This is a genomic window from Chenggangzhangella methanolivorans, assembly GCF_019797865.1.
GTDB classification, from domain to species: Bacteria; Pseudomonadota; Alphaproteobacteria; order Rhizobiales; family Methylopilaceae; genus Methylopila; species Methylopila methanolivorans.
Genome location: NZ_CP081869.1, coordinates 2,533,814 through 2,763,206, shown reverse-complemented (window position 1 = coordinate 2,763,206; position 229,393 = coordinate 2,533,814). Strand labels below are relative to the sequence as shown.

The window sequence follows — 229,393 nt, the reverse complement described above, 5'->3', positions numbered from 1 at the left end:
GAGGCCCGCCGCGAGCTTCTTCGACAGGATCGAGGCGGTGATGAGCGGCAGCGACTCCACCGTCGCGGTCACGTCGCGCGCGGCGTAGAGGCGCCGGTCGGCGGGGGCGACGTCCTGCGTCTGCCCGACGATCGCGCATCCGGCGTCGCGCACCGCGGCGCGGAACACGCCGACGTCGGGCCGCGTCATGTAGCCCGGAATGGCGTCGAGCTTGTCGATCGTGCCGCCGGTGTGGCCAAGGCCCCGCCCTGCGATCATCGGCACGAAGGCCCCGCAGGCCGCGAGCGCCGGCGCCAGGATGAGGCTGACCGTGTCGCCGATCCCGCCGGTCGAATGCTTGTCGAGCGCCGGGCCCGGCAGGCCCGACCAGTCGAGCGTGCGGCCGGACGCCGTCATGGCGCGGGTGAGCGCGACCGTCTCGTCGCGGTCGAGGCCGTTCAGCCACGCGGCCATGGCGAAGGCGCCGAGCTGCGCGTCGGTCACCGCGCCCGAGACGACGCCCTGAACGAACGCCTCGATGGTCTCGGGCGGCAGTCGCCCGCCGTCGCGCTTCAGGCGGATGATCTCCTGCGGCGGAAGCCCCGCGGTCATGGCCGCGCGCCCTGAAGAATCTCAGGGCCGAAGCTCTCGGGCAGCAGCTCGCCCGCCGTGAAGCGGCGCCGCACGCCTTCGGGCCCCGCGATCACGACGGCCGCGTCGGGGCCCGCGAATTCGCGGATCCGCTGCCGGCAGGCGCCGCAGGGGGTGCAGAGGCCCGCGCCGCCGCCGATCACGAGGATCGCCGCGAGACGGGTCTCGCCGCCCGCCACCATCGCCGACAACGCGCCGACCTCCGCGCAGGCGCCCACCGGATAGGCGGCGTTCTCGACGTTGCAGCCTGCGAAGATCGCCCCGCCCGCCCCAAGGACCGCGGCCCCGACCGAAAAGCCCGAATAGGGGGCGTAGGCGCGCGCCCGGGCGCCCGCCGCGGCGTCGAACAGGGCGGCGAGGCTGGTCTCGTCGATCATCGGGTTCGGAGCTTCCGGGAGGGCGGGAGGCGGCGGTCGGCCAAGGATAGCGCCGAGATTGCGGTGGGCAAACGCCCATCGCCCGCAAGTCGTCCTCGCCAGTCCGGCGCCTTGCTTGCATGATGACAGTCAGATGACGCTTCGGCGCATCGACCGGAGGGGCTGGGCATGCGCCGACGCATCCGCTTCCTGTCTGGCCTCGCGCTTGCGGCGGCCGCGTCGCTGTCGCCCGCCGCGGCGGCGGACAAATCGGGCGTGCCGGTCGATCTGGAGCTCGTGCTCGCGGTCGACATCTCCTACTCGATGGACGCCGAGGAGCAGGAGATGCAGCGCGAGGGCTATCGCGCCGCGATCGTCTCCCGCCCGGTGCTCGAGGCCATCGCGCAGGGCATGATCGGCCGCATCGCGGTCGCCTATGTCGAATGGGCCGGCGCCGAGGAGCAGCGCGTCGTCGTGCCCTGGACGCTGATCGACGGCGCCGAAAGCGCCGCCGCCTTCGCCGAGAAGCTCGCGGCCGCGCCGCTGCGCCGGGCCTACCGCACCTCGATCTCGGGCGCGCTGGTGCATTCCGCCAAGCTCTTCGAGACGAGCGGGTTTTCGGGCGCGCGCAAGGTCGTCGACATCTCGGGCGACGGGCCCAACAACCAGGGCGAACCGGTCGAGCTCGTGCGCGACGAGGTGCTGGACCGTGGCATCACGGTCAACGGCCTGCCGCTGATGCTGAAGCGCCCGAGCTTCGCCATGATGGACGTCGGCGACCTCGACGCCTACTACCGCGACTGCGTCATCGGCGGGCCGGGCGCCTTCATGGTGCCGGTGCGCTCCATCGCGCAGTTCCCGGACGCCGTCCGCACCAAGCTCTTGATGGAGATCGCGGGCCTGGCCCCCGACCATCCCTCGATCGGGCCCGGCGGCCTCGCCTCGGTTCCGGTCGCAGCCGAGCGCGTGAGATCCGACTGCACCTCGGGCGAGCAGCTCTGGCGCGAGCGCTTCGGCAACTGAACGGCTTCGGGGACGCGTGCGGAGCGGCCGTGCTATGAGCGCCGCCGCCCCGCCCGAGCGTCCGAGTTCTCCCGATGTCGCTGTCTCCCGAAATCCTTTTGATGTTCGCGTTCGTCGGCCTGTTCGCCGGCGCGGTCGACGCGATCGCGGGCGGCGGCGGGCTCATCACCGTGCCGGCGCTGCTGCTCGGCGGCCTCGACCCCGTCTCGGCGATCGCCACCAACAAGCTGCAGGGCTCGATCGGCACGGCGGCCGCGACCTGGCGATTCGCCCGCGCCGGCATGATCGATTTCCGCTCGCGCTCGACCTGGGGGCTGGCGGCCGCGGCCTTCGTCGGCGCGGTGATCGGCTCGGCGCTGGTCGCGGTCGCGCCCGTGGAGGCGATGCGGATCGCGCTGCCGTTCCTGCTGATCGCGGTGGCGCTCTACTTCGCCTTCGGGCCGAGGATGTCGGACGTCGACGCCGCGGCCCGGATGACGCCGCTCGCCTTCGGCCTCGGCGTCGTCGCGCCGATCGGGGCCTATGACGGGCTGTTCGGCCCCGGCGCCGGGTCGTTCTACATGATCGCGCTGGTGGCGCTCACCGGCGTCGGGGCCGCCAAGGCCGTGGCGCGCACCAAGCTCCTCAACATGTCGTCCAACCTCGCCGGGCTCATCGTGTTCGTGGCGGCGGGACACGTGGTCTGGCTCGCGGGCTTCGCGATGGCGGCCGGCACGATCGCCGGCGCCCAGCTCGGCTCGGCGCTCGCGCTGAAGCACGGCGTGAAGCTCGTCCGCCCGCTGGTGATCGTGGTGTCGCTCGCGCTCGCCGCGCGGCTGATGTTCGACCCCGCCCATCCGGTCGGGCAGGCGGTCCGGAGCGCGCTCGGGCGCTAAGGGCAAGGCGCGTTCCATCGCGCCGGCGCCCGATCCCTGATCGGCCGCGTCGCGATCCCTGACCGATCCCGTTGCAATCCCTCAGGCTGACGTGTAAAAGCCCCGCTTCCGCGCGGGTCCGGCTGTATGGGCTGCCGTGGCGCGCCATCAACAGCTCGAGGTTTTTCGGCTGACCTCACCGCTCCGGTTTTCCGGCGCGGCGAAGCCAGTCGCAAATCGCCTCACCAGATCGGAGAGCGAAATGCCCAAGCTCAAGTCCAAGTCGGCGGCGAAGAAGCGCTTCCGCTTCACCGCGACCGGCAAGGTCATCTCCGCCCAGGCGGGCAAGCGCCACGGGATGATCAAGCGCACCAACAAGCAGATCCGCAACCAGCGGGGCACCACGATCCTGACGCCGGCGGACGCCCGCATCGTCAAGTCGTTCCTGCCTACGGCTGATCGAGCTTTTCGCGCTTTTCACCCCTTCAGACGTTTGAGAGATAGACCATGGCTCGCGTGAAACGGGGCGTTACGTCCCACGCAAGCACAAGAAGACCCTCGACGCGGCGAAAGGCTTTTACGGCCGCCGCAAGAACACGATCCGGGCCGCCAAGGCCGCCGTCGATCGGTCGATGCAGTACGCCTACCGCGACCGCAAGAACAAGAAGCGGACGTTCCGGGCGCTCTGGATCCAGCGCATCAACGCCGCCGTGCGCGAGCACGGCCTGACCTACAGCCGCTTCATCGACGGCCTCGCCAAGGCCGGCATCGAGGTGGATCGCCGCCTGCTCTCCGAGCTCGCCATCGCCGAGCCCGCCGCCTTCGGCGCGCTCGCCGCGAAGGCCAAGGCCGCGCTGCCGCAGGCGTGAACGTTCTGAAGCGTCTTCGGGCGCTTCTGCGATCCAGAACAGAGCTCGTCATGCCCCGGCTTGTCCGGGGCATCCAGTCTTCCGCAGCTCCTTCGCTCGATGATCTGGCCTGGATCCCCCGGACAAGCCGGGGGATGACGTTGCGTTTCATGATCGGCCGGGTATGTCTTCCGCCGATCGTAAGAAGCGGCGTCCTTTCATGACCGACCTTTCCGAACTCTCCTCGCTCGAAACCCAGCTTCTCGCCGAGATCGAGGCCGCGTCCGACGAGGCCTCGCTCGAAGCGCTGCGCGTCGCGGCGCTCGGCAAGAAGGGCTCGGTCTCCGAGAAGATGAAGACGCTGGGGTCGATGGACCCCGAGACGCGCAAGACCTTCGGCCCGGCGCTCAACGGCCTGCGCGACAAGATCGCGACCGCGCTCACCGAGAAGAAGGCCGCGCTCGCCGACGCGGCCCTCGACGCGCGGCTCGCCGCCGAAACGCTCGACGTCTCGCTGCCGGTGCGCGAGACCGGCCTCGAGACCGGGCGCATCCATCCGGTCTCCCAGGTCACCGACGAGATCGTGGCGATCTTCTCGGCCATGGGCTTCTCGGTCGCCGAAGGCCCGGACATCGAGACCGACGACTACAACTTCACCAAGCTCAATTTCCCCGTCGGCCATCCGGCCCGCGAGATGCACGACACCTTCTTCCTGCCGCAGAAGGACGACGGTTCGCGGCTCGTGCTGCGCACCCATACGAGCCCGGTGCAGATCCGTGCCATGGAGGCCTCGAAGCCGCCGATCCGGGTGATCTGCCCCGGCCGCACCTACCGCTTCGACATGGACCAGACGCACACGCCGATGTTCCATCAGGTCGAGGGGCTGGTGATCGACCAGAGCGCCAATCTCGGGCACCTCAAATGGGTGCTGGAGGAGTTCCTGAAGACCTTCTTCGAGGTGCCTTCGGTCGAGCTGCGCTTCCGCCCGTCCTTCTTCCCCTTCACCGAGCCCTCGATGGAGGTCGACGTCCGCTGCCGGCGCCTGCCCAACGAGGTGCGCATCGGCGAGGGCGACGACTGGCTGGAGATCCTCGGCTGCGGGATGGTGCATCCGAACGTGCTGCGCAATGTCGGGATCGACCCGGACGTCTATCAGGGCTTCGCCTGGGGCATGGGGATCGACCGCATCGCCATGCTGAAATACGGCATGCCGGACCTGCGCGACCTGTTCAACGCCGACGCCCGCTGGCTCGCCCATTACGGCTTCCGCCCGCTCGACTTCCCGACGCTCGCAGGCGGGCTGAGTTCGTGAGGCGGGAGCATGGTGCTTCTGTTATCCTCCTGTTTCATCGGGCTGGAGCTGAGGCGTGATGCTGAGCAAATCGAAAGTGGCCGAGATTGCGGATCAAGTCCTGCGCCGGACGCTTGGCCAGCACGGGTACGATCATGCAGAGGTTCGTTTTGGAGACGACCACGACGGCGCCCCCTCGATCTTCATCGACGCATTTTTCCGGGAAGGCTCCGATGCGACGCCGGGTCAGGCGACCCTCACGTCGATCACTGGCCTTTCAAGCGCTTTTCGCGGCCAGGGGGAAGATCGTTTTCCCTATTTTCGCGCCCGTTTTGTTGGTGACGAAATTGGCGTCGAGTAACGGTCGAAGATGCATCAAACTCTGATCGACGTCGCATGGCTGCTTGTCGACCATGATACCGGTCGACCTCGCCAAGCGACGCTTCGGCGAGCGGTCAGCACTGCTTACTATGCGGTGTTTCATGCTATTTGCCGCCTCTGCGCGAATGAACTGGTCGGCAAATCGACAGCATCACGTGACTGGACGGCCATTTATCGATCCATAGACCACGGCACGTTCAAAACTGTTCGCGAACAAGACCTCCGTGCAAACCATCTCGGCGCCGGCGTCCATGGCATCCTTGATCTGCTCATCGATTTGCAGCGGGATCGTCATGACGCCGACTACAATCCCGAGCCGTTTGCGTATGGCCGTTTGGAAGTCAGGGCTCTGATCAATTCGGCTGAAGTCGCCATTATCGCCCTGGATGGTCTGTCTTCTGCGGAGAAGCGCGCTTTCGCGGTCGCCATGCTGGCCCGCCCTCGCCGCAAGTGATGAGACTTTGAGAGCACGATGAAATTCTCCCTCTCCTGGCTGAAAGAGCACCTCGCGGGCGACGCCGACCTCGTCGCCGTCACCGAGACGCTGACCCGCGTCGGGCTCGAGGTCGAGCATGTCGAGGACAAGGCGGGCGAACTCCATCCCTTCGTGGTCGGGCGCATTCTCGCCGCCGAGCGCCACCCGAACGCCGACAAGCTGCAGGTCTGCCGCGTCGACGTCGGCCGGCCGGAGCCGCTGCAGGTCGTGTGCGGCGCTCCGAACGCGCGGACGGGCCTCAAGGTCGTGTTCGCCGCGCCCGGGACCGTCATCCCCTCCTCCGGGTGAAGCTCGGCGCCTCTGAGATCCGCGGCGTGCCCTCGGCCGGCATGCTGTGCTCGGGCCGCGAGCTCGGGCTGTCGGAGGAAAGCGACGGCATCCTGGAGCTTCCCGCCGACGCCCCGGTCGGAAAGCCGTTCGCGCCGGTGATCGGGCTCGACGACCCGGTGATCGAGATCGCGGTCACGCCGAACCGCTCGGACTGCCTCGGCGTCCATGGCGTCGCCCGCGACCTCGCCGCCGCCGAGATCGGAACGCTGATCGAGCCCGGCCTGAACCCGGTGCGCGGCGCCTATCCCTGCCCCGTGAACGTGCGCCTCGACTTCGGCGACACGCCCCCGCTGTCGCCGCTGTTCGCGCTGCGGATGGTGCGCGGCGTGAAGAACGGCCCCTCGCCCGAATGGCTGCAGCGCAAGCTGAAGTCGATCGGCCAGAAGCCGATCAACGCGCTCGTCGACGTCACCAACTACCTCACCTTCGACCGCGGCCGTCCGCTGCACGTCTTCGACGCCGCCAAGGTGAAGGGCGATCTCGTGGTGCGCCGCGGCCGCGCGGGCGAAAGCTTCGCCGCGCTCGACGGCAAGGACTACGCGCTCGACGAGACCATGTGCGTGATCGCCGACGATCACGGCGTCGAGTCGCTCGCCGGAATCATGGGCGGCGCCTCGACGGGCTGCGGCGCCGACACGGTCGACGTGCTGATCGAGAGCGCGCTCTGGGATCCGCTCGCGATCGCGCGCACGGGCCGGGCGCTCAACATCCATTCCGACGCGCGCCACCGCTTCGAGCGCGGCGTCGATCCCGCCTTCACGATCCCGGGCCTCGAGCTCGCCACGCGCCTCATCCTCGAGATCTGCGGCGGCGAGGCCTCCGAGCTCGTGGTCGCGGGCGAGGTCCCCGAGCGCGACCTCATCATCGACTTCCCCATCTCCGAGGTGAAGCGCCTCACCGGGCTCGTGGTCGCTCCCGCCGAGGTCAAGGCGCCGCTGTCGCTGCTCGGGTTCTGGGTGTCGGGCCATGGCGAGACGCTGAAGGTCGCGGTGCCGAGCTGGCGGCCGGACGTCGAGGGCAAGGCCGACCTCGTCGAGGAGGTCGTGCGCATCATCGGCCTCGACAAGGTCGAGGCGAGCCCGCTGCCGCAGGCGCAGTCGCTCGCGGCCGCCAGGCTCAGCCCGGTGCAGCGCCGCGCCCGCACGGCGCGCCGGACGCTCGCCGCCCGCGGCCTCGTCGAAGCCGTCACCTGGTCGTTCGTCAGCCGCCAGCAGGCGACGAGCTTCGGCGGCGGAAAGCCCGAGCTTGCGCTCGCCAACCCGATCGCCGCCGACCTTTCGGACATGCGCCCGAGCCTGCTGCCGGGCCTGATCGCCGCCGCCCAGCGCAACGCCGACCGCGGGTCGGGCGACGTCGCGCTGTTCGAGGTCGGCCAGACCTTCCTCGGCGACCGTCCGCAGGACCAGCGCATGCAGGCGACCGGCGTCCGCCGCGGAACCGCGAAGGCGCGCGGGACGGGCCGGCACTGGGGCGAGCAGGCGCTCCCCGTCGACGCCTTCGACGCCAAGGGCGACGCGCTCAACGTTTTGGCGGCGCTCGGCCTGTCGGCGAGTTCGGTGCAGATCGCGCAAGGCGCGGCGCCCGCCTGGTTCCATCCCGGCCGCTCGGCGGCGCTCCAGCTCGGCCCCAAGGTCGTGCTCGGGGCCTTCGGCGAGCTCCATCCGCGCGTCCTGAAGGCGCTCGGCGTCTCGGGCCCGCTGGTCGGCTTCGAGATCACGCTCGACGCCCTGCCCGCCCCGAAGGCCAAGGCGACGCGCGCCAAGCCGCCCTTCGAGGGCTCGGCGCTGCAGCCGCTGTCCCGCGACTTCGCCTTCCTCGCCGATCGCGACACGCCGGCGGGCGAGCTGATCCGCGCCGCGCAGGCCGCCGACCGCAAGCTCGTGACGCGCGTCGACCTGTTCGACCGCTACGAGGGTCCGGGCGTTCCCGAGGGCAAGGTCTCGCTCGCGCTCGCGGTGACGCTCCAGCCGCGCGACAAGACGCTGACCGACGCCCGAGATCGAGGAGATTTCGGGACGGATCGTGGCGCAGGTCGAGAAAGCCACGGGCGCGACGCTGCGCGGCTGACCGCCGCCGTCGTCCCGGGCCTGACCCGGGACCCGGAACCGACGACGTGAGGAATCTGGACGGACCGCCTCGGCTCTGGATCCCGGCTCTTCGGCCGGGATGACCGTTGGGGTTCGGGCGCGCCGCCGCCGAAGCCGGCGTTCGTGCGCCTTGGCGGGTGACCCGCCGCCGTCGTCCCGGGCTTGACCCGGGACCCGGAACCGACGCCGTGAGGACTCTGGACGGACCGCCTCGGTTCTGGATCCCGGCTCTTCGGCCGGGATGACCGTCGAGGTTCGGGCGCGACGCCGCCGAAGCCGGCGTTCGTGCTCTTTGGCTGCTGACCCGCCGCCGTCGTCCCGGGCTTGACCCGGGACCCGGAACCGACGCCGTGAGAATCTGGACGGACCGCCTCGGCTCTGGATCCCGGCTCTTCGGCCGGGATGACCGTTGGGGTTCGGGCGCGCCGCCGCCGAAGCCGGCGTTCGTACTCCTTGGCGGTTGACCCGCCGTCGTCGTCCCGGGCTTGACCCGGGACCCAGAACCGACGCCGTGGGAAACTTCGACCGGACCATTCCGGCTCTGCGCTCGGGATGGCGCCCCGCCGCAGGACGCGCCCGGACTCCCCGAGTCTACGCGTCCCGGTTGTTTCGTATTCGCCCGGCCTCGTCTTGGCTCGATCGCAGCGCGCGAGTCTAGGCCGAGTCCTCACGAGTCGAGTCTTGTTTCGTTCCAGTAGAACGAATCGCGGCCGAATCGCCGATTCCCGATTCGTTCCAGTTTAGACTCCGCCGTCGCCCAATTTGCCCATCATTTGTTAACCTGACTGCGAAGAAACCGCTCTCCTGCGGCGGCGGCGGCGGCGGCGGCGATCGGCGTCTTCGCTTCGGTGGCGCCCGGCCGCCATCGGCGCCACGCTGGTCGAATGTGCAATCTCTACTCGCTCACCAAGGGCCAGGCCGCGATCCGCGAACTCGCCCGCGCGATGGTCGACCGAACCGGCAACCTCCCCCCGACGCCCGGGATCTTCCCGGACTACGCCGCGCCGATCGTCCGGAACGGGGCGGAGGGCCGCGAGCTCACGCTCGCCCGCTGGGGCATGCCGACCTCGCAGAAGGTCATTCTCGACGCGGCCTCCAGGCGCGCCGACAAGCTGCGGGCGAAGGGCGGGACGGTCGATTTCCAGGAGCTGCTGCGCCGCGAGCCGGACGGCGGCGTCACCAACATCCGCAACGTCGCGAGCCGGCACTGGACGCGCTGGCTCGGGGTCGAGCACCGCTGCGTCGCGCCGCTGACCTCGTTCTCCGAATATGGCCGCGCTCCCGGCGGCGGCGCCGCGCCGGTCTGGTTCGCGCTGTCGCAGGAGCGGCCCTTGTGCGTCTTCGCCGGGCTCTGGACCCGCTGGTCGGGCGTGCGCAAGGCCAGGACCGGGTGGGAGGAGGACATCGACCTCTACGGCGTCCTGACCTGCGAGCCGAACGCCGTGGTGGCGCCGGTCCACCCGAAGGCGATGCCCGTCGTCCTGACGACGGCCGAGGAGATCGACGTCTGGATGCGCGCCCCCTGGGCCGAAGCGCGCGCTTCAGCGCCCGCTGCCCGACGACCGCCTCATGATCGTCGCGGCCGGCGCGAAGGAGGACGGCGCCGAAAGCGATTCGGATTCCGAATGGTCGTTAAAATTTTAGGCAAGTTTGAAACGCGCCCACAACGGGTGTCCGATTACGAAACATCTCGCGGAGGTTGCTTTACGTAGGTTCCGTGGATGGCCGCCGGGTCCACATGCCCGAGGTTCCGGCGGCCGGACCTACCCCTCCCCGAAGACCCTCCCCAGCCGCCGTCTAGGCTCCGCTCGCCTCAGCCGTCATCCCGGGCCGGACCCGGGATCCAGAACCGACGCGCGTCGAGCGTTCGCGGAAGCCGTCTCGGTTCTGGATCCCGGCTCTTCGGCCGGGATGACGGGCGGAGGTTCGTGCGGCGCGCCGGCGGACGGCGCGGGGTGTTTATCCGCAGAAGGCTCAGGAAACTCAGCCGTCATCCCGGGCTTGACCCGGGATCCAGAACCGACGCCCGTCGAGCGTTCGCGGAAGCCGTTTCGGTTCTGGATCCCGGCTCTTCGGCCGGGATGACGGGCGGCGGTTCGGGCGGTTCGCCGGCGGACGGCGCGGGGGTGCTTATCCGTAGAAGGCTCAGGAAGCCCAGCCGTCATCCCGGGCCTGACCCGGGATCCAGAACCGACGCCCTCGACGCGTTCGCGGTAGCCGTTCCGGTTCTGGATCCCGGCTCTTCGGCCGGGATTACGGGCGGCGGTTCGGGCGGCTCTTCGGCCGACGGCGCGGGGTGTTTATCCTTAGAAGGCTCAGGAAGCCCAGCCGTCATCCCGGGCTTGACCCGGGATCCGGAACCGACGCGCGTCGAGCGTTCGCGGCGTCCGTCTCGGTTCTGGATCCCGGCTCTTCGGCCGGGATGACGGGCGGCGGTTCATGCGCGCCTCGAGTGGGAGGCCGACGGTCCCTGCGCCTTGCCGGCGAACCGCCCCTGAGGCGAACCGGAGACAGTCCCCAGGCTCTCGCTCCGCGAGGGGTTTCCCCATTCGGCTACCGCAGGTAGCGTCCCCTCGCCCCGCCTCGCCGGGGCCAACAAAAGCAGAGTCGGGAGGGGCCGATGGCCACCATCGTGGGCGGAACAGGCGACGACTCGCTCGTCGGCCAGGACGAACCCAACGTCATCGAGGGCCGCGGCGGGAACGACACGCTGACCGGCGGCGCGTTCGAGGACACGCTGAAAGGCGGCGCCGGAAACGACCTGCTGATCGGGAACGAATACGACGTCTTCATCGGCGGCGAGGGGAACGACAGCATCGAGGCCTACGGCGTGTTCCCGGCTTCCGGCTATGTCGACGCCGGCGTCGGCGACGACGTCATCACCTTCCACTACAACGCCGGCGCGCGGATCGACGGCGGCGACGGCTACGACCGGCTGGTGCTGTCGGGCGTGCGCGAGCTCTACAATTTCGACGTCAGGAACGTCGAAGCGCTCGAAGTCGGCGACACGCCGTTCTACGCCACCTTCGCGCAGCTCAAGAGCTTAGAGACCATCCGCAACGCCGAAGGCTTCGAGGGCCAGCGGATCGAGATCCGCCTCGACGAGGCCGGCCGCATCGACCTCTCGCCCGAGCTCGGCTCGACCTCGGCCCATATCAGGGCGAGCGTCTATTCGGACACGATCACCTCCGGCTCCGGCGACGACGTGATCGAGGGCGGCGGCGGCCGCGACGTGTTCGACGGCGGCGCCGGGAACGACACGCTGCTCGGCGACGACTTCGGAAGCGAGCTGCTGATCGGCGGGGAGGGGAACGACGTCCTCTTCGGCGGAGCGGGCGAAAACACGCTGCTCGGCGGCGACGGCGACGACCGCCTGTCCTCGGCGGGCGCCCGCATGAGCATGGAGGGCGGGGCCGGCGACGACGTCGTCGAGATGACGACCGGCGCGAGCTCGGGCGTGCTCGACGGCGGCGAGGGCTTCGACCGGCTGATCGCCAAGGGCGACCTCACGGGGCTTGCGATCTCGGGCTTCGAGCAGCTCGAGACCGGGACCACGGTCACCGGGACGATCGCGTTCTTCGAGGGCTTTGACGCCATCCTCGGCCGCGGCCTGAGGGGCAAGCCCGATCTGAGGCTCGCCGACGCCGGGACGATCGACCTCTCCGACCAGCTCGACGGAAACGGCGTGCGCCTCGTCGGCTCGGCCGGCGACGACGTCATCACGTCGGGCGCGGGCGACGACCTGCTGAAGGGCGGCGCCGGCGACGACGAGATCCACGCCGGCGCCGGAAACGACGGCCTCACCGTGACGGCCGGCCGCGACACGCTGTTCGGCGGGGAGGGCGACGACAAGTTCAACTCCACCAAGTCCGGCGGCAAGGCCGTGCTCGACGGCGGCGACGGCGAGGACGTGCTGTTCGCGCGCGGCGACATCACGCGCCTCGAAATCTCCGGGATCGAGATCTTCGAGACGCGCGGCGGCTATGTGTCCGGGACCGCCGAGCAGTTCGAGGGCTTCGACGTCATCCGCGTGAACGCCGAGGGCCTCGACCTGCCGGTCAACATCTCGCTCACCGAGGCGGGGCGGCTCAATCTCAGCGACCAGCTCGAGGGCCGCGACGCGCGGCTGTTCGGCTCCGACGGCGACGACCGGCTGACGGCCTCGGGCGGCGACGACACGCTCGAGGGCGGCGACGGGAACGACACGCTGATCGGCGGCGCCGGCCGCGACTGGTTCTTCGGCGGAGAGGGCGACGACGTCTATGTGGTCGACGACGTCCGCGACCATGTCGACGGCCTCGGCGACTACGGAACCGACACGGTGCGCGCGAGCGTCGACTACCGGCTCGTGCGCGAGGTCGAGAACCTCGTGCTGACGGGCTCGCAGGCCCTCGACGGGACCGGCAACGAGCTCGACAACGTCCTCACGGGCAACCGCGCGAACAACACGCTCGAGGGCCGCGGCGGCGACGACACGCTCGACGGCGGCGAGGGCGCGGACGTGCTCGACGGCGGCAAGGGCTTCGACACCGCCGACTACCGCTCCTCCGAAGAAGCCGTGGGGATCGATCTCGGCGACGGCTCGGCCTTCGGCGGCGAGGCGGATTTCGACACGCTGATCGACGTCGAGGGCGTGCTCGGCTCGCGCTTCGCCGACGAGCTCACGGGCGATGATGGCCGCAACCGGCTGAGCGGCGGCGCCGGCGACGACACGCTCGACGGCGGGGCGGGGGCCGACACGCTTGTCGGCGGCGGCGGAAACGACCTCGTCAGCTACCAGGAGTCCGACGCCCGCGTCGTGATCGATCTCGAGGCCGGAACCTTCAGGGGCGGCGACGCCAAGGGCGACGTGCTGACGGGCGTCGAGCGCATCGTCGGCTCGGCCTTCGACGACAAGCTCACCGGCTCGTCGGGCGCCGACGACCTCGGCGGCTCGTTCGGCGACGACACGATCCGCGGCGGGGCGGGCGACGACGTGATCGAGGGCGGGGCGGGCTCCGACGTCCTGGCGGGCGGAGAGGGGCGCGACGTCTTCGCCTATGTGTTCCTGAGGGGCGGCGAGCGCGACGTCATCGAGGACTTCACGGTCGGCGAGGACCGCTTCCGGTTCTTCTCGGGCACGAGCGGCCTCGATGTCGGCGAGCTCGGGAAGGGCGACTTCGCGTTCGTCGGCGAACCGCAGGGCGAGGCGCGCCTGCTCTACGACGCGGAAAAGGGGCTGCTGCTGTTCGACCGCGACGGTTCGGGCGACGACGCGGCGATCGTGATTGCCGAGATCGGCGAGAACCTCGACCTCTCGGCCAGGGACTTCTTCGTCGTCTGAGACCGCGGCGGTTCAGCCGGCGGTGTCGAACTGCGCCTCGTGCAGCGCGCGGTACCGCCCGGCCGTCGCCACCAGCTCGCGGTGGCTGCCCTGCTCGGCGACGCCGTTCTCGTCCACCACCACGATGCGGTCGGCGTTGCGGATCGTGGCGAGCCGGTGGGCGATGATGAGCGTGGTGCGGCCTTGCGCGAGTTCGGTCAGCGAGGTCTGGATCTGGCGCTCGGTCTCGGCGTCGAGCGCCGAGGTCGCCTCGTCGAGGATCAGGATCGCGGGGTTCTTGAGGAACATCCGCGCGATCGCGAGCCGCTGCTTCTGCCCGCCCGAGAGCTTCACGCCGCGTTCGCCCACGACCGTGTCGAGGCCTGCGGGAAGAGCCGCGATCATGTCGTCGATGCGCGCGCGCCGGGCCGCCTCGACGATCTCGGCGTCGCTCGCGCCGAGCCGGCCATAGGCGATGTTCTCGCGGATCGTGCCGGCGAACAGGAACACGTCCTGCTGCACCACGCCGACCTGGCGGCGCAGCGAGGTGAGCGTGAAGTCCCGCACGTCCCGCCCGTCGATCGAGATGCGCCCGGCCCCGACCTCGTAGAAGCGCGGCAGCAGCGCGCAGATCGTGGTCTTGCCGGCGCCCGAGGGGCCGACGAACGCCACCGTCTCGCCCGCCCGCACCGTGAGGCTGAGATTGGAGAGCACCGGCCGTCCCGGCGTGTAGGCGAAGTCGACGCCCTCATAGGCGATCTCGCCCTTGAGCGTCGGCGCCTCGACCGCGTCCGGCCCGTCGACGATGTCGGAGCGGGTGTCGAGGAATTCGAGGTAGCGTTTGAAGCCCGCGACGCCCTTCGGATAGGTCTCGATGACGGCGTTGATCTTCTCGACCGGGCGGAAGAACACGCCGATCAGCAGCAGGAACGCCACGAAGCCGCCATGGCTCAGCGTGCCCTGGATCACGAAGTAGCTGCCCGCCACCATCACGGTGAGCTGGATGAGCCGCATGCTCATGTAGCTGAGCGAGGTCGAGGCCGCCATGATGCGGTAGGCCATCAGCTTGGTCGCGCGGTAGCGCGCGTTGTCCTCGGCGAAGAGGCGGCGCTCGTGGTCTTCGTTGGCGAAGGCCTGCACCACGCGGATGCCGCCGACATTCTCCTCGATGCGGGCGTTGAAGTCGCCGACGCGGCCGTAGAGCTCCTGCCAGTTGCGCGTCATGCGCCCGCCGTAGCGGCTGGTGAGCCAGGCGGTGAGCGGCACCACCGCGACCGTGATGAGCGCGAGCTCGACGTTCACCGTGAACATCAGCGCGAAGGCGCCGAAAAGCGTCATGATGGCGATGAACAGGTCTTCGGGCCCGTGATGCGCGACCTCGCCGATCTCCTCGAGATCCTTGGTCAGGCGCCCGACGAGGTGGCCGGTCTTCTGATTGTCGAACCAGCCGAAGGAGAGCTTCTGCAGGTGGTCGAACGCCTTGCGGCGCATCTCGGTCTCGATGTTGATCCCGAGCATGTGGCCCCAATAGGTGACCACCGCCATGAGGCCGGTGTTGACCACGTAGATCGCCAGCAGCCCGAGCGCGGCGAGCAGCACCAGCCCCCATTGCTGGGTCGGCAGCAGCGTGTCGACGAAGATCTTGACCGCGATCGGGAAGCCGAGCTCGAGCAGGCCCGAGGCGACCGCCGAGCCGAAGTCGAGCCAGAACAGGCCGGCGTGCGGCCGGTAATATGAGAAGAAGCGCTTCAGCATGGCCGGCGGTGAGCCCTCCCGGCCCGTTCTGCGACGTCCGGGCAATACCGCCCGGAGGAGGCGGCCGCAAGGTTTTGCATGCCGGCGACGCCCGCAACGTCAGCGGTTTGGAGCGCTTCCAGGTTTCCGGGGCGCTCGGCCGCGAACGCGATGGGATGAGATCGCCCTCGCCGTCTCGACCCGTCATCCCGGGCCTGACCCGGGATCCAGAACCGCCGCCCTCGGAGCGTTAGCGGATGGCGCATCGGTTCTGGATCCCGGCTCTCCGGCCGGGATGACGGGCGGGGGTTCGGGGCGGTTCTTGGCGAGGCGCGCAGCGCGTGCGGGCCGCAGGAGCTCGGGACGCTCAGCCGTCATCCCGGGCCTGACCCGGGATCCAGAACCGCCGCCCTCGGAGCGTTCGCGGATGGCGCATCGGTTCTGGATCCCGGCTCTCCGGCCGGGATGACGGGCGGGGGTTTGGGGCGGTTCTTGGCGAGGCGCGCAGCGCGTGCGGGCCGTAGGAGGCTCGGGACGCTCAGCCGTCATCCCGGGCTTGACCCGGGATCCAGAACCGACGCCCGTGGAGCGATCGCGGACGCCCGCCCCGGCTCTGGATCCCGGCTCTCCGGCCGGGATGACGGGCGGGGGTTCGGAGCGGTTCTTGGCGAGGCGCGCGGCGCATGCGGGCCGCAGGAGGCTCGGGACGCTCAGCCGTCATTCCGGGCTTGACCCGGGATCCAGAACCGACGCCCGCGGAGCGTTCGCGGATGGCGCCTCGGTCCCGGATCCCGGCGCTTCGGCCGGGACGACGCGCGGGGGTTCGGGCGGCCCGATCCGGAATTCGGGCCTAGAACCGCGTCGTCAGCGCGTTCAGCCAGTCGGGCGAGGCGTCCACCAGCGCGGTCTCGATCCGCTTGTCGTAGCCGCTCACGACCGCGAGCCCGACGAGGATCAACGCGATCCCGAGCGCGATCCGGCCCGCGCGCCCGGCCCCCGCCATGCGGGCGCGCCAGCGCTGGAGAAGCTCGCTCGACATCAGCCCCAGCAGGACGAGCGGCGTCGCGGCCCCGAGTCCGAACACGCCCATTGTGGCCGCGACCGACCCCAGATCCTCGCCGCGCGCCGCCAGCATCGAGGCCGCGCCGAGCGTCGGCCCGACGCAGGGCGCCCAGACCACGCCGAGCAGCAGGCCGACCAGGAACTGCCCGGCGAGCCCGGCGCGCGAGACGAGGTCGAGCCGCTCCGCCGCCCAATGGCTCGCCGGCCCCGCGGCGTTCGCGACGCGCGCCTGCGCGGCGGGGACGAGAAGCACGGCGCCGACGACCATCAGCAGCGCGGCGGCCACGGGGCGGAACACGGTCTCGTCGAGCCCGATGGAGAAGCCGACGGTCGCGACGAACAGCCCGACGGCTACGAAGGAAAGCGTGAGCCCGACCCCGAGCGCGACTGGCCCCAGCCGGCGCTCCCCTTGCGCCGCCGCGAGCGCGACCGGCACGAGCGGCAGCACGCAGGGCGAGAGCAGCGTGAGCAGGCCGGCGAGATAAGCGAGGCCGAGGGTGACGAGCATGCGCGCCTTCGAGGCGTCGGGTGTCGATGCGGCGCCGTCTCTTCGCAAACATAGAGCGGAGCCGGGACGAGCGGCAGGCGCCATTCCGGCGGAGGCGCGGGCATGACGGCCTCCGCGCCTTGCGACTTTCATCCCGCCGACAGCAGCGTCGCGGCCGGCCGCTTCCCTCTCCCGCTTGCGGGAGAGGGTGAGGGTGAGGGCGCTCGCGCCGGGGCGTCAGAACCAAGCTCGTCCGCGCGGTCGGTTCCCGGTCTGGCCCCCGCAGCGCCATGTCCCCTCATCCTCACCTTCTCCCGTGAACGGGAGAAGGAGCGGCCGACGTCGCGGGCGGTCAGGCCGCAGGCGCGCTCTCATCCCGCCGACGCGCTTTCACCCGCCGACAGCAGCGTCGCGGCCGGCCGCTTCCCTCTCCCGCTTGCGGGAGAGGGTGAGGGCGCTCGCGCCGGGGCGTCAGAACCAAGCTCGTCCGCGCGGTCGGGTTCCCGGTCTGGCCCCCGCAGCGCCATGTCCCCTCATCCTCACCTTCTCCCGTGAACGGGAGAAGGAGCGGCCGACGTCGCGGGCGGTCAGGCCGCAGGCGCGCCTTATCCCGCCGAGAGCAGCGTCGCGTCGCCGCCGGCCGCCGCCGTGTTGATCGAGACCGTCCGCTCCTCGACCAGTCGGTCGACGTCCCAGGCGGCGCCGGAAGCGATCTCCTGCGGCGTCAGCGCATGGACCGTGACGATCGCGCCGGGCCGCCGGGCGGCGTCGGCCAGAACCGCCAGCAGCGCCTCCCGCCCGCCCTCGAAGATGAGCGCGCCGAGATCGTGGGCCTCGCGCCAGTCCGAAACAGTCTCGGTCCGGGTCCGAAGCGGCGCGGGCAGGCGCGCGGCGAGCGCCGCCACGGGGCTTGTCTCCTCCAGCACGGCGACCGAGCCGGTCGCGAGGATCGCGCCGAGCGCCACGGCCGCGCCGCGTTCGGTCTCGGTCACGGCCGCGATCCGGCCCTTGGCCTCCAGCGAATAGACGTTGCGCTCGCCGACCGGCCCGGGAAGCTTGACCGATCCGCCGAGCGGCGAGGCGAGCGCCATCGGGCGGCAGGCTTCGGCCGCGGCGGCGAACCCCTCTTGCTGCAGCCAGTCGGCGTAGGCGCGCGACGGGGCGAGCGCCTCGGCCGAGCCCGCGACCCCGCAGCCCGCGCCGCGACCGGCCGTGAACCTGCCGACCGCGAGCGGCCCGCCGGCCTTCGGCCCGGTGCCGGACAGCCGCGAGCCGCCGAAGGGCTGAACGCCCACCACCGCGCCGACGATGTTGCGGTTGACGTAGAGGTTGCCGGCCCTGACCCGGCGAACGGCCCGCGCCACGGTCTCGTCGATGCGGGTCTCGATCCCGAAGGTCAGCGCGTGGCCGCTCGCGTTCGCCTCCTCGATCACGCGGTCGAGGTCGTCGGCGCGATGGCGCGCGACATGGAGCACGGGGCCGAACACCTCCTCGGCGACGTCCGATATGGCTCCGATCTCGACGATCGCGGGCGCGAGGAAGCTTCCACGGGCGCAGCTTTCCGGAAGCGGGGCCTGCGTCACGCGAAATCCCCGGGCGCGCATCTCGACGAGATGGCGCTCGACCCGCGCCTTCGCCTCGTCGGAGATCAGCGGCCCGACGTCGCTCGAGAGCCGGTCGGGCGGGCCGACCTCGAGCTCGCGCGTCGCGCCCTTCAGCATGGCGAGGATGCAGTCGGCGACGTCGTCCTGCAGGCTGAGGATCCTGAGCGCCGAGCAGCGCTGCCCGGCGCTGTCGAACGCCGAGGCGACCGCGTCGAGCACGACCTGCTCGGCGAGCGCCGAGGAGTCCGCGATCATGACGTTGCGCCCGCCGGTCTCGGCGACGAAGGGGACCGGGCGACCCTCGCGCGTCAGGCGCCGGCTGAGCGTGTTCTCGATCGCCCGCGCCGCCTCGAGCGATCCGGTGAAGGCGACGCCCTCGACCCGCGGGTCCGCGACGAGCGCGGCCCCCACCGCGCCGTCGCCGGGCAGGAGCTGGAGAGCGTCCGCCGGGACGCCGGCGCCGTGGAGCAGCCGCACCGCCTGCGCGGCGGCGAGCGGGGTCTCCTCCGCGGGCTTGGCGACGACGGCATTGCCCGCCGCGAGCGCCGCGGCGACCTGCCCGACGAAAATTGCGAGCGGAAAGTTCCAGGGGCTGATCGCGGCCACGACGCCGAGCGGCCGGGCCGCTCCCGCCGCTTCGAGCCGCTCGGCCTCGCCGGCGTAATAGCGCAGGAAATCCTCCGCCTCGCGAACCTCCGCGCCGGCGCTTGCGAGCGTCTTGCCCGCCTCGCGCGCCATGAGGCCGACAAGCGCCTCTTTCTCTTGGGCGAGCGCGTCGGCGGCGCGGCGCAGTCGCGCGGCGCGGCGGGCGGCGGGCTCCGCCGCCCAATCCGCCGCGCCGGCCGCCACGCGGGAAAGCGCCGCCTCGACGTCGGCGGGGCCCGACCACCGGACCGCGCCGACGACGTCGCGCCGGTCGGCGGGGTTGCGGACGGAGGTCAATTCGGCCGCCTCATCCGCCCCCGAGGGGCCTGCGCGCCAGGCCGTCCGGGCGCCGTCGCGGCAGGCGCGAGCGAGCGCGCGGAGCTGGTTCTCGTCGTCGAGGTCGAGGCCGAGCGCGTTCCTGCGCGCAGGCGCGTAGAGATCGGGCGGCCGGCGGATTTTTGCGCTCGCAGCCCCAAGAGGCTGTCGGCATTGCGCGATCGCGACGGGATCGGCGATGAGCTCCTCGGCGCTCGTCTCCTCGTCCGCCACGCGGTTCACGAAGGAGGCGTTGGCGCCGTTCTCGAGGAGCCGCCGCACCAGATAGGCGAGCAGCGTATCGTGGCTTCCGACCGGGGCGTAGATGCGGCAGGGCCGCCCGAGCCCTTCCGCGGCCGCGATGTCATAGAGCGGCTCGCCCATGCCGTGGAGGCACTGGAACTCGAACGCGTCTCCGCCCGCCTCCGCCCCCATCGCCGCCGCCGCCGCCACCGTGTGGGCGTTGTGGGTCGCGAATTGCGGGAACACGAGATCGCCGGCCGACAGCAGTTTTCTGGCGCAGGCGAGGTAGCAGACGTCGGAATGAGCCTTGCGGGTGAAGACGGGAAAGTCCGAGAAGCCCTCGACCTGCGCGCGCTTGATCTCGCTGTCCCAGTAGGCGCCTTTCACGAGCCGGATCATCAGCCGCCGGCCCGAGCGGCGGGCGAGATCGACCAGCCAGTCGATGACGTCCGGGCAGCGCTTGCCGTAGGCCTGGACCACGAAGCCGAGCCCGTTCCAGCCGGCGAGGTCCGGATCGAAGGCCAGCGCTTCGAACAGGTCGAGCGAGATCTCCAGCCGGTCGGCCTCTTCGGCGTCGACGTTGAGCCCGATGTCATAGGACCTCGCGAGCGCCGCCAGCCGCGCGGCCCGCGGCAACAGCTCCGCCATGACCCTCTCGCGTTTCCGCCGCGAATAACGCGGGTGGAGCGCCGAGAGCTTGATCGAGACGCCCGGCCCCTCGACCGGCCCGCGACCCTCCGCCGCCGCGCCGATCGCGTGGATCGCATGCTCGTAGGACGCCATGTAGCGGGCCGCGTCCTCGGCCGTCGTCGCGGCTTCGCCCAGCATGTCGTAGGAATGGCGGAAGCCTCTCGCCTCGACGTCGCGGGCGTTTTCGAGCGCCTCCTCGATCGTCCGTCCGGCCACGAATTGCCGTCCCAGCAGCCGCATCGCGAGCTCCACGCCCGCGCGCACCACCGGCTCGCCGCTCAGCGCGATCAGCTTTCCGAGCGTCGCCGCAAGGCCAGTCTCGCTGTGGGTCGCGACCAGGCGGCCCGTGATCAGCAGCCCCCAGGTGGCGGCGTTCACGAACAGCGAGGGGCTGTGTCCGAGATGCCCGCGCCAGTCTTTCGCGAGGATCTTGTCGCGGATGAGCGCGTCGCGGGTGGCGTCGTCGGGCGTCCGCAGCAGCGCCTCCGCGAGGCACATCAGCGCGACGCCCTCCTCGCTCGACAGCGCGTATTCCCGCATGAGCGCCTCGACGCCGCTGGATGAACCGCGGCGGCGAAGGCCCTCGACGAGTTTTGTGGCGAGCGAGCGGGTGGCGGCCGCTTCCTCGGATGTCGGTTCAGCGAGCGGGAGCAGCGGCGCGAGGCAGTCTAGCTCCGCCCGGCGCGTCGCCGCCGTGATCGCGCGGCGAAGCGCCGACCGCTCGGGGACGGCGGCTGCGAGGTTTGCGAAGGGCGTCGGATCGCGGGTCATCGCGATCTGGAACTAGGGCGGACTCACTTGAGGCGCGACCATCTCCACCGTCATGCCCGCGCCTCAGCGCCCCGCCGCGGCCTCGCGCTCGGCTCTCTGCCTCTCGGCCTCCGCGCGCTTGGTCGCGATCGACGCGATGATGACGCCCGTGGTCACGATCGCGATCAGGATGGTGCAGACCGCGTTGATCTCGGGCTTCACGCCGAGCCGGACCGACGAATAGATCCGCATCGGCAGCGTGGTCGCACCCGGGCCCGTGGTGAACTGCGAGATCACGAGGTCGTCGATCGAGAGCGTGAAGGCGAGCATCCAGCCCGACACGATCGCCGGCAGGATGATGGGCAAAGTCACCACGAAGAACGCCTTGAAGGGCGGGCAGCCGAGGTCGAGCGCGGCTTCCTCGAGGCTGCGGTCGAACGAGATCAGCCGCGACTGCACCACGACGGCCACGAAGCACATCGAGAAGGTGACGTGGGCGATCGTCAGCGTCATGAAGCCGCGATCGAGCCCGATGGCGACGAACAGCAGCAGCATCGAGAGGCCGGTGATGACCTCGGGCATCACAAGCGGCGCGTAGACCATGCCGGAGAACAGCGTGCGGCCGCGGAACCGCCCCATGCGCACCAGCGTCACGGCGGCCAGCGTGCCGAGCACGGTGGCGAGCGTCGCGGAAATGACCCCGACCCGCACCGTCACCCAGGCGGCTTCGAGCAACTGCTCGTTGTGCCAGAGCGATACGTACCAGCGCGTCGAGAACCCGCCCCAAACGGTCACCAGCTGGCTGTCGTTGAACGAGTAGATCACCAGCAGCAGGATCGGCAGGTAGAGGAACGCGAAGCCGAACGTCAGCGCCGCGATGTTGACGGAGGAAAGGCCCCGGGTCACTTCGCGCTCCCCAGCTCTTTGGCCTGGACGTTGTTGTAGACCGCGATCGGCACGACGAGCACGAGCAGCAGCAGCACCGCGAGCGCGGAGGAGACCGGCCAGTCGCGGTTCAGGAAGAACTCGTTGTAGAGCGTCTTGCCGATCATCAGCGTCTCGGACCCGCCCAGCAGATCCGGGATCACGAACTCGCCGACCGCCGGGATGAAGACGAGGAAGCAGCCCGCGATCACGCCCGGCAGCGAGAGCGGCACGGTGATCTGCCAGAAGGATTTCCAGGGCGGCGATCCGAGGTCGCTCGCCGCCTCCAGCAGCGTGTCGTCGAGCTTTTCGAGGCTCGAATAGAGCGGCAGGATCATGAACGGCAGGTACGAGTAGACGATGCCGATATAGACCGCCGTCTCGGTGTTCATGATGTAGATCGGCTCGGAGATGATCCCGGTCCACAGCAGGAACTGGTTCATCAGCCCTTCCGGATTGAGGATGCCGATCCAGGCGTAGACGCGGATCAGCAGCGACGTCCAGAACGGCAGGATGACGAGCATCAGCAGCGTGGGCCTGAGCGTCTTGGGCGCCCGCGCCATGGCGTAGGCCATCGGGTAGGCGATCGCGAGCGCGATGAGGGTCGAGACGCCTGCGATCTCGAGGCTCGAGAGATAGGAGCGCCAGTAGAGCTCGTCGTCGAACAGCAGGCCGTAATTTTCGAAGTCGAGCCCGGCCCACCAGTCCTTCACGCCCTGCCAGCCGTTGGCGAGGTCGAGCAGCGGCTCGTAGGGCGGCTGCGCGATCGTGGTGTCGGACAGCGAAATCTTCAGGACGATGAAGAACGGCGCGGAAGAAGAAGGCGAGCCACAGATACGGGATCGCGATCACGAACCAGCGCTTCAGCTGACTCGATCCGACGCGTTTGGGGAGGGCGGGGGCGGTCATGGACGGGCCGCTTTCTGCCCCCTCTCCCGCAAGCGGGAGAGGGTCGGGGTGAGGGTGAGCGGCGCTGCGCTTTCCGACGGCTGACGAACCGATGTGGGTCGCGCGAGATCATCGTGACGCCCCCTCACCCTTACCCTCTCCCGCGAGCGGGAGAGGGGGACGGAAGTGGGAGCGCTCTGCATCGCCCGCCTCACGAGGTCAGCACGACGCCGGCGTCCGGCGCGAACCAGACATGGACGCGGTCGTCCCAGGCGATGGGCTTGGCTTCGGTGCGGGTCATGTTGGCGCGGCTGACGCGCACCACCTTTTCCGAGCCGTCGATCTTCACCAACACCACGGTCCAGTCGCCCATGTAAGCCAGGTCCCAGACCTCGCCCTTGAGGACGTTCTTCGCGTCTTCCGGCGGCGGCTCGATCGAGATGCGCATCTTCTCCGGCCGGACCGCGAGCTTCACCTTGGCGCCGGCGGCGGCTGACGTCTCGCTTGCGGCGAGGAAGTCGCCGCCCGGATCCTCGCCCTTGATGCGGGTCTCGCCGACGGCGGCGCTCTCGACGACGCCGTCGAAGATGTTGATGTTGCCGATGAAGTCGGCGACGTAGGCCGAGTTCGGCTGCTCGTAGATGTCGCCGGGCGTCGCGACCTGGACCAGCTTGCCGTGGTTCATCACGGCGATGCGGTCCGACACCGTCATGGCTTCCTCCTGGTCGTGGGTCACGATCAGGAAGGTGAGGCCGAGCTCCATCTGCAGGTCCATGAGCTCGAACTGCGTCTCCTCGCGCAGCTTCTTGTCGAGCGCGCCGAGCGGCTCGTCGAGCAGCAGCACCTTGGGGCGTTTGGCGAGCGAGCGGGCGAGCGCGACGCGCTGGCGCTGTCCGCCGGAGAGCTGGTGCGGCTTGCGCGACGCGAAGGGGGTGAGCTTGACGAGCTCCAGCATCTCCTCGACGCGAGACGCGATCTCGGCCTTCGGCGTGCCGTCCTGCTTGGGCCCGAAGGCGATGTTCTGCGCGACCGTCATGTGCGGGAACAGCGCGTAGGACTGGAACATCATGTTGACCGGCCGCTTGTACGGCGGGATCCCCGCGAGATCCTCGCCGCCGAGCGTGATGCGGCCCGCGGTCGGCTGCTCGAAGCCCGCGAGCATGCGCATCAGCGTGGTCTTGCCGCAGCCGGACGGTCCGAGCAGCGAGAAGAACTCGCGGGTGTGAATGTCGAGCGAGACGTCGTCGACGGCCGTGAAGGCCCCGAATTTCTTGACGACGTTCTCGAAGCGGATGAGCGGGACCGAACTCGGATCAAGCCACGGCGCGAAGGAGCGCCGGATCGGGCCGAGGGCTTTTTGAGAGCCGGTTTTGGGCGCCATTTGGGATCCGCGAGAAGGAGGGAAACGTCATCCCGGCCGCAGCGAAGCGGAGAGCCGGGATCGCCTTCAGAACGAGGCCATTTCGTCGTAGAGGTCGCGCCAGTCAGGATTGCTCGTTTCGATCAGTTCCGTCTTCCAGTCTCGCCGCCACCGCTTGATCTGCTTCTCGCGGACGATTGCGGCTTCGGCTCCCTCATGAGCCTCGAACCACACCAGCCGGTCCACATTGAATTTCTCGGTGAAGCCGCGGACGACCTTCGCCTTGTGCTGCGCGATGCGGCCGGGAAGGTCGCTCGTTACGCCGACATAGAGGGGACCGTCTTTCCGGGTCGCGAGGATGTAGACGAAGAAGCGCTTTTCCACGTCGCCTTACCCCCACCACCGTCATCCCGGACGACGGCGCAAGCCGTCGAACCGGGATCGTGTTCCGAGTAGAGCGCCCTCCCCTGAGAGCGATCCCGGCTCTCGCTGCGCTCGGCCGGGATGACGCCTTTCAGATCCGGCGCCGTTCGACGCCCTAGCCAGTCACCGCCCGCTCTTGGCCTTGGTCCAGGCGCGGGTCAGCGAGCGCTGCACCTTCGGATCCTCGATCGCCGGCACGGTGTAGAGCTTCCCGAGCACCTCGGCCGTCGGGTAGATCGAGGTGTTGTCCTTCACCGAGGCGTCCAGGAACTCCTGGGACTTCAGGTTGCCGTTGGCGTAGGACACGAAGTTCGAGGCCTTGGCCGCCACTTCCGGCTTCAGCATGTAGTTCAGGAAGATGTGCGCCTCTTCCGGGTGCGGGGCGTCGGCCGGGATCGCCATCTCGTCGAACCAGAGCTGCGCGCCCTCCTTCGGGAGCGAATATTCGACGTTGACGCCCTTGCCGGCTTCCGTCGCGCGGGTCTTGGCCTGGAAGATGTCGCCCGAATAGCCGACGGTCACGCAGATTTCCCGTTGGCGAGCGCGTTGATGTATTCCGACGAATGGAACTTGGTGACGTAGGGCTTGAGCTTGGCGAGATGCTCGGCGGCCTTCTCGACGTTCTTCACGTTCGACCAGTCGGGCGACATGCCGAGATAGTTCAGCACCGACGGCATCAGGTCCTCGGGGCTGTCGAGGAACATCACGCCGCAGCCCTTGAGCTTCTTCAGGTTCTCCGGGTCATAGACCAGCGCCCAAGAGTCGAGCGGCGCGTCCGGGAACGCCTTCTTGACCTTGTCGACATTGTAGCCGATGCCGGTCGTGCCCCACATGTAGTTGATCGAATAGGCGTTGTCGGGATCGTATTTGGCGATCCGCTGGTAGATCTCGGGCCAGGCGTTCGACAGGTTCGGCAGCTTCGACTTGTCGAGCTTTTGGAACACGCCGGCCTTGATCTGGCGCGACAGGAAGGTGGCGGAGGGCACCACCACGTCATAGCCGGTCTTGCCGGTGAGAAGCTTGGTCTCGAGGATCTCGTTGCTGTCGAAGACGTCGTACACGACCTTGATGCCGGTCTCGGCCTCGAAGTCCTTGAGGATCTGGTCGTCGATATAGTCCGACCAGTTGTAGACCCGGACCTCCTTTGCCCCGGCCGCCGCCGTTCCGAGGACAAGGCCGACCGCCGCGACGCAGGCGCTCAGGAAACCGTTCTTCGTCATGCGCGAAATCCCTCACGCCCCCGACCCGGCGCGAGGGCGGACGGCCAGAGGCTAACGTCCGCATTTGAAACGCACAACAGCGCGGCAAGCTCATTCCCGCGGCGCCGCAAGCCCAGCGGGCGGGCGCCCCGCGGCGGGCGTCTGGGCCGGCTGCATCGGATTACCGCTTCATCGCCAGGCCGCCGCCTGCGGCCAAAGCTCGCCGGGCGGCCCCGATTGATTTGCCCCTCCGGCTCGGGCAGGCTTATGGCGCGGCCGCACAGGCCGCGCCGGCGGAATTCTCCTTCCGTCCGGGGGGCCGCTTTCGCCAGAACTCTCCCTGACCCGATCCGGGAGCGCCCTCAGCGAGCCTCGCCCGCGTTTCGACGCGCGGCCGGCCGATCGCGACGAAGCCGGCTCGGGTCGGCCGCCAGAACGCCGGCGACGCCCGGCCGAGGGCGGCGCGACGACGACATCGAGCGGAAGACATGAGCAAGAAAAAGCGGGCCGGCCTGCGCGACGCGATCGCCGATCGACGCGGCGCGACCGACGTCGAGGCGGCGCGCGAATGGGTCGACGAGCGCGGCATCGAAGAGCTCGAGTGCCTGATCCCCGACCAGGCGGGCGTCGCGCGCGGCAAGATCATGCCGGCGCAGAAGTTCTTCCAGTCGCCGACCATGAACCTGCCGTCGTCGATCTTCCACCAGACGATCTCGGGCGGCTACGCCGACGAGGACGAGCCGGGCGGCGGCGATCCGACCGACGCCGACGTCGTGCTCGAGCCCGACTGGTCGACGCTCTCGACCGTGCCCTGGGCCAACGACCCGACGGCGCAGATCATCCATGACGCCTATCACCGCGACGGCCGCCCGGTGGAGGTGAGCCCGCGCTCGCTGCTGAAGCGCGTCATCGACCTCTACGGCCACAAGGGCTGGTCGCCGATCATCGCGCCGGAGATCGAGTTCTATCTGGTGAAGCCGAACACCGATCCGGACTACCCGCTCGAGCCCCCGATCGGCCGCTCCGGGCGCCCCGAGACCGGCCGCCAGTCCTACTCGATCTCGGCCGTGAACGAGTTCGACGAGCTGTTCGAGGACATCTACTCGTTCTCCGAAGCCCAGGGGCTCGAGATCGACACGCTGATTCACGAGGAGGGCGCGGCCCAGATGGAGATCAACCTCCGTCACGGCGCCCCGCTCGAGCTCGCCGACCAGGTGTTCCTGTTCAAGCGGACGATCCGCGAGGCCGCGCTCAAGCACAAGATGTACGCGACCTTCATGGCCAAGCCGATCGCGAACCAGCCCGGCTCGGCCATGCACATCCACCAGTCGGTGAGGAACGCCAAGACTGGCGACAACATTTTCTCCGATCCGAACGGCAAGCCCACCAGCGAGTTCTTCGCCTTCCTCGCCGGCACCCAGAAGTACCTGCCGGCCGTGATGTGCGTGCTCGCGCCTTACGTGAACTCCTACCGGCGGCTGACGCGCCAGTCCTCGGCCCCGATCAACGTCCAGTGGGGCTACGACAACCGCACCACCGGCATCCGCGTGCCGCCCTCGGGCGCGGAGGCGCGTCGCGTGGAGAACCGGGTGCCGTCCTCCGACGCCAACCCCTATCTCGCGATCGCGGCGTCGCTGGCCTGCGGCTATCTCGGGATGGTCGAGGGGCTCACCCCCACCGAGCCGATCGACGGTTCGGCGCACGGTCTCGATTACGACCTGCCGCGCGGCCTCCTCGAGGCGGTCTCCGCCTTCGAGAATTGCGAGCCGCTGCAGGACGTCTTCGGCCGCACCTTCACCGCGACCTATGGCGCGATCAAGCGGGCGGAGTTCGAGACCTTCATGCGCGTGATCAGCCCGTGGGAACGAGAGTACCTGCTGCTGAACGTGTGAGGCGGTCGGAACGGGACTGCGTGCTTCGAGACGCGCGCCTTCTGGGCGCGCTCCTCAGCATGAGGAATGTTTGCGGTTCTTGGACTCCACAACGGCCCTCATGCTGAGGAGGCCCGGAGGGCCGTCTCGAAGCACGCACGTCCATCTTCATCCATGCCCCCCATCTTCCGCTTCGCCCCCTCCCCGACAGGCCATCTCCATCTCGGCCACGCCCTTTCAGCGCTCTGCGTCTGGCGCGAGGCGGAGAAGGTCGGCGGAACGGTGCTGCTGCGCATCGAGGACATCGACCCGCAGCGTTCCCGTCCGGAGCACGTCGCGGCGATCTGCGAGGATCTCGACTGGCTCGGCCTCCGCTGGGACGGCGAAATCCGCCGCCAGTCCGAGCATCTCGACGACCATCGCGCGGCGCTGGACCGGCTCGCCGCCGCGGGCCTCGTCTATCCGTGCCGGCTCACCCGGGCCGACATCGCGGCCGCGCTCGCCCGGATCGAACGCGAGACCGGCGCTCCATGGCCGCGCGACCCTGACGGCACCCCGCGCCTTCCGATCCCGGGCGCCGAGCCCAGCCCCGACGAAACGCGGAAGGCGATCCGTCTCGACATGGCGAAAGCCCTCGTCGCGCTTGGCGGCGAAACCCTGACCTGGCGGGAGTCCGGCTGCGGCCCGGCAGGCGAGACCGGCCCCGTCGTCGCCGATCCCTCGCGCTGGGGCGACGTCATCCTCGCGCGCAAGGAGACGCCGACCAGCTACCATCTCGCGGTCGTTGTCGACGACGCCCTCCAGGGCGTCACGCATGTGGTGCGCGGGCAGGACATGTTTTACGCGACCGCCGTTCATCGGTTGCTGCAGCGCCTGATCGGGCTGCCCGAACCGAGCTATCGCCATCACCGCCTCGTGTCCGACGCCGACGGCGCCAAATTAGCGAAGTCGCGCGGCTCTAAGTCGTTGCGCGAGCTCCGGGCCGACGGCTGGTCGAAAGACGACGTCATCGCGGCCGTCGACGCGCTTTTGCGGGTGGATGTCTTGAAATCGTCGGCATAGGGCGATTTCCGTACCCGAGACGTCGTCCATAGGCGTCCAAAGGGGAGGATAAGACGATGTCCGACGCCGAAAGCGCGCGCGCCACCCTCATCCAGGAAACCGCGCGGCGCGCGGGAAGCGTGGCCGACGGCCCGCCCGAGGACTTCGTCGAGGATCTGTTCGGCCGCACCGCGATGGCCGATCTCGCGCCGTTTGCGCCCGCAGGCCTCGCCGCGCTCGCGCAGGGCGCCTGGACGCATCTCTCGGGGGCCCGCGCGCCGGGCGCGCACGACATCCGCCTGTCCGACCATGATTTCGGCGGCGCCGGCGACGTCACCGTGCTCGAGATCGTCAATGACGACATGGCCTATCTGCTCGACAGCGTTCTGGCCGAGCTCGGCGAGCGCGGCCTGTCGGTCCGCCTTGTCGCGCATCCGATCCTGAGCGTTGCGCGCGACGCGGAAGGGCGGCTCTCCCGGTTCGACGGCGACGCCGACCGCGCCGGCTTCGACGCCGGCCCGCGCGAGAGCCTCATCCATCTCCACATCGACAGGCTCGACAGCGCCGAGGAACGGGCCGCGCTGGTCACGGGCCTCGACGAGGTTCTCACCGAGGTTCGTCGCGCCGCCGAGGATCTCCCGGGCATGGTGGCGGCGGTTCGCGACGCGGTCGTCTCCTTCAAGGACAATCCCCCGCCGCTCGCCGTCGAGGAGATCGCCGAGGCGGTTCAGTTCCTCGAATGGCTGACCGACGGCGACTTCATCTTCCTCGGCGCGCGCGACTACGCCCTGAAGGGCGAAGGCGACGACGACTGGCTGGAGCAGATCTCCGACACCGGTCTCGGGGCGCTGCGCGACCCCTCCGCCCGCGTGCTTCGGCGCGGGACCGAGATGGTGATCATCACGCCAGAGATCCGCGCCTTCCTTCACGAGAAGCAGCCGCTGATCGTCACCAAGGCGAGCGTGAAGTCGAAGGTGTTTCGGCGTCTCTACATGGACTATGTCGGCGTGAAGCGCTTCGACGGCGAGGGGCGGCTCGTCGGCGAGCTGCGCATCGTCGGAATGTTCACCGCCGCGGCCTTCACGCGGCCGGTGCGCTCGACCCCGCTCATTCGCCGCAAGGCGGCGCTCGTCACCGAGCGCGCGGGCTTCGATCCGAAGAGCCATTCGGGCAAGGCGCTCGCGACGGTGCTCGAGACCCATCCGCGCGACGAGCTGTTCCAGATCGACGCCGACACGCTGTTCGACACGGTGATGGAGATTCTGGCGCTCTACGAACGACCGCGGGTCAAGGCGCTCACCCGCGCCGACCGCTTCGGCCGCTTCATGTCGGCGCTCGTCTACGTGCCGCGCGAGCGGTACGATTCAGCCGTGCGCTCGCGCATCGGCGAGCATCTGGCGCATCGTTTCGGCGGCCATGTCTCGGCCTATTATCCGAGCTTTCCCGAAGGCCCTCTGGCGCGCGTCCATTTCGTGCTCGGCTTCGACGCCGGCGAGAAGGATCCGGTCGATCCGGATGCGCTCGACGTCGAGCTCGGCGCGTTGGTGCGGAGCTGGGCCGACCAGCTGAGGCTCGCCCTCGCCGAGAGCCGCTCGGGCGGCAAGGCGCGCGGGCTCGCAGGCCTCTACGGCCAGGCCTTCGGCCGGGCCTATGAGGCGCGCATGAGCGCGGCCGACGCCGTGATCGACATCGGTCATATCGAGCGCCTCAGCGGCTCCCGCGCCTTTGGAATCGACTTCTACGACCGACCCGACGAGGCGGAGCTGCGCCTGAAGGTCTTCTCCCACGGCGCGCCGATCGCGCTGTCGCGGCGCGTGCCGATGCTGGAGAACATGGGCTTCCGGGTCATCGACGAGCGCACCTACCGGGTCGACCGGGCGGGCGCCGCCCATGACAGCCGCGTCTTCATCCACGACATGACGCTCGAGCGCGCGAGCGGCGCCAAGGTCGAACTCACCAAGGATCTCGATGATCGGCTGGAGTCGCTTCTGATCGCGGTGCTGAACAGCGAGGCGGAAAGCGACGGCTACAACGCGCTCGCGCTCGAGGCCGGGCTCGGCTGGCGTGACATCGCGCTGGTGCGCGCGCTCTCGCGCTACCTGCGCCAGGCGCGGGTTCCGTATGACCAGGACTACATGTGGGCGACGCTGACCCGCCATGCGGGCCTCGCGGCCAAGCTCGTGGAGCTGTTCTACGCCCGTTTCGACCCGCGCGAAGAGGCGGCGAGGGTGGAGTCGGAAGCCGGCGTCGCGGCCGAGATCGAAGAGGGCCTCCAGGCCGTCGACAGCCTCGACGAGGACACGATCGTCCGCCGCTTCATGAATCTCGTGCGCTCCACGATCCGCACCAACTTCTTCCAGACCAGCCGCGACGGCCGCGTGAAGCAGACCTTCGCGTTCAAGCTGGAGAGCCGGAAGGTCGAAGGACTGCCCGCGCCCAAGCCGCTCTACGAGATCTTCGTCTATTCGCCGCGCGTCGAGGGCGTCCATCTGCGCTTCGGCAAGGTGGCGCGCGGCGGCCTGCGCTGGTCCGATCGCCCGCAGGACTTCCGCACCGAGGTTCTCGGCCTCGTGAAGGCCCAGCAGGTCAAGAACGCGGTCATCGTTCCCGTGGGCTCGAAGGGCGGCTTCGTGCCGAAACATCTTCCGGCCGGGCCCCGCGAGGCTTGGTTCGCGGAAGGCACGGAGGCCTACAAGATCTTCATCAACGCGCTGCTCGACGTCACCGACGACCTGAAGCGCGACGCCGTCGTCCCGCCGCTCGAGGTGGTGCGGCACGACCCGGACGATCCCTATCTCGTCGTGGCCGCCGACAAGGGCACCGCGACCTTCTCCGACACCGCCAACGCGATCTCGGAAGGCCGCAACTTCTGGCTCGGCGACGCCTTCGCGTCCGGCGGATCGGCGGGCTACGACCACAAGGGCATGGGCATCACCGCCCGCGGCGCCTGGGAGGCGGTGAAGCGCCATTTCCGCGAGATGGACGTCGACATCCAGACCACGCCCTTCACGGTGGTGGGCGTCGGCGACATGTCGGGCGACGTGTTCGGCAACGGCATGCTGCTCTCGCCCGCCATCAAGCTGGTGGCGGCCTTCGACCACCGCGACATCTTCCTCGATCCGAACCCGGATCCGGCGTCCTCGTTCGAGGAGCGCGCGCGCGTGTTCGCGCTCGGCCGGTCGAGCTGGGGCGACTATGACAAGTCCAAGATCTCGGCCGGCGGCGGCGTGTTCTCGCGCCAGCTGAAGACCATTCCGCTCTCGCCCGAGATCCGCGCGGCGCTCGGATTCGAGAAGTCGTCCGCCACCCCGCAGGAGGTGATGCGCGCGATCCTGAAGAGCCCGGCCGACCTGCTCTGGTTCGGCGGCATCGGCACCTACATCCGCGCGACGACCGAGAGCGACGAGCAGGCCGGCGACCGCTCGAACGACGCGATCCGCGTCACGGCGACGGAGCTGCGCGTGAAGGTGATCGGCGAGGGCGCCAATCTCGGCGCGACCCAGAAGGGACGCATCGAGGCCGGGCGCCACGGGGTCAAGCTCAACACCGACGCGATCGACAACTCGGCGGGCGTGAACACCTCCGACGTCGAGGTGAACATCAAGATCGCGTTCTCAGGCCCGCTTCGCGACGGCGCGCTTGCGCTCGAGGAGCGCAACGAGATCCTCGCCGCGATGACCGACGAGGTCGCCGAATTGGTGCTCGCCAACAACTACGACCAGACGCTCGCGCTGTCGCTCTCCACCGGCGGCGGCGTCGAGGAGGCGGGGTTCCAGTCGCGCCTGATGCAGACGCTCGAAGGCCGCGGCCTGCTCGACCGAGGCGTCGAGACGCTCCCAGACGACGCAACGCTCGGCGAACGCGCCCGCGCGGGCGATCCGCTGACGCGGCCCGAGGTCGCCGTCATCCTCGCCTGGGCCAAGATCGCGCTGTTCGACGATCTGCTCGAAAGCGGCGTGCCGGACGATCCCTACATGGAGCGCGACCTCGTCTCGTACTTCCCGACGCTGATGCGCGAACGCTTCGCGGGCGAGATCAAGGGCCATCGCCTTCGCCGCGAGATCGTCGCGACCAAGCTCGCCAACGCCATGATCAACCGCGGCGGCGCGGCCCTCGTCACGCGGCTCGCCGATCAGACCGGCGCGAGCGCCGACCGGATCGCGGTCGCCTATGCGGTCGCGCGCGACGCCTTCGAGTTCGACGCGCTGAATGAGGAGATCGACGCGCTCGACACGAAGATCCCGGGCAAGCTGCAGCTGGAGCTCTACGCCGGCGTGCGTGATCTCCTCATCCACCGGATCGTCTGGTTCCTGCGCAACCTCGACTTCTCGGCCGGGATCTCGGCCGCGGTCGAGCGCTTCCGTCCGGGCGTCGCGGCGATCCGCGAGGGCCTCGACGCGGCGCTCGGCGAGGACGTCGCGGCCCGTCGAGCGGCGCGCGCCGAGGAGTTTTCCAAGCACGGCGTGCCCGAAAGCCTCGCCTACAAGATGTCGGCGCTGCTCGCGATGGAGGGCGCCTGCGACGCGGTGCTGATCGGCGAGCGCACCGGCCGCCCGATCGGCGAGGCGGCCGCAACTCTGTTCGCGGTCGCCGACCATTTCGAGCTCAGCAAGGTGATTCAGGCGGCGCTGTCGGTGACGGCGGCCGACCATTACGACCGGATCGCGATGGATCGAGCGCTCGACCAGGTGGGCGTCGCGGCCAGAGCCATGGCGGTGGCGGCCCTCGCCGCCTCGCCGGGCGCGGCCGGCATGGAGGCGGTGACGGCCTGGGCGGACGCCTCGCCCGACGCCGCAAGGGTGCGCCGCGCCGTGCAGGAGATCGCGGGATCAGGTCTCACGCTCGCCCGCCTCTCGGTCGCCGCGAGCCTGCTGGCGGACCTGGCGAGGGAGACGGCCTGACGGGGGCCGGTGGTCTTCGGGACCGCTCTGAGTCATATCCTCGGCCAAGAGAACGCGAAACGCGCCTCCCTGCTCCCCTCCCCCTTGCGGGGAGGGGTCGGGGGTGGGGGTGGCTCCGGAAGAGGCGCAAAGGGTGACGCAGCTCTACGCTGATCTGCAACGATCCATCCTGAGCCACCCCCACCCTAACCCTCCCCACAAGGGGGAGGGGGACTGACATGTCGCCCCTCGGTTGCTGCCGCCGAACCACTGGAAACGACCTGACCCATTGAGCGTAGACGTCATCTCCTTCGGCTGCCGGCTGAACGCCCTAGACGGCGAGAGCGTGCGCGCGCTCGCCGGCCGGGCCGGCCGCGACGTCACGATCGTCAATTCTTGCGCGGTGACGTCCGAAGCCGTGCGGCAGGCCGGGCAGGCGGCGCGGCGCGCGGCGCGTGAACGGCCGGACGCAGAGGTCGTCGTCACCGGATGCGCAGCGCAGATCGAGCCGGCGCGCTTCGCCGCCATGCCGGAGGTGGCGCGCGTCGTCGGAAACGCCGAGAAACTGCGGCCGGAGACGTGGGCGAGAGAAGCGCCGCCTCTTGCTGTGGCGGACGTGTTCGAGGCCCGCGACGTCGCGCCGCCTCCGCCCGAGGCCGACGTGCTGCTGCCGCGGGCCTTCGTGCAGGTCCAGACCGGCTGCGACCACCGCTGCACCTTCTGCGTCATTCCCTTCGGCCGCGGCGCGGCGCGCTCGACGCCAGCGGAGATCGTGGTGGCCGAGATCCGCCGCGTCGTCGAGAAGGGCGCGGCGGAGGCCGTGCTCACGGGCGTCGACGTCACCTCATGGGGCCAGGATCTCCCCGGCGCCCCACGCTTCGGCGATCTCGTGGCTTACGTGCTGCGCGCGGTCCCGGAGCTGAAGCGGCTGCGGCTTTCTTCTCTCGACGCCGTCGAAATCGACGACGCGCTGATGCGGACGCTCGCGGAGGAGGAGCGGCTCGCGCCACATCTGCATCTCTCGCTGCAATCCGGCGACGACATGATCCTGAAGCGCATGAAGCGCCGCCATTCGCGCGCCGACGCCCTTCAATTCGTCGAGGCTGCGCGAAGAGCCCGGCCGGACGTCGCCTTCGGGGCCGACGTGATCGCGGGCTTCCCGACCGAGACCGAGGCGATGTTCGAGAACACCCGGGCGCTGCTCGACGAGGCGGGGATCGCCTACGCGCATGTGTTTCCGTTCTCCGCCCGCCCCGGAACGCCGGCCGCGCGCATGCCGCAGGTCCGCGGCGAGGTGGTGAAGGAGCGGGCCGCGCGCCTGCGCGAGACCGGCGAGGCGCTGCTCGCCCGCCATCTCGACGCCCATGTGGGCCGCACGCTCGAGGTCTTGTCCGAAGGCCGCGGCGTCGGCCGCGCCGCCGACTTCACGCATGTGCGCCTGCCCGTCGACACGCCGAAGGGCGCGACTGTCCACGTCGAGATCTCCGGCCATGACGGGCGGGCGCTCACGACCGGAACTGCGTGCTTCGAGACGCCCGCTGTCGCGGGCTCATCATGAGGAGCGGCGCCGGGATCGAAACGGATATGGACTCTTCCCCGCTCCTCATGCTGAGGAGCGGCCGCGAGGCCGCGTCTCGAAGCAAGCAGTCGGCCGATCCAATTCGAAAGTCCGATGACCGACACGACCGAAACCGGCTGGTTCGCGCGGCTCAAGGCCGGGCTCTCCAAGACGTCGTCGCAGCTCACACGCGGCATCACCGAGCTCTTCACCAAGGAGAAGTTCGACGCCACGACGCTCGACGAACTCGAGGATCTGCTGATCCAGGCCGATCTCGGCCTCGCCACGGCCGAGCGGGTGGTCGAGGCGGTGGGCCGGGCGCGCCACACGAAGGCGCTCGACGGCGAGAGCGTCCGCCAGATCGTGGCCCAGGAGGTCGCCAAGGCGCTGGAGCCTGTGGCGCGGCCGTTCGATCCGCCGGAAAGCGCCCGTCCCGCGGTGCTGCTCGTCGTCGGGGTCAACGGCGCCGGCAAGACCACGACGATCGGCAAGATCGCCGAGACGTTCCGGACGGCCGGCCTCAAGATCGTGCTCGCGGCGGGCGACACGTTCCGCGCGGCGGCGGTGGAGCAGCTTGGCGTCTGGGCGCAGCGTTCGGGCGCGATTTTCGTCGCCAAGGAGACCGGCGCCGACGCCGCCGCGCTCGTCTATGAGGCCTGGCAGAAGGCCAAGGCCGAGGACGCCGACCTCTTGATCGTCGACACCGCCGGACGGCTGCAGAACAAGGCCGGGCTGATGGCCGAGCTCGAGAAGATCGTGCGGGTGCTGAAGAAGCTCGACCCGGAGGCGCCGCACGACAGCGTGCTGGTGCTCGACGCGACCACCGGCCAGAACGCGATCGGTCAGGTGGAGGCCTTTGGCAAGGTCGCGGGGATCACCGGCCTCGTGATGACCAAGCTCGACGGCACCGCGCGCGGCGGCATTCTGGTGGCGGTGGCCGAGCGCTTCAAGCTGCCGGTGCACTTCATCGGCGTCGGCGAGGGGCTCGACGACCTCGAGCCGTTCGACCCGGACGCCTTCGCGCGGGCGATCGTTGGATTGCCGAGGGAGTAGCGGCCTTCTTGTCCCGGACTTGATCCGGGACCCAGAGCCGAGACGGTTCAAAAGGCGGCCGCGACCGTCGCATTTTTCTCAGAAGCCGCGACGGTTCTGGGTCCCGGATCAAGTCCGCGACAAGGGCCTTGCCAGCCTCGGCAGCGCAGCCGCAGCCCCCAGCCCGATGGCGGCCGCAAGCCCAAAACACCAGACGAAGCCCAGCCGGTCGCCGAACATGCCGACGAGCTGCCAGCCGATTAGGCTCACCAGCCCGTCGCCGCACTGGAACAGCGTGAAGTCGACGCCCGCCTGGTCGAGCGAGGCGCGGCCCATGAGCTCCGCATAGAGCGCCACGAAGCCGAACGCCATGACGCCGGAATTCAGCACGGTCAGGGCGCCGAGCCCATAGACCGACTTCCAGGCGAGCGCCGCCGCGAGCGCGAAGCCCGCCGTGGCGGCGACCTGCGCCAGCAGCGAGGCCATCATGACGGGAGCCGCGCCGTAGCGGCGCGTCGCCCAGCCGCCGAGCAGCGCGGCGAGCACGCCGAAGGCGGTGCCCATGAAACCGTTGAAGAGCCCGATGGTGGTGAGGCTCAAGCCCGCGTCGACCAGGAAGGGGCTGATCAGCACCATGGCCCACTTCTGGCCGAGCACGTAGAGCCCGACGAGCGCGATGCCGCGCCGCACCTCCGGCCGCTTCAGCGCCGCGCCGAGCGAGGGCCGGTCGGCGCCGGCCCTGTGCGGTTGAAGCGGGCTGCGGCCGAGCAGGAACGGCAGGCCGAGCGCCGCCAGCACCCCCGCCATCACGAGGGTCGCGTCGCGCCAGCCGACGTAGTCGATGAGGATGAGGAAGGCGCCGCCGCCGATCGCGGAGCCGAGATAGGCGCCGGCGACCTGCGCGGCGTTGCCCCAGCCGCGGTGCCTTTCGGCGAGGCTTTCGACCGCATAGCCGTCGCAGGCGATGTCGACGGTGGCCGAGGCGAACGCGCCGATCACGAGCGCCGTCGTCACTGCGCCGAGCATGGTGGGGCCGGTGAACGCGGCGGCGACGAGCGAGGCGACGCCGACCGCGCCGATGGCCCCGACGACGAGCCGAGACCGGTTGCCGCCCGAAGCCGGAAGGCGGATCCGCTCGATCCAGGGCGCCCAGAGAAATTTGAACGACCAGGGCAGAACGGTGAGCAGGATGAAGGCGATGTCGTTGAGCGACGCTCCCGTCTGGCGCAGCACGGCGGGCAGGCCCTGGAACGTGACGCCGCCGATGACCGACTGCGCCACATAGAGCCCGCCGACCCCGACGATGACGGCGGCGGGCGAGGGCAGGCGGGCGTCCCGCCCCGCCTCTGCGCCGTCTTCGGTCGTAGCCGCCGGATGGCTCACCAGCGGTACCGCACGCTCGCGATGACCTGACGGCCCTGGTCGAAGTAGCAGTAGTCCGACGAGCAGAACTGCTTGCGGTCGTCCAGCAGGTTTGTGGCGTTGACCTGAAGCTTGAGACCCTTGAGGTCGGCGCTCAGATTCTCGAGCTCGTAGCTCGCCTTGGCGTCGATGAAGGCGCGCCCGTCGTTCTTGATCTGGGAGCGATTGGTGTTGTCGCCATAGCTCGCGCCTTCGTAGCGCACGCCCGCGCCGAGCCCCAGGCCCTTGAGCGGGCCGGACTTGGCGTCATAGCCCGCCCAGACCTTGAAGGAATGGCGGGGGATCGCGGTGATCTGCTTGCCGTCGAGGCTGGCCGGCTTGGAAATCTCCGTGTCGATATAACTGTAGGCCGCCTGCAGCGTGATCCCGTTCTGCATGGCGCCGGTCGCGTCGAGCTCGAAGCCGCGGTTGCGGAAGTCGAGCTGGGTCTGCTGGTTCAGCCCGCTGACGACCGCGTAGACCACGCCGTCCTTCTGCTTGAGGTTGAACACCGAAGCGGTGATCAGCGAGTTGGTGCCGGGATGGGCGTATTTCACGCCGGCTTCGACCTGCTCGCCGACGGTCGGCTTGGTGACGCTGCCGTTGATCACAGTGCCGGGGTTCGGCACGAACGAGGTGCCGTAGGCCGCGAACGGCGTCAGGCCGAAGTCGGTCACGTAGCTGACGCCGACGCGGCCGGTGAACTTGCCGCCGTCCTGCTTCTGCAGCTCGATCGTGTCGCGCGGCGTGGTCGTGGTGGTCTTCGACAGGAAGTCGCTGTCGAACCAGTCGTAGCGTCCGCCGAAGGTGAGCCGCCAACGGTCGATCTCGACCTCGTCCTGGCCGTAGACGCCGAACAGCTTCTGGGTCTGATGGTAGTAGGCCGGGAACGCGCCCGCGTCGTCGTAGTCGGGCTTCGAGATGTCGTTGGGGTCGGTGAAGGTCCCGAACGCCTGCTTTTCGGTGTATTTCAGATAGCTGTAGTCGAAGCCCGTCAGGATCTTGTGACGGGCCGGTCCGGTCTCGACCTTGGTGAGCAGATAAGTGTCGGCGGCGACGCCCTGGACGTCGTCGACCAGCAGGCCGGTGTCGCGCAGCGTGAGGTTGAGATCGGGGACCGGCTGGGTGCCGTTGTATTCCTGCCGGGTCGAGAGCGCGGAGTAGCGCACGTTCTGGTGCAGCGTGACGAACTCGTTGAACTGGTGCTCGAACTCGTAGCCGATCCGGCCCTGCTTCTGGCGGAAGTCGTTGAAGTCGTCGGAGGCGAGCGGCGTGCGGATCGCGCCGCGCGTGACGAAATTGGCGTCGTAGTCGTTCTGATAGGCCGCCGAGCCGCCGGTCGTGGCGTCCATATATTCGCCGAGCAGCGTGATCTTGGTCGCGTCGGTCGGCTCGAAGGTCAGAGCCGGCGCGATGAAGGCGCGGTTGTCCTTGACGGCGTCGAGCTCGGTCCCGGCGTTGCGTCCGAGGCCCGTGAGGCGGAACATCACCGAGCCGTCGGCGTTCACCGGGCCGCCGAAGTCGAACGCGCCCTGCACGCGGTTGAACGAGCCGGTCTGCGCCTCGACCTCGGCGAACTTGTAGTCGGTCGGACGCTTCGAGATCAGGTCGACGACGCCGGCCGACGAGCTCGCGCCGTAGATCGCCGAAGCCGGGCCCTTGAGGATCGAGATCTGCTCGAGGCCATAGGGTTCCAGGCGGAACAGGCCGTTCGGCGCGTTGAACTGGCGGAGGCCGTCGCGGAAGATGCCGGTGTAGGTGACGTCGACGCCGCGGATGAAGAAGCTGTCATAGCGCGGGTCGAAGCCGAACGCCCCGACCTTGACGCCGGGCGTGTAGGCGAGCGCTTCCTGGAGGTTCTGGGGCTGGCGGTCCTCCAACTGCTTTTGGGTGATCGAATTGATCACCACCGGCGCCTCGAGGATCGGCGTGTCGGTCTTGGTGCCGCTGCGCGTGGTCTTCGCCACGTAGCCGTCGCTTGTGGCGACGCCCGGAGCGCCGTCGATCGTCGGCGCCCCGCCGCCGCCCGGTCCGGTCGCCTGACCCTGGTTCTGGCCCTGGACCGTGATCTCCTCAAGCTGCGTGCCGCCGGCGGCCTGCGCATGCGCGGCTCCCGCCGACAGCGCGGCGATGGAAACGGATGCAGTCAGCGCGAGTAGAGTGCGATACGCCACGGAAAGGCCCCCGATGAAGACATCGTTCGGCCTTACTGACGCGCCTGACGGCGCGCAATCAGAGATACAATAGCTTACACGACCCAGAGTTTAGAATTTGATCTAAACCAATTCCAGATAAGCTGATTTTCTTGATCAGGCCTCGTGACCTCTGTCCGACGGCCGCAACCCCAGACGGAAAACAGGCGATTGCGGCCGCCGTCGCGGCAAATGATCTTGTCGAAGCGTGTTGCCTTCCGGCCACGAAGCCGTGAGCGGTCCGCCGAAATCAGCGGCGTCAGTCCGGCAGGCCGAAGGCGATCACCGCCCCGCCCTGTCGGAAGCCCCAGATCTGGCTGCCGCCGGCCGCCACCGCGACGAAGTCCTTGCCCCCGGCCTTGTAGGCGATCGGCGGCGCGTTCACGCCCGCGCCGGCGTTGAAGCTCCAGAGCTTGGCGCCGTCTTTGGCGTCGAAAGCCGAAAAGTCGCCGCCGCCCTCGCCGCTGAACACCAGGCCGCCGGCTGTGGCCAGAACGCCGCCGATCAGGGGTTCGGGAGTCTTGGTCTGCCAGAGCAGGCGGCCGCCGGCCTTGAGGTCGATCGCCGTAAGCAGGCCGTAAGTCCCGGACGTCACGGGCTCGATGTTGAAGTAGCGCACTTCCGGCTTGCCGCCTTCGGCCGGAAGGGTGCTCGCGCGGTAGACCGCGGGCCAGTGCATCGCCGCGACATAGGCGACGCCGGCCGCCGGATCGACGGAGGCCGGCGACCAGTTGACCCCGCCCGCCACTCCCGGGGCGATCGTGATCCCCTCCGGCGTCGGCGCGCGGAACATGTTCTGCTGCGGCGAGAAGGGCTCGGATTTGTAGAGCAGCCGCCCGGTCTCGCGCTCGTGCACGAAGTACCAGCCGAGCTTCGAGGCCTGGCCGACGGCCGCGATCTTCCGGCCGTCCACCTCGACGTCGAACAGGCTCGGCGGGCTCGCGACGTCGTAGCCCCAGAGGTCGTGCGGCGTCTGCTGGAACGCCCAGCGCAGCTTTCCGGTCTTGGCGTCCACGGCGACGAGCGAGGAGGTGTGGAGATTGTCGCCCGGGCGGCTCTCTCCGGCCGACTGCGGCGAGGGGTTTCCGACGCCGAAGAACAGCAGGCCGCGCTCGGGGTCGTAAGCGGGCGCATGCCAGATCGAGCCGCCGCCATATTTCCAGGCGTCCTTGTGTTCCGCCGCAGCGGCCTTCTCGGCCGCCACGTCGCGGTGGAGCGGGACGCCATAAGCGGTCGCCTCCGAATAGGAGCCCTCCCAGTCCGGGACCGTGACGTCGAACTTCCAGACCGGCTCGCCGGTCCTGGCGTCGAACGCAGCCATGAAGCCGGGGCGCCCGTAGCGGCCCGCGACCCCGATCACCGCGCCGAGCGGCGCGCCCGGCCGCGGCGCGTCGAGATGGAGCCCGTAGCCGACGCCGGTGATGCCGGAGACCACGAGCCCGTCATAGACGAGCGGCGCGGCGTTGGCGCCGACGCCAGTCGCGCCCGAGACCTCGCCTTTGAGCGCGGGATCAGCGTTCCCGAGCGTCGCGCGGTCCTCGCCGCGCGCCTCCTCGTCGGCGGCGTCGGTGAGCGGGCGGTCCCACACCACCTTGCCGGTCGCCTGGTCGAGCGCGACGAGGCGCGTCGACGGTCGCGACGAACACCTTGCCGTAGCCGAGCGAGGCTCCCCGGTTCGCCGGCCCGCAGCACAGCTTCTTGGCCTTGGACTTGTGCTCGTAGCGCCAGAGCTCGCGCCCGGTCGCGGCGTCGACCGCCATCACGTGGGAGAACGGCGCGGTCAGATACATCACCCCGTCGGCGACGACGGGCGACGTCTGGAACGTCGCGGCGTATCCGGTCTGGTAGATCCATTTCGGCGCGAGGCGCTTCACGCTGGTCCGGTCGATGGACGAAATCGGCGAGAAGCGGCGGCCGCCATAGTCACGCCCCGGCAGCAGCCAGTCGGCCGCGTCGCCGTCGGCGGCCTTGAGCCGCGCATCGTCGACCGGCCCGGCTCGAAGCGGGGCTGCTCCCGCAACAGCGGCGAGAAGCGCCAGGCAGGCGGCGAAGCGAAGACGCGTCATCGGCGAGACCTCGGGCGGACGCCGTTTCTGTTGTCGAGCCGTGGCGTCTCGGCGGCGATCTAGCGCCCGAACCGGCCTTCGCCGCAATGGCTCAAAAGGCCGAAACCGCGGAAACAGAGGGCGGCGGGATAGAGTGAAGCAGTGTCATGATTAGCACGCGAACATGCCGCGCTTCGTCTTCAACTCACTTTCATGTGAAGGGCAATATTCTGCAAAAAGCAGAGATCAGTAATCTAAGGATTTAATAATAATGTTGCATATCAGCATCTTAGCTTAGGTATCGTATTTCGCCACACTCACGGCGGATTGATGGCGAACCCGGCGTCGCTGTACAGATTGTGAAGGTTCGCCATGCACCAACGAGTCGCGTGGCGTCGGGGGATTATCGAAATGACGTCACGCATGCGTGTCGCGCTGCTCGCCTCGGCGAGCGCATTTGCGCTGGGTTCCGTCGCGGCCAGAGCGCAGGACGCCGGCACGACGGCGCTTGAGGGGATCGAGGTCATCGGCACGACGCCGATCGGCGGCGACGGCATCGACCGCGACAAGATCCCGGCCAACGTCGTGACCGTCGACGGCGCGGAGCTCCGCGCCAACGGCAACCTGACGCCGCAGGAAGGCCTCCAGCGGCAGGTGCCGAGCCTCAACGTCAGCGACGTCACGGGCAACCCGTTCAACAAGGAAATCCAGTTCCGCGGCTACCAGTCGGGCGGTCTCGTCGGCGTTCCTCAGGGTCTGGCCGTCTATCAGAACGGCGTGCGCGTCAACGAAAGCTTCGGCGACACGGTCAACTACGACTTCATCCCGCAGGTCGCGATCGACCGCACCGACATCTGGACCAACAACCCGGTGTTCGGCCTCAACGCGCTGGGCGGCGCGCTGAGCTTCCAGACCAAGAACGGCTTTACGTTCCAGGGCGTCGAGCTCGAGAGCCAGATCGGCTCCTTCGGCCGCTACCAGGGTTCGGCGCAATGGGGCACGCAGGTCGGCCCCTGGGCGGCCTATATCGCGCTCGAAGGCGCCCGGGACGGCGGCTGGCGCGACTATTCCGAGTCGAAGCTCCGCCGCTTCTTCGGCGACATCGGCTACAAGACCGACTCCGCCGAGATCCACCTCAACGCCACCTACGCCAAGAACAGCCTCGGAGTGGTCGGCCCGACCCCCTTCGAGCTTCTCGAGCAGCGCCGCCGCAACGTCTACACCGGCGACCAGGTGAACGAGAACGAGATGGGCATGCTGAACCTCTCGGGGAAGTTCGAGCTGCCGAAAACTGGTCGCTCGAGGCCAACGCCTACTATCGCAAGTACAAGCGCGACGGCGTCGACGGCAACGACACCGAGGCGAGGCCCTGCCCGGGCGAGCCGCAGTTCATGTGCCTCGTCGAAGACGACGATGACGACGACAACAACAACAACAACAACAACAACAACAACAACAACAACAACAATAACAACGACATCGATCCCCGCCGTTATCTCCGCGATCCGGACACCGGCAAGCGCGTCCGTAACCCGGGCTTCCCGGCCAACGACGACGCTTTCGGTCCTGGCTCGACGCCGGGCTCGATCGAGCGCTCGCGCACCCGCACCGACGCCGCCGGCGCCACGCTGCAGGCCTCCAACGAGTCCGAGTTCTTCGGCCGCAAGAACCACTTCGTGGTCGGCGCGACCTACGATTACGGCAAGACGGACTTCAAGGGGTGGAGCGAGCTCTGCGTCATCCCGGCGAACCTGCAGTGCATCGGCACCGGCCAGGAATACTACACGACGATACCGGGCGGCATCATTCCGGTCGATGTGGTGGGCAAGAACCAGTACTTCGGCCTGTACGCCTCCGACACGCTCGATCTGACCGACAGGCTGTCGGTGACGGCCGGCGCGCGCTTCAACTTCGCCCGCATCGAGCTTGAGGATCGCCGCACGATCTTCCCGCTCAAGAAGAACGGCAACCGCGCCGACAAGAGCCTCGACGGCACCCATGACTTCTCGCGCGTGAACCCGATGGTCGGCATGACCTACAAGTTCACCTCCGAGATCACCGGCTTCGCCTCCTACGCCGAGACGAACCGCGCGCCGACGCCGCTCGAGCTCGCCTGCGCCGACGAGAACGTGCCGTGCCCGCTTGAAGCCACGCTCGTGTCCGATCCGCCTCTGAAGCAGGTCATCACGCGCACCGCCGAAGCCGGCTTCCGCGGCCGCCACAGCGTGTTCGACGGCGTGTTCGCCTGGAGCGTCTCGGCCTATCGCGGCGAGAACACCAACGACATCTTCCAGGTGGCGAGCCAGAACATCACCGGCCGCGGCTTCTTCGTCGACGCCGGCAAGACCCGCCGCCAGGGCGTCGAGCTCGCGGCGCAGTACTACGCCGACAAGTGGGCGATCTACGCCAACTACTCCTACATCGACGCGACGTTCCGGAAGGACATCACGCTCAACTCCAACAGCCCGGCGGCCGGGCCGCGGGGCCTGCAGGTCAAGAAGGGCGACAAGCTGACCGGCATCCCGGACCACCAGTTCAAGGCGGGCGCGTCGTACCGCGTCACTCCGGAATGGACGGTCGGCGCCGACGTCATCATCAACAGCGCGCAATACATCGTGGGCGACGAGAACAACCGGTTCCCGAAGCTCGACGGCTATGCGGTGGTGGACGTCAACACCTCGTACCAGATCACCCGGGAGCTCAAGCTGTTCGGCGGGATCAAGAACCTGTTCGACAAGAAGTACGAGACCTCGGCGACCTTCTTCGAGACCGACGACATCGGCTTCCTGAACCTGTCGGATCCGCGCTCGCTCACCCCGGCCCGCCCGATCACCTTCTATGCGGGGCTGAACTACCGGTTCAACCCGCCGCCGCCGGTCGAGCCGCTGGTCACCAAATACTGAGCCATCAAGTCCTGAGCCGTTCCTCCAAGCGGCCTCTGCGAGCGGCCGGTCCTTCGGGACCGGCCGTTTTCGCTTGAGGCGTCAGGAGACCTCGATCGCGGCCGCAAGCGCCGGGGAGGCGCGCTCGATCGGCGGCAGAGCCGTGGCGCGAAGCTCGGTCCGGGCGAATTCGGCGAGCCGCGCAGGGAGCCGCCCAAGCGAGCGCGCCAACGCCACCAGCGTGATCCGCCGCGTCGCCTGCGGCCCCGGTGTCGGGGCGAAGCCGATCCGGGAGAGATCGACACCGGACTCATAGGCGCAAAGCGGCGTCGTCAGCGCGAAGCCTCCGCCGGCCGCGACGGTCGCGGCGACGCCGTAGGGCGTGTCGAATTCGAGACCGCGCGGAAGCTCGACGCCGAGCCGCCGCAGGTGCCGGTCGATCTCGACCCCCGTCGAGGAGCGGGCGCTGTAGCGCACGAAGGTGAGCTCGCGCGCGAGCGTCATGAGCTCGGCGGTCGAGCGCGGCGCGACGACCCCGAGCGGCAGCGACAGCACGTAGGTCTCGCCCGCGATCGGCCAGCGTTCGACCCCGTCGAGATCGCCCAGATCATCCGCGCCGATCATCACCTCGAGATTGCGGGTCACCAGCGCGCCGGCGTGGGCCGCGGTGAGCCCGGAGCGGATCGACACCTCCTCGGCGCGGCCGCGAAGATGCTCGGCGAGCGGCGCCGACAGCGCGCGCGACAGCGAGTCGACGAGGCCGATGCGCACCAGCGGTAGCCGTCCGCGGGCGATCTCGCTGAGGCCCGGCGCGATCTGCCGGGCTTCCGAGACGAGCGCGCTCGCCCGTTGGCGCAGCAGCGCGCCGGCCGGCGTCAGCGCGAGCGGGCGCACCGAGCGGTCGAACAGCGCGGCTCCAAGCCGGGCCTCGAGATCGGCGACCGCGCTCGAGATCGCGGGCTGGGTCAGCCCGAGGCGGCGGGCGGCGGCGGCCATCCCGCCCTCCTCGCAGGCCGCGAGGAAGATGGTGAGGGCGCGCAGGTCGAAGGGCAGGTCGTCGGGTCGGGAGGGCATGCTCGGTCCGTGAACGACGGCCGTCATGCGGGCGCGGCGACCGCGACGCGCCCGCATGACGGCCTCACGACATGCACTATAACTCAAACTTATATTGAGGGTGCAAGCCGCCGGGTCGATCGTCCCCTGATCGACGACCGCCGGATGCGTTGAGCCCCATGTCGACAGACCGCTACTCGATCTTCTCCCTGCTGCGCGAAACCCTGCGCGGCCACACCGGCTGGAAGCCCGCCTGGCGCAGCCCCGAACCGAAGCCGCATTATGACGTCGTCATCGTCGGCGGCGGCGGCCACGGGCTCGCGACGGCGCACTACCTCGCCAAGACCTACGGCGTGCGCAACGTCGCCGTGCTCGAGAAGGGCTGGATCGGCGGCGGCAATGTCGGGCGCAACACCACGATCGTGCGCTCCAACTATCTGCTGCCCGGCAACATCCCGTTCTACGAACATTCGATGAAGCTGTGGGAGGGGCTGGAGCAGGACCTCAACTACAACGCGATGGTCAGCCAGCGCGGCATCCTCAACCTGTTCCATTCCGACGGGCAGCGCGACGCCTACGCCCGCCGGGGCAACGCCATGCGCATGCACGGCGTCGACGCCGAACTGGTCGACGCGCCGGAGCTGAAGCGCATCCTGCCGATGCTCGACTTCGACAACGCCCGCTTCCCGATCAAGGGCGCGCTCCGCCAGAAGCGCGCCGGCACGGTGCGCCACGACGCCGTCGCCTGGGGCTACGCCCGCTCGGCGGACGGCTTCGGCGTCGACATCATCCAGAACTGCGAAGTGACCGGCTTCCGCATCGAGGACGGCCGCATCGAGGGCGTCGAGACCAGCCGCGGCTTCGTCGGCGCGTCGAAGGTCGGGCTCGCCTGCGCGGGCAACTCCTCGCGCGTCGCCGCCATGGCGGGCCTGCGCCTGCCGATCGAGAGCCACGCGCTGCAGGCCTTCGTGAGCGAGGGAATCAAGCCCTTCATCGACACGGTCTGCACCTTCGGCGCGGGACATTTCTACGTCTCGCAGTCCGACAAGGGCGGCCTCGTCTTCGGCGGCGACATCGACGGCTACAACTCCTACGCCCAGCGTGGAAACCTGCCGACCGTCGAGGACGTGCTGGAAAGCGGCATGGCGGTGATGCCGGCGATCGGCCGCGTGAAGCTGCTGCGCTCCTGGGGCGGCATCATGGACATGTCGATGGACGGCTCGCCGATCATCGACACGACGCCGGTCGAGGGCCTCTATCTCAACGCCGGCTGGTGCTACGGCGGCTTCAAGGCGACGCCGGCCTCGGGCGACTCGTTCGCCCATCTCATCGCCAAGGACGCTCCGCACCCGGTCGCGACCGCCTACCGCCTCGATCGCTTCGCCACCGGCCGGACGATCGACGAAAAGGGCGTCGGCGCCCAGCCGAACCTGCACTGAGGGGGCAGACGATGAGACAGGTTCACCGTCATCCCGGCCGAAGCGGCGACGCCGCGCAGAGCCGGGATCGCCTTCCGAACAAAGCGCCTTTCCTGATTACGATCCCGGCTCTCCGCTTCGCTGCGGCCGGGATGACGGCGGGTATTTGACCCATGCGCATCGCTTGTCCCTATTGCGGCGCCCGCGGCGTCGACGAGTTCTCCTATCTCGGCGACGCGACCGTCGTGCGTCCCGACCCGGCCGCGGAGACGGCGCTCGCCGACTTCGTCGACTACGTCCACACCCGCGAGAATCCGTTCGGCCGCCACCGCGAGCTCTGGCAGCACGCGTCCGGCTGCCAGTCCTGGCTGGTCGTCACCCGCGACACCCGCACCCATGCGATCGAGGCCGTCGAGGTCGCCAAGGACGTCGCGCTCGCCCGCGGAGAAGCCAAGTGAGCCAGTCGCATCGCCTGCCCGCCGGCGGCCTCGTCGACCGCGCCAAGAGGCTGTCGTTCAGCTTCGACGGCAAGACCCTCGAGGGCCACGCCGGCGACACGCTGGCCTCGGCGCTCGTCGCCAACGGCGTCAAGCTCGTCGGGCGCTCGTTCAAGTATCACCGCCCCCGCGGCTTGGTCTCGGCCGGCGCGGAGGAGCCGAACGGCCTGGTCGAGCTCCGCACCGGCGCGCGGCGCGAGCCGAACGTCAAGGCCACGACCGCCGAGCTCTATGACGGCCTGACCGCGCAGAGCCAGAACCGCTGGCCTTCGCTCGCCTTCGACCTGATGGCCGTCAACCAGCTCGCCGCGCCGATGTTCACGGCGGGCTTCTACTACAAGACCTTCATGTGGCCTGCGGCCTTCTGGGAGAAGCTCTACGAGCCGCTCATCCGCCGCGCCGCGGGTCTCGGCAGTCTCTCGGGCGAGGCCGATCCCGACGAATATGAGAAGGCGACCGTCCACTGCGACGTGCTGGTGATCGGCTCGGGCCCTGCGGGCCTTGCGGCTGCGCTCGCCGCCGGACGCTCGGGCGCTCGCGTCGTGCTGGCCGAAGAGGACTTCGCGCTCGGCGGACGGCTTCTCGCCGAGCGCCTGACGGTCGGCGGCGTCCCGGCCGCGCAATGGGCCGCGCAGGCGGAGGCCGAGCTCGCCGCGCTGCCCGACGTGACGCTGCTGAAGCGCACGGCCGTGTTCGGCGTCTATGACGACGGCGTCTACGGGGCGATCGAGAAGGTGGCGGACCATCTGCCGGTTCCGGCGCCCCATCAGCCGCGGCAGCGCTACTGGCGCATCGTGGCGAAGCGGACGGTGCTCGCGGCCGGCGCGATCGAGCGTCCGATCGCCTTCGGAAACAACGACCGCCCGGGCGTCATGGCGGCGGGCGCCGTTCGTTCGTATCTCAACCGTTTCGGAGCGGCGCCGGGCCGGCGCGCGGTCGTCTTCGCCAACAATGACGACGCCGCCCGCACGGTGGCGGACCTCGCCGCGGCCGGCTGCGAGGTCGCCGCGGTGGTCGACGCGCGCGGCGACGCGACGGCGCTTCAGGCGGCGGCCAAGGCGGCGGGCGCCACCCTGCTGTTTGGCGGCCAGGTGGTGGAAGCCTTGGGCCGCGGCGCGGTGGCGGGCGCGCGGATCGCCTCCGCCAAGGGCGGGACGCTCGACGTCCCCTGCGACCTCATCGCGGTCTCGGGCGGCTGGAACCCCTCGGTGCAGCTCTCCTCCCACCACGGCGCGAGGCCGCGCTGGGACGATCGCCTGGCGGCGTTCCTGCCGGGCCAGGCGCCCGCCGGCATGGCGGTGGCGGGCGCGGCGTCGGGCGCCTTCGGGCTCGCCCAGTGCCTCGCCGAGGGCGCGCAGGCCGGACGGGCGGCGGCCGAGGCAGCGGGCTTCTCCGGCGGCGGCTTCGACCGTCCCGACGTCGAGCCGGAGCCCGAAGAGGTCTACGGCGCGGGTCCCTGGCGCGTCTCCGGTTCCAAGGCCAAGGCCTTCGTCGACTTCCAGAACGACGTCTCGGTCAAGGACGTCGAGCTCGCGGCCCGCGAGGGCTTCGTCTCGGTCGAGCACCTGAAGCGCTACACCACGCTCGGCATGGCGACCGACCAGGGCAAGACCGGCAACGTGCTCGGCCTCGCGATCATGGCCGAGGTCACGGGCCGCACGATCCCGCAGACCGGATCGACGCTCGCCCGCTCGCCCTTCGCCCCGGTCGCGCTCGGCGCGCTCGGCGGCGCCCACCGCGGCAAGGAGTACCGGCCGACCCGCCTGCCTCCGAGCCATTTCTTCGCCGAGGAGCAGGGCGCGGTCTTCGTCGAGACCGGCCAGTGGATGCGCGCGGCCTATTTCCCGCAGGCCGGCGAGAAGGACTGGTTCGAGTCCATGGTCCGCGAGGTCACGACGGTCCGCACCAAGGTCGGGGTCTACGACGCCTCGACGCTCGGCAAGATCGACGTGCAGGGTCCGGACGCCGGCGCCTTCCTCGACCGCGTCTATACGAGCGCCTTCTCCAAGATGCCGGTCGGCAAGGCCCGCTATGGCCTCGCGCTGCGCGAGGACGGCTTCGTGCTCGACGACGGCACGATCGCGCGGCTCGCCGAGGGCCACTACTACCTCACGACCTCGACGGCGCACGCCGCGCAGATGATGCGCCATCTCGAGTTCTGCCGTCAGTGGCTGTTCCCGGAGCTCGACGTCCACCTCGCCTCGATCACCGACCAGTGGGCCAAATACGCCATCGCCGGACCGCGGGCGCGCGACGTCGTCGCGGCGCTGGTCGACGAGGGCAATGACGTCTCGAACGAGGGCCTGCCGTTCCTCGGCGTGAAGGAGCTCACCGTCTGCGGCGGCGTGAAGGCGCGGCTGTTCCGGCTCTCCTTCTCGGGCGAGCTCGCCTATGAGCTCGCGGTTCCCGCCCGCTACGGCGACGCCATGATCCGCGCCATCGTCAAGGCGGGCGAGCCGTTCGGCATCTGCCCCTACGGCGCCGAGGCGCTCGCCGTGATGCGCATCGAGAAGGGCCACGCCGCCGGCCCCGAGATCAACGGCCAGACGACCGCCGGCGATCTCGGCATGACGGGCCTGCTCTCGACCAAGAAGGACTTCGTCGGCCGCACGCTCGCGACGCGCGACGGGCTCGTCGATCCGAACCGGCCGACGCTGGTCGGCCTGCGGCCGGTCGACCGGACCGCGCGGCTGCGCGCCGGCGCCCATCTCGTGAAGCGCGGCGTCCAGCCGGTCGCGGCCAATGACGAGGGCTATGTGACCTCGGCGGCCTATTCGCCCTCAAACGGGCACTGGATCGCGCTCGCGCTGCTCTCGCGCGGGCCGGAGCGCATGGGCGAGATCGTCCGCGTGTTCGATCCGGTGCGCGACGGCGACGTCGAATGCGAAGTGGTCTCGCCCTGCTTTGTCGATCCCGAAGGAGCGCGCCTCCGTGCCTGAGCCCCTGATCGCCCGTTCCGCGCTTCGCGCCCATGTCGCGCCGGCCTCCGCGCCGGGCTCAGCCCCGGGCGCGCGCCTGCGCGAGGTCCAAGATGTGCTGGTCGCCACCGTGGCGGCCTTCAAGGGACGCGAGGACGAGCTCGCCGCCGCTGTCCGCGAACGCTACGGCCTGGATCTTCCGGCCGGCCCCGTGCGGGCTGCGGCCGGCGCGAGCGCGTTCATCGGCGCGGGGCCCGGCAAGTGGCTGTTCGTCTCGAGCGACCCTTCGGCCGATCCCTCGGGGCTGCCGGCCGCCGTCGTCGACCAGTCGGACGGGCGCACGACGCTGTCGCTCTCGGGGCCTGCGGCGCGCGAGATCCTCTCCACGCTGGTCTCGATCGATCTGCATCCGCGCGCCTTCGGGCCCGGCGCCGCCGCCGCGACCCATGCGAGCGGCGTCGCGGTCCATCTATGGCAGGTCGACGACGCTCCGACCTATGAGATCGCGGTCTTCCGCTCCTACGCCGCGACCCTGTGGCGGTGGATCGCCCATGCGGGGGCGGCCCGCGGGATCGACGCGGCGCTCTGACGTGTCCGTGTTCGCCTAAAAATTAGGCGGGCGGGGCGTCCCGTCCTCCCTGGTTGCGCATGGCGCGCGCAGCCGCGTCCCGCCTTGGTGGCGCCGCAACATGAAAAATCTTCGGCCGGCCGTCGCCGGCCATGCACATGCGCGATGCGTCCTCGACCGATTCCAATCCCAAGTGGGTGTGAGAACGTAGAGATACGTCTCTTGACTTCTCCAGACGCCGATCTGCGTCCGAGGCGTGGCGGCTTTCTGAAGATTATGCGGCGGCCCGCATCTGCCGCGACTTGCCAATATCCAAAGCCTAACAGAAGTTAAGTGTTGATGGTCTTGCCACACTACAAAGTGTGACAAAAAAGCATCTTCGCCGCGCTACGCGCTCCAAGCTTAAAAATCGGGCTCGACTTTCGACCGGGGTGGGCCGATTTTCACTGGCAACCGCCTGAGCGTGTTTAAGAATCGGGGACTTCAGATGAACAAGACTTTCGGCTTTACCCTTAAGGCCCTTGCCGGCGTCGCCGGCGCCGCCCTCATCGCGGGCAGCGCGACCGCGGCCGATCTCGCCGCTCCGGAGCCGGCGGTGATCGCCGAAGTTCCGTCCGTGATCGACGTCGCCTTCGGCGTCGCCGGCGTGACCGACTACACCTTCCGCGGCCTCTCGCAGAGCCAGAGCGACCCGGCGATCCAGGGCTACGCTGAGCTGCAGGCGTACGGCTTCTACGCCGGCGTTTGGGCCTCGAGCGTCCAGTTCAACCAGCCCTTCCAGACCGATCCGTCGGCCGAAGTCGACTTCTACGCTAGCGCTATCGCGCCACCCTCGGCCCGGTCGCCATCGACGTCGGCGGCCTGTACTACTGGTACCCGGGCGAGCGCGACAACACCGCCCGCTTCGCCAACCTCCGCGAGCTGGACTACTGGGAGCTCTACGCCAAGCCGTCCGTGACCTTCATGGACGTGTCGCTGACGGTACCGGTAACATCTACTGGACCTCCGACTACGCGAACGTCAGCGGCGACGGCCTGTACCTCTCGGTCATCCCGAAGGTCTCCATCCCGGTCGACGCCTTCCCGGACCTCGGCTTCTACGTCTCGGGCGAGCTCGGCAAGCAGTGGGTGAAGCGCGAGAAGTTCGGCGCGTTCCTCCCCGACTACCTGACCTGGAACGTCGGCGCCGGCGTGACCTACAAGGCCATGACCCTCGACGTCCGCTACTCGGACACCGACCTGAGAAGGGCGAGTGCTTCGCGTACACCGGCTTCTCGAAGTCCTGCGACAGCCGCGTCGTGGCCAAGCTCTCCTTCGACACCTCGCTCTCGAAGCTGAAGTGATCGGCTGAGACCCTAACGGTCTCTCCAGAAACGCCGCGCTCTTCTGGGCGCGGCGTTTTTCTTTGCGCGGGGTCCCTCCGGGACCGCCGCAGCCTCATGAAAAAGGCCGCGTCGGGATCGCTCCCGGCGCGGCTTTTTTCATGAGAGCGTGATGAAATCGGTCCGGCTCGCCTCAGCCGTCATGCCCGGCGGCGGCCGGGAGTCCACGACCTTCTGGAATCGTGGAGCGCTGCGCCGAAGTCGTGGATGCTCGAGCAAAGCTCGGGCATGACGGCCTGGAGCGGAGCTGCGCTCCTTTGGACCAGCCGCTCCAGGCCGCTCGAAAGCCCCCGGAGCCGCTCGCGGGCCGCCGGCCGAACGGGCTCCCCCGGCCGCCGACGCCGCGTCGCCTGGCTCAGGCGCCTTCCTTGAGCTTGGCGTTGCACTGCGAGTAGTAGCCGCCGCCCTTGGCGATCCAGTTCGGCTGCTCGACGCCGGCCTCCTTGTTGGCGCGGTACTGGTCGAGGCAGGTGTGCATCCGCGCCTTGCCGGGCGTCTCGGTGGAATATTTGTCGGAGACCGAGGTCGGGAACGACAGCTTGCCGCCGGCCGCGGGCTTGGCGGCCGACGTCGCCTTCGGGGCGGGCGTGCCGTTGGGCGCGGTCGTCGTGGTCGAGGGATTGGGCTTGGCGGCGGTCGAGGCGGGCTTGGCCTCGACCTCCTTCTCGGCGGCTGCGGCGTCGGCCTCCGAGGCGTCGTCGTCGGCGCATTCGGCCTTGCGGAAGTCGTTCCACTTCATGCCCTTGAGGGCGTCCTTGGCCTTGGCGTCCTGATATTTGGCGCTGCATTCCTTCATGGTGAGTGCCTGGGCCGGCGCGCTGGGAAGGCTCAGGGCCGCGGCGAGCGCGATCGCCGAGCAGAGGCTTAACGAGCGGAACATGCGACATCGTCCTTCTGGCGGGCGGCCGGTTTCGGCCGCTGGGAGACCGCGGCGAGGCCTCGCTCGGGCCGCCGCGGAATTCGTATCAGATCGACTATAGGTCGGCGGAAGTCGCCGGCCACGGCGCCTTCGCAGGCCCTCAGGCCGCCGGCGGCTTGAGCTCGCCCTCGGGGCTCTGCTGGTCGACCGTCTGGGGAAGCTGTCCGGCGAGCAGTTCGAGCGCGGTGTCGACGGGCACGCCGAGCTTGGCGGCGATCGCGCGCACCTGTTCGTTGTCGAGCGCGCTGCGCAGGTCCTCGACCGTGATCGGCTCGTTCTCGCCGCGGCCGAGCCACGACTTCACCTGCTGGCCGTAGCCCGAGCTCTGGAGCTGGTCGAGCACGCCCTGCATGCCGTTCGGGAACACGCGCTCCAGCAGTCCCGGAAGCGCCGCCGCCCCGGCCTGGGCGATGGTGTCGCCGAGCGAGCCCTTGATGGAGTCGAACAGTCCCATGCCGGTTTTCCTTCGGAAATGAAGACGTGCTTTTACGGCTCCCGCGCGACAATCCCGCGGCGGAGCCGTAATTAAGAAAGCCTTGACGCGCGATGGCAAGCGGCGGCTCAGGCCCGCGCCGCCTGGACGAGCCGCATGCGATCGCCCGCGATGACGAGCCCGGACAGGATCCCGGTGCGAAACGCGCCCGTGTCGAGGTTGAGGCGATGGGGATGGCGAAGGTCGACCGGCGCGGTCGGCGTGTGCCCATGGATGACCGCGACGCCCTCTGGATAGGGGCCGGGGCTGTCGAGGAAGGGCCAGCGCGTCCACATCAGCGTGCGGTCCTGCTGGCGCGCGAGCGGCGTCTCGGGATCGAGCCCCGCATGGACGAAGAACAGATCTGCGAGCCGGAAGCTCGTCGGCAGGCCCGACAGCCAGTCGATGAGCCCGTCGCGTTCGAGCGCCTCGCGCAGGCGCCTGGGCCAGTCGGCGTCGTCGGCGGAGACGCCGAAGCTCAGGAGCGTCTCGCGGCCGCCGAAGTCGAGCCAGGCGTCGCGCGCCTCCGGATCGCCCGAGGCTGCGCTCAGCATCCGGTCCTCGTGATTGCCCGTCAGCGTCACCGAGGCCGCAGCCGGCAGCAGGGCCGTCATCCCGGCTTTGGCGCGGAGCAGCGCCCGGCGGCTCGCGGGGCCGCGGTCCACGAGGTCGCCGAGCTGGACGAAGGTCGCGCGGTCGGCGCCCGCGAGCTCCTCGGCGAGCGCGCCCATGAGGGCCTCGAACAGGTCGTCATGGCCATGGACGTCGCCCACGGCCGCCACCGCCTCGCCGGGAGGCAGGGTCCGGATCGCAGGGCGCCAGTCGGAGCGGGGGAGGTAGATCGCAGCCATCGGGGCTGAATGCCACGAAAACGAAAAAAGGTCCGCGCCGGAGCGCGGACCTTCCCGGATTCAGGAAGCGACCAGGGTCACTTCACGATCATGACCACGACCTTCTGGCCGGCGGCGGTGTCGAGCTCCTTGGCGTCGAGCGTGCCGTCGTTTCGCGGCGCGCAGGATCGACAGCCACTCGTCCACCGAGGGTGTCGTCGCCGTCCTTGTTGGCCTTCTTCCAGTCCTTCTTGGTCAGGCGACCCTCGGTCTCCTTGCTCTCGAGCGTGGTGTCGCCGTCCGGGTTGATCTCGGCGAACAGCTTCGAGCCGGCATGGATGACCTCGGCGATGTCGAGCGTGCCGTCATTGTCGGCGTCGATCGTCTTGATGACTTCCTCGCCCGTCATCTTGGTCTGGGCGAGCGCAGGAGTGGCGACGAACGCAGCGGCGACGAGCGCGGCGGCGGCGGCGAACCGGTAAGTCATGATCTTCTCCCAATAATAATAAGAAGCGAGCCGCTACATCGTCGGAATCAAGCGATGTTTGACGTCTATCGCATTGACGTCACTTAGCTGACCTTGAACTAATAAGAAACAAATAAACAGCAACGGTCTGCGACCTGGCGCCGCGCCGGTCTTCGCGGCGGGCGCCGCGATCTTCGAACGGTTCAAAACAGCCCCGGGACATCGCTGGCCGAACGCCGCGCGACCTGTCGAAACTGCAGGCTGTCGGGTCCCTGTCAGGCCGTACGGCTGAAAGCCGCCCGACGCGCCCGCGCGTCCAGTCGGCGCCGCGCCGTCCTGGCGCGGCCCGCGAGCGGTCGTCCGATCTGAGGCGCCCCGAGCGTGGTCAGGCCGGCTTGGCGGCTCCGTTCGAGGCTGGCTTGGCGGTGCGCGCCGGCGCGGCGGGCTTGGCCGCGGCGGAGGTCGCCGGCGCCTTGGCGGGCTCCTTCGAGGCGGCAGCCGCAGGCGCGGCCTGCGCCGAGGTCTCGGGGGCAGACGTCGAGGCCGCCGCAGGCGCGGCAGGTTTGGGCGCCGCCGCCTTGGACGCCGCAGGCTTGGACGCAGCGGACTTGGACGCAGCGGGCTTGGGCGGAGCAGCCTTGGGCGCCGCCGCCTTCGCCTCCGCGACGGCCGGCGCCTTCGCCGTCCGAGCAATCGCGGCCTTCGTCGCGGCAGGCTTCTTCGCAGCAGCCTTCTTCGCAGCAGCCTTGGGCGCCGCGGACTTCGGCCGGCGTCTTGGCGACCTCGGGCGCCGGCGTCTTCGCGGCAGCCGGTTCGGGCGCCGCCGCCTTGGCGGGGGCAGGAGTCTTGGCAGGGGCAGGAGAATTGGCGGGCGCAGTCGCCGGCTCGCCGGTCACGATCGGGGCGACCGCCGGAACCTCTTCGGCCGAAGCGACGCCTTCGCTCTCCTTCGGCCGCAGGGCCGGCGCCGGGTCGGCCTTCGCGGCCTGCGGTTCGGCGGCCTTTGCGGCGGGCTTGGCCGCGCGCGGCTCGTTCGACAGGATGAAGTCGCGGATGCGCGGCGCGATCTCGGAGCGGAAGCGCGAGCCGTTGAACACGCCGTAATGGCCGACGCGCTCCTGCAGGTAATGCACGCGCTTCTCGTCGGAGAGGCCCGAGCACAGCTTGTGCGCGGCCTTGGTCTGGCCGACGCCCGAAATGTCGTCGCGCTCGCCCTCGACCGTCATCAGCGCGCAATGGGTGATCTTGGAGCAGTCCACCGGCTTGCCGCGATGGGTCATCTCGCCTTTGGGCAGCGCCTGGCGGACGAACACCGTGTCGACGGTCTGCAGGTAGAACTCGGCCGAGAGGTCCATGACGGCCATGTACTCGTCATAGAACTCGCGGTGCTTCTCCGCGGAGTCGCCGTCGCCGTCGACGAGATGGTTGAAGAACTCGTAGTGGGCCGACATGTGGCGGTCGAGGTTCATGCTCACGAAGCCGGTGAGCTGCAGGAAGCCTGGATAGACCTGCCGGCCGACGCCGGGATGGGGCCAGGGAACCACCGTGACGACGTTGCGCTGGAAATATTCGGTGCCGCGATCGATCGCGAGCTCGTTCACGGCGGTCGGGTTCTCGCGGGTGTCGATCGGCCCGCCCATCAGCGTCATGGAGCGCGGGCTGTAATGATCGCCCTCGGCCTCCATGCGGGCGACCGCGGCCAGCACCGGCACCGCCGGCTGGCACACCGCCATGGCGTGGCACTCGCCCTTCAGGAAATGGAAGATCGAGATCAGGTAGTCGATGTAGTCGTCGAGATCGAACGCGCCCTCGGAGAGCGGCACCAGGCGGGCGTCGGTCCAGTCGGTGACGTAGACGTCGTGGTCGGGCAGCATGGCCTCGACCGTGCCGCGCAGCAGAGTCGCATAATGCCCCGACATCGGCGCGACGATGAGAAGCTTCGGCTGGGGCTTCGCGCCCGGCGGCAGGTCGCGCTCGAAGCGGATCAGGTCGCAGAACGGGCGGCTCCACACCACCTTTTCCGTGACGGCGACGCGCTGGCCGCGCACCGGCGTCGTGGCGATGCCGAATTCGGGCTTGCCGTAGCGCCGCGTCGCGCGCTCGAACATCTCGCACATCGCGCCGATCTTGCGGCCCCATTCGGTGTGCGAGGCCGGGTTGACCGGATTCTTGAAATAGATCCGGTAGGCGTCGGCGAGCGCGCGGGCGGGGCCGAGGGAGGCCTGCGCCGCCTCGAACATCCAGTAGAGCGGCATGGTGGTGGCGGAGCCGCCCCAGTCGGCGCCTTCCGGGGCGCCGCCGAATTCGCCGATGCCGGCCGTCTTCTTGTCACGCGCCATTCAACCCTCGAGCCATGTTGCGCTGCGGGATAGGCTGACGATTCTCTTTATCGCCTCATCCGTCAATGGGTCCTTCCGTGGGGGGCCGTTCGACGGGCGGCTTCGCGCGGGACCCGCGGCCGGATAAAGTCGCGCTCATGCCGAACCCCGCCGCCCACGCCGACCGCCTCGTCGCCTATCCCGACTTAAGGCTCGACACGCTGATCCGCCTCAGGTGGCTCGCGGTCATCGGCCAGTCGTTCGCGGTGCTTGGGGTGCATTTCGGCTTCGGCTTCGTGCTGCCGGTCGTGCCGTGCCTGCTGGCGATCGGCGCCTCGGCGGCGCTCAAACATCGGCCTCCGGCTCGTATTTCCCGTGACCCATCGCCTGCGCGGCCTGCCGGCCGCGCTGCTGCTCGGCTACGACGTCGTTCAGCTCGCGGCGCTGCTGTTTCTCACCGGGGGCTCGAAAACCCGTTCGCGATCCTGTTCCTCGCGCCGGTGATGATCTCGGCGACCGCGCTGCCGCCCTTCACCACGGCCACGCTCGCGCTGGCGGCGGCCGCCTGCGCGACGCTTCTCGGCTTCTTCCACCTGCCGCTGCCCTGGCCGGGCGGCGACCCGATCGAGATGCCGTTTCTCTATGTGGCGGGCATCTGGATCGCGCTCATGCTCGCGATGGCGTTCATCGGGACCTACGCCTGGCGGGTGTCGGAGGAGAGCCGCGCGCTCTCCCAGGCGCTCGCCGCGACCGAGATCGTGCTCGCGCGCGAGCAGCATCTGTCGGCCCTCGACGGCCTGGCGGCCGCCGCCGCCCACGAGCTCGGCACGCCGCTCGCCACCATCGCGCTCGTGGCCAAGGAGCTCGAGCGCGCGCTGGTGCCGGGCCCCCACGACGAGGACATGACGCTCCTGCGCGAGCAGGTGGCGCGCTGCCGCGACATCCTGAAGAAGCTGACCTCGCTCGACGAGGAGGGCGCGCCCTTCGACAGCATGGAGATGGCCCATCTCATCGAAGACGTGGTGGCGCCCCATCGCAATTTCGGCGTGGAGCTTGCGGTGACGTTCCGCGGCGAGGGGCCGGAGCCGCGCTGGCGGCGCAATCCGAGCGTTCTTTATGGCCTTGGCAACATCGTCGAGAACGCGGTCGACTTCGCAAGCGCGCGCGTCGAGATCACGGCGCGCTGGAGCCAGGCCCAGGTCGAGATCACGGTCGAGGACGACGGGCCGGGCTTCGCCTCCGACGTGATGGCGCGGCTCGGCGAGCCCTATATGTCGCGCCGCGAAGCCGACCGGCCGGCCACGATGGAGGGCGGGGGACTGGGCCTCGGCTTCTTCATCGCCAAGACCCTGCTCGAGCGCTCCGGCGCGCGGCTCTCGCTCGGCAACCGGGCGGCCCCGGCGACGGGCGCGCGCGTGACGGTCGTCTGGCCGATCGAGCGCTTCGACGCGGCCGCCGCGCGCCTTGCAGGCGGGGCCGGACGCCCGGCGAGCGCCGCCGCCGCGCCCGACTCCGCCTGAAACGTCTGAGCCGCGCCCGAAAGAATTGACGCTTCGCGCGTCTGTTGATACGAGACGCCCAATCGCGGCGGGCCCCTCGGCCCGCCGCTTACGTTTTCGCGCTTCCGCGCATCCGCCCCAGGCGGGCCTCCTAGCGAGGCCCCGCGGGACGGCGAACGTCTCGAAGGACCGTTTCGCAATGGCCAATACGCCCTCGGCCAAGAAGGCCGCCCGCAAGATCGCCCGCCGCACCGTCGTCAACGGCGCCCGCCGCAGCCGGATGCGCACCTATCTCCGCAAGGTCGAGGAGGCGCTCGCCTCCGGCAGCCAGGACGACGCCCGCGCGGCGCTCAAGGCCGCCGAGCCGGAGATCATGCGCGCCGCCCAGAAGGGCGTGCTGCACAAGAACACGGCCTCCCGGAAGGTCTCGCGGCTCGCCGCGCGCGTGAAGGCTCTCTCGGCCTGACGCGACACTTAGACGACGACAATTTGACGTTGCAAAACCCGGCCGCGCGCCGGGTTTTGTCGTTTAAGTCCGCTAAATGACGGCGTCCTAAGGGTTAATGCGTACGCAGATTCCGTCTTGACTCGCATATTCGGCTGAATCGCAACTCATGCGAGTCTGGGCGCCGTCGGCGGGCAGAAAAATAGCTTATGATTCAAATTGTTAGGACTAGGACACGCCGGGGAGGTTTGAATCCGGGGGTCCGCGGGCCTGCTTCGCGACGCGACCATGAAAAATGTGGCGAAAGATTCACGGACCGAGTCGATCACGGCGCAGCAATGATTTTGCTGGCTATCGAGGATGTTTAGGGGAGTCGCCCCTTGGGCCCCTACGCAGTTGCGGAACGGGCCTGACCGATTCGTTTCCGGACGGCCATTGCGTCCCCAAAATCCCCTGTGTATCTTTCAGCTCATGGAGACGGCGGAACTAATCTTTAACTAAAGATATCGTCGAGCCGGTCTTCCTTAAATAATCGCAATGGGTGTCTGAGACTTCCCGGCGCCGCTCTCGCGGGTGATGTCGGGATCAGGAGGCGCTTGTCTTCAAGCGTCTTTGAGTAAACCGCCAGGGCGGGCGGTTCGGAAATCCAAACAAGATCTTGCAGTTGGGGCGTCGGCCGTAACGGCCGACGATAGCGGGCGCATGTCTCATTTTCTTCCCTATGCCGGAGACGTCTCTCCCTCCGACGCGTGGGACTCTCTCAAGGCCGACGGCCGCGCCGCCCTCGTGGACGTGCGCACCGTCGCCGAATGGTCTTTCGTCGGCGTCGCCGACCTTGGGACGCTGGCCAAGCGCCCCATCTTCCAGGAATGGCAGAGCTACCCGACGATGCAGGTCGATCCGGGCTTCGCCGACAAGGTGGCGGCGGCGCTCGAAGCCGCCGGCGCCGGCGAGGACGCTCCGGTGTTCTTTCTGTGCCGCAGCGGCGCGCGCAGCCAGGCGGCCGCCGCCGCGATGGCGGCGCGGGGCTTCACGCAGTGCTTCAACGTTTGGGCGGCTTCGAAGGGCCGCTCGACGGCGCGCGGCGCCGCGGCTCGACCGCCGGCTGGAAAGCCGACGGGCTGCCCTGGATGCAGTCCTGAAGCCGCCCTGACGCGCCGTCGTCCTTCCTTTTCGCCTCGACCGTCCAATCCTCATTTCGACGTTTTCCGGAGAGATTCGATGCTCCCTGCGCCGTCCGCATTTTCCAGGACCGCCGTCTCCGAGACCCGCGCCTCCGACGCGACCGACGCCGCCTGGCGCCCGATCGCCGGTCGCCTGCGCGAGGAATATGGCGAGGACGTCTTCACGAGCTGGTTCAAGGGCGTCGCGCTCGAGCGGCTCGAGGACGGCGTCGCGCATCTGAGCGTCCCGACCCGGTTCCTGAAGACCTGGATCCAGGCGCATTACGCCGAGCGGATTGCCGCGCTCTTCGCCGAGCATGAGCCCGATGTCGGCCGCGTGGCGATCTCGGTGCGCAGCGCCGCCGCCAAGCTCGCGGCCCCGAGCCGCGACGTCGTCGTCGCGCCGGCCCCGGTCGAGCAACCCGAAACGCGGTCGGTGACGCCCTTCCCGCTGTCGCCGCGGGTCGATCCCAATCGCCTGCAGGGCTCGCCGCTCGACCGGCGCCTCACCTTCGAGACCTTTCTGGCCGGCCGTTCGAACGCGCTCGCCTACGCCGCCGCGCGCCAGATCGCCGACGCCCGTCCGGGCGACGCGGTGCAGTTCAACCCGCTGGTGATCCATGCGAGCGTCGGCCTCGGCAAGAGCCACCTGCTCCAGGCGACCGCCCACGCGGTCGAGGCCTCGGGCCGGCGCGTGCTCTATCTCACGGCCGAAAAATTCATGTTCGACTTCGTCGCGGCGCTCAAAGCCCAGACGGCGCTGTCGTTCAAGGAGAAGCTGCGAGCCATCGACCTGCTGGTGATCGACGACCTCCAGTTCCTGCAGGGCAAGACCGTGCAGCAGGAGTTCGGCCACACGCTGAACGCGCTGCTCGACGGCGGCCAGCAGGTGATCGTGGCGGCCGACCGTCCCCCGGCCGAGCTCGAGGGCGTCGACGAGCGCCTGCGCTCGCGCCTCGCCGGCGGCCTGACGCTCGAACTCGGGGCGCTCGACGAGGAGCTGCGCGCCAAGATCCTGAGCGTGCGGATCTCCGCCGCCAAGGCCGTCCACTCGCGCTTCGACGTGCCCGAGGACGTGATCGCCTATGTGGCCCGCACCGTGACGGCGAACGGCCGCGACCTCGACGGCGCGGTGAACCGCCTGCTCGCGCACAACACCCTCACCGGCTCGACAATCACGGTCGAGATGGCCGAGACCGCGCTGCGCGACCTCATCCGTCAGGTCGAGCCGAAGCGGGTCAAGATCGAGGACATCCAGCGCATCGTCGCCAAGCACTACCAGGTGAGCCGCGCCGACGTGCTGTCGTCGCGCCGCACCCAGAACGTGGTGCGTCCGCGCCAGGTCGCGATGTATCTGTCGAAGGTGCTGACGCTGCGCTCGCTCCCCGAGATCGGCCGGCGCTTCGGCGGGCGCGACCACACCACGGTGCTGCACGCGGTGCGCAAGATCACCGAGCTCGTGAAGACCGACGGCGCGCTGAAGGACGAGCTCGAGCTGCTGACCCGCATGCTGATGGAGTGAGGGTTCGAGCGCCCGGGCAAGCCCGGCGCTCGAGCATGCGGGCCGCCCGTGCAAGCCGGAGCGCCCGAACCTCCGTCCGTCATCCCGGCCTTGAGCCGGGATCCAGAACCGAGACGCGGCGCAAATAGTGCGCGACGCCGGCGTTCATGGATCCCGGGACAAGCCCGGGATGACCGTTTGCGGTTCCGGCGCTTGACGGCCAGGCAGGGCGCGTTCGTCGCCCCGCCGCCCAACTCCGTTTACTCCGCCGCCTGCGAGGCGGCCTCGCGCGCCGCGCGGCGCTGGGTCACGAAGCGGTCGATCTCGTATTTGAGCGCGGTGGTGTCGTTGGCCGGCGCCCAGGCGCGCACGCTGAGCTCGATCGCGTCGCCATAGCCGGTCTTGGTGATGAGCGGCGCGGGCGCGGCGAGCGCGCGCGGGTTCTGCTCGAGGAAGCTCGCAAGGTCCGCCATCGTGGCGTCGGCGTCGCCGTTGACGGCGCTCACCGTCGTCTCGACGCGCCGCGTCGGATAGGCCGAGTAGTTCACGAGCGCGGTTCCCCAGACGGAGGCGTTCGGGATCAGGATCTTCACGTTTTCGGGCGTCGCGAGCTCGGTGAAGAACAGGCTGAGCTCCTTCACGACGCCGGCCTTGCCCGCGACCTCGATCTGGTCGCCGACCCGGAACGGGCGGAACAGCAGCATCATCACGCCGGCCGCCATGTTGGAAAGCGTGCCCTGCAGCGCGAGGCCGATGGCGAGCGAGGCCGCGCCCAGCACCGCGAGCAGGCTCGTGGCCTGGATGCCGACGAGCTGCAGCATCGCGATCAGCACGACGGCGAGCAGCCCGTAGCGCGTCAGGCTCGACAGGAAGCTCGCGACGGTGACGTCCATGCGCTTCGACGCCATCAGGCCGCGATAGACGCCGGCCGAGGCGAGGTTGGCGACCCAGAAGCCGACGAAGGCGAGCAGCAGCGCGCCCAGGACGTTCATGCCGTAGACCACGACGAGATTGGTGAGGAACGTGAAGTCGATCGGGATTTGAGGCATCGAGTCTCCTTTCGCGATGCGGCCCCGCGATCGCGCGAAGGATCGAGCGCGTCGGGTCGGCCAGGCGTTGGGCGAAGGTCTAAACCTAGGCGCTGTCGCCGGCTTGTCAGGCCCCGCCGCGTCAATCCGCGCGTGGCCGGGCGCGACGGAGCCGCGCGCGCCCTTGCCTAACGCCGGTCCGCTGGGGCAATGTCCGCAGTCCCTAGGCGATCCCCATCGCACCTGCGGCCGAAAGCGACGTCGCCCAAGACGCGCCGGACGGCCACGCCTCTACGGAGCGGGACGAACATGCGCGTGACCCTCGAGCGAGCGGCCCTGTTGAAGGCTCTCGCCCATGTCCATCGCGTCGTCGAGCGGCGCAACACGATCCCGATTCTCGCCAACGTGCTGCTGCGCGCAGGCGACGGCGGCCTCAAGCTGCAGGCGACCGACCTCGACCTCGAGATCGTCGAGCGCGTCGCGGCCGAGGTCGCGCAGGGCGGCGCCACCACGGTGCCGGCCCACACTTTCTACGACATCGTCCGCAAGCTCCCCGACGGCAGCCAGGTCGCGCTCGAGATGACGGGCGAACGCGGCCAGCTGACGATCCGCGCCGGCCGTTCGCGCTTCACGCTGCAGACGCTGCCCGACAGCGACTTCCCCGACCTCGCCGCCGGCGAGCTGCCGGTGCGCTTCGAGATCGGAGCGGCGGATCTCCGCCGCCTCATCGACAAGACCCAGTTCGCGATCTCGACCGAGGAGACGCGCTATTATCTCAACGGCATCTATCTGCATGTCGCGGACCTGCCGGGCGGCGCGACGCTCCGGGCGGTGGCGACCGACGGCCATCGGCTGGCCCGCGTCGAGCTCGCGGCGCCGTCCGGCGCCAAGGGCATGCCGGGCGTGATCGTGCCCCGCAAGACCGTCTCGGAGATCCAGCGCCTCGTCGAGGATCCCGAAGGCCTGGTGGCGGTCGAGCTCTCGGCCACCAAGATCCGCGTCTCCTTCGGCCAGGCGGTGCTGACCTCGAAGCTGATCGACGGCACCTTCCCGGACTACAACCGCGTCATCCCGACGGGCAACGACAAGCGCCTCACCGTCGACCGCGCGGAGTTCGCGAGCGCCGTCGACCGCGTCTCGACGATCTCGTCGGAGCGCGGGCGCGCCGTGAAGCTGTCGCTCGCCGACCGCAAGCTGGTGCTGACGGTGACGAACCCGGATTCGGGCAACGCCACCGAGGAGATCGAGGTCGACTACGACAGCGATCCGCTCGATATCGGCTTCAACTCCCGCTACCTGCTCGACATCGCGAGCCAGCTCGAGGGCGACACGGCGCTGATCCGCCTCGCCGATCCCGGTTCGCCGACGCTCGTCCAGGACCGCGACGACGCGCCGGCGCTCTACGTGCTGATGCCGATGCGGGTGTGAGGCGAAACGATCCCGGCCGATCGGGCGCGGCGCTTGCCGACCCCCTCTCCCGCTTGCGGGAGAGGGTAAGGGTGAGGGCCTGTCCGGAAGGACGCCGTGATCCGACGCCCCCTCATCCGCACCTTCTCCCGCAAGCGGGAGAAGGGGTCCCAGCCGTCGCGCCCAAATGACCCCGCCCCGCCGCACCGCCGTCACGCGGCTGAAGCTCTCGGCCTTCCGCTCCTATCCGGCGCTCGATCTCGACTGCGGCGAGGCCTCGGTCGCGCTCGTGGGCGCGAACGGGGCGGGCAAGACCAACATCCTCGAAGCCGTCTCGCTGCTCGCGCCCGGCCGGGGCCTGCGCCGCGCCGCGCACGCCGAGCTCGCCCGCGCGCCCGGCGACGGGGCCTGGGCGGTGGCCGCCGACGTCACGGGCGCGGCGGGCTCGGCGCGGCTCGGCACCGGCGTCGAGGGCGGCGGGAGCGAGGCGGGCCGGCGCTGCCGCATCGACGGCGCCTCGGTCGGCTCTGCGGGCGCGTTTTCCGAGCATCTGCGGCTCGTCTGGCTGACGCCCGACCTCGACGGCCTGTTCCGCGGCTCGGCGGGCGACCGCAGGCGGTTTCTCGACCGGCTGGTGACGGCGGCCGACCCCGAGCACGCCGCCCGCGCCTCGGGGCTCGAGCGGGCGCTGCGCAGCCGCAACCGCCTGCTCGAGGACGTCCGCGCCGACGCCCGCTGGCTCGACGCCGTCGAGCGCGAGGTCGCCGAGCTCGGCGTCGCGGTCGCGGCCGCGCGCGCCGAGACGGTCGGCCGGCTTTCCGGCCTCATCGCCGAGACCGCCGATCCCGCCTCGCCGTTCCCCGCCGCGCTCATCGCGCTCGACGGCGTGCTCGAGGCCGATCTCGCGCGCGATCCGGCGTCCGCCGTCGAGGACCGCTACCGCGAGCGCCTCGGCCGCGCCCGCCCACGCGACCGCGCCGCCGGCCGCACGCTCGAGGGCGCGCATTTGAGCGACCTGCTGGTGCGCCATGGGCCCAAGGACATGCCGGCGGAGAAATGCTCGACCGGCGAGCAGAAGGCGCTGCTGGTGGGCCTCGTGCTCGCCCACGCCCGGCTCGTCGCGCGGCTCGACGGCTGGGCCCCGGTGGTGCTGCTCGACGAGGTCGCGGCCCATCTCGATCCGAGCCGGCGCGAGGCGCTGTTCTCGGCGCTCGAGGCGCTGTCGGCGCAGGTCTGGATGACGGGCGCGGACCCTGCGGGCTTCGCCGAAATCGGCGGCCGGGCGCGGCTTTTCGCGGTCGCGGACGGGGCCGCGCGCCCGGTTTCTTGAGGCTTGCGCGCCGGCCTGTGGACGGGCCTTGGACGCGGCGCGAAAAATCACCATATGACAAATGCTTAGCCGCGGGTCTCCGCATGCGCGGCTTTGTGGGCGGCCGGGGCCCGAACCTCGCTTTTCGCGGCCATCCGCGCTACCAATCGAATGACGAGAACTCGCCTGATTCCTGCGGGCTGACGCGAACGCTCGCCGCCCGCAGGGCGCTCCCCTCCACGAGGGGGCGGCCGAACGAGAGAGACCCCACCATGTCCGACATCCCCCCGACCGGCGGCGCCGAGGACTACGGCGCGGATTCGATCCGCGTGCTGAAGGGTCTCGACGCGGTCCGCAAGCGGCCGGGCATGTATATCGGCGACACCGACGACGGCTCGGGCCTGCATCACATGGTGTACGAGGTCATCGACAACGGCATCGACGAGGCGCTGGCGGGCTGGGCCGACGAGGTCACGGTCACGCTGAACCCCGACGGCTCCTGCACCGTGACCGACAACGGCCGCGGCATCCCGACCGGCATCCACACCGAGGAGGGGATTTCGGCCGCCGAGGTCATCATGACCCAGCTGCACGCCGGCGGTAAGTTCGACCAGAACTCCTACAAGGTCTCGGGCGGCCTGCACGGCGTCGGCGTGTCGGTGGTCAACGCGCTCTCGGTCAAGCTGCGCCTGCGCATCTGGCAGAACGACAAGGCCCACGAGATGTCGTTCACCCACGGCGTCGCGGATGCGCCGCTCGAGGTGACCGGCCCCTCGAACGGCAAGCGCGGCACCGAGGTCACGTTCACGCCCAGCATGGACACGTTCAAGGGCGTGACCGAGTTCGACTACGCCACGCTCGAGCACCGGCTGCGCGAACTCGCCTTCTTGAACTCGGGCGTGAAGATCGTGCTGACCGACGCGCGCCACGCCGACGTGAGGCGCGAGGAGCTCTATTACGAGGGCGGCGTCGAGGCCTTCGTGCGCTATCTCGACCGCGCCAAGTCGGCCCAGATCCAGACCCCGATCGTGCTGCGCTCGGAGAAGGACGGCATCGGCGTCGAGGTCGCGATGTGGTGGAACGACAGCTACCACGAGAACGTGCTGTGCTTCACCAACAACATCCCGCAGCGCGACGGCGGAACGCATCTGGCGGGCTTCCGCGCGGCGCTGACGCGGCAGGTCAACGGCTACGCCGAGACCTCCGGCATCGCCAAGAAGGAGAAGGTCCAGCTCACCGGCGACGACGCCCGCGAGGGGCTCACCTGCGTGCTCTCGGTCAAGGTGCCGGACCCGAAGTTCTCGTCCCAGACCAAGGACAAGCTGGTCTCCTCGGAAGTGCGTCCCGCGGTCGAGAACCTCGTGAACGAGGCGCTCAACCGCTGGTTTGAGGAGCATCCGGCCGAGGCCAGGACCATCGTGCAGAAGGTGGTCGAGGCCGCCGCCGCCCGCGAGGCCGCCCGCAAGGCGCGCGAGCTCACGCGCCGAAAAGGGGCGCTCGACATCGCCTCGCTGCCGGGCAAGCTCGCCGACTGCCAGGAGCGTGATCCGGCGAAGTCCGAACTCTTCATCGTCGAGGGCGACTCGGCCGGCGGCTCCGCCAAGCAGGGCCGCGCGCGCGAGTTCCAGGCGGTTTTGCCGCTGCGCGGCAAGATCTTGAACGTCGAGCGCGCGCGCTTCGACAAGATGCTGTCGAGCCAGGAGATCGGCACGCTGATCACGGCGCTCGGCACCGGCATCGGCCGCGACGAGTTCAACGTCGAGAAGCTGCGCTACCACAAGATCATCATCATGACGGACGCCGACGTCGACGGCAGCCACATCCGCACGCTGCTGCTGACGTTCTTCTACCGCCAGATGCCCGCCCTGCTCGAGCGCGGCCACGTCTTCATCGCGCAGCCGCCGCTCTACAAGGTCACGCGCGGGCGCTCCGAGCAGTATCTCAAGGACGAGCGCGCGCTCGAGGACTACCTGATCGAGCAGGGCCTCGACGGCGTGACGCTGAAGCTCGCGAACGGCGAGGCGCGCTCCGGGCTGGACCTCCGGACCGCGGTCGAGCAGGCCCGCTCGGTGCGGAGCGTCCTCGGTCAGCTTCATTCGCGCTACCGCCGGCCCGTCATCGAGCAGGCGGCGATCGCGGGCGCGCTGCGCCCCGACATCCTGCTCGACCAGGCCCAGGCCGACGAGACCGCGGCCTACATCGCCCGCCGCCTCGACCTCATCGCCGAGGAGACCGAGCGCGGCTGGGAGGGCTTCGCGAGCCCCGACGGCTTCACCTTCGCCCGCACCGTGCGCGGCGTGCGCGAGGCGGCGGCGATCGACGCGGCCTTCCTCGCGAGCGCCGACGCCAGGAAGCTCGACGAGAAGGCCGCCGGCCTCCAGGAGGTGTTCGGCAAGAACCCGACGCTGCTTCGCAAGGACGATGCGACGCAGGTCCACGGGCCGAGCGCTCTGGTCGACGGCGTGCTGGCGGCGGGCCGCAAGGGCGTCTCGGCGCTCCAGCGCTACAAGGGTCTCGGCGAGATGAACCCCGAGCAGCTCTGGGAGACGACGCTCGACGTCAACGCCCGCACGCTGCTCAAGGTGCACGTCAAGGAGACCGACGAGGCCGACGACATCTTCACCAAGCTGATGGGCGACATCGTCGAGCCGCGCCGCGAGTTCATCCAGGACAACGCGCTCCAGGTCGCCAATCTCGACGTCTGAGTGTCGAATTTCAGAATAAATGAGTCTATGCCGTATATAGCGAGTCTATGAGAACGGCCGAGAGCGTAAATATATTTCCTTCAACCACACAGACAGACTTTCAGAAGTGGTTAATTTTTGACGCCCAGAACGAAAACCCCTGAGATCTTTTTTCTATTGCAGAAAAGCAACCTCAGGGGTCGATACTTTCTAGACGTTTAGTTTAGAGCGCAATTATTTTGGTTTTGGCCAATCAATTCCGGCATATTTGAGCCGCTGCCTTATGCTCGCCTTATGATATTGGATTCCAAATTTGTCATTGACGTACTTTGTAAGGGTCGCAAGCGTTATGCCGCGCTCGCCTTCTTGAATGCGCTGTATTAGTCTTCTTGCATAAACTTCGAACTCGTCTCTTTGCTCGGCGCTCAAAAGGCTTTTTGAAGATGTGACCCTTGTCGACTCCACCGAGAGACCGTGTTTTCGGTAATTGGGGAGCCAGACTTTCATTATTGTCTCGGCGGCAACGCCGTAGCGCTCGGCAACTTCGTGCACGGTCAGTCCAGATAAAATATCAGCAATAGCCAGCAGGCTTCGTTTTCTCGCTTCGAAATGAGTCTTATCTGCTGCAGCTTTCAACTCAGCAGCTGTGCTGGTCGTGGGTATATGAAGATATTTGATCCAAGCGACCTTGCCAGCGGCCACTTGCTCAGAAACATGACCGATCTCGTCAGAGATACGGGCGATCGCTGCGTCGACGTCTTTCCGAACGAACACAAGAGGGATATCCCACTTCGTGTATTGTATTTCGTGGACACCCTCTTCATTAAGCCAAGCCTTGATTGCTTTCGGCGTCATGGCGAATAATTCTGAGAGTTCGGTCGACAGGATGTAGTCGCGTTTGAACCTGGCGATCGCCTCGCGGCTGACAAGGTACTTGAATCCACCGATAGTTTCGACGGTGGTTTCGATATGTCCATGCTTCGCCAGGTGATTTGCCGGGGTCGGCTTGATGCCCATGTCATTGCAGGCTTCCGTGAGCGGGCGGACATCCGCGTCGACCGCTTGGCTGTTAAGGAAGGCCATCACCTCCGCTTTATCTATCTCCCAACGGTTCCCGACCGCCTCGACGCCCTCCTTCACACCGAAAATCCGAAGCCGGCCGCTCAGAAGGTGATTGAGCACGTCGATCCACACTTCGGCGGTCCCGCCGGCCTGGGCTAAGGCGATCCGAAGCTCGCTCGTTCGCCCGCCTACTCCTCGAGGCATGGCTTCAATCCGGCTGCGCAGCTCGCGCCACTTTTGACGGTTCACCAGCATATCTGGCGTCTGATAGAGCGTTGACGCTCGGTCTGACGCGACCGAGATGAAGCCCGCGTCGACAAGCTCCCTGAGCAGCTTCGGGGCGATCTTCTCCTCGAGCGCGAGTTCTGTGAGGGAGACGATTTCCGTCTGCTCCTGCCTAAGCGCTTCAACGGCTGACCGCTGGAAAACAAACGGCTTCCCTGAGGTGCCACCGGTCAGCACCAGTTCGGGATAGACCTTGAGGCGGGCGACACGCTGCACGGTCGCGCCCAAAACATCGGCTGCTTCCTGCGCTGACATGGTGGACCGAGCCCACCGCAAAAGCACACTGGGGTAGGGGGTGTGTTTGAGCCGATCGAGATTTCGATCGTAGTAGTCGTGGAGCGCGGCCGAAACCAAATCGCATACCGCCGGATCGCTGATTTCAGGATCCGTCAAGTCGGCGATAATTCCCAGCTCGATCCCCAGAGGGTCCCGCCCTTTGACGGGCATCGCCTGACTGCGGACATTGTCGACGACCGGTGAAAAAGATTGCGGCCACCCGAACAAAATCTTCATGCCGGCTGCCAGGAGGCTGATATCGGTCTGCTTGCTGTGACCGTGCATGATCTGTTTGCGAAGAGCTCCCGATTGTACGGGCATCGCGGCGAGGCCGAGCATAAGAGCGAGGTGAAGGATTTCGCCCGGGGGGATCTTCCCAAGAATCTCTGGAAGCCCCAGGAGCGCCGGATCGGCCAACGTCGGAATGCCAGAAAGGAGATGCGCCAGCGGGACGAGATAGGTCGCCTCCTCGGCGCTCACCCGGCTTGTCGGTGCGGTGCGGAGATCAAAACCGCACTGGATGCAATGGGTCATGGAGGATCCGCCCCAGCGCAGCGGGCGGCCGCAGTCGGGGTCAGGGCAGTTCTCGACGAGGACTTCGAGAGATTCAGGGCAAAAGCCGAGCGGGACGATGTCCCACACGGATCGATGATAGGGATCTTTTCGAAGCGACTCGGGTGAGATGGCCCGACGGTTGGTCGATAGGAACCGATCGCGGATGACGACGCCTCCGACCGAACGGAGATTCCGCTCCTCGGATTCCTTGCCCGCGTCGAGGTACATTCGGCCCTCGATTTCCGGCAGTGGCAAGCCGCAGAGTTCGGCGAAGTCCTTTGCCGCTTCCACGTATCGCGCTGGCGAGGAGACGGCGAATTGTGGCAGTCCGACCGGGCCGCAAAGAGCCGTCAGGCTGTCGTGCCCGGACGCCTGGAGAAGCCTCGTCAGGATGCTGACGAGGCTTTCCCCGGGTTTAGGGACCACCCGGTCTGGCGCCGTGCGCTCCCCGATAACGAACATGAAGGGCTGAGGAGCTTCAGCGTCGGGCAACTCCTTCGAGGTGCACGGATCAATCAAGAGAATCTGCCCATGGTTCAGGCCACACCTGCTCGGGGAGAGGAGACCGAGACGCCGAGAAGGGGTTCATCTTCGCTGCCTCAGAATAGCGCCATAGGCGGTCGAACCCCGTCGCGAAGGCTTCGAGATCAAGGCGCTCTCCACCTCGGTTGAGAAGCGAGTCGACGGCGGCTGTCTGGATCAGCTTCGCGGTCGCGCCGGGGTAACCGAGGGATGCGGCATGGATGCGCCTTGCGAGATCCGACTTATGCAGGTCGCTGACGGCGAAGCCGGCATGATCGCGAAGCTGCTGATCGAAGTGGGCCAGATACGCTCGATAGCGCTTCCAATCTTCGGGATCTTCGCTTTCGCGCTTATAGGGTTGGATCTCGAAATGGAAGTCGTTGCGACCGACCAGATGGCCGTTCGCTTCATAGATGCGTCGGGATCGGGTCGTTCCGACGAGCAAGAAGCTGCACTCGCCCTGGCTGTCATTGATGAGGCCCTGGATCCAGTCCGCGACCTTATAGGAGACCTTGCCGCGATCTCTTTCGACAAGGCGCTGCATTTCATCGAAGATCAGTAGGCGCGTTCCGCGCTTCCGAAGGCCTTTGGTGATCTGCAGTCGCTTGTAGTCGCCGTCACCGCGGTCCGGATTGATGTCCTTCAGCCGCTCCAGCGTCGCTCGACCTAAGGTCTTGGGGGTCGCCGAGCTCGGTACTTCCACATAGACGATAGGCATCTGGTCGGAAGTTGAGGAAGGCTCCGGCTCGAACGCAGCCCTGAACGTGTTGATGATCGTCGTCTTGCCGCCGCGGGTCGGAGCGGTCAAAGACGCGCAGGACGACTCAGCGCCGCCGGTCGCGCTTCGCATGAACAACCGAATCTTGCTGACGAGATCGGACGTACGATCGGTGTTAATGCGGATCGCCTTCACCGCCTGAATTCGTTGGGCGTGAAGGTCGGCCAGATGATCGAAATCTGCGCCTTTCAGAACGTTATCAAGCATTGCTACGCGTTACCTTTTGCGGACATAGGGGATGCGGCCATCAGAGACGCCGCGTCATCATCGTCGTCGTCGACCTCGGTCACGTGCGGCTCCTCGGTCAGCGGCGGGAGCTCCGGCTCTACGACCGTGGCTACGACCGTCTTGACCTTCGTTTTGCGTTGCGAACGAGGTTTCTTCGGAGGAGAATTCCGGCTCGGCTCTTCGAGCACGGGCGCGTCTCCCGCAGGCGTTTCGGCCACCGTCTCTTCCACGGACACGTCGACCGCGATCATGCGGCTCGTGCTCACCGCGCCATTTCTCGGATGGCCGCGCGCCGGCTTCGTCGTGACGATGACGCTGCCGGTCTCGCCGAGGCGCTGAAAGCGAGCGTCGATCGTCTTCGCAGCGCCGGCCTTGATCGCCTGAACTGTTTCAGCGATCAGCTCGGACCGCGTCAGCATAAGGTCCTTAAAGTTCTTGGACTTACGATCGCGGTCGCGGTTTTGCAATTGAATGATTTTGTGCTGCCAGAGCGAAAGGCCCCTGGCGTAATCCTTCTGATCGCAGACCAGCGGGAGGTATTCGCCCGTAGTCTTAAGAAGAACATGCATCTCGCTTAGGTCGGCGGGATCAAATCTGAAGTCGACGTCGATTTTGGACTTCTTTGTCCCGGCCAACATGCGGCGGATGGTGTCATCGCTGCGGAAGGTGAGGTTCTGAAAGCGGACTCCGCTTCGGTTCAGAGCTGCGGTTCCGTGCCGCGAGAGAATGGACTTCAGCACCCCGATCCGCTCGGGCATATCGATGCGCCGCTTCGCCGTTCCTTCGATCCAGCGACGTTCCGGCGTCGTCCCAATCATGCGGTTGCGGCTTTTGCAGTAGTCCCCGAGCAGCCATTTCAAAAACAGAAACTGGAACTTGGCGAAGGACATCCGCATGGTGTTCTGCGGATTGATCTCCAGGTCTCTCAGGAGCTTCGGATTGCCATAGGTCGTTCCCGGCAGCCGGTGCACGAAGCGCTTGTTCATCGTCCCGAAGAACCGCTCGATGATGCCCTTGTGCTTGGGGGTTTTGACCGGCGACGTTTCGAGCTCGATCGCGAGTTCGGCGCACGCTCTGGGCAGCGAGATGCCGACGATCTCCTTCGCGTTGTCAGCGACGAGCTTCATCGGAGTGCCCATGGCGAGCCAATCTTGCTCGAGGCCGGGCACCTGCTTGAGGAGCTCGGCCTTCGGGGCGATAGCCTGACGAAGGCACATCATCACCGAGTAGACGCTCGGCGGCTCGAAGCCGATGTAGAATCCGAGCGGATATCGTGAATAGGCGTCGATCGCCATGGTGAGCCAAGGACGTCCTCCGCATGGAAGGGCCGAGGCCTCGTCGAAGAGCATCCAGCCGTCGAGCTTGGTGTGATCGATGAGGACGCGCTCGAGCGGATACGTCGCCTCGGGAGCGACCTTGAGCGGCTTGAGTTCAAGATCGGCGGCTCGCGAGCCGTGCCTCGAGCGGATGGTTCGGTAGTAGTCGCAGTCCTGGATCCGCCGGAAAACCGTCGACCGCGCTGGGTGAGGCAGCAGCAGCTCCTGCAGCGACCTGTCAGACGGATCGGCGGTTTCGATCAGTTCGCGGTTGCGTTTTTCAACCGCGCCGAATGCCGCTTCATAGACGGCGGTCGCCGGCAGCAGCGCCCGGTTCAGGTAGACGCTCTTGATTGCGTTCTGGATGATCTCTTCGACGGCGTCATCGATGCCGCGTGTCCGCCCCTTTTTCTCATCGTAGGAGCGCATCGCCTTGAGAGGCCGCCTGCCTGGAGCGCCGCGTTCGCGGAGCCAGGTCAGAAGTTTTTCCAGTTGGGCTTCTTGGCGTGCCCTTTCTCAGCGGCAACCTCATCGATCAGGGCGGTGAGACAGGGTTCGTTCTTGAGAAGGCCCGGGCGCGCGTCGAAGGCGACGCAATAGGCGTGTCGCCACTCAGCCTTGGTAGTCGCCTCGGGAGGAAGGGACTCCAACGCGCGATTCGCGACGTCGCTATGCGCGACCGGCAACCGCTTCCAGTCTTTGACGCTCAACCGGTCGGAGGCGTAGAGCGAAACGAAATCGTCGTCGCTCAGGACCTTGATGCGGCCGTTTTCGGCGTCCTCGAACACCATGCGACCGTCGTCGAGCAAGCGCGTGAAGGAATACTCGCGCTCGTTGATCGTCACGCTGCCGCCGCGCGTAATCCGGAGGTTGAACTCGGCCATCAGCGCAAGCTCTCGAAAGGCTGGGAGGCAGGGAGCGAGGGACGTGCGGGAAGGATGCTCATCAGGCTGACCGCAACCTCCTGATGCGTGAGCGGTAGCCGTCTTCGAGCGTGACGAGCGTCTGCGATCCGAGCGGCTGATCAAGCTGGAGGCGCACGATCCGCCGGAGCGCCAGCGCCATCACACGGGCGGCGCCGAGATCGGGATCGGACATCGCACGAGCGCAGTCCAGGAGGCTGGATTCCGTGATGGTCTCGAGATGCGCGATCAGAGAGGTGAGAGCTGCGGGCGACGGCGAGAGGCGGCGAGCCTTCTCGAGCTCGACGGCGTTCTCATGCCAGGTCGACGCGACCTTGAGCCGGAGGTCCGTGAAGAATTCGAGGTTGGAGCCGATGCTGCGGTAGATCGCCCGCGCGCGCTTCAGGCGCCCTCGCTCTTCGGGCTCCATTTTGAAGAGATCGCGCCGATACTTGACCTCTAGGTAGGTCTTGCGGCGATTGCGTTTGATCCCAAAGTCCGGGGTGTAGCGCGTCGGCTTCCCGTTGAAGGTGAAGTGCAGCGTGTGAGGCTGATCCATGTAGCTGACGACATCGTTGTCGACCTCCAGCCATCGGATCGCGCGGCGCTCGAGATAGGATTCAGAGGCGATCATTCGATCGCACTTGACGCTCGGATAGAGGCTGACGGGTCGGTTCCGGCGGCCGTTGAAAACGGTGCGTATGGGCTCCCCGTTCTCGAGAACCTCCATCCGGCGTCGTAGGCCGCGAGGATCTTTTCGGACTGCTTCTTCGTGAGCGGGCTAAACACAGGTCGCCTCCGGAAGGGATGCTCCGGACGAGAACGACCAGTTCAGAGAGTGGATCGCCGGTGCGATCAGCGCCTTCAGGCTGCCTCCGCCGGAAAGCCACTGCGCGCGTTGCGCGACGAGCTGGGAAAACGGGGCAGTTGGAAGATCATGAAGCCTGTTGAAGGCCTCGATCACCGCGCACGTTTCCCTCTGCGGCAAAGCGGGACCACAGAGCAGATCGATCAAGCGGATCCAGGACATCTGCTTCCGGAGCTCGACGAGAGATGAAGGATCGAGCGATGCGGCGGCGATGATGTCGGGAGCGGTCATCCTGGGAAGAGAGAACTGCCCGGAAGGGGCGCGCTCGCACAGCATCCAAGGCATTACGAGAACGCGATCTTCGGCCGCGAGCGAGATCTCGCAGACAATCTGAACCTCGAGTCCCCTCCGGTCCGCGACCAGTTCGGCGGCGGCGAAGTGCTCGTCCTTGAGCTCGCAAAGGCCTCCTGCGAAGCGAGGCCTGGCGTAGTCCAACATGGCGACCCTCTTGGCGCACGTCTCCAGTCGCAGAGAGCGGACTCAGCTGCGGCGGTCATATTGGGAGTTCGGTGAAGTTCAGTCGGAAGAGCTAAGCTCTAGGATGTGAAATGGACCAATCCCTCTTTCGAGGTTGTAAACGGTCCGGGCGGCACGGATTGAAAGTCCGGGTCGACCCGCAGCCTCTTTGAGAGTGAGTTAACGGGGTATTTGGATCCTATTTTTGTACGCGCGAAGAGCAAGCATTTCAGCGATTTCCGCGACGCCCGGCGTCAATCTTTCCATTGCCGCCAAGGCCTTGGAAGAGGTGGACAGGGCGACGCCTCTCTGCAGCAGCCACTTTCGGATTGCGGTCGTGGCCAATGAATTGTCCGTGATGACTGAGCTGGGAAAGCGGTTCTCGGAGACCACTCGCTCAATCAGTCGAATAACGGCCACCGGCGGATGACCGGTGATGAGCTCGACCTGCAATTGTCCCGAGGCAGGGATGAGCAAAGCGCAGCACGTAATGCCGGAAGCGAACCGTAGCGCTCCAGAAGCCATGCGTGCGGGTCCGGGACCAACGCCGCGTAAGTTTTCCCCCTTAAAGCGCCTGTCGGCCCCGTCGTCAGTGCGAGATCGGTCATGCCGAGCACCCCGCTTCGAAATCCCCTCGACTGGGCGTGGCGGCATCTCTGCACAGACGGGCGACATCTTCGCCTCGGACGAAGCGGTGGTGCACAAGAAGCGCGGCGACCGCCTCGATCTCGGTTCTGTGCCGCCGTACAAGATCGTTCGCCCGCAGTTGAAGCCGCGCGAGATCAGCCTCCACGCCGTTGCGCAGCTGCTCGTTGGTCGACAGGGTTGCGGCGACGCGGTCGGCGGCCCCAAGGAAGGTCAGTTTTTTGCCGAGCCCGAACGAGCCGTGGGCGCCTGCCAGCAGCGAAGTGGCGACGGCGAGATCGGACGCCTCTACCCCGCCGGAACCGGCGTCCACAGCCCCGCAAGAACTTCGTCGGCCGCGCGTCCGCCGAGAGTCACGACGACGTAGTCTTCGACGTCTGCGAAAGTCATCGGGCGGTGGCGGCGGGTGAAATTCGTGACGCCGATCCCCGCCCCGCCGGAAGCGACCTGAACGGCTCCAACCTTGAGGCCGAGGACCGTGGCGATCACCGCATGTCCGGCCTCGTGCAGCGCCGTCTGCCGCAACAGCTCCTTGTCCATTTCGATCGGCGGCGCGATCGCGGCGGCGAGGTCCGCGGCTCGCAACTCGCGGGAAGCATCGCGGGCGATCTGCCGAGCCTCCGTGACGATCCTGACGATGTCGGCGCCCGACATGCCTTCCGTCATTTGCGCGAAGGGCTCGAGGTCCTCCGAGGCGAGGTCGCGGCCAAGATAGCAGCGGAAGATAACCTCCCGGTCCGCCTTGTTCGGCAGATGGATCTTGACGACCTTGTCGAGCCGTCCAGCACGCCTTAACGCCGGATCGACTCGGCTGGCGTTGTTGCAGGCGCCGATCGTGATGAGCCCTGGATAGCGCAACGTGCCGTCGATCAGATCGAGGACGCCGTTGACGAAGTTGATCCACCAGGCCGCGTATTTTCCTTCCTGGCTATCGCGGTCGACGATGCTGTCGATCTCGTCGATCATCAACAGTCCTGGCCGATGCGCGCGGGCCGCCTCGATGGCCGCGCGCGCGGCCTTCAGTGCGTCGTCCAGATGGCCTTCGCCTGCAGAGAGCCAGCGAGAGACCGAAGTCGTTTCGAGCGGCAGCTGCGTCGTCTTCGCCAGAGCCATCGCATAGATGCTTTTGCCCACGCCTGGAGGTCCTTCGAGCAGTATTCCTTTAGGGAGATCCTTGAGCGTGATGCCGGGCTCGCCTCGCCTCAAGCGCTTGATGTCGCGCGCCAGCGCCATGCCCCACGTCTTCGCGGCCCCATATCCTGCGAGTTCAGAGAGGTCGGGAATCCCGTTGTCCATTGGCGATGGCGGCGTGACGGTCGTTGCACTGAGGCGCTTGACGACATCTGCGACCGAGGAACCGGGTCTCGCGGCGAACGCCATCGCCCGCAGATCGAGGACGTCAGGAGCGCCCACGTCTTCGGGCGAAACAGCCTCGCCATAGAACTCGGTGAGGGCGCGAGCGATGTCGACTGCCGAGGGCTTCGGCACGACGATCCAGCGATCGCAGTTTCGAACGAGAATTGCTGGCAGTTGCCGTTCTGGATCTGCAGCGACGCCGATGACGGATCGACCCTGGGCGATCTCGCTGCTGATGGTGTTGGCCATATCCTCGAGATATGTCGATCGCCTGCTGGTCGGTTTCGACGGTACGTCGGAGCGAAACAGATAGGGATCTGAAAGACCGAATTCGTCTGGAGTTCGGCTGTCGACGAGGTTGCGCACGATCGCGACAACCAACTCGACCCAGCTTTCAGATGGCGCTTCGATGACCCAAGCCAGCGGTTGCTTCAGCACCGTTGCGAATGTCGGTATGTCGATCGCTTCAAGCACAGCGGCCCGAACCAAACGCTTGGTGAAAGGCAGCGCGGCGACCTCTTCCTCGTCCATTTCCCTCGTCCGCATGCTCAGCGCTCCACTCGATATTCTTCGACCGCGGACATCGGTGTGATGGCACTCTCGAAGTCGATCGTCAGGAGACCGCCTGAGACGAGCGCGAAGACGACGCCATACGTGTCCGAGGCTTGAACAACGGCGGCGCAGTCCTCTAGCGTGGCGAGAGGGTTGTCGCGCGCCACAGCTTGAACCGAGAAGCGGTCGCTGGCGGCGACGGACAGGTTGGCGTAGCGAGCTACGAGCTTGCAGTTATCCAGGAAGGGCTTGCGGCGGATCCATCGCTGAGGGAGCAAGCGAATTGTTTTATCCGCCTTTTCGACGGCGGATCCCCGGAGGAGCCAGAGGCGCTTACGGATTTCCGCGTCATACCAAATCCGTGTCGGGACGACGACGACGACCATGGCGCCCTTGGGACCGCGGACTGGGACCGGAACGATCTCCGTCGTGCCCAATAAAGATTTCAGGTTTTCCGCTTGAGCTTCGAACTCGCAATCCACGAGCCGGTAGTGCGGCAGAGCGCAAATAACGGTCTGCGTCTCGAGAGCTAAGCGATCCAAATCCTTCCGACGCCGCCTTTGACGCTCGCGGAAGGATTGCTTTCCGTCGTATTCAGGGATTGGACGTATGATGGGTGCGTCGAGAAGCACGGCGCCCTCTTCCTCGGTCAGCGTGGCCGGAAAGTTCGATTAGGGGCGTCGTGACAGGGCTCGGGATGACCGATCTGCACGCGAGTGAGTTTGAGTTCGGCGCGGCTATCGCTAACTGCGACCTGAACTTCCTTCCGGTCTTGGAGCCGGGTGCCCTTGTCGTATCTGCTCTGCGCTCGCCGCGAAACAGCAAAGTTGACTTTATGTCAATCGAAGCGAGAGTATGGTTAACGAACGCCAAATAAAGGCGGCGCGCAGTCTTCTCGACTGGTCGCAGCAGGAGCTCGCTGAGCGCGCGGGAATCGCTCGGTTTACGCTGATCAAAATCGAAACTGGCGAAGCTCGGGCTCAGGAGGCGACGATCTCCAAGATCGTGGCTGCTCTGGAGAATGAGGGCATCGTGTTCTTCGAGACCGAGGGACGCTATGGGGTGTCCAACAAGCGCTGATCGATCCGCCATTAAGAGCGGAGACGCGCTACGCCGGTCACGATCATTCCGCGACCTTAGAAAGCCGTTGAGATCCTCTATGGCGATCGACAGCTGAACAATGCGATAGACAAAGGGCTAGCTATAAAGCCCCGTGGGCACGATAAATTTGCAGCCAAACCTCCGCGCGCCAAGCAATTTGGCCGAATCTACACGGCACTGGCAGTTAATCCGCTGCCGCACACGCAGCAGCGGATTAACTTTACTCAGGAGATTGATTGCTCGATCAGAAAGTCGATCAAAGCCTGTAATCATCAACCGGCGGGCAGCCACACACTAAATTTCGATCGCCAAACGCATTGTCAACGCGGTTGATCGGCGGCCAGTATTTGTCGACGCGGAAAGCCCCCGTCGGAAAACACGCGACTTCCCGGCTATACGGCCGTTCCCAAGGGCCGATCAGATCCTCGACGGTGTGGGGCGCATTCTTGAGGCAATTGTTATCCCTGTCCGCTCGGCCGTCCTCGATCGCGCGCGCCTCCTCGCGAATGGCGAGCATGGCGTCGCAAAAGCGGTCGATCTCCGCCTTGTTCTCGGACTCTGTCGGCTCGATCATCAGCGTGCCCGCAACAGGCCAACTCATGGTCGGCGGATGGAAGCCGCAATCGATCAGGCGCTTGGCGATGTCGTCGACGCTAACACCGGTCGCCTTGGTTAGCGGTCGACAGTCGACGATGCATTCATGCGCAACGCGCCCGTTGCGGCCCGAGTAGAGGATCGGATAGGCGGTCGAGAGGCGTTTCGCGATGTAGTTGGCGTTGAGGATCGCAATCCGGGTCGCCTGCGTGAGTCCGCGCCCGCCCATTAGCAAGCAGTACGACCATGAGATCGGAAGGATGGACGCCGAGCCGTAAGGCGCGGCCGAAACCGTGAACTCCCGGCCGTCCGTCTCGGGATGACCCGGCAGGAACGGGATCAGGTGCTCCTTGACGCCGATTGGCCCCATTCCCGGCCCGCCGCCGCCGTGCGGGATGCAGAAGGTCTTGTGCAGGTTGAGGTGGCTGACATCTGAGCCGATATCGCCCGGCCTCGCCACTCCGACTAGCGCGTTGAGATTCGCGCCGTCCAGATAAACCTGCCCGCCATGACCGTGGACGATCTGGCATATTTCTCTGACGGTCTCTTCGAACACGCCGTGGGTCGAGGGATAGGTGATCATCACCGCCGCAAGACGGTCCCCATATTGCTCGGTTTTGGCTTTCAGATCGGAGACGTCGACGTCGCCGTTCGGCGACACACCCACCACCACGACTTCCATGCCGCACATCTGCGCCGAAGCGGGGTTGGTGCCGTGCGCCGATGACGGGATCAGGCAAATCGTTCGCTGAGCGTCGCCGCGGCTCAGATGATAGGCCCGTATCGCAAGCAGGCCGGCATACTCTCCTTGCGCGCCCGAGTTCGGCTGCATTGAGATCGCGTCGTATCCGGTGATCTTGCAAAGCTTGTCGCTGAGGTCGTCGATCAATCGCTTGTAGCCCTTGGCCTGGTCGGAAGGCGCGAAAGGATGGATCTCCGAAAACTCCGGCCATGAGATCGGCAGCATCTCCGCGGTCGCGTTCAGCTTCATGGTGCAGGAGCCAAGCGGGATCATCGCCCGGTCGAGCGCAAGGTCGCGATCGGCGAGGCGGCGCATGTAGCGCGTCATCTCCAGTTCCGATCGATTCATGTGGAATAGGGTGGGTCAGATACTCCGACGTCCTGACCAGCGACTGCGGAAGGTGGCTCTCGGGCCAAGCCTCGTCGTACCTCAGATGATCGCCGCCGAACGCGCGCCAGACCGCCTCGACAATCTGCGCCCGCGTGCGCTCGTCGACGGAGATCCCGATCCGGTCCGAGCCAACCTTTCGCAGGTTGACGCCGTTCGCCACGGCCTGCTTCAGAATCATCTCTTGGAACGCGCCGGCCTCAACGGTGATCGTGTCGAAGAAGGTACCGGGCTCGACCTTGAAGCCTAGGCTCTTCAAGCCCTCCGCCATCCGGACCGCGTCGCTATGGACTCGCTCAGCGATGGCCTTCAAGCCACGGGGTCCATGGAACACGGCGTACATCGAGGCGATGACCGCGAGCAGCACCTGGGCGGTGCAGATGTTCGAGGTCGCCTTCTCGCGGCGGATGTGTTGCTCTCGGGTCTGTAGCGCGAGCCGGTAGGCGCGGTTCCCACGCGAGTCGATCGAAACGCCCACGATGCGGCCTGGCAGCAAACGCTTGTGCTCGTCCCGAGTCGCCATGTAGCCGGCGTGTGGACCGCCATAGCCCATCGGCACGCCGAAGCGTTGGGTCGAGCCGACGGCAATGTCTGCGCCCATCTCGCCCGGCGGCTTCAGCAGCGTCAGCGCGAGCGGGTCGGCCGCGACTGTCGCGATCGCGCCGGCCGCGTGGAGCTGCGCGATCGGCGCCGAGAAGTCGCGGATCACGCCCTCGACGCCCGGATACTGGAACAGCGCGCCGAAGACCTCTTCGGCCGCCAGATCCTCGAAGGGATCGCCAACGACGATCGTCCAACCGAGCGGCGCGGCGCGGGTCTTCAGCACCGCGATAGTTTGCGGCAGGCAGTCGGACGCGACGAAGAAGGAGGTCGCCTCGGATCTCGAGACGCGCTTGGCCATCGCCATCGCTTCGGCCGCAGCGGTCGCTTCGTCGAGCAGCGAAGCGTTCGCCACGTCGAGGCCGGTGAGGTCGGCGACCATGGTCTGGTAGTTGAGGAGCGCCTCGAGACGGCCTTGGCTGATCTCCGGCTGGTAGGGCGAGTAAGCGGTATACCAGGCTGGGTTCTCGAAGATGTTGCGCTGGATCGCGGGCGGCATGGTCGTGCCGTAGTAGCCTTGGCCGATCAGCGAGATCACGAGCCGGTTCTCGCTCGCGATCTCACGCATCTTCTCAAGCATACGTTGCTCGGAGAGCGAGGGGCCAAAATCGATCTGACCGGCCCACCGAATGGTTTCGGGCACCGTCTCGTCGATCAGAGCGTGCAACGTCGGCGCGTCGACGACGGCGAGCATCTCGTCGATCTCGGCCGTTGTCGGGCCGATGTGGCGACGATTGGCGAAGTCGTGCGGATCGTATCGGTCGACGCTCGTCATGGGCGTGGCATCACTTCGTGATTTCAGCATAGGCGGCCTCGTCCATCATCCCGTCGAGCGCCGACGCGTCGGCGAGCCTGATCTGGTAGAGCCAGCCCGCGCCCTGGGGATCGGAGTTCAGCAAGGCGGGCTCAGCGATGACCGCGTGATTGACCTCCGTCACCTCGCCGTCGACCGGCGCATAGACGTCGGAGGCGGCCTTGACCGACTCGAGCATGGCGGCGGCCTGACCCTTCCTAAGCGCCGCGCCAACCTTCGGCGCTTCGACGAAGACGATGTCGCCGAGCTGGTCGGCCGCGTATGCCGTGATGCCGACGGTCGCGACGTCGCCGTCACCCTGAGCCACTCGTGCTCTTGGGTGAATTTCAACATGGGGATCTCCGAAAGTTCAGCCGCGCTTGAAGCGGGCCGGGACGAAAGGAAGGGGCGAGACGACGGCCGGCATCCGCTGGCCGCGGACTTCCGCGAAGACGCGCTGGCCGACCCTGGCGAGGTTTTTCGGCAAATAGCCCATGGCGACAGGCGCGTTAACGCTTGGCCCAAAGCCCCCGGACGTGACGGCTCCCGCAGCCTCGTCGTCGTCTTCAGCGGCGAACAATTTTGCGCCGGCGCGGACCGGCACGCGGCCTTCCGGCCGCAGGCCGACGCGACGCCGCGGCGCGCCCGACGCGATCTGATCGAGGATCTTCTGGTCGCCGGGGAAGCCGCCTTCACGAGCCCCGCCGAGCCGGCGGACCGGAGGGATCGCCCATAGTAGCGACGCCTCGACAGGCGTCGTTCCGGCGTCGATGTCAGCGCCATGGAGGCACAGCCCGGCCTCGAGCCGGAGCGAATCGCGCGCGCCGAGACCGATCGGCTGGACGGCGTCGTCGGCCAGGAGCGCTTGCGCGAGCTCCTGCGCTATTTTGCTGGGTGCCGAGATCTCGAAACCGTCCTCTCCGGTATAGCCCGAGCGCGAGACCGAGCAGCGAGCGCCTACGATCTCGACCTCGCGAAAATCCATGAAGCGCATGCCGGCGACGTCCGGCGCGAGCCGTGCGAGGGCGATTTCGGCGCCGGGGCCCTGCACCGCGATCAAGGCTTGGTCGAGCGGCTCGATTTCGCAAAGGTCCGCGATCGAGGCCCTCAGATGCGCCTCGTCGGCCGCCTTGTTGGCTGCGTTGACCACCAGGATCAGCCGGTCGCCGAGCCGCGCGACCATTAGGTCGTCTAGGATGCCGCCATCGTGGTTCGTCAGGAAGCCGTAGCGCTGCCGGTTGTCCGCGAGGTCGAGCACGTCGATCGGCGTGACCCGCTCCAGCGCACGCGCGGCGTCGGCGACATTTCCCGAACGCGCGCGAAGCGCGATCTGGCCCATATGCGAGACGTCGAACAGTCCGGCGGCCCTGCGGAGGTGAAGGTGCTCCTTCAGCACTCCGAGCGGATAGCTGATCGGCATGTCGTAGCCGGCGAACGGGCAGAACTTGGCCTCCAGCTCTCCATGGAGCGCATGCAGAGGGGTGCGCCGGAGCCTTGCTCCGGCGTCATGGCGCGCCGTTTCGGTCATCGCGGGCCTACGATGCGTCGTGTGATGCGCAGGCGGTGGCGCCGGGCGAAACGCCCGGACGAATGAAGAACAAAAGAGGCTGAGGGTCATCATGCAACTCCGCGACAGATCAATCGCGGACCGTTCATACGGTCCGCTTTCCCCCATCTGTCACGGGTACCTGAGAGCTTCCCTCGACCGCGGTGGAGGCGGGGAGGTTTCTCCTTCGGTGGACGCCTCGAGGACGTCTCTCTCCAGATTGTCCAGCTATACGGTTTTGTGCCTGAGAGATTCCGGGGGATTGCTCCGTCGGCGCCATAACCGATCAGAAGTCGGTCTGGGCTCTCCCGCATAGTTTTTGTCGGACGAGCAGAGCATGAAGCATCGCGCCGAGTTTCGCAATCAGCTGGAGACAATTCGGGGCTGGGCTTTGGTACGACGATCTTGACGACGTCAGACGTCAGGGCGACCGGCTCGCAAAGTAAGCAGTTACCGCGAAGATCCGCCGCAGGCTGCGCCGAACATTTGCTACGCTGGTTCTCGTCAGCGCTGGCGAGCAGCCGCCCGGTGGTTCGGCCGCGACTGGCTAGCGCTTGCGGTTCATGACGCCGCCCCCGGTCAGCCGGCGCAACGAGGTGTCGAGCTGCGTCTCGGCTCGGCGAAACTCGCGCGTCGCCTCGCGAAGGTAGGAGATGTGGGAATGGGCGGCCGCGCGCGCGCCCTCGGGATCTTTCCTCAGGATCGCCCCGACGATCTCGCGATGCTGCTCGCGCAGAATGTCCCGCGTGTGCGCGATGCTGAACAGCTGTCGCCGATTGACCAACACGTCCGCACGCAGGCCGCCGGCAAGCACGCGCATCACATGCAGCAGCACGACGTTGTGCGTCGCCTCGTAGATCGCGATGTGAAGGGCCGCGTCCGCTTCGGCGTCTTCGGCCGGGTCGTCGCCGCCATGAGCGCGGTCGATCCGATCCATGCGCTCCTGCAGGCCACGGCGGTCGACCTCGTTGGCGCGCTCGGCGGCCATCGCGGCGGCCGCGCCCTCCGCCATCGCGCGAAACTCCAGATAGTCGTCCGCGACCTCAGCGTTCGTCGTGAGCAGGTCGATCAGCGGATCGGAAATGACCGCCGCGCCGAGTTCGGCCACTTTCAGTCCCCCGTCTTCCCTGCGCGCGAGGAGACCGCGCTTCTCCATAATCGCGATGCCCTGCCGGATCGTCGGGCGCGACACGTCGAGATGTTCGGCGAGATCGCGTTCCGGCAGCAGCGTCGCGCCCGGCGGCAGAGACCCCTCCAGGATGAGGCTTTCGAGCCGCCGGACGACGAGATCGGCTGCGCGCTCGGTCTTGATGGGGTCCATAGCGTGCGGTTCCGCAGGTGACGTCCCGCTCTTAACACCAGCGTCCGCGATCCGCCAAAGCGCGGCGCCGCGCTGGTCGGCGCTGGCGACCGGATAACTTTTGGCCAGTTGCTCGTTGTGGTCAGATAATTTTACCAAAGCGCGGCGGGCGTGATGGGTCCGCGTTCGCTCGCGCTTCGCGACGCTGCCGGAAACAGCCCGCATGCCCCTGATTTCGATGCCCGAGCCCGACCCCGACATTCTCGCCCGGTCGCCCCAGATCCTCGCGGCCCTGAGGGCCGCTCTGCCGGCCGACGCGCTAGTGACGGACCCTTCGGAAACGCGCGCCTACGATTGCGATGCGCTCACTGCCTATCGCTGCGCGCCGCTCGCGGTCGCGCTACCGCGAACGACCGAAGAGGTCGCCGCGGTCATGCGGGTCTGCGGCGATCACGGCGTCCCCGTGATCCCGCGCGGGGCCGGAACGTCTCTGGCAGGCGGAGCGCTGCCGACGACCGACAGCGTCGTGATCGGCGCCATGCGCCTGCGCGAGGTGCTCGAGATCGACCTCGAAAACCGCTTCATCCGCGTCCAGAGCGGGATCACCAACCTGTCGGTCAGCGCGGCGCTTGCGCCCACGGCTTCTTCTATGCGCCCGACCCGTCCTCGCAGCTCGCCTGCACCATCGCGGGCAACGTCGCCATGAACTCCGGCGGCGCACTGCCTCAAATACGGCGTCACGACCCACAATCTGATGGGCGTCCGCATCGTGCTGGCCTCAGGCGAGGTGGTGGAGCTCGGCGGTCCCGAGCCCGGCGCCGCAGGGCTTGATCTACTCGGTCTCGTCTGCGGCTCGGAGGGGCAGCTCGGGCTCGTGACCGAGGCGACCCTCAAGATCATCCCCAAGCCCGAGGGCGCCCGGCCGATGCTGATCGGCTTCGACACCGCGGAAGCGGCCGGCGAATGCGTGGCCCGCATCATCCGGTCGGGCCTGCTGCCGGCTGCGATCGAATATATGGACGAACTGTGCCTGCGCGCGGTCGAAAGCTTCGCCAAGGCGGGCTACCCCGCTTGCGCGGCGGTTCTGATCGTCGAGGTGCTGGGGTCCCAGGCCGAGATCGACGACCAAATCGCGCAGATCGGCGCGATCGCGGCCGAGCTGGCGCCGGTTGAGATGCGCAGCAGCGGCTGCGACGACGAGACCGCGGCGATCTGGAAGGGGCGCAAGGCTGCCTTCGGAGCGATGGGCCGCCTCGGCGACTATCTTTGCCTCGACGGTACGGTCCCGGTCTCCAAGCTTCCCATTACGCTCAAGCGAATCGGCGAGCTGTCTCGCGAGCATGGCCTCGAGGTCGCCAACGTCTTCCACGCCGGCGACGGCAACATGCATCCGCTGATCCTGTTCAACGCCAACGCCCCCGGCGAGCTCGAACGCGCCGAGGCCTTCGGGGCCGACATTCTGCGGTTCTGCGTCGAGGTCGGCGGCTGCCTCACGGGCGAGCACGGCGTCGGCGTCGAGAAGCGCGACCTGATGACCAGCCAGTTTGCGCCGGACGACCTCGCCATCCAGATGGAGGTGAAGGACGTGTTCGATCCAGACTGGCTGCTCAATCCCGCCAAGGTGTTCCCGCTCGACGTCAGCCGCGCCCGTCGCGACCGCAAGGGAGCACGGTCGTGACGGCCCCGCGCGCCCTGAAAGACCAAGTCGAGAACCTCGAACCGGCCGACGAGAAGGAACTCGCGGAAATCCTGTCCGGCTGCGCAGCCTTCGGCGAGAAGCTGCGGGTCGTCGGAGGCGGAACGAGGATCGAGCCGGCCTTCGTCGAGGCGCGTCGTCAGCTCTCGACGAGGCGCCAGACCGGGATCGTGGACTATGAGCCGGGCGAACTCACGCTGATCGCGCGAGCCGGAACGCCCGTGGCAGAGATCGAGGCGGCGGTTGCAGCGCAGGGACAGTCGCTCGCCTTCGAGCCGCCGGACCACCGCCGCCTGCTCGGCGCCAAGGGCAAGTCGACGATCGGCGGCGTCGTCGCCGCCAACGCCTCCGGGCCGCGCCGGGTGCTGGCGGGCGCGTGCCGGGACCACCTGCTCGGCATCCGCTTCGTCGACGGGCGAGGCCGCGTCCTGAAGAGCGGTGGCCGTGTCATGAAGAACGTCACGGGCCTTGATCTCGGCAAGCTTCTCTGCGGGTCGCACGGCGCGCTCGGCGTGCTGACGGAAGTCGCGCTCAAGACGCTTCCCGAAGCGCCGCGCCAGCGCACCATCGCCTTTTTCAACCTCGACGCGCGGGCGGCGGCCGGGATTTTCGCCAAGGCGCTCGCCACGCCATACGAGGTCTCCGGCGCGGCGTTCCACGCGGGCGTTGCTTGGCTGCGGATCGAGGGATGGGAGCGGCAAGTCATTTATCGCGTCGATCGCCTGCTCGCGCTGTTGGGCGGCCGCGACAGCGACGTCATCAAGGACGACGGCAGCCGGTTGCTGTGGCGGGCCTTGCGCGACTTCGACCATTTCGCAGCGTCGCAAGCTCCTGTCTGGCGGATCCTCGTAAAGCCGACCGACGCGCCGGCTGCGACCGCGGCGCTCGAGGCGCTCGGTCTGGAAACGTCGATGGACTGGGGCGGCGGCCTGATCTGGTGCTCGGGCGAGGCGGCGAGCGCCCGCTTGCGGTCGGCCCTGCCGGGTGGCCACGCGACGCTCGTGCGGCGCGGCTCGCGCCCGGCGGCGGAGGCGTCCCATCCGCTTTCCGCACCCGTCGAGGCGCTGTCATCGGCCCTGCGGCGGACCTTCGATCCGGCCGCGATCCTCAATCCCGGACTGATGGGCTTCTGACATGCAGACCAGTTTCAGCGCCGCCCAGCTGCTTGATCCCTCCGCCAGGCGCTCGAACGAGATCCTGCGGTCCTGCGTCCATTGCGGGTTCTGCACGGCCACCTGCCCGACCTACGCCGTGCTCGGCGACGAACTCGACAGTCCGCGCGGTCGAATCTACCTGATCAAGGACATGCTGGAGAACGACAGGACGCCGGACGCCAAGACGGTTCTCCATGTCGACCGCTGCCTCGGCTGCCTGAGCTGCATGACGACATGTCCCTCGGGCGTGCACTACATGCATCTCCTCGACCACGCCCGGCGGCACATTGAGCAGCGGTTCGTGCGGCGGTGGGACGATCGCGCCCTGCGGTGGCTGCTGTCGAGGATCCTGCCGCACGCCGGACGTTTCCGGCTGGCGTTGAGCCTTGCTCGGCTGGCGCGCCCGCTCCGCCGCCTCATGCCCGACGCGCGGCTGCGCGCGATGCTGGAGATGGCGCCGGCGTCCCTGCCGGCCCGCAGCGCCAACGACGAACCGCAGGTCTTTCCGGCCGAAGGCCCCCGCCGCCGCCGGGTCGCGCTGATGATCGGCTGCGCCCAGCGCGCGCTCAACACCGACATCAACGACGCCACCATCCGCCTGCTGAGGCGTCACGGCTGCGAGGTGGTGGTTCCCAAAGGCTTGGGATGCTGCGGGGCGCTGTCCCATCACATGGGACGGACCGATGAAAGCCACGCCTTCGCCGCGGCCGCAATCCGCGCGTTGAGCGCGGAAATCGACGGCGAAGGGCTGGATGCGATCGTCATCAACACGTCCGGCTGCGGCACGACCGTGAAGGACTACGGCCACATGTTCCACGACGACGCCGTCCTGGCCGACGACGCCGAGCGTGTCGCCGCGCTTAGCCGGGACGTCACCGAGGTCATGGCCGAGCTGGGGCTGGAAGCGCCGGGGCAGTCGCTGCCACTGCGGGTCGCCTATCACGCCGCCTGCTCGCTGCAGCATGGCCAGCAGGTGCGCGCCGCGCCCAAGGACCTGCTGAAGGCTGCGGGCTTCATCGTGATGGAGCCCAAGGACGCCCATCTTTGCTGCGGTTCGGCCGGAACCTACAATCTGCTGCAGCCGGCGATCGCAGGCGAGCTCGGCGCCATGAAGGTCGCTTCGATCGACGCGCTTCAGCCGGACGTGATCAGCTCCGGCAATCTCGGCTGCATGGTGCAGATCGGCTCGACCTCGCGGGCGCCGATCGCCCATACCGCCGAGCTGCTGGACTGGGCGACCGGCGGCCCGCCGCCGCCCGCGCTCGCGAGTCTTCTGGCGGCCCCCGCCGCATGACCGCGGCCGCCGATCCCTCACGCCGCGCCAAGAGACCGCGAAACCTCGTGCGCGCCGCGACATACGATCTGTCCGATCCGGTCGATGTCGGAGTCCGGCAGCCGATGGGTCGGTCCGGAGATCGAGAGGCCTGCGACCGCCTCCCCGTAGGCGTTGAGGATCGTAGCCGCCACGCAGCGCATGCCGGTCGTGCGTTCCTCGTCGTCGAAGGCGTAGCCGCGCTCGCGCGTCGCGGCGAGTTCGTCCCGAAGCTGCGCGAGCGAGGTCACGGTCTTGTCCGTGAAGCGTTCGAACGTCCGGCTCCTGAACATCGCGTCGAGGCGCGCGTCCTCGTAGCGGCTGAGCAGGGCTTTGCCGATCCCCGACGCGTGCATCGGGCGAGAGCGTCCCCGGCGGAAAGAACGCCCGGATCGATTCCTGCGTCTCCACCTGGCTGACGAAGAGAACCGCGCCGTCCTTCTCGACCCCGAGATTGGAGGTTTCGCCGGTCTCGCGCATCAGCGCCCGCATCACCGGACGGCTGCGCTCGACCGCCGAGGCGCCGCGCAGGAAGGCCGAGCCGAGACGATAGGTCTCCGCCCCGATCCGCCACTCCTGCCGGCCGGCGCTGATCTCCACGAAGCTGCGGCGTTCGAGCGTCGACAGCACCCGGTGCATGGTCGCCACCGACTGGTCGAGCGCGACCGCAAGCTCCGACAGGGTGACGCCGTCGCGCTCGGCGAGAAAGCCGAGCACGTCGAGCGCGCGATCGAGCGCCTGGATCGTGTCGGTGGGCTTTGCGCCGCCAAATCCCTTCGGCCGGCCACGCCGACGCATGCCGGTCTCCATTCGATTTCCCCCTTCGCCACGACGCAAGCGCACGCCGATGATTTTCCATCTGATGGAAAAAGCCAATCGACTGATTGGAATATGCTTTTATCGATTCTATTGAAAATGAAAAATTTTTTCAAAAAAATTTTCAACTGCACCGTCAAGCGTTAGTTTCGTGAGACGCTTAAGGAGAAATCCGCGATGTTCTCGCAAAACCCCGTCTTCATTCCCGGACCGACAAATATTCCGGAGATCCTGCGCAAATCCGTTGACGTCCCGACGATGGATCATCGTTCGTCGCACTTCGGCGATATTCTGCATCCGGCGCTCGCCGGCGCAAAGAAGGTGCTGAAAACGGAAAGCGCCGAAGTCTTCGTGTTCCCTTCGACCGGGACCGGGGGCTGGGAGACGGCGATCTCGAACACGCTGAATCCGGGCAACAAGGTGCTGGCCGCGCGCCACGGCATGTTCAGCCGCCGTTGGATCGACATGTGCGGACGCCACGGGCTCGACGTCGTCGTGGTCGAGGCGACGTGGGGCGCGGCGCTGCCGGCCGATCGCTACGAGGAGATCCTCACGGCCGACCGGGCGCATGAAATCAAGGCCGTTCTCGTCACCCACAATGAGACAGCGACCGGCGTCCGCTCGGACGTCGCCGCCGTCCGCCGCGCTCGACGCCGCCGGCCATCCGGCGCTCCTCCTCGTCGACGGGGTGAGCTCGATCGGCTCGATGGACTTCCGCATGGACGAGTGGGGCGTCGACGTCGCGGTGACGGGTTCGCAGAAGGGCTTCATGCTGCCCGCGGGCCTTGCGATCGTGGCGTTCTCGCCGAAGGCGCTTGCGGCGACCGAGACCGCGACGCTGCGCCGGTGCTTCTTCGACGTCCGCGACATGGGACGCAGCCAGGCGGCGGGCGGGTTTCCCTATACGCCTCCGGTCGGCCTGCTGAACGGGCTGAAGCTCGCGACTGGGCTGCTGCTCGCCGAAGGCCTCGACAACGTCTTCGCGCGCCATCGCCGCATCGCGGACGGCGTCCGGGCCGCCGTCGCCGCCTGGGGGCTCGAGCTCTGCGCCGAGCGGGCGGACATCCGCTCCGACACGGTGAGCGCCATCCGGACCCCGGTGGGCTTCGACGCGACGCGGATCGTGACGCATGCGGCGCAGGTCTACGACGTCGCCTTCGGCGTCGGGCTCGGCGATGTCGCCGGCAAGGTGTTCCGCATCGGTCATCTCGGCGCGCTCACCGACGTCATGGCGCTGTCGGGCGTCGCGGCCGCCGAAATGGCGATGGTCGATCTCGGCCTCGACGTGCGGCTCGGCTCGGGGGTCGCTGCGGCGCAGGAGGTCTATCGGCGCACCGCGGCCGCCGACCTTCGCGCGGCGGCCTGACGGGAGGCCCGCCGATGACGAGCCTTCCGACCTTCGACGAGATGCAGGCCGCCCATGAGCGCATCGCCCCTTACGTCCACCGCACCCCGGTGCTGACCTCGCGCTTCATTGACGAGGTCATGGGCGCCTCGCTGTTCTTCAAATGCGAGAACTTCCAGAAGGCCGGCGCCTTCAAAGCCCGCGGCGCGACCAACGCCGTGTTCGGCTGAGCGAGGAGCAGGCCCGCCGCGGCGTCGCCACCCATTCCTCGGGAAATCACGGCGCGTGCCTGTCCTATGCGGCAGGACGCCGGGGGGTGCCTTGTACGGTCGTGATGCCGCGCACCGCGCCCCAGGCAAAGAAGGATGCGGTTCAGGGCTATGGCGGCCGGGTGGTTGAATGTGAGCCTTCGACCTCCTCGCGCGAGGCGGTGTTCGCGGAAGTCGTGGCAGAAACCGGCGCGGAGTTTGTGCACCCCTACAACGATCCGCGCGTGATCGCAGGGCAAGGCACCTGCGCCCGCGAGCTGATCGAGCAGGTCGACGGGCTCGACGCCGTGATCGCGCCGATCGGCGGCGGCGGCATGGTGTCGGGGACGTGCCTGACGCTCTCCCATCTCGCGCCCGAAATCGCGATCTACGCCGGCGAGCCCGAGCAGGCCGACGACGCCGCGCGCAGCCTGAAGGCCGGCCGCATCATCGCCGACGACGCGCCGCACACCGTCGCTGACGGGCTGAAGGTCCCGCTGAAGGACCTCACCTGGAGCTTCGTCAGCCGCCACGTGACCGACATCCTCACGGTCTCCGAGGACGAGATCGTCGAGGCCATGAAGCTCATGTGGAAGCGCATGAAGGTCGTCGTGGAGCCGTCGAGCGCTGTGCCGCTCGCAGCTCTCCTGAAGAACCGGGCCGCCTTCGCGGGCAAGCGCGTCGGCGTCATCGTCACCGGGGGCAACGTCGACATCGACGCGCTGCCCTGGACCGCTCCGCGGGCGTGAGGAAGGAAACCAAATGACCATCGCATCCAGTCTCGTGGGCCTCGAGGTCGGCTTTGACGTGCCGGCCTTGCCGGGCATGCGCGAGGACGAGATCCAGACGCCCTGCCTCGTGCTCGACCTCGACGCGCTCGAGCGCAACGTCGTCAAGATGGGCGATTACGCCCGCGAGAAGGGCATGCGCCACCGCGCGCATGGCAAGATGCACAAGTCGGTCGACGTGCTGCGCCTGCAGATGGAGCGCGGCGGCGCGATTGGCGTGTGCTGCCAGAAGGTTCCGAGGCCGAAGTGTTCGCGCGCGCCGGCATCGACGACATCCTCGTGTCCAACCAGGTGCGCGAGCCGGCCAAGATCGACCGCCTGTCGCGCCTTCCTGCGCTCGGCGCCCGCATCTTGGTCTGCGTCGACGATCTTGCGAACGTCGCCGAACTCTCGGCAGCCGCGCAGAAGAACAAGACGACGATCGGCTGCCTGATCGAGATCGACTGCGGCGCGGGGCGCTGCGGCGTGAAGACGGCGGCGGACGTGGTCGCACTCGCCCGCGCGATCGTGAGGGCCGACGGCCTGACGTTCGACGGCATCCAGGCCTATCAGGGCGCGATGCAGCACCTCGACCGCTACGAGGACCGCCGGGCCAAGCTCGACGCCGCGATCGCACAGGTGGCCGAGGCCGTCGACGCGCTGAAGGCCGAGGGTCTGGATCCCCGGCTCGTTAGCGGCGGCGGCACCGGCAGCTACTATTTCGAAGCCGCCTCGGGCGTCTACAACGAGCTGCAGTGCGGCAGTTACGCGTTCATGGACGCCGACTACGGCCGCATCCTCGACCAGGACGGGCGGCGGATCGACCAGGGTGAATGGGAGAACGCGCTCTTCATCCTGACGAGCGTGATGAGCCACGCCAAGGCCGACAAGGCGATCTGCGATGCGGGCCTCAAGGCCCAGTCGGTCGATTCCGGCCTGCCCTTCGTCTACGGGCGCGACGACGTGAAATACGTCAAATGCTCCGACGAGCACGGCGTCATCGACGATCCGCACGGCGTGCTGAAGGTCAACGAGAAGCTGCGCCTCGTGCCCGGCCACTGCGACCCGACCTGCAACGTCCACGACTGGTATGTCGGCGTGCGCCGCGGCGTGGTCGAGACGGTGTGGCCGGTCTCGGCCCGCGGCAAGGCTTATTGAGCCCGGGGAAGGGACGCATCCGATGATCATCGTTCCGGAAGCTGCGATCGCAGGGCTCGTCACGGCCGCCGATTGCTATGACGCGGTCGAGAAGGTCTTCGCCTCCATGGCGAAGCGCTCGGCCTACAACTTCCCTGTCATCCGGGAGGCGATCGGCCATGCGGACGCGCTCTACGGATTCAAGTCGGGCTTTGACCGCGACAGCCTCACGCTCGGCCTGAAGTCGGGCGGGTTCTGGCCCGGGAACATGGCGAGGGCCTCACCAACCACCAGTCGACCGTGTTCCTGTTCGAGGCCGACACCGGCCGCTGCCGGGCGGTGGTCGGCGGCAACCTGCTGACGGCGCTGCGCACGGCCGCGGCCTCGGCGATCTCGATCCAGAGGCTGGCGCGCAAGGACGCGCGCACGATCGGCATGATCGGGGCCGGCCACCAGTCGGCCTTCCAGCTCCGCGCGGCGCTCGACCAGCGGCCCTTCGAGAAGGTGCTGGGCTGGAACGTCGATCCGTCCATGCTCGGGCGCCTCGAGGAGGTCGCGGCCGAACGCGGCGTCGCCTTCGAGGCGGTCGATCTCGACCGGCTGGGCGCAAGGTCCGACGTGATCGTGACCATCACCTCGTCCTTCGCGCCGATCCTCGAGGCCGCTCAGGTCCGGCCGGGCACGCACATCGCCTGCATGGGAACGGATACGAAGGGCAAGCAGGAGGTCGAAGCCGCGCTCCTTGGAAAGGCCAGCGTGTTCGCCGACGAGATCGCCCAGTCGGTCTCGATCGGCGAGGCCCAGCATGCGGTCGCGGCGGGGCTCGACGTCGGCGACATCGTCGAGATCGGTGCCGTAATCAATGGCGACCACCCCGGCCGCACTTCCGCCGAGGAGATCACGATCTTTGATGGCACTGGTGTTGGCCTTCAAGACCTCGCTGTCGCGTCCGCTGCAGTATCGCTTGCGCTCGAAAGGGGTATAACGGTCGAAGTAGCGTTCTAAGCAAAAGCGATATCTTCCAGGCCGGGCGCGAGCTTTCGGCCCCAAAAAGAGCGCGGCTTTCCGCCATAGCGGCCAGTCGCGTCTCGGAACAGCTCTTTCCCACCCGTATCAGGATCGTCAAAGATCTGATCCTGATCGCTGTGGCAACCGACCCCAGCAAAGTATCTATAAGAGATGGTGCCGCCAAAATCGGTGCAATGATTGCCCATGACAACGCTAGGGGCGTCGCTTGCGACTATTATCTTACAAAAGCATTGAGAGAGGGACGAAGCCAAGTCGGACTGCCTATGATGTCATGACTGTCCCTAGGTCATGCCCCAGCCGTCATCGCGGTAACGGTTCGCTCCAAGCGTACCGCTCCTTTTGCTTGAGAAGCCGGGGGTGACGGGTACCATCCGGCTGTAGAGTGAGCCCCCAAGAAAGCAGCTTGCGGTCTGGCTCGTTTGTCGATTTGGCGGCAGCTACTTCGACGAAATTGATTGTCTGCGTTTCTATAACGATCTGTGTGCGGGTCGCGACGCCAAGCTTCTGTATAATTGCGGAAACGTGGGCCTTAACGGTCGAAAGCCCAACGTTGAGTTCGTAAGCGATCTGCTTATTGACCATGCCGTTTTTAATGCAGGTCAGAACTTTAAGCTGCGCACTGGTCAACGTGCGGATCCGCTCCGCCACTTCGGCTTCGCGCGTGAGAGCGGTTGTCAAAGGCCGTGAAGACCGCCTCCGGAGAGCGCTGGGCACGTAGACCGCACCAGTAAGCATTGCGTCCACCGCAGCGTCGAATGTTAACCGCTCGGCTCGCTTGCTCACAAACCCGGCCGCGCCGAACCTGAGCGCAGCCCGGATCATATTCGGATCGTCAAGCCCCGACAGAATGGCGACGCGTGCTTTTGGCAGTCGCTCTCGGATCCCAAGTAGGCCTTCGAAACCCGTGACGCCTGACATTGCCAATTCTGTCAGGATGAGATCGATCTCAAGCCCATATGCGGCGTCACAGGCGGCGGCGATAGAGCCAAACTCGAGAACTCCGCACTCGGAAAACCGGGTGCGGAGACGATTGGCGACGGCCTCCCGGAAAATCGGATGATCATCGATCAAGAGAAAGCGCATCGAAGGCGTCCGTCACTGGCGTTCAGGGGAATTGAGTGCTCCGACGCCGCGCCAGGAGAAATTTGGCGCGGCGTCGGTCCGGGCGGGACAGGGGAAGACTTCGCCCCGCCCGTGCTCGTGTCAGCGGATCGCGACTTCCTTGGGCAACTTGAAGGCCCAGAAAGATCCGCCCTGATTGATGCCGGCGGTGGTCTTCGCCACGTCGCCGCCCCACAACGGAACGGCGCCGCCCCACCCAGCCGCGAAGCCTATCCACTGCTCGCCGTCCTGTTCCAGGTAATCGGCGACGAGACGACGCCGGTGCCGACGTTAAACTTCCAGAGTTCATCGCCCGTCTTGGAGTCGAAGGCCTTGATGTAGCCCTCGGACGTGCCGGTGAAGAGCAGTCCGCCTGCAGTGGTCAGAACACCGCCCCAGAGCGGAGCCTTGTTCTTGTACTCCCACACGACCTTTCCGGTCGCCGGATCCATCGCCTTGAGCGAGCCGATGTGGTCCTCGAAGGTCGGCTTGATTTCGAAGCCTGCGCCGAGATAGGCCGCGCCCTTCTTGTAAGCGATCGGCTCGTTCCAGATGTTCATTCCCCACTCGTTGGATGGAATATAGAACAGTCCGGTATCGGGGCTGTAGGAAACTGGGTTCCAGTTCTTGCCGCCGAGGAAACCCGGAGTCGCGCGAACCACAACGCCCTTCTTGCCATCGGCCGACTTCGACGGGTCGCCGGGACGGTTCGCCTCGATGTAGATCGGGCGACCCTCGGGCGTGTACCCACTGGCCCAGTTGACGTTCGCTACGAACGGCGTAGCGGAGATGAACTTGCCGTTGGTGCGGTCAAGGACGAAGAAGAAGCCGTTGCGGTCGGCGGTGGCTCCGGCCTTGATGGTCTTGCCGTCCTTCTTGAGGTCGAACGACACGAACTCGTTCACGCCGTCATAGTCCCAGCCGTCATGCGGGGTGGTCTGGAAGCCCCACTTGATCTCGCCGGTATCCGGGTCAAGCGCGATGCGCGACGACGTCCACTTGTTATCGCCGGGACGCATCCAGCTGTTCCACGGGCCGGGGTTGCCGGTGCCGAAGTAGATCAGGTTCGTTTCGGCGTCATAGGTGCCACCGAGCCACGTGGCGCCGCCGCCGTACTTCCACATGTCGCCCGGCCAAGTCTCGTTTGTCTTGCCAGTCACAGTCGAGGGCTTGCCGTTAAGCTCGCCCATATGACCCTCGATCACCGGACGCTTCCAGATGATCTCGCCGGTTTCCGGATCGCGTGCTTCGACGCGGCCCACGACGCCGAACTCGCCGCCTGAGACGCCCGAGATGAGCTTGCCCTTCACGATCATCGGTGAGGCCGTGTAGGAGAAGCCGGACTTAAAGTCGTCGATCTGCTTCTTCCACTTTACCTTGCCGTTTTTGGCGTCGAGCGCGACCATCTGCGCGTCGAGCGTGCCGAAGATGAACATATCTTTGTAGAGCACGCCGCCGCGGTTCACGACGTCGCAACAGGGCAGGATGCCCTCAGGAAGGCGGGCGTTGTATTCCCAGATTTTCTCGCCGGTGCGGGAATTGATTGCCCAGGCGCGGCTATACGAGCCGGTGACGTAGATCACGCCGTCCTTGACGAGCGCCTGGCTCTCCTGGCCGCGCTGCTTCTCGCCGCCGAAGGAGAATGAATAGGCCGGAATAAGGCCCTTGATGTTGTTGCGGTTGAGCGTCTTCAGCGGGCTGTAGCGCTGGCCCTGGTTGCCAAGGCCGTTGGTGACGACGTCGTTGGTCGTCGCGGCGTCGTTGGCGATGTCCTCGTCGGTGACCGCGAAAGCAGGCGTCGAAAGGCCTGCGAGGAGCGCCGTCGCGGCGCAGGCAGCGAGAAATGCGGAACGAGATGTCATTTAGGTCTTCTCCCGAATTCGTCCTTCTGGACGCTTTGTGTTCGTTTGATCGTCTGCAGAGGCCGTCGCCGCTTCGGCTTCGGGTCCGAGAACCCGAAGACCACCCCATTGTCGCGGCGGCGGTCGTTGTCGCGCCCTCTCGGGACGTCCCGTCGCTCGGGCGGGAAAGATCTCCTTTCAGGTCAAGACGGCTCTGAGCGCCGTCGATTGCGGAACCGCTCCTGCGGAGCCGACGTCGCGGCCGCGCGAGAGAATGAGAAACCGGGGCCTCGATCGATCGAGGAGGGTGCGGCCCCCGCGCGGTCCTGTCCGAAAGGACGGAAAGCGCGGGGGCCGCGAGGCGCGCCAGGCAGGAGCGCGTCAGCTCAACCCGCGAGGGTCACGCGTCAGTCGTCGAGCGCGAACACCCACACAGTGCCGCCCTGCGGGGAGTCCTTCTCCCAGCCGTAGCGATCGGCCATCAGGTTCTGAACCCACGCGGCGTCGACGCCCCAGCCGGAGACGACGGCGATGTACTGCTTGCCGTCGACAGAGAAGCTGGTGGGGGGCGAGATGATGCCGGAGTTGGTCTTGAACTCCCACAGCAGGTCGCCGGACTTGCCGTCATAGGCGCGGAACATGCGGTCGTTGGTGCCGCCGGCGAAGATCAGGCCGGTCGAGGTGGTCATGATCGACCCCCAGTTCCACGACCCGGGATAGGTCGTGCGCCACACTTCCTTCGTGCTGGCGGCGTCGACGGCCTGAATGCCGCCGATGAACTTGAAGCCTTCCTCGATCGTGATCTTGATGTCCTGAGGCTCCACGCCCGCGTACCACTGACCCGGAACGCGCTCCTGCACCTTGCCGCCGTAGGCCATGCAGTGGTTGTCGTTGAACGGGACGTAGAGAATCCCGGTCTTCGGGTTGTACGCTTCGTACGGCCAGTCCTTACCGCCCCAGATGCTCGGGCAGTACATGCGCTCCTTGCCGTGCCGGGCTTGGCTTCTTCGTTGTAGGTCGGACGGCCGGTCTTGGGGTCGACGCTCTTGAAGACGTTGTTCTTCACGAACGGGCGGGCGTCGACGAAGTTGATCTTGCCGCCGTCGGCCGCGTGATTGAGGCGATACAGGTAGCCGTTGCGCTGCGCGCTGATGAGGTTGGGCTGTTTGACGCCGTTCTTCTCGAGGTCGATCAGGGTCGGCGGGTTCATGGCCGCCCAGTCCCAGGAGTCGTTCCAGTGATACTGGAAGTGGCTCTTGATCTTGCCGGTGTCGGGATCCATCGCGATCGTGGAGGCGACGTAGAGGTTGTCGCCCGGACGCTGGTCGCCGACCCAGGGCGAACCGTTGCCGACGCCCCAGTAGAGAACGCCGTTCTTTACGTCGTAATTGCCCGGCATCCACATCGTGGCGCCGCCGATCTTCCAGGCGTCCTTCCACTGGCCTTCATGCGGCCAGGTCTCCGAGCCGGGCTCGCCCGGGGCCGGAATGCCGTAGGTCGTCCAGACTTCCTTGCCGGTCTGGGCGTCGAAGGCCTTCAGGAAGCCGCGGACGCCGAACTCGCCGCCCGACGGGCCGATGATGACCTTGCCGTTCACCGCGACCGGAGCCGAGGTGATGTAGGCGCCGTCCTGCCAGTCGCAGACGACGGATTCCCAGGCGACCTTGCCGGTCTTGGCGTCGAGGGCGGTCAGCTTGCAGTCCGCGCCGCCGACATAGACCTTGTCGCCCCAGAGCGCGACGCCGCGGTTGGTGACGTGAAACGCGCTGAAGCCTTCCGGGAACTCGCGCTTGTAGCGCCAGATCTGCTCGCCGGTGGCCGCCTTGATGGCGATCACTTGGTTGTAAGGCGTGGCCACGAACATGACGCCGTCATTGACGATCGCAGGCGCTTCGTGACCGGAGGTCACGCCGGTCGAGAAGCTCCAGACGGGCCGAAGCTTCTTGACGTTCTTGGCCGTGATCTGATCGAGCGCGGTATAGCTCCAACCGGCGTAGTTGCCCTTGGCCATCAGCCAGTTTTCGGGCTCCGGATTGGACATTCTTTCTTGAGTGACGGGTTTATAGTGTTCAAGCGGACCCGCATTCGCCGCTCCCGACAGAGCCAGCGCGGCAATAGCCGTCGCCGTCGCGAACTTAAGCATAGATGCATTCCCCTTTGTCTTTTCTTGAGAAGGTCCGGCGTCCCGGCGCTTACTTGCGTTGCGCGCCGATGGGGCCGGAGAACGGACCCGCGACCACGATCGCGTCTCCGGTCGTCTGCAGAGGGAGGTTCGAGAGCCGGCGCTCGGCCGGGCCGTGAACCACCTTGCCTTTGTCCGCGATGTCGAATTCCGACTCGTGGCACGGACAGAGCAGTGTCTTGTCGTTGCGCATGCCCGTGACCGGGCAGCCGTTGTGGGTGCAGATCGCCGAGTAGGCGACGACGCCGTTCCAGGAAACCGAGCGCGTCTCCACCGACAGGACCGCGGGATCGACGCGCGTCAGGACCACCTGGTTGGTCCGCGCCTTGCGGGCCTCGCCGGATTCGGGATCGGCCGGGTAGGCGAGCCTTGGCGAGCCGATGACGAGGTCTTCGGGAACGACTGGCTGGCCGGCCTTGGGTCCAGAGAGATGGACGAAGCGGTCGCCCGGCTGGGGCGGCATCGGCGAGGCCGGCGTCTGGGCCCAGGCGGGCGTCACGGCGGCGGCGGCGAGCGCCGCGGCGGCTGTGGCGAGAACGTCTCTGCGTCCGAACTCGGCGGAAGATCCGCAGCCGCAGGGCGTCGCCGTCGCGCCATCAGGTGTCGTGCGATCGTCTTGAGTTCGTGTCAAGGTCTTTATTCCTATACTCTGGATGTCCGTGGTTCGACGCCGCTGCTTTGGCGTCGGCGCCGATGTCGCCGTCTGTCCTGGAAGATCCCCGGGACGCGACGGGATCGGGCCCCCGGCCGATCCCGTCGCGCTTGTCCCGCCGCCGCCCGCCGAAGGCCGAAGCCGGATGCCCGGCGACGGCTTTCAGTCAGCGGTCACGCGGGCGCGCCGTCACCCGAGGCGGGTGGTGATGGCCTTGGTCTCGAGGTAGTTGTTGAGCACGGCCTGGCCCATCTCGCGGCCCCAGCCCGACTGCTTGTAGCCGCCGAAGGGCAGCGCGGCGTCGAAGATGTGGTAGCAGTTGACCCACACGGTGCCGGCCTTCAGGCGATGCGCGATCGACTGCGCCTTGGCCGTGTTGGTCGACCACACGCCAGCCGCAAGGCCGTAGATCGAGTTGTTGGCTTCGGCGATCAGCGCGTCGTCGACGTCGTCGAAGGGCGCGGCCACCAGCACCGGGCCGAAGATCTCCTCGGCGACCACGCGCATGGAGGGCGTGGTGTTGGTGAAGATCGTCGGCGGCACGAAATAGCCCTGACCGCCCACGCCCGCGCCGCCGCAGACCGCGGTCGCGCCCTGCTGCCGGCCCGAGGCCAGCAGACCCGTTACGCGGTCGTACTGCACCTGGGAGACGAGCGGACCCATCTCGGTGTCGGGGTTGAGCCCGTGGCCGAGCTTGATCTTGGCCGCTTCCGCCGCCACACCCTCGACCACGCGGTCGAAGATTGAGCGGTGGACGAAGAGGCGCGAACCGGCGTTGCAGCACTGGCCGTGGTTGAAGAACACCGCGGCGGTCGCGCCTTGGATGGCGAGTTCCACGTCGGCGTCGGCGAGCACGATGTTGGGCGACTTGCCGCCCAGCTCGAGCGAGACCTTCTTGAGATTGCCGGCCGAGGCCTTGACGATCAGGCGGCCGACGTCGGTCGAGCCGGTAAACGCCACCTTGTCGACGTCGGGGTGCGCCGAGAGCGCCGCGCCCGCGGTCTCGCCGAAGCCCGCGATGATGTTGACGACGCCTGCCGGAACGCCCGCTTCGAGGATCAACTCGCCGAGGCGGAGCGCCGAAAGCGGGGTCTCTTCGGCGACCTTCAGGACCACCGTGCAGCCGGTGGTGAGCGCCGGGCCGAGCTTCCAGGCCGCCATCAGCAGCGGGAAGTTCCACGGGATGATCTGGCCGACGACGCCGATCGGCTCCGGGCGGGTCGCAGAGAAGAAGTCGACGCCGGGCGCTGCGAGCGCCGAGATCGAGATCGTCTTGCCTTCGATCTTGGTTGCCCAGCCGGCCATGTAGTGGAACATGTCGGCCGAGAGCGTCACGTCGGCGGCGCGGGCGACGTGCTTGGGCTTGCCGTTGTCGAGCGCCTCGAGGGTCGCGAGTTCATCGGCGTGCTCGAGCACGAGGTCGCCGAGCTTATGGATGATGCGTCCGCGCTCGGACGGGGTCATGCGGGCCCACGGGCCGCTCTCGAAGGCGCGGCGGGCGGCCTTGACCGCAAGATCGATGTCGGCGGCGTCGCCCTCGGCCACGTCTGCGATCTTCTCGCCGGTCGCCGGGTCGAAGACCGGAAAGGTCTTGCCCGAGAGCGCCGGAACCCACTTGCCGTCGATCAGCAGGGGGCGGGGCTGCGCGAGCCAGGCTTCGATCGACGGGCAGACCTTGGGTCGGCTGGTCGGAATGTTGACGTTGACGTTCATTTGCGTTTCTCCCGTTTGGTTTCTGTCGGACGCCGGACGCGGCTTTCCTCACGTCTCGATCGAGCGTCGCGGCATTGACGTGTGTGCGGATGACTTCTGGTCGGCGGCGGGCTTCAGCCGAGGCCCGTCGCCTTTGCCACGATGATCGCGAGCAGCGCGCCGACAACCGGGCCCACGACTGGGACCCAGGAATAGCCCCAGTCTGAGCCGCCCTTGCCGGCGATCGGCAGCACCGCGTGGGCAAGGCGCGGCCCGAGGTCGCGAGCCGGATTGATGGCGTAGCCGGTCGGCCCGCCGAGCGAGAGGCCGATGCCCCACACGAGGAAGGCCACCATCAGCGGCCCGAGAACGCCCGCGGCCCCTACCGCCTTGGCGCCGATCGCCACCACCACGAAGACGAGCGCGAAGGTGCCGATCACTTCCGTGAGCAGATTGGCCTTGGCGTCGCGGATCGCGGGGCCGGTCGAGTAGCAGGCGAGCTTGAGGCCGCTGTCCTCGGTCTTGGCCCAATGGGCGAGATAGGCGAGCCACACCAGAGCGGCGCCCGCGAAGGCGCCTGCGAACTGCCCCGCCACATAGGTCGGGACCGTCGCCCAGGATCCGGAAGAGTAAGCGAGCGCGACGCTGACCGCCGGATTGAGATGCGCGTTCGAGCCCGCTGCGATCGCCACGATCACGCCGGCCAGCACGCCGAAGGCCCAGCCGGTGGTGATCACCATCCACCCACCGCCGTTCCCCTTGGATTGCGTCAGAAGCACGTTGGCCACGACGCCGTTCCCGAACAGAATGAGGACCATCGTCCCCAGAAATTCACCGAGAAAACCCGGACCCATAACACCCCCCCTTGAAGGGCTCCGTCGTCTCCGACGAGCCCTGTTCTCGTTTTCTGCCAACGCCGGCTCGACGACCTGCAAAGACGCCTGGTCTCAGCCGCTCGCCAAACGTTGGCGTGAAGGCAAAAGCAGAGGACATGCCATGGTGCGCCGCAAACGAACTGTTTTGGCGGCGCAATAAGGATAATTCCCTTGAAATCCTCGAGATTTCAGAAGGGCCGAAGTTTATAGGTCAGGAACGACGCTCTGGACGGCCCAGTCTTTTGATGACAAGATCGAAATATAGAAGAACAACTACGGACAAATTTGTTCCGTTATAGAACAGTTCGTTAGGGGTAAGAGGATGTTGGGAGGCGCTATCATGAAGAAAGCAACCGCTTCCGGCGCTATTCAAGATCGCGGAGCAGTGCAACCGGACCATATCCGCCGCTCGTGGAGCAGGTGCGAAGCGTCGGGGCTTGAGGGTGAGGCGCCGCCTAGGATTGAACCACTGACGTCACACGAGCTCCGCAGCCGCATCGAACAAAGCGAAGAGCTCTATCGACGTTGCCGCCCCGAACTCGAGACACTCCGCCGGGTCGCGGTCAGCGGCGAGGGGGTTGCGATCGTCGCGGATCCGCTCGGCGTGGTGCTGGATTGCGTCGGAGCAGAAGACTTCGCTCGCCGCGCTAACCAGGTCTCGCTCAGCCCAGGCTCTTTGTGGACCGAGCAGTTGCGCGGAACTAACGGCATCGGGGCTGTGCTGATGGAGCTGAAGCCGCTCGTCGTCAGAGGCTCGGAGCACTTCTTCGCCACCAATCGTTTCCTTGACTGCGCCGCCGCCCCCATAATGACGCCCTATGGCTCAGTTGCGGGCGTTCTCAATGTCTCTGCTCCGGCGTCGACAACTTCTGCCTATGCGCTTGGCCTAGTGGAGCTCGCGATTGACCAGATCGAACACCGTCAGTTTGCGGAAGTTTTCGCTCATCACCAAGTCGTTCGGCTCCATGCCGACCCGCAGCTTCTCGGCACGGCGAGGGAAGGCGTTCTAGTATTCAATGACGACTTGCGGCTCGTCGCGGCTAACCGTCACGGCCTTGCGCTGGTCGACATCGACTGGAAGGCGCTTGGAGGCCGCAGCTTCGGCGAATTGTTCGATGTTTCGCCAGAAGATGAACCAGGTCGATACGCTGGCCGCGAGCTTAGGAGCTGGAGGGGTCGGCGTCTCCACAGCGGCGGTCAGGAGAAAGCATCGCCCGCGCGGCCGCTGGCCGGCCTACCTCGGTTCTCCCGGGCAAGCCTAACCACGCCAATCTACGATGAAGCTACCCGCGCCGACATCGAGCGGGCGCGCAAGGTGATGGAGTCCGGCCTGCCGGTAGTGGTGACCGGCGAGACCGGTTGCGGAAAAGAGGTGTTCGCTCGCCATCTGCACGCGCTGTCGTCGCGCGCGCTATGTCCATTCGTGGCCGTCAACTGCGCCGCGTTGCCAGAATCCCTAATTGAGGCTGAGCTGTTTGGCTATGTCGAGGGCGCTTTCACGGGCGCGCTGAAGAAGGGCGCAAAAGGTCTGCTGCGAGAAGCGGATGGCGGCGTGCTGTTGCTTGACGAAATCGGCGATATGCCCCTCCCCGCGCAGGCGCGACTGTTGCGTGCGCTACAAGAGCGGGAGGTCACACCCCTGGGTTGCTCGAAAGCCGTGCCGGTAGACTTCGCGTTGATATGCGCTACCCATCTCAAGCTCGAGGATCTCGTGGCTTCCGGCCGATTCCGGCGCGATCTCTTTTACCGAATTTCGCAATTTCACGTCCGGCTGAAGCCTATCCGAGAACACCCTCAACTCGCGCGCGTTGTCTCCAATCTATGGAGCCAGACCACTTCGGAAGACCCCGAATACAGGCTCGCACCAGAAACCCTTGGCCGGCTTTCCGGTTACGACTGGCCGGGCAACTTTCGCCAACTCGCAGGCGTGCTCCGGACGTTGTTCGTGCTTGCAGAGCGATCCGTCGAAGTCCCGTGTTCTGCGCTACCTGTTGAAATTTTGTCTACACCGGCGGAATTGCGAAATGAATCATCGGACCTTCAATCGAAAACGCGCCTTATCCTTCAAGACGCTTTAGACCGTCATGGCGGCAACATTTCTCGCGCTGCCCGCAGCCTTGGGGTCAGCCGGGGCACGTTCTATCGTCGGCTGTTGCAGGCGCAGTCCGTCGCTCCCTCAGAAATGGATTGATTAGTCGTCCTGGCACCGCAGTGACCGCTTGCCAGCCGAGATTATGATCCGCGCGAACGGACGCCGCATCGACGAGCGGAGCCCAGACCGACAGCTGCGTGAGTTGCCGGACAGATGGCGTCGCCTTTGCGCGTGTGAACGCCGTCGCCGCAGGCGGACCATCTCGGCGACAGGTGCCATGCTAGCAAGAAAGTTTCCGGCTGAGACGCGCCACAAGCAGACGTTTAAACAACCGCCGAGACAAGCCCTACAACCGCCACGTGCGCCACAAGTCGCCAAGGCGACGGCTAACTCTACTTAAGAGCCCCATTCAGCGTTGCAGAAACGTCACTCGTCGATGGCGAGATCGCCCAGATGCGGCTTCTTAGAATGGATCTAAAATATTGAAGTTGAAAGGAATTTTCTATCCGCGTAACTGGCGTGGAATGGCCTGATGTTAAGGCTAATCGGGGACCACAATGACTGGACTGCTGGTGCGGAACCTGCAGCGTTCGGAAGAGAGCAGGCTGCGCCGATTCTTCCAGCGTCGGTTCCGATGCCGCGAGGAAGCCGCGGACGCCACGCAGGAAACATTCTTGCGCATGCTCTCGCTCGGCCCGGAGACTGCGATCGACAATCCGCAGGCCTATCTCTTTCGCGTCGCGCGGTCTGTCGCTTATGCGTGGTCGGCGAGGCGCGCGGCCGACGACCTGTTGTTCGACCGCGACGCCGCCCTTGACCTCGCCGACGACCAGCCCGACGCCGAACGCGCAGTCGATGCGCGCCAGCGCCTGCGCGCCTTCTCCGAGACTATCGCCGCGCTGCCGCCGCGCTGCCGTGAAGCGTTTGTGATGAGCCGCTTCGAAGGCCTCGCCAACAGCGAGATCGCGCTTCGGCTCGGCATCTCGCGCAACATGGTTGAGAAGCATGTGATGCGCGCGCTGCTCGCGTGCCGCGCGACGCGATCGAGGCTTTCTTAGAGTCGCACGTCAGGTCATAGCAGCTCGCCGCGCTCTTAAAGTGCAGTGCGAAGCGGCTTTCCGCGCGCGAGAGGACCGATGGCGTCGCAGGGACCGACCGGAGACGAAGAACGCATAGCTGAGGAAGCCGCGCTTTGGGTCGCGCGGTTGTCGTCGGCTGACGCCAGCGCGGAAGATCGACGCGCTTTCGAACGCTGGCGCTCAGCCTTGCCAGCACATGCGGCTGCGTTCGACGATCTTTCCGAACTTTGGGGCGAACTTGGGAAAATGGCGCCCGTCAAGCCTGCCAAGCCAGGCGGGGGCGGCTTGATGGCGCTGCTTGCGGTTCTGGGTTTCGGCGCAGCGCTTTATCAATCCGGATTGATCGACCGGCTAAGTTCGGACCACTGGACCTCCGTTGGTGAGATACGCGCCGTGCGACTCGCTGACGGAACCGAGGCGACGCTGGACACGGACAGCGCGATAGCGCTTCATTTCGTGGCGGGGGAGCGGCGCGTGGAGGTCCTTCGCGGCCAAGTTTTTTTCAACGTCGTCCCCGATGCTGAGCGGCCCTTCGTCGTGATGGTCGACGGTCTTTCGGCGACCGCGCTGGGAACGCGCTACGAGGTAGCGCGCTCGCCGCGTTCAGGCCCCGAGGTGGTAGTTGAAGAGGGCGTGGTTGAGGTGCGCGCCGGCGCTGATCTGCTGCGTCTTGGGGCCGGCGACGGGGCGGCCCGCGGGGCTGACGGGCGGCTCGTCGAGACCGATCCGCCTGGCGGCGCCAGCGACGCCGTCGCCTGGCGCGAGGGACGGATCGTCTTTTCGGGACGTAGGCTTGGCGATCTCCTGGCCGAGATCGGCCGCTATCGGAACGGACCCATCCTTGTGCTCGACGATCGGGCGGCTGACCTCAAGGTCAGCGGCGTGTTCGATCTCGGCGACCCCGAGGCTGCTCTCTCTGCGATTGAGGCGACGTTCCCCGTCAGGATGATGCGGTTTGGCCGCGCGCTGACCCTCGTGCGATCCGCGAGCTAATTTTTTTCGGCAGCGACGTCAGGAGGCTGGCAAGAGTTCGCTCTTACTCGTCATGTGGCCGCCGTCGCGGTCCGTTCGCGTCGGGGGACGAGATGACTGGCAGTAAGGGCGCCCACAAACCGCTGTCACGGCTGCGGCAGCGGCGGCGATTATCGTGATAAGCGCGACCTCTATCGGAGCGGCCGAGCGCGGCGCAGCGCCAACGGCCGAAATCGCGATCCCCGCTGGCACCCTTGAAGATGGCCTGCTTGCGCTCGGCCGACAGTCGAAAGTGCGTCTGCTCTATGCGTCCGACGCCACAGTGGGCAAGCGCGCGAAAGCCGTGAAGGCCGACACCTTCGAAAGCGCGCTGCGTGAGCTGCTCGAGGGCACCGGTCTCGTTTACGTCTACACCGCTCCAGGCGTCGTGACCGTGCAGGATCTCGTCAAGGTCCAGGCCACGGGAGCGGTGGAGCTTGAGGAGATCAACGTCGAAGGGCGCGGCTCGGACGATGCGGCGCTAAACGGTCAAGGGGGGCAAAATCCTGTCGGTCATGTCAGCGGTTTCAACGCAACGCGCGCCGTCACAGCCACCAAGACCGACACCCCGCTGATCGAGACGCCGCAGTCGATCTCGGTCGTTACAAGCGACCAGCTCAAGACCCAAGGTGTTGAGTCGATAAACAGCGCGCTGCGTTACACTTCAGGCGCGCTTGGAGAACGCAACGGTGCTTCCGACACTCGCTTCGGCGGTTTCATTCTTAGGGGCTTCGAGGCGACGGGCAATTCGTTCTACAAAGACGGTCTCCGTATGCCCGGCACCCAGTTTACCGAGTTCCAGGGCCTTGATCCGTACGGCGCAGAACGCATCGAATTTCTCAAGGGACCGGCTTCGGTTCTATACGGTCAGAATGGCCCGGGCGGGATCATCAAACTACGTATCGAAGCGGCCGACCGACTACCTTCGGCGAGGTCTCAGCGAGCATCGGCAGCTTCGACCGCTATCAGGGCGAGTTCGACTTCGGCGGGCCGGTCGCCGGATCAGACGAATTTTCCTACCGCCTGACTGGGCTGGTGCGCGAGGGCAAAACGCAGGTCGACACCGTCGATGACGACCGCATCTTTCTCGCGCCGTCTTTCACGTGGAAGCCCTCCGACGACACGACCCTGACGGTGCTAGGCGCCTACCAGCGTGACCGCGCGGGTTGGGGCCTTCAATTCCTCCCGGCGGACGGAACGGTCTTTCGGCGAAACGGGCGGCGCATCCGGTAAATCGCTTTCTCGGGGAGCCGGATTTTGATCGGTACGACACCGACATGGCGATGATTGGATATCTGTTCGAGCACAGGTTCAGCGACGCGGTCACCGTGCGACAGAACTTGCGCTATTCCTATCTTAAGAACGAGCAGGACCAAGTTTACGGTTTCGGCTATGTCGACGCGAGCAGCAACCAATTCGGACGCTTTTCCAGCGTCGGCCGATCTGAACTTGACACCTTCGCGGTCGACAACAACGCTCAGGTCAAAGTCGACACGGGACCTTTCAGCCACACCGCGGTAATCGGTTTAGATTACCGCTACACAAGCCTCTCGGACTTCGGCGCCGAAGGGACAGCCGACTCGATCGATGTCTTCGATCCGATCTACGGCGGCCCGATCACGGTGGGCGCGCCATATCAGGACATCAATACGAAGCAGCGTCAGATCGGCGTGTATGCGCAGGACCAGATCAAGATCGACAAGCTGTCGATCGTTCTGGGCGGACGTTACGACTGGGCCGACACGAAATCGAAGGACGCAGTGTCGGCCGAGCCTGAAACCGACCAGATGGATCGCGCCTTCACCGGCAAGGCCGGGCTGATCTACAACTTCGACAATGGCTTGGCGCCGTACGTCAGCTATTCTGAATCCTTCTTGCCTGTGGTGGCCTCTCCGGGCGGAACGGCGCTGAAGCCGGACACAGGGCAGCAATATGAGGCGGGCCTCAAGTTCCAGCCGCCGGAATGGAACGCGACCTTCACGGCGGCGGTTTTTGAACTCACGCGCCAGAACGTACAGCAGTCGACTGGGCCCGTGACTGGGAACGTGATCGGAGAGGTCCGATCACGTGGTCTGGAACTGGAAGGCGTCGCCACTCTCGCCAACGGCGTCAATCTGCGGGCCGCCTATACGTATCTCGATCTGGAGATAACCAAAAACCCCTCCGCCCCTGAGCGGGAGGGCAACATGACGTACGGCATCCCGAAGCACGCCGGGGCGATCTGGGCGGACTACACACTCCAGACCGGCGCGCTGAAAGGTCTCGGCTTCGGCGGCGGCGTCCGCGCGCAGAGCTCGACCTTCGGCGACAACGACAACTCGTTCAAGGTTCCGTCCGTCGCGGTCGTGGACGCCCTGCTGAGCTATAAGCGCGACAACTACAAACTCGCGCTCAATGTCAGCAACCTGTTCGACAAGCGTTACGTTGCCTCCTGCTTCTCGAGGGATTTCGGCTGCTTCTACGGCGAGGGCCGCAAAGCGATCCTGAAGGCCACCTACACATGGTGGGCGAGCTGAGCGGCTTCAACGTCTCCCGCCGCGCGCTCGTGGCGGGCGCCGGGGCGGCGTGCCTTTCTTCGGGGGCGCAGCCCGCACGGGCCGCGCCCCAAGTGGTCTGCCTTGAATGGACCGCCGCCGAGATGGCGATCTCGCTCGGGCTTCAGCCGCTCGCGGTCGGCGATACGACGGCTTACGCCGAATGGGCCGTGGCGCCCGCCTTACCGTCAGGCGTTGCCGATCTCGGCTCGCGGACCGAACCAAATCTCGAGATGCTCGCTGCTTTACGCCCCGGCCTCGCGATCGGCGCGACGGGCTATGGCTATGAGAGCCTTCCGATCGAGAGATTCGCGCCGCTGCACACGCTTTCCATGCTTGTGACGCCCGGCGGCTCGGCGTTCGATAACGGCGTCGGCGAGTTGCGGAAGCTCGCGGAGAGGCTTTCGCTGAAGGATCGTGGGGAGGCCGTAGCCGCCACGGCGCTCGCGTCGATCGCGGCGGCGCGCGGCAGCCTCGCCGGACGGTCGCGCGAGCCGCTGCTCGTCGCGTCGATCTTCGAAGACCGTCATGTGCGGATCTACGGCGCGGGCGGCCTGTTCGACGACGTGCTGCGGCGGCTTGGTCTTGTTAACGCCTGGGAGAAGCCGGCTGGCCGCTGGGGCTTCGTCTACGCCGACCTCGAGCAACTCTTCGCCGTCGATCCGCGCGCCCGCCTCGTGATCCTCGACCCGATCCCGCCTCACATCCGCATCCGCCTTGATCGCAGCAGGCTCTGGAACGAGCTGCCCTTCGTGCGCGATGGGCGCTGGACCATGATCGGCGCCGTGTGGCCCTTCGGCGGCCCGGCTGCAGCGGCGCGTTTTGCAAGTGAGCTGGCCGACCGGCTGCCCGGCGCATGAGCGCTTCGGAAAAGTCGGCCTCGTCGTGCTTCAGCCGGGTCCGCTCTCCAGGCCTGCTCGCGCTCGCCGTCGCCGCGCCCGCCTTGGTCGCGACGCTGATCGCCTTCGATCGGATGCTGCCGCCGGAGCTTTGGATCGACGCCGTCCTGCATCCGGATCTCACCGATCTGCGGCAGGTCGCCTTCGCCTATTCGGCCGTTCCCCGTGCGCTCGTTTCACTCGTTGCGGGAGCGGCGCTCGGTCTCGCGGGAGCCCTGCTTCAGATCGCGCTCCGCAATCCGATCGCCGAACCTGCGACGCTCGGGACCTTCGCAGGCGCGGGCCTCGCGCTGTCGGCCGCGACGCTATTCGCGCCGTGGATGCTCGGCGCCGGCGCGGAGCTCGTGGCGCTCGGCGGCGCGGCGGCGGCGACCGGCCTCGCCGTCACGTTGGCCGGGAGACAGGCGTCGCCGGTGCGGCTCGCGCTCGGGGGCCTCGTGGTGACGCTGACCTGCGGCGCCGCGACCGCCGCCATGGTCACGCTGACGAGCGATGACATGGCGCCGCTCTTCGTCTGGCAAAGCGGATCGCTCGCTCAGGACGGCGGACCAGCGGCCTTCGGCCTCACGCTGCGGCTCGCCTTGGGCTGCGCGCTCGCGTTAGTGCTTGTTCGGCCATTGTCAGTGCTCGGGTTAAGCGACGCTGCGGCGGGCGCGCTCGGCGTGAGGCCCGGGACGATCCGCCTGGCGGCGGTCACGCTCGCGGTTGCGCTCTCGGCCTCCGTCGCCGCGATGGTGGGGGTGATCGGCTTCGTCGGACTTGCGGCGCCGGCGCTCGCGCGGCTCGGCGGTGCCCAGAGCGTTGGATCGCGTCTGTTCTGGTCGTCTGTTCTCGGAGCCGCGACGCTCTGGCTGGCTGACCGGTTCTCGTCCGCGCTTCCGTTTCCGCAAGAGGTTCCAACGGGCGCGGTTACGGCTCTCGTCGGCGCGCCGCTTGTCGTTCTCCTCTTGCGACGGCTGCGGGCGGACCCCTGGCCGCTCGATCCGCCTCGCTCAACGCCGCGGGACGCCAACTCCGCATTCCTCCTTTTGCTTCTCGCCGCGGGACTAGCGGTCGGCGTCGTCTCGCTTACCTTCGGCTGCGGGCTCGACGGCTGGGACTGGACGCGCCTCGACGGCGAGATCGCGGCTCTGCGCGCCCCGCGGGTCGCCGCCGCCTTCGGCGCGGGTGCGCTGCTGGGGATCGCGGGCGCGATCCTCCAGCGCGTGACTCGCAATCCGCTCGCAGCCCCCGAGACGCTCGGCGTGTCAGCCGGCGCGATGCTCGGCGTGCTTGCGATGCTCGTCCTGACGACCGGCTTCGACCGCGCCTCAACCGTCGTGGCTGCAAGCATCGGCTCGCTCGCGACGCTGGTGCTGGTCGCGGCTGCCGGCCGAGGGTCGGCTGCGACCCCGGAGCGTATCCTGCTCGCGGGCGTCGCCGCAGCCACCATGGCCTCGGGGTTTGCGGCGCTGTTCCTCGCAAGCGGGGATCCTCGCGCGCTCCTCGCATACGCCTGGATGGCCGGCTCGACCTACCGGACGGGCGCGCTCGAGGCAGGCCTCGCGCTCACCGCCGGGCTTACGGCGATTGCAGTGAGTCCGCTTGCTTCGCGCGTCGTTGAAGCGCTTGGACTCGGAGAGACCTCGGCCGCGTCCCTGGGTCTGGCTGTAGGAAAGGCGCGGGCCGCGCTGGTGCTTGGCGCGGCCGTTATGACCGCGCTTGCAACAGTCGCCATGGGACCGCTGACCTTCGTCGGCCTGCTGGCACCGCATGCAGCGAGACTGTTGGGCTTTCGGCGAGCTAGCGCGCACCTCCCGGCCGCCGGATTGGTGGGCGGCGGGCTTCTGACGCTCGCGGACTTCGGGCCGCAATGTGATCTTTCCCTGGCAAATCCCTGGCGGCGTGGTGGCTTCACTTTTGGGTGGGGCGTACATGCTCGCGCGCCTATGGCGCGAGTCCAGTCAGCGATGAAGCCGTCCACCGCTCTATCGGTGACCGCAAGTGCACACCTTCGTAATGGCTGCTTTGGGTCAGCGGCTGCTCCCGCCGCCGCTGACTTTGTAAGGTCGGATTGCCTCGTCCAACGACGGAAGCGGACATCGGCTGATTGCCCTTGGGCTCCTTCCGAGTTGTCGGTCTTACCGATGGGGCTCAAAGCTCGAGTTGTTCGGACAGCGCTAGAGCGTCGTCGACCTCGATGCCAAGGTAGCGAACCGTGCTCTCGAGCTTTCCATGCCCCAGGAGCAACTGGCACGCCCTCAGGTTGCCAGTCTTCTTGTAGATCAGCGACACCTTCGTGCGGCGCAGGCTGTGCGTGCCATATGCCGTCGGCTCGAGGTCGATCATACGGACCCACTTGTCGACCAACCGGGCGTACTGGCGCGTTCCGATGTGTTGGCCTGGCGTGCTCCGGCTCGGGAACAGCCAGTCATCCGGTCGACCACCTCTCACCCGCAGCCGGGCCGCGAGCGCATCTCTTGCAGGCTCGGTGATCTCGAATGGAACCGGTCGGCCGGTCTTCTGCTGCATGACCGTCGACCTCAGGCGGATCGATCCGCCCATAGCCACGTCGCTGATCCGGAGTTTGACCAGGTCACATCCGCGAAGCTTCGCGTCGAGGGCGCAATTGAACATCGCAAGGTCGCGGACCTGAGCGTTGGTCTTCAACTGTTGGCGGATCGCCCAGATGTGCTTCGGCTTCAGCGGCGCTTTTGGTCCGATGAGACGACCGGCGTTCCATGGCTTCTTGGGTAAGCGGAACAAGTCGGGCTGGCGCATTGCCTCCTCCTAGAGGCGGCCCCTCAACCCGATCATACACCCGCAATCGTTCAGCGACGCGCCATCAGCAGACATTGCATAATCGCCGAGAAGCGGACTGGACTTCCCCCTCGCGGCAAGGCGCTAAAGCGCAATATTTCCCCGAAACCTCATCATGGCCTTGGGTTCGCTGTCGCCAAAAGCCATCACGTCATAGGATTCGGGATCACGTCCCTCGACCTCCATGCCAGGCGAGCCGATCGGCATCCCGGGCACGGCGAGGCCCCGCACCTTCGGGCGCTCGGCGAGCAGCCTCGCGATCGCCGCCGCGGGAACGTGGCCCTCGAGCACGTAGCCGTCGATCTCGGCCGTGTGGCAGGACCTCAGGCCGGGGGGCACGCCGAGCTTCGCCTTGACGGTGTTGATGGCCGCGACCTCGACGACCTGCGCCTCGTAGCCGGCCGCGCGGACGTGATCGACCCAGGCCTCGCAGCAGCCGCAGGTCGGATCCTTGTGGACGGTCATCGCCGGAGCGGCGCGGACCCCGCCTGGGACAAGCAGCGCGGCGCCGGCCGCCAACAGCGTGAACGTCCTGCGGTTCATCGTCATGGGCGTCGCCCTCCTTCTTTCCCGGCCACCTTCGCACACGCCCGGCTCACGTCCAGTTGTCCGCTGATGTGGGACTTTCCACCCGGCGTATCCGGGCCTGCCCGCATCGTGGTCCCAAGCTCAAGACGAGCTTCCACAAGGGAGTAACCCACGATGAAGACCATGATCGCCGCCGCCCTCGTCCTGATGTCCTCGGTCGCGGCCGCGACTGCGGGGACCGGGCCCGCCAACTCGACGAACCAGCACTTGCGCGACAGCGCCGACTTCTACGACAGCGTGCCGGACTTCAGCGTCCTGTCCGGCGAGCGGACGGGCAGCGTGGACCGTGAGGCGACCAACCGCCACGACCCCAGCCGCGTGATCGCGCGCTGATCCGAACCGGCGCCGTCATTGGTCTCCAACCCTGACGGCGCCGCAGGGCCAGCCCCTCCTGGGGCTGGCCCGCCCAAACTCAGGGGTTCCAGCTAGGTCCGACGAGCCTCAGGCCATGGCGCTCCTTGCGGATGGCGCCTTGCCGCTCGAGACGGCTTAGCTCCTTGGTCACCGCCTCCCGCTGCGTCGCGATGCGCGAGGCGATCTGCTTATGGGTCGGCAGCCGTCCGATCGCGCGGCCCGACGGGTCGCAGGCCGCGAGCCGAAGCAACTCGGCCTCCAGCCTGCCCGCCATCGGCAGCGTCATGACTTCCGACATCCTCTGAAGCGTTCGGCACTGCCGACGGCACATCGCGCGCACCACCGCCTTGGCGAAAGCGGGGTGGCGCTCGAACGCGGCCGCGAAGTCGCGCGCCTCGAAACACCAGGCCTCGGACGCCTCGTCGGCCACCATCTCGAACGGTGTGTCGCAGCGCTCGAACGCGAAGGCCTCGCCGATCACGTCGCCCGGCTCGACGTCGGCCGCGAAGGCCTCGTGCCCGTCGGACGTGATCGTCTCGGCCGACAGTCTTCCCGAGGCCAAGACCAGCGTGGAGCCGTGCCGACCCGGCAGGTCGAGCTTCGTCCCGCGGGGAAGCCGGATCCGACGGGCGAGCAGCTCGATCTGGTGGCCCTCGATGGTCGCGAGCAGGTCGAGGTCGTCCGCTTGATGGGGTGCGCGCAGGATGAGTGGGTGATCATGTCTTCGTTCCCGGAGTCGGTCCTGCGTCCCGCTGACGGCGTCGGCCGTCGCGTCAGGGACGCGTCGCTGAAAGCAAGGTCGGCGGAACGGCGTCGCCGCATCCGCCGGACGGCGCGATCAGGCGATCCGGGGAGGCGGAGTGGCGAAGCCGACGTGGACGCCGTCGAGGCCGGGGCAGGGACACCGGGCCGACGGGGACCGCTGGGCGATCGCCGCCCATGAACCGAGGGCGGCCGGAAGCGGGGCAAACGCACGGGGCGGAGCACTCGGCGGCGCCCGAGCCGGCATGTCCGAGCGCCGCGGACGAGCAGGGCGCGGAGGTCACGAGCACGGTCTGCTGGCCGGAGGCCGGCGAGAGGCGGGAGGCGTGATCGATCTCGACGTGGGACACTGCGAGCAGCAGCATGGCGACCAGCGTCGCAAGCGCCGCCGCCTTGCCCGCGAGCGCGCAGAAGAAACGCGGCGCGTGTCCCGGTCTTAGACCGCATGGGCAGGGGCCAGCGGACAGGAGCCCGTCGCGAGCTCGATCTGGATCGTCGGGTGGGCGATGCCGAAGCGCTCCTCGAGCTCCTGGGCTATCAAGCGCATGGCCGCGTCGCCCGGATGGCCCGAGGGCATGACGAGATGCGCGGTGAGCGCCGTCTCGGTCGTGCTCATCGGCCAGACGTGGAGGTCGTGGACCTCCACGACCCCGGTACGCTCTTCAAGGAAGGCGGCGACGGCCGCGGGGTCGATGCCAGGCGGGGTCGCGTCGAGCGACATCGTCACGCTGTCGCGCAGCAGACCCCAGGTCCCGATGGTGATCACCGCGGCGATCGCGAGGCTGACGACGGGGTCGAGCCATTGCCACCCCGTCTGCAGCACCAGGAGCCCCGCCACGACCACGGCGACCGAGACGCCCGCATCCGCCAGCATGTGGAGGTAGGCGCCCTTGATGTTGATGTCGCCCTTGCGGCCCGACATGAACAGGAACGCGGTGAAGCCGTTGATCAGCACCCCGATCGCGGCCACCACCATGACGGTGACGCCTGCGACGGGCTGCGGGTCGGAGAAGCGCTGGATCGCCTCCCAGGTGATCATGCCGACCGCGATCAGCAGGAAGATCGCGTTGAACAAAGCCGCCATGATCGAGGACGACCGCAGGCCGTAGGAGAAGCGCGGTGACGGTGGGGGCTTGGCGAGCGTTGCCGCGACCCACGCGACCACGAGGCCGAGCACGTCGGAGAGGTTGTGGCCCGCGTCCGCCACGAGGGCGAGGGAGTTGCTGGCGTAGCCGTAGCCCGCCTCGACGATCACGAATGCCGTGTTGAGCGCGATGCCGATCGCGAACGCCTTGCCGAAGCTCGCAGGCGCGTGGGAGTGCCCGCCCGGCCCGTGGGCGTGGCCGGAATGATCTTCGCCACCATGGTCGTGTCCGGCATGGTCGTTGTGTGTGGTCATCGTCGCCCGTCCTCAGCCGCGGCCCTGGCGCGCGTCCTTGAGCATCCGCTCGAAGAACTCGTGGCGCTCGTCATGGTTCTCGACGACGCCCTTCACCAACGGCTTCGCCGTCCCCTCGCAGAGCGCCCTGACCCTGTCGGTCTGCTCCTCGACCGATCCGCCGGAGAGCGAGCGGATCATGCCGAGGCCGACCGCGCGGGCCGCGCCTGCGGCGCTGACGACGATCTGCGCGGCCTCGTCGCGCGTTATCGTCGCGATGATCTCGTCCTTCATGTGGGCGATGACCTTGGAGGCGTCGCCATCCTTGCCGCCCGTCTCGCGGGCGAAGTCGGGGTCGACCTGCACGCAGACGGCCGTGAAGTTCTGGGCGAGGAACACCGAGGACAGGACGTTGCGCATCACGTCCTCGTTAAGCGCCCGCGCCGGGGACAAGGTCCCCAGCGCGAGAGCGAGCGCAGCCGCGCCGACGGCCGCGGCCCTCATGACGCGGCCGCCACGGCTGCATCCGGCTCGGGAGCCGGGTCCGGCTTCCGGCGCCGCGTGAACAGCACGTAGAGCGCAGGGAGCACGAGCAGGGTCAGGATCGTGGACGACACGATCCCGCCGATCACGACGGTGGCGAGCGGACGCTGCACCTCCGCGCCCGGCCCGGTCGCGATCGCCATCGGCACGAAGCCGAGCGAGGCCACCATCGCGGTCATGAGCACCGGACGAAGCCTGGTCAGCGCGCCCTCCTTCACCGCCTCGACCAGATCCAATCCCTGGTCGCGGAGCTTCTGGATGAACGCGATGATGACGAGGCCGTTCAGCACCGCCACGCCCGACAGCGCGATGAACCCGATGCCCGCGCTGATCGAGAGGGGATGTCGCGGATCAACAGCGCAGCCACGCCACCGGTGAGCGCGAGCGGCACGCCCGAGAACACGAGCGCCCGCGTCCTTGAACGAGCCGAGGCTCATGAACAGCAGCACGAAGATCAGCCCGAGCGCGATCGGAACGACGATCGTCAACCGCTGTGTCGCGGAAACGAGCTGCTCGAACTGCCCGCCCCAGCCGATCCAGTAGCCGGACGGCAGCTTCACCTGTTCGGCGATCTGCCTCTGCGCCTCGCCCACGAAAGAGCCGAGATCGCGGTCGCGGACGTTCGCCGAGACCACGATGCGGCGCTTGCCGTTCTCGCGGCTGATCTGGTTCGGTCCGGGAGCCACCTCGAGCGAGGCGAGCGAGGAGAGCGGCACGTAACGCGTGCGGGAAGACGGCGGGCCTCCCAGGATCGCCGGACTGGCCTGCGCCTCGTTGCCGTCCGGGGTCGGCAGCGGGACCGGGATGTTCTTCAGCGCCTCGATGTCGGTGCGGAGCCGCTCGGGCAGCCCACGATGTCGAAGCGACGGTCGCCCTCGAAGATCTGCCCGGCTTCCTTTCCGCCGACCGCGATCTCGACGATCTCCTGAACGTCACCGACGCTCACCCCGTAGCGGGAGAGAGCGGTGCGGTTGAGTTTCACCGTGAGGATCGGCAGGCCGGTGACTTGCTCGGTCTTCACGTCCGCGGCTCCGGGCACCTTTTGAAGCACGGTCTGGACCTCGCCCGCGACCTTCAGCAGCGTGTCGAGGTCGTCGCCGAAGATCTTCACGCCGACATCCGAACGCACGCCCGAGATCAGCTCGTTGAAGCGGAGCTGGATCGGCTGCGAGAGCTCGTAGTTCGAGCCGGGGATCTCCTCGGCGGCCTTCTCCACGTCCTCCATCAGCTCGGCCTTGGTTCTTGGGGTTTGGCCACTCCGACCTAGGCTTCAGCATGATGTAGCCGTCCGAGATCGAGGGCGGCATTGCGTCGGTCGCGACTTCGGCGACGCCCGTGCGGGCGAACACCTCCTTCACCTCGGGATGCTGCATGAGGCGCTTTTCGAGCGCTCCCTGCATCTCCAGCGACTGGGTGAGGCTGGTGCCCGGCACGCGCAGCGCCTGGATCGCTGCGTCGCCCTCGTCGAGGCTCGGGATGAACTCGCCGCCCATGCGGGAGGCCGCGATCCCGGTCACGACGACCAGCGCGACCGCGGCCGGGGCCACGACCCAGCGCAGCTTGATCATGAGGCCAAGCAGAGGTTCGTAGGTCACGCGCGCGCCGCGCATGAACCAGTTCTCCTTCTCCGACACCTTGCGGAGACGAAGATCGCGATCGCCGCGGGGACGAAGGTCATCGAGAAGATCGACGCGCCGAGCAGCGCCATCAGCACGGTGAGCGCCATCGGCGTGAACATCTTGCCCTCGACCCCCGTGAGAGTGAGCACTGGCAGGTAGACCACCGCGATGATCATGGTGCCGAAGAGGCTCGGCCGGATGACTTCGCTCGATCCCGCCAGGATCGTCGAGAAACGCTCCTGCATCGTCAGCAGGCGGCCCCGCCGCTCCTGCTCGTGGGCGAGCAGCCTCAGGCAGTTCTCCCACGATGATCACGGCGCCGTCGATGATGATGCCGAAGTCGATCGCGCCGAGGCTCATGAGGTTGGCCGAGACCTTGTTCTCGACCATGCCCGTGATGGTGAAGAGCATGGAGAGCGGGATCACGAAGGCGGTGACGATGGCGGCGCGGATGTTGCCGAGCAGCAGGAACAGCACCGCGATGACGAACAGCGCGCCCTCGACGAGATTCTTCTCCACCGTCGCGATGGTCGCCTCGACCAGCGTCGAGCGGTCGTAGACGGAGCGAGCTTCGATCCCCTCGGGCAGCGACTTCTGGATCTCACCGAGCTTGTTCGCGACGCGCTCGGCCACGGTGCGGCTGTTCTCGCCGATCAGCAGCATGGTGGTGCCGAGGACGACCTCGTGGCCGTTGAGCGTCGCGGCCCCGTTGCGGAGTTCGCGCCCGTCCTTGACCTCGGCGACGTCCGAGACGCGGACCGGAGTTCCGGCGTGGGAGTTCACGACGATGCCGCCGACGTCTTCCGCCGTCAGCGCCTGGCCGGGCGTGCGGACGAGATACTGCTCGCCGTTCCGTTCGATGTAGCCGGCGCCGACATTGGCGTTGTTGGTGGCGAGCGCCGTCATCACGTCGCGGAACGTCAGCCCGTAGGCCATCAGCCGCGCCGGGTTCGGCAGCACGTGGAGCTGGCGCTCGTAGCCACCGATCGTGTTGACCTCGACGACGCCCGGCACGGTGCGGAGCTGCGGCGTGATGATCCAATCCTGGATCGTCCTGAGGTCCGCGGGGCTGTAGTCCGAGCCGTCGGGCTTCTTCGCGCCGGGCTTGGCGTCGACGACGTAGTTGTAGATCTCGCCGAGGCCCGTGGAGATCGGTCCCATGGCGGTCTCGATCCCGGCGGGCAACTGGTCCTTGGCCTGCTGCAGCCGCTCGTTCACGAGCTGGCGGGCGAAGTAGATGTCGGTCCGTCCTTGAACACGACCGTGACCTGGGAGAGGCCGTAGCGCGACAGCGAGCGGGTGTAGTCGAGGTCCGGCAGCCGCCGAGGCTGGTCTCGAGCGGGAACGTGATGCGCTGCTCGACCTCGAGAGGCGAGAAGCCGGGGGCGGTGGTGTTGATCTGGACCTGGACGTTGGTGATGTCCGGCACCGCGTCGATCGGCAGGCGCAGGAAGTTGAAGACGCCGAACCCCGCGACGGCCAGGCACGCGAACACCACCATCCACCGCTGCGCGATGGAGAACGCCAGGATCCGTTCGATCAGGCCATTGGGTTTGTAGTCGCCCGCCTCGGTGCGCGTCGTATCAGTGCTCATGGCTCGCGCTTCCCTTTGCGAGCTCTGCCTTCACGACGAAGCTGTTCCTCGAGGCGTAGGCCTCGCCTCCCTTCAGGCCCGTGACGACCTCGACGGACCGTCCATCCCGGCGGCCGAGCGTCACGTCACGGGCGGCGAAACGGTCGCCCTCGCGGACGAACACGACGTCGCGGCCCTCGAGCGACTGCACGGCGTCGATCGACACGGCGAGCGGCACGGACTGCTCGGCGGTCGCGACCGCGCCCGTCGCGAACAGGCCCGGCCTGAAGCGGCCGTCGTTCGGGATCACGGCGCGCCACCGCGCTCTGGGTGTCCGCGGCCCCGATCGGCGACAGGTAGGAGATCTGCGCCTCGATCGGCTCTCCGCCGTCCTCGGGGTCGATCCGCACGGTCTCGCCGACCGCGACCTTCGCGAGGTCGCGGCGGTAGACCGAGAAGTCGACCCAGAGCGTCGAGAGGTCGGTGATGACGAAGGCGGGCTTCTGCTCGGAGACGTATTCGCCGAGCGAGGCCTGCCGCTCGGTGACGACGCCCGCCATCGGGGCCTTCAGCTCGTAGGTGGTGAGGCTCTGGTTGCTCTCGACGACCGCGAGCAGCTCGCCCTTCACCTGGTCGCCGAGGCGCTTCGACAGCGTGCGGACCACGCCGGGGAAGCGCGGCGTGACCTGCACGACCGCTTCCTGGTTCGCTTGCACGATGCCGTTGAGCTGGAGTTCCTCGCGGAGCGTCGAGGCGCCCGCCTTGCCGAGCGCGATGCCCGCGGCCTTCACCTTGGCCTCGCCCAGCTCGACGACGCCCTCGGGGAGCTCGGCCCCATGGCCGTGGCCGTCGTCCTCCTTCTCGGCGCCGTGGCCGTGCCCGTCGACCTTGGCGTCGACGGCCGCGACCTTCAGGGGCGCTTCCCCCCCGGCGTCGGCCTTCGGCTTGTCGTGGCCGTGGCCGTCATCCGCGCCATGCCCGTGCCCGTCATCCTTGCCCGACCCGTGTCCGTGGCCGTCGTCCTTGGAATGGGCGTCGTCCTTCCCATGGCCGTGCCCATCATCCTTGGAGTGCGCGTCCTCCTTGCCGTGACCGTGTCCGTCGCCCTCCTTGTGGTCGTCGGCGGCCACGACCTGGATCGGGGCACCTGCGTCGGCCTTGGGCTTCGGCTTGTGGCCGTGCCCGTCGTCCTTGCCATGGCCATGCCCATCGTCCTTGCCGGAACCATGGCCGTGGCCGTCGTCCTTGGAGTGGTCGTCCTCCTTGCCGTGACCGTGGCCGTCGTCCTTCGAATGGCCGCCGTCCTTGCCGTGGGCATGGCCGTCGCCCTCCTTGTGACCGTCCGCGGCGGCAAGCGCCTTCGGGGCTTCGGCGTGTGCGTGGCCGTCACCGCCCATCAGGCCGGAGTAGAGCGCGAGCGCCTGGGTTTGCGACCGCGGACGGTCCCTGCTGGGCGGCGTAGAGGCCGCCGGCCCCGATGAGACCCCCGACCACGAGTACGGCGGCGTCGCGTGCGAAGGAGCGGCTCATGACAGGTCTCCGGACAGGGCGTTGCGGGTCGCGGCGGTCGCGAGGTCGGCAGGGGTTTCTGGTTGGGCGGAAGCGCGGCGCACGTAGCAGGGGGGCTTCGTCGGGTAGCCCTTGAAGTTCCGCTTCGACCACTTGTGGCCGTGGCCGAGGTGGGCGTGGTCGGCATGCGTGTCGGCATGGCCGTCACCCGCGAAGTGGCGGACGCGGATGTCGCGGGCGTTGCAGGTCGGCGGCGTGCGGCCGTCATAGACCCAGGCGCCGTCGTAGCCGGGCAGCGGAACGACGCGGGGCGTCGATGCGGGCGCTGCGAAGGCGGAAGTCAGCGAGGCGAGCAGGAGCGCGGCCGCCACGGAAGTGGTCTTGAACGAGGTCATTTGTCTCTCCGGGACAGAACGAGGGCGGATCCCGTCAGGCCTTCGAGACTGGCGAGCGATGAGTGGAAGGAGACGAGGGCGTCGATCTCCTTGAGCGAGGCTTCCGAGAGCGCGGCGCGCGCGTCGAGCAGCTCGAGCAGCGAGTAGCGGCCCTCGCCGTAGCCGGAGCGGATGCTGTCCCAGGCCTCGCGGGCGACGGGCAGAACGTTGGCGCGGGTGAGCCGGGCCTCGTCATAGGAGCCCCTCAACGCCTCGTAGGCGTTGCCGACGAGCACCGTCAGGGTCCGCTGGGCCGCGGCCTTCTCGGCCTCGGTCTTGGCGAGCGTCTCGTTCGCCTCGATCACGCCGCCCTGGTTTCGGTCGAAGACCGGGAGGGGCACGCTGAGCGAGGCCATGACGGCGTTCGAGCGGTCCTCACGGTAATGCCGCCAGCCGACGCCCGCGGTGATGTCGGGCACGGCCTTCGCCTGCGCGGCCGCGAGCAGCGCCCGGCGCTGGGCCCTCACGGCCGTGAAGCGCGTGAGCTGCGGGGTCTGCAGCGCCCGAGACATCAGGCTGTCGAACGAGGGCGGCGCGCCGATGCGCGAGAGGTCGCCGCCGACGGAGGCGAAGGACGGCGCCTTCTCCCCGATCAGCACCGACAGCTCTCGCCGCGCCGCCTGGAACGAGGCCTTCGCCTTGGCGAGTTCGACGCGCGTCGTCTCGGTGGCGAGTCGGCCGCGCGAGATCTCCGCGCTCGAGGACGCGCCCGCCTCGACCCGCCGCTGGAGCAGCGGGGTCAGGCGGTCGAGGTCGTCGACCTGTTCCTCGAGCTCCGCCACGCGACGCTGGGCGCCGAGCGTCCTTGCGTAGGCCTCGGCCGTCTCGGCGAGGACCTGGAGCCGGGTCGCGGCCCGGTCCCAGCGCGCAGCGTCGATGTCGGCGGCCGCGATCGCCATCCGGGCCTCGCGCTTGCCGCCGAGCTCGAAGAGCTGGCTGATCTGGAGCGTGGTCTCGGCGGTCTCGAGATTGCGCTTGAGCTTCGAGCCGAAGGCGTTGTCGAGCTCGGCGGATAGCTCGGGGTTGGGGAAGACGCCGGACTGGAGGCTCCGTCCACCCGCCGCCCCGATCTCCCGGTCGGCCGCGGCAAGACCAGGGGAGGAGGCGACGGCGCGCGACAGCGCCTGTGACAGCGTAAGCGACCGCGACGACGGCGCGGCGTGAGTCGCCGGCGCGGGAAGCAGCGCGATCGCCACCCCCAGCGCAAGCGCGCGGGTTCTGAAAAGCATGACCTGACCTGATGAACTGACGAGCGGAGGCGAGCGCGTTCAGACGCGCGTCGACACGGATTCCGTCAGGTCAGGCTCGAGGCGGAGGAAGGTCGACGAGGGGTTCGCGCCCGGCGGTCGAGGGCACGGAGGCCCATGCCGGGGACGAGCCGAGCGCGCTCGGCGCGGCGACGACCTGCAGCATCCGCTCCGGGATCGCCGCGCAGCCATGGCAGCCGTGGCCGACGATCTGGCCGCTCGTGTCCACATCGCCGGACTGACCGTCGACGTGAATGCCGGAATGGTCGGTCGTGACGCTGGCCATTGTGTCGGCCGAGACTGCGTAGGTGAGCGCCGAATCGAGGCCCACGTGGCCCGCGAAGCTGCGCTCGACGGCGTCACCGACGCCAAAGACGACTAGGCAAAGGGCGAACGCAACCCGGACGCAGAAGCGCCAGGCACGCGTTGATCTCGCCTTCGACAGAACGTCCATGCTGCAACGCATCCGGGAAACGGGGGCGGTGTCAAGTCCCGTGGCCGCCACGACTCCGCGATCCGATGGTGGCCGGAAGCCGTCAACGAGTCCTTAACCGGGCGCCGCGATCAGTGCGTCGCCGGGCGAAAGCGCCTCGATGATCCGGCAGTCGCGAACCGACCCGTGTCCGCATTGCCGCACCATCCCGCGAAGCTCGTCGCGCAGCGCCTCGAGGTCGGAGATCTTGCGCTCGACCTCGGCGAGGTGGCCCCGCGCGATCTCGTCCACGGCCTCGCAGGGGCGGTCGCGCTGGTCCGCGAGGTCGAGCAGCGCACGGACCTGGTCGAGCGAGAAACCGAGGTCGCGCGAGCGGCGGATGAAGCTCAGGCGATTGAGGTGGCCGCGGTCGTAGGCGCGGTAGTTGCCCGAGGTGCGCCGCGGCTGGGACAGCAGGCCGATGCGCTCGTAGTAGCGGGACGGTCTCGACCTTGGTGTCGGTCGCCCGCCGAGCTCGCCAATCGCGAACGTGTCAGGCATCGCTTGACCCTGTAGTTGCTACAGGGTCCATATCGTGCGTCACGTCGGAATTGTCGAGGTGACGAAATGGCTGCCGCGAGCGCCCTGAAGCTCCGCATCGAGGGCATGGACTGCGGGTCCTGCGCCGCGAAGATCGAGACCGCCATGCGCCGCCTGCCGGGCGTCGCCGAGGTCGAGGTGAGCGTCGCCGCGTCCTCGATGTCGATCACGGTCGACGAGGACCGCACCAGCCGCGAGGCGATCCGGGCCAAGGTCGACAGTCTCGGCTTCAAGGCGATCGATTCGGCCGCGGCCGGCCCCACGGGTCACGTTCATCCGGCGACTGAGGGCCCGTGGTGGTCGACCGCGAAGGGCAGGCTCGTTCTCGCCTCGGGCGCGCTCCTCGCCGGGGCCTGGGGCGTCTCGTGGCTCGAACCGCAGTGGGCGGCGTGGCCCTACGTGGTCGCGGCTGTCGTCGCGCTCGTTCCCGTGGCTCGGCGCGCCGTCGCCGGCGCGCTCAACGGGACGCCCTTCAGCATCGAGACCTTGATGGCCGTCGCCGCCATCGGCGCGATCGCGATCGGCGAGGCGCCCGAGGCCGCGGGTCGTGGTGTTCCTGTTCGCGGTCGGCGAGCTGCTCGAAGGCGTGGCGGCGAGCCGCGCGCGGGCAGGGGTGAAGGCGCTCGTCGACCTGATGCCGCGCTCGGCCCGCCGAATCCGAGGCGGCGACGTTGAAACCGTCCCGGCGTCCGAACTCGCGGTCGGCGACGTCGTGCTGGTGCGTCCCGGCGACCGCGTCCCGTCCGACGGGACCGTGGTGGAGGGTGCGTCCGAGCTGAACGAGGCCCCGATCACGGGCGAGTCCCGGGCCGTCTTCAAGGAGGTCGGCTCGAGCGTCTATGCAGGCAGCGTCAACGCCAACGGCGAGCTCCGCGTGTCGATCACGAAAACGGCCGCGGACAACACCATCGCGCGCATCGTCCACATGGTCGAGGAGGCGCAGGCGACCAAGGCGCCGACCGCGCGCTTCATCGAGCGCTTCAGCCGCTGGTACACGCCCGCCGCCATGGCGTTCGCGCTGCTGGTGATCGTGGCGCCGCCGCTCCTTGCGGGAGGCGACTGGCAGACATGGATCTACCGCGGCCTCGCCGTGCTGCTGATCGCCTGCCCCTGCGCGCTCGTGATCTCGACCCCGGCGGCCGTCGCGTCGGCGCTCGCGGGCGGCGCGCGTCGGGGCCTGCTGATCAAGGGCGGGGCCGCGCTGGAAACGCTGGGCCGGGTGAAGACGGTCGCGTTCGACAAGACCGGAACCCTGACGGAGGGCCGCCCCTCGGGTCGTCGACGTCGTTGCGCTCGACGGGACCGTCGACGAGACGCTTTCGAAGGCTGCCGCCGTCGAGCGCGGCTCCAGCCATCCGATCGGGCTTGCCATCCTCGAGGAGGCGCAGTCGAGGGCGTTGACCGTCCCAAACGCCTTCGGAGGGACGGCGGCGCCCGGCAAGGGGGTGACCGCGCGCCTGATGTCCGGCTTCGTCACCGTGGGATCGCCGCGCCAGGCCGTCGAGAAGGGCCTGCTGTCGCCGGAAGCCGCAGGTCGGGTGACCGAGCTCGAGGGCGCCGGAAACACCGTGGTGGCCGTCAGCGAGGGCGCCCGGTTGCTCGGCCTCGTGGCGCTCAGGGACACGCTTAGGCCGGACGCGGCCACGGGGCTCGAGCGCCTGCGTGCGCTTGGCCTGCGGACCGTGATGCTCACGGGCGACAACGCGCGGGCCGCCGCCGCGATCGCGGCCGAACTCGGCGTCGAGCACCACGCCGAGCTGCTGCCCGCGGCCAAGCTCGAGGCGATCGCCGACCATCGCCGGGATGGCCCGATCGCGATGGTCGGCGACGGCGTGAACGACGCTCCCGCCCTCGCCGCAGCCTCGGTCGGCGTCGCGATGGGCGGCGGGACGGACGTCGCGCTCGAGACGGCGGACGCGGCGCTGCTCAAGGACCGCGTCGGCGGGGTGGCCGAGCTCGTGGTCCTGTCTCGGGCGACCCTGTCGAACATCTGGACCAACGTCACGCTCGCGCTCGGCCTGAAGGGCGCGTTCCTGATCGCGACCCTCTTCGGCTTCACGCCGCTCTGGATGGCGATCCTCGCCGACACCGGGGCGACGGTGCTGGTGACGGCCAATGCGCTTCGGCTCCTGCGCTTCGATCCGTCTGGGCCGGCCCGGTGAGTGTCCTTCGCATCCTGCGCCTCGGCCTCTGGGGGCTGGTCGCCATGGCGCTGGTCGGGCTCGGTGGACTTGGCCTCGGAATCTGGCGCCTGCCGGCGCCCGAGACGAACCGCACGGTCTCGCTCGCGTCCGAGATCGGCGGGCCGTTCAGGCTGACGAGCCACCACGGCGACGTCGTTTCCGACGCCGACCTGCGCGGCAAGCCGTACCTGCTGTTCTTCGGGTTCACCCACTGCCCGGACGTGTGCCCGACGACGCTCGCCGAGCTGTCGCGCAGGCTCGAGCAGCTTGGTTCCGACGCAGACCGGTCAGGACGCTGTTCGTGACGGTCGATCCCGAGCGCGACAGCCAGGAGGCGCTCGCCTCTTACATGACGAGCTTCGACCCGCGGATCCTCGCGCTGAGGGGTGACCAGGCGCAGACCGACGAGGTGGTGCGCTCGTTCAAGGCCGCCGCCCGCAAGGTCCCGACCAAGGGCGGAGGCTACACGATGGACCACAACGCGATCGTCTACACGATGAACGCCGACGGGACCTTCGTGGGCTCGCTCGACTCGCACGAGGCTGAGGAGATCCAGCTCCAGAAGCTGCGGCGGCTGATCGCGGACTGAGCTCTACTCTCGTCGCTGATCTGTGGCCCGCCTGAGTGCGGCGAAGGAGACGTCCCTAAGGTCGGCTATGGGTCAGCGACCGCAGTCCCATAGCCGTGGAGCGCCATCCGCGCTCAGAGGCGCACAGCCGCGGAGCGCCATAAGCGGCCCTCGGCGAACGGCCGAAAACCAGACATTCGATCTGGGTAGTTGCCTGCGTTCGAAGGCTCAGCGCGGTCGCTAACTCGGACTACCTTTATCTCATCGCGTGGTCGCGGATCGGAGCCACCCGGCTGCACGAAAGACTGGGTGAAGGGCTACGCTGGAGCCGCGCCTTTTGAGAGGCCTCGATCGCTATCTCGAACAAGTGGATGGCGCGCCGTCGGTGAGATATCGATCGGTTCTCTGCGCGTTCGTGCAGCGGCTCGCGTCAAGCAGCCAACTCATCAGAATGTCAGTCGGGCGTTCTCTTTGACCTCCTTCATGACAAAGAAAGTCCGAGTGTTCTGGACGCCTGGGAGCGCGATGAGGGTCTGGCTTTGGAGCTTGTTGAAATCGGCGATGTCGCGGGCGCGGATCTTCAAAAAGTAATCAAACTCGCCCGCCACTAGAATGCAGTCGAGGATCTCCTTCACCTTCAGCACCGCTTCCTCGAAATTGTTGCGGCTGTCGGGGGAGGAACGGTCGAGTATGACGCCAATCATCACCAGCGCTCCGAGACCTACCGAAACGGGCGCCACCTCTGCCCGAAACCCGGTGATGTGTCCGTTCTCTAATAACTGCTGCGTTCGCCTGTGGCAGGTGGCGGCGCTCACGCCCGCACGGACCGCGAGCTCGGCGTTCGTCAGCCGGCCATCGGCATGAAGCGCGCGAAGAATCTTCAGATCGATACGATCAAATTCAGCTGCGGAAGGATCTTTCATATCAGGCCTGATTGAGAAATTTTGTCGCTAAAAATTTGATGATTATGAATATAAAGCAAATGTAAAGACCAAAGTTAGGAAGCACCTTTCACGCGCGCTCCCTTATTGTCCGCCCTCTTCAGCGAAGGGGAAGCGCCTTGATCAACGCGATACAAACCACTGCCGCCGCCATTCTCACGAGCAAATCGCATCCGAAGCCGTTGCGTAGGAGACAAGCCATTCGCTTGTCCGCGCTCGCCGTGGCAGCGTTCCTTTCGACTGAGGTCGTCGCGGACCCTTCCGCCCACAAGCAGATGATCACCATCAAGGATGCGGCCGCGATCCAGTGGAAGCCTGCGCCGGCCGCCCTGCCGAAGGGGATCGAGATCAGCGTCATCATGGGCGATCCGGACAAGCCCGGCCCGTTCGCGCTAAGACTCAGGATCCCGCCCTCGACCGTGATCGCACCTCACACACATGCGACCGATGAGACCGTCACTTTGCTAGAAGGCGCCCTCGTCCATGACATGGGCGAGAAAATGGTTGAGAGCCGCGGCGAACCGTTTGGAGAAGGCGGCTTCCTCTATCTGCCGGCTCTAATGCCGCATTCGCTTTGGACTAAAGATCAGCCTGCGGTGATTCAGGTCAACGGAACCGGCCCATTCGGCCTGAACTACGTCAATCCCGCAGATGATCCGAGCAAGGCTCGCTAACCACCGCGCGTCCTCCAAACCATTCCTGGGGTCGATGACCCGCTAGCTCCGATGCGCGCAAGGCCTGACATCCAGCTCGTCCGCGTGCGGATGTTGGATGTCGGGAAACTCCGGGTTCAACCGGCCTGCGGCCTCAGCGGCGAGGAAGCCTATGCTGAGGTCGTCCTAGCCGACGCGGGTCGTGCGGATCGCATGAGAATGGCCGACCGGATCGCCACGTAGCCGACCACGAGGTTCGCCACCACGAACAACGCTGGGGCGATCGTGGCCGCCGGTCCCGTGTCGCTACGCGCAACGAGCTTCAGCGCCGTCGACGCCAGCGCCGTCGCGCCGAAGGTGAAAGCCAATAGGAAGGCGCAAAGGGCTGTTTCGCGATCCAGGGCAGAAGCCGGACGAGCACCAGCGCCTGAAGAACGCCGTAGCCGAGAAGCGCGTGGGCCAGAATGTCGGGCGGGCCTTGCGTCACGGCCAGATAGGCGAGCGCGCCCACAGGCGCCGGCGCGAGCTGGATGCCGAGCGTCGGCCGCAGAGGCGGCGGCAATGGGTCGGCCGTCAGCAGACGGTGGATCAGCACGGACTCGATCGCGAGCCATGAGAACAGGCCGGCTCCGAAGAAGGCCTGTCCCCAGTCTGCGAGACCCAGAGCGCCCAGCGACGCCGCGGTGACGAAGCTGCTCGCGACCCTCGGCAGGCACAGCACAGGGGTCATCGTTGTGGGATCGCGACCTCCATTCCAGAGCTCGCGAGAAAGGTGCGCTTCGGGAACGATCCGGCGCTAGATTGGTTGATGTGGCGCGCTTCGCGTCGGCCCCCGCCCACGAACGGCGCCGGACGCATTCCCGCCCCTCTGTGTCCGGACGAACGAAGCATGGCCCGGTCCGCCTGGGGAGCGGCCGGGCCGCTTGATGGACTCGACAGTTCACGCCTGGGAACGGCCAGCAGCTTATTTTGCAGTTCTAGGCACCGTACCACTCATTTCCCGCGCTAAGCCGATCAACGCTTTGAACGCGGCCGACGTGTTCCTTCTGCTCGGGTAGTAGAGACAGAGGGGCGCGATCGGAGGAGTCCAGTCTTCCAGCACTCTGACAAGCCGACCGGCGGCGACGTCCTCGCGGACGTCGGCCTCCATGAAGTAGCCAATGCCAAACTCCGCCAGCACGGCAATCCGAAGCAGGCTCGCCTCGTCGAGGGTCAGAGCTCCAGCGACATCGATTTGATGGACCTCTCCAGCCTTCTCGAACTGCCAGCGATAGAGGCTTCCGTTCGGAAGCCTCGCGCGGATGCAGGAGTGGCTCATCAGGTCTGGCGGGACCAGCGGCGGCGTATGCTTTTCGAAGTATGCCGGAGCCCCGACCACGGCGTGGCCGCGAGGCGGTCCAAGCGGCACCGCGATCATGTCGGACGGCACGAGATCGAGCCGTCTCACGCCGAGGTCGAAGCCTTCAGCGACGATGTCGACTAGGCGTCCTTCCGTGACGAGATCGACGTGCACTTGTGGGTAGCGCCGCAGGAACTCGAGGATCAGCGGCGCGAACATCTCGCGCGCGGCGGTCGCGAAGGAGTTGATGCGAAGCGTGCCCGACGGCGTCGCCTGGTGTGAACGGACCGCGTTCATCGCCGCCTGAATGTCGCGCAGCGCCGGCCCGACCTGATCGACGAAGTTCCGTCCGGCGTCGGTCAGGGACACGCTGCGCGTCGTCCGATTGAACAGGCGAACGCCGAGATCTCTCTCAAGTTTCCCAACTGCATTGCTTAAGGCCGTCGTCGAGACGCCAAGCTCCAGCGCCGCCGCCCTGAAGGAGCCCTTCCTGGCAATGGCGAGCACGGCGTCGATCTCGATCAGACTGTGCCTGGACATTGTCCCGATTTTCGAAATGATCCATCACGAATTATGCCGATAGTCGGGGCAAAAATCTACTGTAAATTACTCAAGAAAGCGAAGACGAGAGCGAGAACGCGCACAGCAGATCGCTCCGAATTCGGCGCTATCGATACAAATATCATCAGCATTCGAGGAGTTTCGGCATGTCCATGCGTTTACCTCCGGTAATCCACGCATACTTCGATGCAGAAAAATCCAGGGACGCGGAGGCCGCATCGCGTCGCTTCGCCGAAACTGCGATCGTCAGAGACGATGGCGAATCCTATGTCGGCCGCGACTCCATTCAAAAATGGATGGCTGACTCGATCGAGAAACACGCGTGCACCGTGGAGCCATTCTCGGTCGCCGACGACGGCAGCAGGATCATCGTCATCAGCCACGTCGCCGGCGAGTTCCCCGGAAGCCCGGTCGACCTGAGGTACTTCTTCATTCTCGAGAACGACCGGATCGTCGATCTGGAGATCGTTCTCTAACGACATCTGACAACTGCCGGCCGTCGCGGTCATCCTAAAGGACGACCAGTCCCGACATGCTCGGTTGCAGCGACGTCGCCTCCGCCCATGAGGCGTCCGGCGAACCGACGGCCCAAGCGATCTACCTCGCAAAGTCGAAGTTCTGAAAACGGCGACCTGGCGATTGCGCCAGCGGTCGGGCCGAAGGAACGCGATCGGCCAAATTCCAAAGCAGTGAAATGCCCCAATCGACGAAACAACAACCTCATACATCTGGAGATAAGCTAATGAACGACTTTCTGAACGTTGCTGGTAAGCGTGTACTCGTCTCGGGCGGAACGAAGGGCGCCGGCGCCGCCATGGTCACCCTATTTCGTGAGCTCGGCGCGCATGTCCTGACCGCCGCCAGATCTCGACCTGACGATCTGCCGAGCGAGCTCTTCATCGCCGCCGATCTCACCACGGACGAAGGTTGCGCGACCGTCGCCGACATCGCGCGTCAGCGGCTCGGCGGAATCGACGTCGTCGTGCATAACCTCGGGGGCTCGTCGGCTCCGGGCGGCGGGTTCTCCGCACTGACCGACGACGAGTGGCGAAAAGAACTCGACCTCAACCTGTTCCCCGCCGTCAGGCTCGATCGGCTGCTCGTTCCGGACATGATCGCCCGCGGGAGTGGCGTCGTCATTCATGTCTCCTCGATCCAGAGGCTCCTGCCCTACCGGAGTCGACGACGGCGTACGCGGCGGCGAAGGCCGCCCTCTCGACTTACAGTAAGTGCCTCTCGAAGGAGATCTCTCCGAAGGGGGTTCGCGTCGTGAGCGTTGCGCCCGGCTGGATCCTTACAGAGGCCTCGCACGAGTTTGCGGCGCGTCTGGCGGAGCAGGCCGGCACCGACCTCGAGGGCGGCAAGCAGATCGTCATGTCGGCGCTCGGCGGCATCCCTATCGGACGCCCGGCCAGTCCGGAGGAGGTCGCGAACCTGATCGCGTTCCTGGCTTCCGAGCGCGCGGCGTCGATCACGGGAACCGAATACATCATCGACGGGGGAACGGTTCCGACAGTCAAATAGAACTCCGGTCAAATCTATGAGCAGGCAGATGCACGACTTTTAATTATAAACCAGGCAAAAGAGAACGAAGATGAACGCGAAGTCCATTCTTGCGGCCGCCGCTGCCGTGGGGATCTCAGCCGCCACGCCGGCAAACGCCGCCGAGCCCATTCCGGCCAGCCAACAGGTCCGAAACGTCGTCCTGGTGCACGGCGCATTCGCCGACGGCTCGGGATGGCGCAGGGTCTATGACGAGCTTACGCAGCGCGGCTACAAGGTAACCATCGTCCAGAACCCACTGACGTCTCTCGCCGACGATGTCGCCGCGACCAAGCGCGCCCTGAGCCGTCAGGATGGTCCGGCCATTCTCGTCGGCCACTCGTGGGGCGGCACGGTGATCACCGAAGCGGGAGTCGATGAGAAGGTCGCGGGCCTCGTCTACGTGTCGGCGCTCTCACCCGACGCCGGCGAGTCGACGGCGCAGCAGTATGCCGGTTTCGAGACCCCGCCGGAGTTCGTTCTGGACGTGACCGCCGACGGCTTCGGCTTCATCCTTCCGGGCACGTTCAAGGCCGGCTTCGCCGCCGACGCCAGCGACGTCGATGCGGCCTTCATGCGGGACTCGCAAGTCCCGATCAACATGTCGGCCTTCGAGACGAAGCTCACGCAGGCCGCCTGGAGGACTCGGCCGAGCTGGGCGGTGATCGCGACCGATGACAAGGCCTTTGATCAGCGCATGCTTCATGACATGGCCAAGCGCATCGGCGCGAAGGTGACCACCGTGCCCGCTAGTCACGCGGTGTTCATGACGCAGGCGAAGGTCGTGTCCGACGTGATCGACGAAGCCGCCCGCGCCTCGCGATCCGCCACTCGCTAAACTGAAGTCCAGGCCACGAATTATGCAGGTGGAACGAATGCTCCGCCTGCATCGTACTATGAGGCTACGCCAAAAAAAGTCTGCGGCCGAGGCGCGCCAGACACCGGCATTGTTGCCACCGCCGCAAACAGAAGTTCGGTCTACCTCGGAGAGCGCCGCTATGCCGTCGCGGCGCTTAGATCTTCGGCGCATAGAAACTGTTTACTTCCCCTCAGCCGGATGGTTGGCTGCGGACTCCGTGGGCAATCATTTTGCGGCGCGCAGTGCGGACCTTCATGATGGATGTTCTGGTACGCTCCTACCGTGACGAAGACGCGGAACCTCTTGCCGGGGTGCTTTTCGACGCAGTGCATGGAACGGCCCGCGAGTTCTACAATAAAGATCAGGTCGTCGCTTGGGCCCCTGAGGTGCCGGGCGTCAAGGCGCTCCATCGACGTCTAAACGATGGACGTTCGGTGTTGTGGCGGTCACGGGCGACGTCGCACTGTCGCATTCGGCGACTTTGAGAACGACTTCCACATCGACATGCTGTTCTGCCGAAGCGATTGGGGTCGCCGCGGCGTCGAAGCCGCGATCTACGCGCACATCGAAGCTCGGGGGAATGAACTCGCGCTTACCCGCTTGTTCGTGGAAGCGAGCGAAGCGGCGCGCGGACCTTTCGAGCGCTGGGGCTTCCGCGTGACTTGTCGGCAGGACCTCATCCGGATTGGGGTCGCCATCCACATTTACCAGATGGAACAGCGGCTTGGCTGAGGAGGCCTGCGCAGAGAGTTACGCTTTGGGTCGGATGGTATCCGGCGCTGCGACGGCAAGCTGCTGATTTTCGGTTTGAGACCGTCGATTCTGCCGGAATGAGCGTGGCGTCATGCCAAAGGCCGCGCCGAACAGTCGCCCGAAATTCGTCAGATCTGAAAAACCCCAGCCAAACGCGATCTCGCCGATCGTACGGTGATCCTGACTTGGATCTGCGAGCGCCTTTTTGCAACGCTCGAGTCTCAACCCGCGAATAAGCTTAGCGATCGAATTGCCATTGGCAGCCAACAAATCGTTGGCGTAGCGTACGCTCATGCCTGCTGCCCGCGCGGCTGACTCGCTGTTTAGCGAACTGTTCGACAATCGAGCGTCGATCGCCGACCGTAGCCTCATCAGTGCGAAGGTGCGCGGCGTCGTAAGTCGCTTGTTCTCACCAGCCATCGAACCAACGGCGTGGGTGAGAAGATCGACCAATTGGTTGCGAACCAGTTCCGACGTCGCCTCGTCGAAATCTGAAACGTGGGCTCTCAGGCCGTCGAGCAAATCGGAAAGAAAAGCGTTGAGTCCACTCTCGCTCGAAAGGCGCGCGCCAGCGAAATCTCTCATCGAACCAAAGCGGGATTCCAATATAATTCGAGGTATCTTTACCAATAGCATTTGCGACTTATCGGTAAAGCGAATGTTATATGCGAGATTTGAGTCAATGAGCGCCATGTCGCCGCGACGAAAGACATTGCGGCGCTCATTCTGGTCAAGCGCAAATTCTCCAGAACCATTACGACATAGGAAGAACTCACCTTCGCCGTCTGAGCGGATATGACGTCTCTCGCGCGCGCAGGCCATCGCTTGGTTCGTGAAGTCGAACATCCCGATGTCCGCGAGATCGGCGACCTTCAGCTCCGCGTCGAAGCGGTCGCGATGACTGGCTTGCGAGTCATGTCCCGTGATGATCTTGCCTGCGACCTCGTGCCAATAGGCGAACCGGTCGCGGGCATGGATGCCTGCTGTGGTGAATATCGGTTTCATCATCGCATTCCGACACTTTCACGCGAGCGGCAGACTAGAACACAAACCAACCAAACTTAACCCCCGGACGCGAAAATCGCGGCCCACCCCTAACGCCAATTTCGATCGTTGAGCCTCACTACGCACACGGCCCAAATAGTACTGAGCGGCCAGGACCTGAGCATTTGTTTTAAACTGCTAGCGGATCGCCCAGATGTGCTTCGGCTTCAACGGCGCTTTGGGTCCGATGAGGCGAATGGCGTCCATGGCTACTGAGGTAGCGGAACAAGTCGGGCTGGCGCATTGCCTCCTCCCAGAGGCGGCCCCTCAACCCGATCATACACCCGCAATCGTCCAGCGACGCGCCAAGAGCGGTCGTCGACGCCTTGCTCGGGATGCGACCTTTGAAAGTCTGCTGAACGCAGCTTGTCGATGACGTGCAGCGCCAGTCCAGCTATTTGCTGGTGGGCGCCTCCTACGATCCGGAGGCATTTCGAACAGGGCAATTGGGTTGCAGATTGCAGTTAGAGATGCGGAAGCCGGTCCGCGTCTGATCGGAGCCGGCGAAGTCGGCACGCTCGTTCTTGCTCAAGATTGGAGCAAGACGCCGCTTGGGCCAGTCGATGGCTGGCCGCAGGCGCTCCGCACCACCGTCGAACTGATGCTCGCCTCCAGACAGGCCATGTGCCTCATCTGGGGGCCAGAGCTCACGCTGCTTTACAACGACGCCTACGCGCCGATCCTCGGCCTCAAGCATCCCGCGGCTCTCGGACAGCCAATCCAGCAGGTCTGGTCGGAAGTCTGGACGGACATCGAGCCGCTCATCCAAAAGGCGCTCGCCGGCGAAGCCTTGTGGTTCGAGGACCTGCATCTCGTAATGGAGCGCAACGGCTACCGCGAGGACACCTGGTGGCAGTTCTCCTACAGCCCCACTCGCGACGACGACGGCCGCATCGTCGGGATGCTGAACGTCACCACGGAGACGACAGGCAAGGTCCAGGTCGAGGCGGCCTTGCGCGCCAGCGAGGCGCGTCTGCGCTTCCTAAGCGAGCTAGATGAAGCGCTGCGCTCGTCCCGGGACGCGCCGGCCGCCATGCTTTCAGCCGCAGCGCTGCTCGCGCGGCGGCTCGACGCCTCGCGTTGCGCCTATGCCGACGTAGACGCAGACAACGACCGCTTCGTCATACGCAACGACTTCACCGCGCCCGGCATTGCGAGTTCGGCCGGAACCTACAGTCTGGACCTCTTCGGCTCCCGCGCCGCGGCTGACATGCGTCTGGGTCGAACGCTCGTGGTCGGCGATGTCGCCCGAGAGCTCGCCCCCGAGGACGGTCGGGAGATGTTCCAGTCGATCGGCATCGACGCCATCATCTGCTGTCCCTTGATCAAGGACGGGCGCCTTGCGGTCATGATGGCCGTACATCAGGACCGGCCACGCGATTGGCGTGACGAAGACGTCGCCATCGTGGAAGCCGTGGTGGAGAGGTGCTGGGCGCATATCGAGCGCGTCGGAGCGGAGGCGCGGCTGCGGGAAAGCGAGGAGAGCGGCTGCGGCTTTCGGTCGAGCACGCGGAAATCGGCTTCTGGGATGTCGACCTTGTGCGCGACGAACTGATCTGGCCGCCGAGAACCAAGGCGCTGTTCGGAATAAGCCCTGACGTGCCGGTGACGATGGCGGACTTCTACGACGGGCTGCACCCGGAGGATCGCGACAGGACCAGCGAGGCGTTCGCGGCAGCCGCAGACCCACGGCGGCGGGCGATCTATGACGTCGAATATCGCACGATTGGCAAAGAGGATGGCGTCGTCCGCTGGGTCGCCGCGAAGGGCCGCGGCGTCTTCGACGATACGAAAAATGACGTGCGCTGTATCCGCGTCGCTGGCACGGCCGTCGACATCTCCGCGCGCAAGCGGGCCGAGGAGGAGCTGCGCGCTCTGAACACGCTGCTGGAGCAGCGCGTGGCCGAGCGAACCTTCGAGCTGCGCCGGTTCCGCGACATCGTCGATGCGACCCGCTCGCCGATCTGCGCCTTCGATCCCGAGTACCGGCTCATCGCCTTCAACAAAGCGCACAACGACGAGTTCCGACGCGTCAACGGTTTCGATACAAAGCTTGGCGACGTGTTCCCCGATCTCTTCATTCCCGAGCAGCGGCAGGTCATGCGCGCGCTGATGGCCCGCGCGCTGAGCGGCGAAAGCTTCACCGTGGTCGAGGAGTTCGGGCGGCCGGAATTCGGCCAGCCGTTCTGGGAGATCACTTACACGCCGCTGCTGGACGAGGAAGGTCGCATCATCGGCGCCTTCCATCTGGCGCTCGACATCTCGGATCGACTTCGCGCCGAGGTGGAACTCGAGACTGCCCAGGACGCGCTTCGGCAGAGCCAGAAAATGGAGGCGATGGGCCAGCTGACCGGCGGCGTCGCCCACGACTTCAACAACTTGCTGACTCCGATCGTCGGATCCCTCGACCTGCTTCAACGGCGGGGCGTGGGCGGAGAGCGCGAGCAGAGGCTGATCGGCGGCGCGATCCAGTCGGCGGAACGCGCCAAGACGCTGGTTCAGCGGCTTCTCGCATTCGCGCGCCGCCAGCCGCTTCAGCCGATCCCCGTGGACGTCGGCGGCCTCGTCGGCGGCATGGCGGAATTGCTCTCCAGCACCACCGGGCCGCAGGTTCGCGTCGTGGTCGAGGTCGCCGACGATCTGCCGCCGGCGAAGGCGGACCCCAACCAGCTCGAGATGGCGCTCCTGAACCTCGGCGTGAACGCGCGGGACGCGATGCCTGACGGCGGGACGCTGCGGATCACTGCGACGGGCGAGAGCGTCCGGACGCCCCGCGGCGATCTCAGGCGCGGCCACTACGTCCGCCTATCGGTCGCCGACACGGGCGTCGGGATGGACGAGGCGACCCTCTCCCGAGCCGTCGAGCCGTTTTTCTCGACCAAGGGCATAGGCAAGGGCACGGGTCTGGGGTTGTCGATGGCGCACGGTCTCGTCGCCCAGCTCGGCGGGGCGCTGACGATCCAGAGCCAGCCGGGCGTCGGCACGAACGTGGAGCTCTGGCTGCCCATCAGCTCTGCGACCGCGAGCGCCGCGGAGATTGCGCCGGCTCAGGTCGGGCCGGTTGGCAGCCGTGGCCTTGCGCTGCTCGTCGACGACGAAGAGATCGTCCGCGCCAGCACCGCAGACATGCTTGAGGAGATCGGCTACCGCGTGCAAGAGGCCTCTTCGGCCGAAGCTGCTCTTTCGATTGTTGCCGAGGGTGCGCGTCCGGACCTGCTCGTCACCGACCACCTCATGCCGGGGATGAGCGGCGTCGAATTGGCTCGCGTTCTTCGGGAGCAGATGCCCAGTCTGCCGGTGCTGATCGTGTCCGGTTATGCGGAGGTTGAGGGGATCGCGCTCGACCTGCCGCGGCTGACCAAACCGTTCCGGAGCGCTGAACTCGCTTCGAGCGTGGCGTCTCTGACGATAGGGCCAGATAGCGCTTAAGGGCTGGAAAATACGGCACAGCTCAAAAGTCTGCACGTATTCCAACGCCGCGCGAAAACGACGACGTTGGATTGAAGCTCGGCTGACCAACGGTATGTCCGGAGCGAGCCGCGGACGAGAGGGCTCGGCGACTCCTTTTCGCCGTCGCAGGCCGAAATGTCGGACGAGGCGGTCCGACGACCAAAAACGCGGCCGTTCCGTCTGATGGCGGTCGGAAAACCAAGAAAGCTAGAGGAAATGCTCATGAAGAAGCTGGTTCTGCTCGCCCTTCCCGCGCTCGTCGGCATGACCGCCGCTGCAGCTGCCACCGAGGTTACCGAATCCATCGAGATAAACGCCGCGCCAGGGAAAGTCTGGGCGGCGTCCGCCAAGGACTTCTGTGGCATCGGCCAGTTCCACCCTGCGGTGGAGAAGTGCGCGCTGTCGAACGAGGGCAAAACGCGCACACTTTCGCTCAAGGGCGGCGGCACGATCGTCGAGAACCAGACGGCCATGAAGGAGGGTAGCAGTTATTCCTACGTGATCGTCGAGAGCCCGCTTCCGGTCTCGGACTACAAGTCGACCTTCTCGATCAAGGGCAGCGGCGAGAGCTCGACGGTGACCTGGACCGGATCGTTCATGCCCAAGGGCGCCGACGAGGCGACCGCCAAGAAGGCCATCGACGGAATCTACACCTCCGGCCTGAGCGCGCTGAAGTCGAAGCTTTGAGTGCGTAATAGTAGATCGCCCGGGTCCAAGGCTTCAGCCGATGACCCGGGCTATCTCGAGTGCTGCGCGCCGGCAGGATCCAGCTTGTCCGCGCCCACCGCGGAAGTCGAAGGCGTTCCGGGAAGCGGATGTAGTTTCAGCCGGTATCTTCAGGGAGCGGACTTTCTTCTGAGCGACCTTTTCGCCAATACGTGAACGGCAGCACAGCCTTCCGGTTGATCTCCAGGTCTTCGATCTAGTAGCGCCGGATCGCTCTGAACGCTGCATATTCGAGGCTGGCCATGGCGTGGATGCGGACGTCGGCCGGGCATATGTGCCCACCGCTTACGGCGTCGACGAGCAGGCTATGAATACCTCCGCGACTGGGTGCGGAAAGAAGTACGTTGGGGGATTCGCGACCCGCATCACACCACGGTCTGGCCGCCTGCGACGGTGAGCAGCGCGCCCGAGGTGTAGCTCGCTTCGTCTGAGGCCAGCATGACGTAAGCCGACGTGCATGAGTCGTCGGCGCCGGCTGCCCGGGGCGGCCGAACGGCGTCTTTGAGCCGAAGGTCTCGACCGCCTCGGGCGGCATTCCCGCCGGGATGAACGGAGTCCAGATCGGACCGGGCAGGATCGCGTTCACCCGGATGCCGTTCTCGGCAAGCAGTTGCGCGAGGCCGACCGTCAGGTTCGCGATGGCTCCCTTCGTGGTGGCGTAGGGCAAGAGCTGCGGGGACGGATCCTTCGAGTTGATCGAAGCGGTGTTGATGATCGAGCCACCGGGCTTGATGTGGCGCGTCGCGAGTTGCGTCAGGTGGAAGGTCGCGTGGACGTTGGTGTCGAACGTCTTGGTCCACTCCTCGAGCGAGACCTCGTCGAGCGACTTAAAAGGTTTCTGGTACGCCGCGTTGCTGACCAGGATGTCGAGGCCGCCAAGCTCCGCGATGGCGCGCTCCACGACCTGTTCGCGGAAGCTCGCGTCGCTGATGTCGCCGGGCGCCATCACTGCCTTGCGGCCGGCCTCTTCGATATGGCGACGGCAGGTCGCGCCATCCTCGCCCTCGCTCGGCAGGTGCACGACCAATAGGTCGGCGCCCTCGCGGGCGAACGCGATCGCGACCGCGAGCCCGATCCCGCTGTCGCCACCCGTGATGATCGCCTTCTTGCCCGCGAGCTTGCCCGAGCCCTTGTAGCTCTCCTCGCCATGGTCGGGCCGAGGATTCATCTTCTCGGTCAGCCCCGGGAAGGACTGCGGCTGCTTGGGAAACGGCGGCTTCGGGAAGTGCTTCATCGAATGCTCCTGTGTCTTGGAGCAAACGGCCCACGCCCGGAATTCGTTCGGGCGCCGATCAGCGAAGAGCCCATCGCCGGGGTCATGCGACCGCGGCGACGGGCCCACGCTAGGTTCAGCCGATGAACTGGATCAGGTCGCGGTTCAGCCGCTCGGGATCGGTCGCGAACAGGCCGTGGGGCTCTCCGTCGTACTCGATGTAGGTCGAGCCCGGGATGCCCGCGGCGGCTGCCTTGCCGCTTGGCTTGATCGGTACGGTCGCGTCCGACGCGCCGTGGATGACCAGGGTCGGCTTGGTGAAGGACTTCAGGTCCGGCCGGAAGTCGGTCCGCCCAAACGCGTCCACGCAGTCGAGCGTTGCCTTCGGGCTCGCCATCAAGGCCAGCGTAAATGTCCAGTCGAGCAGCGCCGAGCTGACGGGTCGGGAGATCACGCCGACGCCGTAGAACTGTTTGGCGAACGTCTGCAGGAAGGCGAAGCGGTCCTTGCGGATCTCGCTCTTCATGTCCTCGAACACGCTCGCGTCGACGCCGTCGGGGTTGCTGTCGTCCTTCAGCAGGTACGGCACGACCGAAGCCATCAGCACGGTTTTCGCGACCCGGTCGGAGCCATGGCGGGTGAGGTAGCGGGCGATCTCGCCACCGCCCATCGAGAACCCAACGAGGTTCGCCTCGCGAACGTCGAGCTTGTCCAGCACGGCCGCCAAATCGTCGGCGAAGGTGTCGTAGTCGTATCCGGTCGCGGGGTGCGCGGACTGGCCGAAGCCGCGGCGGTCGTAGGTTATGACCCGGTAGCCCGCCTCGAGCAGCGCCAGCGTCTGGTACTCGAACATGTCGCCTGTCAGAGGCCAGCCGTGGATCAGGACCACGGGTTTGCCCTTTCCGGCGTCCTTGACGTGCAGATGCGCGCCGTCTCGGCTCTCGATGTGCATGCGTTCTCCTTGATGCGTTCAGTCGCGCCGGGTGATGCTCCGGTTTGCAGAAGCAACGCCGACGCGCGTCGAACGGTTCTCCGCCACCGCTCCTCGGGATCGAAACCTTGCCAGCGCCGTTGGTCAGGGCATTCGCACCCCGCGCCCGGAGAAGGCGCGCGGCATTCGCATGGAAGGAGACGGCCATGAGCCTTCAAGGCAAGAAGATCGCGATCCTGATCGCGCCGCGCGGCACGGAGGAGCCGGAGTTCGCTAAGCCCAAGGAGGCCGTCGAAAAGGCCGGCGGCGAGGTAACGGTCGTCAGCATCGAGGCTGGCGAGGCGAAGACGGTGAACAGCGACCTCGACCCGGGCGGCAGCTACGCCGTCGACAAGACGTTCTCCGAGGTCTCGGCCGACGATTTCGACGGGCTGGTCGTGCCCGGCGGCTGCGTGGGCGCCGACAAGCTCCGGGGCGATAAGGACGCGATCGCGTTCATCCGGGCGTTCTTCGAGCAGGCCAAGCCGGTCGCCGCAATCTGCCACGCGCCGTGGACGCTGATCGAGGCTGGCGTCCTGAAGGGCCGGACCATCACGTCCTACCCGACGCTCAAGATTGACGTCGAGAACGCGGGCGGGACCTGGGTCGACAAGGAGGTCGTGGTCGACAAGGGGCTCGTCACGAGCCGCAACCCGGACGACCTTCCGGCCTTCTGCGCCAAGCTCGTGGAGGAGTTCGCCGAGGGCAAGCACCCCGAGCAGGCCCGCAGCGCCTGACTTCAACCACAGCCACACACGACGGCCGGCGCCCCGCACATGATGCGGGGCGCTTTCGCCCGTGCGGCGTTCAGCTCAAAGGAGGCTGGCCGTTCGAGGCCGACAGGCCGCCATCGACGGGCAGGTTCACGCCCGTGATGTAGAGCGCGTCGTCGCTGGCGAGGAACGCGATGGCGCCGGAGATGTCGGACGGCTGCGCCCCGCGGCCCATCGGGATCCGCTCCTCGAACTTCGCGATCAGCTCGGGCTGGTCCTTCATGCCAGAGATAAGCGGGGTGTAGGTCAGCGACGGGTTGACCGCGTTGACCCTAACCCCGTTCTTAGCCTCGTCGATCGCCAGCGCGCGGGTGAAGTTCGTCACCGCGCCTTTGGCCGCGCAGTAGAAGCTGTGGTTCCAGTCGCCGCCGAGACCCGACACCGACGACACGTTGATGATCGAGCCCTTGCGAGTGCGCAGCGTAGCGATCGCCGCGCGGCTCATCTGGACCACCCCGTAGAGGTCGGTCTCGATGACCTTCGCGAAGTCCGCGAAGTCACCATCGTCGAGCTTGCCGAGGTGGTCGACACCCGCGTCGTTGACGAGCACGTCGATCCCGCCGAACCGCTCGACCGCGCGCGCCACCAAGGCTTCGCACGAGGCCATCTGGGAGACGTCGGTCTCAACCGTCTCGACCGCGTCGCCTGACAGGTCTGCGGCGACCTTCCGTAGTCCTTCGACGTCGATGTCGCCGAGGACCAGGGTCGTGCCCTCCTCGGCGAAACGACGCGCCGCTTCTTCGCCGATGCCGGAGGCGGCCCCGGTTATCATCACGACCTTGTTTCTCGAATCTCATGGGGCTCTCCATCTGTCTTGCTTGGGCCGCCGTTCCACGAAGGCACGCTCGGCAGAGCGGCGATCTGAAAAGTCACGCCGCGAGCATGAGGTTCCCGCAGATCGGATTGCCCATCGGCTACTTCCGCATCGCTTGCCGTGGCGGCCGGCGACGATAACCTGGCCGGATGACGAGCATCCCGGATTGCCTTGCCGCGTTCTCGGTGGCGGCCATGACCAACACGCATGATGCGGAAGAAAGGGGCCGCGCGGCGATCGACGCGTACCTGCTCTGCGTGCCCAACGACCCGCTGCGTCGCCTCGCGGCGCTTCACGAACTTCTCGCCGCCTATGTGGAGCTCGCGCTAGACAGCACGGCCGCCATGGCCATCAGGGCCGACCTCGAAAACAGGATCGTCGAGGCCGCGGGGCCTCCAAAGGAGCAACTCGGCTCGGACCAGCACGCCTGAAGCAAGAAGACTGGCTCCAGCGGCCAGCCGTCGCGATGACCGCGTCCCTAATGCGCCATCCTGCGCATCATCGCGATTACTGCCGGGCGTTCGTACGGCTTCGAAAATAGACAGCCCGCTCCGGCAGATTGAGATCAGCCGCGCTCAGGGACGCGCAGCCGTATCGGCGCCAGTTGCGGACATCCGCTGATGTCTGCAAAACGGTCACTCAGGTGAGCGATCAAAGCGCAAAGCTGCCCCACGGGGCGCTGGTCACTTCAGGGCATGCTCGGAAGTGACAAAAGTGCGGCGCGCGGTTAATTCTTTCGAAGGGTTGGAGTGCGCTCGCATTAGGCCCATGTCTTTTGATGTCGTACTATTCCAGCACGGATAAATCGGAACGATTCACCGCGAAGACCCTTGTCCTCCAGAGAACGACATTTGCATCGTTCGTGATGGGAGGACTTATGTCCAATATTTTCAAGCTTAGCGCCGCTGCTCTGCTCGTCGCCGCATCCGCTTCGGGCGCGTTTGCTCAGTCGACCGGCACTGAGAACAACGCGTCATCCAGCTCCGGCGCAAGTTCGTCGGAACAGCAGGGCAAGACCGGTTCGGACAATAAGGATGGAATGAGCACGTCTACCGGCATGGACACCAAGGGCGACAAGCCGACTTCGGCGGGAACCTCGAACGATCAGGCCAAGGACCTGCGCGGCCATAGCGAGACTCCGAAGGGATCGAGCAAATAACGTTCACCCGGATCACGCGGCCCCGGCTTTTAAGCCGGGGCTTCTCGTATCTGCTGCTCATCAGTGACGCGGAATCGAGTGATGGAGACCGACATGCTGGACGATCAGGATCGACCGTCGATCGAAACGGAAGAGACGCCGACGCCGCCGAAAGGGCAGAACATCAAGGCTTGGTGACACTCGGCGACGACGCAGTCGAGGAAGCGCAGCACGAAGAGGAAGCGCCTCCAAAGGGCGCGGCGGAAAATGACGCGGAGAAGCCGAGCGGCGAGCTAGCGAAAGACGCTCCAGCCTCGATCACCGGCTTGGCGGGCTGACGAGGCCGAACGAACTAGCCTGACCGGTCCGAGTGCTCCGCAAGGCACTTTTCGATCTCGGCGATGATGCGCTTGGTGTAATCCACCGCATCTGGAACACGGTCCATCTGCTGGCCTCGGGAATATTCGTAGGACCGCATGGTGCCGTCCTCGAGCCAGATCAGGCGCTGCCGAAAAATCGCCAGATCCTCTTTCAACTTCTCACGAAATTCCAAGTGTTCCTCCCTTGGTCTGAGGAGGGAAGCGCACTGGCGGCCGTTCGTTCCAGCGCGGATCACGATTGTCGGTCTGGTGAGTTCTATCGCCGGCCTGTGGAACGAAGGTGCTAGGCGCGTGTTTCGCGGATGACCCGATGCGCTCGGAGATCAGTCGAGGGAGCCACCGCAATGAGCCATCGAGAAACCCGTATCAAACAGCGCGCCTACGAGCTTTGGATTCAGGCGGGTGAACCGGAAGGGACCTCCGAGCAATTCTGGTATCAGGCGGAAAAGGAGATTGATGGCGATGATCCCGCCGCCTCTGGCAAGGGCGCGGCTCTGACGCCGGACGAAGAGCTTGAGAAGCAGCTGGAAGAAACGATCCCGGCGAGCGATCCGCCCTCGGCCACGCAACCGTAGGGCGACCATATCGCGCGCCATTGGTTTTGATCCCGGGCGCAAATTGCCCATTTGGTCGGGAGCTCGAATGAGGCAGCGCGGTGCATCTTCGTAGACCCGTTATTCTTTTCATGGGACTAGCGGTTCTCATTGCAGCGCTCTGTACGCTAATGTGGATGACAGTGCTTTAGTCATTCCCTCTCACATGACGGATCATCGGCCGGACGACCCGAGCATTCCGACAGAAGAAAAGCCTGCCAGACGAGCAGGTGGTTGGTTGATCGTAGCTGCGATAACAGGGACGTTTCTGGTTTTGGGCCTGTTCGCTTGGTTCGGACGGACACATTCAATTATGATGGCCGTTGGCGCTGAGATCCGCGGACACGATGAACCAAGAGATCGAGCTGAATCGCTTTTTAAACGAGTGGGCGACCAGAGCGCTTGCGGCCGCGCGAAAAGAGACGGCCACGACGTGCCGCGAGAGTTGCATCTCAAGGGCGGCTGCGCGCCTTGGTGAGGATGCAAGGGCTGCAGGCATTTATGACCAGGTGAACGCCACCGCTCAGAAGCACGGCGGATTCATTCCATTTGTCCGCAGCTTGCTCTGATCGTGCAGACCATCTGTCTTTTTCTGATCACCGAGATTTGGGTAGTTGGCTCAGCGGCTCACGGTCGCCCTACGCGCGCTAACGCGGCTGTCCAGTTCCATGGCTGACTTGCGGGCCATTCTGGAGCCGCTCTCGCGCTTCATCGACGGAACGCAAACCATCCTCGGTCAGCAGCCAGTTATTGCCTTGGCGTTGGATCAGGCCGGTGCTTTCCACAGCGCGAAGAACGCTGTCGGACAAAAGGGGGCTGCCGGCACCCTTCATCAGGGTTTCCAAGATCGCGACGCCTTCAGGCGACAGCGTTCGCGTATCAACCATGTGGCGTTTCTCCCGAGAATTCGGTCCTAGGCACGGAGCACGCTGCCCGATCGGGGATCGGTGTTGCGATCGATCGCAAACTTGCCTGCCTCGGTGAGCGCCCACGCGCGCTCTGACCACTCAATTAGGCCTTCGTCCTCAAGATCTCGCAGAACAGCGTCGACCCCGTTCAGCCAGTGCGACTCCACCGCCTTGAGCGCGCAGACTGACTCAATGGAAAGATAGTCAAGGCGCGCGGTCATATGGTGGTTCCGTGCTGCGATGCTGGCTTAACAGAACCGAGGAAAATTCGTTCCGCTGATAGCGTCGGAACATTTCGCGCCCGCGGGCCTTCTCCTATCGAGACTTAATTGAGGAGAGTGACATGGCCCCCGGTGTGGAGACCTTTGGCTTTTGATGACAGTTCTTGGCGTGAGTCTGCTGGGCATCACGATCGCCTACGCCGCGTTCAAGAGCCGCCAGAATATGACGCCAGCCAAACGTGACGTTGCCGATCGCGGAGCCGAGCGTGTCTACGCGGAAGAACAGCGCGATCCGGCGAATCGAGGAGCTTGATATGAACGACCAGCCATCGGTCTACGGAACAGATACGTCCAAGCCGAAAGAGAAAGCTGGCGTTGAAGTCGGCGGTGGAGACAAGGCGGCTGCGGCCACCGATGCCAAGGCGCGGAAGGAAGCCGAGCCGGGAAGCGCCGACGATGATCGGGAGCCGCCGGCGCTGGAAGATTCCGAAGAGGCTTAGTCGCCGACGTAAGGCCGGGAACCCATCGCCCCGCCCGCGCGTCTAACGAGTGCGGCGGCTTTAGTCCCCGCTGCAAACTCCCAATGAGAAGCCCGGCGCGTCAGCCATCTTCGCGTCGGGCTTTCTGTTGCGCCCTGCGTGGTTGACTAGTCAGCAACCCCTAGCCATCACGTGTATCGGCGAAAATCACTCGTTTGGGCATCGACGGCTGAGGGCTTCGCGCTCACGGTCATTGACGCGGGAGACGCATGTGCCGCGCTACCATTTCAACGTACATGACGGTGTGGAAATCCCCGACAGTGTGGGCATAGACCTACCGGATATCAGGTCCGCCCGTCGTGAGGCCATGAAATACGCGGGCGTGCTGCTCGACGAAGCTGAAGATCGGGAAAGCCTTGGCGAAGAGTGGCGCCTGGACGTCACCGATGACAGCGGCACGGTACTTTTCAGCTTGAATTCGTCGTCAGAGAGCAGTCGCCATCCTAAGCGCTAGGTAGTTTTCCCTACGCGACCGGTGGTATGCCAGCCATGTCGCAATCGTTATGGTAGAGTGAATTATCACTCGTTAACTACGCGCCATGTCGTTCGTGATCACACATGGGCCCCTCGGCGTCGAGCACGAGGTGGGCTGCGAAAGTGCTGTCGAGGCGCTTTCGATTTTTCGGGATCTTATGCAGCAAGGCGCTGTCGGAGTGATGCTGACGGTCTTCGAGATCGGGGACGAGGCTCTTGCTTTGCTCCAGCTACTTGTTGAAGCTGAAAAAGGTCAAATCTCCGAGCCGGCGGCGTGAGCCGCTCTGCAAGAGCGGCCCGACCGCTCCCCAGCGACCGGGCCATGCTTCAGTTGTCTGGACAGAGAGGGGCGGAAACCTGTCCAGCGCCTTTTCCTGGCGGGGGCCACCCGAAGCACCGCGATCCTACCGCATCCGTGATGAACATAAGATAATTCTAAGATGCAGGTGGGGTTCACGAACCTGTCATCCGACAGTCAGCCGGCAGTCTGTTTGCGAGCTACATAATCGCTCCGATGCGTCCCATGCGTCGGGCTTTTTCATGCGCGCCCTGATAGAAGTTTCTCGCCGAAACGAGCTAGGGAGAGAGCGTCCCGCGGGCCCGCCGAGGGTTTCCCCCGATTCCTCTCGGCGGGCCTCATCCAGCGCCCCGGAACCGATCACATCGCTCGCGCGTATAGCTCTCGAAACGTACCTCCCCGTATCGTTTCGCCTTGAAGAGCCCGACGCGCCCGTCACCGTGCGTCGGGCTTTTTGCTGCGCTGGCGACGCTGAGGGCAGTCAGATACGGTCCCCAAAACTTCGCGGGGACACTGCCGGCAATGGCCGCTGACATCGATGGGACGCTTGCGGTCTTTGCTGTTGCCGCCTGGGCGGACGGGGACGAGGGCAGGCGCACGTGCGCCCAAGCACTGGACGCTTATATCGAAGCGGTCGGGGGAAGCGCCTCCGACAGGTACGACGCGCTTCAAAAGCTCCATCGCGAAGCGCGGTCGATCGTCGGATCTCAGGACCATTCGGCGATGATCATGAAGCTGATCAACGTGCGGCTCACCGAGGTCACTGCCTCGATGGTGGGCGTAGGTGTGCCGAGTGTGTCGTCGCCACTTTAAAGGGAGGCGGGGCTAGCCCTCAATCGCGCTGAGCATACACGTGGATATGTCCGTCCACGTTTGTGGTGTGTGATCCGGCGTGGAATTTTGACCCCGTAGGTCGGGGGATCGGCGTCCAATTTTGGGTCTGACTCATTCTCGATGAAGTTGGCTGGTGGCTTTCGCCTCCCTTGCGGAGGAGGACCGTCATGGCCTTTGGCTTTCGAACGAACGCGTTGGCGCCGGCCGGTCTTATCGTGGACCGGGTGACGGTTGAAGCGGACGCGATCGAGGTTTGCGTCCGATCGCCGGCGGTGATCGCCCGGTGCCCTCTCTGCTCTTCGCCAGCGCGGCGGATCCACAGCCGCTATGTCCGCCGGGTCGCGGACCTACCCTTCGGTGGGCGTCCCGTTCGGCTACGCCTGACGGCGCGGCGGTTTGTCTGTGAGCAGGCGCGGTGCCCGCGCCGGATCTTCGGCGAGCCCTTCGCCGGTGTCCTGGGGCGTGGAGCCCGCCGGGTCGAGCGGCTGGAGACCGTTGTCCATCATCTGGGCCTTGCGCTGGGTGGGCGGCCGGGAGCCGGCCTCGCCCGGCGGCTCATGCTGCCGGTCAGCAACGACACGCTGCTGAGGGTCGTGCGAAGGCGAACGATGAGGCCAGACGCTCCGCTGCGCGTCGTCGGTGTCGATGACTGGGCGTTCCGGCGCAACTGCCGCTACGGATCAATCGTCGTCGATCTCGAACGCCGGCGTCCTGTCGCTCTGTTGCCTGATCGAGAGATCGCGACCGTCGCTGCGTGGCTCGGCGATCATTCCGGTATCGCCGTCGTCGCCCGCGACCGCGGAGGAGGCTATGGCGAGGCGGCGGCGCGAGTTCTGCCCCATGCCGTCCAGGTCGCGGACCGCTGGCATCTGATGGAGAACGCCAGCGCCGCCTTCCTAAACGCCGTCCGCGCCGCCATGACGCCGATCCGCCGGACGCTCGGCGCGACGCGCATCGATCCGAAGCTGCTGACGGTCGCGGAGCGGCTGCAGTATGAGGGCTATCTGCGCCGCGCGAGAGCCGACGAAGCCGTTCTCAGCATGGCGCGCGAGGGACTGTCGATCAAGGCGATCGCCCGGCGGGCGGCGCTCGCACGCGGCACGGTGCGTAGGATCCTGCGTGGCGAGCACGGCGACGCCTTCCGAACGCGACAAAGCTCGCTCGAAGCCTGGTTGCCGGTCCTGGCCGCCGAATGGACCGAAGGCTGCGCCAACGGCGCAGAGCTGTGGCGGCGTCTTCGGCGGCGCGGCTTCCAGGGCTCTCTCCGCGTCGTGACAGAATGGGCGACCAGACGCAGGAGGTCGGAAGCCAAAGGCCTTCGCCAACTGCAACGGGCGCCGTCGGCGAAGACCATCGCCAAGGCGATGACGATTGAACGCGACCGGCTCACCAAAGGCGACGCGATCCTCGTCGCGTCGATCGAAGCGGCAGCGCCGGAACTTGCGAAGGCGCGCGTCCTGCTCGACCGCTTCCACGCGATGGTCCGGCGCCACGCCGCGCAGGAGCTCGATCCCTGGATCGCAGACGCTTCGCCCAGCCTGCTCGGCTCATTTACGCGTGGCGTGGTCCGGGACCAAGCCGCCGTCCGAGCGGCCCTGGGCGAGCCCTGGTCCAACGGACAGACCGAGGGCCAGATCACAAAGCTCAAGCTCATCAAGCGCCAGATGTACGGTCGCGCCAAGCTCGACCTGCTCGAGGCCCGCCTTATTGGTGCCGGATGATCCCGTCGCGCATCATCGAAAATGCGTCAGACCCAACATTGGACGCCGATAAGGGGTCAAAGTTCAGCGCCGATTGACAGCTCGCAGATCTCGATAGGCGCATTGAGAGGCAGCGGAAGGCTTTGGAGCGGCTTCACGCCCGGCAGGGCGCCACCGCAGTGGCCCAGGCGTCTTTGCGGCTCCTTGAACTCAATAGAGCGTTTGTCGAGGCTCACATCACATTGCTGATGGATGGTGAGGAGCCGTTGGCCGAGATCAACTCGCAGGCTTGAAGCGAAAACCGCCCCGCCGACCTTTATGGGCCAGCGGGGCGGGAGCTCTTCGCATCGAACTTGCGGGACCAACGAACCAACAACGGGTTCGTTCGAACGTCGGCTAGCCGTTACCAGCCGAACTTGTAGGCGACGCCCGCCATCACGCGGTGCTCGTACTTGCTGCGGACCGGAACGCCGGCCAGGCGGAAGGTGTCCTTGCCGAGATCGGTGTAGCGATACTCAGCGCGGACCACGACGTTGTCGGTCACAGCCGACTCGACGCCGCCGCCGATCGTCCAACCGACCGCAGTCTTGTTGTCCTTGGCGCCAAGCCGACCGGCGCGGACCTTCACTTCGCGATCCGCATAAGCGACGCCGCCCGCTGCATAGAAGAGGACGCGGTCGACAGCGAAGCCGACGCGAGCGCGAGTGGCGCCGGTCCAGTCGGTCTGGGTCTTCGCGGACGCGCCGAACGCGCCGCGCGTGCGGTCGATGTCGGCCCAGTTGAAGTCAGTCTCGATGCCGAGCACGAGCGGCGAGTTGTCGAGCTGAATGTTGTAACCAGCATAGCCGCCGACCATCCAACCCTTGGGCTTGGCGCTGAGGCTGCCGCCGGCCGCGCGGAAGTTGGCGTCGCCCCAGGCGTATCCGACCTGGGCGCCGACATAGCCGCCGGTCCAGCTGAAGGACGGGACCGCCACGATTGCCGGAGCGGCTTCCATGGGGAGGTCTGCCGCGTAGGCCGACGTCGACAGCAGCAGCGCGCCGCCGATGAGAGCAAGCTTCGACTTCATGTTTGAAAACTCTAAGAATTTTGCCGGATGCGCCGGACCGCTACTCAACTGATCGGATAGATCCCCGGGTATCCCATTGCCGTCAAGTTGTAGCCGCATGTTTGGTATCGGTGTGTCCTTTGAGTTGCCGCCTTTCTGGTCCGCCCGAAACACGCGCACTGTCGGAACCACGCGTGGCTCCAAGCGCTTAGCTCTCGAATGCGTAAGGAGCCGAGAATGATCGAGCAGAAGTCTCAGACCAAATGGAAGCCACTTGCCTTCATGCTGGCCTTCGTCGTGGCGCTTGCGGTCGGAGCCTCCGCTCTCTTGCTCAACAAGGATGAGGTGACTGAACCGCTGCCGCAGGGCGGACCTACGGTGAACCCTGGCTAGGCCACGCAGATGCGTCGAGGCCGCATCAGACAGTCAGGCAACCTATTTTTACTGAGCGACGAGGCGATAGGAGCGATTGATGACAAACACGAACGTGCCTCCGTTAAGGTCCGACGAAACGGGCAAACACGTTAGGTCCGACAGCCCAGTCGATCGGCCCGCTCAAAATCTGGATATCGAGGAATTCGACAGGAAGCGCACGAAAAGTGGGGCAACGAACGGCCCCGACGAGCGTCACGAGAAGCGACCTGAAGGCCCGTACAAGGATCCCGCCGATGAGCAAAAGCAGGGCGAGGTTAAGTAGGCGCGTCGAAACGAGGGAAAATCATCGCGGGTTTGGTCTGCCCCCTGGGAAGTGGTCCTCCCTGATGTATGGCTTTTGGCCATGTGGAGGACTGAACGATGCCGAGGAAGAGGCACGCACCCGAAGAGATCGTCGCGAAGCTGCGGCAGGTTGAGGTTCTTACGGCACAAGGGCGGCCGGTCGCTGAAGCGATCCGTTCGATCGGCGTGACCGAAGTCACGTTCTATCGCTGGCGCACTGAGTATGGCGGGCTGAAGGGCGATCAAGTGAAGCGCCTGAAGGAGCTTGAGGCTGAGAACGCCCGGCTTCGACGCGCGGTGTCGGACCTGACGCTGGACAAGATGATCCTGGCGGAGGCGGCAAGGGGAAACTGATCAGCCCCGCCCGTCGTCGCGACTGCGTGGATCGTGTGGTGAGCAAGCTCGGTGTGACGGAGCGTCGGGCCTGCCTCGTGCTCGGCCAGCACCGCTCTACGCAGCGGAAGGTCCCTATGCGGCCGGACGATGAAGCGGCGCTGACCGCCGACATCGTTGCGCTCGCCGTCCAGTATGGCCGCTACGGCTACCGGCGGATCGCAGCCCTGCTGCGCTCCGCCGGCTGGGCCGTGAACCTGAAGCGGGTCGAGCGGATCTGGAGACGGGAGGGGCTAAAGGTCCCGCAGAAACAACCCAAGCGAGGGCGGCTCTGGTTCAACGACGGTTCGTGCCTGCGGCTGCGGCCGGAGCGGCCGAACCACGTCTGGTCCTACGACTTCGTCGAGGATCGCACGCACGACGGCCGCAAGTTCAGGATGCTCAACGTGATCGACGAGTTCACGCGCGAATGCATTGCGATCCGGATCGGGCGGAGGCTCCGGTCGACCGACGTCATCGACGTCCTGTCGGACCTGTTCGTCCTGCGCGGCGCGCCGGGCCACATCCGATCGGACAACGGCCCGGAGTTCGCCGCCAAGGCCGTCCGCGAGTGGATCGTGGCCGTTGGCTCCCGGACCGCCTTCATCGAGCCTGGCAGTCCCTGGGAGAACGGCTACTGCGAGAGCTTCAACGCCCGGCTACGCGACGAGCTTCTCAACGGCGAGATCTTCTACTCGCTCGCCGAGGCCAAAGCCGTGATCGAAGGCTGGCGACGGCATTACAACGCCGTCCGGCCGCACTCGGCGCTCGGCTACAGACCGCCCGCGCCCGAGGTCGCGCTATGGCCGGCTGCGCAACCCCGACCAGCTCCGCCGGCCACACCAACCATCGCGTCAGCGCCGCTCATGAACTAACATTGCAACCGGACCACTCGATGGGGGCCGGCCAGTGGCCGCTGCGTTTGGCAGCTCGATCTGGGTCGGCGGCGTGACGTTCGCGCTCGCGGCCGCGATGGCGGGCTTCTATGCGGCGGCCGTCTCGGAACGAAGAGGCCGCTTGATCGCCCGCGCGGCCCTGGCGCTCGGGATCGCGCTGGCGGCGGCCTCGCCGATCTTGATTGAACAGGCGCGGGCGGCGGCGGAGCGGAGCGGCGGACCGCCTGTCGCGTTCCACGCCTACGAGGTGTTCGGCCCGTCCGTCGCAGACGCGATCCGGCGCCCGCTCGACCTGATCGGGTTCTGGCCCGTGCAGCTCCCGGTCGACCTGCCCGCGACCTTTCCGATTGGCGTGGCGGCGCTTGCGGCGGCGCTCGCCACAGCCGGCGGCGATCCGGGGCGGAGGCGCGTCGCGACGGTCCTCGCGCTCGGCGCCGCAGCCTCATTCGCGGTCTCCTGGCTGCTCGTGAGCAAAATCCTCAACAACGATCTTGGCTGGCGCGCGGTCCTGCCCGGAACGCTCGTGCTCGCGGCCTTCGCGGCCGCAGGCCTGTCGCGCTGGACAGCTCGCCCGACAAAGGCCGTACCATCGATGCTTGCGATCGCCTGCGTTCTCGCCGGAGCCTATGGCGGGTTCTTCTTCTTCCGCGACGATCTCGCGGCTCGTCCGTCCGGCTCCGCGGCCGCATTCGCCCGGTCTCCCGAACTCTGGCGCGAGGCGCGGGCGCACTCCGGCCTAACCGAGCGGATCGCCAGCAATCCGGGCTTGTTTGCGGACATGACGCAGCACCCGATCAACATCTCATGGGCGCTCCTCTCCGACCGGCGCTCCTGCTACGCCGGATGGGAGTTCGCGCGTCCGTTCTCGGGGAAGTCGGCCGAAGAGGTCGATCGCACGGACACGGAGTTCCGCGCCGTCTTCGATGGAACAGCTTCGGCCTCTGCCGTGCACGCGCTGTTCGAGCCGCACGACTGCAGTGTCATCGTAGTCACCGCCGCCGACGGCGCGTGGGCGTCCGGCGCCTTCGCCAAAGACCCGGCCTTCGAGTTGCTGAACGAACGTCCCGGCGCCTGGCGGATCTACCGGTTCCTGCCGACCCGGCCTCCACCCTAGGTCGAAGATCCCGAACGTAACGCTTGAGCTGGCCGTCGCGTAACCAAGACAGGATGTTCACGACCCAGCTCATTGACGCGCTCGTCGCGGATGCGGGCTCTCCCCCGAGGAGGGTCGGACGCGCCGTCGCGGGCGCGCTGCTGCTCGGCGCGGCCGGCGCGGCGGCCGTGTTCGCGATGCGGCTCTCCATCCGCCCAGACATCGTCGAAGCTTTTGGGAGCGTGCGCTTCCCTCTGAAATTCGCGCTGATGGCGGGGTTCGCGCTCGCGGCCGCGGCTATCGCTCTGCGGCTTTCCAGACCCGGCCGGGCCGGCGCCGCCGAGGGTCTCGCGCTCGCGGCGGCCGCCATGCCGCTGCTGGTCTCGGTCGCGATCGAATTGCTGGTCACGCCCGCGGATCGATGGACGACGCGCGCCGTCGGGACCATGTCAACGGTCTGCTTGACGCACATTCCGCTGCTTGCCGCGCCGGCCCTCGTCGCGCTGCTGACGGCGCTTCGACGCGGTGCGCCGGCCTCGCCCGCCCTGACCGGGGCGGCCGCCGGGCTGCTGGCTGGCGCGATGGCGGCGATGGTCTACGCCACGAGCTGTCCCGACGATTCGCCGCTCTTCGTCGCCATTTGGTACATGATCGCGATCGGGTTGGTCACGGCCGCCGGCGCGCTTGCGGGGTCTCGCCTGCTGAGATGGTAGGCCGGCGCGTCACCTCATCGAGCGCATGAAACGATCCGCCGGCTCGCCCGCCCGGACCGGCCCGTCCTGCTTGAGAAACGGATCCTCGGGATGGTTCTTCGCAGCCATCGAACGAAGGTCCTCGAGCGACATGTCCGGGTCCGCGTCCATGCGGGCCGAGACTTCGGCCATCTCCGCGCGCATGTCCAAGCGGTCGTAGCGCTCGCCCCGGACGATCTCGCCGATGCGTTTCATCGTAGGCTGCTGGCCGTCGGCACATGGCGCCCCCGAGCCGTCGCCGCAGGTCGGCGCGACCATGTCGATCCAGCGCGGCCCGCCTACATAGACGGCGTAATACATCAGCTTCGACTTATAGACGCTCACGCCGAGTTCGATCAGCGCCTCGTAGAACATCAGGTGCGTGTCGCCCCAGGACGCCGTCCGCCTGTCGCAATAGTGGTCGTGAAGCACGGCCGCTTTCAGGTAGGCTTCGTCCCATGGGCCTCCGATAATGCTCTGCGCCCAGTCCGGTATGCTCGCCCCGTCCGTGACATCGCCGGCCTCGGCCCGCCATGTCCGCTTGGCGCCGTCGATAAACAGCAGCGGCGACCGCAGGATGCATTTTCGCTCCGCCATGCAGCCGTCGGGGTCGAACGCCAGATCCCCGGTGAACTGAGCGGAGGCCGGCAAGGCCCAAACGGTGCAGATGATGGCCGTAAGGCCAAGGGCGCGCACGGTCATGCAAGGCCCCTTCGCGCTGTTTTAGAGATCCTGTGTCTTCAGGTCATCGACGCGCGGCGGCCACGATCGGTCCGCCGTCTCTGGCCTGGACGAGGATCGCGGTCTGCAGCTTGTCGACGGCCGGGGGCAGCGGCAGCGTCGCCGCCTCGCCGGTCCACCCGCCCAGCCGGCGCAGTTCGTGGACCACATGCGCGTGCGGCAGGGTGCGGCCCGAATTCTCGCCGCGCCCCACCGCGACGCGCACCGTGTTCGGATCGAACCGCACCAGCCAGACGTCGGCTCCGCCCAGCTGCGGCGTTCCGGCGCCGATCGCGACCTTGCCAGCCGAGATTTCGACCTCGGGCCCGCGTCGGTCGCCGGCGCGCGCGACAAGGCCGAGCACCTCGTTCAGATCCTGGCCGACCGCGCTGAAGCGTCCGTCGACCACCATGTGGGGCGTGAACGGGCCGTCCAGGCCGAGCTTCGGCACGTAGTCGGCCTGCCGGCGCGTGAACTCGGCCTTGCCGAAACTGTCCTTCCAGCCGAGCCGATCCCAATAGGTCACGGAATAGCTGAGAGCCAGCACATCGCGCCGGTCGGCGAGCTGGATCAGATTGGCGTTGGCGGGCGGACAGGACGAGCAGCCCTGGCTCGTGAACAGTTCGACCACGATAGGCTGCTCGGCGCGCGCAGCGTGAGATGCGCCAAGAAGGGCCATAGCGAGGGCTGCGGCAAGCGAGCGTCCACCCATCGTCAAGCTCCTGACCAGAGTGACGGGCGGCGCGCGCCGGACGCGCTCACCCGTAGCCTTCGGCCAGGACAAGGATCGTCGCGACCGATCGGGACCGGCCTCCGCCGCCGGCTACACGATCGATTACGCTCGAGGGATCCGGATCGTTACGCGGGTCGCACGATGGCATCGCCGGCCGGATCAATCAGGGCGCCGTAGCCGGATGTCGACTTCGCGCTCGACGAACGACCATTCCGGGATGTCGCGCAAACGCGCGACCAGAGCATCGAAGTCGGCTTCGTCTTCAGGCCGGAATTCGAACCAGGTCAGGAAATCGAATGGTTCCCCGAGATCGCGGGCATGATGTAGCCGGCGTGCGATCGCGGGAAGATAGTCGAGGCCGATCGCGATATGCCGCGACTGCGCCTCGAAGATCGACCGACGCTCGTCTTGCGCGAGGCTCCACCAAGACGGGGATTTTCGGATTGGTATCAACGCTGCGAGGGTAGCGTCAGATCGGCCCAGCGGCTCCTGCTTCGCAGTGAGCGCCGACGTCTCAATCCGCGTCGTGTAGCGGGTATTGCTGGTCGCGCCGGTCAGGACCCACTCGCCCGGCGGCTTCGGCGCGCCGGGCTCGACCGTGACGACATCGACGAAACGAACAGGAGGGAGCGCGGCGCCAGCGATCGCTTCGATGCGCTCCACGCGCCATGGGCCCGATGCACCGCCGATGAAGCTCACACGTGTGGATCCGGACATGGCCGTCCCTTCTGGTTCATGGCCGTCCCGTCGGCTCGCAGGGTGCGGCTTTGGGACATCCCTAAAGGCTTGTGCTCTCAGGTAACTTTCGCAGACCAGAGCGGATTCGTTACATTCATGAGCCGTGGACGGGCGCCTGACCCTGTCATTCCGCGTAACGAAGGCGCTTACCCCAACGTATTGAGGGCGGATGATCGGCGGAAAGGCGGCTGAAAGCGATTGGATCGCTTGGATGAAAGCGGGGATCGCAGGCGACGCCGCTGCATATGAGCGGCTTCTGGCGGCTCTGGCGCCTTTCATCCGGAGCGTGGCGCGAAGCCGGGCGTCGGCATGGGGCTTCGGCTCGGCCGATGTCGAGGACGTGGTCCAGGAGACGCTGCTTGCGATCCATCTCAAGCGCGGCACCTGGGATGAGGGGCAGCCTGTCGGGCGATGGGCGGCGGCGATCGCACGCAACAAGATCATAGACGCGCTCCGCCGCCGAGGGCGACGCATCCATGTTCCGATCGACGACTTTGCGGAAACCTTGCCGACGGAACCTGAAGACGAGGGATTGCGACCGGATGAGGCTAGTAGGCTGATCTCCGTTCTTAAGGGCAAACAACACGCGGTGGTTAAGGCGATCTCGATCGACGGAAAGGAGATCCGCGAAACGGCGAAAGACCTCGACATGAGCGAAGGCGCCGTAAGGGTCGCGCTTCATCGCGGTCTGTCGGCTTTGGCCGACGCCTATAGGAGTTTTCGCAAATGAGGACGGAGGATCTGATCAGGACGATAGCGCTGGACGCGGACGCCCCGCGGAAGCGGCTTCTGCCGGCGGTTGCCGCGGCGGTCGCCTTAGCCGCTGTCTTCGCGGGTTTCGCGACGTGGACTCTCTTGGGCGCGAGGCCGCCGGTCGACCCCGCGTTCGCGGCGATCCGCTATCCGCTGAAGTTCGTCATCACGGGATCATTCGTCGCGAGCGCCGGCCTACTCGTAATGCGGCTGGCCCGGCCCGGCGCTCGACTTGGCGCTGCGCGAATCGCGCTCATCGGCGCGGTTGTGGTCTTCGCGATCACGGTGGTGGTCGAACTGGCCGTGACCCCGAGCGCCCTCTGGTGGAGCCGGACGGTCGGCCGGAACGCGCTCCTATGCCTCGCTTGCGTGCCGATCATCTCCGCCGTCCCGCTCGCCGTCATACTGATCGCTCTCAGACGCGGCGCGCCCAACTCTCCCGGCGCGCTCGGAGCCGCCGCCGGCCTTCTAGCTGGAGCCGTCGGCGCAACATTCTACGCCATGCACTGTCCAGACGATTCTCCACTGTTCCTGGCGGTGTGGTATTCGCTGGCCGTCGCCCTCATGACTGTGATCGGCTCCGCGGCGGGTGCCCGCATGCTCCGCTGGTGACTGAAGATCGGCGAAGTTTCTCAAGATTGACTACCCCGCCGCTTTCGTGCGGAGCCGCCGGATCGGTCTTTATAATGCCAAGAGCGCGAGTGTCTCGATGCATTCAGCTCGAGATGCGACTTACTCGTTGGAAACGCGGACATTTTGGCTGTCGGCAACGGCTCAACCGCGCTCAAAGCCGCGAAGCGCCAACACCAGACACCAAGGCTCAGCCAAATAGCGGACCTGAGATCGAGCCCCGACTGTGGACCTTACCCCCGAAGAAGCTGTGGCATGAAGGCGTACTGATAGCTCCTGCGCGACGCGTCATGTTTCCCGAAGTTCCGAAATCTTTGAGTTGTGGAGAACTGTGCCCAAAAAGAGCTGCTCCGGTGACGGAGCAGCTCAAGTTCCCTGACAGAATTGAGAGGAGCCGGAGGCGTCGGGGCCAGCCCGATCTTTGTCGTCAGCCGTGGAAGTAGGAGTTTGCGCTGAAGACGATCAGCACACCGGCGGCAAGGGCCGCGTAAGGCAGCAGCCCGGCCTTGGGCGCCGAGAGAACGCCGTCGGTCATATGGAGATCTTTGAGCATCGCCTGCGGGAAGCTGCCCTTGTCCACGACGTAGTGCCGATACCAGAAGACTGGCAGGATGATCGCCAACGCGAACACGCCCGTCATGAGTGTCCCCGGACCCCAGACGTTCGCGCCCGCCCCGAGCATGAAGGCGTTCACATAGGCAAGAATGAACCCCACGACCATCAGCCAGTTCGGGCAACGGTAGGGGCGCTCGACATGCGCGTTGTCGATCCTGTGGATCCACCCCGCATGCAGATTGAGGAAGATGAAGACCAGGTAGCAGATGTTCGACACCGCGAGGACGAACAGGGAGTCCGACAAGGTCAGCAGCACGACGTTGAAGCCGAGGTCGGTCCACATCGCCCTGGTCGGTGCGCCGTGGTGGTTGACGTGGCTGAGATACTTCGGAAGCCAACCGTCGACGGAACCCTGGTAGAGCGTGCGAGACGAACCTGCCATCGAGGTCGACACGCCCAGCAGCAGGGACAGGACGAGCATGGCGATCAGGATGTTCCCGACCGTCGCGCCGCCGCCGACCATTCCCGCCATCGCGCCGGCGACGCCCGACCCGTCGACGATCCCTGGCGACGCCACGCCTTCCGTGCCGAGCGCGCCCTGGAAGGCAAGCGGGATGAGGGTGTAGGCAGCGACGCACAGGACGCCCGACCAGAAGATCGCCTTGAAGGTGTCGGTCTTTGGATCGCGGAATTCGCGCGTGTAGCAGACGGCGGTTTCGAATGCGTAGGACGACCAGGCCGCCATGTAGATGCCGCCAAGAAACAGTGTCCAGCCCGCCTTGTCCCAGGCGCCCGAGATCGGAACGAAGGGCTGGAAGTGCGAGACGGCGATGTCGCCGGTGAAGAACGGCACGATGCCAATCAGCAGAAGCGGCGTCAGCGCCACTACCGCGATGATGAACTGAATGCGCGCGGTCCCGAGGATGCCCTTGTGCTGGACCGCGAAGGTAAGGAGCATGAGGACCGTCGCGACGATCGACGTGCCGTTGATCCTGATCTCAAGTCCCTGCTTCAGGAAGCCGAGGTCCAGGAGCGTCAGCTTCTGGGTGTTGATCGCGGCGTCAGGGCCGAACAGCGACGTAAGGATGTAGGCTGCGGCGATCGTCGATCCGACTGTTAGCACCGGCGTCCAGGCGAGCCAGTTCGACCAGAGCGACAGAGGCGCGACGATCTTCGAGTAACGCACCCACGCTGCCGCGCCGTAGACCGACGCGCCACCGGACTTGCCTGGGAACAGGCCTGCGATCTCGGCATAGACGAAGGCCTGCAGGAACCCAAAAATCACCGACGCCGTCCAACACAGCCAAGACGGCGCGCCGACCGTCGCCGCCAGGCCGCCGATCGAGAACAACACGAGCGCCGGAACGCCGCTTGCCACCCAGAACGCATCTTTCCATGTGATCGACCGATGGAGTTGATGCCCTTCACTGCTAGAAATCAAAGGATCGCTCAAGACAGCAGCCCCCGATCGCGAAACTTCGTCCGCGTTGCTCATTTCCTCTCCTCCGCCGGACAGTAGGCCAGCGTTACTTTGAGATCATTGCTCTACTCCGCCCTCTCCGGGGCGCATTACGCGCGAGCACGGGAAGGCTACCAGTATTTGTTCAGCATGCAATTAATTTGCATATCAGACAAACGGGGAATGGTTGGCGGCCTGCCTAAAAGCGAAGGCGGCCTTTCGGGCCGCCCTCGCAGTCATGTGTTCAGAATGACGATCCCGGGATCCAGGTGGTGCCCGCGAGCGGCACCTGAGCCATCGCGGACGCTTCAATTGTCAGCGCCACCAGGTCTTCGGGCTCAAGATTGTGCAGACTGCTCTTCCCGCAAGCGCGGGCGATCGTCTGCGCTTCGAGCGCCATGACCTTGAGGTAATTGGCGAGCCGCCGGCCGGCAGCGACCGGATCTAGCCGGGAGGAAAGTTCCGGATCCTGAGTCGTGATGCCGGCCGGATCACGCCCCTCGTGCCAGTCGTCATAGGCGCCGGCGGTCGAGCCCAGCTTCTGATATTCCGCCTCGAAATGCGGGTCATTGTCGCCAAGCGCGACCATCGCCGCCGTGCCGATTGCGACCGCGTCCGCGCCCAGAGCCATGGCTTTGGCGACGTCAGCGCCGTTGCGGATGCCGCCGGAGACAATCAGTTGCACCTTCCGGTGCATGTTGAGGTCCTGGAGCGCTTTCACCGCCGGGCGGATCGCCGACAGGATCGGAATGCCGACGTGCTCGATGAACACGTCTTGGGTCGCGGCGGTCCCTCCCTGCATGCCGTCCAGTACGACGACGTCGGCGCCGGCTTTTACGGCAAGCGCGACGTCGTACTGCGGACGGCTGGCGCCGACCTTGAGGTATGGGCTTCTCCCACCCCCGTCAGCTCGCGCAGTTCGAGGATCTTGATCTCGAGGTCGTCCGCGCCGGTCCAGTCCGGGTGGCGGCAGGCCGAGCGCTGATCGATTCCCTTCGGCAGCGACCTCATCTCCGCGACGCGGTCAGAGATCTTCTGGCCGAGCAGCATTCCGCCGCCGCCTGGCTTGGCGCCCTGGCCGATGACGATCTCGATCGCGTCGGCCTTGCGCAGGTCATCCAGGTTCATGCCGTAGCGGGACGGCAGGTATTGGTAGACGAGGGTCTTGGACTGCCCGCGCTCCTCCGGTGTCATGCCGCCGTCGCCCGTCGTCGTCGACGTGCCGGCGATTGAGGCGCCGCGACCCAGCGCCTCCTTCGCCTGTGCCGACAGAGCGCCGAAGCTCATGCCCGCAATGGTGATCGGGATGTCGAGCTTGATCGGTTTCTTGGCGAAACGCGTTCCGAGGGTGACGCTCGTGTCGCACCTCTCGCGGTAGCCTTCGAGCGGATAGCGCGACATCGAGGCGCCGAGGAAAAGCAGGTCGTCGAAATGGGGGACCTTTCGCTTCGCTCCGCCGCCCCGGATGTCATAGATTCCGGTCGCGGCCGCGCGGCGGATCTCGGCAAGCGTGTGCTGGTCGAAGGTCGCGGACTGGCGAGGCAGGGTCGCGCCCCAGTGACGCTCATGAGCGGTCATCAGTACGCACCCGCGTTGTCGACGTGGAAGTTGTAAAGCTTGCGGGCGGACCCGTAGCGGCGGAATTCGGAGACATCGATCGAGCCGTTCTCGCCAGCCTGCTTCAGCAGCTCGAACAGCTCGTGTCTGTGTTCGTCGCGCATTTCCTTCTCGACGCAGTCCGCGCCGAGGCTCGCGACCTTGCCCTTCACGTAAAGGCGCGCTCATAGATCGAGTCGCCCAAAGCTTCGCCGGCGTCACCGAAGCAAACGAGGCGGCCCTTCTGGCCCATGAAGGCCGACAGGTGGCCGATCTCGCCCTTCACGACGATGTCGACGCCCTTCATCGAAATGCCGCAGCGCGCGCCGGCGTTGCCCTCGATCAGAAGCAGTCCGCCTCGGCCGGTCGCTCCCGCCGACTGCGCGGCGTCGCCTTTCACCTGGATCGTGCCCGACATCATGTTCGCCGACGCCCTGACCTGCGTTTCCGTCGATCAGCACGCGGGCGTGCTTGTTCATGCCAGCGCAGAAGTAGCCGACAGGGCCTGCGATCTCGATGTCGATCGGGGCGGCGACGCCCACCGCGATGGCGTGGAAGCCGAACGGGTTCTCGATGCGCCACTGGGTTTCATTTGCGCCCTCTTGCAGGGCCTGCAGTTCGGCGTTCAGCTCACGCAGCGGCGTGACGGAAAGATCGATCGACCTCACTGGCGGCTCTCCCAAAAGTAGGGCGTGGCGGGCTTTGGCTCGAAGAGCCGAGCCTGGGCGATGCCGGGCAGGCACGTCAGGCTCCGATATTCGGAGGCGAAGCCGACGTAGTCGTCGGTTTCGGCCATGACCGCCGGCTTGCAGGCGATCGGGTCGCGCAGGACGCCGAAGCCGTTCTCGGTCCCCACCACGAAGGTGAAGAAGCCGTCGAGGTCCGACAGGCTCGACTCGAGCGCGTCGCCGAGACTGCGGCCGCGACGGAGCTCACGGCTGATGTAGCCGGCGGCGACTTCGGTGTCGTTGGCGGTCTCGATGCGGATTCCGTCCTTGCGCAGCTCGCGCCGCAGCGAGGCATGGTTCGACAGCGAGCCGTTGTGCACGAGGCACTGGTCGCGACCCGTCGAGAACGGGTGCGCGCCGTTGGTCGTCACGGCCGACTCCGTCGCCATGCGGGTGTGGGCGATGGCGTGGGTGCCGCCGATCGAATTGAGGTCGAACTTCTTCCCTACCTCGGTCGGGTAGCCGACCTCCTTGTAGATCTCCAGGCGACGGCCTTCGCTGACGATCGATACGTCAGGTGTGTTCTCGGTCAGCCATGCGCGAGCCTGGTCCGCCTTGTCGGCGGGGATGGCGAAAGTGGCATGCGTATAGCGTACGTTGGCCTTCACGGCGGCTTGGATCGCGCGCCCGAGCTCCGCCCCGACCCGCTCGAGGTCGGCCGAGGCTCCGGTCGTCACCGTGAGCTTGACGCCGTCGGCGGCCCCGGTCGTGTACAGGGCGAACCCAGCGGAGTCCGGCCACGCTCGCACAAGGACGAGGTCATGGTCGCGAGCAGTGACCCGAGTTCATTTTCAAGTCGGCCATTCTTCAAGAACAGGCCAGCAATTCCACACATAATTTGGCTCCAGAAGAGGACCGATGATCAGTAAAAGCTGAGGTATCTCTCGACTTCCCATTGAGAGACGTGACGGCAATACTCGCCCCATTCCGCCCGTTTGATTTTCAGGAACTCGCCGACGACGCGCTCACCGAGCGTCCGCGAGAACAGTTCGTCGGCCTCGAGCGCGTCGAGCGCCTGACCGAGCGTCTGCGGCAGGACCTCCACGCCCAGATCTGCGACTTCCCCGGACGAGAGACCGTAGAAGTTGACGTTGTGGGGCTCACCGGGATCGAGCTCGCGCTCGACGCCGTCGAGGCCTGCCGCGATCAGCGCCGCGCTCGCGAGATAGGGGTTCATCGCGCTGTCGCCGGTCCGCAGTTCTAGCCGCCCATAAGGCACGCGGACCATGGCGGTCCGGTTGTTGTCGCCGTAGGCGATGAAGACGGGAGCCCAGGTCGTGCCGGAGGCGTTCTGGCCGACGACGAGGCGCTTGTAGGAATTCACCGTCGGAGCGAGCAGAGCGGTGAGCGCCTTTGCGTGCTCCATCACGCCGCCCAGGAAGTGGTAGGCGAGCTTGCTCAGGCCGAGACCGCGAGGGTCGGTTTTGTCATGGAAGATGTTCTTGCCGTCCGCATCCGCAATCGAGCAGTGGATATGCATGCCGCTGCCGGTCGCATTGCTCCGGGGCTTCGGCATGAACGAGCAGATCGCGCCCAGCTCGTGGGCGATCTCGGCCGCCGCCATCTTGAACAGGATGATCTGGTCGGCCGACTTCAGGGCGTCGGCGTACTTGAAGTTGATCTCGTACTGGCCGTTCGCGTCCTCGTGATCGATTTGGTAGACGTCCACCCCTACGGCCTGAAGCGCGGCGGTGATCCTCTCCAGGAAGCTGCGTCCCCGCATCAGCCCGCGGTAGTCGTAGGCGGGCTTGGCGAGCGTGTCGGTCTCGTCGAAGACGGAAACCTGACCGTCAGCCGAGCGCCGGACAAGGATGAACTCCGGTTCGACGCCTGTGTTCAGAGTCCAGCCGCGGTCCGCGAGCCGCTCGACCTGCCGCTTCAGTACGTTGCGGGTGTCGACCGCATGCGCCTCGCCCTTGACCTGACCAGTTCCCATCATCCGGGCATAGCCGGGCGCCCACGGCGTCAGCGTCAGCGTGTCCAAGTCGCAGACGACCATGTACTCGGCCTCATGCGGAGCCATTCCGAGACCCCAAGCTCCGGCGCCGGCGAACCCTGCGCCCTCGCTCAGAAGTCCCTCCAGGTGCTGGACGGGTACGGACTTGCTTTTCGCCACGCCGTGGATGTCTACGAACTGAGCGAGCAAGTCTAACGAACTGACGGCGCGTGCTCATTCAGAAATTCTTGGCGCTTTCGAGATCTAGACTTTCGGGAGTTTCATGCAGCCGGGAGATAACGTTCCTCCCATGTAGTCGATCGGCTTCATCCAAGGCTCCCCATTGTAGGCGGCTATTGATTGCCGCGTTGAACGCACCCTAATTCCCGTGTTGCGTCTAATGCAACAAATTTGTATCAGAAGAAAACAAAAAGCCTTCGGCGACCCGTTGAATCGCGGAAAAACCATGTCAAACCAGCGCCTTGAGATGACCGTTGGACTTTTGGCCAAGGGCGAAGGCAAGGGCCAGTTTGAAACTGAACCATTCTGGTGGGACGCCGCGAAGCCACCGACCGCAGGGTTCGACGCCGTACCGCGCCAAGTCGATGTGCTGGTCGTCGGTGCAGGATTTTCAGGTCTATCCGCAGCGCTGGTCCTGGCGCGCGCGGGGCGCGGGGTGCTCGTCGTGGACGCGGGCGTGCCGGGCTACGGCGCCAGCACCCGGAACGGCGGGCAGGTCGGCAGCGGGAACCAGAAGTTCCGTGTCCGAACCTTGATCGAGATGAAGGGAGAGAAAAAGGCGGTCGAGCTTCTGCACGAAGGCGTCGAGATGCTCGATGGCATCGAACGCCTCGTTCGCGACGAAAACATCGACTGCTCCTTCGAACGGTGCGGCCGGTTCCGCGGCGCGATGCGCCCGGAGCATTACGAGGCGATGGCCCGAGACATGTCGGATCTCCACCGGTTCGCCGGGGTCGAATTCGGCATGGTCCCGAAGGGCGAGCAGGGATCCGAGATCGGCAGCGATCGCTTCCACGGCGGGGCGGTGCTGCCGCAGGACGCCTCGATCCATCCCGGCCGCTATCACGCCGGGCTTCTGAGCCGGGCGCGGGACGCCGGAGCGCTGATCGCGGGTAACGCGCCGGTCCGCGACATCGTCTCGAGCGGGTCCGGGCACCTCGTCCGCTTCGATGGGTTCGACGTCAGGGCTCGCGACGTGATTGTGGCGACCAACGGCTACACGAAAGGCGTCGGCGGCTACTTCTCCAGACGCATCGTCCCGATCGCCTCGTCGCAGATCGCCACCGGCCACATCCCGCAGGATCGATTCGAGGCCGCGATGCCCAAGCGTCGCGTCTATGGCAACTCCAACAGGGTCTTCTTCTATTTCAGGCCCGCGCCCGGCGAAAACCGGATCCTCTGGGGAGGACGCTCGAGCCATGTTGCGCGCGAGGGATCGGCGGCATCGTTCCAGCATCTCGCCAGGGATCTGCTGGACACATTTCCGGATCTTGAGCACGTGCCAGTGACGCACGCCTGGAGCGGCCTGATCGGCTACACGTTCGACGAGTTTCCGCATCTCGGGCGTTCACCCGACGGCGTGCACTACGCCATGGGCTACTGCGGCACCGGTGTATCACGGTCCACCCACTTCGGCCGAAAGATCGCCCTGCAGTTGCTGTCACGCCCAGAGGGCCAGAGCGCGTTCAGCGATCTCGGGTTCCCCAGCCATCCCTTCCACTTCGTGGCCAAGCACGCCGTGCCGGCCGTCGAGACTTGGTATCGCATCCGCGACGCCGCCAACCTGTGAAGGAGACGACCAATGACGACTTCCAATCCGAACCTGCGCGTGAACATCTCGTCCGGCGGTCCCTACGAGAGCGTCTTCGGCTACTCGCGCGCCGTCGCCTTCGGTAACCAGATCCACGTGTCTGGCACCTGCGCTCCCATAAGCCATGAAAAGCTCGGGGCCTTCGAACAAACCGAGGCGGCGCTTCTGACCATCGAGAACGCGCTCAGGAAGGCGGGAGCGGAGCTCTCGGACGTCGTGCGCACGGTGGTTTACGTGCGTGACATAAGCGACGCTGACGGGGTCGCGAAGGCCCATCTCGAGGCTTTCGACAAGGTCCGGCCCGCCTCGACCCTGGTGCAGGTCACCTCGATGCTGCGGCCTTGGCAGTTGGTTGAGATCGAGGCTTATGCCCTGAAAACTTGAGCGTCATCACTCCGCGTATATGATGACTGCAAGGAACCGGATGTGCTCATCGAGCAATGTTTCTGGACCGTGGATGACCGAGCCGGAGAACGTGAAAGCGTCTCCTGGCTCGACTAAGAACGTCTTATCCCCGAAACGGTACTCCATCCGTCCGCTGAGCATGTAGATGAACTCAGTTCCTGGATGCTGGAAGCGGGGATAGACCTCGCTCAGCTTGTCCATCTCGATGAAGAACGGCTCGAAGATCTTTCTCGGGCCTTTGTGATAGGACAGCAGGCGGTAGGTGTGGCCGTGCTTCGTGCCGGTCCGCACGACCTCCATCTGTTCGCCGGCCTTCAAGAGTTGTGCGGAGCCGGCGGTGTCCTCGATTGCACGAAACAACGTGGACATGTCGACGCCCAGAGCCGCGCAGACCCTTTCGATCACCTCCAAGCTCGCTGCGGACTGGCCGTTCTCGATCCGGCTTAGCATCGCGACCGACATACCGGCTGCGGAGGACAGTTCAGCGAGCGTTAAAGAGCGCTCCAGACGGTGCTCTCGGATCGCTCCTCCAGCACGGTGATCGATTGGCACGACCGCGGTTGCGACTTCCGCTTTCTCGACAGCCGCCTTTTCGGCGGCAACCATCTCCGACCGGCTCTTTTGGGAGGTCAAGTTTTTGCGATCAGCCATCTAATTCCGCATTGCGCATGGGAAGCCACTGCGATCGATTAGCAGATCAGCCTACTTTAATTCCTGAAGCTGCGCGCGTCCGCGCCCGCGCGGGTGAGATTATTTCGTAGCTCTGAGGATGGGTCGCTCAACACGCCCTCTCGATAGGCGCGGCCTCGTCGCTCGCATCTGCGGTGTTCGATCATCTTGCGCGAAGCCACCCTGGAGCGGACTTACTGGACGTCCGCAAAGGGTCACCCGCGAACACCTAGTTCGGCCGAAGCCTGTGAGTAGCGCGCTTTACCGTACGATCAATAAGCGGACTATCGCACAACGGCTTTTTGAAAGATGTCATGGATGATTTCTGTAGCCGATGGCCAGGCAAAGCGGACCAAGCTTATTTTGGGCCACGGTTCGGACACCGGTAAGCGGACTGGAGGTAATTCCGCGCTACCCTAGCCTCCCCTAACGCGTCAGGCTTTTTCGGAGACGACGTGCTACCCCAGCGTCGCTTGCTTCGTGACCTTCGCTGGGTCGTGGCGAGCAGCGGCCGGGTGGTTCATTCCCGTCCTCGCCCGGCCGCACTGACTGGGAACTATGCTGCCGCCCGCGCGTCTATGGAAGGCAGCGGATCCCACCCCGCCCGCTGACGCGAAAGAAGCCCGGCGCGCACGTCAGCACGCGTCGGGCTTTTTCGTCGCTTGAGCTTTTGATATTTAGGTCCGGGAACCTGCTGGGGGGCAGTCCCAAAGGCTCGCCGATCGTTCCGTTGCAGATCGGCGAGCCCATTGAACCCGACGCACCTTATTGAAACGGCATAAGGCGTCGGAGAAGATCGACCGCTTGCAATCGTGTGAGACCATACGCACGGCCGCCGACGATCGTCACCTGCTCGCCGCTGTCAGTGTGAACGATCTTCCATTCGTTCGCCACTGACCGCGTCCTCACCATCCGATAGGGACCTGGTCCAAAAGGTGGCAAGCGGCGGCGGTTGTCTTTTTTCGTGGTCATATTTGCTCGGACCGCGGTATCGGCTACGGCAGGTACCGCAGGCCAAGTGATCGCTGGCGAACGTGCTCCCGTGATCGGCAGAGCAATGCGCGAAGACGGCTATGTCATTGTGTGTGGCGAGGCCGTACAAACCGGACATTCCCAAGTTCGCCGCCTGACGCGCTTGTCTCGCGCCGGTCGATGTTCCAGCCAGCGTCTTCTAGCCGATCAACCTCGCGTCGCGTGTCAGCGTCAGTCGCATTCTGTCGCTGAATGAGTTTCCTGACGTTGTCGGATCCGCCCTCGTTGAAGGCGACTTCGTACTCGTGCAGCGTGGGCATGATTCCTCGGCGTTCGGCTGGCGTCTCAGGTCGGCGACTGGGCCTCTTCGAAATCGTCCGGCCCTGAAACTGCACGATCCTTACCGGCAAAGCCTTCGGCCAAAAGTCTGGTGTTGGCTTTGGCCTCGACAGTTTCGCGAGCCTTTTGCTGGAGCGTCATCAAATCAACGGGCTTTCCAAGGAACATCACCGGCTCGGGCAGCTCCCCGTCAACAGGTTTCACCCGTCCGGAGCAAACAATGATCTCTATGTGTGGCCAGCTCCTATGAACCTTGTTGGCAAGCTCGAGCCCGTTCATCGTGCCTGGCATCTCGATGTCGGTTAGCAGGAGAATAACGTTGTCTCGTCCGGACAGGATGTCCCAGGCTTCGTGAGCGTCGCCTGCTTCCAGAACCTCGTAGCCTGCGTCCTGGAAAGTCGCTGCGGCGGCCATAAGCGTGATGGCGTCATCTTCGGCGATAAGGGCAACATGGCTGGACACTGACTGCGCTCCGGTTGACGAAGCCCAACGCAGTCGAACGGGAGTCGTTGCTAAGCCAGCGGACGATCGCGAACCAACTGCTGCGTCCACCGGCCAACCTCGTTGCCCTGACCATCGGTGATTACGAAGCCATTTGCGCCGCGCCAAGCCGGGTCGAAGAGCGCGCTGCGCCCCTTTGGCATCGCGCTGTCGAGGCGGCGGGTGAGCGCTGCCAATGTCCCTCGGACGATCTCCCGTCCGTCGTTGTGAAACTCGTAGACGATGATGCTCAGTTCCGTGATGGGTTTATGTGCGCCCTGAGCCATGAAGCCAATCCCCAATTGCATTGTGCGTAAACACTTTTGCGACTGATGCCAGGCTGCCGCGTCAAGCGAGCCGACGGCATTGCCAACTCAATCACATTAATTCTGGTCGTTGGCGCATCCGCCCAAGCGTCGGCTCTTTGCTGGATCGGGAACCCATGATCGCGCTGGGGCGTCTGGCAGGCAAGGCGGGAACCTCGATCCGCCCGAAGGCCATGTGGAAGCCGGCGCGATAGCCCCGCGTCGGGCTTCTTCGACTCAGGGATACCGTTTGAAGGCAGATAACGACCGCGCTGCTTTCGCGTCCGATTTTGAGGAAGGACAGCTCGCTTTCGTGCATGGCGTGGCTCCGGAAGGCTGCCCTCACAACGGTATCGCCCCGCGCGCCGCATGGACGTTAGGGTGGCTCGCCGCAGAGAACCTCGCCGAACGTATCATCCTGGAACGAAGACGCCCCTCGCGCGTATAGCATCCAATAGCGCAGCCCAACCGCTGTCACCCGCTTGAGATAGCCCGGCGCGCTCCTCCCGACGCGTCGGGCTTTTTCGCGGGTGATCAGGTAAGATAGTTCCGCTTCGCGCTGACCCCCGCCATGAAACGGCGTCGGGCGCTGTTATGCCCCTAGCGGCTTCCGGACGGCATGAAGTTGGTCAGATCGTTGGGGAGCGATTCGGCCGCTTACCCGTTGCAGAACTGAGCCCTGCGTCTGATGCCAAAATTTACGAAGACGGACCTCGCGAAGGCTGAAGCGGAGTTAGCCCAGATGCGAGGGGAAGTGACATATCACCGGACGCGAATCATAGCCCTCGACGCTCGCGGACAGTTGACAGATCGCGCGAGAGTGTCATTGATGAACGCTGAGTTTGCGGTAGAACTGCTGACAATTCACCGCAATGCAATTAGTGAAGAGTTGGCTGAAGAGGGGAATTCTAGCGGTCGCGCTCATCTTAAATCATAGCCTGATCGACGCGTCGGTGCCGTGATCTTGGAAGCTCACCCTTCGACCTTGAACGAAGCGGCCCTCAGACATCATCTTTTTCAACGCTGTCTGGCTACAGGTCATGGCCGTCCGCTTGATCGGTCCGTGTTTGAGCCGTCTTCCGATAGCTAAATTCAGCGATACCCAAGCTGAGTACATTTCGCGTCGCTCGCCTCGGAGAGACTGCGCGAACTCAGCAATGAGCGGCGCGCAGCATTTATAGCTGCGGCTCTGTCCGCTCTCGAATTCCAGCAAGCTTTGAACTGTAGCGGCGATCAACCGAGCGTTGGCGAGCGCGGCCGCGGTATCGTGCGAACCTCTTCTCATCTGGGTCTCCTCGGTCGGTGCTTGCGCCGGCATCTGGAACTGACGCCGCTCTGATCAAGCCTCGCGCTGCTTTCACATCTATCCACCGCGCCCGCGCCGGCCTTTCTGCCCGCGCCATGGAGACAGCTATGTCCAAATCCATCACCCGCCCCAAGCTCGTCGACGTCGTTGCCGATGCGGCCGCGAGCGCAATCGTTCAGGCGTCCCACGGCAAACCTGTCACCGTCGGCAAGGAGCTGGCGAAGGCTCGCGAGATCGCGGCGGATGTGGTGACCGACGATCGGATCGCGGCCGCGCTGAAGCCCGTTGCCTGGTACAAGTCCGCGGCGATCCTCAGGGGCGGTGAACGCCAGCGCGGGCGCGCTGGTCGCTGCGCTCCCGACGCTCACGCCCGTCGTGGTCGATCTCGCCTCGCCCGAGCAGGTGAAGTGGTGGAACGCCGCCGTCACCCTCGTTGGCGTCCTTTGGGGCGTAGTCGGCGCGGTCGTCTCGGTCAACGGCCGGGTCAACACCACGCGGCCGATCGGCTGAGGCGGCGCGCCCATGACCGAGCTCGGCAAACTGGTGCAGGACTTCGTCCGATTTCTGTTCGAACAGCTCGGCCCGGCGGCGCGGTTGTGTCGATCGTTGCGATCTATCTCGGCTGGGCAAAGTACCGCGCTGATCGGCGGATCGAGGCGCTGTCGGACAAACTCTTCGCGGTCGGTGACCGATCGACCGACCGCCTTTCCAGCATTGCAGGGGAACGACTGACGGCGGATCTCGCCGTCGCCAAGGCGCTCGAGGACCTCGCCGACAAGGTCGAGGGGCTCCCGAGAGGGCGCGCTCGATGAAGTGGATCACCAGCATGATCGACCGCATCGCGCAGGAGACCATGGCGGGCTCGGAGAGGGTTCGCCGGGCCCTCCTGAAGCTCGAGGCCGCGTTGGAGCGCAAATGATGGAAGTTAAATTCTCTTACTGGGTCTACGCGGCGATCCAGTCACTGCTGTTCATGATCTGCGCGACTGGCGCGGTGTTCTGCGCCTTCTGGGCGTGGGAAAGCCGGACGCCGCCGCGGCCGACGCTTTGGTGGCTGCTGCCGTTCATTGCGGCGATGGACGTCGGGCTGATGGTCGACGCGACGAAGTGGATCTTGGTCCGGGCCTCGAACACCGAACATTCGGTGGAGATGATCCAAGCGGTGAAGACGGCGCAGAACTACACCGAGTATGCGCTCACGCGCGGCTTCGTGCTGACGATCGCGGCGCAACAGGTGTGGTCCATGTGGAGTGCGCAAGCATCGCGGCTCACGGCTGATGGCGCTGTTTCTCGCGCTTACCGTGCTGTCGATCGCGGCGGCGTTCCACCATCGACGGATCGAGACCTACTGCGCCGGGCCGCCGACCTGCGCGGTGCCCTGAACCCCGTTCGAGCATTAAACCGTTAAGCGAAAAAGTCGTCACCGGTTCGAAGCAGTCTTGCGGCCGCTATGCATGCGTAAATAAATCGAGCCTCGTGTTTGCGTCCACGCTCAAGGTGAATGGCGTGTCGATCCAGCGCATCAGCGAGATCGAGATCGATCCGCCCCTCGTGGATCGCGTCGATGGCTCTTTGCAGTCGGCCAGCAAACCGTCCGGCGGCCGCCTTCTGCGCTTGAAACTCAGACGAAATCTCGTCGATCGTGAGCATTGCTCCGCACTCTCGGAAAAAAAGAAGAAGGCGAGCCTGCCGACCAGTTCGGGCCGTGTCGACGGGCTCGCTACAGAGCACGTCCCTCCAGACCTGCTCTACGCTAAAATAGAGAACACGAGCCTGTGAACTCAATGCGACTGGATAGCGCCATGGTTGATTGAGATCGGACTTACTCAGCACCGGCGCTGAACCATCCCGGCAGAGGCGCGTTCAGTCTGCAAGTTCGAAGCGAATAGCTCCCGCCCCGCTGGCCCGAGAGGTCGGCGGGGCGGTTTTACGTCGATGTTAAACGCCCCACCAACGGTCATTCCGGACAAGCCGTACTGACCAGGCCGCAGAACTGCGCTCCCCTCTTGCGAAGAGCGCCAACCCTGACTCGATTGATACAACTGCGCGTAATTCGATAACGCCTGCGCAACCGGAACATTCCGGTTTGTTCACTGCTCTGTGAGTACCACGGCGATCCGAGTGCTATCTAGGCGCGTATAATATTGCGGTCAGACAACCAGTCAGCTTCCCCCACTTCACCGGCTGGTTGCATGATCCAACTGTCAACCTCGACCCCGCCCGGCCCAGCCGCGGCGGGGTTTTTTCTGCGTTTACACTCCCAAATAAGCCGGCCTGCGCCTCTTCGGTCGACGCACAGAACCCGTCGTGGTTCGAGGGGCGGCGCAGCCCGCGGCGGGCAAACAAACCAAGTTGTTCCGGTGGCCATGACACAACTGAATCGCTAGCCTGTCGATTGCTTGACGACCAATTTCGCCCTACGATTCGTAGCAGCGGAACTCGGAGGGCGTGCCATGGTGGTCAGCTCGGTCGATAACTACGCGTTTGTGAGTGACAAGATCGACGCAACGCTCGATCAGATGTCGTCTCTGATGGAGACGATATTCCGGCTAGAGACGCGTGGATACGATACGACGGACGCCAAGGATCGCCTCGACCGTCTGGAAAAAGAGCTTGTTGCTTGGAAGCAGACGCGGGCTGCTGTCGATGCGCGAATCTAACCTCTTGCATAAAGATAAGCAATTTCAGCGCTAAGTCTCGCTTGGTCGCGTGTTTTGCAAAAGCCGTCGGCGCGGCTGGCGTCGTGATCTTGCCGGCACGCTACCCAATACCAACGTCCCTCGTACTGTCCGCGCGCAATGCAGATGACCCGAACGATGTCACCCTCGTGCGCAAGTTGGCCGCTTGGCACATGAAGGTCGCCCCGTCGCACAGCTTCGTGCGGCCATGAGTGCTGCCAGTGAAAGCAGTTCGACATCGACGTTTCCAATATCAGCGTGATCGCCACTCAAACGATTGGACCTATAAGGCCGGCAGAGCGATCAGGGCCGCAGTCGCGTGGCGCGCGAATAAGAGAGAGCGGACTGGGTGACACCGGTCAATTTGAATCGGGCGCCACCGAGGCTTCGCGCGCGCCGCTACTGATGGACGATATCCTCGGGTTCGTCGAGGGTCAGGATTCCACTATTCTCCGCAGCGATAGTCACCATACCGTTAGATTCTCTGGCTTCGAACTCGGCAAGTTTCAAAGCGTCGAGGACGCTATCGACGACCGCCGCCGAGGGCGCATCGATGCCCTCAGAAATGGCCGTATACGACAACATTTCCTTCCGTCGTTCCAATTGGCGGGCGGAAGGAACATTGGTCGTCAGACTAATCGCGTTCAAGATTGTACCCCCATCGCGCAGTGAAATCGGCTTGGATCTGGGTGAACGACGCGCGAACATCTGACGTGACCCCCTGAAACTCCTCCACGGATAGCTAGAGTCCGCCCCAGCACGAGGGACGGACGGATGAAGAAGTCTCGGTTCACGGAAGAGCAGATCATCGCGATCCTGCGCGAGCAGGAGGCGGGCGTTGCGACCGCTGAGGTCTGCCGGAAGCACGGCGTCAGCTCGGCGACGTTCTACAAGTGGAAGGCCAAGTTCGGCGGGCTCGACGTCTCGGAGGCTCGGCGCCTGAAGGGGCTCGAGGACGAGAACGGTCGGCTGAAGCGGATGCTGGCGGACGCGATGCTCGACAACGCGGCGCTGAAGGATCTTCTGGGAAAAAAGTGGTGACGCCCGCAGCGCGACGGGAGGCCGTGGCGTATCTCGCCGAGGCCTTCGAGATGAGCGAGCGGCGGGCGTGCCGGGTGGTCGGCGCCGATCGGATGAGCGTGCGTTACGAAGGGACGCGTGGCGATGACACTGTCCTGCGCGGACGGCTGAACGAGCTGGCGGCCGAGCGTCGCCGCTTCGGCTATCGGCGACTGCACGTCCTGCTGAAGCGGGAGGGGCACGCGGTCAACCGCAAGCGCGTGCAGCGGCTCTATCGCGAGGAGAAGCTGGCCGTGCGCCGTCGCGGCGGCCGCAAACGGGCGATGGGAACGCGGCGGCCGATCGAGACGCCGATGGCAGCCAACCAGCGATGGAGCCTGGACTTCCTATCCGACCAACTCACGGACGGGCGCCGCTTCCGCATCCTGTCCGTGGTCGACGACTGCACACGCGAGTGCCTGGCGCTCGCGGCCGACACCTCGCTGTCCGGCCTGCGGGTCGCCCGCGAGCTCGACGACATCGTACGCCGGCGCGGCCGACCGACGACAATCGTCAGCGACAACGGCACGGAGTTCACCTCGAACGCGATCCTCGCCTGGGCAGACGATATGGGCGTCGGCTGGCATTACATCGCGCCCGGCAAGCCGCAGCAGAACGGCTTCATTGAGAGCTTCAACGGCCGGCTGCGGGACGAGCTTCTCAACGAGACGTTGTTCCGGTCACTCCCTCAAGCCCGCGCCGTGCTCGAAGCCTGGCGGCGCGACTACAACGAAGAACGACCGCACTCGAAACTCGGCTGGATGACGCCTTGGGCCTACGCCAACGCCATCCTCGAGATCCCCGGCAGAAGCGTTGCGCAACCTGCCAGCTCCGCGCTTCGGCCTCTTGAAACCGCCATCGACGATGGCTCAGATCACGACAGGACTCTCGCTTCCGATGGATGAAAAACGGGGGTCACGTCAAAGGCGGCGTCACTAACTGCATTCTGCGTCGATCGAGGTTCTATTGAGTCCCGCTGAAGCCGAACTTGCCGAGGTGAAGCGCGAGCTCGCAGATCTCGATAGGCGCATTGAGAGGCAGCGGAACGCTGTGGAGCGGCTTCATGGCCAGCAGGGTGCCGCCGCAGTGGCCCGGGCGTCTTTGCGGCTCCTTGAACTCAATAGAATGTTTGTCGAGGCGCATATCACATTGCTGATGGATGGTGAGGAGCGGGTCGAGGCCAACTCTAAGGCTTAAAGCGAAAACCGCCCCGCCGACCTCTATGGGCCAGCGGGGCGGGAGCTATCCGCATCGAACTTGCGGGACCAACGAACCAACAACGAGTTCGTTCGAACGGCGGCTAGTCGTTACCAGCCGAACTTATAGGCGACGCCCGCCATCACGCGGGTGCTCGTCGTACTTGCTTCGAACCGGAACGCCGGCCAGGCGGAAGGTGTCCTTGCCGAGATCGGTGTAGCGGTACTCAGCACGAACCACGACGTTGTCGGTCACAGCCGACTCGACGCCGCCGCCGATCGTCCAGCCGACCGCGGTCTTGTTGTCCTTGGCGCCAAGGCGGCCCGCGCGAACCTTCACTTCGCGATCCGCATAGGCGACGCCGCCCGCGGCGTAGAAGAGGACGCGGTCGACAGCGAAGCCGACTCGAGCGCGAGTGGCGCCGGTCCAATCGGTCTGGGTCTTCGCGGTCGCGCCGAACGCGCCGCGCGTGCGGTCGATGTCGGCCCAGTTGAAGTCAGTCTCGATGCCGAGGACGAGCGGCGAGTTGTCGAGCTGAATGTTGTAGCCGGCATAGCCGCCGAGCATCCAACCCTTAGGCTTGGCGCTGAGGCTGCCGCCGGCCGCGCGGAAGTTGGCGTCGCCCCAGGCGTATCCGACCTGAGCGCCGATATAGCCACCGGTCCAGCTGAAGGACGGCACCGCCACGACTGCGGGCGCGGCCTCCATAGGAAGGTCCGCCGCATAGGCAGACGTCGACAGCAGCAGCGCGCCGCCGATGAGAGCAAGTTTCGTCTTCATGATGGGAACTCTAAAAATACCCCGGAGGCGCCGGCGGCTCGCTACGCAACTTCCGGGATGAACGCCGGGCACCCCATTGCCGTCAAGTTGTGGCCGCATGTTTGGCGGCGCTGTGGCCTTTTGGTCTCGCGCATATTCGTAAAACGAACCAGACAGCCGTCGCCGGAACAGACGCGAGCGCTCATGGTTGTGCGGTTAAACGGGAGTGCTTCATGGACCATCAAGACGACCGCCCTTCCACTGAAACGAACGCCACTCCCAGGCCGCCAGCCGGGGAGAACATCAAGAACCTCGTAACCCCGGGGGATGATGCGTCGGAGGAAGCCGAGGCCGCATACGAACAGGGCGCCACTTCCGATGGCGATGACACTATTGAGGGTGACGTGGCTCGCCCGCTAGAGGCAGACGAGGCTCAGTCTCCAACTTGACGCCAACCGATGAAGAGCTTTTTGGGCTGCTAGCCAAAATGGGACCGGTGCGAGGAACCGCCCTAATCGACGCCGCGGATGCGCCCGACGTGCTTTGGAACAAGCTGGCGAAAGGAGCCGGATTGTCCGATGAGCAATCGCACTCGCTGCGCGCCTTCATCCTGCGCTCGAGGCGTCCGGAGGACTAAACGCGTTTAGCCCGCCTAGACACGTGAGCGGATCGAAACCGAGCCTCGGGTTTCTCCATCATGCTGAGAAAGAACAAATAAGTTGAGAACGAATCCGGACGTGTCGTCGAAACTGCTGTCGAGGCGAAGCAGGGCACAGACGCACCGATGGGCATGTCGGTCGTTCTCATCGTTGGAAGAGCGGGAGCGGCTTTGGCGATGGGTTTCGCCTGGGTCTAGTTTTTCTAGGCTCTGGCTTCCTACCCGATTGCTTCTCAGAGCAAGCAATATGACCTCAATGTCAGATGTCGGTAACCTCGGAGGGCCGGAAGCGCCGCTTCCCGGCGGACCTGTAACCAGGCCTCCATCGTCGACGATATTCCAGAGCTAGGTCCCGACATCGTGCCGCGGCCGACGCCGTCTGCGCCTGAGCCGACGCCTCCAAGCCCAGCCAAGCCCGCGCGCGTCTCGCCAGCGAACAAGCTGACGCCTAGGCGATGAAGAATGTCGCGATGCGAGTGAACCGGATGGCGCGCAGCGATGTCCGGACGGCGGTCGCGACCGCGTTCGATCGCTTCCACGCCAAGCCCTCGGCGCTGCCGGCCGCGCTGGCACCGCAGGCTGTCGGGGCGAGATCAATCGCGGCGATGCGACGGTTCTCGATGTCGGCGTGTGGCAGGCGTTGAGCGAGCTAGCTGCAACGACGGTAGCGGGCAGTCCGAGGGGATAAAATTTGGCGCGCCGTCGCCAAGTCCCGTGTCACGCTCCGTCGTCCGTCTCTCGGTCGTGAGTTTCTCGGGCGGGATTGCTCCGGGCGCGGCCTCTTCCGAACTCGACGCGCCTGGCGTGCCTACCGCCAGATCTGCGTGGATCAAGCGGATTGCTCGCTTGGGTAGGAGGCCGAGACAGCGTCTCCAATCTTGTAGGCCCAACCGCCGTCCACTTTGATGATCTCGTAGCGCTCGTTCGACATGCTTTTCTCCCTGTTAAAGGGGCAACGGACGCGTTTGGCCGGAGTTCCCATTCCTTTTGATCGAGGGGTTGCCAAGCGGCGTCCGCGGTCGAGGTCTCCTGCCAACGTCGGAGGCCAACATGCCAAACGATCAGGACCGACCGTCGACGGAGACGGAAGAGACGCCGGCGCCGCCGAAAGGGCAGAACATCAAGGCTTTGGTGACGCCCGGCGACGACGCAGTCGAGGAAGCGCAGGACGAGCAGGAAGCGCCTCCTAAGGGGGCGTCGGAAGACGACGCCGAGGAGCAGCGCGGCGATCTGCCGGAAGATGCTCCAGCCTCTTTTACCGGCTTGGCGGGCTAGGACGATCAGGAAGACTAGCCTGACCGCTCCGAGTGCTCTGCGAGGCACTTTTCAATCTCGGCAATAATGCGCTTGGTGTAGTTGACGGCGTCAGTGACACGGTCCATTTGCTGGCCACGGGAATATTCGTAGGACCGCATGGTCCCGTCCTCGAGCCAGATCAGGCGCTGCCGAAAAATCGCCAGGTCCTCTTTCAGTTTCTCACGAAACTCCACGTCTTCCTCCCTCGGCTACCGATGAGAAGCTCAGGGGAGGGTCGTTCGTTCCGGTGCAGACAGAAGGTGCCGGTGTCGTGAATTCCGGCTTCGACCTGTGAAGACTTAGCTGGAACGAAGGCGTTCAGCGTGTGTTTTGCGGATGATCCGACGCGGTCGGAAATCATTCGAGAGAGCCAGCGCTATGAGCGATCGAGAAGCCCAGATTAAACAGCGTGCCTACGAGCTCTGGATCCAGGCCGGAGAACCGGAAGGAAGCTCTGACCAATTCTGGTATCAGGCCGAGAAAGAAATCGATGGTGATGACCCTGCCGCTTCGGGCAAGGGCGCGGCCCTGACGCCGGCCGAAGAGCTCGAGAAACAGCTGGAAGACACCATTCCGGCGAGCGATCCGCCGTCAGCGCTGCTGCCTTAAGCACTAAAAGAAATAGGCCCAAACAAGCCCCATCCCTAGTGCAGCGCCCACCGTGCTGACAACCAAAACGACCGGCATGCCCTTAGGTGCATCGGTGCCTTGTTTGGCTTCGACTGGGGTCTCGACAATCTGCCCATGCTCGTTTTCGGTCATGCTGATCCCAAAGGGTTCGGAGATCAACACAGCAAGACCGAGATCGATCCAACTTGGGGGTGGATTGCCCTAGCTCACTGCGGGCCGGGGCAATTTCGTCAGACGCTTGATCGCATCACCAACTTCTTTGGCGCGCTTGTGTAGCGCGCCAATATTTTTGTCGCCACTCGTGCGGATGTTGAAGACCTTCGTGGCCAAGTCCTCCTCGGAGGCACCAGGGTCTTCTCTAAGAGCCTTGAGAACCAGATCGTCGATTTGCATTGGGTCCTCCTTTCTTGCGCAGTCGAAAGATTGCGCCTGGTGCGCTTCAGCTAAGTTGCTCGAAAAGCAAGAAATTTAGGAAAATCCAGCCTAGATAACGAGGGTGTTGTCGCTCTGCGCTTGCGCAGTTTTGTCCGCCCCAAGTCCGGTTGTGGGTAGTCGGCCCAAGGGCCTCACCGGCGCGATCTGCGCATGTCGAGATCAGCAACTTTCCCGCCAGACTGACCGTCGCCGTCCCGACTAGGCTCGCGGACGCAGTCCGCAAGGCCGCCGAGGCGCGTGGCCTATCGCCGCCGACTACCTGCGCGGCGCTATCACGGCGCGCTTGATGCTTGACGGAAATCCTTTTCGCGCCATTCCGAAACTAATGCACGTTACGATCCAACGCTGTTTTTTACGTGTGATCTCAGGATCGCATGGCTCGTAGGCCGCAGCGGCCACCAGCGCTCCCGCGCTGGCGCTCACGGCGCCGAAGATGGCTGCTGACTGTACCAACGACCGGCTGCAGGGCCGCGGCTCGTCCATTTGATACGACCTCGCAGGCCTTCGCCAGCGCTCTGGCCTGCCGGTTTCGGAGAAACTCGTTCGCGACGGTCTTGATGATGCGGCCGAGCATGACGGAGCCTCCTTGGTGATCCGGGGCTAAGCGCGCAGTGACTGATTCCGTTCCAAAGGAAGCAGACAAGCGTTCGCCCCGTGGCACTTAGCGGATTGCGATGGAATAGAGGGGCCTTTCAGAGTGAGGTCGACATAGCCGGCAGTTTCGGCGGGCCGCCAGCCATCTGAACCTCCGATCGGAGGCGGCGTTTTATAAACCGCGACCCCACAATTGGAGGGTCTCTTGGAGATGCCTTACCGTGACAGAAATCCCTGATCATTCCGAGATTGAGGCCGCTCGTGAGGCTATCGTGGCGCTGATCGGCGAGGAGTACAGGCTGCATACCTCAGGTAAAATTTGACCCTTACGAGTTTGGAAACGCAGTCGCCCCACTGGTGAACGCGCTAGCGGCGCTGTCGCTGATGGAGAGCAGGACGCCAGGCAGGCATCCCCCGGGGGGGGGGGTCTAGTCGGGCCGACGACTGACGCCCAATGCAGTTAGTATCGCGACCCGCACCCATCCTCAGCGCCTGCACGATCCGGTAGTGCGCGGCGGAACTATCGCGCGTGCATCGAGCTTATAAAACGTCGCAAGCGGGAGAGTGGCGTGGCGGTGTACGGGATTGAGGCGGTCGAACTGTTCGCGGTGATTGCGGGGATGTATGGGGCCGGGTCGCTGCCAGCCTAGCGGTGTTCCGAGCTCGGTAGCACGCAGACGCAAAAAGCGCCCCGTCCCGGCTCCGGCCGGGCGGGGCGTCATTATCGGTGATTAGGGGTGATTACCGCTCACGGGCCGCCGCGAGACATCGCCCGGTATTTTTCCTCGCGCAGATCCTCGACCTGTTTCTCTAGCCGTTGGATGACGTCGCGAACGCCGTAGGTCGACCCGGCCTGCGCCTTCACCTCGTCGACCTGGCGCTGCAGGTTGATGATCTGCGCATTCTGGCTGCGCCAGTGCTCCTCGTGCTCGCCGCGTGGCACGATCGCCTTGCTGTCCTTACGGATGCGCGCCTCGAGGGCTCGTAGATCCGCCGCGCCGGCCGCGATCTTCGCTTCGACGTCCTGGCGATAGACGATCCGGTTGTTCTCATACGTCGCCTTGAAGTCCTTGAACCCCTCGACCGAGAGGGCGTCCTTGGCGTTGGAGCGGATGTCGTCCCGCGCGTCCCGCAGGCCGCGGTCACAGGCAAGTAGGCCAGCGTTCCGATTAGTCCATGAAGGCGATCGTGATCGTGGCCGCGACGCTGATCGCCTGCCACTGAGGCTTCTGGTTGGACCGAAATTCGGCGCCGATGTCGGCGACCGACTTTTAAAGCTGTCGAAACCCGAGGTTCATCGACTGCTCAAGCTGGCCGATGCGCGCGCCTTGGTTGGCGACGCGCTCGTCCAGCTGAGCGTATCGAGCTTCAGGATCGAATGCGCCGTTGCCCATCGTGCTCACCCTGCCTGTTACCGCGATATCCTGTTACTGCGCCGCCTGCTGGACCTTGGCCGCGGACTCGGCGACCGACGCCTGAACCTCAGGCAGCTTCGCAATGATCTTCGTGCGCAGCTTGTCGTCGTCCTGTTTGAGACCCTTCACGGCCTCCGGGTTCTGCTCCTTCACCTTGGCGAGCGCGTCGGCGATGATCCCGCTGTCGACGCCCTTCAGGACGCCGGCACGCCCTGCGCGGACTTCACGGTGACGATCATCGTCAGGACGTTGAGGATCGTCCGGTAGAGGCTGGCGGCGCGCTTGTCCTGCTTGACCGCGTCGACCGCGGCGGCGGCCCTTCAGCGACAGCCAGCCGACGATGATCATGAGGGCGAAACCGAGGATGGACGCGACGCCGGTGACCCGCCTGCGGGCGGAACTCGGCCCACACTTCGTTGAGGAAGGCTTCCATGGCGTCAGTCCTTGGTGACCGACCGGCGCGCCTTGCGCTGGCCTTCGGGCTTCGGAGCAGGGCAGGCGCGATGATCGCGCTGATGATCGGGGTGGCCGCGCCCCAGAGCCGCTGCTCCTTCGCGCTGCAGCCGGCGAGCGCGCATGCGAGCGCGAGCGCCGCGAAAATGCGGGTCATGCCAGATCTCCGATGTCAGGAGGGTGCTCGGCTGCCGGCCGGGCGCGGGACTGCTAAATGCAGGCCTTCAGCGAGTGTTGAGGAAGGCGCTGCGACAGTATAATGGTGCCGCTCGGTGGGGCTTGGAGTACCAGCGTGCCTGAGTGGAAATTCTCTTTGAAGCTTGACCCTGCCGCCTCAGATGAAGCTGAAGCTGTGCCAGCGCATGCGCACATTCGGGGGAAGCGGCGCGAGATCAAAGTTCGGATTGATCTCCCCAATGATCCGACTGAGTCCGCCGACGAAAAGCGCCAACACATTGCGGCTCTGGTCCGAGCGGCGCTTCAAAGCGCGATTGACGAAATCCCATTTCACGACCCCGACGCCATGAAGAACGTCGAACTCAAGACGGACCGCGGTAGGCGCGCGCATCACGCCGCCGCGCCCCAGGTCTTCGAGCCGACGATACCGTCAGGCACGAGGCCGCGGGCCTTCTGGAACGCCATGGTGACAGCCTCGGTCTTTGACCCGAAGTCGCCGTCGGCATAAACCCCGATGATGCGCTGCCACTCGGCGACCACCGGCCCCTTGTCGCCGCGGCGGATCGTGATCCTGTCCGCAGGAACGGTCGGCTGGGCCGAGGCGTCGCCCGCGCCGAGGAGCGGAAGGATTGGAACGCGTCGCCCCTTCGACCAGAGCACGGCGCCGGCATCGCTCGCAGGAAGGACGGTGACCATCGGCTCGGCCGCATAGGTTCCGTCGCGGAACAGCAGCATCTCCTTGGTGCGGCGGCCGACAAGTTCGGGCGGCTTGACCTAGGCCATGAACCGCGCCGCGGCCGTCGCTCGATCTCCGGCGTTGAGCGAGGCCATCAGGCTCGCGCGGCCGATCGAGCCGGTGTTGAAGTGGAACGAGGTCAGCGCGTCGAACTCGTGCTGCGTCACCGGCACCTTCAGCGCCGCCGTGACCCCGGCCTCGTATTTCGCGATGTCCTTCCGGAACAGCGCGATCCACTCTTCCACGGGCCTGTCAGCCGTCACCGTGACGGGGTCAACCCCGCCCGCCGCCTTGGTGTGGCCAACGCCGACGGTCCAGACGCCGACCGAGTCCTTTAGCGCCGCGTGACGATAGCCTCATGGCTCGCGAGCTCGGCGAGCCCGCGGTCGGACACTTTCATCGTGATCTCCGGATATGGAAAAGCCGCCTCGAGGGCGGCGGGGTCACTGCGTCAGGTCGCGGCCCGGGATGGACGTGCCGAGCACCGTCGGATTGATGATCGCGCCGATCAAGCGCGAGCGTCCCGCCCAGCGTCGTCGGCATGGTTTTCCAGCACTTGCCCGTCGCCATCGTCGCGGTCGAAGTCGAGACGTTGCAGATGTACGGCTGCGTGTCCGAGACATTGATGCGCTGCGGGTTCAGGTAAACTGTCCGCCCATGCGAGCGCCACGAAGATCAGCGCCCAAGCGGGAAGCCAAGCCAAAGGCCGACAACAACACCGCATTAGAGATCAGCCCTGCGCAGCGCCGGCAGCGGAAAGCGGATCGTGGTCGCGGGTGATGAGGCAAGCGCTGGGCTCTGCCTGAAGGCAGATCGCGACGATCAGCTCAGCGATGCGCATGGCAGAACCTTCCCAAGAGGACACTGTCTGGATCTCGGCTCGCTTGCGCGGAACTCTCCGCCACGCTTACGTTTTTAGGTGCACGGTAGCGAGCCTAACGATGACTGATCTCGAAGAGGCAATTGCCGACTTGGCCAAGCGGATCGGCCTTCTCGAAGAGGCCAACCGCCAATTCCGTGCTGGTGAGATGTCCTACAAAGACATGGGGCCACCGGAGGTCGATCGGACACCTGAGGCCATCGCTCGCAACCAGGTTGAGATTGACGAGCTTCTGGATGAGATCGGACGCTTGCGCCTCGACGCTGACGACTGACAAGCTTTGCGTTGGAGCTCGTCGGGATCGAACCGGCGTCACCAGCTGGAAGGCTGGAGCTCTGCAATAGAGCTAGAGCCGCGAAACGAAGAGCCGTGGTGCGAACGGGCCCGTAAGCCTCAACACCGCCCGAACCCAAACCCTCGTGATCGTAGGGCCCAGGAATGGTGATGACGATCTAAGTCATACCTGCCTGATCTCCGGCTATCTAGCGCTTGAAACCCCTATTCGCGTCGATCCTCAGGCCGCCTGATCGAGCGGTACCTCCGACAATGCTCGAGGTAGCCCGCTTCATGCCGCCCCGCTAACTCCACCACTGCGCTCCAAAGCCAAAGCGGCGCGTCGAGATCGGGGCGTCGATGGTCGAGGAGCGTCTTACCAAGCGCGACGCACCTTCTCGTCCATCTGCTGCGCGTGCGCACGGCCGACGACCCATGCAAGATACGAGCGGCCTTCAGCGCTTCGCTGCGCGAGAATTGCTCCACCTCAAGCTTTAGATCCTGCGGCATCAGTTCTCGGATGAAGACCGACCGACCGCCGACCCTAGTGGCAATCATTCGATCGCCGAGATGCGGCGAGAGAGCCTTCGCCCCAGCCACGACGCGTTCGGCGTGGTCATCAGGCATCTCGGCGAGATGCCTGGTCGGCGAAATTGGCGCGACTGCCTCCTTCACGTCGATCAAAGCGAACCGCTCTCGCTTTGGGCCAGCCTTCACCGCAATTATTGCGGCGTAACGCAGGTTGCCAAGAGAACTGCAGCCCTTCATCCAGTAGGCCGCGTCAACCAACCTGGTTTTGAAGTCGTTGCCCGAAAGCGAAAGGACGGTCTTGGCGACTTCCGGCCGTTCGAGCGCTTCGGACAGATCGCGAGCCTCAGCGGGTTCGAGATCCCAGAATTTCGGCCCGCGCGGGATTTTTGGATCCTTGTTCTTGAACCGCTCGCGCGAGCGAGGTCATTCCATTTCCGCCCGAGCGCTTTTCGTCGAACCGTTTTGACGACTCCAGGCTCCGCTCCAGCAGCCTCGATGTCAGCCGATGGATCATTCATCGCCGACTCATAACCTTCGATGATCTCGCCGATCATCTCAGCGGTAATGACCCCCGGAAGATCCGATCCGCGATTGGCGCTTGCAAGCGAAAGGGCTAGACGAATGAGGTCGAACGCCGGGTTGCCTATCACCGCCTGGTCGTGGTCGCGGATCTGAACTTCGACACCTCCGCCGCCATCGGACAGCGGCCCAAGATTGCCAAGGTGACAGTCTCCGCAGATCCAAACCGCGGGCCCGACAGGAATCCTTTTCGCTACGGCGGAGCCGGCGAGCCATTCGTAGAATCTGTCGGTATTGCCGCGCACATAGGCATGAGCTGAGCGCGCCATCTTGTAGACACGCGCAGCCTCGAGCAGGCGCTCTCGTTCGGAGTATCTGGGCATCAACGCAGCACCGCATGGATCACGCAACTGTGAGCCTTAAGCGCTTGGTCGACTAAAAACGTTCCGGCTGCTTGTTATTCACCAGCCTCAGCCTCTGAGCGTGACGCCCCGAGGCCCGGAGCTGTCTACGCTGCTCGCGCAACGCTTTCCAACCCTGACGCATCGGTAGCATCAAATCCGGCGAGTTGTGACACCTTTCGAGATCAGGCAGGCGCAAGAAAATGTTGCACTTGCTTAGGTTTATGGAAAGTCCCTCAAGTGCATGGTGCATGTGGCGGTAAACTGTCCGACAAACCCCCCGGTTTTGCTGCACCATTCGGAGAATGACCTCCTGGAAACGATGCTGAACGCATCGGCCCAGAGGGTGCGGCGCTCCTCCTCGGCGAGCTTCTCGCAGGACCACGCCGAGGGGCTTCTGTCGGAACTGCGTTCAGCGCAATACCGCCTCACGCGGGCGGGATGGGCAGCGCTGGGAGCTATCGAAAAGCCCGTCTCCACCCGGATTCGTTTTTGGGCGCCGGGCAAAGAAGTCGTTTGGGGAGTCATCTGCGCTATCTTAGGCGCGGCGATCACATATGCGCTTGGGATCGAATAGTTCCCAACTCGCGCCCGCGGCAGGCGATCGCCGCTACCTCTGACGAAGCTATTCGGATTTCCCGCCCCTCAGCCGCGGAGCACCAGCCCGATGCGAATGCGTCGGGCTTTTTTGTTGTGCGTGAGATCGCGCCTCGCTTACGATCCACAGCATGACGACGGTAAAAGACTGCCTCGCAACTTTCGCCACCTCTGCTTTGCTGGGTTCTTCGGAAGCGCGCAGCGTGGCCAAGGCCGCCGTCGATCGTTATCTTGAGATGCATACTCACTCGCCGCTTGGGCAGACGGCCGCCTTGTACGAGATGCTTGAGGCCTTCGAAGAACTGAAGATTGAAAGCGCCGTAGCGCTTCAGATCGAGCTTGATCTGGAAGCGAGGATCGCCGCGATTGGCCGCGCAATGATTTTGGGCGACGCACCCACGGCAAAGGCCGAAGAAATGCCGGAACCGGCCTGACAGCTTCCATCAAAAGACGCTGCGCCCTCGCGCGGTTGGCGGTATTGAGTGGCTCAAGCCCCGCTCGACTCGGGAACTTTGACCGTGATCCATTCTCGATATCAGGAGAGCGAGATGATCACGACCGACGAACCTCGGCAGGATCAGGCACTGCGTCCCAAACGGTGAGGCTTTCCGAGATCGCCTGCTTTTGCGGTTTGAGCAGTCGCCGAAAGACCTGCGCCCGGACGACATGATCGTCATCGACTTCTCAGATGAGAGGGAGCTCACGCTTCACGTGCGGTCGAGCCAGGAAGGAAAGGTTGAAGTCGACGCTGACGTCAGCCTTCACGGGCGGTGGATCTTCGATCTGACGAAGGTCGACGATCTCAGCTGGACGGTCTGCCTTCAGCCTCAGCACAACGAGCTCCTCGCCGTTATGCCTGCTCCAATGAGACGCTAAGGAGCGCCGGCGCGTCTGCTCTGGAACAGACAGAGCCCCGCGTGGGTTTGCTTAAGACAAGCCACGCATGGGAGCGAAGCTATGGATCACAGCAAGCACGTCCGACTTTCCCCTCAGGAACTCATCCCGTCGACGCTCGAGGGCGCGACGATCTACGGTCCCGAGGACGAGAAGATTGGCTCCGTCGCTCACGTCCACGGCACCGGAACTGACTCCCAGGTCGTGATTGACGTAGGCGGCTTTTTGGGAATCGGCGCGAAACCCGTGGCGGTTCCAGTCGCTGACCTTGACTTCATGCGCGACGAAAGCGGCCACGTTCACGCAGTCACGACGTGGACCAAGGACCAGCTGAAGGCTATGCCTGAGCACCACCACTAAATACTTTGTCACTCATCGCTTGGGCGGGAGCAAATCTTCCGCCCAAGCGAGCAGGGGTTCCCTCGCGAAAGTGACAGCTCGACCTAGTGGCGAGTGCCGGTTTTCATCGCCTCGAGCCGGGCAGTTCACTCCGCCAATTGAATTTCAGCAAGGCTGAGCTTCCGCTCTACGTTTTGGGCGCTGGCACCTATCGCGTTAGCGACAGCGAGCAGATTCTTTAAACGAACCACGCGCATGTGCCGTCTTGCGACGTCGTGGCGAGCGGCTTCGAGAGCAGTGATTTTTTCCATCATAAGTCTGGAAGCGCTGCCGCAGCCGAAGGTTCCCGAAAACTCGGGGACTAAGCGGTCTGCGCTACCCGAGCTTACCGCCAGAGGTCATTCATTCGCGAGCGCTTCGCCGATGCAGGATGGGAAGCGTCGCGCGTCCTCGATGGCATGGAGAACGCCGACGACTTTTACTTCGAGGTGCTTCGGCAGGTTCGAATGGATCGATGGTCGGCTGGCCGCGTCGTTCTGGCGGGTGACGCCGCGTGGTGCGCGACGCCGATCTCCGGCATCGGCACGACGCTTGCCATCGTCGGAGCCTACGTGTTGGCCGGCGAGCTATCCAAGTCGACCGATCCTAGCGAGGGGTTCGCCGCCTACGAGCGGATCATGAGACCGTTCGTAGAGGAGGGCCAAAGCGTGCCCAAGATAATGCCGCGACTTCTGAACCCTCACAGCCGGATAGGCGTCGCGATGCTGCGAGGCGCGTTGCGCGTCATCGATCAGCCTGTCGTGAAAGGCGCCGCAATGAAGCTGTTCGTCAGAGATTCGCAGAAGCTTGAATTGCCCGAATATGGCTCCCCGACTGGGAAAACCTCCAGCACACCGTAGCCGGCAGAGCCCTTACGCAGACTGCTCGAGCAACGATACGCGACGCGGTGCTCGAGCGGTCCGTGGCGCGACTGAAAAGGGGGCGCCGGCCATAGACTGCTGAAGCGTGGTCAATGAAGGATGAAGAGCGCGGACGGTCTGGCTCTTTCAACGCGCTTGCAAGTCGAATGGATACAGAAGTTCGACGCGCGACCCTAACCCCGCCTACTGAAAGATGGCCTTCCGAACGTCCGCTACGGGTCAGGCGCGGCGCTCTCTACCGCGTCCGCAACGGTCCGATGAGCATGTCCCAATAGAGTTCGGCACCGCCCTCATATGTTAGCTTCTGCTCGCGACCTGAACCTGTCATGGCCATGCCCATCGACTTCAGGAACATGCCCTGCTCGTCGGCCTCCACGCGTAGGTTCTCGTTGAAGCCGTTTCCAATCATGCTGTCCGTCGATGAGTAGGAAATCCCACGGCCCATGGAGCCGTCCATGAAGACCGCGCAGCGCGCAACCGCATTGCCGTCCTCGTAGATGACTGCGGTGAAGCGGTTGGCGTCGACGCGCCGGAAGTTGGTCTCGATACCGCCATTGCGCTTCTCCAGCTCCGCAAGCGACCCCTCGAAGAACCGACCGATGTAGTCAAAAGCCTCGTCGAGGAAGCGGTCGCGGTCGACGTCGGTGAAATTCTTGCGAAGCCTAAGGTTGCTAGACCGTAGTCCCGCGTTGGACGGAGCCGTGTCCGCCCCAGCTTTGAGGACATCTGGCTTCGAGGTGCTTGCCACCGGGACGCTCAGCGTTTGACGGATCTTTTGGACAACGTCGAGGAAGGCCTCGTCGAGGTCGGGCCAACTCCTGATTGGCTTTCCATCAGTCGGTGCCGCGAGCAGCTTCTTGAAGGCGGTCTGCTTCCAGTCGCACGCGCGCAGTATCACGGGGATGACGCGCGCCTCGCCACGCTTGTGGCGCTCAAGCGCCCGGACCATCTCGACGTCGTGGCAGTAGTCGGACGCGATGAAATCGGGAGAAACCAGCAAGAGGATTACATCGGCGCGCTCGAGTTCTGATCGGACTCCCTTGTCGAAGTCATCCCCGACCGACAGCCGCCGATCGTGCCAGGCATCGATCAACCCTTGCCGCTTCATCGCAGAAAGCGCGACCTCGAGCCGGTCGCGAAGCTCCTCATCCTTATGAGAGTAAGAGAAGAATACGGTCGCCATGGCTCCTCCGGTCAGAAGGAAGATGGGTGACGAGAGGGATTCGATCCAGACGACCGACGCTTTCGCCGAAGACTCCTGTGGAACCAGCGTACCGATCAATGGGCCTGAGCCGACACGGTTCGTCCTCCATAAGCTCATGGTTGCCCAGATTCGGCGACACGCAGACGCCCGCAGCGCGGCGAGGTTACGAAAGAACGTCCAGCAAGCTGGCGCCCTGATCGAAGCGCTGGCTCGCCAGTGGCCGGGCAGCCTGAGAGACGCATGGGAGAAGCTGGCCTCGTGCGGAGCCTCCTGGCGCGAGAAAGCGCCAAAAGCCTCGTCCAGCTTCCGCCAAGGCCAAGCGCGCGAGCGGCGCGGGAACAGGATTAAGGCGCCCGTCCCGCCAAGCCCGCCTTGGGACTGACTAATTCTGAAACAAGACTCGTTTAATATGGATCTACAGACTCGCGTATTCTGATTAAATCTATCATAATCAATATTTTAAGTGCGGTAAATCTCGGTTATTTTGAAAATAGCCTGAATTGCTTTGGCTCGGGTACCTGCTTTAAATCTGGCGGGACAAGGGTCTCGCGTGGCCAAAAGGTCTTCGGCCACGGGGTGAGGGCACATACGAAAAGGAGCCGGCCGAGAGCTGGTACGACCGCTATCTTGATTGAGTCGGCCATCGTCACCCGCTTATCGCCGGCCGCCGAGTATACCGGCACCGGGACCTCTCGCCTTACTGCTCGCTCCCCTTAACCGGTCTGATTCGGACGGAGGAGACGCGGACGAGCGATGAACTCCCTAGGGCTCACTGCTCATTCTGGGAGTTCAATCCAGAGCACCATCGGGTCTTCAATATGTATCCGGACGTTCCGACCGCCAGGCCGATGAACGCGTGGGATATCCCTGTCTTGCTTCTCCACACGCCCACGGCTTGGTCGATGCTCAGAACCCAAATTCCGACGTCCGCCACTTCCTAATCGAGGGCCATTTGCGGATGCGATACCTCAGCGCCCTGGTTCATCGCAGCGACGCAGCCCCGTCACACGGGGTTTCCGTCCTGCAGTACGGTTCGATCAAAAGTCCTCAAAATTGAACAAAAATTCGGGCCTTAGACTCGGCTTTGCGAAATAGCGTCATCTAGACTCAATAATTGAGGAACTGGACTCGATTATTCTGGGCGCCGAGTGCCTGATAATTCAATGAGTTAGATGATCAGACAGACTCGCTTATTTTGGAATTCGACACTGAGCGGGTGTCATGCGTCAGAAATAATGAGTCTAACGCAGATAAAATGAGTCAACTTGAATAAGCGCAAGCATCGAGCTAGCCCCTATTGATTACTCATTTTCCACTTAATTTGAAGCAAATTTTAACGAACCGCGTGGCCACTCAACGCCCGCAATTTTATTGTAGGCTTTGACCGATCCTAACGAAATATCAATCCCGAGCTCTGACTTCACCCAGCGCTGAATCGTAGTTTTCGAAATGGACCGATCGCCGCTTAATATGGCGGCGGCAGATTGGCGCGAAAACGATTTATATGCTTCCCACTGATCAGCACTAAATTTCTGCTGACCCTTATATTTTTCCGGTCTGCCGGTCTTTCGCGCAATTTTCCTGCCCGTCATTTCAGGCCAAAGGACTCCACATTCCTTATTGTATTTACTAACTGCGTTCTCGGATATGGTTACCCCAAATTCTGAGAGTACCCAGTCCTTAACAGTGTTACGCGTCAGGCCCCGCTCTCCATTTCTGATACGAGTAGCCACGTCGTTACTGAACTGCGCGTACCTTTTGAGCTGCAATCCATCTAATGACCTCGGCCCTTCATTAACAGACGGCCATTTGACCCCAGATCTCCGTAGATAGGTCGAGATATTCGTCACGCTATATTCAATTGAAAACTCATCTATGATAAATTGTCTTACATCAAACAGACTAAAGCGCTCACCCGCTTTATTGCGAGCAATAAATTCCTGCGCTTTTGAAATAAGATCCGCTCTCTGTTTGGATGACAGAATATATTGATTTCTCTGTTTACGTATAAGATGCCTTTCGATTCCACGCCTGCGGATAGAAGAGAAAGTATAAGACACAAGAGGTTCCGTGATCTTTTATGATGTCAGAAAGTTTGAAGCCAGAAATAATCTTTATTAACATTATCAAGGATTTTTGTTTCGATTTTTGCACCGTGCTAATGCGTGTCTTGATGTTATTAATTTCGAGCCCGATCGGAATTCTAAGATATTGTAGCAGAAAGACAGTACGATCTTCCGAATGTTGATTGAAGCGAACAAATTGTTCTTTGCCGGAAGCCAAAAGTCGTTTGACGTCATCAAGACGATAGACGTTAGGGCGGCCGCTTCCAATGACCTCGACGTTCGCCTCGCGTAGCCACGCAATCACGAATTTGACCGGCACGCCCCACTCGCTCGCTAAGGCTACTGGCGTCGTGAAGCTGCTCCTGAACCGATCCAGTTCAGCTTGATCGACCGTGGACACGCGGCTGTTTTTGGGACAGGGAGCTGTCCGGATGACCTGTAGTCTTCCGAGTTCGGCAGCTTTGCGTGCCCGCAGCCCAACATGGGCGAGCATCACGGTCAACGCGGTGCCGGATTTTGCCGTCGGGACAGGTAGGTGTGAAGCAAGGCTGCGTCGGCATAGGGACCACCGAACCGTCAAAGCCGTTACGTCTTCGCGCACCCCAACAAGCGGCACTTGCCCCGTTTGAATGAGATCTATGACCCGACGCCAGGCGGCGTCACCAGTCCCGAGATGCCGGATTGCCTCCTTGAGCCTGACCGGTTCCGAGTCTCGGGGCTCCTCGAGCTTCGCCTCGATCGACCGAACCCATTGCCTGAGATCCGCTTCGTCTAGCCTTCCTGGGCCAAGGATTTCCTCCACGAGCGAGGGAGAGCGCTTGATGACCTTTTTTTGGATCAAGCCATCCAGGATTACATTGGGCATTCCGTACTTTTTCTTTAGAACCGTCTGAAGTGTAGAGTTCTCCAAATCGATAATTAGTTCTCTGACCTTATCACGCCGGTAGGCTAGCGATTTTGCGCCGCGACCGACTTTAAGGGTGCGAAGCGATCGCATTTTCTCAGCGTGGAATTGCTTTGTGGTGACGCTCGCAATGACTTCGTCATAGCTCATGACCTGATCGCACCACTTCAATAGAACCGTCGATGATGTAGTTTTGTCGAAAGGAGAATAGGATTTTTGATAGTGATCTTTGATGCGTGCGCTAAATACGTCTGAAATAGCTTGACCCACGACGCTGGGGTCGATCAGGTCATATAGATCTCCTAGTTCGTTCCGAATGGGCGAGTTGCTCTTGCTGCCTCCTCCAATATTCCGAGTTTCAGTCAAAATATCGGAGAAGTATTCTCTCATATCAAATAATACTTGTGAGCCATATCCAAGAATCTCAGCCGACTCGGCTCTGGATGATCCTTTACCCATACTCCGTCGCATGCTTGGCGCCTTCGGATCGAGCAGGCGACGAGTAGCAAGACCGATGAGTATGGCCGATTGGAGTAGCTCCCCGCCGGTGAGCGAACGAAGATCGCTAGGGAGTTGGGCGACGGTCTCTGCTCGTAAGGAAGGGAAGGGGGAAAGCGCGTTTGCCAGCTTAGAGAGATACATCGGCGGTTTCACGTCACCGCCGCTTTCCACGTGCTTCCGGAGATCGAAACGGCAAGCATGGCAGTGGCAAACGGAGGTACCGAGCCAAGTGAGCTCCTTGCTGCATAGCGGGCATCGATCGATGAGTCGCTCGTTCGATTCAGGGCAAAAGCCCAGCTGAACCAGATCCCACGCCATTCGGTGATAGGGAGCGATCCTGAGAGAAGCTGGAGAGACTGCCCGTCGTTTCGTTGAGACATACGATTGCCCGATAGGGCCGCCACTGAACATCGCATGCTGAAGGCCGAGCTTCGATCCTCCGAAGCCATACATTCGGCGCGTTACCTCGTCCTCCGGAAAGCCACAGACTTCAGCGATCCTGGAAGTGTGACCGCCAAGCCAAGGAGCTCTGTGGACTTCAGCCCTCGTCATTCCGAGTTTCGGACACAAAGCCACCAGGTAGGAGTGGCCAGTGCGACCGACGATGCGCGTCAAAATGCTAAGCAAGGTTTCGTCGTAATATGGCGTGACGCGGTTTTGTACGGTGCGTTCGCCGATGACGAAATCGAAACCTCTCTGAAGTGCATCGCCAGGCACCGGAACTCGTGGAGACGCCGTATCAGTCAAAGGACGTCTCCCAGTCCTTCGTCCAAACGAGTTCTACAGCCGGAGGTTTTGGCGTCAGAAACGGGTTCACGACTTTGGCATCAGAAAACTTCCACATTTCATCAAAACAATGGGCGAATAATTCACGCGATAACGTTGGCTGATCGCCAAGTCTCATAGCAGCTTCTGAAGTGATGTGTATCAGACGAGCAGTCGCACCAGGGTAGCCGCGTGCAGCCGCATGAATTCGGCTCGCCATATCTTCTTCATGCAAATGTGATTTCTGGAAGCCGCCCAGTCTCTGAAGCTCACTGTCGAACGTCATCAGATACGATCGATAAAGCTTCCAGTCGCTCGGATCATCATGTCTCGTGGCGTAGGGTTTCATCTCCAGCGCAGGTACGTTGCGGCCAATAAGATGGCCGTTACGGATAAAGATGCGGCGAGCCCTGGTCGTGCCGACAAGTATGATGCCGCAGGAGCGGCTAATCTCGTTCATTAGCTCCTGAATCCAATCAGCGACCGCGTGAGCAACTTTTCCCTGGTCTTTGGCAACCAGCCGCTGCACCTCATCAATGATCAGAAGCTTCGTTTTTCGCTCACGCACGGCCTCAATTACGCGCCTTTGCTTAAATGCAGCGGTTCCTCGTTCGGGATCGATATCTCCGAGAGCCGACAAAAGCTTGGCGCCAAGGGACGGTGTTCGCATTACTTGGCATTTCGCAATATATCACAGGGCTACAGTCGGTCTCACCAAGCCTGACTGGAGGGAAATCGGCCAGAAACTCTTGGATAACAGTGGTCTTTCCGGCTCTGGTCGGAGCCGTGAGTGCGCCGCCTGCGCTGTCGCCGGTGCCCGACGCTGTATCTTTGAAGAGGTGAAGGCGCTGAATGAGCTCCAGCGTTCGGTCATTCCGGATACGAATCCCCTTGATCGCATTGATGCGTTCGGCAAAGCGATCGCTAAGTGCGCGGAACTCCGGATGCACGATCTGTTCTGCAACTTTAAGCATCAGCGTTACCCCATGAACTTGTAGGAAATGACTCGAGCTGTTCATCCTCTTCGCGGTTTGGCGGAGGTGACGGCGGCGCGTAATTCGCGCTCGTCGGGAAAGGCTCGAGGTTGTATTCATCCCGCTTCCGCCTGCTTTTTCTCGGAAGCTTAGGGTCCTTGGCGGCACCTTCTGCGGGCGGCGGCGGCGTCTCGATCATGTCGGCCGCGGTCACGGCTCGGATCGAGCTCACGGGCTCTTCTGCAGCGCCAGAATGAGGGACAACAATGATCGGCAGCGAACTGGGCGCGGGCCTCTGTGATCCGATACCGCGAAGTCGCGCGTGGAATGATTTGGCCATCCCTGTGCGGATCGATTCGTGGACCTCCATCATGAGTTCGTAGCGGACGCTCATGAGTTCAGAGAGAGATCGCGGATCGCGCTCTCGTCGACGAGCCTCCTCCTGAATGATCTTGTGCTGCCAAAGAGATAGGCCCTTGGCGTAGTCCCCTTCGGCTTCCATGGGACGGTACTGTCCAGAAGCATCGAGGACGTAGATCTTCGATATGTCCGTGGGGTCAAATCGGAACGTGACGGGCGCACGCGACTTGCGCGACAAATCAAGAATTGCACTGACTGTCGTCGGATTTCGGTAAAAAAGGTTTTTGTACCGCAATCCCGCTCTTGAAACGGTGCCGGTCGCATAACGCGACAACACGACCTGAAGATCCTGGATATGCTCGGGGAGCTCGATGTGGACCTTTTCGGTGCCCTCAATCCAGCGTTGCTCTGGAGTGCGGCGGGTCGTGCTATTGCGAGACTTGCAGTAATCTTGCGTAAGCCACTTGAGGAACATATATTCGAACGTGTCGAAAGACATTGACATATTCTTCTTCGGATCGATTTCCTTGTCGCGCAGCGTCTTGGCGCTGCCGTAAGTCGTTCCCGGCAAACGGTGTAGGAACGTTGTGTTTAGCGTGCCGAAGAAGCGCTCGATAATTCCCTTGTAATGCGGCGTGCGCACGGGCGAGGTCTCGAGCTCAATGCCGAGTTCAGCGCAAGCCTGAGGCAACGATAGGCCAATGACTTCTTTGGCGTTGTCGGCGACCAGTACAGAGGAAGGCCAGCCGCACGCCAATCTGAGTTCAAGCCGCTAAACTTCTTGAATACTGCGTACTTCGGCGTAATGGCCTGCCGGAGACACATCATGACCGAGTAAACGCTCGGGGGTTCAAAGCCAATGTAATAACCTAGTGGGTAGCGAGAGTAAGCATCGATTGCAAATGTGAGCCACGGCCGTCCACCGCAGGGCAGTTCGGTGCCGTCTTCGAAGAACATCCAGTCATCGATCTTCGTGTGATCGATGATGATCGTTTCGAGCGGGCGAGTTGCTTCCGGAGCGGACTGAAGCGGCTTAAGCTCGCGATCGGCCGCTCGCTTGCCCCAGCGGATTCTCAACGTCTTGTAGTACGAGTGCTCGGTGATCCTTCGGTAGATCGTGGCAGGTGAAGGGGCCGCGATAGTTGTCTCGCCGAAGAGCTCTTTTCGCTTGTTAATTTCGCCGATGACCGCTGCGACGACCGCCCCAGCTGGCAGCATTTGACGAGACATGTAGACGTGCTTGATGGCGTCCTGAATTATTGACTCAGCTTCCTCTCCAACACCCTTTTTGCGGCCCTTCCTCTCGTCGAACGATCGCATGGTGCGGAGCTCTCGGCGCCCCTTCACTCCGCGCTCACGCAGCCAGCGCGTCACAGATCTCCAGTCAGGTTTGGTCTCGTGATCGTTCGCTACCGCGACCATCTCGATGAAGGGCGTCATGGCGCTCTCGGTCTTTGGGACCGGTCGAGAATCATAGGCCAAGCAATAGGCGTGGCGCCATTTTGCCTTGGTGATTTTCAGCTCGGGGAGAAGCTCGAGCGACGAGCCTGCTTCTTCGCGGAATTTCGGAGGCAGGACGCTCCAGTCGCGAACCGAAAGGCGGCCGGATATATAGAGTTCAACAAACTCCTTCTCGGTCATGCTCCGGCGTCTAGCGTTCTCCTCATCGTCAAATGCAAGTCGACCATCCTCAAATAGACGAACGAAGATGAAGTTTCGCCCATCGATGACAACGACACCGTCTTTGCGTAGCCGCAGGTTCAGGCTCACCTGCTGCGGCTGAGCAATTTGGGCAGAGGCTACCATTTCATTCATCGCGTAATACACTCGTTAGTCAAAGCCGAAGTGATGCGGTCGCTTGTTCAACCAAGAAGTCATGCATGGCGGACCGTCTTGGCTGCTACGAGATTGTGAAGATTGGCCGCGTAGTCCTTGCGGAGCTCGATCGCGCTATCCGGCCCAAGGGGGATATTCAGGTCAATTCGAACGACCCGCCTAAGCATGAGCGCCATTAAGGAACGCTGCCCATGGAGCGGGCTCCCGAAGGCGGCGGCGCAAGCACCCAGCGTCGATCTTGGTCGCGACACCAGATGGTCGATGATGATGGTGAGTTGGTCGTCTGATGGGAGCAGACGCCGTGATTCTTCGACGACTTGCGCGTTCTCGTGCCAGACCTTTTGCATTTTGAAGCGTAAGTCGGTTACGAAAACGAGATCCCGATCGATGCTGCGGTAAATAGAGCGTGCCAGTCGATAGCGGTCGCGATCTTCGGGCCGCATCTTGAAGATGTCGGATCGGTATTTTACCTCGACAAAGACCGTGCGGTTCTCCGTCTGGACAATAAAGTCTGGGGTGTAGTGAGTGCGCTGGCCGCGGAACAAGAAACGCAGACGATGCGGTTGCTCCATGTAGTTGATGACTGTGTCATCAACCTCGAGCCAGCGGATCGTTCGCCGTTCAAGCCGGGATTCCCATGCGATGCTTCGGCGACACTTTACGCTTGGGTAAAGTCCTACCGGCCGGTTCCGCCGGCCGTTGAAAATGGTCCTGACGGGGCCACGATCGTCAGCGACTTCCATGATGCCTTCCGAGCGCGCGAGGATCTCCTCGAGCGCGGGCGGGCCGTATGGATCGAGATCCGAGCGCGCCTTCATCGGACCGGCGCACCATTTTCGGCGATGATCTCGAACAGCTGAGACATATGCCGCCCGGTGGCGGTCCATCGGTCGCGCCACTCGACGGCGGAGTCGACCGGCGCGCTGGAGAGCCCATGAAGCTTCACGAAGGTCTCAAGAAGTGACCTTGATTTCCTCGGCGCGTAAGTCTCGCCACACAGGATATCCGCCAGGCGAAGCCACATCATCCGCTGCCGCAGATCCGCGAGATCGCCCCCCTCGATCGGGTGAAAAGCAATGACGTGAGGGACCGTCAGGTGTGGGAGTGCGAGCTGCCCGGAGGCTTCGCGATCACACAGCACCCAAGGCATGACGAGAGCGCGCGTGTCTTCCGCGGTCCGCACCTCGCACACGACGTGCAGCTGGAAGCACCGGCGATCCGAAATCCGCGCTGCAGCGTCGAAGTGCTCAACCGTCAGCTCGGTGAGCTTGGCGTCAGGCAGTAACTCGGTACGATTCTGTGTAGCCGCCATCATGGCGCAGTTCTCCTCGCGCGGACAATGGGTTTGGCCGCGTTGTCGGGTCGGCAGTTCGATGAAGCTCGCCGGGGAAAAAGCTAAGCTCTAGGATGTGGGATTGGACCAATCCCTCTTTCTGGGTTGTAAACAGTCCGGCGCTCCGGATTATAAGTCCGGGCCCATCCTCAGCGGTCTGAGGTCAGCGTTAATGAGGTATTATGCTCCGGCAATTCAGCAGCCGAACGCGCGAGCGTTCCAGCGATTTCGAACATGGCCGGACGCATCCTCTCCATCCGACGAAGGGCTTTAGGGACCGTCGCATGAGCGATTCCTCGTGAGGATAGCCACACGCGCAGCGCGGTCGCGTCCGATGAATTGTCCGTGATTACGGCGCTTGGCCGGTCGTGAACGTTCAAAGCGCGCAGGATGAGGCGTGTTGATGTCTCGAAGGGCGAGACCCCATCAAGCTCGACGTCCAGCCGCCCGGCCATAGGTATCAACAAAGCTTGGCACGAAATGCTTGGTCCGCGGCGGTAGCGATCCAGCAGCCAGGCGTGCGGATCTACCTGCTGCCCCGCATAAGCGCGTTGAGAAACCTTGAGCGTGGATATCGGTTGCAGCGACCGCGTCATGAAGGCCTCCGGTCGGCAAGGCCTTCACCGTCCGGCAGACGGACGCCACCGCACAGCCGAGCGACATCTTCTCCGCGGACAAAGCGACGTTCGGCGAGTAGCGTTGCGACGGCTTCAATCTCGGTTCGGTGCCGGCGAACGAGGTCATTCGCCCGCTGCTGCAAGCGTACAAGATCGCGCTCGACGCCGAACCGAAGCTGTTCATTGGTTGATAGCGTAGATGCCACCCGATCGGCAGCTCCAAGGTATGTCAGCTTTTCGCCAAGCCCGAACGATCCATGTGCGCCCGCCAGCAGCGACGTGGCGACAGCAAGATCTGACGCTTCGACACCGCCAGAACCAGCATCGGCGGCGCCGCAGAGGACTTCATCAGTTGCACGCCCGGCAAGGGTGACGATGACGTAGTCTTCGATGTCGACGAAGGTCATCGGGCGGCGGCGGCGGGAGAAGTTCGTGAGGCCGAGTCCGTCGCCGCTCGAACCGATCTGGACCGCGCCGACTTTGAGGCCCAGAACGCATGCGATCACCGCATGGCCGGCTTCATGCAAAGCGGTCTGCCACAGCAGCTCCTTTTCGATGTTCATCGGCGGCGCAATCGCGATCGCCAAATCTTCGACACGAAGCTCCCGGGAGGCGTCTCGGGCGATCTGGCGAGCTTCGGTGACGATCCTCACGATGTCGGCGCCCGACATGCCCTCGGTCATCTGAGCGAACGGCTCAAGATCGTCCGACGCGAGATCTCGTCCGAGATAGCACCGGAAGATCACCTCACGGTCGGCCTTGTTCGGCAGCTGTATTCTGACGACCTTGTCGAGGCGACCGGCGCGCCTCAGCGCCGGGTCCACCCGGCTGGCGTTGTTGCATGCTCCGATTGTGATTAGGCCGGGGTACCTCAGCGTGCCGTCGATCAGATCAAGGACGCCGTTGACGAAGTTGATCCACCAAGCGGCGTACCTTCCCTCCTGGCTGTCTCGATCGACGATGCTGTCGATCTCATCGATCATCAGGAGCCCGGGGCGATGCGCTCGAGCGGCTTCGATGGCCGCACGCGCGGCCTTCAGCGCGTCGTCGAGGTGACCTTCACCCGAAGAAAGCCAACGTGAGACTGAGGTGGTCTCCAGAGGCAGCTGGGTGGTCTTGGCCAGGGCCATGGCAAAGATGCTCTTGCCGACCCCAGGAGGGCCTTCTAGGAGGATGCCCTTGGGAAGATCCTTCAGCGAAATCCCGGGATCTCCCCGGCGGAGCCGCTGTATGTCGCGCGCGAGCGCCAAGCCCCAGGATTTGGCCGCTCCATAGCCGGCGAGCTCGGAAAGCTCGGGAATGCCGTCCGAGGTCTGCGCCGTCCGGGCCGCTGCAGTTCCTTTCAGCCGCTTTATAGTTTCGGCCAGAGACGCGCCCGGTCTCACGGCGAATGCGATCGCTGCCAGATTGAGGACGTCAGGAGCGCCTATTGCATCAATGGGAGCGGCTTCTTCGTAGAATTCACCCAGGGCGCGAGCGACGTCGGCAGGCGTCGGTTTCGGCACCACGATCCAGCGATCGCAGTTCCGTACCAAGATCCCCGGCAGTTGCCGTTCCGGATCTGCCGCTACCGCGATCACGGATCTGCCCCGCGCAATCTCGCCGGCGATAACCTGGGCCTTGTCGTCGAGGAAGGTCGATCGGCGAGTTGAGGTTTTCGCCTCGGAGCGGAAAAGGTGCGGGTCCGAGCGGGACGTGTCCGAAATACGCCGAGTGATGAGTTCGCGGATAACCTCGACGATGGGATCGACCCAGCTTTCCGAGGGCGCCTCGATCACCCATGCAAGCGGTTGCTTCAGAAGCCGCTCGAAAGACTCGGCCTCCGTCGCTTCAGCTATGGCGTGCTGGACCAGGCGCTTGGCGAACGACGTTTCTCCGAGCTCCTTTTCATTCGCTTCATCAAGCTCGTCGTTCTCGGCAGGACGCATGGTCACCGCTCCACTTGGCGTTCAGAGATCGAGGACATCGGCGTGATCGCCGTTTCGAAGTTGATGGTCAGCAGCCCGCCCGCGATGAGGGCGAACACGACCCCGACCGGATCCGGTGCCCGGACGACGGCAGCGCAGTCCTCGAGTGTGGCGAGAGGGTCTTCGCGCACCAGAGTCAGGACCGAGAACCGGTCGCGGGCGGCGACGGACATGTTGGCGCAGCGGGCAACAAGCTTGCAGTTGTCCAGGAAGGGCCTTCGGCGGATCCATCTCTGGCTGAGTAGGCGAACGGGCTTATCCCCATTGATGGCCGAGGATTTCCTGAAATTCCACAGACGTTTGCGGATTTTTGCGTCGTACCATATCCGCATCGGGGCCAAGATTACGACCATGACGCCCTGGGGGCCGCGGACGGGAATCGGAATTATCTCCGTCGTGCCGAGCAAGGATTTCAAGCGCTCGGCGGCGCTCTCAAAATCGCAGTCCCTCAGCTGGTACTGGGGCAGCGCTTGGATTACGGCGTGAACCTCATACGACAGACGATTCAAATCCTTCTGGCGGCGCCTTTGGCGCTCGCGGAAGGACCGTTTTCCATCGTAATCAGGGATTGGACGTATGATGGGTGTGTCGAGAAGCACGGCGCCCTCTTCCTCGGTCTGCATGGCCGGAAAGTTCGATTGGGGGCGTCGTGACGGAACTCGGGACGGCCGATCCACACGCGAATGAGTCTGAGCGGACTGCCGGTATCGTCGGGTGCGCGCTCTACGTCGTTCCGGTCTTGGAGCCGGGTAAGATCTTATTACATCAACTGCCGAGAGTGGAGAAGAGCCAAGTTGACAATATGTCAACTGAAGCGAAGGCATGGTAAACGAACGGCAAATCAAGGCGGCCCGAAGCCTTCTGGACTGGTCGCAACATGAGCTCGCTGAGCGCGCAGGAGTTGCGCGCTTTACGCTGATCAAAATCGAGTCCGGGGACGCTCGTCCCCAAGAGGCGACGGTCGCCAAGATCGTCGATGCGCTGGAGAAGGGTGGCGTCACCTTCTTCGAAGCCGAAGGCCATATAGGCGTCTCGGCGAAACGTTGATGCAGCTCGAGACGGCGTTTGGGCCGGTAGGGTGCCTTTGAAGCGAAGCCACCCGTCACCGCCCGAGATCCAAGGCATCTGTCGTTCCGGATATTTCTTGGCACCCTTCGCCACGACGACAAGCGCTGCGGCAGATAGAGGGCGCTGTAGCGCTTTAGCCTCGTCCCAGTCGGCGCGCATCCATACGTCGATCTCGTCCGCTGTCCTGAGGATGATCGGCATGGCCTTGGGGTGCACTGGCGCCACCACTGCGTTCTGCCCGGTCGTGAGAAAGCCGTAGAGTTCAATTTCGCTTCCCAACCCTAGGTCGCTTTTCGGACGCACGACCAAGTGGTCTTCGGCGGCGGCCATCATGTGCGCCGATCGAGCGAGAGACCGCCAACGCTCCCAACCGAACAAGGTCTACGAAAATCTTGATCTTCTCGTCGGAGAAGCGATGCGTCGGTCCAGACATCGAGATACCCGCCACAACTTCTCCCTGAGCGGCCATTATCGGCGCCGCGACGCAACGCATGCCCATTGTACGTTTCTGATCATCGACGGCGTAACCTCGGTCAAACGCGCAAGCGCGAGATCCTCGCGAAGCTGCTCCAGGTCCGCGATGGTCTTCACCGGTCGGACGCCGCTCTCTGCAAGACCGACCGAGCCTGGTCTACGATCTCGACTGGAACGAGGACGCGCGCCTCGCCGCGTGGCGGGGCGTGGCCGGGGAGACCAAGGTCTTGCCGCCTACGCTCGCGAGCGCGATCGCGCTCGACGCCTGGAACGAGATCGCGCCGCTGCAGTCGCAAAGCTGCCTTGGCCGCTTGTTGGCCGCCGAGCTGCTGCGCGGACGCGGCAAGACCCGCGCCCACCTTGGCTCTCTTTCACTGGGCCTCAAGGCGCCGCCCCAGCAGAGGCGCTGGAAGCGCGATCCAGCGACCCGGCTCGATGTCACAATCGAGCGCTTAGGGACGGGGCAGAAGCCGGTCTCAAGGAGCATTACCGGCTCTCGAGCATCCGAGAGCGACTCACACGGCGCGCCGGCGATCGCCGTTCGAACTCCAGCCTGCCGGGCCTGATCGAGCTCGCGATCGAGACACCGGTGGTCACCGCGGCCCTGATCGCCGCGCGCCTCACGGTCACGCCGCGGGCCGCGCTCGGCCTCGCGCAGGAGCTCGGGCTGCGCGAGTCGACAGGACGCAAGCGCTACCGTGCCTGGGCCGCGGCCTGAGCCTCATCGCGCAGCGGCGAGCGCAAGCCCAATAAGGTCGCGACGGTGCTCGGCCGAGAACGCCGCGCCGAGCGAAAGGCCGATCGCGTCGTCGCCCCTGTCAGACGCCTGGAGCGCGAGAAAGCCGCGAGCCGTCAGGCCGACCCGCTCGACCATGCGCGCGCCCAACTGGCCCGGCTCGAAGGCGATCAGGCCGGCGGAGGCGAGCCACAGCAGCGAGGCCTCGACAAACGCTTCGCGGGTCGCGCCCGACGGATCGGCGTCCGGCAGGCCTTTATCGGCCAGAACGTCGATCTCGATGTCGAGCGGGATCGGGAACGCCGCATGGAGTTTGATCAAAAGCGCCGCGGCGACGTCGGCGAACAGGTCGACATTCGGTACCATCAGATCCTTGGCCTGCGCCGCCTCACCCAATGTCATGCCCGCGTATGATGACGCTCTCTCGCGGCTCGGCGACATCTACAAAAAACCGGGCGATATCGGACGCCGCCTCGTCAAGATCTCTGGCGGCGCATGACGGCAACCTGTCGAAGGCGTCGTCATAATCGTCCATCTCGACGTCCGCGTCCGATCCCGAGGGTTCGATCCGCAGACAGCGTTGCGGACCGAGAAGAAGCTTGGCCTGGGCCGTCGCATTGTCGGTCGTGAGAAACATCGCGGCCCTGATGGCCTCCCGCCACGCGATAAGGCCTCTGACGGCCTGGCGCCGACTCAAACTGAAGGGTGGGTTGCCCGTGCCGATACTCAGGACATCGATCTGATCGAACCCGAGCTCATAGGCGGACAGCGCATCGACCAGAGCGACCATCACCGGGTTGTTCGCCCAGACGCCGCCGTCGACGAAGATTCGCCCGCTCTCCTCATGCTCCATCCCCTTGAGATAGGTGGGGGCTGCGGACGTAGCGCGCGCGACCTTCCAGGCGGGCGTCGCGTGGTCGTTGCGGAAATCCGCGTGATGGTCGGTCTTGAAGACGGCGATCTCGGTCTTCGGCACCATGAAGGCCGGGAGGACCAGGCGGCAGCTCGACTCGCCCAGCAGTCGATCGCCGAACCGGCGCCTCAAGGCGGACTCCAGTTCCCGATGATCGAGCTTGGTCCGCAGCATCGCGCGACAGAATCGAAACCAGCGCGCGAGGCGCCCGCTTGGCATGGGCGGAAATATCTGTCGGCCGTCTACGCGGTAAAATTCGGCGATATCCTGAACCGTCAGGCCAAGACCCAGGCCGAGACCGATGATCCCTCCGGTCGAGGTGCCGGCGACCATGTCGAAATAGCTGGCCAGCGGTCGTCCGCCCGCAAATCTCTCCTCCGCCAGGCGCAGCAATTCGGCGGTGTAAACGCCTTTGATACCCCCGCCGTCGAGCGCCAGGATCTTGAACGGTTTGCCGGTCGGCCACGGCTGGCGAACCCGTTGCGTCGGTAGGGTGTTGGCGCGTCGATCAGTGAACATCGCCAATATCGCCGCCCGCGGCCTCCGCCTGCGCCACGCTTTCAGGACCGACGCTCGGCGCCAACCACTCGCCGGTCATGTGCCAAAGTTCATAATAGGTGAGCCATTCCGCCGTCCATCTCACGGTGGTCTCGGCGATGAGATCTCCGGCCGACCATTCGCGGACCTTCGGGTCGAATAGACAGAGGCCCGAGCGCTCGGGGTTGTCGCCGTTGTAGAGGAGATGCGGGATCGCCGAGAAAGGTCACGCCCGGCCGCGGCGTCAGCTTCGGCGCCTCGAGCGTGACATAGGGCAGGCCAAGCGACGGCCGCCAGACGATCCCTACCGTGTAGGGCTGCGCCTTGGGCCGCAGGGGCCCGATCCAGATCAGCGTTCCGTCGCCGAGCTTCGTCGCTGCGAAATCCGGCCAGAGCGACGCCATGGCGCCCAACTGCGCATGCGGCGACCGTTTTGGGGAAATCGGGTCTCTCGACTCATCTGATCTTGACGGCCCGCCCGGCATGGAAGTTGTGCCGCGGCACCTCGACCAGCGGCGCCGACGCCGGAGCAATCGCCGGCGCATAAATGCCGCCCGTGCGCGGCGCCGAGAGGATGGGCGCGCCGGTGTCGCGTCGGTCGTAGCGCTTGGCCAGAACCGCGCGCTGCTGTTTGCCGATGCGCTCGCCGAACAGTTCGTCCACGATGGCGGCGATTTCGGCCAGGGGCGCCGTGGCCATCTCTGCAAGTCGTTCGCCGAGATGTTCGAGCGCCTCGGCAAGCGTCCTCATGTCGGTCTCGCCCGGCTTGCCCGCGCGCGGCCAGCGGTCGGTGATCCGATCAGGCGGATAGGAGGGGTTGAGGTCTTCGGGCTGCGTCCCGGCATCGAGGTGGTCCCGCATGATCTTGGCGGTGTCACTGGCCAGCACATAGAGCTGCGCGGTCAGCCCCTGCGGAATGTAGCCGATATCGGCGGCCCTCTTGGTGACGTAGATCGACGGCGGACGCGGCGTCGCCGCTCCGGCATAGCTGATGTTCAGATTGCGCTTTAGGAGCTTGAGCGCGACGGCCTGCTGGGCGTCGAGGCGGCTCGGGATCATCGGCGGTAGGTCGTCCTGCTCGGCCTTGGCGACGACAACCGCTTCGCTCGCGTCGAGCACCGGCAGGCGGTCCCTCCCCACGTCCTGGCGGTGACGGCGCAGAGCTTCGGTGAACGGCGCGTCGCCGACGCCGACAGTGAGCCGGAACCAGCCCGTAAAACCCCAAGGATTGGACGACACACGCATCGACGCTCCGGTGTCGGGCGAATGGAAGATCTCGCCGGCGCGAGGGATGGCAAGCCGGGCTCGACGGTCGAGGATCGCCACGTCCATGTGCATGAAGGGAAACTGGATCTGGACGCAGCGAGTCCGGCGCACGATCGCGGCCGCGCCGGGGAACCCCTGGAGCGACTCCTCGAGAAGGTCGAGCGCATGATCGTCGTCCCAGTCAGCCGGCACGTCGATCTCGACGATCGCATCGACGTCGAACCTGTCGTCATCGGTTCCGCTGACGATGGTGGTGCTCGTCGCGATCGACCCCTGGGAGTAGATCCGGCTCTCGCCGTCGACCAGGTAGGGGCGCAGCTTGCTGCGCTCACGCTCCAGATGCGTTTTCAGCAGTCGATAGCGATTGTCCGCTACCCGACGGTCGCGCGGCTGAGCTCGATCAGCGCCGCGACGTCCAGCAGCACCTCGTCCGCGGTGTCCGGCTTCAGGAGCGGGTTGGGCTCGGTCATCGCAATCTCCTCAAAGCTGGGCGTCGTGGCTGAAAAAAGAAGGACCGCGTCGGGCGGACGCGGTCCTGATCGTCAACCCTTGGGCGGGTTGGATCGTTTCCGTGGCTGTCGCTCTGGCCGATCCTGCCGTCGCGATTGTGGATGCGGAGCTCGGTGCCCTGGTTGCGGCTGACCTGGCGTCCGTAATCCACCGCGGTCTGTTTGACATCGAAGTGACCCGACGCTCGCTCGCCGCCGCCGCGCTTCACGTCCCAGCCGCCATTGGGGTTCGGCACGACATGGTGGCTGTCGGCCCGCGCTTCTGCGCCATGACGCTTTCTCCTATAAAAACCGGCAACATAAATACGCCTACTCCGAACAACATGGGGGGGCGGATGCGCCTTGTCAACAACGCGCCATATCGCTACTCTGAACATCGATTTGCGGGAGAAACGCGCCTTGAGCACGCCATTGGGCGAAAAGATAAGAAACCTGAGAAAAGCCAAGGGCTTGACGCTCGACCAGCTCGCCGAGCTCGCAAGCTCGAGCAAGAGTTACATCTGGGAGCTCGAAAACAAGAACCCGCCCCGTCCGTCCGCAGACAAGATCGCCAAGATCGCCGCGGTTCTGGGCGTCACGTCGGATTATTGCTTTATGCAGATAGCGAACTTGGCGTGGAGACCGCCAAGACGAGGCGTTTTTTCGAAAATACCGGAAAATGGACCCTTTGGTGAAAGCGAAGATCCAAAAGATGATCCAGCTGATCGGTGACGACGACGCATGAGCGCGGCGTTCGGGCCCGAACGTTGGGCCATTGAGCTTACGCATGTGCTGAACGCGGTGTTCGGGCCGGAGCATTTCCCGATACGGGTCGCAGATCTCGCGCGCGAGTACTCAGCGCAGCGCTTTCCCGACGATCCCGTGGTTCGGGTCGCAGGAGACGATCTTCCGGGGTTCGAGGGCGCTCTCTACCGCGCGAAAGGCGGCCGCAAGGGCTGGGGCATCATCTACAACGACGCCATCACGTCGCGCGGCCGCATCAATTTCACCCTAGCGCACGAGCTCGGCCACTATCTGCTTCACCGTCACGATCACCCGCAAGGTTTCACCTGTGGGGACCGCGACATGACGGGTTGGGACAGCGAATACGCGCGGCTCGAGCAGCAGGCCAACGTGTTCGCGGCCAACCTTCTGATGCCGCGAGACGATTTCGCCCGGCAGATTCCGGCCGACGCCCGGATCGACCTCGACATGATCCGTCATTGCGCCGACCGCTACCAAGTCTCGCTGATCGCAGCCGCGTTACGCTGGATCAGCCACACGAGCCGACGCGCAATCCTGGTCGTGTCGCGCGACGGCTTCATTCTCTGGCGCGCTCCAGCGACGCCGCCTTGAGAACCGGCGCCTTTTTTCGCACCTCACAAGGTCCCATCGAGATCCCCGCGACCTCGCTCCCGCAGCAGACGCAACTGCTTGTCGACGGACGCGGCGCGCTCGACCACCGCGGGCGTGTGGCTTCGCGAGCCGGTGAGGGAAATGACGCTGGTCGCGGAACAGTATGATTTCGCCGTTTCGCTCCTAGCGCTCAGCGCTGCTCCTCCACGATTTGCCGAGGCGCTCGACGATCCCGACGCCTATGACCGGCTCGCCGCGACCGAGCCTCGGCGGATGTGGTGACTGGCGCGCTCGCCCTAAGAGGCGCGGGCGCGCCTCTTAGGTTTCTGGATAGAGGCGCGGAAACAGCGACTCCAGCGCACGGGCGGGAAATCGTAGAGAGACGGGCCCCTTCGGCGTGTCCGAGGCGAGTAGTCCTTCTCCGACGACGTCGTTGAGGACCCGGCGCGCGGAGCGTTCGGGCAGCCCCGTGATTCTGGGGGCTTCGCCTCTGTCGAACTCGCCACGCAACAACGCCTCCTCGAGCATCCGCGCAGCTTCCGGCTTCAGGTTTTGGCTTCGCTCGACATAAAGCCTCAGTCGTCGCGCTAAGGCATTCAGATCGAACAGGCCCGACATGAAGACGACCTGGTCGAGACAAACCCTCAAGAACCAGACCGTGAACTCGATCAGCGCTCTCTGAGATAGGTTTCCTCGCCCGTCGAGATCGCCCTGCCGCGGCGTATCGGCGAGTCCATCATGCGCCTGTATCGCCCCGACTTTCCAGACCGCGAGCAAGGCCTCTCGAGACCGACCAGAGTCCGTGCGCTCCAATACCGGCCCTGTGCGCCATGGCATGGCTCATCAAGCGGCTGACCCTGCCGTTGCCGTCCGGAATGGGTGAATGAAGTTGAGGCGATGATGCGCCGCCGCGATCGCCACGACACGACCGGACGCACCCAATCGATCGAACGGGAACCGATTTTCGAAATGGCTCATGAAGTCGCCGACCCGGTCGCTGCCAGGGGGAATGTGACGCCCAACGGCGACATCGTGTTCCGCGAGCGAGCGCCACGCGCCCGGCTCCATCCTGAACTGGCGATCTGCGCCCCGGATCGTCAGCATCGCCTCGGGCGCGTCGCGATAAAACTCTCGGTGCAGGCGCCGAACGAATTCCGCAGAAGCCGGCTCCGGCAGGGCGTTCTCCGCAGCCAGTCGATCGATCTCCGCCTGAACCCGAACATGCGCCGCCGCCTCGAGTTGAAGGTTGCGACGCCCCTCGTCGGCATCGAATTCGCCAACAAGCGCGCGCTCGATGTCCCGCGGGCGCGTGTCATGGCCCTCGATTAGGTTTGAGTAGTAGGTGTTCATGACGCGAACGAGGTCAGCCAAGTTCGCCGCCGTCAGCGGATGCAAGGCGCGGCCGAGCACCGCTGACGCGCCCACAAGCTCCGCGACCACGTCGGCGATCTCCGCGGTCGGCTCCTCCAGCCGCGCAGGCTCCATTCGATTGACGGTTTCAATTTCAGGCATAATCTGGCCGATCTTCCGAATGAGAAGATTGACCGAATATCATTTTATTTCAATAGGCATACCCAGTGTTGGCCGATCATTTGGCCGGTCTCATGGCCGATGTTCTGGCCGATTTCTCCCCTTAAGTCGGCCGAGATGATCGACCGGTTCCGCGACGCCTTTCAGAGGACGAACTCACCTTCATTTGCTCTAGGCACATTCGCCGCCCCGGGCGACGTTACGAGACCGGGGCCGGCGCTGCTTTCGACGTCGCAACCAAGAGGTCGCCGGATCGGCTCAGTTCAGAGGCGTCCAGAAGCGTCTTCACCTGAGCGAGGATCACGTCTCTGAGCTGCGCGCTGGTCGCTTTAAAGCCGAGCAGACGCGAGACCGTCAGCACGACCTCGTCCTCGGTAGCTCCGAAGTTCGTCGACACAACGTGGCGCACGGCCTCCTTGAGCTCGTCGGGCGGCAGCATCTCGGGCTTGCGCAACGTCGTCGACTGCACGTCCCTGCGGTCTCGGACCTTGGCGCCCGTGCCCGGCACCTTAAGGAAGCGCCCGAGCGACCACGAGACCCGGCCAGAGCCGGCGGCGACATCCGCGGCGCGCTCGATTGCGGACTGGATCCTGTTGCCCGCGCGCTGCAGCCCCCACGCCGAGCGTATCCGGATTGTCACTTCTTCGAGGTGTACAGGCCCCTCGGTCGCCACGACCTGCGCGACGAGCTCGGCGAGCAGCCCGACCGGGGCATCGTGGAGCTCGTAGCGGAAGTCGGCCGTGGGCGAGGCCTCAACATAGAGGCGGTCGGCGAGGCCGTCCTCGGCCTTGTCGGCGAGACCGATCTCGACGACATCGCCCCGGTCAACCGTGACGATCTCGACGTCCACCGCCCGCTTGCGCGCGGCGCCGGCCTCCAGGCGCTCGGCGAGCTCGACCTTCGCGGCCTCGATCGCCGTGCAGAGGCTATGGAGCTCCTCCTGAGGGCGCTGAAGCCAATCGTAGCTCCAGAGCCTTCGGATCACCCAGCCGTGGTCCTCGAGCACAGTCTGGCGTGTGATCCGGCGTGGAATTTTGACCCCCTAGGTTGGGGGATCGGCGTCCAATTTTGACCCCCTGAGGCGCGCGTTGCGCATGCTGCCTGTCTTTGTCGAGGACAGGCGGTTGGGGGATGAAGTGCGTGGACACGATCGCGCGGATCCGCCGCGAGCATTTTGTGCGCGGCAAGACGATCAAGGAGATCGTGCGCGAGCTGCACGTGTCGCGGAACACGGTGCGGAAGGTGCTGCGGTCGGGCGCCACGGCGTTCGAATACGAGCGCGAAGTGCAGCCGCTTCCGAAGCTCGGGCCCTGGCGTGACGACCTCGGCTGCTGATGGAGAACGAGGGACGGGCGGCGCGCGAGCGGCTGACGCTGATCCGGATCTTCGAGGCGTTGCGGGCGCTGGGCTACGAGGGCGGCTACGACGCGGTCCGGCGCTACGCTCGCGGTCGGCAGCGTGAGCGGTCGTCGTCATCAGCGGCGTTCGTGCCGTTGAGCTTCGATCCGGGCGAGGCCTACCAGTTCGACTGGAGCCACGAGATCGTCCTGATCAACGGCGTGACCACGACCGTGAAGGTCGCGCACGTCCGGCTCTGTCATTCACGGATGATGTTCGTGCGGGCCTATCCGCGCGAGAGCCAGGAGATGGTGTTCGACGCCCATGACCGGGCGTTCGCCTTCTTCAAGGGAACCTGCACGCGCGGGATCTACGACAACATGAAGACCGCGGTGGAGACGATCCTGGTCGGTCGCGCTCGCGCCTACAATCGACGCTTCCTGCAGATGTGCAGCCACTATCTGATCGACCCCGTGGCCTGCACGCCGGCGTCGGGCTGGGAGAAGGGTCAGGTCGAGAACCAGGTCGGGCTGGTGCGCGAGCGGTTCTTCACGCCCCGTGTCCGGGCGCAGAGCTATGAGGAGCTGAACGCCTGGCTGCTCGATCAGGCGATCTCGTACGCCAAGGCGCACCGTCATCCCGAGTTCGCGGACCAGACCGTGTGGGAGGCGTTCGAGGCGGAGCGCCCGAGCTTCGTTCCCTATGCCGGGCGGTTCGACGGCTTCCACGCCGTGCCGGCGTCGGTGTCCAAGACCTGCCTGGTCCGCTTCGACAACAACAAGTACTCGGTCGCCGCGAGCGCGATCGGCCGTCCGGTGGAGATCCGCGCCTACGCTGACCGGATCGAACTACGCCAGGACGGCCGGATCGTCGGCGACCACCCGCGCTGCTTCGGCCGCGGCCAGACCGTGTTCGATCCCTGGCACTACGTGCCCGTGCTGGCGCGGAAGCCCGGCGCGCTCAGGAACGGAGCGCCGTTCAAGGACTGGGTGCTGCCGGCCGGGCTCGAGAAGGTTCGACGCAAGCTCGCGACCGTTGAAGACGGCGACCGTCAGATGGTCGCAATCCTGGCCGCGGTGCTGAGCGACGGCTTATCCGCGGTCGAGGCCGCCTGCGCCGAGACGCTGCGTGAGGGCGTCTGCTCGGCCGACGTCGTGCTGAACATCCTCGCCCGGCGCCGGGACCCCGCGCCGCCGGTCACGATCATGACGCCCGAAGCGTTGCGGCTCGCCGTCGAGCCCACCGCCGACTGCGCCCGATACGACACCCTCAGGAGAGCTGTGTGATGGAGCGTTCCGCGATACTGACCACCATGGGCGAGCTCAAGCTCTACGGCATGAAGGCCGCCTTCGACGAGATCATCACGACCGCCGTGAAGCGCCAGCACGAGCCTCAACGCATCGTCGGCGACCTGCTCACCGCAGAGATCAGCGAAAAGCAGGCGCGGTCGATCAAGTACCAGATCACCATCGCCAAGCTGCCGCTCGCTCGCGACGTCGAGGACTTCTCCTTCGACGGCACGCCGATCAACGAGACGCTGATCCGCGACCTCGCCAGCGGCGAGTTCCTGGCTCACCAGCGCAACGTCGTCCTGGTCGGCGGAACCGGGACCGGCGAAGACCCACCTCGCGATCGCGATCGCCCGGGCCTGCATCCGCGACGGCGCCCGCGGCCGGTTCTTCAACGTGGTCGACCTCGTCAACAAGCTCGAGGCGGAAGGCCGCTCATCCCGTCAGGGCCGCATGGCCGACTACATGAGCCGCCTGGACTTCGTGGTCCTCGACGAGCTTGGCTACCTGCCGTTCGCGCAGTCCGGCGGACAGCTCCTGTTCCACCTGATCAGCCGCCTTTACGAGCAGACCTCGATCATCGTCACCACCAACCTCGCCTTCGGGGAATGGCCGAGCGTGTTCGGCGACGCCAAGATGACCACCGCGCTGCTCGACCGGCTCACCCACCACTGCGACATCGTCGAGACCGGCAACGAAAGCTGGCGCTTCAAGAACCGCGCCTGAGCTCCGTCCCAGACCCCAGCCCACTGGACGTCGATCCCGCCGACGCTGCGCAACCCCGACCAGCTCCGCGCCGGCGGGATCGACACCGCTCACCCAGCTTCAGGGGGTCAACATTGGACGCCGATAGAGGGTCAAAGTTCAGTGCCGATTGACACACTTCACCGGCTCGAGCACGCGCTGCATGGCTTCGTGCCGTTCGTGGTGATCCCGATATTCGGCTTCGCCAACGCTGGCGTGTCGTTCGCGGGCATGACCGCGGACGCGCTGACCGACCGCCTGACGCTCGGCGTCGCGCTCGGGCTGCTGCTCGGCAAGCTGGTCGGCGTGTTCGGGAGCGCCGCGCTCGTCATACGCCTCGGATTCGCCGACCTGCCCACGCGGGCGAGTTGGCCGCAGCTCCTTGGCGTGTCGATGCTCTGCGGCATCGGCTTCACGATGAGCCTCTTCATCGGCCTGTTGGCCTTCGCGGACAACGTCGAACTCCAGAATGAGGTGAAGGTCGGCATCCTGCTGGGGTCGTTGACCGCTGGCCTGATCGGCTGGCTGATCCTGCGGTTCGCGCAGCCGGAACGGGTTCCGGCCGCACGCGTCGCCTGAGGGCGCCTCCGCCCGCCGTCAGTGGACCGCGAGCGGATCCACAGCGCCCGGCTTGTCGTGAACCCCGAGCCTGTCGACGATGGTGGCGCTCGCCTGGTTGAGGCCGGCGACCTCGACCTCGGCACCGAGGCGGCGGAACTTCATCACCACCGAGCGCGGCCACCCCGGTCAGGTCCCAGACATGGGCGCGCGTCACGTCAATGCGCACGCGCTTAACGTCAGGCACGAAATCGAAGGCGTCGACGAAGGCGCCGGCCGAGCCGAAGAACACCTGTCCCTCAACCTCGTAGGCCTGCTCGGTCCCGTCCTCCGATGAAATCGGGCGGACGGTGAAGGAGTGCGACACCTTCCAGGCGAAGAACGCCGCCGACAGCGCGACGCCCCGAGCACGCCGATGGCGAGGTTGTGGGTCCCAATGGTCGCGACGGTCGTCGCCAGCATCACGACGCTCGACTGCCAGGGATGGGTGCGCAGATTTCCGATCGACGACCAACTGAAGGTGCCGACCGAGACCATGATCATGACGGCGACCAAAGCGGGCATCGGGATGATCCGAACCCAGTCGCTCAGGACCACGATGAGGAACAGCAGGAAGGCGCCCGCCACGAAGGTTGAGAGCCGCCCGCGCCCGCCGGACTTCACGTTGATCACCGATTGGCCGATCATCGCGCAGCCGGCCATCCCGCCGAAGAAGCCCGTGACGAAGTTGGCGATCCCCTGGCCGACACACTCGCGGTTCTTGTCGCTGCGCGTGTCGGTCATCTGGTCGACGATCGAGGCCGTCATCAGGCTTTCGAGCAGTCCGACGGCCGCTACCGCCACCGAATAGGGCAGGATGATCCGTAGGGTCTCAAGCGTGAGCGGCACGTCCGGCAGCAGGAACATGGGCAGCGTCGAGGGCAGCTCGCCCATGTCGCCAACCGTGCGCAGGTCGAGGCCGAACACCAGCGAGACCGCGGTCAGAGCGAGGATGCAGACGAGCGGCGACGGCACGGCGGTCGTAAGGCGTGGCAGCAGGTAGATGATCGCGAGTCCCGCCGCGACCATCACGTAGGTCAGCCACGGCACGTTCGTCAGCTCAGGGAGCTGGGCCATGAAGATCAGGATCGCGAGCGCGTTCACGAACCCCGTCATCACCGATCGCGAGACGAAGCGCATCAGCACGCCGAGCCGCAGGAGCCCGGCGAGGACCTGAAGGATCCCGGCGAGCACAGTCGCAGCGAGCAGATATTGCAGGCCGTGCTCGCGCACGAGCGTGATCATGAGCACGGCGGTCGCGGCGGTTGCGGCCGAGATCATGCCGGGCCGGCCGCCGACGAAGGCGATCAGGCAGGCGATGGAGAAGGACGCGTAGAGGCCGACCTTCGGGTCGACGCCGGCGATGATGGAAAAGGCGATGGCTTCGGGGATTAGGGCGAGCGCGACCACGATTCCGGCCAGCACGTCCGCACGGACGTTGCCAAGCCAGTCGCGTCGCACTCTTTCAAGTGCGGTCATTATGAGGTTCCGGATCGAAGGGAGCGCGCCCGCGCCGCGATGCGGCGTGAGGCTTTGGCTCTCGGGCGCGTGATGTAGCCCGGGGATAGGCGCCGGGATGAGCCACCCGGGCAAGGCCGGGTCCGTCGAAGAGCGCCACCATGCCTGCGCGCGAGCGGATCGACAAGATCATACGCCGCGATGCAACATCTTCGCATCGGTTCGTCAGAACGGATCAGGGGGCCTTCCAGTCTCCGCCGCGTTCCGATCGGCCTTTGAACGCGGCCGCGAAGTCGTCGGACGCGACCTCTTCGGCGATCGCGCGCAGCGTCGCCGCGGCGGGCGCGCCGAGCAGGCGCTCGACCCGGGCGTTCGCATCGACCCACAGGGCGATGCCGTGACCGAGCTTGTCGCGGCCCGCGGTGGTGAGCGCGGCGTGCTTCGATCGCTTGTCGCGCGCGTCCGCGCAGCTCGACGAGGCCGTCCCAAACAAGCGGCCGCAAGGCGTGGGTCAACGCCGAGACGCCGAGGTCGAGGCGGCGCGCCAACGCCTGCAGCGTCGGCCCGCGCTCGCTTCCAAGGCTCTGGATGCGCCACAACTTTGCGACGATCGAAGGTCAACGGGCGCTGTACCAGGACAACTTGTCTGGCTCGGCGAACTAGACCGGCCTTCGGAGGGCGATCTTAAATCGGCCCTCCGCCGTCAGGCTATGGCCTCGGTCGTCGGTCTTAATCAAGACCAGCCTAGAAAGCCTTTTACGCAAGTCCTTCGGTTCCGCAGGAAACTAGAGCGCGTTTCTGCTAATAGGCTGTCAGCCTCGCGCCTTTGGCGGTGTCTAGCCGTGTTTCTCGGCTGGCGCGGGCTGACCCTCCAGGCTCTGTGCTGATGCGGGAAGTTTGTCGGCGATTTTTCGGCCAAACCGTAGATCTAGATAGACCTCGATTTCGTCGCTGCACATGGTGTGACGGCACGGAAGTGCGATGGTTGTCGACAGATTGCGCCTACCATCCGCTCTTCAACGCTTGCACTTGCGGTGCTTAAATTATATTATTTACATAATTATAGGGAGGCTACCATGCAGGCGTTCAGAGTGCAGGACATGCAAAAGCAGGCTTCGGTTCTCCAGGAAGCGGCAATGTCAGAGCCGGTGATCATCACTTATCACGACCGTCCGAGGTTGGTCTTGATGTCGATGCAGGAGTACGACCGCCTTCGGGGCAGGCGCCGTGTGGTCGGAGCCGCAGGCGAGCTGACTGGTTCTGTCATCGACCAGATCGAAGCCCTCGCGGAGGCCGATGTTGACGCCGAAAACTCCAGAAATGGAGAGCTCGTCGACTTATGGCCCGCGTTCCTGATCCAGTTGCAGGCCTGGTTTTCCGCTATGGCCACGTTTAGCTGAAGGATTACCTTCAGGAGAAAATAGATCCAGTAAAGGATCGCCCTGCGTGCATCATCGCCCGTGTCGCTGAAGGCGGCGAAACAGGCCTAATTGTTGCCAACGGTGAGAAGCTGGAGCCGGGCGATGTTATCGTTCTGCCGATAACCACGACCCGACCAGATGCGGATGCAATTACTGTCGAGCTTACCGCCGACGACAAAAGAGGATGCGGCCTCGACCCCGAATATTCGTCATGGGTCGTCGTATCGGAGTTCAATGCCGATATCTGGCCAAACGCTGATCTCAGCCTTGTGCCGGGAACGGAGAGGTTCGATTTCGGTATAGCGGCTCCTGGCTTGAAGAAGCGAATTGCCCAAGGATTTCGCGAGGCCCTCCGTCTGCAGCGACAGATTGGCGTAAAGCGATAGCATCTTCTTCATGTCGGCGGGAAGCGGCGCACCAGCTTCAGAGACGCGGATCCGTAGCGCCTCGCGCCGCGCCGCTCTCCCGGCGTTCGAGCTCGTCAGCGCGGCGCCGCTGCGATCGGCGCTGGCGCACACGCCGTCGGATCGGCTAGGACAGCCAGAAGCGCGGCGCGTCGCGCCGTAACGGACGTCGCCAGGGCGTCGATCTGCACGGCGAGGTCCGCATCGCGTGACGCGATCTGCTCACGTCGCGTCGGCCAGTCCGTCGCGGTGAAGCGATCGATCGCGGGGGCCTCCGCGGCCGCCGTGGCGACGTCGACCTCCGAATATTCGCGCGCGGCCGCCCAAAGCCGCCGCCAGGTGTCCTCGCCGACGCCCTCGAGCGGCTGATCGGAAAACAGATCAGCGGCCCGAAGGCTTGCGGCGCGCCTTGCCTCGACCGCCCGAGCGCCGAGCGCGCGGGCGGAGTCAAGTGCGGGGTCGCAGAGTGCCTCCGACAGTCGCATGCAGTCGCCGGCCAGGCCCTTCGTCCAATCGATCAGCGCCGTGACGTCGGCCTGAGCGCTCGCCCGCGAGGACTTCGTTCTCAAACTGGGAACGGTCATCTCCCAGTTCGGCCTGCATGCTCGCGTAACTCACACTTTTCGCTCACGTGTGCCGACCGGCTAAGCGCGGATGCGGCACCATACCAGACCAAGGCTTGCCACCTGGAGTTAGCCTGACGCATGTGTGAGAGCATGCTGAATCAGGCTGTCGTCTTCCCACGGACCACTTCATTCTGAATGGCGGCGAGCAAGACTTAGTGACGCGCCAATTCTTGCCGGAAAAGACCGCGCTTCCGCGCCGTCAAACCATATGCGCCAATCCTGTCGTGGCTGAGTCAAATCAACCACTTGAGGGAGACGTTGCCGACAAACTTCCCGCATCAGCACACCTCCAGTTCAGCACCGTCCACAGCCACAAGGAACGGCGCCCGGATACCGTCGCCCAAATGCAACGGCGCAGGAATCTCGACGCAGCCAGACCCTTTTTGATCCTTCGGCGAACTATGTGGGTCTAGATAATGCCTCAAAATCGGGTCGGGCCCGTTCAACAGACAGGAACATGTGATGCGCCGCAGCTTGCCCCTCGTTGTTTCCGCCGCCGTCGTCGCGTTCGCTGCGCAGGCGCACGCCGCCGACATGGCGCTCGAGGAGCCCGCCGTCGCAGTCGCCCCGATCGACGTCTGGGTCGCGACGATCAAGGGCACTGGGTTTTACCAGCCGCGTTTCGAGGGCTCGAAGGAGTACTCGTTCTCCGGCGCGCCGGGGCTTAGCATCCGCCGCGCCGACGAGCCCTATAAGATCGGCTCGCCGGACGACGGCATCGACATTGCGCTCATCAACACGCCGAGCATCCAGTTCGGCCCGACCGCCCGCATCCGGTCCGAGCGCGATTCGAGCAAGGTGAGCCGCTTCCGCGGCATGGATGACATCGATTACGGCATCGAGCCGGGCGCATTCCTGGAATACTACCCTAGCGAGTTCATCCGTCTGCGCGGCGAAGCGCGATACGGCCTGTGGGGCAGCGAAGGCTTTTCCGGCACGCTCGCCGCCGACGGAATTTTCATCCATGACCGTCTGACGTTCTTGATCGGACCGCGCCTCGAACTCGGCGACAACAAGTTCACCAATACCTATTTTGGCGTCAGCGGGCGCGAAGCGGCCCGCGGGCGTCTCGAGCTACAAGGCCGACGGCGGCGTGAAGTCGGTCGGCGCCGCGGCCTCTGCCACGTACCAGCTCACCGACGCCTGGAGCGTCACCACCTTCGGCCGCTACGACCGCCTCACCGGCGACGCCGGCAAGAGCCCAGTCGCCAAGACGCTAGGCACCAGGAACGCCTTCACTGTCGGACTGGGCGTCGGGTACTCCTTCGCCTGGGACGGCTTCAAGTTCTGATCGGCGGCTTCCGCCCTCCCGCCGTCGACTGGAGGGCGGACATCGAAAGAGCCCGGCTTGAGCCGGGCTCTTTGCGTTTCGCCCTGTCAGGGACTGCCAGCCTCGGCGGTCGTGGACAATCCCTTACAGGGCTGCGCCTTAGGGCTCCGGTTAAGGCGCCGGCCGCGTCCGGGGCAACAGATGGAGGAAGGCTGAAGTTCATGGCCTACTCACACCGCGAGCTGGCACGGCGACCCGGCGGCCGCCATCACGACTTAGCCTCAGCCTCCCGCGCTTCGGCTCCTTGAGCCGGAACCAGGCGACGTAGAGCGCCGGCAGGAACAGCAGCGTCAGCACCGTGCCTGCGATGATACCGCCCATCATAGCGAACGCCATCGGACCCCAGAAGATCTGGCGAGCGATTGGGATCAGAGCGAGGCTCGCGGCGGCCGCCGTTAAGAGAATCGGCCGCATCCGGTGTTCGGAGGCCTCGATCACGGCCGTCCAGCCGTCGACGCCCTCGCGTCGCAGCTCCTCGATCTGCATGACCAGGATCACCGAGTTGCGGATCAAAATGCCGATGAGCGCCAGAACGCCGAGGATCGCCACGAACCCGAGCGGCGCGCCGCTCGGCACGAGCGCCGCCACCACGCCGATGGCCGAGCGGCGCTACGACCATCACGAGGAACAGTCTGGCGAAACTCTGCAGCTGGAACATCAGGATCGTGGTCATGGTCAGCAGCATCACCGGGACCACTGCGATGATCGGCCCCTGACCCTTGCCGCTTTCCTCCACCGCGCCGCCGATTTCGAAGCGATAGTCCGACGAGAGCTGCGAGGTGACGGGATCGAGCTTCGGCGCGAGTTGCTGCACGACGGTGGCGGGCTGGACGTCTCCGATCACATTCGCCTTCAGTGTGATGGTCGGTACCCGCTGCCGGCGCCAGACGATCGGCTGCTCTGATTGATACGAGAGGTTGGAGATCGCCGCGAGCGGAACTGTCTGGCCGTTCCCCGTGCGGATCTGTAGGTTCTGCATCGCCTCGATCGACGAGCGATCGACGTCGCGTGCGCGCGCCATGACGTCGATCAGATAGATCGAGTCGCGCACTTGCGTGATGGTCGAGCCGCCGACGATCCCGTTGAGCGCCGTCGAGATCGATTCCGAGGTGACGCCGAGTTGGGCGGCCTTGTCCTGAAGCACGTCGACTTTCACGACACGGCCAGGGCGTTCCAGTCATAGATGACCGGCCCGAGGCCCGGGTGCTCGCCCATCACGCCCGCGATTTCTGCGCGGCCTCGCGCGTGCTCTGTATGTCCGGCCCTCCGATGCGAAACTGCACGGCGCGGCCGACCGGTGGCCCAATGTCAAGCAGATGAACGAAAGCGTCGGTCCCGACGAAGTCGCGCCGCGCAATCTCGGTGAGCTTTGTCCTTACCCGCTCGCGCGCCTCGAGCCCCTTCGTCACGATGACGATCTGCCCGTAGTTCGGGCTCGCCGGCTGGACGTCGAAGGACAGCAGAAATCGAAGCGCGCCTTGGCCAACATAGGACGACCAGTGATCAATGTCGGGGTCGCCTGCGAGAACCTTCTCGAACCTGTCCATCTCGGCGCGGGTTTGCGTGATCGAGGAGTTCTGCGGCGCGGTCCAGTCGACAATGATTTCGACGCGTTCCGACGACGGAAAGAACTGCTGCTGGACGAAGCGCATGCCAAACACCGCGCCCGCGAAGATCACGACCGTCGCCGCGATCGTGATCCACTTCCAGCGCACGGACAGCCGCAGAATTCGTTCGAACAAGCGGGTGAAACGGCCCTTCGTCTCCGCGTGTTTCTTGAGAGTCTTGGGCAGCATGGCGACGCCCAGCAGCGGCACGAACAGCACCGCCACCACCCACGACACGATCAGCGCCGCCGCGATCACCACGAACAGGGTGAAGGTGAACTCGCCGGCGCCGCCATTGTTAAAGGCGACGGGAAAGAAGCTGACGATGGTGACGAGCGTGCCTGTCAGCATCGGAAAGGCCGTGTGGGAGTAGACGTAGGTCGCGGCCTTCTCGAGCTTGTCGCCGAGTTCGAGCCTCGCGATCATCATCTCGACAGCGATCATGGCGTCGTCGACGAGCAGGCCAAGCGCAATGATCAGCGCGCCGAGCGAGATGCGCTGCAGCGACACGCCGAAGAGTTTCATCGCAAGAAACGTGATCGCGAGAACGAGCGGGATGGTGACCGCGACCACGAGCCCCGCGCGAACCCCGAGGCTGATGAAAGTGACGATCAGGACGATGACCACGGCTTCGATCAGCGCTTCGACGAAGCCCCAGACGGCGTCGGCGACGAGCTCGGGCTGGTCCGAAACTTTGTGCACCCCGACCCCGATCGGCAGATCGCCCTCGATCTGGCGCATCTTTTCGGTCAGCTGCTCGCCGAACGTCGTGAGGTTCGCGCCGGGCTTCATGCCGATAGCAAGGCCGATGGCGGGCTCGCCCTTGTAACGAAACAGCGCCTGCGGCGGATCCTGGTAGCCGCGGGTGATGGTGGCGACGTCGCCAAGGCGGAAAAAGCGGTCGTTGATTCTGAGGTTGATCGCCCTCAGGCTGTCCTCGGAGGCGAAAGAACCCGAGACCCGAACGCTGACCCGTTCGCCCTTGGCCTCAATGACGCCCGACGCGTGATGGCGTTCTGCCCCTGAAGGGCGTCCGTCACCATCTTCTGCGTGATGCCGAGCGCCGCGACCTGTCGGGTCGAGAATTCGAGGTAGATCACCTCGTTCTGCGCGCCGACCAGCACGACCTTGCCGGCGTCGCGCAGCGTCAGGATTTTTGATCGAACATCCTCGACATGGTCGCGCAACTGGCGCTGGGAGAGCCCGTCGGACGTGAACGCGTAGATGTTCCCAAAGACGTCGCCGAAGTCATCGTTGAAAAAAGGCCCCTGCACACCGGACGGAAGCTCGGACTTGATGTCCTGAATGATATTCCGGATCCGGACCCAGTAACCTTGCACAGATTTCCCGGGCGTCGTGTCCTTCAGAAACACATAGAGAGTCGTGCGGCCCGGCGCGTTGATGCTCTTGACGTAATCGAGCGCGTCGATCTCCTCGAGCTTCTTCTCGATCCGCTCGGAGACCTGGGTCATTGTGTCTTCGACAGTGGCGCCCGGCCAGGTCGCCTGGATCACCATGGTCTTGATTGTGAAATCCGGGTCTTCGGCCCGGCCCAGGCTGTAGTAGGACACCAGCCCGGCGATCACGAAGACAAGCATGAAGTACCAGATCAGCGAACGGTGACCGAGCGCCCACACCGAAAGATTGAAAGATCGGCGATCGTCGTCTTGTGCGGCGCCGCCTCGCGGCGGCTCGTTTTCCACCCTCATGGCTCCTTGCCCGTTCTGACCGCCTGACCTTCGGAAAGGCTGTTGGCGCCGGCTGTCACCACGCGCTCTCCAGGAGACACGCCGGCCGACAACCGCACCGTCCGGCCGTCGCGATCCGCGATCTCGACCACGACGCTGCGCACGGTCGCGCCGTTTCCGTCGACCAGCCAAACCCGGTTCGCGCCGTCGCGTTGGAAGACGGCGGTCTGCGGCAGCTCGATCGACGAGCCGCTCCTTTGGGTCTCGGGCGATGCAGATACCGTGGCTCCGAGCCTGAACGCCTCCTGCGGGCGATCGAGCGTGATCCTGATCCGCCGAAGACGCGTGGCGACATCGGCGTCCGGCGCGATCTCGCGCACCTTACCGGACGAGCGGACGGACGGATCGGCTTGCAGACTGACGTCGAACGGCGCGCCGGGCTCCAGCGTCCGGGCGATGTCGTCCGGCACGTCGACGACGGCCTCCCGAACGTCGGTCCGCGCCAGCGTCATGATGCGCATCCCCGGCGAGGCGATCTGGCCGACCTCGGCGTAGACGCCCGTCACCACGCCGTCGAGGTCGGCGGTCAGCGTCGTATAGCCAAGCTGTTCTTTGGCCTTAGCGAGTCGCGCCTCGGCCTGTTGCACAGAGGCGCTGGCGGCGTCGACCGCCTGCTGGGCGCCGTCTAGGACGGCTTGGGACGACACGCCCTGCTTGACGAGCGTCAGGGTGCGGAGCCTCTGGGCGCTGGTCTTTTCGAGCTGCGAGTTCGCGGTCACGAGCTCGCTCTGGGCCGAGCGGACGGCGAGCTGGTAAGCTAGCGGATCGTTGGTCGCGATCGTCTGTCCGGTCTTTACGAAGTCGCCGACATCGACGTTACGGGTGATGATGCGTCCAAGAACCTGAAAGGCGCGATCGGTCTGGTAGCGGGGCTGCACGACCCCGGCGAAACCACGCTTGCGTTGGTCGGCAAGCTCGGCCACGACCGACAGCACCGGTCGCACGATGGGGGCGGCAGGAGGCTCGCCGCCGTCGCAGCCCGACAGCAGAGCCAACGAGCCCAGCGCGAGCAGCAAGCGTCCGCACTTCATGATGCGTCCTGGCCGGCCGGCGGGTCGCCGTCCATTTTTATATCCACGATCTGGCCTGGCGCTAGAAGCTGGCCGCCATGCGTGACGACCAGTTCACCAGGTTTCAGCCCGTCATCGAGAAGGAGCTCGCTCGTCCGGTAGCCGAGCACGTCGACCTGCCGTAGCGAGGCCGTCTTGCTCACTGCGTCGACGATCCAGACAGCGGGCTTGCCCTTGACGGTGAAGAAGGCGGTCCATGGCAGCACGATCGTGTCGGTCGGCTTAAAGCGCCCGGCGCCCTGTACCGGCGCGCCCAGGGTCATTTCCGGCGGCGTGTCGTCGATGCCGATCTTGACCCGAACGGTGCCGCGCGCAGCGTCCACGGTCGGAGAGATTTCGCGAACCGTGCCCACCGTCTTGATTGAGGGATCGGAAAGCAGCGTGATCTCGACGCGCTTGTCGCCGGGCGGCTTGGCGGTAAGAGCCTCGAAGACTTCGAAAACGGCGTCGCGTGGTCCATCCTGTGCGACGGTGTAGACCGCCTGCGCGACCGCCACGACTTGTCCAACCTCGGTGTTCCGTGCCGTCACCACGCCATCGGTGTCAGCCCGCAGCTCTGTGTTGGCCAGCGCGTCCTCGACGGCCCCGAGAGCGGCTCTAGCTCCGTCGTGCCCGGCCTTCGCGCCGTCAAGCGCCTGCTTGGCGTTGTCGAAGTTAGGACGCGTGGTAAAGCCTTGGGCGATGAGGTCCTTCTGGCGCGAGAAGGTCGCCTCGGCCTCCTTGAGGCTCGCCTCGGCGGACGCCACGCCGGCCTTGGCGGCGCTGACGTCGGCGTCCTGCTGTCTAGTCTCCAGCTTGGCGAGGACCTGTCCCTTGGCGACACGGTCTCCGACCTCGACATAGCGACTGGCCAGCCGCCCCTCGATGCGGAATGCAAGCTCGCTCTGGATCCGCGCCGCAATTTGTCCCGTGAGAGCGACCTCCTGCACGAACCGGGACAGCGTCACCGGCATGACGCGAACCGCCGTCGGGGGTTTTTCGGGCGGACGAGGGGTCTCTCCGCAGCCGACCAAAGAAATGCAGGCGGACAGCAGGAACGCGGCTGCCGCGGCGCCTTCCGCTCGGCCTTCGCGATAGCCGAACAGGACCATGCTCACCCACCGGCAGGTCTTGGACCTTACACTCAAAATCATCGCCCTGGAGAAGCGCGGCTGGCCGACGAACGCGGCTCAGCGCAACGGTTTGGTAAGCGCACCTGGGGACGTTTGTGGCGGCCCAGCTCTAAAAGTAAACCTGCAGCTTTGCGGTCGTGCCGTCCGTCCTCGTTCAGAGACGCTGTGGGCGGCGGCTACGTCCCAGATATGATACTGCGCGGCGGGAGGTTCGGATCGGTCGCCTCGTCGTATCTCTTGCAGGTTTTGATGTGTTTTGACCTGCGCCGCCGCCAGCCGCTCTGACGGACCGGGCGGCGAAGGTCGGATGTGCAGCGACCGGGGTGCGCAAGGCATCTACGCGCAGTTCCGCTCTCGTGACCATCCCCACCGGATCGACGGCGACAAATCCGACGGCGGAGGCTTGGCCTTTCGGCCGTTCAGATGCGGACGACGTTGGCTGAACCACCAACGGCGCCGGACCCGTGGTCATGGTGCAGGCGCGATGATATCGAACGGCGCGAATGACGCGTACGACGCAGACGGCAGATATGCGTGGGCTGGTCGATGGTGAAGGATGCCGGGGAATATGCTCGTTGTGGTTCGCGCCTGGATCGCCTGTGGCGCGATCATCCTCAGCGGCTGCGCAGCGCGCGTCGAGCCGACCCTGACGGTCGTCGCTGCGGCGCCGGACGCACGGCTCATCCCAGTTTTCGTCGCCACGACCCGCGTTCCCGATGCGCGCTCTCCCGCGACGTTCACCACTGGACGGGCGCGCGAGGTGAGCTACGCGCGCTACGTCGTGTCCGTGCCGCCGGGGCATAAAGCGGGAGAAATCGAGGCGTCCCAGACGGCTCGCCCGGATCCCGCGAAGTCGTTTGCGATCGTCGACGCCACACGTCTCGACGAGACTTCATTCTACCGGCAGGTGCTGAAAGCGAAGGAAGCCGGCAAGCCGATCAGCAGGTTGGGCGTCTTCGTTCACGGCTACAACTACACGTTCGAGGAGTCGCTCTTCCGCCGGGCGCAGCTTGCGGTCGATTCGCATTTCGGCGGGCCCGCCTTTGTGTTCGCCTGGCCGTCGGCCGCGTCTCCGACCGCCTATGCCGCCGATCGCGACGCCTCGACGTTATCGCGCGACGGTCTAGCAAAAACCTTGGAACGGCTGACCGATGACCCGGCCCTCCGCGTCAGCGTGTTCAGCCACAGCCTTGGTTCGGGGCTTACGATGGAGGCGTTGCGGGATCTTCGGCTAACAGGACGCGGGCGCACCGTCGACAGGCTCGAACAGGTGGTTTTTGCGGCTCCCGACATCGACGTCGACCTGTTCGTCGAGCAGCTCGAAACCGTCGGCCAGCTGAAATCGCCCCTCGTCGTCCTGACGTCGAAGGACGACGGCGCACTGTCATTTTCAAGCGCGCTTGCAGGCGGGAGATTGCGCGTTGGCAACACGGACGTCGAAGATCCGAAGGTCCAGAGCGGAGCGCGCCGTTTCAACGTGAGCGTGATCGATATATCGCAGCTCAATAAAGCCGACGGAGTCGGGCATGGCCGATACGCCGCCATGGCGGCGCTCTATCCGAAACTACGCAGCCAGCTCAACGCGAGGTCCAGCATCGCGTCAAAGGCCGGGGCGTTCGTCTTTAATCTGGCGCGAGACGAAATCCGTCCGATCGCTTCGGCCCGTTAGCATCGGCGGCGGCTGGAACGACGTCGTTTGCAGGTCGGTCAACATGAGATCGCCATCCGAGTTTAAGCCGGCACAGTGGTATGCCTGGCAGGGGTTCTCGGACGATGACGCGCCATTAGGATATTGACCACCCGGGCCAGCTGAGCAGGCCCCAATTTACGGTTCCAGTGCGTCCACGGAGGTCAAACTCTCAATGATCGCTTCCAAACTCTCGGCGCGCGATTACCGACGGCTTGTGACCATATTGCGGGTTCTCGGCGAGGCTGGGCTTAAGCCCGCCTTGGCGCGCTTCGGGTTGGTCCGGACCCGAAACGCGCTGCCATACAACGCTGAGGCCGACGCGGAGGCTCTCGTCCGGGCTCTCGAGTGGCTCGGGCCCACCTTCGTCAAACTCGGACAGCTCATGGCGACGCGCGAGGATTTGCTTCCACCCGAGCTGACGCAGCGCCTGAGCCGGTTGCACGACAATGTCACGCCCGTATCATTCGAGGAGGTGCGATCCCAGCTGACGGATGACCTGGGCGCAGACCCGATCGAGGTGTTCGCCGAATTTTCGCGAACGCCCATCGCCGCCGCGTCCATTGCTCAGGTCTATGAAGCCCGTCTGAAGACCGGGGAGCTGGTCGTCGTGAAAGTGCGGCGGCCAAACATAGAGGAAGTTATCCGCGCCGACCTCCGGCTGCTCGCGGGAGCTGCGCGGTTGGTTGAGCGACGTGCGCCCTCGCTCAGGCGACATCAACCCACCCTCGTGGTCGAACAGCTGGCGCAGGCGCTTCTCGAGGAGATCGATTTCAGGATCGAGGCGCGCAACCAGGAAGACATTCGCCGGCGAACCACCGTCTTTGTCGTCCCAAGGGTCTATCAACACTTCAGCACGATGAGGACGTTGGTCAGCGATCGCATCGTGGGCATGAGCCCCAACCGGGAATTCAGGCTTTCAGCGCCGGCGCTGGCCCGAACGCTCGCCCGGACGCGGCCCAAGGTTTGCTCGCCTTAATGCTCCGAGAAGGCGTGTTCCACGCTGATCCTCATCCAGGAAACATCCTGGTCACGCCCGAGGGTCGGCTCGCTTTGCTCGACTTCGGCTCGGTCGGCCGCCTTTCGGCAAAGCGTCGTGAACAGGTGCTCGTCGTCCTCGGGTCCTTTATCGACGCCGACGTCGGAGCTGTGTCCGATATCCTGATGGACTGGGCTGGACGAGCTGGACCGCCTCCGCCAGGGCTCGAACCAGCTGTCGATCGGTTTTTCGCTCGCTACAGCACTCAGTCCGGCCGCAGCATCCGTCTGACAGAGGCAGTCACGCAATTCATCTCGATCGCCCGAGAACACGAACTTGCGCTCCCGCCTGATCTTATACTCTTGCTGCGAGCTTTCGGTATCTCAGAGGGCTTGGCCCGAACGCTGGATCCCGATCTGGACGTGATCGACGCCATGACGCCCGTCTTGCTGCAAGCGTTCGCTGAGCGCTTCAGCTTCAAGGGTCTGTCGGCGCGAGCTTTTCGGACACTCAAGGAAATTGATCAGCTCGTCGCCATTGCGCCCGAGGCCCTTCGTCGGGGCATGGACAGGCTAAGACGTGAGGGATTGGTGGTCCAGGTTTCGAGCGCAAACCTTGACGTTCTAAGCGACGCGGTCCGACGCGCCGGCGCCGGCATGGCGAACGCCGTGGTCGCGGCTGGGCTTATTCTAGCGGGCGCTGTCTTCTCGTTGTCGTCGGGTGGAGACCCGACGCGATCTGTGTTTTCGATGGTTGCGCTCGGCCTAGGCGTGCTGATCTGGCTGTTCTTCGTTCGCCGACGAGACTGACGGACCTGCCTCGATGGTAACGCGGCGAGCTTTTCCCCGAACCCACGCCGATTTCGGCAAGTCCACAGTCAAAAGGCCATCTTGAAGAGTTGCTGCGACGCGCTCGGTCTCGACCGCTTCGGACATTTGCACGAAACGTTCGAGAGCGACCCGCCGACGGCCGGCCAGAGTTTCGAGGCTTTTCACCCGAACGAATTGCGAGGTGGCCTCCAGCAATAGCTCGTCCCGGGCGTAGCCGGGCACTTCAAACACGACGGTCACTTTCTCCAATGTTTCCGACACGGAAAAACCAGTTTCTGAAATGTGACTGTTATTGACCCTCCGGACTGGACGACCCCAAAGTCTACCAAGGGCGCGTCCTAAAACGGAATCGTACTCAAGACGAGCTGATACAGCTATGCTACCCAAGTTCATCTGACGTCACCCTTCGTTCTCATTCATTGAGCATGTTAGAGGAACGCCGCTACGTGGCGAAATCAAGGCAATAAAGAGTATACGCCCGCCGGAGCGCTTCAAAACAAACACTAGCCTAGAGCCTCTCTTCCGCAGCAGCGCGGAGCGCAAGACATCCCCAAAAGGGACGGCGAGGTCCAAGCGAAGTGCGGTCGGGTGAACCGCCTGACACGCTCGATCCGGCGACCGCAGGTGGCAAAGCGCCCACCCGAGCCGCGAGGCTGCACTTTGATGCTAAGGCTCGCCAAGTGACACCGGTCACTGTCCGAGGAGTCGGCGAGACAAGGGTGTCCGTGATCACGGCCATAAGAGCCATGGCCCCGCGCTGCTGAAGCCGCACACTCAGTTTCCGAACAGACCACCCGTTTTCGGCGGCCGCGCCTCGCCCGTTTTCGCGTCGAAGTTTATTCTGACCTCCGCACCGTCATCCATAAAATAGACGACCTCGTACTGCCCCGCCGAGAACGAGACCGTTTTGATTGCAAAGAACCCCGGCCGGACTTCAGCCTTCGCGATTACTTGAGAAAGCTTAACGCTGTCTCGAGGCGGAAGGCTTGATAGTGGGTCGGATTTGTTACTCGACTGCGCGAATGCGCCTGTTGACGCAAATAGACAGAGACCGACCAAAACCGTAGCTGTTCTCATGCGAAAGATATCCTGACTGAATGTGAGTACCGTTTTTTTCGTATGGGTGAGATAGCGCGTGAGCTCCTTTGGACCAGTTGCCCGCCCATTCTGGCCCAATTCAGACCGGATACGGGTGAGGCATACTAGCCACGCAGCCTGGTAGCCGGACCAGCGCTGATCTGCGCAAAATGCCCTGAAAAGCCGACCACAGGTTGTCTCGGATTGCTCGGAAGGCTAGATGCAATTTCAATTCATTTGGCCTGCCCGTCGGCTAATAGCGAGCAACCTCAACCGCTCAAATGTCGAGTATCGGGATCCTACTGACATGACCCCCCGTATCTCATCAAGGAAGAATGCCATTTTGATCTGAGCCATCGTCGATGGGGGTGCAAGAAGCCGAAGCGCGGAGCTGTCAAGTTGCGCAGCGCT

184 protein-coding genes, 1 tRNA gene, 39 pseudogenes, 1 riboswitch and 1 other annotated feature (1 of these 226 only partly in view) are annotated in these 229,393 nt (G+C 65.5%); of the genes and pseudogenes, 101 read left to right on the top strand and 123 right to left on the bottom strand.

The annotated features are described in order from the left end of the window. Positions 1 to 591, bottom strand: partial view of a thymidine phosphorylase gene (gene deoA, locus K6K41_RS14485; protein WP_261405605.1) — the 5' end (the start) only. Its footprint begins 729 nt before the window's first position; 591 of the gene's 1,320 nt are visible here — the first part of the coding sequence; it begins with the start codon at positions 589 to 591; its stop codon lies off the left edge, out of view. Beyond that, the gene (locus tag K6K41_RS14480) at positions 588 to 1,007 is read right to left on the bottom strand and encodes a cytidine deaminase (RefSeq protein WP_261405604.1); all 420 of its coding nucleotides are present in this window, start codon (positions 1,005 to 1,007) and stop codon (positions 588 to 590) included. Before K6K41_RS14480 ends, deoA begins: the two co-directional genes overlap by 4 nt. A 168-nt stretch (positions 1,008 to 1,175) precedes the next feature. Between K6K41_RS14480 and K6K41_RS14475 the strand changes: the two genes are divergently transcribed. From K6K41_RS14475 to K6K41_RS14430, 10 genes and pseudogenes are all read left to right on the top strand, one after another. Next, complete coding sequence (locus tag K6K41_RS14475; protein WP_261405603.1) at positions 1,176 to 2,009, top strand: DUF1194 domain-containing protein; 834 nt, start codon at positions 1,176 to 1,178, stop codon at positions 2,007 to 2,009. A gap of 74 nt (positions 2,010 to 2,083) precedes the next feature. Then, positions 2,084 to 2,884, top strand: coding sequence for a TSUP family transporter (locus K6K41_RS14470; protein ID WP_261405602.1), 801 nt, complete (start codon positions 2,084 to 2,086; stop codon positions 2,882 to 2,884). Between the two features lie 241 nt (positions 2,885 to 3,125). Continuing rightward, a pseudogene (gene rpmI / locus K6K41_RS14465) lies at positions 3,126 to 3,314 on the top strand (50S ribosomal protein L35); the annotation flags it as partial. A 56-nt stretch (positions 3,315 to 3,370) separates the two neighbouring features. Further along, positions 3,371 to 3,732 (top strand): annotated as a pseudogene (gene rplT, locus K6K41_RS14460) (50S ribosomal protein L20). A 199-nt stretch (positions 3,733 to 3,931) separates the two neighbouring features. After that, positions 3,932 to 5,023 (top strand): phenylalanine--tRNA ligase subunit alpha, encoded by a 1,092-nt coding sequence (gene pheS / locus K6K41_RS14455; protein WP_261405600.1) that lies wholly within the window; start codon positions 3,932 to 3,934, stop codon positions 5,021 to 5,023. A gap of 58 nt (positions 5,024 to 5,081) precedes the next feature. Continuing rightward, complete coding sequence (locus K6K41_RS14450) at positions 5,082 to 5,363, top strand: hypothetical protein (RefSeq protein ID WP_261405599.1); 282 nt, start codon at positions 5,082 to 5,084, stop codon at positions 5,361 to 5,363. A gap of 9 nt (positions 5,364 to 5,372) precedes the next feature. Next, positions 5,373 to 5,837, top strand: coding sequence for a hypothetical protein (locus K6K41_RS14445; protein ID WP_261405598.1), 465 nt, complete (start codon positions 5,373 to 5,375; stop codon positions 5,835 to 5,837). An 18-nt stretch (positions 5,838 to 5,855) separates the two neighbouring features. Further along, positions 5,856 to 8,276 (top strand): annotated as a pseudogene (pheT, locus tag K6K41_RS14440) (phenylalanine--tRNA ligase subunit beta). A gap of 904 nt (positions 8,277 to 9,180) precedes the next feature. Next, positions 9,181 to 9,940, top strand: a pseudogene (locus tag K6K41_RS14435) (SOS response-associated peptidase). A 976-nt stretch (positions 9,941 to 10,916) separates the two neighbouring features. After that, positions 10,917 to 13,619 (top strand): calcium-binding protein, encoded by a 2,703-nt coding sequence (locus K6K41_RS14430; RefSeq protein ID WP_261405597.1) that lies wholly within the window; start codon positions 10,917 to 10,919, stop codon positions 13,617 to 13,619. Positions 13,620 to 13,631: 12 nt separating this feature from the next. Here K6K41_RS14430 and K6K41_RS14425 read toward each other — a convergent pair whose 3' ends face one another. The 8 genes and pseudogenes from K6K41_RS14425 to K6K41_RS14390 form a co-directional block, all read right to left on the bottom strand. Next, entirely contained in the window at positions 13,632 to 15,353 is a 1,722-nt protein-coding gene (locus tag K6K41_RS14425; RefSeq protein WP_261405596.1) for an ABC transporter ATP-binding protein, read from the bottom strand. Between the two features lie 829 nt (positions 15,354 to 16,182). After that, entirely contained in the window at positions 16,183 to 16,902 is a 720-nt protein-coding gene (locus K6K41_RS14420) for a cytochrome c biogenesis CcdA family protein (protein WP_261405595.1), read from the bottom strand. A gap of 584 nt (positions 16,903 to 17,486) precedes the next feature. Further along, positions 17,487 to 21,149, bottom strand: a complete 3,663-nt coding sequence (gene putA / locus K6K41_RS14415) for a bifunctional proline dehydrogenase/L-glutamate gamma-semialdehyde dehydrogenase PutA (protein ID WP_261405594.1) — start codon at positions 21,147 to 21,149, stop codon at positions 17,487 to 17,489. Between the two features lie 63 nt (positions 21,150 to 21,212). Further along, entirely contained in the window at positions 21,213 to 22,034 is an 822-nt protein-coding gene (locus K6K41_RS14410) for an ABC transporter permease (RefSeq protein WP_261405593.1), read from the bottom strand. Then, positions 22,031 to 22,961 (bottom strand): annotated as a pseudogene (locus K6K41_RS14405) (ABC transporter permease). The gene K6K41_RS14410 and the pseudogene K6K41_RS14405 overlap by 4 nt, the downstream one beginning before the upstream one ends. Before the next feature lie 190 nt (positions 22,962 to 23,151). Beyond that, positions 23,152 to 24,321 (bottom strand): ABC transporter ATP-binding protein, encoded by a 1,170-nt coding sequence (locus K6K41_RS14400; RefSeq protein WP_261405592.1) that lies wholly within the window; start codon positions 24,319 to 24,321, stop codon positions 23,152 to 23,154. Between the two features lie 66 nt (positions 24,322 to 24,387). Next, positions 24,388 to 24,684: a GIY-YIG nuclease family protein gene (locus K6K41_RS14395; protein ID WP_261405591.1), complete on the bottom strand. Its 297-nt coding sequence runs from the start codon at positions 24,682 to 24,684 to the stop codon at positions 24,388 to 24,390. Between the two features lie 162 nt (positions 24,685 to 24,846). Beyond that, positions 24,847 to 25,943 (bottom strand): annotated as a pseudogene (locus tag K6K41_RS14390) (polyamine ABC transporter substrate-binding protein). Positions 25,944 to 26,410: 467 nt separating this feature from the next. Between K6K41_RS14390 and K6K41_RS14385 the strand changes: the two are divergent. The 5 genes from K6K41_RS14385 (at position 26,411) to ftsY (ending at position 36,325) form a co-directional block, all read left to right on the top strand. Beyond that, positions 26,411 to 27,814, top strand: a complete 1,404-nt coding sequence (locus K6K41_RS14385; RefSeq protein ID WP_261405590.1) for a glutamine synthetase family protein — start codon at positions 26,411 to 26,413, stop codon at positions 27,812 to 27,814. Positions 27,815 to 27,967: 153 nt separating this feature from the next. Continuing rightward, on the top strand, positions 27,968 to 28,855 hold the full coding sequence (gluQRS, locus tag K6K41_RS14380) for a tRNA glutamyl-Q(34) synthetase GluQRS (protein WP_261405589.1): 888 nt from the start codon (positions 27,968 to 27,970) through the stop codon (positions 28,853 to 28,855). 56 nt (positions 28,856 to 28,911) lie between these two features. Then, positions 28,912 to 33,735 carry an NAD-glutamate dehydrogenase gene (locus K6K41_RS14375; protein WP_261405588.1) on the top strand — a complete coding sequence of 1,608 codons (4,824 nt, stop codon included), beginning with the start codon at positions 28,912 to 28,914 and terminating at the stop codon, positions 33,733 to 33,735. Between the two features lie 268 nt (positions 33,736 to 34,003). Continuing rightward, a complete protein-coding gene (mtaB, locus tag K6K41_RS14370; protein WP_261405587.1) occupies positions 34,004 to 35,272 on the top strand; it encodes a tRNA (N(6)-L-threonylcarbamoyladenosine(37)-C(2))-methylthiotransferase MtaB in 1,269 nt (422 codons plus the stop codon). Positions 35,273 to 35,386: 114 nt separating this feature from the next. Then, on the top strand, positions 35,387 to 36,325 hold the full coding sequence (ftsY, locus tag K6K41_RS14365; RefSeq protein ID WP_315855198.1) for a signal recognition particle-docking protein FtsY: 939 nt from the start codon (positions 35,387 to 35,389) through the stop codon (positions 36,323 to 36,325). Positions 36,326 to 36,433: 108 nt separating this feature from the next. Here the strand turns inward: ftsY and K6K41_RS14360 are convergent, their stop codons facing one another. From K6K41_RS14360 to K6K41_RS14345, 4 genes are all read right to left on the bottom strand, one after another. Then, positions 36,434 to 37,687: an MFS transporter gene (locus K6K41_RS14360; protein ID WP_261405586.1), complete on the bottom strand. Its 1,254-nt coding sequence runs from the start codon at positions 37,685 to 37,687 to the stop codon at positions 36,434 to 36,436. Beyond that, positions 37,684 to 39,879 (bottom strand): TonB-dependent siderophore receptor, encoded by a 2,196-nt coding sequence (locus K6K41_RS14355; protein WP_261405585.1) that lies wholly within the window; start codon positions 39,877 to 39,879, stop codon positions 37,684 to 37,686. The genes K6K41_RS14360 and K6K41_RS14355 overlap by 4 nt, the downstream gene beginning before the upstream one ends. A 277-nt stretch (positions 39,880 to 40,156) precedes the next feature. After that, a complete protein-coding gene (locus K6K41_RS14350) occupies positions 40,157 to 41,488 on the bottom strand; it encodes an outer membrane protein assembly factor BamB family protein (RefSeq protein WP_261405584.1) in 1,332 nt (443 codons plus the stop codon). Further along, on the bottom strand, positions 41,409 to 41,963 hold the full coding sequence (locus K6K41_RS14345) for a PQQ-binding-like beta-propeller repeat protein (RefSeq protein WP_261405583.1): 555 nt from the start codon (positions 41,961 to 41,963) through the stop codon (positions 41,409 to 41,411). Before K6K41_RS14345 ends, K6K41_RS14350 begins: the two co-directional genes overlap by 80 nt. A gap of 351 nt (positions 41,964 to 42,314) precedes the next feature. Here K6K41_RS14345 and K6K41_RS14340 point away from each other — a divergent pair. Both K6K41_RS14340 and K6K41_RS14335 read left to right on the top strand, forming a co-directional pair. After that, positions 42,315 to 42,782 (top strand): annotated as a pseudogene (locus K6K41_RS14340) (TonB-dependent receptor plug domain-containing protein); the annotation flags it as partial. Between the two features lie 551 nt (positions 42,783 to 43,333). After that, entirely contained in the window at positions 43,334 to 44,845 is a 1,512-nt protein-coding gene (locus K6K41_RS14335) for a TonB-dependent receptor (RefSeq protein WP_261405582.1), read from the top strand. Positions 44,846 to 44,926: 81 nt separating this feature from the next. Here the strand turns inward: K6K41_RS14335 and K6K41_RS14330 are convergent, their stop codons facing one another. Next, positions 44,927 to 45,898, bottom strand: a complete 972-nt coding sequence (locus tag K6K41_RS14330; RefSeq protein WP_261405581.1) for a LysR family transcriptional regulator — start codon at positions 45,896 to 45,898, stop codon at positions 44,927 to 44,929. 158 nt (positions 45,899 to 46,056) lie between these two features. Here K6K41_RS14330 and K6K41_RS14325 point away from each other — a divergent pair, with 158 nt between their 5' ends. From K6K41_RS14325 to K6K41_RS14305, 5 genes are all read left to right on the top strand, one after another. Then, positions 46,057 to 47,316 (top strand): sarcosine oxidase subunit beta family protein, encoded by a 1,260-nt coding sequence (locus K6K41_RS14325; protein WP_261405580.1) that lies wholly within the window; start codon positions 46,057 to 46,059, stop codon positions 47,314 to 47,316. Positions 47,317 to 47,468: 152 nt separating this feature from the next. Beyond that, the gene (locus K6K41_RS14320) at positions 47,469 to 47,753 is read left to right on the top strand and encodes a sarcosine oxidase subunit delta (protein WP_261405579.1); all 285 of its coding nucleotides are present in this window, start codon (positions 47,469 to 47,471) and stop codon (positions 47,751 to 47,753) included. Then, on the top strand, positions 47,750 to 50,731 hold the full coding sequence (locus K6K41_RS14315) for a sarcosine oxidase subunit alpha family protein (RefSeq protein WP_261405578.1): 2,982 nt from the start codon (positions 47,750 to 47,752) through the stop codon (positions 50,729 to 50,731). Before K6K41_RS14320 ends, K6K41_RS14315 begins: the two co-directional genes overlap by 4 nt. Beyond that, positions 50,724 to 51,299: a sarcosine oxidase subunit gamma gene (locus K6K41_RS14310; protein ID WP_261405577.1), complete on the top strand. Its 576-nt coding sequence runs from the start codon at positions 50,724 to 50,726 to the stop codon at positions 51,297 to 51,299. The genes K6K41_RS14315 and K6K41_RS14310 overlap by 8 nt, the downstream gene beginning before the upstream one ends. 466 nt (positions 51,300 to 51,765) lie before the next feature. After that, positions 51,766 to 52,236, top strand: a complete 471-nt coding sequence (locus K6K41_RS14305) for a TorF family putative porin (protein WP_261405576.1) — start codon at positions 51,766 to 51,768, stop codon at positions 52,234 to 52,236. Between the two features lie 778 nt (positions 52,237 to 53,014). On the opposite strand, the gene K6K41_RS14300 is transcribed toward K6K41_RS14305, so the two are convergent. The 5 genes and pseudogenes from K6K41_RS14300 to K6K41_RS29515 all read right to left on the bottom strand — a co-directional run. Then, a complete protein-coding gene (locus tag K6K41_RS14300) occupies positions 53,015 to 53,539 on the bottom strand; it encodes a hypothetical protein (RefSeq protein WP_261405575.1) in 525 nt (174 codons plus the stop codon). 139 nt (positions 53,540 to 53,678) lie between these two features. Continuing rightward, entirely contained in the window at positions 53,679 to 54,032 is a 354-nt protein-coding gene (locus K6K41_RS14295; RefSeq protein ID WP_261405574.1) for a YidB family protein, read from the bottom strand. A gap of 107 nt (positions 54,033 to 54,139) precedes the next feature. After that, positions 54,140 to 54,901 carry a metallophosphoesterase gene (locus tag K6K41_RS14290; protein WP_261405573.1) on the bottom strand — a complete coding sequence of 254 codons (762 nt, stop codon included), beginning with the start codon at positions 54,899 to 54,901 and terminating at the stop codon, positions 54,140 to 54,142. A gap of 88 nt (positions 54,902 to 54,989) precedes the next feature. Then, a complete protein-coding gene (locus K6K41_RS14285) occupies positions 54,990 to 55,367 on the bottom strand; it encodes a hypothetical protein (protein ID WP_261405572.1) in 378 nt (125 codons plus the stop codon). 1,013 nt (positions 55,368 to 56,380) lie between these two features. Further along, positions 56,381 to 57,685: pseudogene (locus K6K41_RS29515) on the bottom strand (polyhydroxyalkanoate depolymerase); the annotation flags it as partial. 137 nt (positions 57,686 to 57,822) lie between these two features. Here K6K41_RS29515 and K6K41_RS14275 point away from each other — a divergent pair. The 3 genes from K6K41_RS14275 to dnaA all read left to right on the top strand — a co-directional run bounded on the left by K6K41_RS14275 (position 57,823) and on the right by dnaA (position 62,293). Further along, positions 57,823 to 59,184, top strand: coding sequence for an ActS/PrrB/RegB family redox-sensitive histidine kinase (locus tag K6K41_RS14275; protein ID WP_261405570.1), 1,362 nt, complete (start codon positions 57,823 to 57,825; stop codon positions 59,182 to 59,184). A 178-nt stretch (positions 59,185 to 59,362) separates the two neighbouring features. Continuing rightward, positions 59,363 to 59,629: a 30S ribosomal protein S20 gene (gene rpsT, locus K6K41_RS14270; RefSeq protein ID WP_261405569.1), complete on the top strand. Its 267-nt coding sequence runs from the start codon at positions 59,363 to 59,365 to the stop codon at positions 59,627 to 59,629. A gap of 1,200 nt (positions 59,630 to 60,829) precedes the next feature. Continuing rightward, complete coding sequence (dnaA, locus tag K6K41_RS14260) at positions 60,830 to 62,293, top strand: chromosomal replication initiator protein DnaA (RefSeq protein WP_261405568.1); 1,464 nt, start codon at positions 60,830 to 60,832, stop codon at positions 62,291 to 62,293. A 239-nt stretch (positions 62,294 to 62,532) separates the two neighbouring features. Here the strand turns inward: dnaA and K6K41_RS14255 are convergent, their stop codons facing one another. Continuing rightward, the gene (locus K6K41_RS14255; RefSeq protein ID WP_261405567.1) at positions 62,533 to 63,321 is read right to left on the bottom strand and encodes a mechanosensitive ion channel family protein; all 789 of its coding nucleotides are present in this window, start codon (positions 63,319 to 63,321) and stop codon (positions 62,533 to 62,535) included. 288 nt (positions 63,322 to 63,609) lie between these two features. Between K6K41_RS14255 and dnaN the strand changes: the two genes are divergently transcribed. The 3 genes from dnaN to gyrB all read left to right on the top strand — a co-directional run bounded on the left by dnaN (position 63,610) and on the right by gyrB (position 68,721). Continuing rightward, positions 63,610 to 64,728, top strand: a complete 1,119-nt coding sequence (gene dnaN, locus K6K41_RS14250; RefSeq protein WP_261405566.1) for a DNA polymerase III subunit beta — start codon at positions 63,610 to 63,612, stop codon at positions 64,726 to 64,728. A gap of 166 nt (positions 64,729 to 64,894) precedes the next feature. Beyond that, positions 64,895 to 66,037 carry a DNA replication/repair protein RecF gene (gene recF, locus K6K41_RS14245; RefSeq protein ID WP_261405565.1) on the top strand — a complete coding sequence of 381 codons (1,143 nt, stop codon included), beginning with the start codon at positions 64,895 to 64,897 and terminating at the stop codon, positions 66,035 to 66,037. 251 nt (positions 66,038 to 66,288) lie between these two features. Next, on the top strand, positions 66,289 to 68,721 hold the full coding sequence (gene gyrB, locus K6K41_RS14240) for a DNA topoisomerase (ATP-hydrolyzing) subunit B (protein WP_261405564.1): 2,433 nt from the start codon (positions 66,289 to 66,291) through the stop codon (positions 68,719 to 68,721). 213 nt (positions 68,722 to 68,934) lie between these two features. Here the strand turns inward: gyrB and K6K41_RS14235 are convergent, their stop codons facing one another. The 9 genes from K6K41_RS14235 to K6K41_RS14195 all read right to left on the bottom strand — a co-directional run bounded on the left by K6K41_RS14235 (position 68,935) and on the right by K6K41_RS14195 (position 79,133). Further along, positions 68,935 to 71,397, bottom strand: coding sequence for a helix-turn-helix domain-containing protein (locus K6K41_RS14235; RefSeq protein WP_261405563.1), 2,463 nt, complete (start codon positions 71,395 to 71,397; stop codon positions 68,935 to 68,937). Next, on the bottom strand, positions 71,390 to 72,385 hold the full coding sequence (locus K6K41_RS14230; protein ID WP_261405562.1) for an ATP-binding protein: 996 nt from the start codon (positions 72,383 to 72,385) through the stop codon (positions 71,390 to 71,392). Before K6K41_RS14230 ends, K6K41_RS14235 begins: the two co-directional genes overlap by 8 nt. A gap of 2 nt (positions 72,386 to 72,387) precedes the next feature. After that, entirely contained in the window at positions 72,388 to 74,151 is a 1,764-nt protein-coding gene (locus K6K41_RS14225; protein ID WP_261405561.1) for a DDE-type integrase/transposase/recombinase, read from the bottom strand. A gap of 47 nt (positions 74,152 to 74,198) precedes the next feature. After that, complete coding sequence (locus tag K6K41_RS14220) at positions 74,199 to 74,606, bottom strand: hypothetical protein (protein ID WP_261405560.1); 408 nt, start codon at positions 74,604 to 74,606, stop codon at positions 74,199 to 74,201. Positions 74,607 to 74,667: 61 nt separating this feature from the next. Continuing rightward, complete coding sequence (locus K6K41_RS14215; RefSeq protein WP_261405559.1) at positions 74,668 to 75,258, bottom strand: Tn7 transposase TnsA N-terminal domain-containing protein; 591 nt, start codon at positions 75,256 to 75,258, stop codon at positions 74,668 to 74,670. Positions 75,259 to 75,405: 147 nt separating this feature from the next. After that, entirely contained in the window at positions 75,406 to 75,930 is a 525-nt protein-coding gene (locus K6K41_RS14210; RefSeq protein ID WP_261405558.1) for a hypothetical protein, read from the bottom strand. A 622-nt stretch (positions 75,931 to 76,552) separates the two neighbouring features. Further along, entirely contained in the window at positions 76,553 to 76,906 is a 354-nt protein-coding gene (locus tag K6K41_RS14205; protein ID WP_261405557.1) for a hypothetical protein, read from the bottom strand. Beyond that, on the bottom strand, positions 76,882 to 78,480 hold the full coding sequence (locus K6K41_RS14200) for an AAA family ATPase (RefSeq protein WP_261405556.1): 1,599 nt from the start codon (positions 78,478 to 78,480) through the stop codon (positions 76,882 to 76,884). Before K6K41_RS14200 ends, K6K41_RS14205 begins: the two co-directional genes overlap by 25 nt. 17 nt (positions 78,481 to 78,497) lie before the next feature. After that, the gene (locus K6K41_RS14195) at positions 78,498 to 79,133 is read right to left on the bottom strand and encodes a hypothetical protein (protein WP_261405555.1); all 636 of its coding nucleotides are present in this window, start codon (positions 79,131 to 79,133) and stop codon (positions 78,498 to 78,500) included. Between the two features lie 223 nt (positions 79,134 to 79,356). Between K6K41_RS14195 and K6K41_RS14190 the strand changes: the two genes are divergently transcribed. Further along, positions 79,357 to 79,581, top strand: coding sequence for a helix-turn-helix domain-containing protein (locus tag K6K41_RS14190; protein ID WP_261405554.1), 225 nt, complete (start codon positions 79,357 to 79,359; stop codon positions 79,579 to 79,581). A gap of 277 nt (positions 79,582 to 79,858) precedes the next feature. Here the strand turns inward: K6K41_RS14190 and gcvP are convergent. The 4 genes and pseudogenes from gcvP to K6K41_RS14170 form a co-directional block, all read right to left on the bottom strand. After that, a pseudogene (gene gcvP / locus K6K41_RS14185) lies at positions 79,859 to 82,700 on the bottom strand (aminomethyl-transferring glycine dehydrogenase). A 10-nt stretch (positions 82,701 to 82,710) separates the two neighbouring features. Then, positions 82,711 to 83,072 (bottom strand): annotated as a pseudogene (gene gcvH, locus K6K41_RS14180) (glycine cleavage system protein GcvH). Positions 83,073 to 83,088: 16 nt separating this feature from the next. Then, on the bottom strand, positions 83,089 to 84,246 hold the full coding sequence (gcvT, locus tag K6K41_RS14175; protein WP_261405553.1) for a glycine cleavage system aminomethyltransferase GcvT: 1,158 nt from the start codon (positions 84,244 to 84,246) through the stop codon (positions 83,089 to 83,091). A 137-nt stretch (positions 84,247 to 84,383) separates the two neighbouring features. Further along, positions 84,384 to 84,493, bottom strand: a riboswitch (glycine riboswitch). Between the two features lie 318 nt (positions 84,494 to 84,811). After that, complete coding sequence (locus K6K41_RS14170; RefSeq protein ID WP_261405552.1) at positions 84,812 to 85,789, bottom strand: FCD domain-containing protein; 978 nt, start codon at positions 85,787 to 85,789, stop codon at positions 84,812 to 84,814. On the opposite strand from K6K41_RS14170, the pseudogene K6K41_RS14165 reads away from it, so the two are divergent. From K6K41_RS14165 to glcF, 3 genes and pseudogenes are all read left to right on the top strand, one after another. Continuing rightward, positions 85,788 to 87,242: pseudogene (locus tag K6K41_RS14165) on the top strand (FAD-linked oxidase C-terminal domain-containing protein). The gene K6K41_RS14170 and the pseudogene K6K41_RS14165 sit on opposite strands and share 2 nt — an antisense overlap. Further along, complete coding sequence (locus K6K41_RS14160; protein ID WP_261405551.1) at positions 87,239 to 88,393, top strand: FAD-binding protein; 1,155 nt, start codon at positions 87,239 to 87,241, stop codon at positions 88,391 to 88,393. Before K6K41_RS14165 ends, K6K41_RS14160 begins: the two are co-directional and overlap by 4 nt. A 1-nt stretch (position 88,394) precedes the next feature. Next, positions 88,395 to 89,708: a glycolate oxidase subunit GlcF gene (gene glcF / locus K6K41_RS14155; RefSeq protein ID WP_261405550.1), complete on the top strand. Its 1,314-nt coding sequence runs from the start codon at positions 88,395 to 88,397 to the stop codon at positions 89,706 to 89,708. A 17-nt stretch (positions 89,709 to 89,725) separates the two neighbouring features. Here the strand turns inward: glcF and bhcR are convergent. Beyond that, positions 89,726 to 90,536 (bottom strand): annotated as a pseudogene (gene bhcR, locus K6K41_RS14150) (HTH-type transcriptional regulator BhcR). Between the two features lie 183 nt (positions 90,537 to 90,719). Here bhcR and bhcA point away from each other — a divergent pair. From bhcA to bhcD, 4 pseudogenes are all read left to right on the top strand, one after another. Then, positions 90,720 to 91,908, top strand: a pseudogene (bhcA, locus tag K6K41_RS14145) (L-aspartate--glyoxylate aminotransferase BhcA). Positions 91,909 to 91,922: 14 nt separating this feature from the next. After that, positions 91,923 to 92,884: pseudogene (gene bhcB / locus K6K41_RS14140) on the top strand (beta-hydroxyaspartate dehydratase BhcB). Between the two features lie 13 nt (positions 92,885 to 92,897). Further along, positions 92,898 to 94,060: pseudogene (gene bhcC, locus K6K41_RS14135) on the top strand (3-hydroxy-D-aspartate aldolase BhcC). A gap of 22 nt (positions 94,061 to 94,082) precedes the next feature. Next, positions 94,083 to 95,044 (top strand): annotated as a pseudogene (gene bhcD, locus K6K41_RS14130) (iminosuccinate reductase BhcD). Between the two features lie 324 nt (positions 95,045 to 95,368). On the opposite strand, the gene K6K41_RS14125 reads toward bhcD, so the two are convergent. From K6K41_RS14125 to K6K41_RS14095, 7 genes and pseudogenes are all read right to left on the bottom strand, one after another. Beyond that, positions 95,369 to 96,151: a response regulator transcription factor gene (locus K6K41_RS14125; RefSeq protein WP_261405549.1), complete on the bottom strand. Its 783-nt coding sequence runs from the start codon at positions 96,149 to 96,151 to the stop codon at positions 95,369 to 95,371. A gap of 120 nt (positions 96,152 to 96,271) precedes the next feature. Continuing rightward, positions 96,272 to 98,031 (bottom strand): annotated as a pseudogene (locus tag K6K41_RS14120) (PQQ-dependent methanol/ethanol family dehydrogenase). Between the two features lie 386 nt (positions 98,032 to 98,417). Continuing rightward, on the bottom strand, positions 98,418 to 98,699 hold the full coding sequence (locus tag K6K41_RS14115; RefSeq protein WP_261405548.1) for a hypothetical protein: 282 nt from the start codon (positions 98,697 to 98,699) through the stop codon (positions 98,418 to 98,420). Next, complete coding sequence (locus tag K6K41_RS14110; protein ID WP_261405547.1) at positions 98,696 to 100,051, bottom strand: outer membrane protein assembly factor BamB family protein; 1,356 nt, start codon at positions 100,049 to 100,051, stop codon at positions 98,696 to 98,698. The genes K6K41_RS14115 and K6K41_RS14110 overlap by 4 nt, the downstream gene beginning before the upstream one ends. Before the next feature lie 151 nt (positions 100,052 to 100,202). Next, on the bottom strand, positions 100,203 to 100,691 hold the full coding sequence (locus tag K6K41_RS14105) for a QcrA and Rieske domain-containing protein (protein WP_261405546.1): 489 nt from the start codon (positions 100,689 to 100,691) through the stop codon (positions 100,203 to 100,205). A 342-nt stretch (positions 100,692 to 101,033) separates the two neighbouring features. Then, the gene (locus K6K41_RS14100) at positions 101,034 to 102,557 is read right to left on the bottom strand and encodes an aldehyde dehydrogenase family protein (RefSeq protein ID WP_261405545.1); all 1,524 of its coding nucleotides are present in this window, start codon (positions 102,555 to 102,557) and stop codon (positions 101,034 to 101,036) included. Between the two features lie 113 nt (positions 102,558 to 102,670). After that, positions 102,671 to 103,354 (bottom strand): MIP/aquaporin family protein, encoded by a 684-nt coding sequence (locus K6K41_RS14095; protein ID WP_261405544.1) that lies wholly within the window; start codon positions 103,352 to 103,354, stop codon positions 102,671 to 102,673. Between the two features lie 397 nt (positions 103,355 to 103,751). Between K6K41_RS14095 and K6K41_RS14090 the strand changes: the two genes are divergently transcribed. From K6K41_RS14090 to K6K41_RS14060, 7 genes and pseudogenes are all read left to right on the top strand, one after another. Beyond that, a complete protein-coding gene (locus K6K41_RS14090; RefSeq protein WP_261405543.1) occupies positions 103,752 to 105,602 on the top strand; it encodes a sigma-54-dependent Fis family transcriptional regulator in 1,851 nt (616 codons plus the stop codon). A 458-nt stretch (positions 105,603 to 106,060) separates the two neighbouring features. Beyond that, positions 106,061 to 106,561, top strand: coding sequence for an RNA polymerase sigma factor (locus tag K6K41_RS14085; RefSeq protein WP_261405542.1), 501 nt, complete (start codon positions 106,061 to 106,063; stop codon positions 106,559 to 106,561). A gap of 78 nt (positions 106,562 to 106,639) precedes the next feature. After that, a complete protein-coding gene (locus tag K6K41_RS14080) occupies positions 106,640 to 107,575 on the top strand; it encodes a FecR family protein (protein ID WP_261405541.1) in 936 nt (311 codons plus the stop codon). 154 nt (positions 107,576 to 107,729) lie between these two features. Further along, positions 107,730 to 108,620: a TonB-dependent receptor gene (locus K6K41_RS14075; protein ID WP_261405540.1), complete on the top strand. Its 891-nt coding sequence runs from the start codon at positions 107,730 to 107,732 to the stop codon at positions 108,618 to 108,620. A 139-nt stretch (positions 108,621 to 108,759) separates the two neighbouring features. Beyond that, entirely contained in the window at positions 108,760 to 110,109 is a 1,350-nt protein-coding gene (locus K6K41_RS14070) for a TonB-dependent siderophore receptor (protein WP_261405539.1), read from the top strand. Further along, on the top strand, positions 110,094 to 110,987 hold the full coding sequence (locus K6K41_RS14065; protein ID WP_261405538.1) for an ABC transporter substrate-binding protein: 894 nt from the start codon (positions 110,094 to 110,096) through the stop codon (positions 110,985 to 110,987). The genes K6K41_RS14070 and K6K41_RS14065 overlap by 16 nt, the downstream gene beginning before the upstream one ends. Beyond that, positions 110,984 to 112,810 (top strand): annotated as a pseudogene (locus K6K41_RS14060) (iron ABC transporter permease); the annotation flags it as partial. The gene K6K41_RS14065 and the pseudogene K6K41_RS14060, both read left to right, overlap by 4 nt. A gap of 349 nt (positions 112,811 to 113,159) precedes the next feature. Here the strand turns inward: K6K41_RS14060 and K6K41_RS14055 are convergent. Both K6K41_RS14055 and K6K41_RS14050 read right to left on the bottom strand, forming a co-directional pair. After that, positions 113,160 to 113,786 (bottom strand): tyrosine-type recombinase/integrase, encoded by a 627-nt coding sequence (locus tag K6K41_RS14055; RefSeq protein WP_261405537.1) that lies wholly within the window; start codon positions 113,784 to 113,786, stop codon positions 113,160 to 113,162. 123 nt (positions 113,787 to 113,909) lie between these two features. Next, complete coding sequence (locus tag K6K41_RS14050; RefSeq protein ID WP_261405536.1) at positions 113,910 to 114,374, bottom strand: DUF411 domain-containing protein; 465 nt, start codon at positions 114,372 to 114,374, stop codon at positions 113,910 to 113,912. A gap of 153 nt (positions 114,375 to 114,527) precedes the next feature. Here K6K41_RS14050 and K6K41_RS14045 point away from each other — a divergent pair, with 153 nt between their 5' ends. Continuing rightward, positions 114,528 to 114,746, top strand: a complete 219-nt coding sequence (locus tag K6K41_RS14045; protein ID WP_261405535.1) for a hypothetical protein — start codon at positions 114,528 to 114,530, stop codon at positions 114,744 to 114,746. Positions 114,747 to 114,825: 79 nt separating this feature from the next. Here the strand turns inward: K6K41_RS14045 and K6K41_RS14040 are convergent, their stop codons facing one another. From K6K41_RS14040 to K6K41_RS13985, 11 genes and pseudogenes are all read right to left on the bottom strand, one after another. Then, positions 114,826 to 115,329, bottom strand: a complete 504-nt coding sequence (locus K6K41_RS14040) for a Crp/Fnr family transcriptional regulator (protein WP_261405534.1) — start codon at positions 115,327 to 115,329, stop codon at positions 114,826 to 114,828. Positions 115,330 to 115,965: 636 nt separating this feature from the next. Further along, positions 115,966 to 116,928, bottom strand: coding sequence for a cation diffusion facilitator family transporter (locus K6K41_RS14035; RefSeq protein WP_261405533.1), 963 nt, complete (start codon positions 116,926 to 116,928; stop codon positions 115,966 to 115,968). 12 nt (positions 116,929 to 116,940) lie between these two features. Further along, entirely contained in the window at positions 116,941 to 117,411 is a 471-nt protein-coding gene (locus K6K41_RS14030; RefSeq protein ID WP_261405532.1) for a hypothetical protein, read from the bottom strand. Beyond that, on the bottom strand, positions 117,408 to 118,244 hold the full coding sequence (locus K6K41_RS14025) for an efflux RND transporter permease subunit (RefSeq protein ID WP_261405738.1): 837 nt from the start codon (positions 118,242 to 118,244) through the stop codon (positions 117,408 to 117,410). Before K6K41_RS14025 ends, K6K41_RS14030 begins: the two co-directional genes overlap by 4 nt. A gap of 17 nt (positions 118,245 to 118,261) precedes the next feature. Beyond that, positions 118,262 to 120,287 (bottom strand): annotated as a pseudogene (locus tag K6K41_RS30465) (efflux RND transporter permease subunit). A gap of 157 nt (positions 120,288 to 120,444) precedes the next feature. Continuing rightward, a pseudogene (locus tag K6K41_RS14010) lies at positions 120,445 to 120,570 on the bottom strand (efflux RND transporter permease subunit); the annotation flags it as partial. Between the two features lie 82 nt (positions 120,571 to 120,652). After that, positions 120,653 to 121,556, bottom strand: a pseudogene (gene ihpB, locus K6K41_RS14005) (divalent metal ion exporter adaptor subunit IhpB). 612 nt (positions 121,557 to 122,168) lie between these two features. Continuing rightward, on the bottom strand, positions 122,169 to 122,546 hold the full coding sequence (locus tag K6K41_RS14000; protein ID WP_261405531.1) for a hypothetical protein: 378 nt from the start codon (positions 122,544 to 122,546) through the stop codon (positions 122,169 to 122,171). Beyond that, complete coding sequence (locus K6K41_RS13995) at positions 122,543 to 123,814, bottom strand: TolC family protein (RefSeq protein ID WP_261405530.1); 1,272 nt, start codon at positions 123,812 to 123,814, stop codon at positions 122,543 to 122,545. The genes K6K41_RS14000 and K6K41_RS13995 overlap by 4 nt, the downstream gene beginning before the upstream one ends. A 70-nt stretch (positions 123,815 to 123,884) precedes the next feature. Continuing rightward, positions 123,885 to 124,163, bottom strand: coding sequence for a hypothetical protein (locus tag K6K41_RS13990; RefSeq protein ID WP_261405529.1), 279 nt, complete (start codon positions 124,161 to 124,163; stop codon positions 123,885 to 123,887). 216 nt (positions 124,164 to 124,379) lie between these two features. Beyond that, positions 124,380 to 124,805: a MerR family transcriptional regulator gene (locus K6K41_RS13985; protein WP_261405528.1), complete on the bottom strand. Its 426-nt coding sequence runs from the start codon at positions 124,803 to 124,805 to the stop codon at positions 124,380 to 124,382. Between the two features lie 66 nt (positions 124,806 to 124,871). Here K6K41_RS13985 and K6K41_RS13980 point away from each other — a divergent pair. Continuing rightward, positions 124,872 to 127,006, top strand: a pseudogene (locus K6K41_RS13980) (heavy metal translocating P-type ATPase). 44 nt (positions 127,007 to 127,050) lie between these two features. Further along, positions 127,051 to 127,616, top strand: a pseudogene (locus K6K41_RS30460) (SCO family protein). Between the two features lie 425 nt (positions 127,617 to 128,041). Here K6K41_RS30460 and K6K41_RS13965 read toward each other — a convergent pair. Further along, positions 128,042 to 128,518, bottom strand: a complete 477-nt coding sequence (locus K6K41_RS13965; RefSeq protein WP_261405525.1) for an Lrp/AsnC family transcriptional regulator — start codon at positions 128,516 to 128,518, stop codon at positions 128,042 to 128,044. 137 nt (positions 128,519 to 128,655) lie between these two features. Between K6K41_RS13965 and K6K41_RS13960 the strand changes: the two genes are divergently transcribed. Then, on the top strand, positions 128,656 to 129,210 hold the full coding sequence (locus K6K41_RS13960; protein WP_261405524.1) for a cupin domain-containing protein: 555 nt from the start codon (positions 128,656 to 128,658) through the stop codon (positions 129,208 to 129,210). Positions 129,211 to 129,511: 301 nt separating this feature from the next. Here the strand turns inward: K6K41_RS13960 and K6K41_RS13955 are convergent, their stop codons facing one another. Continuing rightward, positions 129,512 to 129,919 carry an SLAC1 family transporter gene (locus K6K41_RS13955; protein WP_315855197.1) on the bottom strand — a complete coding sequence of 136 codons (408 nt, stop codon included), beginning with the start codon at positions 129,917 to 129,919 and terminating at the stop codon, positions 129,512 to 129,514. 234 nt (positions 129,920 to 130,153) lie between these two features. Continuing rightward, positions 130,154 to 131,068: a LysR family transcriptional regulator gene (locus K6K41_RS13950; RefSeq protein WP_261405523.1), complete on the bottom strand. Its 915-nt coding sequence runs from the start codon at positions 131,066 to 131,068 to the stop codon at positions 130,154 to 130,156. A 167-nt stretch (positions 131,069 to 131,235) separates the two neighbouring features. Here K6K41_RS13950 and K6K41_RS13945 point away from each other — a divergent pair, with 167 nt between their 5' ends. The 4 genes and pseudogenes from K6K41_RS13945 (at position 131,236) to K6K41_RS13930 (ending at position 134,222) form a co-directional block, all read left to right on the top strand. After that, positions 131,236 to 131,565 carry a nuclear transport factor 2 family protein gene (locus tag K6K41_RS13945; protein WP_261405522.1) on the top strand — a complete coding sequence of 110 codons (330 nt, stop codon included), beginning with the start codon at positions 131,236 to 131,238 and terminating at the stop codon, positions 131,563 to 131,565. 266 nt (positions 131,566 to 131,831) lie between these two features. Continuing rightward, positions 131,832 to 132,613 (top strand): annotated as a pseudogene (locus K6K41_RS13940) (SDR family oxidoreductase). A 70-nt stretch (positions 132,614 to 132,683) separates the two neighbouring features. Beyond that, positions 132,684 to 133,469 carry an alpha/beta fold hydrolase gene (locus K6K41_RS13935; protein ID WP_261405521.1) on the top strand — a complete coding sequence of 262 codons (786 nt, stop codon included), beginning with the start codon at positions 132,684 to 132,686 and terminating at the stop codon, positions 133,467 to 133,469. Positions 133,470 to 133,994: 525 nt separating this feature from the next. Then, entirely contained in the window at positions 133,995 to 134,222 is a 228-nt protein-coding gene (locus tag K6K41_RS13930) for a GNAT family N-acetyltransferase (protein WP_261405520.1), read from the top strand. 18 nt (positions 134,223 to 134,240) lie between these two features. On the opposite strand, the gene K6K41_RS13925 is transcribed toward K6K41_RS13930, so the two are convergent. After that, the gene (locus K6K41_RS13925; RefSeq protein WP_261405519.1) at positions 134,241 to 135,248 is read right to left on the bottom strand and encodes an AraC-like ligand-binding domain-containing protein; all 1,008 of its coding nucleotides are present in this window, start codon (positions 135,246 to 135,248) and stop codon (positions 134,241 to 134,243) included. 640 nt (positions 135,249 to 135,888) lie between these two features. Here K6K41_RS13925 and K6K41_RS13920 point away from each other — a divergent pair. The 3 genes and pseudogenes from K6K41_RS13920 to K6K41_RS13910 form a co-directional block, all read left to right on the top strand. Continuing rightward, positions 135,889 to 136,671, top strand: a pseudogene (locus tag K6K41_RS13920) (PAS domain-containing protein); the annotation flags it as partial. Positions 136,672 to 136,731: 60 nt separating this feature from the next. Further along, positions 136,732 to 138,716: pseudogene (locus K6K41_RS13915) on the top strand (hybrid sensor histidine kinase/response regulator); the annotation flags it as partial. Between the two features lie 243 nt (positions 138,717 to 138,959). Next, on the top strand, positions 138,960 to 139,424 hold the full coding sequence (locus K6K41_RS13910; protein WP_261405516.1) for an SRPBCC family protein: 465 nt from the start codon (positions 138,960 to 138,962) through the stop codon (positions 139,422 to 139,424). A gap of 404 nt (positions 139,425 to 139,828) precedes the next feature. On the opposite strand, the pseudogene K6K41_RS13905 reads toward K6K41_RS13910, so the two are convergent. After that, a pseudogene (locus K6K41_RS13905) lies at positions 139,829 to 140,697 on the bottom strand (SDR family oxidoreductase). A gap of 115 nt (positions 140,698 to 140,812) precedes the next feature. Beyond that, positions 140,813 to 141,628: an alpha/beta fold hydrolase gene (locus K6K41_RS13900; protein ID WP_261405515.1), complete on the bottom strand. Its 816-nt coding sequence runs from the start codon at positions 141,626 to 141,628 to the stop codon at positions 140,813 to 140,815. 185 nt (positions 141,629 to 141,813) lie between these two features. Here K6K41_RS13900 and K6K41_RS13895 point away from each other — a divergent pair, with 185 nt between their 5' ends. Next, the gene (locus K6K41_RS13895) at positions 141,814 to 142,383 is read left to right on the top strand and encodes a type 1 glutamine amidotransferase domain-containing protein (RefSeq protein WP_261405514.1); all 570 of its coding nucleotides are present in this window, start codon (positions 141,814 to 141,816) and stop codon (positions 142,381 to 142,383) included. 70 nt (positions 142,384 to 142,453) lie between these two features. Here the strand turns inward: K6K41_RS13895 and budC are convergent, their stop codons facing one another. Beyond that, a complete protein-coding gene (gene budC / locus K6K41_RS13890) occupies positions 142,454 to 143,191 on the bottom strand; it encodes a meso-2,3-butanediol dehydrogenase (RefSeq protein WP_261405513.1) in 738 nt (245 codons plus the stop codon). A 191-nt stretch (positions 143,192 to 143,382) separates the two neighbouring features. Between budC and K6K41_RS13885 the strand changes: the two genes are divergently transcribed. Next, complete coding sequence (locus tag K6K41_RS13885) at positions 143,383 to 143,664, top strand: hypothetical protein (RefSeq protein ID WP_261405512.1); 282 nt, start codon at positions 143,383 to 143,385, stop codon at positions 143,662 to 143,664. A gap of 347 nt (positions 143,665 to 144,011) precedes the next feature. Further along, on the top strand, positions 144,012 to 144,392 hold the full coding sequence (locus K6K41_RS13880) for a hypothetical protein (RefSeq protein WP_261405511.1): 381 nt from the start codon (positions 144,012 to 144,014) through the stop codon (positions 144,390 to 144,392). Between the two features lie 331 nt (positions 144,393 to 144,723). Here K6K41_RS13880 and K6K41_RS13875 read toward each other — a convergent pair whose 3' ends face one another. Then, positions 144,724 to 144,924, bottom strand: coding sequence for a hypothetical protein (locus K6K41_RS13875; protein ID WP_261405510.1), 201 nt, complete (start codon positions 144,922 to 144,924; stop codon positions 144,724 to 144,726). A 171-nt stretch (positions 144,925 to 145,095) separates the two neighbouring features. Between K6K41_RS13875 and K6K41_RS13870 the strand changes: the two genes are divergently transcribed. Both K6K41_RS13870 and K6K41_RS13865 read left to right on the top strand, forming a co-directional pair. Next, on the top strand, positions 145,096 to 145,326 hold the full coding sequence (locus tag K6K41_RS13870; protein WP_261405509.1) for a DUF2934 domain-containing protein: 231 nt from the start codon (positions 145,096 to 145,098) through the stop codon (positions 145,324 to 145,326). Positions 145,327 to 145,691: 365 nt separating this feature from the next. Then, positions 145,692 to 145,913, top strand: a complete 222-nt coding sequence (locus tag K6K41_RS13865; RefSeq protein ID WP_261405508.1) for a hypothetical protein — start codon at positions 145,692 to 145,694, stop codon at positions 145,911 to 145,913. Positions 145,914 to 145,991: 78 nt separating this feature from the next. On the opposite strand, the gene K6K41_RS13860 is transcribed toward K6K41_RS13865, so the two are convergent. Continuing rightward, positions 145,992 to 146,231: a hypothetical protein gene (locus K6K41_RS13860; RefSeq protein ID WP_261405507.1), complete on the bottom strand. Its 240-nt coding sequence runs from the start codon at positions 146,229 to 146,231 to the stop codon at positions 145,992 to 145,994. 26 nt (positions 146,232 to 146,257) lie between these two features. Next, entirely contained in the window at positions 146,258 to 146,473 is a 216-nt protein-coding gene (locus tag K6K41_RS13855) for a hypothetical protein (protein ID WP_261405506.1), read from the bottom strand. A gap of 154 nt (positions 146,474 to 146,627) precedes the next feature. Here K6K41_RS13855 and K6K41_RS13850 point away from each other — a divergent pair, with 154 nt between their 5' ends. The 6 genes from K6K41_RS13850 (at position 146,628) to K6K41_RS13825 (ending at position 150,339) form a co-directional block, all read left to right on the top strand. Then, the gene (locus K6K41_RS13850) at positions 146,628 to 146,786 is read left to right on the top strand and encodes a hypothetical protein (RefSeq protein ID WP_261405505.1); all 159 of its coding nucleotides are present in this window, start codon (positions 146,628 to 146,630) and stop codon (positions 146,784 to 146,786) included. A gap of 1 nt (position 146,787) precedes the next feature. Continuing rightward, complete coding sequence (locus tag K6K41_RS13845) at positions 146,788 to 146,973, top strand: hypothetical protein (RefSeq protein ID WP_261405504.1); 186 nt, start codon at positions 146,788 to 146,790, stop codon at positions 146,971 to 146,973. Positions 146,974 to 147,223: 250 nt separating this feature from the next. Then, complete coding sequence (locus tag K6K41_RS13840; RefSeq protein ID WP_261405503.1) at positions 147,224 to 147,466, top strand: DUF6894 family protein; 243 nt, start codon at positions 147,224 to 147,226, stop codon at positions 147,464 to 147,466. A gap of 85 nt (positions 147,467 to 147,551) precedes the next feature. Continuing rightward, positions 147,552 to 147,764, top strand: coding sequence for a hypothetical protein (locus tag K6K41_RS13835; RefSeq protein WP_261405502.1), 213 nt, complete (start codon positions 147,552 to 147,554; stop codon positions 147,762 to 147,764). 542 nt (positions 147,765 to 148,306) lie between these two features. After that, positions 148,307 to 148,597: a hypothetical protein gene (locus K6K41_RS13830; RefSeq protein WP_261405501.1), complete on the top strand. Its 291-nt coding sequence runs from the start codon at positions 148,307 to 148,309 to the stop codon at positions 148,595 to 148,597. A gap of 188 nt (positions 148,598 to 148,785) precedes the next feature. Beyond that, the gene (locus K6K41_RS13825) at positions 148,786 to 150,339 is read left to right on the top strand and encodes an ISL3 family transposase (RefSeq protein WP_261405500.1); all 1,554 of its coding nucleotides are present in this window, start codon (positions 148,786 to 148,788) and stop codon (positions 150,337 to 150,339) included. Positions 150,340 to 150,721: 382 nt separating this feature from the next. On the opposite strand, the gene K6K41_RS13820 is transcribed toward K6K41_RS13825, so the two are convergent. Next, positions 150,722 to 151,558: an outer membrane protein gene (locus tag K6K41_RS13820; RefSeq protein WP_315855196.1), complete on the bottom strand. Its 837-nt coding sequence runs from the start codon at positions 151,556 to 151,558 to the stop codon at positions 150,722 to 150,724. A gap of 45 nt (positions 151,559 to 151,603) precedes the next feature. Here K6K41_RS13820 and K6K41_RS13815 point away from each other — a divergent pair, with 45 nt between their 5' ends. The 4 genes from K6K41_RS13815 (at position 151,604) to K6K41_RS13800 (ending at position 155,157) form a co-directional block, all read left to right on the top strand. Beyond that, complete coding sequence (locus K6K41_RS13815; protein ID WP_261405499.1) at positions 151,604 to 151,759, top strand: hypothetical protein; 156 nt, start codon at positions 151,604 to 151,606, stop codon at positions 151,757 to 151,759. A 402-nt stretch (positions 151,760 to 152,161) separates the two neighbouring features. Further along, positions 152,162 to 153,330, top strand: a protein-coding gene (locus K6K41_RS13810; protein ID WP_261405498.1) for an IS3 family transposase whose coding sequence is annotated in 2 segments (ribosomal slippage) — positions 152,162 to 152,426 and positions 152,426 to 153,330 — 1,170 coding nt in all. Because the reading frame shifts where the segments join, the coding sequence is not laid out codon by codon here. A 34-nt stretch (positions 153,331 to 153,364) separates the two neighbouring features. Continuing rightward, complete coding sequence (locus K6K41_RS13805) at positions 153,365 to 154,465, top strand: hypothetical protein (RefSeq protein ID WP_261405497.1); 1,101 nt, start codon at positions 153,365 to 153,367, stop codon at positions 154,463 to 154,465. A 53-nt stretch (positions 154,466 to 154,518) separates the two neighbouring features. Continuing rightward, the gene (locus K6K41_RS13800; protein ID WP_261405496.1) at positions 154,519 to 155,157 is read left to right on the top strand and encodes an NrsF family protein; all 639 of its coding nucleotides are present in this window, start codon (positions 154,519 to 154,521) and stop codon (positions 155,155 to 155,157) included. 9 nt (positions 155,158 to 155,166) lie between these two features. Here the strand turns inward: K6K41_RS13800 and K6K41_RS13795 are convergent, their stop codons facing one another. The 3 genes from K6K41_RS13795 to K6K41_RS13785 form a co-directional block, all read right to left on the bottom strand. Further along, on the bottom strand, positions 155,167 to 155,877 hold the full coding sequence (locus K6K41_RS13795; RefSeq protein ID WP_261405495.1) for a DUF1353 domain-containing protein: 711 nt from the start codon (positions 155,875 to 155,877) through the stop codon (positions 155,167 to 155,169). 43 nt (positions 155,878 to 155,920) lie between these two features. Beyond that, complete coding sequence (locus tag K6K41_RS13790) at positions 155,921 to 156,526, bottom strand: DUF1223 domain-containing protein (RefSeq protein WP_261405494.1); 606 nt, start codon at positions 156,524 to 156,526, stop codon at positions 155,921 to 155,923. 261 nt (positions 156,527 to 156,787) lie between these two features. Further along, a complete protein-coding gene (locus tag K6K41_RS13785; protein WP_261405493.1) occupies positions 156,788 to 157,345 on the bottom strand; it encodes a chlorite dismutase family protein in 558 nt (185 codons plus the stop codon). Between the two features lie 190 nt (positions 157,346 to 157,535). On the opposite strand from K6K41_RS13785, the gene K6K41_RS13780 reads away from it, so the two are divergent. Together K6K41_RS13780 and K6K41_RS13775 are read left to right on the top strand one after the other, a co-directional pair. Next, positions 157,536 to 158,096, top strand: coding sequence for a sigma-70 family RNA polymerase sigma factor (locus K6K41_RS13780; RefSeq protein WP_315855194.1), 561 nt, complete (start codon positions 157,536 to 157,538; stop codon positions 158,094 to 158,096). After that, complete coding sequence (locus K6K41_RS13775) at positions 158,093 to 158,731, top strand: NrsF family protein (protein WP_261405491.1); 639 nt, start codon at positions 158,093 to 158,095, stop codon at positions 158,729 to 158,731. The genes K6K41_RS13780 and K6K41_RS13775 overlap by 4 nt, the downstream gene beginning before the upstream one ends. Positions 158,732 to 159,176: 445 nt before the next feature. Here K6K41_RS13775 and K6K41_RS13770 read toward each other — a convergent pair whose 3' ends face one another. The 5 genes and pseudogenes from K6K41_RS13770 to glnT all read right to left on the bottom strand — a co-directional run bounded on the left by K6K41_RS13770 (position 159,177) and on the right by glnT (position 165,203). Next, complete coding sequence (locus tag K6K41_RS13770; protein WP_261405490.1) at positions 159,177 to 160,799, bottom strand: trimethylamine N-oxide permease; 1,623 nt, start codon at positions 160,797 to 160,799, stop codon at positions 159,177 to 159,179. 208 nt (positions 160,800 to 161,007) lie between these two features. Continuing rightward, positions 161,008 to 162,341: pseudogene (locus K6K41_RS13765) on the bottom strand (FMN-binding glutamate synthase family protein). Then, positions 162,341 to 163,027, bottom strand: a pseudogene (locus K6K41_RS13760) (protein glxC). The pseudogenes K6K41_RS13765 and K6K41_RS13760 overlap by 1 nt, the downstream one beginning before the upstream one ends. Then, positions 163,024 to 163,922: pseudogene (locus tag K6K41_RS13755) on the bottom strand (class II glutamine amidotransferase). The pseudogenes K6K41_RS13760 and K6K41_RS13755 overlap by 4 nt, the downstream one beginning before the upstream one ends. A 27-nt stretch (positions 163,923 to 163,949) precedes the next feature. After that, positions 163,950 to 165,203, bottom strand: a complete 1,254-nt coding sequence (gene glnT, locus K6K41_RS13750) for a type III glutamate--ammonia ligase (RefSeq protein WP_261405489.1) — start codon at positions 165,201 to 165,203, stop codon at positions 163,950 to 163,952. Between the two features lie 220 nt (positions 165,204 to 165,423). Here glnT and K6K41_RS13745 point away from each other — a divergent pair, with 220 nt between their 5' ends. Continuing rightward, complete coding sequence (locus tag K6K41_RS13745; protein WP_261405488.1) at positions 165,424 to 166,833, top strand: NAD(P)/FAD-dependent oxidoreductase; 1,410 nt, start codon at positions 165,424 to 165,426, stop codon at positions 166,831 to 166,833. Positions 166,834 to 166,845: 12 nt separating this feature from the next. Further along, positions 166,846 to 167,238, top strand: coding sequence for a Rid family hydrolase (locus tag K6K41_RS13740; RefSeq protein ID WP_261405487.1), 393 nt, complete (start codon positions 166,846 to 166,848; stop codon positions 167,236 to 167,238). Between the two features lie 6 nt (positions 167,239 to 167,244). On the opposite strand, the gene K6K41_RS13735 is transcribed toward K6K41_RS13740, so the two are convergent. The 5 genes from K6K41_RS13735 to K6K41_RS13715 all read right to left on the bottom strand — a co-directional run bounded on the left by K6K41_RS13735 (position 167,245) and on the right by K6K41_RS13715 (position 171,309). Next, positions 167,245 to 167,910 carry a helix-turn-helix domain-containing protein gene (locus K6K41_RS13735; RefSeq protein ID WP_261405486.1) on the bottom strand — a complete coding sequence of 222 codons (666 nt, stop codon included), beginning with the start codon at positions 167,908 to 167,910 and terminating at the stop codon, positions 167,245 to 167,247. A gap of 1,335 nt (positions 167,911 to 169,245) precedes the next feature. Next, positions 169,246 to 169,701, bottom strand: coding sequence for a response regulator (locus K6K41_RS13730; protein WP_261405485.1), 456 nt, complete (start codon positions 169,699 to 169,701; stop codon positions 169,246 to 169,248). Between the two features lie 50 nt (positions 169,702 to 169,751). Then, complete coding sequence (locus K6K41_RS13725) at positions 169,752 to 170,027, bottom strand: hypothetical protein (protein WP_261405484.1); 276 nt, start codon at positions 170,025 to 170,027, stop codon at positions 169,752 to 169,754. A gap of 70 nt (positions 170,028 to 170,097) precedes the next feature. Then, complete coding sequence (locus K6K41_RS13720; RefSeq protein ID WP_261405483.1) at positions 170,098 to 170,343, bottom strand: hypothetical protein; 246 nt, start codon at positions 170,341 to 170,343, stop codon at positions 170,098 to 170,100. A 612-nt stretch (positions 170,344 to 170,955) separates the two neighbouring features. Beyond that, positions 170,956 to 171,309, bottom strand: coding sequence for a hypothetical protein (locus K6K41_RS13715; RefSeq protein WP_261405482.1), 354 nt, complete (start codon positions 171,307 to 171,309; stop codon positions 170,956 to 170,958). Positions 171,310 to 171,651: 342 nt separating this feature from the next. On the opposite strand from K6K41_RS13715, the gene K6K41_RS13710 reads away from it, so the two are divergent. From K6K41_RS13710 to K6K41_RS13690, 5 genes are all read left to right on the top strand, one after another. Continuing rightward, positions 171,652 to 171,840 (top strand): hypothetical protein, encoded by a 189-nt coding sequence (locus K6K41_RS13710; protein ID WP_261405481.1) that lies wholly within the window; start codon positions 171,652 to 171,654, stop codon positions 171,838 to 171,840. Between the two features lie 86 nt (positions 171,841 to 171,926). Further along, the gene (locus K6K41_RS13705; RefSeq protein ID WP_261405480.1) at positions 171,927 to 172,142 is read left to right on the top strand and encodes a hypothetical protein; all 216 of its coding nucleotides are present in this window, start codon (positions 171,927 to 171,929) and stop codon (positions 172,140 to 172,142) included. A 103-nt stretch (positions 172,143 to 172,245) separates the two neighbouring features. Next, complete coding sequence (locus K6K41_RS13700) at positions 172,246 to 172,737, top strand: hypothetical protein (RefSeq protein ID WP_261405479.1); 492 nt, start codon at positions 172,246 to 172,248, stop codon at positions 172,735 to 172,737. A gap of 98 nt (positions 172,738 to 172,835) precedes the next feature. Further along, positions 172,836 to 173,108 carry a hypothetical protein gene (locus K6K41_RS13695; RefSeq protein WP_261405478.1) on the top strand — a complete coding sequence of 91 codons (273 nt, stop codon included), beginning with the start codon at positions 172,836 to 172,838 and terminating at the stop codon, positions 173,106 to 173,108. Between the two features lie 674 nt (positions 173,109 to 173,782). Next, a complete protein-coding gene (locus K6K41_RS13690; RefSeq protein ID WP_261405477.1) occupies positions 173,783 to 173,989 on the top strand; it encodes a hypothetical protein in 207 nt (68 codons plus the stop codon). 417 nt (positions 173,990 to 174,406) lie between these two features. Here K6K41_RS13690 and K6K41_RS13685 read toward each other — a convergent pair whose 3' ends face one another. Then, positions 174,407 to 174,655, bottom strand: coding sequence for a hypothetical protein (locus tag K6K41_RS13685; protein WP_261405476.1), 249 nt, complete (start codon positions 174,653 to 174,655; stop codon positions 174,407 to 174,409). Positions 174,656 to 174,781: 126 nt separating this feature from the next. Between K6K41_RS13685 and K6K41_RS13680 the strand changes: the two genes are divergently transcribed. Next, positions 174,782 to 175,971 (top strand): IS3 family transposase gene (locus tag K6K41_RS13680; protein WP_378150064.1). Its coding sequence is split into 2 segments (ribosomal slippage): positions 174,782 to 175,034 and positions 175,034 to 175,971, totalling 1,191 coding nucleotides; the frame shifts between segments, so codons are not numbered across the junction. 415 nt (positions 175,972 to 176,386) lie between these two features. Here K6K41_RS13680 and K6K41_RS13675 read toward each other — a convergent pair. After that, positions 176,387 to 177,043, bottom strand: coding sequence for an outer membrane protein (locus K6K41_RS13675; protein WP_261405474.1), 657 nt, complete (start codon positions 177,041 to 177,043; stop codon positions 176,387 to 176,389). Positions 177,044 to 178,135: 1,092 nt separating this feature from the next. Between K6K41_RS13675 and K6K41_RS13670 the strand changes: the two genes are divergently transcribed. Together K6K41_RS13670 and K6K41_RS13665 are read left to right on the top strand one after the other, a co-directional pair. Next, positions 178,136 to 178,324, top strand: coding sequence for a hypothetical protein (locus tag K6K41_RS13670; protein WP_261405473.1), 189 nt, complete (start codon positions 178,136 to 178,138; stop codon positions 178,322 to 178,324). 406 nt (positions 178,325 to 178,730) lie between these two features. Continuing rightward, the gene (locus K6K41_RS13665) at positions 178,731 to 178,955 is read left to right on the top strand and encodes a hypothetical protein (RefSeq protein ID WP_261405472.1); all 225 of its coding nucleotides are present in this window, start codon (positions 178,731 to 178,733) and stop codon (positions 178,953 to 178,955) included. A gap of 14 nt (positions 178,956 to 178,969) precedes the next feature. Here the strand turns inward: K6K41_RS13665 and K6K41_RS13660 are convergent, their stop codons facing one another. Next, positions 178,970 to 179,170 carry a hypothetical protein gene (locus K6K41_RS13660; protein WP_261405471.1) on the bottom strand — a complete coding sequence of 67 codons (201 nt, stop codon included), beginning with the start codon at positions 179,168 to 179,170 and terminating at the stop codon, positions 178,970 to 178,972. A gap of 184 nt (positions 179,171 to 179,354) precedes the next feature. On the opposite strand from K6K41_RS13660, the gene K6K41_RS13655 reads away from it, so the two are divergent. Further along, on the top strand, positions 179,355 to 179,585 hold the full coding sequence (locus K6K41_RS13655; RefSeq protein ID WP_261405470.1) for a DUF2934 domain-containing protein: 231 nt from the start codon (positions 179,355 to 179,357) through the stop codon (positions 179,583 to 179,585). A 3-nt stretch (positions 179,586 to 179,588) separates the two neighbouring features. On the opposite strand, the gene K6K41_RS13650 is transcribed toward K6K41_RS13655, so the two are convergent. The 8 genes and pseudogenes from K6K41_RS13650 to K6K41_RS13615 form a co-directional block, all read right to left on the bottom strand. After that, positions 179,589 to 179,738, bottom strand: a complete 150-nt coding sequence (locus tag K6K41_RS13650; RefSeq protein WP_261405469.1) for a hypothetical protein — start codon at positions 179,736 to 179,738, stop codon at positions 179,589 to 179,591. A gap of 69 nt (positions 179,739 to 179,807) precedes the next feature. After that, on the bottom strand, positions 179,808 to 179,999 hold the full coding sequence (locus K6K41_RS13645) for a hypothetical protein (RefSeq protein ID WP_261405468.1): 192 nt from the start codon (positions 179,997 to 179,999) through the stop codon (positions 179,808 to 179,810). Positions 180,000 to 181,383: 1,384 nt separating this feature from the next. Next, a complete protein-coding gene (locus K6K41_RS13640) occupies positions 181,384 to 181,578 on the bottom strand; it encodes a hypothetical protein (RefSeq protein ID WP_261405467.1) in 195 nt (64 codons plus the stop codon). 328 nt (positions 181,579 to 181,906) lie between these two features. After that, positions 181,907 to 182,029, bottom strand: coding sequence for a hypothetical protein (locus tag K6K41_RS13635; protein WP_261405466.1), 123 nt, complete (start codon positions 182,027 to 182,029; stop codon positions 181,907 to 181,909). 33 nt (positions 182,030 to 182,062) lie between these two features. Then, positions 182,063 to 182,398, bottom strand: a complete 336-nt coding sequence (locus tag K6K41_RS13630; protein ID WP_261405465.1) for a hypothetical protein — start codon at positions 182,396 to 182,398, stop codon at positions 182,063 to 182,065. Between the two features lie 439 nt (positions 182,399 to 182,837). Next, on the bottom strand, positions 182,838 to 183,071 hold the full coding sequence (locus K6K41_RS13625) for a hypothetical protein (RefSeq protein WP_261405464.1): 234 nt from the start codon (positions 183,069 to 183,071) through the stop codon (positions 182,838 to 182,840). Then, complete coding sequence (locus K6K41_RS13620) at positions 183,071 to 183,415, bottom strand: peptidoglycan-binding domain-containing protein (RefSeq protein ID WP_261405463.1); 345 nt, start codon at positions 183,413 to 183,415, stop codon at positions 183,071 to 183,073. Before K6K41_RS13620 ends, K6K41_RS13625 begins: the two co-directional genes overlap by 1 nt. Before the next feature lie 39 nt (positions 183,416 to 183,454). After that, positions 183,455 to 183,712 (bottom strand): annotated as a pseudogene (locus K6K41_RS13615) (glycoside hydrolase family protein); the annotation flags it as partial. A gap of 645 nt (positions 183,713 to 184,357) precedes the next feature. Between K6K41_RS13615 and K6K41_RS13610 the strand changes: the two are divergent. Continuing rightward, positions 184,358 to 184,570, top strand: coding sequence for a hypothetical protein (locus K6K41_RS13610; protein WP_261405461.1), 213 nt, complete (start codon positions 184,358 to 184,360; stop codon positions 184,568 to 184,570). 12 nt (positions 184,571 to 184,582) lie between these two features. Here the strand turns inward: K6K41_RS13610 and K6K41_RS13605 are convergent. The 3 genes from K6K41_RS13605 to K6K41_RS29990 form a co-directional block, all read right to left on the bottom strand. Beyond that, positions 184,583 to 184,650: transfer RNA gene (locus tag K6K41_RS13605), tRNA-OTHER, on the bottom strand. A 144-nt stretch (positions 184,651 to 184,794) separates the two neighbouring features. After that, a complete protein-coding gene (locus K6K41_RS29510; RefSeq protein ID WP_346433456.1) occupies positions 184,795 to 185,433 on the bottom strand; it encodes a DUF2252 family protein in 639 nt (212 codons plus the stop codon). Then, positions 185,334 to 186,002 carry a DUF2252 family protein gene (locus K6K41_RS29990; protein ID WP_346433448.1) on the bottom strand — a complete coding sequence of 223 codons (669 nt, stop codon included), beginning with the start codon at positions 186,000 to 186,002 and terminating at the stop codon, positions 185,334 to 185,336. Before K6K41_RS29990 ends, K6K41_RS29510 begins: the two co-directional genes overlap by 100 nt. A gap of 746 nt (positions 186,003 to 186,748) precedes the next feature. Here K6K41_RS29990 and K6K41_RS13595 point away from each other — a divergent pair. The 4 genes from K6K41_RS13595 to K6K41_RS13580 all read left to right on the top strand — a co-directional run bounded on the left by K6K41_RS13595 (position 186,749) and on the right by K6K41_RS13580 (position 188,749). Beyond that, a complete protein-coding gene (locus tag K6K41_RS13595) occupies positions 186,749 to 187,051 on the top strand; it encodes a hypothetical protein (protein WP_261405460.1) in 303 nt (100 codons plus the stop codon). A 232-nt stretch (positions 187,052 to 187,283) separates the two neighbouring features. Beyond that, positions 187,284 to 187,493, top strand: coding sequence for a hypothetical protein (locus tag K6K41_RS13590; protein ID WP_261405459.1), 210 nt, complete (start codon positions 187,284 to 187,286; stop codon positions 187,491 to 187,493). An 81-nt stretch (positions 187,494 to 187,574) separates the two neighbouring features. Continuing rightward, on the top strand, positions 187,575 to 187,871 hold the full coding sequence (locus K6K41_RS13585; RefSeq protein WP_261405458.1) for a PRC-barrel domain-containing protein: 297 nt from the start codon (positions 187,575 to 187,577) through the stop codon (positions 187,869 to 187,871). Positions 187,872 to 188,308: 437 nt separating this feature from the next. Continuing rightward, positions 188,309 to 188,749, top strand: coding sequence for an FAD-dependent monooxygenase (locus tag K6K41_RS13580; RefSeq protein WP_261405457.1), 441 nt, complete (start codon positions 188,309 to 188,311; stop codon positions 188,747 to 188,749). A gap of 256 nt (positions 188,750 to 189,005) precedes the next feature. Here K6K41_RS13580 and K6K41_RS13575 read toward each other — a convergent pair whose 3' ends face one another. Then, a complete protein-coding gene (locus K6K41_RS13575) occupies positions 189,006 to 190,052 on the bottom strand; it encodes a toll/interleukin-1 receptor domain-containing protein (RefSeq protein WP_261405456.1) in 1,047 nt (348 codons plus the stop codon). On the opposite strand from K6K41_RS13575, the gene K6K41_RS30455 reads away from it, so the two are divergent. Next, positions 189,952 to 190,356 carry a GSU2403 family nucleotidyltransferase fold protein gene (locus K6K41_RS30455; protein ID WP_428978587.1) on the top strand — a complete coding sequence of 135 codons (405 nt, stop codon included), beginning with the start codon at positions 189,952 to 189,954 and terminating at the stop codon, positions 190,354 to 190,356. The two genes, K6K41_RS13575 and K6K41_RS30455, sit on opposite strands and share 101 nt — an antisense overlap. 934 nt (positions 190,357 to 191,290) lie before the next feature. Here the strand turns inward: K6K41_RS30455 and K6K41_RS13570 are convergent. The 12 genes and pseudogenes from K6K41_RS13570 to K6K41_RS13510 all read right to left on the bottom strand — a co-directional run bounded on the left by K6K41_RS13570 (position 191,291) and on the right by K6K41_RS13510 (position 202,858). Further along, entirely contained in the window at positions 191,291 to 192,034 is a 744-nt protein-coding gene (locus K6K41_RS13570; RefSeq protein WP_261405455.1) for a hypothetical protein, read from the bottom strand. Next, positions 191,976 to 194,192 (bottom strand): hypothetical protein, encoded by a 2,217-nt coding sequence (locus tag K6K41_RS13565; RefSeq protein WP_261405454.1) that lies wholly within the window; start codon positions 194,190 to 194,192, stop codon positions 191,976 to 191,978. Before K6K41_RS13565 ends, K6K41_RS13570 begins: the two co-directional genes overlap by 59 nt. Beyond that, on the bottom strand, positions 194,185 to 194,850 hold the full coding sequence (locus tag K6K41_RS13560; RefSeq protein WP_261405453.1) for an AAA family ATPase: 666 nt from the start codon (positions 194,848 to 194,850) through the stop codon (positions 194,185 to 194,187). The genes K6K41_RS13565 and K6K41_RS13560 overlap by 8 nt, the downstream gene beginning before the upstream one ends. A gap of 326 nt (positions 194,851 to 195,176) precedes the next feature. Then, positions 195,177 to 196,019, bottom strand: coding sequence for a Mu transposase C-terminal domain-containing protein (locus tag K6K41_RS13555; RefSeq protein ID WP_487308374.1), 843 nt, complete (start codon positions 196,017 to 196,019; stop codon positions 195,177 to 195,179). A 147-nt stretch (positions 196,020 to 196,166) separates the two neighbouring features. Beyond that, positions 196,167 to 196,501 (bottom strand): annotated as a pseudogene (locus tag K6K41_RS31015) (integrase catalytic domain-containing protein); the annotation flags it as partial. Between the two features lie 917 nt (positions 196,502 to 197,418). Then, positions 197,419 to 198,198, bottom strand: coding sequence for a TnsA endonuclease N-terminal domain-containing protein (locus tag K6K41_RS13545; RefSeq protein ID WP_261405450.1), 780 nt, complete (start codon positions 198,196 to 198,198; stop codon positions 197,419 to 197,421). Continuing rightward, positions 198,195 to 198,695, bottom strand: a complete 501-nt coding sequence (locus K6K41_RS13540; RefSeq protein WP_261405449.1) for a hypothetical protein — start codon at positions 198,693 to 198,695, stop codon at positions 198,195 to 198,197. The genes K6K41_RS13545 and K6K41_RS13540 overlap by 4 nt, the downstream gene beginning before the upstream one ends. A 167-nt stretch (positions 198,696 to 198,862) precedes the next feature. After that, positions 198,863 to 199,309 (bottom strand): hypothetical protein, encoded by a 447-nt coding sequence (locus K6K41_RS13535; protein ID WP_261405448.1) that lies wholly within the window; start codon positions 199,307 to 199,309, stop codon positions 198,863 to 198,865. Next, a complete protein-coding gene (locus tag K6K41_RS13530; RefSeq protein WP_261405447.1) occupies positions 199,306 to 201,258 on the bottom strand; it encodes an AAA family ATPase in 1,953 nt (650 codons plus the stop codon). Before K6K41_RS13530 ends, K6K41_RS13535 begins: the two co-directional genes overlap by 4 nt. A gap of 2 nt (positions 201,259 to 201,260) precedes the next feature. Beyond that, a complete protein-coding gene (locus K6K41_RS13525) occupies positions 201,261 to 201,920 on the bottom strand; it encodes a hypothetical protein (RefSeq protein ID WP_261405446.1) in 660 nt (219 codons plus the stop codon). Between the two features lie 517 nt (positions 201,921 to 202,437). Further along, positions 202,438 to 202,629 (bottom strand): annotated as a pseudogene (locus tag K6K41_RS13515) (SOS response-associated peptidase); the annotation flags it as partial. Beyond that, entirely contained in the window at positions 202,628 to 202,858 is a 231-nt protein-coding gene (locus K6K41_RS13510) for an IclR family transcriptional regulator domain-containing protein (protein WP_261405735.1), read from the bottom strand. The gene K6K41_RS13510 and the pseudogene K6K41_RS13515, both read right to left, overlap by 2 nt. Before the next feature lie 187 nt (positions 202,859 to 203,045). Here K6K41_RS13510 and K6K41_RS13505 point away from each other — a divergent pair, with 187 nt between their 5' ends. Continuing rightward, positions 203,046 to 203,405, top strand: a complete 360-nt coding sequence (locus tag K6K41_RS13505; RefSeq protein ID WP_261405445.1) for a DUF1612 domain-containing protein — start codon at positions 203,046 to 203,048, stop codon at positions 203,403 to 203,405. A 23-nt stretch (positions 203,406 to 203,428) separates the two neighbouring features. Beyond that, positions 203,429 to 203,557, top strand: coding sequence for a helix-turn-helix domain-containing protein (locus tag K6K41_RS13500; RefSeq protein ID WP_261405444.1), 129 nt, complete (start codon positions 203,429 to 203,431; stop codon positions 203,555 to 203,557). Positions 203,558 to 203,560: 3 nt separating this feature from the next. On the opposite strand, the gene K6K41_RS13495 is transcribed toward K6K41_RS13500, so the two are convergent. The 5 genes from K6K41_RS13495 to K6K41_RS13475 all read right to left on the bottom strand — a co-directional run bounded on the left by K6K41_RS13495 (position 203,561) and on the right by K6K41_RS13475 (position 207,246). Beyond that, on the bottom strand, positions 203,561 to 203,977 hold the full coding sequence (locus K6K41_RS13495; protein WP_261405443.1) for a hypothetical protein: 417 nt from the start codon (positions 203,975 to 203,977) through the stop codon (positions 203,561 to 203,563). After that, entirely contained in the window at positions 203,964 to 205,007 is a 1,044-nt protein-coding gene (locus tag K6K41_RS13490) for a CBASS cGAMP-activated phospholipase (RefSeq protein ID WP_261405734.1), read from the bottom strand. Before K6K41_RS13490 ends, K6K41_RS13495 begins: the two co-directional genes overlap by 14 nt. Continuing rightward, positions 204,997 to 205,239 carry a type II CBASS E2 protein gene (locus K6K41_RS31010; protein WP_487308373.1) on the bottom strand — a complete coding sequence of 81 codons (243 nt, stop codon included), beginning with the start codon at positions 205,237 to 205,239 and terminating at the stop codon, positions 204,997 to 204,999. Before K6K41_RS31010 ends, K6K41_RS13490 begins: the two co-directional genes overlap by 11 nt. Before the next feature lie 242 nt (positions 205,240 to 205,481). Continuing rightward, complete coding sequence (locus K6K41_RS13480) at positions 205,482 to 206,483, bottom strand: nucleotidyltransferase family protein (RefSeq protein WP_261405441.1); 1,002 nt, start codon at positions 206,481 to 206,483, stop codon at positions 205,482 to 205,484. A gap of 274 nt (positions 206,484 to 206,757) precedes the next feature. Continuing rightward, on the bottom strand, positions 206,758 to 207,246 hold the full coding sequence (locus tag K6K41_RS13475) for a DUF2188 domain-containing protein (protein WP_261405440.1): 489 nt from the start codon (positions 207,244 to 207,246) through the stop codon (positions 206,758 to 206,760). Between the two features lie 4 nt (positions 207,247 to 207,250). Between K6K41_RS13475 and K6K41_RS13470 the strand changes: the two genes are divergently transcribed. From K6K41_RS13470 to K6K41_RS13460, 3 genes are all read left to right on the top strand, one after another. Further along, positions 207,251 to 207,511: a helix-turn-helix domain-containing protein gene (locus K6K41_RS13470; RefSeq protein ID WP_261405439.1), complete on the top strand. Its 261-nt coding sequence runs from the start codon at positions 207,251 to 207,253 to the stop codon at positions 207,509 to 207,511. 9 nt (positions 207,512 to 207,520) lie between these two features. Further along, positions 207,521 to 208,135, top strand: a complete 615-nt coding sequence (locus K6K41_RS13465; protein ID WP_261405438.1) for an ImmA/IrrE family metallo-endopeptidase — start codon at positions 207,521 to 207,523, stop codon at positions 208,133 to 208,135. Positions 208,136 to 208,213: 78 nt separating this feature from the next. Next, complete coding sequence (locus K6K41_RS13460) at positions 208,214 to 208,417, top strand: hypothetical protein (protein WP_261405437.1); 204 nt, start codon at positions 208,214 to 208,216, stop codon at positions 208,415 to 208,417. Between the two features lie 36 nt (positions 208,418 to 208,453). On the opposite strand, the gene K6K41_RS13455 is transcribed toward K6K41_RS13460, so the two are convergent. From K6K41_RS13455 to K6K41_RS13445, 3 genes are all read right to left on the bottom strand, one after another. Beyond that, positions 208,454 to 208,912, bottom strand: coding sequence for a Fic family protein (locus K6K41_RS13455; RefSeq protein WP_261405436.1), 459 nt, complete (start codon positions 208,910 to 208,912; stop codon positions 208,454 to 208,456). A 66-nt stretch (positions 208,913 to 208,978) separates the two neighbouring features. Next, positions 208,979 to 209,647 carry a Fic family protein gene (locus K6K41_RS13450; RefSeq protein WP_261405435.1) on the bottom strand — a complete coding sequence of 223 codons (669 nt, stop codon included), beginning with the start codon at positions 209,645 to 209,647 and terminating at the stop codon, positions 208,979 to 208,981. Positions 209,648 to 209,864: 217 nt separating this feature from the next. Continuing rightward, positions 209,865 to 210,671, bottom strand: coding sequence for a DUF3320 domain-containing protein (locus K6K41_RS13445; RefSeq protein ID WP_261405434.1), 807 nt, complete (start codon positions 210,669 to 210,671; stop codon positions 209,865 to 209,867). A gap of 125 nt (positions 210,672 to 210,796) precedes the next feature. On the opposite strand from K6K41_RS13445, the pseudogene istA reads away from it, so the two are divergent. From istA to K6K41_RS13430, 3 pseudogenes are all read left to right on the top strand, one after another. Beyond that, positions 210,797 to 212,289, top strand: a pseudogene (gene istA / locus K6K41_RS13440) (IS21 family transposase). Continuing rightward, positions 212,289 to 213,018, top strand: a pseudogene (gene istB / locus K6K41_RS13435) (IS21-like element helper ATPase IstB). Before istA ends, istB begins: the two co-directional pseudogenes overlap by 1 nt. Positions 213,019 to 213,138: 120 nt before the next feature. Further along, positions 213,139 to 213,615 (top strand): annotated as a pseudogene (locus tag K6K41_RS13430) (Na+/H+ antiporter NhaA); the annotation flags it as partial. A gap of 18 nt (positions 213,616 to 213,633) precedes the next feature. On the opposite strand, the pseudogene K6K41_RS13425 reads toward K6K41_RS13430, so the two are convergent. Both K6K41_RS13425 and K6K41_RS13420 read right to left on the bottom strand, forming a co-directional pair. Next, positions 213,634 to 215,112, bottom strand: a pseudogene (locus K6K41_RS13425) (SulP family inorganic anion transporter). Between the two features lie 72 nt (positions 215,113 to 215,184). Next, positions 215,185 to 215,239, bottom strand: a sequence feature (sul1 is cis-regulatory element that is thought to sense ions involved in sulfur or methionine metabolism; They are found in Alphaproteobacteria). An 87-nt stretch (positions 215,240 to 215,326) separates the two neighbouring features. Next, positions 215,327 to 215,584: a hypothetical protein gene (locus K6K41_RS13420; protein ID WP_261405433.1), complete on the bottom strand. Its 258-nt coding sequence runs from the start codon at positions 215,582 to 215,584 to the stop codon at positions 215,327 to 215,329. A gap of 583 nt (positions 215,585 to 216,167) precedes the next feature. Between K6K41_RS13420 and K6K41_RS13415 the strand changes: the two genes are divergently transcribed. Then, a complete protein-coding gene (locus tag K6K41_RS13415) occupies positions 216,168 to 216,491 on the top strand; it encodes a type II toxin-antitoxin system Phd/YefM family antitoxin (RefSeq protein ID WP_261405432.1) in 324 nt (107 codons plus the stop codon). Between the two features lie 230 nt (positions 216,492 to 216,721). Here K6K41_RS13415 and K6K41_RS13410 read toward each other — a convergent pair whose 3' ends face one another. Next, on the bottom strand, positions 216,722 to 217,030 hold the full coding sequence (locus tag K6K41_RS13410) for a hypothetical protein (RefSeq protein WP_261405431.1): 309 nt from the start codon (positions 217,028 to 217,030) through the stop codon (positions 216,722 to 216,724). After that, entirely contained in the window at positions 216,994 to 217,500 is a 507-nt protein-coding gene (locus tag K6K41_RS13405; protein WP_261405430.1) for a hypothetical protein, read from the bottom strand. The genes K6K41_RS13410 and K6K41_RS13405 overlap by 37 nt, the downstream gene beginning before the upstream one ends. 504 nt (positions 217,501 to 218,004) lie before the next feature. Here K6K41_RS13405 and K6K41_RS13400 point away from each other — a divergent pair. Then, a pseudogene (locus K6K41_RS13400) lies at positions 218,005 to 218,833 on the top strand (MipA/OmpV family protein). Positions 218,834 to 219,031: 198 nt separating this feature from the next. On the opposite strand, the pseudogene K6K41_RS13390 reads toward K6K41_RS13400, so the two are convergent. From K6K41_RS13390 to K6K41_RS13380, 3 genes and pseudogenes are all read right to left on the bottom strand, one after another. Further along, positions 219,032 to 222,188 (bottom strand): annotated as a pseudogene (locus K6K41_RS13390) (efflux RND transporter permease subunit). After that, complete coding sequence (locus K6K41_RS13385; RefSeq protein WP_261405428.1) at positions 222,185 to 223,258, bottom strand: efflux RND transporter periplasmic adaptor subunit; 1,074 nt, start codon at positions 223,256 to 223,258, stop codon at positions 222,185 to 222,187. Before K6K41_RS13385 ends, K6K41_RS13390 begins: the two are co-directional and overlap by 4 nt. Continuing rightward, positions 223,255 to 224,388 (bottom strand): efflux RND transporter periplasmic adaptor subunit, encoded by a 1,134-nt coding sequence (locus tag K6K41_RS13380; RefSeq protein WP_261405427.1) that lies wholly within the window; start codon positions 224,386 to 224,388, stop codon positions 223,255 to 223,257. Before K6K41_RS13380 ends, K6K41_RS13385 begins: the two co-directional genes overlap by 4 nt. 589 nt (positions 224,389 to 224,977) lie before the next feature. On the opposite strand from K6K41_RS13380, the gene K6K41_RS13375 reads away from it, so the two are divergent. The 3 genes from K6K41_RS13375 to K6K41_RS13360 all read left to right on the top strand — a co-directional run bounded on the left by K6K41_RS13375 (position 224,978) and on the right by K6K41_RS13360 (position 227,884). Next, a complete protein-coding gene (locus K6K41_RS13375) occupies positions 224,978 to 226,078 on the top strand; it encodes an alpha/beta hydrolase (RefSeq protein ID WP_261405426.1) in 1,101 nt (366 codons plus the stop codon). A gap of 193 nt (positions 226,079 to 226,271) precedes the next feature. Next, positions 226,272 to 227,075, top strand: coding sequence for an ABC1 kinase family protein (locus tag K6K41_RS13370; protein ID WP_346433447.1), 804 nt, complete (start codon positions 226,272 to 226,274; stop codon positions 227,073 to 227,075). Positions 227,076 to 227,089: 14 nt separating this feature from the next. Next, positions 227,090 to 227,884, top strand: coding sequence for an AarF/UbiB family protein (locus K6K41_RS13360; RefSeq protein WP_261405425.1), 795 nt, complete (start codon positions 227,090 to 227,092; stop codon positions 227,882 to 227,884). Here K6K41_RS13360 and K6K41_RS13355 read toward each other — a convergent pair. Both K6K41_RS13355 and K6K41_RS13350 read right to left on the bottom strand, forming a co-directional pair. Further along, positions 227,840 to 228,145, bottom strand: coding sequence for an Hsp20/alpha crystallin family protein (locus K6K41_RS13355; protein ID WP_261405424.1), 306 nt, complete (start codon positions 228,143 to 228,145; stop codon positions 227,840 to 227,842). The two genes, K6K41_RS13360 and K6K41_RS13355, sit on opposite strands and share 45 nt — an antisense overlap. A gap of 534 nt (positions 228,146 to 228,679) precedes the next feature. After that, positions 228,680 to 228,982, bottom strand: coding sequence for a PepSY domain-containing protein (locus K6K41_RS13350; RefSeq protein ID WP_261405733.1), 303 nt, complete (start codon positions 228,980 to 228,982; stop codon positions 228,680 to 228,682). Between the last annotated feature and the right edge of the window lie 411 nt (positions 228,983 to 229,393).

What these genes read in the sequence shown, in the direction of transcription:
- K6K41_RS14480 (WP_261405604.1), bottom strand. Translation starts at nt 1,007, where the DNA reads ATGATCGACGAGACCAGCCTCGCCGCCCTGTTCGACGCCGCGGCGGGC.
- K6K41_RS14475 (WP_261405603.1), top strand. Translation starts at nt 1,176, where the DNA reads ATGCGCCGACGCATCCGCTTCCTGTCTGGCCTCGCGCTTGCGGCGGCC.
- K6K41_RS14470 (WP_261405602.1), top strand. Translation starts at nt 2,084, where the DNA reads ATGTCGCTGTCTCCCGAAATCCTTTTGATGTTCGCGTTCGTCGGCCTG.
- pheS (WP_261405600.1), top strand. Translation starts at nt 3,932, where the DNA reads ATGACCGACCTTTCCGAACTCTCCTCGCTCGAAACCCAGCTTCTCGCC.
- K6K41_RS14450 (WP_261405599.1), top strand. Translation starts at nt 5,082, where the DNA reads ATGCTGAGCAAATCGAAAGTGGCCGAGATTGCGGATCAAGTCCTGCGC.
- K6K41_RS14445 (WP_261405598.1), top strand. Translation starts at nt 5,373, where the DNA reads ATGCATCAAACTCTGATCGACGTCGCATGGCTGCTTGTCGACCATGAT.
- K6K41_RS14430 (WP_261405597.1), top strand. Translation starts at nt 10,917, where the DNA reads ATGGCCACCATCGTGGGCGGAACAGGCGACGACTCGCTCGTCGGCCAG.
- K6K41_RS14425 (WP_261405596.1), bottom strand. Translation starts at nt 15,353, where the DNA reads ATGCTGAAGCGCTTCTTCTCATATTACCGGCCGCACGCCGGCCTGTTC.
- K6K41_RS14420 (WP_261405595.1), bottom strand. Translation starts at nt 16,902, where the DNA reads ATGCTCGTCACCCTCGGCCTCGCTTATCTCGCCGGCCTGCTCACGCTG.
- putA (WP_261405594.1), bottom strand. Translation starts at nt 21,149, where the DNA reads ATGACCCGCGATCCGACGCCCTTCGCAAACCTCGCAGCCGCCGTCCCC.
- K6K41_RS14400 (WP_261405592.1), bottom strand. Translation starts at nt 24,321, where the DNA reads ATGGCGCCCAAAACCGGCTCTCAAAAAGCCCTCGGCCCGATCCGGCGC.
- K6K41_RS14385 (WP_261405590.1), top strand. Translation starts at nt 26,411, where the DNA reads ATGAGCAAGAAAAAGCGGGCCGGCCTGCGCGACGCGATCGCCGATCGA.
- gluQRS (WP_261405589.1), top strand. Translation starts at nt 27,968, where the DNA reads ATGCCCCCCATCTTCCGCTTCGCCCCCTCCCCGACAGGCCATCTCCAT.
- K6K41_RS14375 (WP_261405588.1), top strand. Translation starts at nt 28,912, where the DNA reads ATGTCCGACGCCGAAAGCGCGCGCGCCACCCTCATCCAGGAAACCGCG.
- ftsY (WP_315855198.1), top strand. Translation starts at nt 35,387, where the DNA reads ATGACCGACACGACCGAAACCGGCTGGTTCGCGCGGCTCAAGGCCGGG.
- K6K41_RS14345 (WP_261405583.1), bottom strand. Translation starts at nt 41,963, where the DNA reads ATGACGCGTCTTCGCTTCGCCGCCTGCCTGGCGCTTCTCGCCGCTGTT.
- K6K41_RS14335 (WP_261405582.1), top strand. Translation starts at nt 43,334, where the DNA reads ATGTGCCTCGTCGAAGACGACGATGACGACGACAACAACAACAACAAC.
- K6K41_RS14330 (WP_261405581.1), bottom strand. Translation starts at nt 45,898, where the DNA reads ATGCCCTCCCGACCCGACGACCTGCCCTTCGACCTGCGCGCCCTCACC.
- K6K41_RS14325 (WP_261405580.1), top strand. Translation starts at nt 46,057, where the DNA reads ATGTCGACAGACCGCTACTCGATCTTCTCCCTGCTGCGCGAAACCCTG.
- K6K41_RS14320 (WP_261405579.1), top strand. Translation starts at nt 47,469, where the DNA reads ATGCGCATCGCTTGTCCCTATTGCGGCGCCCGCGGCGTCGACGAGTTC.
- K6K41_RS14305 (WP_261405576.1), top strand. Translation starts at nt 51,766, where the DNA reads ATGAACAAGACTTTCGGCTTTACCCTTAAGGCCCTTGCCGGCGTCGCC.
- K6K41_RS14300 (WP_261405575.1), bottom strand. Translation starts at nt 53,539, where the DNA reads ATGTTCCGCTCGTTAAGCCTCTGCTCGGCGATCGCGCTCGCCGCGGCC.
- K6K41_RS14295 (WP_261405574.1), bottom strand. Translation starts at nt 54,032, where the DNA reads ATGGGACTGTTCGACTCCATCAAGGGCTCGCTCGGCGACACCATCGCC.
- K6K41_RS14290 (WP_261405573.1), bottom strand. Translation starts at nt 54,901, where the DNA reads ATGGCTGCGATCTACCTCCCCCGCTCCGACTGGCGCCCTGCGATCCGG.
- K6K41_RS14285 (WP_261405572.1), bottom strand. Translation starts at nt 55,367, where the DNA reads ATGACTTACCGGTTCGCCGCCGCCGCCGCGCTCGTCGCCGCTGCGTTC.
- K6K41_RS14275 (WP_261405570.1), top strand. Translation starts at nt 57,823, where the DNA reads ATGCCGAACCCCGCCGCCCACGCCGACCGCCTCGTCGCCTATCCCGAC.
- rpsT (WP_261405569.1), top strand. Translation starts at nt 59,363, where the DNA reads ATGGCCAATACGCCCTCGGCCAAGAAGGCCGCCCGCAAGATCGCCCGC.
- dnaA (WP_261405568.1), top strand. Translation starts at nt 60,830, where the DNA reads ATGCTCCCTGCGCCGTCCGCATTTTCCAGGACCGCCGTCTCCGAGACC.
- K6K41_RS14255 (WP_261405567.1), bottom strand. Translation starts at nt 63,321, where the DNA reads ATGCCTCAAATCCCGATCGACTTCACGTTCCTCACCAATCTCGTCGTG.
- dnaN (WP_261405566.1), top strand. Translation starts at nt 63,610, where the DNA reads ATGCGCGTGACCCTCGAGCGAGCGGCCCTGTTGAAGGCTCTCGCCCAT.
- recF (WP_261405565.1), top strand. Translation starts at nt 64,895, where the DNA reads ATGACCCCGCCCCGCCGCACCGCCGTCACGCGGCTGAAGCTCTCGGCC.
- gyrB (WP_261405564.1), top strand. Translation starts at nt 66,289, where the DNA reads ATGTCCGACATCCCCCCGACCGGCGGCGCCGAGGACTACGGCGCGGAT.
- K6K41_RS14230 (WP_261405562.1), bottom strand. Translation starts at nt 72,385, where the DNA reads ATGCTTGATAACGTTCTGAAAGGCGCAGATTTCGATCATCTGGCCGAC.
- K6K41_RS14225 (WP_261405561.1), bottom strand. Translation starts at nt 74,151, where the DNA reads ATGCGCTCCTACGATGAGAAAAAGGGGCGGACACGCGGCATCGATGAC.
- K6K41_RS14220 (WP_261405560.1), bottom strand. Translation starts at nt 74,606, where the DNA reads ATGGCCGAGTTCAACCTCCGGATTACGCGCGGCGGCAGCGTGACGATC.
- K6K41_RS14215 (WP_261405559.1), bottom strand. Translation starts at nt 75,258, where the DNA reads ATGATCGCCTCTGAATCCTATCTCGAGCGCCGCGCGATCCGATGGCTG.
- K6K41_RS14210 (WP_261405558.1), bottom strand. Translation starts at nt 75,930, where the DNA reads ATGTTGGACTACGCCAGGCCTCGCTTCGCAGGAGGCCTTTGCGAGCTC.
- K6K41_RS14200 (WP_261405556.1), bottom strand. Translation starts at nt 78,480, where the DNA reads ATGGACGAGGAAGAGGTCGCCGCGCTGCCTTTCACCAAGCGTTTGGTT.
- K6K41_RS14190 (WP_261405554.1), top strand. Translation starts at nt 79,357, where the DNA reads ATGGTTAACGAACGCCAAATAAAGGCGGCGCGCAGTCTTCTCGACTGG.
- gcvT (WP_261405553.1), bottom strand. Translation starts at nt 84,246, where the DNA reads ATGACCGAAACGGCGCGCCATGACGCCGGAGCAAGGCTCCGGCGCACC.
- K6K41_RS14170 (WP_261405552.1), bottom strand. Translation starts at nt 85,789, where the DNA reads ATGCGGGCTGTTTCCGGCAGCGTCGCGAAGCGCGAGCGAACGCGGACC.
- glcF (WP_261405550.1), top strand. Translation starts at nt 88,395, where the DNA reads ATGCAGACCAGTTTCAGCGCCGCCCAGCTGCTTGATCCCTCCGCCAGG.
- K6K41_RS14125 (WP_261405549.1), bottom strand. Translation starts at nt 96,151, where the DNA reads ATGCGCTTTCTCTTGATCGATGATCATCCGATTTTCCGGGAGGCCGTC.
- K6K41_RS14115 (WP_261405548.1), bottom strand. Translation starts at nt 98,699, where the DNA reads ATGACCACCTCGACCGGCCTGATCTTCGCCGGCGGCACCAACGACCGC.
- K6K41_RS14110 (WP_261405547.1), bottom strand. Translation starts at nt 100,051, where the DNA reads ATGTCCAATCCGGAGCCCGAAAACTGGCTGATGGCCAAGGGCAACTAC.
- K6K41_RS14100 (WP_261405545.1), bottom strand. Translation starts at nt 102,557, where the DNA reads ATGAACGTCAACGTCAACATTCCGACCAGCCGACCCAAGGTCTGCCCG.
- K6K41_RS14095 (WP_261405544.1), bottom strand. Translation starts at nt 103,354, where the DNA reads ATGGTCCTCATTCTGTTCGGGAACGGCGTCGTGGCCAACGTGCTTCTG.
- K6K41_RS14090 (WP_261405543.1), top strand. Translation starts at nt 103,752, where the DNA reads ATGAAGAAAGCAACCGCTTCCGGCGCTATTCAAGATCGCGGAGCAGTG.
- K6K41_RS14085 (WP_261405542.1), top strand. Translation starts at nt 106,061, where the DNA reads ATGACTGGACTGCTGGTGCGGAACCTGCAGCGTTCGGAAGAGAGCAGG.
- K6K41_RS14080 (WP_261405541.1), top strand. Translation starts at nt 106,640, where the DNA reads ATGGCGTCGCAGGGACCGACCGGAGACGAAGAACGCATAGCTGAGGAA.
- K6K41_RS14065 (WP_261405538.1), top strand. Translation starts at nt 110,094, where the DNA reads ATGGTGGGCGAGCTGAGCGGCTTCAACGTCTCCCGCCGCGCGCTCGTG.
- K6K41_RS14055 (WP_261405537.1), bottom strand. Translation starts at nt 113,786, where the DNA reads ATGCGCCAGCCCGACTTGTTCCGCTTACCCAAGAAGCCATGGAACGCC.
- K6K41_RS14050 (WP_261405536.1), bottom strand. Translation starts at nt 114,374, where the DNA reads ATGACGATGAACCGCAGGACGTTCACGCTGTTGGCGGCCGGCGCCGCG.
- K6K41_RS14045 (WP_261405535.1), top strand. Translation starts at nt 114,528, where the DNA reads ATGAAGACCATGATCGCCGCCGCCCTCGTCCTGATGTCCTCGGTCGCG.
- K6K41_RS14035 (WP_261405533.1), bottom strand. Translation starts at nt 116,928, where the DNA reads ATGACCACACACAACGACCATGCCGGACACGACCATGGTGGCGAAGAT.
- K6K41_RS14030 (WP_261405532.1), bottom strand. Translation starts at nt 117,411, where the DNA reads ATGAGGGCCGCGGCCGTCGGCGCGGCTGCGCTCGCTCTCGCGCTGGGG.
- K6K41_RS14000 (WP_261405531.1), bottom strand. Translation starts at nt 122,546, where the DNA reads ATGACCTCGTTCAAGACCACTTCCGTGGCGGCCGCGCTCCTGCTCGCC.
- K6K41_RS13995 (WP_261405530.1), bottom strand. Translation starts at nt 123,814, where the DNA reads ATGCTTTTCAGAACCCGCGCGCTTGCGCTGGGGGTGGCGATCGCGCTG.
- K6K41_RS13985 (WP_261405528.1), bottom strand. Translation starts at nt 124,805, where the DNA reads ATGCCTGACACGTTCGCGATTGGCGAGCTCGGCGGGCGACCGACACCA.
- K6K41_RS13965 (WP_261405525.1), bottom strand. Translation starts at nt 128,518, where the DNA reads ATGAAAGATCCTTCCGCAGCTGAATTTGATCGTATCGATCTGAAGATT.
- K6K41_RS13955 (WP_315855197.1), bottom strand. Translation starts at nt 129,919, where the DNA reads ATGACCCCTGTGCTGTGCCTGCCGAGGGTCGCGAGCAGCTTCGTCACC.
- K6K41_RS13950 (WP_261405523.1), bottom strand. Translation starts at nt 131,068, where the DNA reads ATGTCCAGGCACAGTCTGATCGAGATCGACGCCGTGCTCGCCATTGCC.
- K6K41_RS13945 (WP_261405522.1), top strand. Translation starts at nt 131,236, where the DNA reads ATGTCCATGCGTTTACCTCCGGTAATCCACGCATACTTCGATGCAGAA.
- K6K41_RS13935 (WP_261405521.1), top strand. Translation starts at nt 132,684, where the DNA reads ATGAACGCGAAGTCCATTCTTGCGGCCGCCGCTGCCGTGGGGATCTCA.
- K6K41_RS13930 (WP_261405520.1), top strand. Translation starts at nt 133,995, where the DNA reads ATGCTGTTCTGCCGAAGCGATTGGGGTCGCCGCGGCGTCGAAGCCGCG.
- K6K41_RS13925 (WP_261405519.1), bottom strand. Translation starts at nt 135,248, where the DNA reads ATGAAACCGATATTCACCACAGCAGGCATCCATGCCCGCGACCGGTTC.
- K6K41_RS13910 (WP_261405516.1), top strand. Translation starts at nt 138,960, where the DNA reads ATGAAGAAGCTGGTTCTGCTCGCCCTTCCCGCGCTCGTCGGCATGACC.
- K6K41_RS13900 (WP_261405515.1), bottom strand. Translation starts at nt 141,628, where the DNA reads ATGCACATCGAGAGCCGAGACGGCGCGCATCTGCACGTCAAGGACGCC.
- K6K41_RS13895 (WP_261405514.1), top strand. Translation starts at nt 141,814, where the DNA reads ATGAGCCTTCAAGGCAAGAAGATCGCGATCCTGATCGCGCCGCGCGGC.
- budC (WP_261405513.1), bottom strand. Translation starts at nt 143,191, where the DNA reads ATGATAACCGGGGCCGCCTCCGGCATCGGCGAAGAAGCGGCGCGTCGT.
- K6K41_RS13885 (WP_261405512.1), top strand. Translation starts at nt 143,383, where the DNA reads ATGACGAGCATCCCGGATTGCCTTGCCGCGTTCTCGGTGGCGGCCATG.
- K6K41_RS13880 (WP_261405511.1), top strand. Translation starts at nt 144,012, where the DNA reads ATGTCGTACTATTCCAGCACGGATAAATCGGAACGATTCACCGCGAAG.
- K6K41_RS13870 (WP_261405509.1), top strand. Translation starts at nt 145,096, where the DNA reads ATGAGCCATCGAGAAACCCGTATCAAACAGCGCGCCTACGAGCTTTGG.
- K6K41_RS13865 (WP_261405508.1), top strand. Translation starts at nt 145,692, where the DNA reads ATGAACCAAGAGATCGAGCTGAATCGCTTTTTAAACGAGTGGGCGACC.
- K6K41_RS13860 (WP_261405507.1), bottom strand. Translation starts at nt 146,231, where the DNA reads ATGGTTGATACGCGAACGCTGTCGCCTGAAGGCGTCGCGATCTTGGAA.
- K6K41_RS13855 (WP_261405506.1), bottom strand. Translation starts at nt 146,473, where the DNA reads ATGACCGCGCGCCTTGACTATCTTTCCATTGAGTCAGTCTGCGCGCTC.
- K6K41_RS13850 (WP_261405505.1), top strand. Translation starts at nt 146,628, where the DNA reads ATGACAGTTCTTGGCGTGAGTCTGCTGGGCATCACGATCGCCTACGCC.
- K6K41_RS13845 (WP_261405504.1), top strand. Translation starts at nt 146,788, where the DNA reads ATGAACGACCAGCCATCGGTCTACGGAACAGATACGTCCAAGCCGAAA.
- K6K41_RS13835 (WP_261405502.1), top strand. Translation starts at nt 147,552, where the DNA reads ATGTCGTTCGTGATCACACATGGGCCCCTCGGCGTCGAGCACGAGGTG.
- K6K41_RS13830 (WP_261405501.1), top strand. Translation starts at nt 148,307, where the DNA reads ATGGCCGCTGACATCGATGGGACGCTTGCGGTCTTTGCTGTTGCCGCC.
- K6K41_RS13825 (WP_261405500.1), top strand. Translation starts at nt 148,786, where the DNA reads ATGGCCTTTGGCTTTCGAACGAACGCGTTGGCGCCGGCCGGTCTTATC.
- K6K41_RS13815 (WP_261405499.1), top strand. Translation starts at nt 151,604, where the DNA reads ATGATCGAGCAGAAGTCTCAGACCAAATGGAAGCCACTTGCCTTCATG.
- K6K41_RS13800 (WP_261405496.1), top strand. Translation starts at nt 154,519, where the DNA reads ATGTTCACGACCCAGCTCATTGACGCGCTCGTCGCGGATGCGGGCTCT.
- K6K41_RS13795 (WP_261405495.1), bottom strand. Translation starts at nt 155,877, where the DNA reads ATGACCGTGCGCGCCCTTGGCCTTACGGCCATCATCTGCACCGTTTGG.
- K6K41_RS13785 (WP_261405493.1), bottom strand. Translation starts at nt 157,345, where the DNA reads ATGTCCGGATCCACACGTGTGAGCTTCATCGGCGGTGCATCGGGCCCA.
- K6K41_RS13780 (WP_315855194.1), top strand. Translation starts at nt 157,536, where the DNA reads ATGATCGGCGGAAAGGCGGCTGAAAGCGATTGGATCGCTTGGATGAAA.
- K6K41_RS13775 (WP_261405491.1), top strand. Translation starts at nt 158,093, where the DNA reads ATGAGGACGGAGGATCTGATCAGGACGATAGCGCTGGACGCGGACGCC.
- K6K41_RS13770 (WP_261405490.1), bottom strand. Translation starts at nt 160,799, where the DNA reads ATGAGCAACGCGGACGAAGTTTCGCGATCGGGGGCTGCTGTCTTGAGC.
- K6K41_RS13745 (WP_261405488.1), top strand. Translation starts at nt 165,424, where the DNA reads ATGCAACAAATTTGTATCAGAAGAAAACAAAAAGCCTTCGGCGACCCG.
- K6K41_RS13740 (WP_261405487.1), top strand. Translation starts at nt 166,846, where the DNA reads ATGACGACTTCCAATCCGAACCTGCGCGTGAACATCTCGTCCGGCGGT.
- K6K41_RS13735 (WP_261405486.1), bottom strand. Translation starts at nt 167,910, where the DNA reads ATGGCTGATCGCAAAAACTTGACCTCCCAAAAGAGCCGGTCGGAGATG.
- K6K41_RS13725 (WP_261405484.1), bottom strand. Translation starts at nt 170,027, where the DNA reads ATGCAATTGGGGATTGGCTTCATGGCTCAGGGCGCACATAAACCCATC.
- K6K41_RS13720 (WP_261405483.1), bottom strand. Translation starts at nt 170,343, where the DNA reads ATGCACGAAAGCGAGCTGTCCTTCCTCAAAATCGGACGCGAAAGCAGC.
- K6K41_RS13715 (WP_261405482.1), bottom strand. Translation starts at nt 171,309, where the DNA reads ATGAGAAGAGGTTCGCACGATACCGCGGCCGCGCTCGCCAACGCTCGG.
- K6K41_RS13700 (WP_261405479.1), top strand. Translation starts at nt 172,246, where the DNA reads ATGATGGAAGTTAAATTCTCTTACTGGGTCTACGCGGCGATCCAGTCA.
- K6K41_RS13690 (WP_261405477.1), top strand. Translation starts at nt 173,783, where the DNA reads ATGGTGGTCAGCTCGGTCGATAACTACGCGTTTGTGAGTGACAAGATC.
- K6K41_RS13675 (WP_261405474.1), bottom strand. Translation starts at nt 177,043, where the DNA reads ATGAAGACGAAACTTGCTCTCATCGGCGGCGCGCTGCTGCTGTCGACG.
- K6K41_RS13670 (WP_261405473.1), top strand. Translation starts at nt 178,136, where the DNA reads ATGAAGAATGTCGCGATGCGAGTGAACCGGATGGCGCGCAGCGATGTC.
- K6K41_RS13665 (WP_261405472.1), top strand. Translation starts at nt 178,731, where the DNA reads ATGCCAAACGATCAGGACCGACCGTCGACGGAGACGGAAGAGACGCCG.
- K6K41_RS13655 (WP_261405470.1), top strand. Translation starts at nt 179,355, where the DNA reads ATGAGCGATCGAGAAGCCCAGATTAAACAGCGTGCCTACGAGCTCTGG.
- K6K41_RS13650 (WP_261405469.1), bottom strand. Translation starts at nt 179,738, where the DNA reads ATGACCGAAAACGAGCATGGGCAGATTGTCGAGACCCCAGTCGAAGCC.
- K6K41_RS13645 (WP_261405468.1), bottom strand. Translation starts at nt 179,999, where the DNA reads ATGCAAATCGACGATCTGGTTCTCAAGGCTCTTAGAGAAGACCCTGGT.
- K6K41_RS13635 (WP_261405466.1), bottom strand. Translation starts at nt 182,029, where the DNA reads ATGGGCAACGGCGCATTCGATCCTGAAGCTCGATACGCTCAGCTGGAC.
- K6K41_RS13630 (WP_261405465.1), bottom strand. Translation starts at nt 182,398, where the DNA reads ATGATCATCGTCGGCTGGCTGTCGCTGAAGGGCCGCCGCCGCGGTCGA.
- K6K41_RS13625 (WP_261405464.1), bottom strand. Translation starts at nt 183,071, where the DNA reads ATGCGCGCGCCTACCGCGGTCCGTCTTGAGTTCGACGTTCTTCATGGC.
- K6K41_RS13620 (WP_261405463.1), bottom strand. Translation starts at nt 183,415, where the DNA reads ATGCTGCTGTTCCGCGACGGAACCTATGCGGCCGAGCCGATGGTCACC.
- K6K41_RS13610 (WP_261405461.1), top strand. Translation starts at nt 184,358, where the DNA reads ATGACTGATCTCGAAGAGGCAATTGCCGACTTGGCCAAGCGGATCGGC.
- K6K41_RS29990 (WP_346433448.1), bottom strand. Translation starts at nt 186,002, where the DNA reads ATGCCCAGATACTCCGAACGAGAGCGCCTGCTCGAGGCTGCGCGTGTC.
- K6K41_RS13595 (WP_261405460.1), top strand. Translation starts at nt 186,749, where the DNA reads ATGACGACGGTAAAAGACTGCCTCGCAACTTTCGCCACCTCTGCTTTG.
- K6K41_RS13590 (WP_261405459.1), top strand. Translation starts at nt 187,284, where the DNA reads ATGATCGTCATCGACTTCTCAGATGAGAGGGAGCTCACGCTTCACGTG.
- K6K41_RS13585 (WP_261405458.1), top strand. Translation starts at nt 187,575, where the DNA reads ATGGATCACAGCAAGCACGTCCGACTTTCCCCTCAGGAACTCATCCCG.
- K6K41_RS13580 (WP_261405457.1), top strand. Translation starts at nt 188,309, where the DNA reads ATGGAGAACGCCGACGACTTTTACTTCGAGGTGCTTCGGCAGGTTCGA.
- K6K41_RS30455 (WP_428978587.1), top strand. Translation starts at nt 189,952, where the DNA reads ATGGCTCCTCCGGTCAGAAGGAAGATGGGTGACGAGAGGGATTCGATC.
- K6K41_RS13555 (WP_487308374.1), bottom strand. Translation starts at nt 196,019, where the DNA reads ATGTTCCTCAAGTGGCTTACGCAAGATTACTGCAAGTCTCGCAATAGC.
- K6K41_RS13545 (WP_261405450.1), bottom strand. Translation starts at nt 198,198, where the DNA reads ATGAAGGCGCGCTCGGATCTCGATCCATACGGCCCGCCCGCGCTCGAG.
- K6K41_RS13540 (WP_261405449.1), bottom strand. Translation starts at nt 198,695, where the DNA reads ATGATGGCGGCTACACAGAATCGTACCGAGTTACTGCCTGACGCCAAG.
- K6K41_RS13535 (WP_261405448.1), bottom strand. Translation starts at nt 199,309, where the DNA reads ATGACGCGGTCGCTGCAACCGATATCCACGCTCAAGGTTTCTCAACGC.
- K6K41_RS13530 (WP_261405447.1), bottom strand. Translation starts at nt 201,258, where the DNA reads ATGCGTCCTGCCGAGAACGACGAGCTTGATGAAGCGAATGAAAAGGAG.
- K6K41_RS13525 (WP_261405446.1), bottom strand. Translation starts at nt 201,920, where the DNA reads ATGCAGACCGAGGAAGAGGGCGCCGTGCTTCTCGACACACCCATCATA.
- K6K41_RS13510 (WP_261405735.1), bottom strand. Translation starts at nt 202,858, where the DNA reads ATGCGTTGCGTCGCGGCGCCGATAATGGCCGCTCAGGGAGAAGTTGTG.
- K6K41_RS13495 (WP_261405443.1), bottom strand. Translation starts at nt 203,977, where the DNA reads ATGACATTGGGTGAGGCGGCGCAGGCCAAGGATCTGATGGTACCGAAT.
- K6K41_RS13490 (WP_261405734.1), bottom strand. Translation starts at nt 205,007, where the DNA reads ATGTTCACTGATCGACGCGCCAACACCCTACCGACGCAACGGGTTCGC.
- K6K41_RS13465 (WP_261405438.1), top strand. Translation starts at nt 207,521, where the DNA reads ATGAGCGCGGCGTTCGGGCCCGAACGTTGGGCCATTGAGCTTACGCAT.
- K6K41_RS13450 (WP_261405435.1), bottom strand. Translation starts at nt 209,647, where the DNA reads ATGCCTGAAATTGAAACCGTCAATCGAATGGAGCCTGCGCGGCTGGAG.
- K6K41_RS13415 (WP_261405432.1), top strand. Translation starts at nt 216,168, where the DNA reads ATGCAGGCGTTCAGAGTGCAGGACATGCAAAAGCAGGCTTCGGTTCTC.
- K6K41_RS13405 (WP_261405430.1), bottom strand. Translation starts at nt 217,500, where the DNA reads ATGACCGTTCCCAGTTTGAGAACGAAGTCCTCGCGGGCGAGCGCTCAG.
- K6K41_RS13385 (WP_261405428.1), bottom strand. Translation starts at nt 223,258, where the DNA reads ATGAAGTGCGGACGCTTGCTGCTCGCGCTGGGCTCGTTGGCTCTGCTG.
- K6K41_RS13380 (WP_261405427.1), bottom strand. Translation starts at nt 224,388, where the DNA reads ATGGTCCTGTTCGGCTATCGCGAAGGCCGAGCGGAAGGCGCCGCGGCA.
- K6K41_RS13375 (WP_261405426.1), top strand. Translation starts at nt 224,978, where the DNA reads ATGCTCGTTGTGGTTCGCGCCTGGATCGCCTGTGGCGCGATCATCCTC.
- K6K41_RS13370 (WP_346433447.1), top strand. Translation starts at nt 226,272, where the DNA reads ATGATCGCTTCCAAACTCTCGGCGCGCGATTACCGACGGCTTGTGACC.
- K6K41_RS13350 (WP_261405733.1), bottom strand. Translation starts at nt 228,982, where the DNA reads ATGAGAACAGCTACGGTTTTGGTCGGTCTCTGTCTATTTGCGTCAACA.